This is a genomic window from Pseudomonas phytophila (assembly GCF_025643095.1).
Lineage (GTDB): Bacteria > Pseudomonadota > Gammaproteobacteria > Pseudomonadales > Pseudomonadaceae > Aquipseudomonas > Aquipseudomonas quasicaspiana.
In genome coordinates, this window is the sequence record NZ_CP081201.1 from 2529434 (window position 1) to 2760119 (window position 230686).

General features: G+C 57.5%; 198 protein-coding genes and 1 pseudogene (1 of these 199 only partly in view). 95 read left to right on the forward strand and 104 right to left on the reverse strand.

All coding sequences use genetic code 11. The features are described from left to right. Positions 1 to 181: 181 nt before the first annotated feature. Both K3169_RS11370 and pssA read right to left on the reverse strand, forming a co-directional pair. Positions 182 to 817: a TetR/AcrR family transcriptional regulator gene (locus K3169_RS11370; RefSeq protein ID WP_263271560.1), complete on the reverse strand. Its 636-nt coding sequence runs from the start codon at positions 815 to 817 to the stop codon at positions 182 to 184. An 18-nt stretch (positions 818 to 835) separates the two neighbouring features. Beyond that, a complete protein-coding gene (gene pssA, locus K3169_RS11375) occupies positions 836 to 2179 on the reverse strand; it encodes a CDP-diacylglycerol--serine O-phosphatidyltransferase (protein WP_099270030.1) in 1344 nt (447 codons plus the stop codon). Between the two features lie 257 nt (positions 2180 to 2436). On the opposite strand from pssA, the gene K3169_RS11380 reads away from it, so the two are divergent. Next, positions 2437 to 4689 carry a TonB-dependent receptor gene (locus K3169_RS11380; RefSeq protein WP_263271562.1) on the forward strand — a complete coding sequence of 751 codons (2253 nt, stop codon included), beginning with the start codon at positions 2437 to 2439 and terminating at the stop codon, positions 4687 to 4689. Between the two features lie 1402 nt (positions 4690 to 6091). On the opposite strand, the gene K3169_RS11385 is transcribed toward K3169_RS11380, so the two are convergent. From K3169_RS11385 to glcD, 4 genes are read right to left on the reverse strand one after another with little or no spacing between them, the layout of a single operon-like run. Further along, a complete protein-coding gene (locus tag K3169_RS11385; protein ID WP_122396503.1) occupies positions 6092 to 6499 on the reverse strand; it encodes a heme-binding protein in 408 nt (135 codons plus the stop codon). Positions 6500 to 6532: 33 nt separating this feature from the next. Beyond that, positions 6533 to 7759, reverse strand: a complete 1227-nt coding sequence (glcF, locus tag K3169_RS11390; protein WP_231678110.1) for a glycolate oxidase subunit GlcF — start codon at positions 7757 to 7759, stop codon at positions 6533 to 6535. Positions 7760 to 7761: 2 nt separating this feature from the next. Beyond that, positions 7762 to 8838, reverse strand: coding sequence for a glycolate oxidase subunit GlcE (gene glcE, locus K3169_RS11395; protein ID WP_263271564.1), 1077 nt, complete (start codon positions 8836 to 8838; stop codon positions 7762 to 7764). Further along, the gene (gene glcD, locus K3169_RS11400; RefSeq protein ID WP_263271566.1) at positions 8838 to 10337 is read right to left on the reverse strand and encodes a glycolate oxidase subunit GlcD; all 1500 of its coding nucleotides are present in this window, start codon (positions 10335 to 10337) and stop codon (positions 8838 to 8840) included. The genes glcE and glcD overlap by 1 nt, the downstream gene beginning before the upstream one ends. A 199-nt stretch (positions 10338 to 10536) precedes the next feature. On the opposite strand from glcD, the gene maiA reads away from it, so the two are divergent. Continuing rightward, complete coding sequence (maiA, locus tag K3169_RS11405) at positions 10537 to 11175, forward strand: maleylacetoacetate isomerase (RefSeq protein ID WP_263272261.1); 639 nt, start codon at positions 10537 to 10539, stop codon at positions 11173 to 11175. Positions 11176 to 11317: 142 nt separating this feature from the next. Further along, complete coding sequence (hppD, locus tag K3169_RS11410) at positions 11318 to 12406, forward strand: 4-hydroxyphenylpyruvate dioxygenase (protein WP_231674033.1); 1089 nt, start codon at positions 11318 to 11320, stop codon at positions 12404 to 12406. Between the two features lie 223 nt (positions 12407 to 12629). Here hppD and K3169_RS11415 read toward each other — a convergent pair whose 3' ends face one another. Next, positions 12630 to 13427 carry an IclR family transcriptional regulator gene (locus tag K3169_RS11415; protein WP_122396507.1) on the reverse strand — a complete coding sequence of 266 codons (798 nt, stop codon included), beginning with the start codon at positions 13425 to 13427 and terminating at the stop codon, positions 12630 to 12632. A gap of 283 nt (positions 13428 to 13710) precedes the next feature. Between K3169_RS11415 and hmgA the strand changes: the two genes are divergently transcribed. Next, the gene (hmgA, locus tag K3169_RS11420) at positions 13711 to 15018 is read left to right on the forward strand and encodes a homogentisate 1,2-dioxygenase (RefSeq protein WP_263271568.1); all 1308 of its coding nucleotides are present in this window, start codon (positions 13711 to 13713) and stop codon (positions 15016 to 15018) included. Further along, a complete protein-coding gene (gene fahA / locus K3169_RS11425; protein ID WP_263271569.1) occupies positions 15015 to 16313 on the forward strand; it encodes a fumarylacetoacetase in 1299 nt (432 codons plus the stop codon). Before hmgA ends, fahA begins: the two co-directional genes overlap by 4 nt. Positions 16314 to 16538: 225 nt before the next feature. On the opposite strand, the gene K3169_RS11430 is transcribed toward fahA, so the two are convergent. The 4 genes from K3169_RS11430 to K3169_RS11445 form a co-directional block, all read right to left on the reverse strand. Then, a complete protein-coding gene (locus tag K3169_RS11430) occupies positions 16539 to 17996 on the reverse strand; it encodes an N-acyl-D-amino-acid deacylase family protein (protein WP_263271571.1) in 1458 nt (485 codons plus the stop codon). 3 nt (positions 17997 to 17999) lie between these two features. After that, positions 18000 to 18860, reverse strand: a complete 861-nt coding sequence (locus K3169_RS11435; protein ID WP_231666533.1) for a MurR/RpiR family transcriptional regulator — start codon at positions 18858 to 18860, stop codon at positions 18000 to 18002. Beyond that, a complete protein-coding gene (locus tag K3169_RS11440) occupies positions 18861 to 20210 on the reverse strand; it encodes a GntP family permease (protein WP_263271574.1) in 1350 nt (449 codons plus the stop codon). A gap of 342 nt (positions 20211 to 20552) precedes the next feature. Continuing rightward, positions 20553 to 21536, reverse strand: coding sequence for a GlxA family transcriptional regulator (locus tag K3169_RS11445; protein ID WP_231678104.1), 984 nt, complete (start codon positions 21534 to 21536; stop codon positions 20553 to 20555). A gap of 107 nt (positions 21537 to 21643) precedes the next feature. Between K3169_RS11445 and K3169_RS11450 the strand changes: the two genes are divergently transcribed. After that, complete coding sequence (locus tag K3169_RS11450) at positions 21644 to 22321, forward strand: DJ-1/PfpI family protein (protein WP_122704979.1); 678 nt, start codon at positions 21644 to 21646, stop codon at positions 22319 to 22321. Here K3169_RS11450 and K3169_RS11455 read toward each other — a convergent pair. Next, positions 22318 to 22941 carry a TetR/AcrR family transcriptional regulator gene (locus K3169_RS11455; protein ID WP_099270043.1) on the reverse strand — a complete coding sequence of 208 codons (624 nt, stop codon included), beginning with the start codon at positions 22939 to 22941 and terminating at the stop codon, positions 22318 to 22320. The two genes, K3169_RS11450 and K3169_RS11455, sit on opposite strands and share 4 nt — an antisense overlap. Before the next feature lie 185 nt (positions 22942 to 23126). On the opposite strand from K3169_RS11455, the gene K3169_RS11460 reads away from it, so the two are divergent. Further along, the gene (locus K3169_RS11460) at positions 23127 to 24209 is read left to right on the forward strand and encodes an MBL fold metallo-hydrolase (protein WP_231678103.1); all 1083 of its coding nucleotides are present in this window, start codon (positions 23127 to 23129) and stop codon (positions 24207 to 24209) included. Between the two features lie 163 nt (positions 24210 to 24372). Here the strand turns inward: K3169_RS11460 and K3169_RS11465 are convergent, their stop codons facing one another. After that, positions 24373 to 24525, reverse strand: coding sequence for a hypothetical protein (locus K3169_RS11465; RefSeq protein WP_263271578.1), 153 nt, complete (start codon positions 24523 to 24525; stop codon positions 24373 to 24375). Positions 24526 to 24717: 192 nt separating this feature from the next. Between K3169_RS11465 and K3169_RS11470 the strand changes: the two genes are divergently transcribed. The 4 genes from K3169_RS11470 (at position 24718) to K3169_RS11485 (ending at position 31911) form a co-directional block, all read left to right on the forward strand. Next, positions 24718 to 26121 (forward strand): DKNYY domain-containing protein, encoded by a 1404-nt coding sequence (locus K3169_RS11470; RefSeq protein WP_263271580.1) that lies wholly within the window; start codon positions 24718 to 24720, stop codon positions 26119 to 26121. Between the two features lie 345 nt (positions 26122 to 26466). Further along, a complete protein-coding gene (locus K3169_RS11475; RefSeq protein WP_231666539.1) occupies positions 26467 to 27345 on the forward strand; it encodes a DUF4123 domain-containing protein in 879 nt (292 codons plus the stop codon). Continuing rightward, positions 27342 to 30746, forward strand: a complete 3405-nt coding sequence (locus K3169_RS11480) for a toxin VasX (protein ID WP_263271582.1) — start codon at positions 27342 to 27344, stop codon at positions 30744 to 30746. Before K3169_RS11475 ends, K3169_RS11480 begins: the two co-directional genes overlap by 4 nt. Continuing rightward, entirely contained in the window at positions 30736 to 31911 is a 1176-nt protein-coding gene (locus K3169_RS11485) for a hypothetical protein (RefSeq protein ID WP_263271584.1), read from the forward strand. The genes K3169_RS11480 and K3169_RS11485 overlap by 11 nt, the downstream gene beginning before the upstream one ends. Before the next feature lie 19 nt (positions 31912 to 31930). Here K3169_RS11485 and K3169_RS11490 read toward each other — a convergent pair whose 3' ends face one another. Both K3169_RS11490 and K3169_RS11495 read right to left on the reverse strand, forming a co-directional pair. Next, positions 31931 to 32608: a response regulator gene (locus K3169_RS11490; RefSeq protein WP_027900947.1), complete on the reverse strand. Its 678-nt coding sequence runs from the start codon at positions 32606 to 32608 to the stop codon at positions 31931 to 31933. After that, positions 32583 to 35984, reverse strand: coding sequence for an ATP-binding protein (locus tag K3169_RS11495; RefSeq protein ID WP_231673419.1), 3402 nt, complete (start codon positions 35982 to 35984; stop codon positions 32583 to 32585). Before K3169_RS11495 ends, K3169_RS11490 begins: the two co-directional genes overlap by 26 nt. Before the next feature lie 495 nt (positions 35985 to 36479). Between K3169_RS11495 and urtA the strand changes: the two genes are divergently transcribed. The 7 genes from urtA (at position 36480) to K3169_RS11530 (ending at position 43340) form a co-directional block, all read left to right on the forward strand. After that, positions 36480 to 37724 (forward strand): urea ABC transporter substrate-binding protein, encoded by a 1245-nt coding sequence (gene urtA / locus K3169_RS11500; protein WP_263271587.1) that lies wholly within the window; start codon positions 36480 to 36482, stop codon positions 37722 to 37724. A 183-nt stretch (positions 37725 to 37907) separates the two neighbouring features. Next, positions 37908 to 38825: an urea ABC transporter permease subunit UrtB gene (gene urtB, locus K3169_RS11505; RefSeq protein WP_027900944.1), complete on the forward strand. Its 918-nt coding sequence runs from the start codon at positions 37908 to 37910 to the stop codon at positions 38823 to 38825. 25 nt (positions 38826 to 38850) lie between these two features. After that, positions 38851 to 40023, forward strand: coding sequence for an urea ABC transporter permease subunit UrtC (gene urtC / locus K3169_RS11510; protein ID WP_231666545.1), 1173 nt, complete (start codon positions 38851 to 38853; stop codon positions 40021 to 40023). Further along, the gene (gene urtD, locus K3169_RS11515) at positions 40020 to 40781 is read left to right on the forward strand and encodes an urea ABC transporter ATP-binding protein UrtD (RefSeq protein ID WP_263271589.1); all 762 of its coding nucleotides are present in this window, start codon (positions 40020 to 40022) and stop codon (positions 40779 to 40781) included. The genes urtC and urtD overlap by 4 nt, the downstream gene beginning before the upstream one ends. A gap of 13 nt (positions 40782 to 40794) precedes the next feature. Next, complete coding sequence (gene urtE / locus K3169_RS11520; protein WP_027900941.1) at positions 40795 to 41484, forward strand: urea ABC transporter ATP-binding subunit UrtE; 690 nt, start codon at positions 40795 to 40797, stop codon at positions 41482 to 41484. Between the two features lie 141 nt (positions 41485 to 41625). Next, complete coding sequence (gene fmdA, locus K3169_RS11525) at positions 41626 to 42855, forward strand: formamidase (protein WP_027898416.1); 1230 nt, start codon at positions 41626 to 41628, stop codon at positions 42853 to 42855. Positions 42856 to 42992: 137 nt separating this feature from the next. After that, entirely contained in the window at positions 42993 to 43340 is a 348-nt protein-coding gene (locus K3169_RS11530; RefSeq protein ID WP_122397566.1) for an FmdB family zinc ribbon protein, read from the forward strand. Between the two features lie 292 nt (positions 43341 to 43632). On the opposite strand, the gene K3169_RS11535 is transcribed toward K3169_RS11530, so the two are convergent. The 11 genes from K3169_RS11535 to K3169_RS11585 form a co-directional block, all read right to left on the reverse strand. Further along, positions 43633 to 45039 (reverse strand): lipid II flippase MurJ, encoded by a 1407-nt coding sequence (locus tag K3169_RS11535; protein ID WP_263271590.1) that lies wholly within the window; start codon positions 45037 to 45039, stop codon positions 43633 to 43635. A 9-nt stretch (positions 45040 to 45048) separates the two neighbouring features. Continuing rightward, entirely contained in the window at positions 45049 to 45870 is an 822-nt protein-coding gene (locus K3169_RS11540) for an acyltransferase (RefSeq protein ID WP_231677591.1), read from the reverse strand. Continuing rightward, complete coding sequence (locus K3169_RS11545; RefSeq protein ID WP_231677590.1) at positions 45867 to 47273, reverse strand: O-antigen ligase family protein; 1407 nt, start codon at positions 47271 to 47273, stop codon at positions 45867 to 45869. The genes K3169_RS11540 and K3169_RS11545 overlap by 4 nt, the downstream gene beginning before the upstream one ends. Next, positions 47273 to 48373, reverse strand: coding sequence for a glycosyltransferase family 4 protein (locus tag K3169_RS11550; protein ID WP_027901618.1), 1101 nt, complete (start codon positions 48371 to 48373; stop codon positions 47273 to 47275). Before K3169_RS11550 ends, K3169_RS11545 begins: the two co-directional genes overlap by 1 nt. Continuing rightward, a complete protein-coding gene (locus K3169_RS11555) occupies positions 48364 to 49593 on the reverse strand; it encodes a glycosyltransferase family 4 protein (RefSeq protein WP_027901619.1) in 1230 nt (409 codons plus the stop codon). Before K3169_RS11555 ends, K3169_RS11550 begins: the two co-directional genes overlap by 10 nt. Positions 49594 to 49596: 3 nt before the next feature. Then, positions 49597 to 50931 carry a cellulase family glycosylhydrolase gene (locus tag K3169_RS11560; protein WP_231677589.1) on the reverse strand — a complete coding sequence of 445 codons (1335 nt, stop codon included), beginning with the start codon at positions 50929 to 50931 and terminating at the stop codon, positions 49597 to 49599. 1 nt (position 50932) lies between these two features. Further along, the gene (locus K3169_RS11565) at positions 50933 to 52111 is read right to left on the reverse strand and encodes a glycosyltransferase (RefSeq protein ID WP_027901621.1); all 1179 of its coding nucleotides are present in this window, start codon (positions 52109 to 52111) and stop codon (positions 50933 to 50935) included. A gap of 1 nt (position 52112) precedes the next feature. Further along, the gene (locus tag K3169_RS11570) at positions 52113 to 54107 is read right to left on the reverse strand and encodes an exopolysaccharide transport family protein (protein WP_263271594.1); all 1995 of its coding nucleotides are present in this window, start codon (positions 54105 to 54107) and stop codon (positions 52113 to 52115) included. A 15-nt stretch (positions 54108 to 54122) separates the two neighbouring features. Beyond that, positions 54123 to 54923, reverse strand: coding sequence for a polysaccharide biosynthesis/export family protein (locus tag K3169_RS11575; RefSeq protein ID WP_099270021.1), 801 nt, complete (start codon positions 54921 to 54923; stop codon positions 54123 to 54125). 145 nt (positions 54924 to 55068) lie between these two features. After that, positions 55069 to 56523, reverse strand: a complete 1455-nt coding sequence (locus K3169_RS11580) for a mannose-1-phosphate guanylyltransferase/mannose-6-phosphate isomerase (RefSeq protein ID WP_263271595.1) — start codon at positions 56521 to 56523, stop codon at positions 55069 to 55071. After that, complete coding sequence (locus tag K3169_RS11585) at positions 56523 to 57959, reverse strand: undecaprenyl-phosphate glucose phosphotransferase (RefSeq protein ID WP_263271597.1); 1437 nt, start codon at positions 57957 to 57959, stop codon at positions 56523 to 56525. Before K3169_RS11585 ends, K3169_RS11580 begins: the two co-directional genes overlap by 1 nt. Before the next feature lie 482 nt (positions 57960 to 58441). On the opposite strand from K3169_RS11585, the gene yegS reads away from it, so the two are divergent. Beyond that, positions 58442 to 59350 (forward strand): lipid kinase YegS, encoded by a 909-nt coding sequence (gene yegS / locus K3169_RS11590; protein WP_027901626.1) that lies wholly within the window; start codon positions 58442 to 58444, stop codon positions 59348 to 59350. An 808-nt stretch (positions 59351 to 60158) separates the two neighbouring features. Here yegS and K3169_RS11595 read toward each other — a convergent pair. The 3 genes from K3169_RS11595 to K3169_RS11605 form a co-directional block, all read right to left on the reverse strand. After that, on the reverse strand, positions 60159 to 60818 hold the full coding sequence (locus K3169_RS11595; RefSeq protein ID WP_231668108.1) for a response regulator: 660 nt from the start codon (positions 60816 to 60818) through the stop codon (positions 60159 to 60161). Next, positions 60815 to 61708: a sensor histidine kinase gene (locus K3169_RS11600; protein WP_231668109.1), complete on the reverse strand. Its 894-nt coding sequence runs from the start codon at positions 61706 to 61708 to the stop codon at positions 60815 to 60817. Before K3169_RS11600 ends, K3169_RS11595 begins: the two co-directional genes overlap by 4 nt. 408 nt (positions 61709 to 62116) lie before the next feature. Further along, positions 62117 to 62554, reverse strand: coding sequence for a hypothetical protein (locus K3169_RS11605; protein ID WP_027898955.1), 438 nt, complete (start codon positions 62552 to 62554; stop codon positions 62117 to 62119). Between the two features lie 553 nt (positions 62555 to 63107). On the opposite strand from K3169_RS11605, the gene K3169_RS11610 reads away from it, so the two are divergent. The 5 genes from K3169_RS11610 (at position 63108) to K3169_RS11630 (ending at position 67565) form a co-directional block, all read left to right on the forward strand. Beyond that, positions 63108 to 64037 (forward strand): chemotaxis protein CheV, encoded by a 930-nt coding sequence (locus tag K3169_RS11610; protein WP_027898954.1) that lies wholly within the window; start codon positions 63108 to 63110, stop codon positions 64035 to 64037. 173 nt (positions 64038 to 64210) lie between these two features. Next, the gene (locus K3169_RS11615) at positions 64211 to 65020 is read left to right on the forward strand and encodes an MOSC domain-containing protein (protein WP_263271601.1); all 810 of its coding nucleotides are present in this window, start codon (positions 64211 to 64213) and stop codon (positions 65018 to 65020) included. Positions 65021 to 65074: 54 nt separating this feature from the next. After that, positions 65075 to 66010 (forward strand): 2-hydroxyacid dehydrogenase, encoded by a 936-nt coding sequence (locus K3169_RS11620; protein ID WP_231668111.1) that lies wholly within the window; start codon positions 65075 to 65077, stop codon positions 66008 to 66010. A 394-nt stretch (positions 66011 to 66404) separates the two neighbouring features. Next, positions 66405 to 66971, forward strand: coding sequence for a YbhB/YbcL family Raf kinase inhibitor-like protein (locus K3169_RS11625; protein WP_231668112.1), 567 nt, complete (start codon positions 66405 to 66407; stop codon positions 66969 to 66971). A 99-nt stretch (positions 66972 to 67070) separates the two neighbouring features. Beyond that, the gene (locus tag K3169_RS11630) at positions 67071 to 67565 is read left to right on the forward strand and encodes a MarR family winged helix-turn-helix transcriptional regulator (protein ID WP_231677581.1); all 495 of its coding nucleotides are present in this window, start codon (positions 67071 to 67073) and stop codon (positions 67563 to 67565) included. Here K3169_RS11630 and K3169_RS11635 read toward each other — a convergent pair. From K3169_RS11635 to K3169_RS11655, 5 genes are all read right to left on the reverse strand, one after another. Further along, the gene (locus K3169_RS11635; RefSeq protein ID WP_263271605.1) at positions 67541 to 67846 is read right to left on the reverse strand and encodes a hypothetical protein; all 306 of its coding nucleotides are present in this window, start codon (positions 67844 to 67846) and stop codon (positions 67541 to 67543) included. The genes K3169_RS11630 and K3169_RS11635 overlap by 25 nt on opposite strands. Before the next feature lie 137 nt (positions 67847 to 67983). Then, positions 67984 to 69131 (reverse strand): IS3 family transposase gene (locus K3169_RS11640; RefSeq protein WP_263267706.1). Its coding sequence is split into 2 segments (ribosomal slippage): positions 67984 to 68876 and positions 68876 to 69131, totalling 1149 coding nucleotides; the frame shifts between segments, so codons are not numbered across the junction. Positions 69132 to 70071: 940 nt separating this feature from the next. Beyond that, the gene (locus K3169_RS11645) at positions 70072 to 71490 is read right to left on the reverse strand and encodes a short-chain fatty acid transporter (RefSeq protein ID WP_263271606.1); all 1419 of its coding nucleotides are present in this window, start codon (positions 71488 to 71490) and stop codon (positions 70072 to 70074) included. 157 nt (positions 71491 to 71647) lie between these two features. Then, the gene (locus K3169_RS11650; RefSeq protein ID WP_187523047.1) at positions 71648 to 72304 is read right to left on the reverse strand and encodes a CoA transferase subunit B; all 657 of its coding nucleotides are present in this window, start codon (positions 72302 to 72304) and stop codon (positions 71648 to 71650) included. Between the two features lie 67 nt (positions 72305 to 72371). Further along, positions 72372 to 73073: a CoA transferase subunit A gene (locus tag K3169_RS11655; RefSeq protein WP_263271609.1), complete on the reverse strand. Its 702-nt coding sequence runs from the start codon at positions 73071 to 73073 to the stop codon at positions 72372 to 72374. A 125-nt stretch (positions 73074 to 73198) separates the two neighbouring features. Between K3169_RS11655 and K3169_RS11660 the strand changes: the two genes are divergently transcribed. From K3169_RS11660 to K3169_RS11685, 6 genes are all read left to right on the forward strand, one after another. Next, positions 73199 to 74107 carry a LysR family transcriptional regulator gene (locus K3169_RS11660; protein ID WP_263271611.1) on the forward strand — a complete coding sequence of 303 codons (909 nt, stop codon included), beginning with the start codon at positions 73199 to 73201 and terminating at the stop codon, positions 74105 to 74107. Between the two features lie 160 nt (positions 74108 to 74267). Further along, complete coding sequence (locus K3169_RS11665; RefSeq protein WP_263271613.1) at positions 74268 to 75638, forward strand: GntP family permease; 1371 nt, start codon at positions 74268 to 74270, stop codon at positions 75636 to 75638. Between the two features lie 214 nt (positions 75639 to 75852). Continuing rightward, on the forward strand, positions 75853 to 76248 hold the full coding sequence (locus tag K3169_RS11670) for a RidA family protein (RefSeq protein ID WP_099269217.1): 396 nt from the start codon (positions 75853 to 75855) through the stop codon (positions 76246 to 76248). Positions 76249 to 76340: 92 nt separating this feature from the next. After that, the gene (locus K3169_RS11675; protein ID WP_164706071.1) at positions 76341 to 76517 is read left to right on the forward strand and encodes a hypothetical protein; all 177 of its coding nucleotides are present in this window, start codon (positions 76341 to 76343) and stop codon (positions 76515 to 76517) included. Between the two features lie 8 nt (positions 76518 to 76525). After that, a complete protein-coding gene (locus K3169_RS11680) occupies positions 76526 to 76960 on the forward strand; it encodes a DNA methylase (protein WP_231677956.1) in 435 nt (144 codons plus the stop codon). After that, entirely contained in the window at positions 76960 to 77670 is a 711-nt protein-coding gene (locus tag K3169_RS11685; RefSeq protein WP_263272263.1) for a DUF72 domain-containing protein, read from the forward strand. The genes K3169_RS11680 and K3169_RS11685 overlap by 1 nt, the downstream gene beginning before the upstream one ends. On the opposite strand, the gene K3169_RS11690 is transcribed toward K3169_RS11685, so the two are convergent. Both K3169_RS11690 and K3169_RS11695 read right to left on the reverse strand, forming a co-directional pair. After that, positions 77634 to 78626 carry an alpha/beta hydrolase gene (locus K3169_RS11690; RefSeq protein ID WP_231677955.1) on the reverse strand — a complete coding sequence of 331 codons (993 nt, stop codon included), beginning with the start codon at positions 78624 to 78626 and terminating at the stop codon, positions 77634 to 77636. The genes K3169_RS11685 and K3169_RS11690 overlap by 37 nt on opposite strands. 107 nt (positions 78627 to 78733) lie before the next feature. After that, on the reverse strand, positions 78734 to 79600 hold the full coding sequence (locus K3169_RS11695) for a LysR substrate-binding domain-containing protein (protein WP_263271616.1): 867 nt from the start codon (positions 79598 to 79600) through the stop codon (positions 78734 to 78736). A gap of 100 nt (positions 79601 to 79700) precedes the next feature. Between K3169_RS11695 and K3169_RS11700 the strand changes: the two genes are divergently transcribed. After that, a complete protein-coding gene (locus K3169_RS11700; RefSeq protein WP_263271618.1) occupies positions 79701 to 80639 on the forward strand; it encodes a DMT family transporter in 939 nt (312 codons plus the stop codon). Between the two features lie 158 nt (positions 80640 to 80797). On the opposite strand, the gene K3169_RS11705 is transcribed toward K3169_RS11700, so the two are convergent. After that, on the reverse strand, positions 80798 to 81736 hold the full coding sequence (locus K3169_RS11705; RefSeq protein ID WP_099269221.1) for a hypothetical protein: 939 nt from the start codon (positions 81734 to 81736) through the stop codon (positions 80798 to 80800). A 548-nt stretch (positions 81737 to 82284) separates the two neighbouring features. Here K3169_RS11705 and K3169_RS11710 point away from each other — a divergent pair. Beyond that, complete coding sequence (locus tag K3169_RS11710; protein WP_099269222.1) at positions 82285 to 82767, forward strand: GNAT family N-acetyltransferase; 483 nt, start codon at positions 82285 to 82287, stop codon at positions 82765 to 82767. A 330-nt stretch (positions 82768 to 83097) separates the two neighbouring features. Further along, positions 83098 to 83364, forward strand: coding sequence for a DUF1652 domain-containing protein (locus K3169_RS11715; protein WP_027902706.1), 267 nt, complete (start codon positions 83098 to 83100; stop codon positions 83362 to 83364). A 272-nt stretch (positions 83365 to 83636) separates the two neighbouring features. On the opposite strand, the gene K3169_RS11720 is transcribed toward K3169_RS11715, so the two are convergent. Beyond that, positions 83637 to 83951 carry a hypothetical protein gene (locus K3169_RS11720; protein WP_141562218.1) on the reverse strand — a complete coding sequence of 105 codons (315 nt, stop codon included), beginning with the start codon at positions 83949 to 83951 and terminating at the stop codon, positions 83637 to 83639. 619 nt (positions 83952 to 84570) lie between these two features. Between K3169_RS11720 and K3169_RS11725 the strand changes: the two genes are divergently transcribed. Then, positions 84571 to 85998, forward strand: a complete 1428-nt coding sequence (locus tag K3169_RS11725; protein ID WP_263271620.1) for a pyridine nucleotide-disulfide oxidoreductase — start codon at positions 84571 to 84573, stop codon at positions 85996 to 85998. A gap of 249 nt (positions 85999 to 86247) precedes the next feature. Here the strand turns inward: K3169_RS11725 and K3169_RS11730 are convergent, their stop codons facing one another. The 3 genes from K3169_RS11730 to K3169_RS11740 form a co-directional block, all read right to left on the reverse strand. Beyond that, on the reverse strand, positions 86248 to 88650 hold the full coding sequence (locus K3169_RS11730) for a TonB-dependent siderophore receptor (RefSeq protein ID WP_263271622.1): 2403 nt from the start codon (positions 88648 to 88650) through the stop codon (positions 86248 to 86250). An 83-nt stretch (positions 88651 to 88733) separates the two neighbouring features. Continuing rightward, on the reverse strand, positions 88734 to 89672 hold the full coding sequence (locus tag K3169_RS11735) for a FecR domain-containing protein (protein WP_263271624.1): 939 nt from the start codon (positions 89670 to 89672) through the stop codon (positions 88734 to 88736). Further along, positions 89669 to 90199 carry a sigma-70 family RNA polymerase sigma factor gene (locus K3169_RS11740; RefSeq protein WP_263271626.1) on the reverse strand — a complete coding sequence of 177 codons (531 nt, stop codon included), beginning with the start codon at positions 90197 to 90199 and terminating at the stop codon, positions 89669 to 89671. The genes K3169_RS11735 and K3169_RS11740 overlap by 4 nt, the downstream gene beginning before the upstream one ends. 201 nt (positions 90200 to 90400) lie before the next feature. Between K3169_RS11740 and K3169_RS11745 the strand changes: the two genes are divergently transcribed. Both K3169_RS11745 and K3169_RS11750 read left to right on the forward strand, forming a co-directional pair. Then, on the forward strand, positions 90401 to 91336 hold the full coding sequence (locus K3169_RS11745; protein ID WP_255878732.1) for a ketopantoate reductase family protein: 936 nt from the start codon (positions 90401 to 90403) through the stop codon (positions 91334 to 91336). 52 nt (positions 91337 to 91388) lie between these two features. Then, entirely contained in the window at positions 91389 to 91631 is a 243-nt protein-coding gene (locus K3169_RS11750) for a DUF465 domain-containing protein (protein ID WP_099269227.1), read from the forward strand. Positions 91632 to 91843: 212 nt separating this feature from the next. Here K3169_RS11750 and K3169_RS11755 read toward each other — a convergent pair whose 3' ends face one another. From K3169_RS11755 to K3169_RS11780, 6 genes are all read right to left on the reverse strand, one after another. Further along, positions 91844 to 92671, reverse strand: a complete 828-nt coding sequence (locus tag K3169_RS11755; protein WP_263271628.1) for a DUF3618 domain-containing protein — start codon at positions 92669 to 92671, stop codon at positions 91844 to 91846. Beyond that, a complete protein-coding gene (locus K3169_RS11760) occupies positions 92668 to 93075 on the reverse strand; it encodes a phage holin family protein (RefSeq protein WP_255878735.1) in 408 nt (135 codons plus the stop codon). The genes K3169_RS11755 and K3169_RS11760 overlap by 4 nt, the downstream gene beginning before the upstream one ends. Continuing rightward, positions 93072 to 93824 carry a hypothetical protein gene (locus K3169_RS11765; protein ID WP_122704932.1) on the reverse strand — a complete coding sequence of 251 codons (753 nt, stop codon included), beginning with the start codon at positions 93822 to 93824 and terminating at the stop codon, positions 93072 to 93074. The genes K3169_RS11760 and K3169_RS11765 overlap by 4 nt, the downstream gene beginning before the upstream one ends. A gap of 294 nt (positions 93825 to 94118) precedes the next feature. Further along, complete coding sequence (gene csrA, locus K3169_RS11770) at positions 94119 to 94307, reverse strand: carbon storage regulator CsrA (RefSeq protein WP_002554157.1); 189 nt, start codon at positions 94305 to 94307, stop codon at positions 94119 to 94121. Between the two features lie 610 nt (positions 94308 to 94917). Continuing rightward, positions 94918 to 96270: a GntP family permease gene (locus tag K3169_RS11775; RefSeq protein ID WP_027898327.1), complete on the reverse strand. Its 1353-nt coding sequence runs from the start codon at positions 96268 to 96270 to the stop codon at positions 94918 to 94920. Between the two features lie 111 nt (positions 96271 to 96381). Continuing rightward, the gene (locus K3169_RS11780) at positions 96382 to 96876 is read right to left on the reverse strand and encodes a gluconokinase (protein WP_099269266.1); all 495 of its coding nucleotides are present in this window, start codon (positions 96874 to 96876) and stop codon (positions 96382 to 96384) included. Positions 96877 to 97148: 272 nt separating this feature from the next. On the opposite strand from K3169_RS11780, the gene K3169_RS11785 reads away from it, so the two are divergent. Continuing rightward, positions 97149 to 98165, forward strand: coding sequence for a LacI family DNA-binding transcriptional regulator (locus K3169_RS11785; protein ID WP_122805499.1), 1017 nt, complete (start codon positions 97149 to 97151; stop codon positions 98163 to 98165). Positions 98166 to 98184: 19 nt separating this feature from the next. Here the strand turns inward: K3169_RS11785 and K3169_RS11790 are convergent, their stop codons facing one another. Together K3169_RS11790 and K3169_RS11795 are read right to left on the reverse strand one after the other, a co-directional pair. Beyond that, positions 98185 to 99339, reverse strand: coding sequence for a glycerophosphodiester phosphodiesterase (locus K3169_RS11790; RefSeq protein ID WP_027898330.1), 1155 nt, complete (start codon positions 99337 to 99339; stop codon positions 98185 to 98187). Positions 99340 to 99737: 398 nt separating this feature from the next. Continuing rightward, positions 99738 to 101666 carry a transglycosylase SLT domain-containing protein gene (locus tag K3169_RS11795; RefSeq protein ID WP_122396562.1) on the reverse strand — a complete coding sequence of 643 codons (1929 nt, stop codon included), beginning with the start codon at positions 101664 to 101666 and terminating at the stop codon, positions 99738 to 99740. A 215-nt stretch (positions 101667 to 101881) separates the two neighbouring features. Here K3169_RS11795 and K3169_RS11800 point away from each other — a divergent pair, with 215 nt between their 5' ends. Next, positions 101882 to 103798, forward strand: a complete 1917-nt coding sequence (locus K3169_RS11800) for an ATP-binding cassette domain-containing protein (protein WP_099269234.1) — start codon at positions 101882 to 101884, stop codon at positions 103796 to 103798. A gap of 223 nt (positions 103799 to 104021) precedes the next feature. On the opposite strand, the gene K3169_RS11805 is transcribed toward K3169_RS11800, so the two are convergent. Beyond that, on the reverse strand, positions 104022 to 104462 hold the full coding sequence (locus tag K3169_RS11805; protein ID WP_027900624.1) for a universal stress protein: 441 nt from the start codon (positions 104460 to 104462) through the stop codon (positions 104022 to 104024). Positions 104463 to 104572: 110 nt separating this feature from the next. Between K3169_RS11805 and K3169_RS11810 the strand changes: the two genes are divergently transcribed. From K3169_RS11810 to K3169_RS11840, 7 genes are all read left to right on the forward strand, one after another. Continuing rightward, positions 104573 to 105010 (forward strand): hypothetical protein, encoded by a 438-nt coding sequence (locus K3169_RS11810; RefSeq protein WP_231677423.1) that lies wholly within the window; start codon positions 104573 to 104575, stop codon positions 105008 to 105010. A gap of 586 nt (positions 105011 to 105596) precedes the next feature. After that, positions 105597 to 107744: a fatty acid oxidation complex subunit alpha FadB gene (gene fadB, locus K3169_RS11815; RefSeq protein ID WP_263271684.1), complete on the forward strand. Its 2148-nt coding sequence runs from the start codon at positions 105597 to 105599 to the stop codon at positions 107742 to 107744. A 34-nt stretch (positions 107745 to 107778) separates the two neighbouring features. Further along, on the forward strand, positions 107779 to 108954 hold the full coding sequence (fadA, locus tag K3169_RS11820; RefSeq protein ID WP_027900627.1) for an acetyl-CoA C-acyltransferase FadA: 1176 nt from the start codon (positions 107779 to 107781) through the stop codon (positions 108952 to 108954). A gap of 102 nt (positions 108955 to 109056) precedes the next feature. Then, positions 109057 to 109293, forward strand: coding sequence for a DUF1653 domain-containing protein (locus K3169_RS11825; protein WP_027900628.1), 237 nt, complete (start codon positions 109057 to 109059; stop codon positions 109291 to 109293). 114 nt (positions 109294 to 109407) lie between these two features. Further along, positions 109408 to 112017, forward strand: a complete 2610-nt coding sequence (topA, locus tag K3169_RS11830) for a type I DNA topoisomerase (RefSeq protein WP_099269237.1) — start codon at positions 109408 to 109410, stop codon at positions 112015 to 112017. A gap of 221 nt (positions 112018 to 112238) precedes the next feature. Next, positions 112239 to 112760 (forward strand): DUF6586 family protein, encoded by a 522-nt coding sequence (locus K3169_RS11835; RefSeq protein ID WP_263271687.1) that lies wholly within the window; start codon positions 112239 to 112241, stop codon positions 112758 to 112760. A gap of 151 nt (positions 112761 to 112911) precedes the next feature. Then, positions 112912 to 113145, forward strand: coding sequence for a hypothetical protein (locus tag K3169_RS11840; protein ID WP_027900631.1), 234 nt, complete (start codon positions 112912 to 112914; stop codon positions 113143 to 113145). A 21-nt stretch (positions 113146 to 113166) separates the two neighbouring features. Here K3169_RS11840 and sulA read toward each other — a convergent pair whose 3' ends face one another. Both sulA and lexA read right to left on the reverse strand, forming a co-directional pair. After that, complete coding sequence (gene sulA, locus K3169_RS11845) at positions 113167 to 113637, reverse strand: SOS-induced cell division inhibitor SulA (RefSeq protein WP_027900632.1); 471 nt, start codon at positions 113635 to 113637, stop codon at positions 113167 to 113169. A 9-nt stretch (positions 113638 to 113646) separates the two neighbouring features. Next, on the reverse strand, positions 113647 to 114255 hold the full coding sequence (lexA, locus tag K3169_RS11850) for a transcriptional repressor LexA (protein WP_027900633.1): 609 nt from the start codon (positions 114253 to 114255) through the stop codon (positions 113647 to 113649). 247 nt (positions 114256 to 114502) lie between these two features. Between lexA and K3169_RS11855 the strand changes: the two genes are divergently transcribed. The 3 genes from K3169_RS11855 (at position 114503) to K3169_RS11865 (ending at position 117054) form a co-directional block, all read left to right on the forward strand. After that, positions 114503 to 115219 (forward strand): TetR/AcrR family transcriptional regulator, encoded by a 717-nt coding sequence (locus K3169_RS11855; RefSeq protein WP_099269239.1) that lies wholly within the window; start codon positions 114503 to 114505, stop codon positions 115217 to 115219. An 86-nt stretch (positions 115220 to 115305) separates the two neighbouring features. Continuing rightward, positions 115306 to 116304 (forward strand): beta-N-acetylhexosaminidase, encoded by a 999-nt coding sequence (gene nagZ / locus K3169_RS11860; RefSeq protein ID WP_263272265.1) that lies wholly within the window; start codon positions 115306 to 115308, stop codon positions 116302 to 116304. Between the two features lie 9 nt (positions 116305 to 116313). Continuing rightward, the gene (locus K3169_RS11865) at positions 116314 to 117054 is read left to right on the forward strand and encodes an S-methyl-5'-thioinosine phosphorylase (protein WP_231666220.1); all 741 of its coding nucleotides are present in this window, start codon (positions 116314 to 116316) and stop codon (positions 117052 to 117054) included. A gap of 205 nt (positions 117055 to 117259) precedes the next feature. On the opposite strand, the gene K3169_RS11870 is transcribed toward K3169_RS11865, so the two are convergent. The 3 genes from K3169_RS11870 to mfd all read right to left on the reverse strand — a co-directional run bounded on the left by K3169_RS11870 (position 117260) and on the right by mfd (position 124061). Further along, on the reverse strand, positions 117260 to 120001 hold the full coding sequence (locus K3169_RS11870; protein ID WP_099269242.1) for a DEAD/DEAH box helicase: 2742 nt from the start codon (positions 119999 to 120001) through the stop codon (positions 117260 to 117262). A gap of 71 nt (positions 120002 to 120072) precedes the next feature. Then, a complete protein-coding gene (locus K3169_RS11875) occupies positions 120073 to 120597 on the reverse strand; it encodes a CsiV family protein (RefSeq protein WP_231672381.1) in 525 nt (174 codons plus the stop codon). 11 nt (positions 120598 to 120608) lie between these two features. After that, positions 120609 to 124061, reverse strand: coding sequence for a transcription-repair coupling factor (gene mfd / locus K3169_RS11880; RefSeq protein ID WP_099269244.1), 3453 nt, complete (start codon positions 124059 to 124061; stop codon positions 120609 to 120611). A gap of 216 nt (positions 124062 to 124277) precedes the next feature. Between mfd and K3169_RS11885 the strand changes: the two genes are divergently transcribed. After that, on the forward strand, positions 124278 to 125741 hold the full coding sequence (locus tag K3169_RS11885) for a glyceraldehyde-3-phosphate dehydrogenase (protein WP_027898081.1): 1464 nt from the start codon (positions 124278 to 124280) through the stop codon (positions 125739 to 125741). Positions 125742 to 125968: 227 nt separating this feature from the next. On the opposite strand, the gene K3169_RS11890 is transcribed toward K3169_RS11885, so the two are convergent. Then, positions 125969 to 127261, reverse strand: coding sequence for an MFS transporter (locus tag K3169_RS11890; protein WP_099269245.1), 1293 nt, complete (start codon positions 127259 to 127261; stop codon positions 125969 to 125971). A 330-nt stretch (positions 127262 to 127591) separates the two neighbouring features. Here K3169_RS11890 and K3169_RS11895 point away from each other — a divergent pair, with 330 nt between their 5' ends. Continuing rightward, complete coding sequence (locus K3169_RS11895; RefSeq protein WP_263271692.1) at positions 127592 to 132127, forward strand: dermonecrotic toxin domain-containing protein; 4536 nt, start codon at positions 127592 to 127594, stop codon at positions 132125 to 132127. Positions 132128 to 132440: 313 nt separating this feature from the next. Next, the gene (sthA, locus tag K3169_RS11900) at positions 132441 to 133835 is read left to right on the forward strand and encodes a Si-specific NAD(P)(+) transhydrogenase (protein ID WP_027898719.1); all 1395 of its coding nucleotides are present in this window, start codon (positions 132441 to 132443) and stop codon (positions 133833 to 133835) included. A gap of 42 nt (positions 133836 to 133877) precedes the next feature. Here sthA and K3169_RS11905 read toward each other — a convergent pair whose 3' ends face one another. Both K3169_RS11905 and K3169_RS11910 read right to left on the reverse strand, forming a co-directional pair. Then, complete coding sequence (locus tag K3169_RS11905) at positions 133878 to 134600, reverse strand: glycerophosphodiester phosphodiesterase (RefSeq protein WP_099269247.1); 723 nt, start codon at positions 134598 to 134600, stop codon at positions 133878 to 133880. A 192-nt stretch (positions 134601 to 134792) separates the two neighbouring features. Then, entirely contained in the window at positions 134793 to 135374 is a 582-nt protein-coding gene (locus K3169_RS11910; protein ID WP_027898717.1) for a PilZ domain-containing protein, read from the reverse strand. Between the two features lie 125 nt (positions 135375 to 135499). Between K3169_RS11910 and K3169_RS11915 the strand changes: the two genes are divergently transcribed. From K3169_RS11915 to queF, 5 genes are all read left to right on the forward strand, one after another. Next, positions 135500 to 136750: a lipoprotein-releasing ABC transporter permease subunit gene (locus tag K3169_RS11915; protein ID WP_263271694.1), complete on the forward strand. Its 1251-nt coding sequence runs from the start codon at positions 135500 to 135502 to the stop codon at positions 136748 to 136750. A 7-nt stretch (positions 136751 to 136757) separates the two neighbouring features. Then, on the forward strand, positions 136758 to 137441 hold the full coding sequence (gene lolD / locus K3169_RS11920) for a lipoprotein-releasing ABC transporter ATP-binding protein LolD (protein WP_176469878.1): 684 nt from the start codon (positions 136758 to 136760) through the stop codon (positions 137439 to 137441). Positions 137442 to 137515: 74 nt separating this feature from the next. Next, positions 137516 to 138760 carry a lipoprotein-releasing ABC transporter permease subunit gene (locus K3169_RS11925; RefSeq protein WP_231677429.1) on the forward strand — a complete coding sequence of 415 codons (1245 nt, stop codon included), beginning with the start codon at positions 137516 to 137518 and terminating at the stop codon, positions 138758 to 138760. Between the two features lie 94 nt (positions 138761 to 138854). After that, positions 138855 to 139367, forward strand: a complete 513-nt coding sequence (locus tag K3169_RS11930) for a cupredoxin family protein (RefSeq protein WP_263271696.1) — start codon at positions 138855 to 138857, stop codon at positions 139365 to 139367. Between the two features lie 72 nt (positions 139368 to 139439). After that, on the forward strand, positions 139440 to 140270 hold the full coding sequence (queF, locus tag K3169_RS11935) for an NADPH-dependent 7-cyano-7-deazaguanine reductase QueF (protein ID WP_206361660.1): 831 nt from the start codon (positions 139440 to 139442) through the stop codon (positions 140268 to 140270). A 74-nt stretch (positions 140271 to 140344) separates the two neighbouring features. Here the strand turns inward: queF and K3169_RS11940 are convergent, their stop codons facing one another. Beyond that, positions 140345 to 140608 (reverse strand): DUF4404 family protein, encoded by a 264-nt coding sequence (locus K3169_RS11940; protein ID WP_027898263.1) that lies wholly within the window; start codon positions 140606 to 140608, stop codon positions 140345 to 140347. Between the two features lie 318 nt (positions 140609 to 140926). Continuing rightward, a complete protein-coding gene (locus K3169_RS11945) occupies positions 140927 to 141535 on the reverse strand; it encodes an HAD family phosphatase (RefSeq protein ID WP_263271698.1) in 609 nt (202 codons plus the stop codon). A 209-nt stretch (positions 141536 to 141744) separates the two neighbouring features. On the opposite strand from K3169_RS11945, the gene K3169_RS11950 reads away from it, so the two are divergent. Next, complete coding sequence (locus K3169_RS11950) at positions 141745 to 142446, forward strand: VacJ family lipoprotein (protein ID WP_027898265.1); 702 nt, start codon at positions 141745 to 141747, stop codon at positions 142444 to 142446. Positions 142447 to 142524: 78 nt separating this feature from the next. Here the strand turns inward: K3169_RS11950 and K3169_RS11955 are convergent, their stop codons facing one another. After that, positions 142525 to 142824 carry a PilZ domain-containing protein gene (locus K3169_RS11955; RefSeq protein WP_027898266.1) on the reverse strand — a complete coding sequence of 100 codons (300 nt, stop codon included), beginning with the start codon at positions 142822 to 142824 and terminating at the stop codon, positions 142525 to 142527. A gap of 264 nt (positions 142825 to 143088) precedes the next feature. Between K3169_RS11955 and rssB the strand changes: the two genes are divergently transcribed. Both rssB and rssC read left to right on the forward strand, forming a co-directional pair. Then, positions 143089 to 144273, forward strand: a complete 1185-nt coding sequence (rssB, locus tag K3169_RS11960) for a two-component system response regulator RssB (protein ID WP_027898267.1) — start codon at positions 143089 to 143091, stop codon at positions 144271 to 144273. Then, positions 144270 to 144752, forward strand: a complete 483-nt coding sequence (gene rssC / locus K3169_RS11965; RefSeq protein WP_027898268.1) for an anti-sigma factor antagonist RssC — start codon at positions 144270 to 144272, stop codon at positions 144750 to 144752. The genes rssB and rssC overlap by 4 nt, the downstream gene beginning before the upstream one ends. 75 nt (positions 144753 to 144827) lie before the next feature. Here rssC and tal read toward each other — a convergent pair whose 3' ends face one another. Together tal and dusA are read right to left on the reverse strand one after the other, a co-directional pair. Then, on the reverse strand, positions 144828 to 145754 hold the full coding sequence (gene tal, locus K3169_RS11970) for a transaldolase (RefSeq protein ID WP_027898269.1): 927 nt from the start codon (positions 145752 to 145754) through the stop codon (positions 144828 to 144830). Positions 145755 to 145920: 166 nt separating this feature from the next. Then, positions 145921 to 146931 (reverse strand): tRNA dihydrouridine(20/20a) synthase DusA, encoded by a 1011-nt coding sequence (gene dusA, locus K3169_RS11975; protein ID WP_231677431.1) that lies wholly within the window; start codon positions 146929 to 146931, stop codon positions 145921 to 145923. A 385-nt stretch (positions 146932 to 147316) separates the two neighbouring features. Here dusA and K3169_RS11980 point away from each other — a divergent pair, with 385 nt between their 5' ends. Continuing rightward, positions 147317 to 149467: a PAS domain-containing protein gene (locus K3169_RS11980; RefSeq protein WP_317633758.1), complete on the forward strand. Its 2151-nt coding sequence runs from the start codon at positions 147317 to 147319 to the stop codon at positions 149465 to 149467. A gap of 95 nt (positions 149468 to 149562) precedes the next feature. On the opposite strand, the gene K3169_RS11985 is transcribed toward K3169_RS11980, so the two are convergent. The 3 genes from K3169_RS11985 to K3169_RS11995 form a co-directional block, all read right to left on the reverse strand. Beyond that, entirely contained in the window at positions 149563 to 149823 is a 261-nt protein-coding gene (locus K3169_RS11985) for a DUF6429 family protein (protein ID WP_122704890.1), read from the reverse strand. Between the two features lie 126 nt (positions 149824 to 149949). Further along, positions 149950 to 150234, reverse strand: a complete 285-nt coding sequence (locus K3169_RS11990; protein ID WP_027898275.1) for a type II toxin-antitoxin system RelE/ParE family toxin — start codon at positions 150232 to 150234, stop codon at positions 149950 to 149952. Further along, positions 150224 to 150466: a CopG family ribbon-helix-helix protein gene (locus K3169_RS11995; protein ID WP_027898276.1), complete on the reverse strand. Its 243-nt coding sequence runs from the start codon at positions 150464 to 150466 to the stop codon at positions 150224 to 150226. The genes K3169_RS11990 and K3169_RS11995 overlap by 11 nt, the downstream gene beginning before the upstream one ends. A gap of 404 nt (positions 150467 to 150870) precedes the next feature. On the opposite strand from K3169_RS11995, the gene K3169_RS12000 reads away from it, so the two are divergent. Both K3169_RS12000 and dapF read left to right on the forward strand, forming a co-directional pair. Continuing rightward, on the forward strand, positions 150871 to 151200 hold the full coding sequence (locus K3169_RS12000) for a DHCW motif cupin fold protein (protein ID WP_027898278.1): 330 nt from the start codon (positions 150871 to 150873) through the stop codon (positions 151198 to 151200). A gap of 44 nt (positions 151201 to 151244) precedes the next feature. Continuing rightward, positions 151245 to 152060: a diaminopimelate epimerase gene (dapF, locus tag K3169_RS12005; protein WP_231666161.1), complete on the forward strand. Its 816-nt coding sequence runs from the start codon at positions 151245 to 151247 to the stop codon at positions 152058 to 152060. 110 nt (positions 152061 to 152170) lie between these two features. Here dapF and K3169_RS12010 read toward each other — a convergent pair whose 3' ends face one another. Further along, a complete protein-coding gene (locus K3169_RS12010) occupies positions 152171 to 153073 on the reverse strand; it encodes a LysR substrate-binding domain-containing protein (RefSeq protein ID WP_231677356.1) in 903 nt (300 codons plus the stop codon). Positions 153074 to 153230: 157 nt separating this feature from the next. Here K3169_RS12010 and K3169_RS12015 point away from each other — a divergent pair, with 157 nt between their 5' ends. Further along, positions 153231 to 156269 (forward strand): FAD-binding and (Fe-S)-binding domain-containing protein, encoded by a 3039-nt coding sequence (locus K3169_RS12015; RefSeq protein WP_263271699.1) that lies wholly within the window; start codon positions 153231 to 153233, stop codon positions 156267 to 156269. A gap of 198 nt (positions 156270 to 156467) precedes the next feature. Here K3169_RS12015 and K3169_RS12020 read toward each other — a convergent pair whose 3' ends face one another. Both K3169_RS12020 and K3169_RS12025 read right to left on the reverse strand, forming a co-directional pair. Beyond that, a complete protein-coding gene (locus K3169_RS12020; RefSeq protein WP_122704881.1) occupies positions 156468 to 157604 on the reverse strand; it encodes an alkene reductase in 1137 nt (378 codons plus the stop codon). A 139-nt stretch (positions 157605 to 157743) separates the two neighbouring features. Beyond that, entirely contained in the window at positions 157744 to 158421 is a 678-nt protein-coding gene (locus tag K3169_RS12025; RefSeq protein ID WP_099268611.1) for a type 1 glutamine amidotransferase domain-containing protein, read from the reverse strand. A 213-nt stretch (positions 158422 to 158634) separates the two neighbouring features. On the opposite strand from K3169_RS12025, the gene K3169_RS12030 reads away from it, so the two are divergent. Continuing rightward, positions 158635 to 159219, forward strand: a complete 585-nt coding sequence (locus tag K3169_RS12030; RefSeq protein WP_099268934.1) for a TetR/AcrR family transcriptional regulator — start codon at positions 158635 to 158637, stop codon at positions 159217 to 159219. 167 nt (positions 159220 to 159386) lie between these two features. Here K3169_RS12030 and K3169_RS12035 read toward each other — a convergent pair whose 3' ends face one another. Further along, positions 159387 to 160010, reverse strand: a complete 624-nt coding sequence (locus K3169_RS12035; protein WP_263271700.1) for a hypothetical protein — start codon at positions 160008 to 160010, stop codon at positions 159387 to 159389. 226 nt (positions 160011 to 160236) lie between these two features. Beyond that, positions 160237 to 161073, reverse strand: coding sequence for an SDR family oxidoreductase (locus K3169_RS12040; RefSeq protein WP_231677359.1), 837 nt, complete (start codon positions 161071 to 161073; stop codon positions 160237 to 160239). Between the two features lie 119 nt (positions 161074 to 161192). Here K3169_RS12040 and K3169_RS12045 point away from each other — a divergent pair, with 119 nt between their 5' ends. Then, positions 161193 to 162074, forward strand: a complete 882-nt coding sequence (locus K3169_RS12045) for a LysR family transcriptional regulator (protein WP_231677360.1) — start codon at positions 161193 to 161195, stop codon at positions 162072 to 162074. Positions 162075 to 162272: 198 nt separating this feature from the next. On the opposite strand, the gene K3169_RS12050 is transcribed toward K3169_RS12045, so the two are convergent. Both K3169_RS12050 and K3169_RS12055 read right to left on the reverse strand, forming a co-directional pair. Next, complete coding sequence (locus tag K3169_RS12050) at positions 162273 to 163067, reverse strand: ABC transporter permease (protein ID WP_263271701.1); 795 nt, start codon at positions 163065 to 163067, stop codon at positions 162273 to 162275. Continuing rightward, positions 163067 to 163777, reverse strand: coding sequence for an ATP-binding cassette domain-containing protein (locus K3169_RS12055; RefSeq protein WP_263271702.1), 711 nt, complete (start codon positions 163775 to 163777; stop codon positions 163067 to 163069). Before K3169_RS12055 ends, K3169_RS12050 begins: the two co-directional genes overlap by 1 nt. Positions 163778 to 164012: 235 nt before the next feature. Here K3169_RS12055 and K3169_RS12060 point away from each other — a divergent pair, with 235 nt between their 5' ends. Continuing rightward, entirely contained in the window at positions 164013 to 164330 is a 318-nt protein-coding gene (locus tag K3169_RS12060; protein ID WP_099268615.1) for a hypothetical protein, read from the forward strand. Between the two features lie 29 nt (positions 164331 to 164359). Here the strand turns inward: K3169_RS12060 and K3169_RS12065 are convergent, their stop codons facing one another. Next, positions 164360 to 165034: a response regulator transcription factor gene (locus K3169_RS12065; protein WP_263271704.1), complete on the reverse strand. Its 675-nt coding sequence runs from the start codon at positions 165032 to 165034 to the stop codon at positions 164360 to 164362. Between the two features lie 60 nt (positions 165035 to 165094). Then, positions 165095 to 166735: a phosphoethanolamine transferase gene (locus K3169_RS12070; RefSeq protein ID WP_263271705.1), complete on the reverse strand. Its 1641-nt coding sequence runs from the start codon at positions 166733 to 166735 to the stop codon at positions 165095 to 165097. 322 nt (positions 166736 to 167057) lie between these two features. Between K3169_RS12070 and K3169_RS12075 the strand changes: the two genes are divergently transcribed. The 4 genes from K3169_RS12075 to K3169_RS12090 are packed head-to-tail and all read left to right on the forward strand — an operon-like array spanning position 167058 to position 169751. Continuing rightward, the gene (locus tag K3169_RS12075) at positions 167058 to 167747 is read left to right on the forward strand and encodes a histidine phosphatase family protein (RefSeq protein ID WP_317633759.1); all 690 of its coding nucleotides are present in this window, start codon (positions 167058 to 167060) and stop codon (positions 167745 to 167747) included. After that, positions 167744 to 168613 (forward strand): phosphatase PAP2 family protein, encoded by an 870-nt coding sequence (locus K3169_RS12080; protein ID WP_099268617.1) that lies wholly within the window; start codon positions 167744 to 167746, stop codon positions 168611 to 168613. The genes K3169_RS12075 and K3169_RS12080 overlap by 4 nt, the downstream gene beginning before the upstream one ends. A gap of 12 nt (positions 168614 to 168625) precedes the next feature. Next, positions 168626 to 169375, forward strand: a complete 750-nt coding sequence (locus K3169_RS12085; protein WP_263271708.1) for a phosphatase PAP2 family protein — start codon at positions 168626 to 168628, stop codon at positions 169373 to 169375. 10 nt (positions 169376 to 169385) lie between these two features. Next, entirely contained in the window at positions 169386 to 169751 is a 366-nt protein-coding gene (locus K3169_RS12090; protein ID WP_049826681.1) for a hypothetical protein, read from the forward strand. A 146-nt stretch (positions 169752 to 169897) separates the two neighbouring features. Here K3169_RS12090 and K3169_RS12095 read toward each other — a convergent pair whose 3' ends face one another. The 3 genes from K3169_RS12095 to K3169_RS12105 all read right to left on the reverse strand — a co-directional run bounded on the left by K3169_RS12095 (position 169898) and on the right by K3169_RS12105 (position 173594). After that, entirely contained in the window at positions 169898 to 171103 is a 1206-nt protein-coding gene (locus K3169_RS12095; RefSeq protein ID WP_122704867.1) for a sugar transporter, read from the reverse strand. A 122-nt stretch (positions 171104 to 171225) separates the two neighbouring features. Further along, complete coding sequence (locus K3169_RS12100; protein ID WP_122805466.1) at positions 171226 to 172650, reverse strand: sugar porter family MFS transporter; 1425 nt, start codon at positions 172648 to 172650, stop codon at positions 171226 to 171228. A gap of 431 nt (positions 172651 to 173081) precedes the next feature. After that, positions 173082 to 173594: a GNAT family N-acetyltransferase gene (locus K3169_RS12105; RefSeq protein ID WP_263271709.1), complete on the reverse strand. Its 513-nt coding sequence runs from the start codon at positions 173592 to 173594 to the stop codon at positions 173082 to 173084. 247 nt (positions 173595 to 173841) lie between these two features. On the opposite strand from K3169_RS12105, the gene K3169_RS12110 reads away from it, so the two are divergent. Further along, a complete protein-coding gene (locus K3169_RS12110; RefSeq protein WP_231677368.1) occupies positions 173842 to 176646 on the forward strand; it encodes a PAS domain-containing sensor histidine kinase in 2805 nt (934 codons plus the stop codon). Positions 176647 to 176764: 118 nt separating this feature from the next. Here the strand turns inward: K3169_RS12110 and K3169_RS12115 are convergent, their stop codons facing one another. From K3169_RS12115 to K3169_RS12130, 4 genes are read right to left on the reverse strand one after another with little or no spacing between them, the layout of a single operon-like run. After that, positions 176765 to 177241 (reverse strand): response regulator, encoded by a 477-nt coding sequence (locus K3169_RS12115; protein WP_099268620.1) that lies wholly within the window; start codon positions 177239 to 177241, stop codon positions 176765 to 176767. Then, on the reverse strand, positions 177238 to 179550 hold the full coding sequence (locus K3169_RS12120) for an ATP-binding protein (protein ID WP_231677369.1): 2313 nt from the start codon (positions 179548 to 179550) through the stop codon (positions 177238 to 177240). Before K3169_RS12120 ends, K3169_RS12115 begins: the two co-directional genes overlap by 4 nt. Beyond that, positions 179547 to 180215 (reverse strand): response regulator, encoded by a 669-nt coding sequence (locus K3169_RS12125; RefSeq protein ID WP_027902411.1) that lies wholly within the window; start codon positions 180213 to 180215, stop codon positions 179547 to 179549. The genes K3169_RS12120 and K3169_RS12125 overlap by 4 nt, the downstream gene beginning before the upstream one ends. Beyond that, positions 180212 to 181396, reverse strand: coding sequence for a sensor histidine kinase (locus K3169_RS12130; protein ID WP_231677370.1), 1185 nt, complete (start codon positions 181394 to 181396; stop codon positions 180212 to 180214). Before K3169_RS12130 ends, K3169_RS12125 begins: the two co-directional genes overlap by 4 nt. A 182-nt stretch (positions 181397 to 181578) precedes the next feature. Here K3169_RS12130 and K3169_RS12135 point away from each other — a divergent pair, with 182 nt between their 5' ends. Both K3169_RS12135 and K3169_RS12140 read left to right on the forward strand, forming a co-directional pair. Next, entirely contained in the window at positions 181579 to 182088 is a 510-nt protein-coding gene (locus tag K3169_RS12135; protein WP_231666232.1) for an SgcJ/EcaC family oxidoreductase, read from the forward strand. Between the two features lie 92 nt (positions 182089 to 182180). Further along, entirely contained in the window at positions 182181 to 182363 is a 183-nt protein-coding gene (locus tag K3169_RS12140; RefSeq protein ID WP_099268623.1) for a DUF6021 family protein, read from the forward strand. A 26-nt stretch (positions 182364 to 182389) separates the two neighbouring features. On the opposite strand, the gene K3169_RS12145 is transcribed toward K3169_RS12140, so the two are convergent. The 13 genes from K3169_RS12145 to K3169_RS12205 form a co-directional block, all read right to left on the reverse strand. Continuing rightward, entirely contained in the window at positions 182390 to 184159 is a 1770-nt protein-coding gene (locus K3169_RS12145; RefSeq protein ID WP_231677372.1) for an EAL domain-containing protein, read from the reverse strand. A 125-nt stretch (positions 184160 to 184284) separates the two neighbouring features. Continuing rightward, the gene (locus K3169_RS12150; protein WP_263272272.1) at positions 184285 to 185610 is read right to left on the reverse strand and encodes an MFS transporter; all 1326 of its coding nucleotides are present in this window, start codon (positions 185608 to 185610) and stop codon (positions 184285 to 184287) included. Between the two features lie 294 nt (positions 185611 to 185904). Next, positions 185905 to 187206, reverse strand: a complete 1302-nt coding sequence (locus K3169_RS12155) for an Nramp family divalent metal transporter (protein WP_231677373.1) — start codon at positions 187204 to 187206, stop codon at positions 185905 to 185907. 306 nt (positions 187207 to 187512) lie between these two features. Next, on the reverse strand, positions 187513 to 187794 hold the full coding sequence (locus tag K3169_RS12160) for a hypothetical protein (RefSeq protein ID WP_049827168.1): 282 nt from the start codon (positions 187792 to 187794) through the stop codon (positions 187513 to 187515). Between the two features lie 153 nt (positions 187795 to 187947). After that, a complete protein-coding gene (gene hutH / locus K3169_RS12165; protein WP_231677374.1) occupies positions 187948 to 189477 on the reverse strand; it encodes a histidine ammonia-lyase in 1530 nt (509 codons plus the stop codon). A gap of 397 nt (positions 189478 to 189874) precedes the next feature. After that, positions 189875 to 190786, reverse strand: a complete 912-nt coding sequence (locus K3169_RS12170; protein ID WP_263271712.1) for a metal ABC transporter substrate-binding protein — start codon at positions 190784 to 190786, stop codon at positions 189875 to 189877. Further along, positions 190787 to 191686 carry a metal ABC transporter permease gene (locus tag K3169_RS12175; protein WP_263271714.1) on the reverse strand — a complete coding sequence of 300 codons (900 nt, stop codon included), beginning with the start codon at positions 191684 to 191686 and terminating at the stop codon, positions 190787 to 190789. Further along, positions 191686 to 192450, reverse strand: a complete 765-nt coding sequence (locus tag K3169_RS12180; protein WP_263271715.1) for a metal ABC transporter ATP-binding protein — start codon at positions 192448 to 192450, stop codon at positions 191686 to 191688. The genes K3169_RS12175 and K3169_RS12180 overlap by 1 nt, the downstream gene beginning before the upstream one ends. Next, positions 192447 to 193373: a metal ABC transporter substrate-binding protein gene (locus K3169_RS12185; protein ID WP_122396131.1), complete on the reverse strand. Its 927-nt coding sequence runs from the start codon at positions 193371 to 193373 to the stop codon at positions 192447 to 192449. Before K3169_RS12185 ends, K3169_RS12180 begins: the two co-directional genes overlap by 4 nt. A 36-nt stretch (positions 193374 to 193409) precedes the next feature. Next, positions 193410 to 193985, reverse strand: coding sequence for a DUF6162 family protein (locus K3169_RS12190; RefSeq protein ID WP_263271716.1), 576 nt, complete (start codon positions 193983 to 193985; stop codon positions 193410 to 193412). Beyond that, positions 193982 to 194284 (reverse strand): hypothetical protein, encoded by a 303-nt coding sequence (locus K3169_RS12195; RefSeq protein WP_099268941.1) that lies wholly within the window; start codon positions 194282 to 194284, stop codon positions 193982 to 193984. Before K3169_RS12195 ends, K3169_RS12190 begins: the two co-directional genes overlap by 4 nt. A gap of 47 nt (positions 194285 to 194331) precedes the next feature. After that, positions 194332 to 194874, reverse strand: coding sequence for a thiamine pyrophosphate-binding protein (locus K3169_RS12200; RefSeq protein WP_263271718.1), 543 nt, complete (start codon positions 194872 to 194874; stop codon positions 194332 to 194334). Next, on the reverse strand, positions 194871 to 196085 hold the full coding sequence (locus tag K3169_RS12205; RefSeq protein WP_263271720.1) for a PepSY-associated TM helix domain-containing protein: 1215 nt from the start codon (positions 196083 to 196085) through the stop codon (positions 194871 to 194873). The genes K3169_RS12200 and K3169_RS12205 overlap by 4 nt, the downstream gene beginning before the upstream one ends. Before the next feature lie 458 nt (positions 196086 to 196543). Here K3169_RS12205 and K3169_RS12210 point away from each other — a divergent pair. The 9 genes and pseudogenes from K3169_RS12210 (at position 196544) to K3169_RS12250 (ending at position 207923) form a co-directional block, all read left to right on the forward strand. Further along, positions 196544 to 197720 (forward strand): annotated as a pseudogene (locus K3169_RS12210) (integrase core domain-containing protein). A 974-nt stretch (positions 197721 to 198694) separates the two neighbouring features. Continuing rightward, positions 198695 to 198784 (forward strand): K(+)-transporting ATPase subunit F, encoded by a 90-nt coding sequence (gene kdpF, locus K3169_RS12215; RefSeq protein ID WP_080237935.1) that lies wholly within the window; start codon positions 198695 to 198697, stop codon positions 198782 to 198784. Positions 198785 to 198797: 13 nt separating this feature from the next. Beyond that, complete coding sequence (kdpA, locus tag K3169_RS12220) at positions 198798 to 200492, forward strand: potassium-transporting ATPase subunit KdpA (RefSeq protein ID WP_099268632.1); 1695 nt, start codon at positions 198798 to 198800, stop codon at positions 200490 to 200492. Positions 200493 to 200508: 16 nt separating this feature from the next. Beyond that, positions 200509 to 202584, forward strand: a complete 2076-nt coding sequence (kdpB, locus tag K3169_RS12225; RefSeq protein ID WP_263272275.1) for a potassium-transporting ATPase subunit KdpB — start codon at positions 200509 to 200511, stop codon at positions 202582 to 202584. Between the two features lie 121 nt (positions 202585 to 202705). Then, entirely contained in the window at positions 202706 to 203278 is a 573-nt protein-coding gene (gene kdpC, locus K3169_RS12230) for a potassium-transporting ATPase subunit KdpC (RefSeq protein ID WP_099268634.1), read from the forward strand. A 9-nt stretch (positions 203279 to 203287) separates the two neighbouring features. Continuing rightward, entirely contained in the window at positions 203288 to 205948 is a 2661-nt protein-coding gene (locus K3169_RS12235) for a sensor histidine kinase (RefSeq protein ID WP_263271722.1), read from the forward strand. Positions 205949 to 205979: 31 nt separating this feature from the next. Beyond that, a complete protein-coding gene (locus K3169_RS12240) occupies positions 205980 to 206669 on the forward strand; it encodes a response regulator (protein WP_231677381.1) in 690 nt (229 codons plus the stop codon). A 106-nt stretch (positions 206670 to 206775) separates the two neighbouring features. Then, positions 206776 to 207084: a transposase gene (locus K3169_RS12245; RefSeq protein ID WP_027902288.1), complete on the forward strand. Its 309-nt coding sequence runs from the start codon at positions 206776 to 206778 to the stop codon at positions 207082 to 207084. A 38-nt stretch (positions 207085 to 207122) separates the two neighbouring features. Next, entirely contained in the window at positions 207123 to 207923 is an 801-nt protein-coding gene (locus K3169_RS12250; RefSeq protein ID WP_231678248.1) for an IS3 family transposase, read from the forward strand. A 139-nt stretch (positions 207924 to 208062) separates the two neighbouring features. Here the strand turns inward: K3169_RS12250 and K3169_RS12255 are convergent, their stop codons facing one another. Next, on the reverse strand, positions 208063 to 209121 hold the full coding sequence (locus K3169_RS12255) for a patatin-like phospholipase family protein (RefSeq protein WP_255879717.1): 1059 nt from the start codon (positions 209119 to 209121) through the stop codon (positions 208063 to 208065). A gap of 186 nt (positions 209122 to 209307) precedes the next feature. On the opposite strand from K3169_RS12255, the gene K3169_RS12260 reads away from it, so the two are divergent. The 6 genes from K3169_RS12260 (at position 209308) to K3169_RS12285 (ending at position 215751) form a co-directional block, all read left to right on the forward strand. Next, on the forward strand, positions 209308 to 209586 hold the full coding sequence (locus tag K3169_RS12260; RefSeq protein ID WP_027901763.1) for a hypothetical protein: 279 nt from the start codon (positions 209308 to 209310) through the stop codon (positions 209584 to 209586). 242 nt (positions 209587 to 209828) lie between these two features. Continuing rightward, positions 209829 to 210746 carry an AAA family ATPase gene (locus K3169_RS12265; protein WP_122398353.1) on the forward strand — a complete coding sequence of 306 codons (918 nt, stop codon included), beginning with the start codon at positions 209829 to 209831 and terminating at the stop codon, positions 210744 to 210746. Further along, entirely contained in the window at positions 210743 to 211699 is a 957-nt protein-coding gene (locus K3169_RS12270) for a DUF58 domain-containing protein (RefSeq protein ID WP_122704697.1), read from the forward strand. Before K3169_RS12265 ends, K3169_RS12270 begins: the two co-directional genes overlap by 4 nt. Continuing rightward, positions 211696 to 213708 (forward strand): DUF3488 and DUF4129 domain-containing transglutaminase family protein, encoded by a 2013-nt coding sequence (locus tag K3169_RS12275; RefSeq protein WP_231678229.1) that lies wholly within the window; start codon positions 211696 to 211698, stop codon positions 213706 to 213708. The genes K3169_RS12270 and K3169_RS12275 overlap by 4 nt, the downstream gene beginning before the upstream one ends. A gap of 10 nt (positions 213709 to 213718) precedes the next feature. After that, the gene (locus K3169_RS12280) at positions 213719 to 214483 is read left to right on the forward strand and encodes a CHAD domain-containing protein (protein WP_263271723.1); all 765 of its coding nucleotides are present in this window, start codon (positions 213719 to 213721) and stop codon (positions 214481 to 214483) included. Positions 214484 to 214956: 473 nt separating this feature from the next. Beyond that, positions 214957 to 215751 (forward strand): acyl-CoA thioesterase, encoded by a 795-nt coding sequence (locus tag K3169_RS12285; protein ID WP_263271724.1) that lies wholly within the window; start codon positions 214957 to 214959, stop codon positions 215749 to 215751. Between the two features lie 8 nt (positions 215752 to 215759). Here the strand turns inward: K3169_RS12285 and K3169_RS12290 are convergent, their stop codons facing one another. The 3 genes from K3169_RS12290 to K3169_RS12300 form a co-directional block, all read right to left on the reverse strand. Next, complete coding sequence (locus K3169_RS12290; RefSeq protein WP_122704689.1) at positions 215760 to 215984, reverse strand: hypothetical protein; 225 nt, start codon at positions 215982 to 215984, stop codon at positions 215760 to 215762. A 357-nt stretch (positions 215985 to 216341) separates the two neighbouring features. Next, positions 216342 to 217823, reverse strand: coding sequence for a methyl-accepting chemotaxis protein (locus tag K3169_RS12295; protein WP_231678054.1), 1482 nt, complete (start codon positions 217821 to 217823; stop codon positions 216342 to 216344). A gap of 92 nt (positions 217824 to 217915) precedes the next feature. After that, complete coding sequence (locus K3169_RS12300; RefSeq protein ID WP_231678055.1) at positions 217916 to 218737, reverse strand: TatD family hydrolase; 822 nt, start codon at positions 218735 to 218737, stop codon at positions 217916 to 217918. A 190-nt stretch (positions 218738 to 218927) separates the two neighbouring features. Between K3169_RS12300 and K3169_RS12305 the strand changes: the two genes are divergently transcribed. From K3169_RS12305 to K3169_RS12315, 3 genes are all read left to right on the forward strand, one after another. Next, positions 218928 to 220352: a transglycosylase SLT domain-containing protein gene (locus tag K3169_RS12305; RefSeq protein ID WP_263271728.1), complete on the forward strand. Its 1425-nt coding sequence runs from the start codon at positions 218928 to 218930 to the stop codon at positions 220350 to 220352. A gap of 97 nt (positions 220353 to 220449) precedes the next feature. Beyond that, on the forward strand, positions 220450 to 220884 hold the full coding sequence (locus tag K3169_RS12310) for a DoxX family protein (protein ID WP_027901753.1): 435 nt from the start codon (positions 220450 to 220452) through the stop codon (positions 220882 to 220884). Positions 220885 to 221164: 280 nt separating this feature from the next. Continuing rightward, positions 221165 to 221467 carry a class I SAM-dependent methyltransferase gene (locus K3169_RS12315; protein ID WP_263271729.1) on the forward strand — a complete coding sequence of 101 codons (303 nt, stop codon included), beginning with the start codon at positions 221165 to 221167 and terminating at the stop codon, positions 221465 to 221467. 468 nt (positions 221468 to 221935) lie between these two features. On the opposite strand, the gene greB is transcribed toward K3169_RS12315, so the two are convergent. The 3 genes from greB to K3169_RS12330 are packed head-to-tail and all read right to left on the reverse strand — an operon-like array spanning position 221936 to position 225660. Next, entirely contained in the window at positions 221936 to 222433 is a 498-nt protein-coding gene (gene greB / locus K3169_RS12320; RefSeq protein WP_263271730.1) for a transcription elongation factor GreB, read from the reverse strand. 36 nt (positions 222434 to 222469) lie between these two features. After that, positions 222470 to 224977 (reverse strand): ABC transporter permease, encoded by a 2508-nt coding sequence (locus K3169_RS12325; RefSeq protein ID WP_263271732.1) that lies wholly within the window; start codon positions 224975 to 224977, stop codon positions 222470 to 222472. Further along, complete coding sequence (locus K3169_RS12330) at positions 224977 to 225660, reverse strand: ABC transporter ATP-binding protein (protein ID WP_027901749.1); 684 nt, start codon at positions 225658 to 225660, stop codon at positions 224977 to 224979. The genes K3169_RS12325 and K3169_RS12330 overlap by 1 nt, the downstream gene beginning before the upstream one ends. 10 nt (positions 225661 to 225670) lie before the next feature. Between K3169_RS12330 and K3169_RS12335 the strand changes: the two genes are divergently transcribed. From K3169_RS12335 to K3169_RS12345, 3 genes are all read left to right on the forward strand, one after another. Next, positions 225671 to 226276, forward strand: coding sequence for an arylesterase (locus tag K3169_RS12335; RefSeq protein ID WP_263271734.1), 606 nt, complete (start codon positions 225671 to 225673; stop codon positions 226274 to 226276). A 56-nt stretch (positions 226277 to 226332) separates the two neighbouring features. Further along, positions 226333 to 226626, forward strand: coding sequence for a hypothetical protein (locus K3169_RS12340; RefSeq protein ID WP_027901747.1), 294 nt, complete (start codon positions 226333 to 226335; stop codon positions 226624 to 226626). An 83-nt stretch (positions 226627 to 226709) separates the two neighbouring features. Next, on the forward strand, positions 226710 to 227678 hold the full coding sequence (locus K3169_RS12345) for a L,D-transpeptidase family protein (RefSeq protein WP_027901746.1): 969 nt from the start codon (positions 226710 to 226712) through the stop codon (positions 227676 to 227678). An 877-nt stretch (positions 227679 to 228555) separates the two neighbouring features. Here the strand turns inward: K3169_RS12345 and K3169_RS12350 are convergent. Then, entirely contained in the window at positions 228556 to 228807 is a 252-nt protein-coding gene (locus K3169_RS12350; protein ID WP_027902232.1) for an Lpp/OprI family alanine-zipper lipoprotein, read from the reverse strand. Between the two features lie 566 nt (positions 228808 to 229373). Here K3169_RS12350 and K3169_RS12355 point away from each other — a divergent pair. After that, positions 229374 to 229655: a GNAT family N-acetyltransferase gene (locus K3169_RS12355; protein ID WP_027902233.1), complete on the forward strand. Its 282-nt coding sequence runs from the start codon at positions 229374 to 229376 to the stop codon at positions 229653 to 229655. A 96-nt stretch (positions 229656 to 229751) separates the two neighbouring features. On the opposite strand, the gene K3169_RS12360 is transcribed toward K3169_RS12355, so the two are convergent. Further along, positions 229752 to 230686: the 3' portion of a 3-deoxy-7-phosphoheptulonate synthase gene (locus K3169_RS12360; protein ID WP_027902234.1), read on the reverse strand. It continues 142 nt past the right edge of the window; the window shows 935 of its 1077 coding nt (coding positions 143–1077); its start codon lies beyond the right edge, outside the window; the stop codon is at positions 229752 to 229754.

Below are 230686 nucleotides of genomic sequence, written 5' to 3' on the forward strand. Positions count from 1 at the left end.
ATATATTGCCTGTGCTGACGCGATCGCGGGCAAGCGCGCTCCTACAGATGAAAAAGTACTCCAAATCACATAGTTGTAGTTTGTTTGATAGGAGCGAGGCTTGCCCGCGAAGAACGATGACGCGGTGTACCTGTTGTCACTCGGCGCTTCATTCGCGGGCAAGCCTCGCTCCAACAGGTCGTTAAGCTTGCACGCCACGCACTACCAGATCACTGATGAACCGCAGCCAGTCAGCTTGCTCGCTCGGCTGCGCCAGGTCATGGCCGAGGAATGAGGTCAGGGTGTGCTGGTTGGAGTTATAGAAATAACAAAGCGAGGCGATCATCAGGTACACGTGCTTGATGTCCAGATCCTTGCGAAACACGCCTTGTTGCTGACCCGCTTCGATGATCGGCCGCAGCACATCGACCGCTTCACCGGACAGCCTGCGTAACTCGCTGGACTGTTTGGCGTGCTTGCCCTTGTGCAGGTTTTCAATGCTCAGGATGGCGACGAATTCCGGGTGCTCGACGTAGTAACCCCAGACAAACGCCACCAGTTCGCGCAAGGTCTGCTCGGGTGTAGACGCGTCCAGTTTCAGCAGGCTTTCAGCATGGTTGAACTGCTCGTAGGTGTGTTCCAGCACCCGCACGAAGAGCTTTTCCTTGCTGCCGAAGTAGTAATAAAGCATCCGGTCATTGGACTCGGCTTCGCTGGAAATCTGCTCGATCCGCCCACCGGAATAGCCATCACGCGTGAACACCTTGATCGCCGCCTTGAGGATGCGGGCGCGAGTCTGGTCGGCCTGTTGCGCCCTGACGCCGGTTTTCTTGTTCACGCGCTGGTCCCTTGTCCGTCAGAGGATGCGATAGAGCAAACGCTCGGCACGAACCCGGCTGACCCGCCGCAGAAAGGTGCGCACGGCATCCGGATAATCGTTAAGGGTGTCCAGCTCATCGTACTTGCCGACGCGCTGGGTATTACGCATTAAATGCTCGACTTCAGCTTCCCGAGGGGCGATCCACTGACCTTTGGGATCGTCGATCAGCAGACCGTTTTCCAGGTCCAGATTGAACGCACGCGGGTTTAAGTTATTGCCAGTCAGCAAGGTATAACGATCATCGATCCACATGCCTTTGAGGTGGAACGTGTTATCGCCGTCCTTCCACAAATGCAGGTTCAGCTTGTGACGAGCGATAGCGTTCTGGTGCTTCTGGGCAAACCGTCGCAGGCTGATCTCGTAGAGATAGGGCAGGGCGGAAATGACCTTGAACGGCTCGTCGGCGGGGATGAAAAAGTCGTTGGCAGTCTTGTCGCCGATAATGATGTCCACCGTCACGCCACGCTTGAGGGCACGATTGATTTCGCGCTTGATGGACAGCGGCACGTTGAAATAAGGCGTGCAAATAGTCAGACGGGTTTTGGCAGCGGCAATCAACTCGACAATCGTGCGGTTCAGCGCATTGCGCGGACCAACACCCAGCAGCGGAATCACTCGCAACTCGCCGTTCTCACGCTCGCCCTGATGGGTGTCGTAAGTGGCGCGTTTGAGGTGATTACGGAAGGTGCGAATCTCACTGCGCAAGCTGCGGGAAGTCGGCGGCGACGGCAGGTCCAGACGATGCACCGCGTGTGACGGCAGAATCTCGCGCTGCACCATGTCCTGGAATGAGTCTGCCAGCTCTTTGCTGCTCAGAACGTGATAACGATCCAGACGATACTTGTCGAGCTTGTGTAGATAGACATTGTTGATGCTGGCGCCGCTGTAGATCACGCAGTCATCGATCACGCTGCCTTTCAAATGCAGGACGCCGAACAGCTCGCGGGTCTGCACCGGAACGCCATACACCGGCACTTCCTGGTCGTACTCCAGATGTTGCGCCTGATACCAGGCCGCATTACCCAACTGCCGTCCGGCACCGATCAGGCCACGCTGGGCCCTGAACCAGTCCACCAGCACAACCACGTCCAGTTCCGGCCTCGCAGCTTTGGCGGCATACAGCGCATCGAGGATTTCCTGACCGGCTTCATCCTGCTGCAAATACAAGGCGATCACATAGATCCGCCGGGTCGCCGTAGCGATCTTTTCCAGCAGGCAACGACGGTAATCGGCAGCAGAAGGCAGAATCGTGATTGCATCGCCAGGCAGGGTAAACCCGCGCAACGCGGCAAGGGTAGAACGACGGAAGTTGGACCGCATAAGCCTCTCGTGGGGTTAAAGCAACAGCCCACGAGCTTACACCGTAGAAGCCGCTTTAGCCGCGAAAGATGTTTCGGCGCTTGACTGAATCCGTTGGTTTTTGAGGCAAAACCCTTCGATTGACATTTTTTTCACAAATAGTCACGAGAGTGATAAACATTCGCAGTCACAACTGGTAGCATTTCGCATCCATACGATGGCGGCCACTTCCAGGTAGGACCCGGATGCCATCCATACCCAAGCCCTCAGGACACATCATGCGCACTTTCGCCCCTCAGCAGGTTCCCTACCGCTTAACCTTGCTTGCTCTCTGCTGTTCGCTCAGCTTCCCTTTACTGGCTGCCGAAGCCACGACGACGCAGTCAGGCACGGTCGTATTGGGGGAAACGGATATCAATGCGCAAAAGACTGACGAGCACGCTCTTCCGCCAGTTTATGCGGGCGGTCAGGTAGCCCGGGGCGGTCAGTTGGGTGTGCTGGGCAATGCTGACATCATGGACGTGCCGTTCACCATGAGCAGCTACACCGAGCAATTGATCGAAGATCAGCAGGCTGAAGACATTGGTGATGTATTGGCTAATGACTCGTCTGTGCGGCAGTCGTTTGGTTACGGCAACTCATCGCAGGTGTTCAGCATTCGGGGCTTGCCACTGACGGGTGAAGATATCTCGTATAACGGTTTATACGGCGTGCTGCCGCGTCAGGTGATTGCTACCGACGCGCTGGAGCGGGTGGAGGTTTTCAAAGGTCCCAACGCGTTCATCAACGGGGTTACACCGACCGGTTCCGGTATTGGCGGCGGAGTAAACCTGCAGCCCAAGCGTGCCCAGGACACCCCAACGCGACGCTTTACAACGGACATCAGCACGGATGGCCGGATTGGCGAGCATCTGGATCTTGGTCAGCGCTTTGGCGAGGACAATCGCTTTGGTGCCCGGCTTAACCTTTCTCAGCGTGAAGGTGAAACCGGTATAGAAGATGAAAAACACCGGAGCAAATTGTTCGCTCTGGGCCTGGATTATCGGGGCGAAGACTTGCGGCTTTCCGGCGACATTGCCTATCAGAAACAACGTATTAATCAAGGTCGGAACACGATTAACGTAACGCTCCCCAACCCAACACTCGGCATTGTTGGAGTTACGCATATACCTGATGCGCCAGACGCCGACAGCAACTACTCGCCCGATTACTATTCGACAGAGACCGAAGACACCTTCGGCATGATGCGCGGTGAGTATGACCTGAACGAAAGCTGGACCGTATATGCAGCAGCAGGTGCCAAGCACACCCGTGAAGTAGGTACCTACGGCACTCCGACGCTGAGTGATAACCTGGGTAACTTCACTGTGGGCAGCTCATTCATCCCTCATGATGAAGACAACGTGTCGACCATGGCCGGAATCAACGGCAAGCTGCAAACCGGTCCGGTGAGTCACAAGCTCAACCTCGGTATTGCAGGGATCTGGACACAACAACGCAACGCCTATGACTTCAATGTTGGCGGTGCCTACACCAGCAATATCTACAATCCGGTGTCTGCGCCCATGCCTCCATTGGGTGGTATGACGGGCGGCGATGTGAATGATCCAGGCGTAACGGGTAAAACCCGTAACCGCAGTATCGCGATTTCCGACACGCTGGGTTTCATGGACGACCGTCTGTTGCTGACTTACGGCGTGCGGCGTCAGTCGTTATTGGTTCAAGGCTACAGTTACAAGGGCAGTACGTTTGGAGGAGTGGATAACTCTGCAGCTTCCGGCGCAGATGGTTCGCGTAACGCTTATTACAACGAATCCATCACCACCCCGGTCTACGGGATTGTGTTCAAGCCCTGGGAGCACGTAGCGCTCTACGCCAACCGCATCGAAGGGCTGGCTGAAGGTGATACTGCCCCGGGTACAGCAACAAACCGCGGCGACGTCTTCGCTCCAGCACGCTCCAAGCAGCTGGAAGCCGGTGTCAAAGTCGACATGGGTACCTACGGTGCGAGCCTTGGCGTATACCGAATCGAAAAAGTCGCCGACGGTTATCTTCAAGGAAACACGTTTGTCGTCGACGGCAAACAGATCAATCGTGGTGTCGAGACCAATATCTTCGGTGAACCCGTTGCCGGTCTGCGCCTGATTGCGGGTTTGACGCTGATGGACACCGAACTGAAAAATACCGAGAACGGTACCAACGACGGCAATAACGCAGTGGGCGTTCCGACGTTCCAGTTCAATGCCAGCGCTGACTGGGATATCCCGGGCATTGAAGGTGCGGCCGTGAATGCCCGTATGTTGCGTACCGGTGGTCAGTATGTCGATGCGACCAACAACCTGACGATTCCGACCTGGAACCGTTTTGATCTGGGGGCACGTTACAAATTCAACGTGTCAGAGAAGGACATTACTCTGCGCGCCAACGTTGAAAACGTCGCTAACAAGGATTACTGGGCTTCTTCCTATGGTGGCTATCTGGCGCAAGGCGAGCCACGCACCATCAAGTTCTCGGGTACTGTCGATTTCTAAAACGCTGCCTGATAAACGCAGCATAGCCCGGCAACCTCTGTGGGAGCCGAGCTTGCTCGCGATGCAGACGCTGCGTTTTTTCAGTTGAACCCGGTCGCCTTCATCGCGAGCAAGCTCTGCTCCCACAGACGGCTCGCTCGCCATAATTCAACGTGTCGGAGAAAGACATTACTCTGCGCGCCAACGTTGAAAACGTCGTCTATTTCTAAAGCCAGCCTGATGTACCCAACGTGAGCCCGGCAACCCCTGTGGGAGCCGAGCTTGCTCGCGATGCAGACGCTGCGTTTTTTCAGTTGAACCCGGTCGCCTTCATCGCTAGCAAGCTCTGCTCCCACAGACGGCTCGCTCGCCATAATTCAACGTGTCGGAGAAAGACATTACTCTGCGCGCCAACGTTGAAAACGTCGTCTATATCTAACGCCAGCCTGATGTACCCAACGTGAGCCAGGCAACCCCTGTGGGAGCCGAGCTTGCTCGCGATGCAGACGCTGCGTTTTTTCAGTTGAACCCGGCCGTCTTCATCGCGAGCAAGCTCTGCTCCCACAGACGGCTCGCTCGCCGTAATTCAACGTGTCGGAGAAAGACATCACCCTGCGCGCTAACGTTGAAAACGTCGTCTATTTCTAAAGCCAGCCTGATGTACCCAACGTGAGCCAGGCAACCCCTGTGGGAGCCGAGCTTGCTCGCGATGCAGACGCTGCGTTCTTTCAGTTGAAACCGGCCGCCTTCATCGCGAGCAAGCTCTGCTCCCACAGACGGCTCGCTCGCCATAACTCAACGTGTCAGAGAAAGACATCATCCTGCGTGCCGATGTTGAGAGCGTCGCCGAGTATTTCTAAAGCGCTGCCTGATACACCCAGCATAGCCAGGCAACCCCTGTGGGAGCCGAGCTTGCTCGCGATGCAGACGCTGCGTTCTTTCAGTTGGACCCGGTCGCCTTCATCGCGAGCAAGCTCTGCTCCCACAGATGGCTCGCTCGCCATAATTCAACGTATCGGAGAAAGACATTATTCTGCGCGCGTTGAAAACGTCGTCTATATAAAGCCAGCCTGATGTATCCAACGTGAGCCAGGCAACCCCTGTGGGAGCCGAGCTTGCTCGCGATGCAGACGCTGCGTTCTTTCAGTTGGACCCGGTCGCCTTCATCGCGAGCAAGCTCTGCTCCCACAGACGGCTCGCTCGCCATAATTCAACGTATCGGAGAAAGACATTACTCTGCGCGCCAACGTTGAAAACGTCGTCTATATCTAACGCCAGCCTGATGTACCCAACGTGAGCCAGGCAACCTGTGGGAGCCGAGCTTGCTCGCGATGCAGACGCTGCGTTTTTCCAGTTGAACCCGGTCGCCTTCATCGCGAGCCTGCTCGGCTCCCACAGATCCCTGGCTCGCGACAAGCGATGCTTACCCCGCATTCACCGCCGCAACACCGGCTTTTGCAACCTGCGCGTCCTGCGCGGCCTGAACACCTGACACGCCGACTGCACCAATTACCTCGCCATCGACGATCACCGGCACGCCGCCTTCCAGCGAGGTGAGCAATGGCGCGGAAAGGAACGCGGTGCGCCCGCCATTGACTGATTCTTCGTAGCTTTTCGATTCACGACGGCCTAAAGCAGCGGTGCGGGCCTTTTCGATGCCGATGTAGCTGCTGATGGGCGAAGCACCGTCGAGACGCTCGAAGCCCAGCAGATGGCCGCCGTCGTCGACCACGGCGATGGACACGGGCCAGTTGTTGCTGATGGCGTCCTGACGAGCCGCAGCAAGAATTTGAGTCACTTCGGTCTGGGTCAGCACAGCTTTGGTTTTCATCGATTACTCCACGAGTTGTTGTTAAGGGGGCTGTTAAACAATGGGCTGCAAAGCGTCGTCAACCAGTTCGATCCAGTGCCGAACCGGGGTTCGACCTGCTCCGGACAGATGCGTCTGGCAACCGATGTTCGCCGTGGCGATCACGTCCGGTTTGCCGCTTTCCAGCGCGTTCATTTTGTTGTCACGCAACTGGCGGGACAGCACCGGTTGCGTGATCGAGTAAGTACCTGCCGAACCACAGCATAGATGGCTGTCGGGCACTGCGGTCAGATTGAAGCCCAGGCGCAACAATACACTTTCCACTGTACCGCCGAGTTTCTGCGCATGCTGCAAGGTGCAGGGGCAGTGAAAGGCCAGGCGCAGATCGCTGCGAATGCCGAGGTTCTCCAGCGGCGCATCGCGCATTACCTCAACCAGATCTTTGGCTAACGCGCTGATCCGCTGCGCCTTGGCGGCATATGCCGGATCGCCACTGAGCAGATGCCCGTAATCCTTGACGAAAGCGCCACAACCGCTGGCGGTCTGGACGATGGCCGCCGCGCCGTTTTCGATGGCTGGCCACCAGGCGTCAATGTTGCGCCGGGCGCGATCCAGGCCGGCGGCCTGAGCATCCAGATGATAGTCCAGCGCACCACAGCAACCCGCCTGAGCGATGGGTGTGACGCTGATCCCAAGGCGATCCAGTACCCGCGCCGTGGCGGCGTTGGTATTGGGTGACAAACCGGGTTGCACGCAGCCTTCAAGCATCAGCACTTTGTGTGCGTGCCGTACAGCTGGACGTGCTTTGGGCTGAACAATGTGGGTCGGCAGTTTTGCCTTCAAGCTGTCCGGCAACAGGGGCCGAAATGTCGTGCCCAGTTGAGTCAGCGATTTGAATAGCACGGCGTTGGGCAGCACATTGCGCAGACCTTCGCGCAGAGCTCGCTGGCCCAGTGAGCGGGGCACAGCGGCGTCTACCACGGCGCGGCCGATATCCAGCAGATTGTGGTAGTCGACGCCGGACGGGCAGGTGGTTTCGCAGTTGCGGCACGACAAACAGCGGTCCAGATGCAGTTGGGTTTTTTCGGTGACTTCGTTGCCTTCCAACACCTGCTTGATCAGATAGATGCGCCCGCGAGGGCCATCCAGCTCATCGCCGAGCAATTGATAAGTCGGGCAGGTCGCGTTGCAAAATCCGCAGTGCACGCAGCTGCGCAGAATACTTTCGGCTTCTTCGGCGCGGGGCAGTTGTCGAGCGTGGTCGCTCAGGGTGGTCTGCATGGTCAGATCTCCGCGTACATCCGCCCCGGATTGAACACTCCGTGGGGATCGAGTTGGGCCTTGAGCTGGCGGTGGTAGCGCAACAGGGGCGCGGGCAGCGGCTGGAACGGGCTGTCTTGCAAGCCATGGCTGTAGCAGACGGCATGACCGCCAGCGGCGCTGACCGTGGCGCGAATGACTGCACCGTCGGCATCGGATTTCAGCCAGCGTTGGGCTCCGGCCCAATCGATCAATTGTTCGCCGGGCACATCCAATACGCCGGTATTGTTGGGCAGTGACAGGCGCCACAACGGTAAACCGCTGGAGAAAAAATCCAGTTGATGTTCGTTCAGTTCCTGCCAATAGCCCGGGTCGATGCGTTCGCCGCCCAGCCGCTCATGGGCGGCCGCCACCGAGCCTTCACCGCCTTCCAGACGCAGGCGCAACACGCCACTTTCAAAACTGGCGGCGCTGACGGGTAAAGGCTGCTGACCCCATTCCGCCAGGCGTGCCAGGGCGCGAGCACAGTCCATTTCCAGTGCGATGCTGCTGCACAAGCGGGGTTTGGGCAGGACCTTCAAAGAAACTTCGGTGAGGACGCCCAGGCAGCCGAAACTGCCCGCCATCAGGCGCGACAGGTCGTAACCGGCGACGTTCTTCATGACCTCGCCGCCGAAGCGCAAATGTTTGCCCAGGCCGGTGATTACCCGGGTACCCAGCACAAAATCCCGTACCGATCCAGACCAGGGACGGCGTGGCCCGGACAGCCCGGACGCGACCATGCCGCCGACAGTGGCCTCGCCAAAATGTGGCGGCTCGCAAGGCAGCATTTGTCCGGCAGCATCCAGCGCTGCACACAGTTCTTGCAGGGGCGTTCCGGCGCGGGCTGTGATCACCAGTTCGGTAGGGTCGTAGCTGACGATGCCGCTGTGTGCTCGCGTATCAAGTATTTCCCCGGCCACTTCGCGTCCGAGAAATGCTTTGCTGTTTCCACCCTGGATTCGCAGCGGTGTCGCCGTTTGCAGGGCCTGATTGACCTGCTCCAGCAGGGCGGCGCCGGCGTCGTTGTCCGGGTGCTGAAGAAGCGGATCGGCAATCATCAGAAGCGCTCCAGTTCAGGGAAGGGCAGCTTGCCCATGTGCACATGCATCGCACCGAATTCAGCACAGCGGTGCAGGGTCGGGATGTTCTTGCCGGGGTTGAGCATGCCGCCGGGATCGAACGCGGCTTTCACGGCATGAAACAAGGTCAGCTCGTCGCTGTTGAACTGGGCACACATCTGATTGATCTTCTCGCGACCCACCCCGTGCTCGCCGGTGATGCTGCCGCCGACTTTCACGCAGAGCTCTAGAATCTTGCCGCCCAGCGCCTCTGCACGCTCCAGTTCGCCGGGCTGGTTGGCATCAAACAGGATCAACGGATGCATGTTGCCGTCACCGGCATGGAATACGTTGGCGACTCGCAGGCCGTACTCCTCGGACAAGGCCGAAATACCCTGCAGCACGCCGGGCAACTCCCGACGCGGGATGGTGCCATCCATGCAGTAATAATCCGGCGACAGTCGGCCGACTGCCGGGAAGGCATTCTTGCGACCGGCCCAGAAGCGCACGCGCTCGGCTTCATCTTTGGCCTGACGCAGTTCCGTCGCACCGGCCTTGGTCAGCACCTCGCGAACCCGTTCGCAGTCGTCATGCACGTCGGCCTCCACCCCGTCCAGTTCACAAAGAAGAATCGCTTCGGCGTCCACTGGATAACCGGCATGAATGAAGTCTTCCGCGGCGCGAATTGCCAGGTTGTCCATCATCTCCAGGCCACCGGGAATAATCCCCGCAGCAATGATGTCAGCCACGGCGCGCCCGGCTTTTTCCACGGAATCGAACGCTGCCAGCAGCACTTTCGCCACCTGAGGTTTGGGCAGCAGCTTGACCGTGACTTCGGTAATGATGCCGAGCATGCCTTCCGAACCGGTGAACAGCGCGAGCAGGTCAAAACCCGGTGAGTCCAGTGCATCGGAACCCAGTGTCAGCTGTTCGCCCTCGACGGTGAGTATTTCCACCTTGAGCAGGTTGTGCACGGTCAGACCGTATTTCAGGCAGTGCACACCGCCCGCGTTTTCCGCGACGTTGCCGCCGATAGAGCAGGCAATTTGCGACGACGGATCAGGCGCGTAATACAGCTCGTAAGGCGCAGTTGCTTGAGAAATCGCCAGATTACGCACGCCGGGCTGCACCCTGGCGAGGCGTGCGGCGGGATCAATTTCGAGGATTTTATTGAAGCGCGCCATGACCAGCAGCAGGCCCTTTTCCAGTGGCAGCGCGCCACCTGACAAACCCGTACCCGCGCCGCGAGCGACCACGGGGACGTGGCGCTGGTGACAGATTTTCAGCAGGGTCTGCACTTCTTCAAGGTGCCGGGGCAGGGCCACCAGCATGGGCGTGGTGCGATACGCCGATAACCCGTCGCACTCGTACGGGCGCAGTTCTTCCGGACGATGGAGGATGTCCAGGTCCGGCAACTGGCGTTGCAGCTCAGCCAGCAATTGTTGCTTGTCGACAACCGGCAGCACGCCATCGACGCGTTCGTCGTAGAGGATGTTCATGATGCTTCGTGACCCTGTGTTGTTTTTATAGGGCAGTCTTGGGACATCAGGCAGCATGCATCATTAAGGGTTCCGGGCGGATCTGTCCATGGTTTCGACTCGGCCTTTAGTCTGAGGCGCGATTGACAGCTGCGGGGTAATCCCGCAATTTACGCATTACGTAAAGCGATTACGAAGAATAATAAAAATGACTCAGCCGCTGGATCTGTTCACCTATTACCGTTCGACATCCAGTTACCGGGTGCGAATTGCGTTGGCGTTGAAAGGTCTGAATTACACCGCGATCCCGGTCAACCTGATGCACGATGGCGGTGAGCATCGCAAACCTGAATACCGGGCGATAAACCCGCAAGGTCGCGTGCCTGCATTGCGCACTGACCATAGCGTCGTCATCACTCAATCTACAGCGATCATCGAATACCTCGAAGAGCGGTATCCCGAGCATCCGCTGCTGTCTTCAAATATCGAACTGCGTGCCCGGCAGCGGGCGGTTGCGTCGCTGATCGCCTGTGATATTCATCCACTGCACAACGTGTCGGTACAGAACCACTTGCGCGCGCTGGGGCTTAGCGAATATGAGGTCAGTCAATGGATCGGCCATTGGGTCAGTGAAGGTCTCGCGGCAGTGGAGCAGATGATTGGCGACCAGGGATACTGTTTTGACAAGGAACGCCCAAGCGTGGCCGATGTGTATCTGCTGCCGCAAATCTACGCCGCCCGACGCTTTAACGTCGATCTGACGCCGTACCCACGCATCCTGCGGGTTGAAAAGCTTGCACTGGACCATTGGGCATTTCAGGCGGCGCATCCCGATGCGCAACCGGACAAGCCGGAGTAGTCTGTCCTTTATGAAAATTCTTGGCCTGCAACTGATCTTTGGTGATTTCCTGGCGCGTAGCGTGCGTGGCATCCCCTGCGCGCCGCCCGCTGGAAAGGGACGTTAAAAAACGCTAATCCACTTTCCAGCAAGGAGCCAGACCATGGCTGATTTACACGCCGATTTATATGAAAACCCAATGGGCCTGATGGGCTTTGAGTTCATCGAGTTCGCTTCGCCGACGCCCAATACCCTTGAACCTGTGTTTCAGATCATGGGCTTCACCAAGGTGGCGGTGCATCGCTCCAAAGATGTGGTGCTGTATCGCCAGGGCGACATCAACATCATCCTCAACAATGAACCCAACAGCCCGGCCTCTTACTTTGCCGCCGAGCACGGGCCGTCTGTGTGCGGCATGGCGTTCCGCGTCAAGGACTCTCATGTTGCCTACCAACGTGCGCTTGATCTTGGCGCTCAGCCGGTGGAAATCGCCACCGGGCCAATGGAGCTGCGCCTGCCAGCGATCAAAGGCATTGGCGGTGCGCCGCTGTACCTGATCGACCGCTTTGGCGAAGGCACTTCGATCTATGACATCGATTTCAACTTCATCGAAGGCGTGGATCGTCACCCGGTGGGCGCAGGCCTGAAGTTTATCGATCACCTGACCCATAACGTCTATCGCGGACGTATGGCTTATTGGGCGAATTTCTACGAGAAGCTGTTCAACTTCCGTGAGATTCGCTACTTCGACATCAAGGGTGAATACACCGGCCTGACCTCCAAGGCCATGACTGCGCCGGACGGCATGATCCGCATTCCGCTGAACGAGGAGTCGTCGAAAGGGGCAGGGCAGATCGAAGAGTTTCTGATGAAGTTCAACGGGGAGGGCATCCAGCACGTGGCGTTCTTCACCGACGACCTGATCAAAAGCTGGGATGCGCTGAAAGCCATCGGCATGCGCTTCATGACCGCACCGCCGGAAACCTACTACGAAATGCTCGAAGGCCGCCTGCCCAATCATGGCGAGCCAGAGTCCGAACTGAAAAGCCGTGGCATTTTGCTGGATGGTTCTTCTGATGGTGGCGAGCGGCGCTTACTGCTGCAGATATTCTCCGAAACCCTGATGGGCCCGGTGTTCTTCGAGTTCATCCAGCGCAAGGGCGATGACGGGTTTGGCGAGGGTAACTTCAAGGCGCTGTTTGAGTCGATCGAGCGCGATCAGATCAAGCGCGGGGTTTTGGCGGTGGAGTAGGGTTAGCTCAGAAGCAGAACTGGAATGCGTTTTAACTGTGAAAGCTTTGCTTGCTTGAGATTGGGTTACCAAGCCATCGCGAGCAAGCTCAGCTCCCACGGGTAGAACGCATTAGTTGAAATGCGGCCCTGTGGGAGCGAGGCTTGCCCGCGATGATTTGCGAACCCAATCCAAGGCAACTACCGCTCTCCCAGTTAAAACCCTATCCAGATAAAAGCCTGTATCAATCACCGAACAGCGCCACATCCCCACCCATTCGAGCGCTGATCACCCGCGCCGTAGCCCTAAGCCTCTGCGCTGCTTCGGCCTGGCGCTCATCGGTGAACACTGATGCCGATCCCACCATGGTGATCACTCCGGCGAGCTTGTTGCCAACGCTGAATATCGGTGAGGACACCGCATTCACCCCCGCCATCAACAACCCGCGAATCTGGTGCACACCGCTGCTGCGGATATCACTGAGGTGTTGTTCGATCTCTCGCAGTTGTGCAGCGTTCAAATGAGCTGACTCCTGATCTCGCAGCCCGGCGGTTTCGCTGTTCGTGAGGAAGCTGTCGAACACCAGCCCGGTAGAAGAACCAAGTAACGGCAGCACCGAGCCGACCTGAGTGACCAGCGTCACCGCACCGCTTGAAGGCTCGACGTAAACCACTGTCGGCCCCTTGTTGCCCCACACGGCCAGAAAGCAGGTTTCATTCAGATCGTCGCGCAACGTGGCCAAGTGCGGCGCGGTGATTTTCAGCACATCCAGATGACCGACCGCAGCCAGCCCCACAGACAGCGCCTCACGACCCAGTGCGTAATGGTTGGTGACCGTATCCTGTTCGGCGAAACCACTGGCAATCAGTGCCTGCAAATAACGGTGCACCTTGCTGGCAGGCATCGACACATGTTCGGCGAGTTTTGACAGCGAGGTGGACGGCGCCAGTTCAGCCAGCGCTTTGAGAATGCCCATGCCGACTTCTGCGGCCTGAACCTTTTGCTGACGCCCGCCTGCGGGGGTTTCGGTTTCCGTGGTCATTTCGGGTGTTACGCCAGTCTGAGAAGGCTGCTTTATAGCTTGACCGGCTCCCGAACTCAAATTACGTTATGCGTAATCGTTTTCTGTTAAATGTAATTTTGCTCGTGCTGCCCCTGACAAAAAAATGCAATTTGCGGAATTGAAGTGCATTCCCCGTAGGAGCTGCCGAAGGCTGCGAAACATTTATCCTGACACACCGTCATCGCAGCCTTCGGCAGCTCCTACAGGTCATTCGGCGTTATGGACACAACGCAATAACTTATAAAAACAAAAAGAGGTTCCGATGTTCACTCATCAGTCTCCCGAGCCGCTGATCTACCAATCCGGATTCGGTAACCAGTTCAACAGTGAAGCACTGCCTGGCGCAGTGCCGGTGGGGCAGAACTCACCGCAGAAGCACGCCTTGGGTCTGTACGCGGAATTGCTGTCAGGCACCGCATTCACTGTGCCCCGCGCAGAAGCCCGGCGCACCTGGCTCTATCGCATCAAACCCTCCGCTGCCCATCCACGCTATCAGCGGCTGGACCGACAGATCATCGGCCAGCAGATGGGCCCCATCACGCCCAATCGCCTGCGCTGGAATGCCTTTGAATTACCGTCCGAGCCAACAGACTTCATCGATGGCCTGCACGTCATGGCCAGCACCCACACCGCAGATCAGACTGAAGGCGTGACGCTTTACAACTACTGCGCCACCGCCTCTATGCAGCGAGCTTTTTTCAATGCCGACGGTGAATGGCTGATCGTGCCGCAAGTGGGCCGTTTGCGCCTCGTCACCGAGTTGGGATTGCTGGATATCGGCCCGCAAGAAATCGCCGTGTTACCCCGTGGCATGCGTTTCAGCGTGCAGTTACTGGACGTCACGGCCCGAGGTTATGTGTGTGAAAACCACGGCTGCGCGCTGCGCCTGCCAGAGCTTGGGCCGATTGGCAGCAACGGGCTGGCCAACCCTCGTGATTTCCTCGCGCCTGTCGCCTGGTTTGAAGAGCGCGATGAGCCGGTCACGCTGGTGCAGAAATTCCTTGGCGAATTGTGGAGCACGCAGCTGGATCACTCGCCCTTCGACGTGGTGGGCTGGCATGGCAATAACGTGCCGTACAAATACGATCTGCGTCGTTTCAACACCATCGGCACCGTCAGTTACGACCATCCTGATCCGTCGATTTTTACCGTTCTGACTTCCCCAGGCGCTGTGCACGGCCAGGCCAACATTGATTTCGTGATCTTCCCGCCGCGCTGGATGGTGGCCGAAAACACCTTCCGGCCGCCGTGGTTTCATCGCAATCTGATGAATGAATTCATGGGCCTGATCGAAGGTGCCTACGACGCCAAGGCTGAGGGTTTTATGCCCGGTGGCGCGTCCTTGCACAACTGCATGAGCGCTCACGGCCCGGATAACGCGACGGCTGAAAAAGCCACCGTCGCACAATTGCAGCCACACAAGATCGATAACACCATGGCCTTCATGTTCGAGACCGGCAAAGTCTTGCGCCCGAGCCTGCATGCCTTGCAATGCCCGCAACTGCAAAGCGATTACGACGCCTGCTGGACCGGCATGGCCAGGACTTTTAATAAGGAAATGCCAAAATGAGTACGCCTGCACACAGCCGCAGTTTGGTGACTTCCGCCAACGGCCATGCTGACTTTCCGCTGCAGAACCTGCCGCTGGGCGTTTTTAGTCGTGGCAATTCAGCCAGGCGCGGTGGCGTGGCGATCGGGGACTCGATTTTCGATCTGCAAGCGGCCCTGGCAGCGGGCTTATTCAATGGCGCGGCACGGGAGGCGGCAGAGGCTGCCAGTCGTGATCAGTTGAATGATTTTTTTGCCTTGGGGGCTCATGCCCGACGAGCGTTGCGCAGTGAATTGCTGCATCTGCTGGACGAACACAGCCCGCAGCGGGCGAGTCTAGAAGCGTCCAGCGAATTGCTCCTGCATCCCATGAGCGAATGTCAGTTGCATATGCCTGCTCGTGTTGGCGATTACACCGATTTCTACGTTGGCATTCATCACGCGACCAATGTTGGCAAACTGTTCCGCCCGGACAATCCGCTGCTGCCCAATTACAAATACGTGCCGATTGCCTATCACGGCCGCGCTTCGACGCTTTGTGTGTCCGGCAGCCCGGTCAGACGCCCCGATGGCCAGACGCTTCCGCCAGGTCAGGAGGTACCGCAGTTCGGCCCGTGTAAACGGCTGGATTACGAACTGGAAATGGGCGTCTGGGTTGGCCCCGGCAACCCGGACGGTGCGCCCATCAGCATTGCCGATGCGCAGCAGCATATCGCCGGGTTGTGCCTGCTCAACGATTGGTCAGCCCGCGATCTGCAAGCCTGGGAATACCAGCCACTGGGGCCGTTCTTGTCGAAAAGTTTTGCCACGACCCTTTCGCCCTGGGTGGTCACGGCCGAAGCGCTGGTGCCGTTCCGGAGCCCGCAACCTGTGCGGCCCGAAGGTGATCCGCAACCGTTGCCGTACCTGTTTGATGAGGCGGATCAGCAGGGCGGTGCGCTGGATATCGAGCTGGAGGTGCTGTTGTTGACCCGGCAGATGAAGGCACAGGGTTTACCGGCTCAGGTTCTCGCTCGCAGCAACACCCTGAACATGTACTGGACCGTGGCGCAGATGCTTACCCACCACAGCGTCAACGGCTGTAAACTGCAACCGGGCGACCTGCTTGGCACTGGCACCTTGTCTGGTCCGCAACCGGGGCAATTCGGCAGCCTGCTGGAAATGACCGAGGGCGGCAAGCACACCGTCGAACTGCCTGGCGGTGAAGTGCGGCGCTTTCTCGAAGATGGAGATGAGGTGATCCTGCGCGCCCGTTGTCAGCGGGAAGGGCAGGTATCGATCGGGTTTGGCGAGTGTCGGGGTGTGGTGGTGGGTTAATTCTGGTTTGGAGTGGGTTTTAACTGTCAGGGTTTGTGCTTGCATTGGATTGGGTTCACAAATTATCGCGGGCAAGCCTCGCTCCCACAGTACTGCGTTCACTTTCTTGACCTGAAATACGGCCCCTGTGGGAGCGAGGCTTGGTCTGGGCCGCATCCGGACGATAATTTGTGAACCCAATAGTAGGCAAACATCTTTTTCACAGGCAAAACCCCATTCAAAAATCTACAGAAACCCACCCACCAACGACCCACTCCTCGGCAAAAACCTTCCTTGCCGCTCACCCTGCGCCTTGCCGTCTGCGTAACTCAATTGCCCATTGACCCACACCCCGTCGATCCCCTCGGCAGCGCGTTGCGGGTCTTTGAAGTCGGCGACGTCGCGCACGGTGTCAGGGTTGAACAACACCAGGTCCGCCCAATAGCCTTCGCGAATCAGGCCGCGCTCATGCAAGGCAAAGCGCGCTGCCGATAACCCGGTCATCTTGTGTACAGCGGTATGCAGCGGGAACAGACCCCGATCCCGACTGAAATGCCCGAGCACACGGGGAAATGCACCCCACAGTCGCGGGTGCGGAAACGGGTCCTCCGGCAGTCCGTCAGAACCGATCATCGACAACGGATGGCTCATGATTCGCTCGACATCTTTCTCATCCATGCCGTAATAAACCGCACCTGCCGGTTGCAGCTTGCGGGCGGTGTCCAGCAGCGACAGTTGCCAGTCGGTGGCGATGTCTTTCAGGTCACGGCCGCTTTGATCCGGGTGCGGTGTTGACCAGGTGATGGTGATCCGGAAAGCGTCAGTCACCTGCTTGAGGTCCAGGGTCGATGAACTGGCTGCGTAGGGGTAACAGTCGCAGCCCACCGGATGAGTTTTCGCTGCCTTTTCCAGCGAGGCGAGCAACTGCGGACTGCGGCCCCAATTACCGGCGCCTGCGCATTTCATGTGGGAAATAACCACCGGCGATTTGGCGTGGCGACCGATGTCGAACGCTTCATCCATGGCCTCCAGCACCGGCTCGAACTCGCTGCGCAAGTGGGTGGTGTACACCGCGCCAAACGCAGTCAACTCCTCGGCCAGTTGCTTGACCTCGGTGGTTTCTGCCGAGAACGCGGAAGCGTAAGCCAGCCCGGTAGACAGCCCCAGCGCACCCGCTTCAAGGCTGTCGCGCAATTGTTCGCGCATGGCGCTGATTTCTTCCGCGCTGGCGGTGCGTTGCAGATCATCCATGTGGTTACTGCGCAACGCGGTATGGCCGATCAGCGCGGCAACATTGACCGCTGGACGCGCTTCGTCCACGGCATTGCGATAGTCGCTGAAACGCGGGTAAACGAAAGCGGCAGCGCTGCCCAGCAGGTTCATTGGATCGGGCGGATCACCGGCCAGAGCCACCGGCGAGGCGCTAATGCCGCAGTTGCCGACGATCACGGTCGTGACCCCCTGGCTGATCTTGGGCAGCATCGCCGGATAGCGAATTACTACCGTGTCGTCGTGGGTATGCACATCGATAAAGCCCGGTGCCAGGACCCGGCCCGCAGCGTTGATTTCTTCTTTTGCCTTCGCGCCATCAAGGTCGCCTACGCGCAGGATGCGACCCTCGTGAATCGCTACATCGGAGCGGAAACCGGGAACATCGCTGCCGTCGATCACCAGCGCGTCGCGAATGATCAGGTCATAAAGCATGGTTCAGTCTCCAAGCGGCAATCCGTCTTCACCGCCGCGATAGTCATCAAGGGCCAGCTTGATCCGCCGCAGTCGCTCCTGATTTTCTTCAGGGGCGAGCAGGGCCAGTTCGGTGGCGAGCACATCAATGGTCAGCAGCATGCCGTAGCGGGCGGCGGTGGGTTTGTAGATAAAATTGGTTTCGGCAATCTGCAACGGCAACACCACGTCGGCGATTTGCCCCAGTGGTGAGTCGGGAAGGGTGATCGCCAGGATTTTCGTGCCATAGCTGCTGGCCAGTTTCACAGCGTCCAGCAGTTCCGGAGTACGACCGCTGAGGGAACACGCTATCAGGCTGTGGTCCGGCCCAAGCGTTGCGGCGATCAGGCGCATCATCACCGGATCACGGCTGGCGGCGATGGGATAACCCAGGCGCACCAGACGGGTCTGCAATTCTTCGCTGCAAAGGCTGGAACAGCCGCCCATGCCAAAGGCATGAATCATCCGCGCCTTGCTGAGCAGTTCGATGGCGGCAGCGAAGCGCGATTCGTCAAACCCGGCCAGGTGCTGACGCAACGTGGATTCGATATCGCCGACGATCTGTGTAAAAAACGCCGACTGCTCAGGCGCCTGCTCGGGGTTGAGAAAGCGGCTGCCGACGGCACTGGCCTGAGCCAGTTGCAGGCGCAGGTCGCGCAAGTCCCGGCAGCCGATGCTGCGGGCAAAACGCGACAGAGTTGCGCTGCTGACTTCCGCGCGGCTGGCCAGTTCGTCGAGGCTGGCGCTGGCGGCAAACGCCACGTCGCTGAGGATCAGTCGGGCAATCCGGCTTTCGCCCGCGCTGAGTGAGTCCTGACGCGCGCGGATCTGGTAAAGAATATCCACTCAGAGCACCTGAGCCAGACCCAGCGTGAGGGCGAACGCGACAATTGAAATCAACGTCTCCAGCACCGTCCAGGTTTTGAAGGTTTGTGCCACGGTCATGTTGAAGTACTCCTTGATAAGCCAGAAACCACCGTCATTGACGTGGGAAAAGATCACCGAACCAGCGCCTGTTGCCAGCACCAGCAGCTCCGGATGTGGATAGCCAAGGCCCAGCGCAACGGGGGCAACGATACCGGAAGCCGTGGTCATGGCCACTGTCGCCGAACCCGTAGCAACCCTCATCAATGCGGCGAACAGCCAGCCCATGAGCAGCGGCGAGAGATGAAACTCTTGAGCCAGACCGACGATTTCGTTGGTGACACCACTGTCGATCAGAATCCGGTTCAAGCCACCACCGGCACCCACCAGCAGCGTGATGCTCGCCGTCGGTGCCAGACATTCATTGGTGAACTTCAGAATCGAGTCGCGGTTGAAGCCTAGGGCGATGCCCAGTGTCCAGAAGCTTAGCAAGGTGGCCAGCAGCAGGGCGATCACCGAGTTACCGATGAACAGCAGGAAGCTGTTGAATGCGCTGCCCGGCGTGCTGATCAGGTTGGCCCAGCCGCCCAACAGCATGAGCACCACGGGTAACAGAATGGTGGTCATGGTCAGGCCGAAGCTCGGCAGTTTCTGACGCGGTTCACGGTCCAGGAACTGCTTGCCCAGCGGGTTCTCGGCAGGCAGCTGGATGCGCGGCACGATGAATTTTGCGTACAGAGGACCTGCAATGATCGCCGTCGGAATACCGATCAGAATGGCATAGAACAGGGTTTGCCCGACCGACGCCTGATAAGCCTGAACCGCCAGCATCGCCGCAGGGTGCGGCGGCACCAGCGCGTGCACCACCGACAGACCGGCCACCATCGGCAAACCGACCATAAGAATCGAAACGCCCACCCGGCGGGCCACGGTGAAGGCGATTGGCACCAGCAGCACGAAGCCGACTTCGAAGAACAGCGGCAGGCCCACCAGAAAGGCAATGCAGACCATGGCCCAGTGCGCGTTGCGCTCACCGAAGCGGTCAATCAGGGTCCGCGCCACCTGCTCGGCACCGCCGGATTCAGCCATCATTTTGCCGAGCATGGTGCCTAGTGCCACAACCAGAGCAATGTGCCCCAGGGTCTTGCCGACACCGGCTTCATACGACGCAACGACACCCGTGGCAGGCATGCCGGCGACCAGCGCAAGGCCGACGGAAATCAGGGTGATGACAATGAACGGGTTGAGGCGATAACGGGCAATCAGGACGATCAAGGCAATGATCGCGATGGCGGCGTAAATCAAAAGCGAAATACCAGCGGACGGCGGCATGGAGCGTTTCCTTGCAGAGAGAGGTAATCGAATGGCTCGACACAGCGGGGCAACCCGTCAGTGAGGAGGCGTTCCGGAAAAACTCGGCAGAGGTGTCGCTAAAGGTTTGCACGCTGGAGCAGGGGGAGAGCAACGGCGATCACAGGCATTCATTATTGTTATCTCTGTTTTCGTGATGAAATTAAATTACACGAAAGCAAAAACATAAATCAATATATGAAAATAGTTTTCTTGGTGAGGTTTGATCTACTGCATATGCGGTCTTTGCTGAAGAGCGCGGTCCATGTGGGAGCGGTTGGGCGGCATTCCGAGCTGGAATCTGGGGTGCATTTGTGAAATCCATTACCCACTAAACCGCTCCCGATAAGCCATCGGCGTCACTCCCAATCCGCGCAAGAAGCTACGCCGCAAGGTCTCCTCGCTGCCAAATCCACACCGTGCCGCAACGCGTTTGATGGGCTGTGTGCTGTCCGCTAATAACCGTCGGGCTGCTTCAACCCGCAGTTGTTCGATGGCTTTGGCCGGGGTGATGCCGGTTTGTGTGCGGTAGTGGCGGACGAAACTGCGTTCGCTCATGCCCACCTTTGCGGCCAGAGCGGCAACGCCGAGGTCGCTGGTCAGATTTTCGATGATCCAGCCATGCAGGTCGGCAAAACGTCCGTCCTCCGTGACGCTTGCGTGCTGCATCGACAGGGTGGCGCTGAATTGCGACTGGCCGCCCGGTCGCTTGAGGAACACCACCAGATTCCGAGCGACCGCCAACGCCAGAGCGTGTCCCAGGTCCTCTTCGACCAGCGCCAGGGCAAGATCGATGCCCGCCGTGACACCGGCCGAGGTCCAGTAGCCATGGTCGTGGATGAAGATCGGATCGGGATCGACCCGTAACGCTGGGTATTGCCGGGCGAGAGCCTCGCAACTGTCCCAGTGGGTGACCACGCGGCGACCGTCCAGCAAACCGGTTGCCGCCAATAGAAATGCGCCACTGCACACCGAAGTGACGCGTCGGCTTGCAGCAGCGTGCTCATGCAGCCAGCGCACCAGTTGCGGGTCGCTGGCCGCCACCTGAACGCCACGTCCCCCGGCGACGATCAACGTGTCACTGCTTTCGCTGGCCGCAGGCAGAGGAAAGGTCAGCAAGCCCAGCCCTGCTGACGATTCGATGGAGTGGTCCTGGGCAGCGATCACCTTCATTTGATAAGGCACCGGCAGACCCTGTTGTTGGGCCTGAAGGTTGGCCGAGGCGAAGACTTGCAACGGTCCGCAGACATCCAGCAACTGAACGTTGGGGAACGCAAGAATGTGCACGGATCGTGGCTGATCGCTCATTAGCGTTATTCACATTGGTTGGCGTGAAAAGTGGGGTGTATGGCGTATCCGCCAAAGGCTAAACCGCTAGAGTTATCGCGTCTACCCCAACCTCAAGCGGACTTCATATGACCCTGCACATCGGCTTGCTCGTATTCCCAAAGGTGCAACAGCTGGACTTGACCGGTCCTTATGACGTATTCGCCTCGACGCCCGGTGTGACCGTGCACCTGATCTGGAAAGACCTCGAGGCACTCTATTCCAGCACCGGTCTGCAACTCCAGCCGACGCAGACTTTCACCGATTGCCCGCCCCTCGATGTGCTGTGCATTCCCGGCGGACAGGGTATCGACCCCTTGCTGGAGGATGAACAGACCCTTGCTTTCATCCGCGAACAGGCCCGGACTGTGAAATACCTCACGTCGGTCTGCACCGGCGCTCTGGTGCTGGGCGCAGCCGGGCTATTAAAGGGCAAGCGGGCGACGACCCACTGGGCCTCGCATGAATTGCTGGAGAGTTTTGGTGCGATCGCGGTGCATGAGCGGGTGGTCCGCGATGGCAACCTGATGACGGGTGGCGGAGTAACGGCGGGAATTGATTTCGCCCTGACGCTGGTAGGCGAACTGTTTGGAGAAGTGCAGGCGCAGACCGTGCAGCTGCAGCTGGAATACGCGCCTGCAGTGCCTTTCAATGCAGGTCATCCGTCAACTGCGCCCGCCGAAGTACTGGCTCTGGCCCGCGAGCGACTCAGGCAATCCATCGCCCAACGCCGCGCTATCGTGGCTCGGGTGGCAGCGCAGGGTTAGGTTTTTGCTACCGGGATTTCGTACCAGCCGAGAAACATGTCCAGTGTCGATTCAATAACCTCGGCTTGTTGTTCTGGACTCAATACCGGCTTGTTGATAGTCACCTGAGGCCAGAACGCAAAGCCCTTGAGCAGACCATGCATCTGGGTGGCGGCGAACGTCGGGTCGGCAGGCTTGAGACGGCCATCTGCCTGGGCGGCGCGGATCCATGCAGCGAAGGTTTCTTCGCGCTCATCCAGGCGCGCCAGCCAGACTTCCGCACGTTCGGGTGAATGAATGGTTGCCCCCAGCGCAACTCGCGCAAGGTCCAGGCAGTTGGTGTCAGAAAGCGTCTGCATTTTGGCCCGCAACATGCTGCGCAATTGATGGCGCAGTGTCACACCAGGCCGGTAGATTGAATCCGGAATCTCGCCGATACGGCACCAGAGTCGCTGGAGGATTTCCGCGAACAGTTCTTCCTTGCTGGGGAAATGGTTGTAGACGGTGCGTTTGGAAACCTCCGCTCGCGCGGCAATGCGGTCCATGCTGGTCACTTCAAACCCGGTGTCGCGAAACTCGGCAATGGCGGCCAGCACGATAGCTTCGCGTTTTCGGTCGGTGAGTCGCATAGGGGCAGTCATAGGTCTCGCTTCAAACAAGTGTTTTGATAAAAGTACACTCGGCAGTTTACTTGTCATCGCTGATGATGCAAGCTTAAAACTACACTGTGTAGTGTAAAAGCAGGTTACACATTATTTGCCTTTCCCGCTATTGCAAAGCGGCGGCGATGATGAGCAGCGCAGCAAACTCCCGGAGTCAGCAGACCATGACCAAGATCACAGAAAATTCGTCAGCTCAGTCTTTACCGACCCTGCAAAAGCACCAAGGGCGTTATCGCAACCCTGTGCCCATGAGTCGTATGGGTTTTTTCAAGACGCTGAGGATTTTCTGGAACATGGCTTTCAAAAAGCCATCGGTCACCCGTCCCTCGGGGGAAATTCCAGTGCAATCACTCACGCGCCAGCAGCTTCTGGCTGCGCCGGACTACACGGTCTATCGCCTTGGGCACTCCACGGTCTTGCTGAAAATGCGCGGGGTCTTCTGGCTCACTGATCCGGTGTTCGCCGAGCGTGCCTCGCCGGTGCAGTGGGCGGGTCCGCAGCGCTTCCACCAGCCGCCTATCAGCATTGAAGAACTGCCGCCGATCAAAGCGGTGATCCTGTCCCATAACCACTACGATCATCTCGACCACATGGCGATCAAGGCGCTTGAGGCGAAAACCGAACACTTTCTGACGCCGCTGGGCGTGGGCGATACCTTGATGGAGTGGGGCGTACCGGCGCACAAGATTCAGCAACTGGACTGGTGGCAATCCACCGAAGTGCATGGCATGCAGTTTGTCGCTACGCCTTCCCAGCATTTTTCCGGCCGCACGCTGCTGGACGGCAATCGCAGCCTGTGGGCGTCATGGGTCATGCACGATGAACATCAACGGATCTTCTTCAGTGGCGATACCGGTTACTTCGACGGTTTCAAAACCATCGGTGAGCAATACGGCCCATTCGACCTGACATTGATGGAAACCGGTGCCTATAACGTCGACTGGCCTGACGTGCACATGCAGCCCGAGGAAACCCTGCAGGCGCACATCGACCTGCGCGGTCGCTGGTTGCTGCCGATCCATAACGGCACGTTTGATCTGGCCATGCACGCCTGGCACGAACCCTTCGACCGCATCATCGCGCTGGCCTGGGAGAAGAATGTCCTGATCACCACGCCGCAAATGGGGCAGCCGTTTTACGTCCAGTACCCGTGTCGCGGCACTGCCTGGTGGCTGGGAATGGAAGGAGTGCGGGAAGTGCCATCTGAAGACATCCGCGGCTTTCAGTACGTACGGCGCAATGCTTAATACCTTGTAAGCGCAATATGTGGGACCGAATTCATTCGGGAAGGCGGCATTTCAGACGATAGGTTAACTGAGGATGTACCGGCCCCTTCGCGAATGAATTCGCTCCCACTGAAACCGCGTTTCCAGGCCAGGATGAAAATCTGACGTGAACGCAGCGCGACCCTCAGCCCTGCTTCGGATCCGCCGACGTACCCGGTCTCGGCTGCTCACCCTGTTCATTCATCTGCTTGTTCTTCTCGCCAATCTTCCCGGCATTTTCCGGTTTGTGGTCGAGGTCTTCGCGGTTCGATTCCTGATCTTTGTTTTGCTCGGTCATCACGGCATCTCTTGTTGTCTGTGGGCTGGTTTGTGGTCGTTAGAGATTGGGCAACACAGCACGCGCAAGATTCGCAATATTTTCCGGATTGATCGCATCTGATCCAGACCGTTGAGCGTTAATATCAGCACCCCCGCAGGCGCTTACGGGGAAATACATATCGCAACGAATCAGGTGAGTGGGGCAGCAGGGATGAAGAACTGGAACGCTATCAGGGTTTTATGGGGTGCAGTAGTACTGGCCTCGTCCTCTGCCGTGCATGCCTATACGGTGAATGAGTGCACCGAAAACTGGTACCCACTGGCAAAGCCTGGCGAGCGGAGTTATGAGCAGCATCCCGAGAAGAAAGGAATTTGCGTCGAACAGAAAATTACCGTGAAAGGCCGCCAATTGGTGGAGATTGGTGGCAAAGGGTACTTCATGACTGACTCGAAGAGAGAAAGTACGGCGTGCCCGCGCTCCGGTGATGGTGTGGGCATACCCATCCCCGCATGCATACTCCCATCAAAGATGCAGCGCAATGTCGTGCATGAAGAGCGGGGCTATCATCTGATGACGCCCCATGGCGCCGACTTGCGACGCTTGGGTGATTCCTGGTATTCGACTGATGGCCGTACGGTGTTTCTCACTCCTACCCCTATTGAAGGTGCGGACCCTGAAACTTTCCAGGCATTTGATACGTCGGGCGCTGATGAACACGATGATTGGGCAAAGGATCGCAACCACATTTATCACGATGACAAGCCGATGCCGGACATGGCCGTGGGTGAGATGCAGTTCATAGGGCCCTTTGTGATTAATGCTGGCCGTGTATTCGAGGTCGTTCTTAGTAGCGTGAAAGAGAGACCCGATGTCCTGCCGACACTGACTATGCTTGCTCCCCAAAATTTAAACCATCTGAGTCTGGTCAGCGATGGGCGTCGTCTCTACCTGAGAGGAAAGGCTGTGAACAGCCTTAATGAACTCGATGGCTATTATGCACCTGACATCAAAACCTTATCTCCAACCTGTCCGGTAGCGGGTCATCCTGAACTTCGCTGCAAGGCGAATCATCCTCAGGTTTTCGATAACGGCCCAGAGTCACGCCTCGCCCTTGCAGGGAAGGATGTGCTGTATTTTCGTGGCGTGAACGATGTGAAGCGCATCTCGAATGTGCCCGACCTGGTGTTCTTCAGGCCGGATAATACGCCGTATGTTCTTGGGATCAGTGGGCAGCGCTTGTACACCATAAGCGGTCCTGGCACCTCACCGGTTGCCGGTTCATCCTTTCGTGGACACATCAGCGGTCCGATAGCCGGAGCGCTGGTCGACGAGGAAGGCTTTATCACCTCGTTCCCGCAGTCGAATATCAAAAAGTGCTCTGCAAATTCTCGCGTTCCAGCCTGGCCGAAGGCGGGCGATTCGAGTCGTCTCGGCGCACTGCGACAACTGGCTGAGACAGAAACACCCAAAGGCTTTGCAGTGGCGCTGGAAAACGAGCGCTACCGCTATCTGTTTGTCAGCCGCGAGAAACGTAGCGCTGGCGATACCGTGATAGATCGCAGCGATGGCCGACGCGTGCTTGCTGATTGTCGGCAGGACCAGGCGGGGTTCTAACCTCGCCGTCGCGCAGTAAACACAGTTTGTGTAGGAGCGCACGAGCACCGCGAGGCCGCGATAGCGGTGTATCAGACAGACCGCCATCGCTGGCCTCGTAACCTCGGTGAGCTCCTGCAGAAAAGTGTTTCAAATCAGATTGATGTGTTTTTTGACAGGCGCTTATCGAGGTTACGAGAGCCAGCGATGACAGCTTCTTGTCACAGAAATACCGATTCGCCTGCCTATTGGGACAGAGCCTTCGCGCACATCCGAAATATCCCACAACACCTCTCGCATATCCCCGACTGACTCTCGGGTCGTTAAACGGCAAAGTCCTGCGCTTTCTTTGGCCAAGGGTTTGCCATGCACGGTCAATCAGTGACGTCCGCCATTTCGCTGCCGGATGACTTCACTTGGGATAAGCCTGTCGGTCTCCTGCTGGATGCCATTCAGGTCAAAAACCTCCTTCGCAGCCTGTATGAGTGGTCGCCGGCCCCGGAAGCTCAGGTGCTTTACAACGGCACTCGCTGGGCGAGCATCAGTCAGCTTTCCCCTTGTCTCGTTCGCATACGTGATGATCAGAATCCGATTCTTCAGCAGTTTCTGGCCAACACTGCTGATAACTGGGGATACCTGCTTGTCAGTGACGGCTCATGGGACGAGCTACTGGCCCACGTGCGCTGGTTGACCAGCATTCGTCCTGCAGGGCATGACGATATGTATTTGCGTATTTCCTCTCCTGATGTGGCGCACGCTATTTTTGACCCGGAGCACAACCCGGGCGTTGAGGTTTTCGGACCCTGTCACACTGCATTGGTTACTCAGCATCCCGTACCGGGATGGCGGCAATACCGACGACCAGGTGAAAGACCGTCATCATGTTTAGCTGAGTCATACGCGCCCAACGACGCGCAATGGGCTGCCCTTCAAATGACCGCCTACCGCATGTCTGTCAATGAGCTCTATTCGCATATGAGCCGTTTCTTCCCGCAGTACCTGGCTGACTTATCTCCAGAGCAACGTCTTGAACGTATCCACCAGATGGTTGCATCAGCCATTGAACGCGGTTTTCGAACCCGGCGAGAAATATGGCTGTACGCCAACGTGTTCGGTTTTTTGGGCGATGAAGGGCTTCAATCCCATCCGGATATCGTGGAGCTCCTAACCAGAAAATCTGACCTGACACCCCATCAGAGTGTTGATCGAGCAGCCAATCTGGCGGCGCAGCGGAGTACCCAATGACTGACCTTCAGACCCCTCGTGGTCACTTGGCAAACCTGACGGCCAACGCGCAACACGTCGATGAACTTGACGCGGGCGGTATGTGCCCATTGATGAAACGCACCCTCCAGTTTTTGCCTCTTCGGTATGGCCTTGTAGAAAACCTTCAACCACCGAAAAGCCTCTTGGTACCGCACCATTTACAAAGCCGACAAACCGGTATACGCCTGCTACGCGACGGCTACTTGTACATCGTCGATGACGCCAGCGGTTACCTGCATGAATACCGCATAGAACAAGGCTCGTTGAGCAAACTTCTATGGAAAGGAGCAGAGGTCAGCGCTGATATCCGGACTCACTCTATCGGGGAACCCGAGTTGGTATTCCCTCGGCAGAGCACATTGTATGTAGCGTATTCAGAGTTTCAGTGGACGGCATACAAGTGTTCTCAGGTCATCGGTCAATTGCCTGAGCGTGAACACTTCATGCAGCGCGTCAGCCTTGAGCACGTGCAATGCGCAGATGCGGGAAAACATCTGCTGAATGAAAAGCAGGCACGCCAATCGCTTGCCGAAACCGTTGAAACCCTGCCAATTCATGACTTGCCTGATGGCGCAAACCCGGAGGAGAGCATTCCTTACAGTTGGGAGCATGAGGCATTGTTTCGCAGTACCTGGATTGAAGAACTGACAAGCCAGGTAAATGCGGCACACAAACATGATTTTCTGTTTCTAGTGGTTCGCGATGATATCGGCATCATGCTCGATCTGGCGGCGGCGCAACTCAAACTGGCTGACTGGATCGGCCAGTGGAGCGAGGATGAAAACACTCAGCATCAATACCTGACGGGCGCTTACATCCAGGCCATGTATGAGGTGAATCAGAAGCGCGTTGAAAAACTGGGCAGTGTTGACCCGCGCTACGAAGCACTCATTGACGACACCAACGACGCCGAGCGGGAAAAGCTTTACGAATATCTGCGTGTGAAGCGCGACTATCGCGGTCCGGCAATCTTCGGTGACGAGCAAAGCTGGCGCAATCAGGCGCAAGGCAATCCGCTGGCCAAGGCGACAGTGGAACTACTCGACACTCTCGGACAGTCGCGCTGGGAAACCCATCGCCCGGCAATCAACGACCTTGAAGTGGATACGTGGCATGCGCTGGGTGGCAAGGAAATCGGCGAGCGGGGTATTGATCAACTGGTGCATCGTGAGGCGATGCAACGCTTCATGCTCAAGCAACAGACATTACTGAGCCATTGGCACGGCCAGCTCAAGCGTGTCCGTGCCGACCGCCTCAAGATGATTATCGAAGGTCACTTCCATCGCGCCGCGTGGTATTACGATTTCCGTCAGAGCGAGCAGATTCAGCATCGGTTGGAGCGAGAGTTCAACTGCGTGGCGGCGATCTGTGACGATGAGGCGTCCGTTCAGAAACTGCACGACTATCTGGAGAAAAATCCGCTCGTCCAGATCCCCGGCCTCGACACCTTGAATCTCGCAGACCAGACCGACGTGCAGAAAAAGCTCGCCGAGTTGAGTAACTTCAGCATCAAGCTTAGCGACGCCCCGGCAGTGGTTCGCGACATGGATTTGCTGGCCAATCAGTTCAACAGCCTGATGCGTCAGCGGTTGCCAAACTTCGACAATCTGAATACTCAATTCACGGGTTTGAGGAGTTTGTTAGGTAATGCCTATGATCCTGCTCGACAGATGAAAATGGCACATCAATTTGATCTTATTCGAAGAGATTTTCAGAGCAGCGGATCAATCGATCCAAACAATTTTATTCGTAATATCGGTTCTGTAGCTCGGCTGCGCTTACTCAGTGCCTATGCTTCCAGTGGACTGCAGCTACGCATCGCTTCCACCTCCGAGTACGATCAATTTGATCGTGATCGCCGCTCAGCGCTGACCCTTCGAGACGAGATGAAGGAACTATATAAAGAACGTCGTGAAATGCTCAGGTACAAAACTAATGATGCAGATCCTTTGGGCTCTCGTAAGCGTATTAATGAGCATATCGGTGCTCTCCAGTACCAGCTGGCTCCTATTGAGGAGCGCCTGAGTCTGGCACTGACGCCGGGTGGTGGCGCAGGGAAGTTCGGGCTGGCGCTCGGCAATATGGATCCACAACTCCTGGAGGAAATGCAGCGTACTGTCAGCGACTATCGACGGACCGGGAACTTCAAGGAGCCGATCCGTGGGATATTGAAATCAAAGGGTGATCAGATTGCAGTGGTATTGTTTTTGGTGCAGGTCGTTAAGTTCATAGAGGCCTCTTCGGAAATAATGTTGAAAGAGGATCGCAGCTGGAAAGACTTGTTGGATGGGGTCGACCCGGCGATTGCTATGTCCTCCGCAGGGTTTGCAGCCGTTCAAGGGTTATCGATTAACTTTCTGCAATCTCACATTGATCAGATGCACAGTGCAAGCGGTAAGCTTCAAACGATGGTTGCGCTGGGTAAGTGGTCAGCATTCTCTGGGCTGGGTGCCTTTAGTTTAGGGTTTGGGGCAGCCGTGATAGATTTAGGCAAGCACACTAAACATTGGGCCAATGCGTTGGCAGAAGGTGATGGCAAAAAACTCGCCGCAACTTCGTTGCAAATGAGCGGCGACCTAGTGTTGGTCGGTACAAATGCTTGGGCGCTTAAACATAACTCCCTCATAACTCGGAGCATAATCCGCAAGCCCTTGGAATTACGTGCGCTGGCTTGGGCCCAGCGCAGTTCAGCTCTGGTCGGTATTGCCGCCAGAGCAAATTTGATCGGTATCGCTGCCACCGGCCTTCAACTCTCCGGGGAGGCGTTGTACAACTATTTCAATCTCGACTCACTCAAGAAGTGGGTGAGAGGCAGCATCTGGGGGCAGGAGAATCTTGGTCTAAGTCTGGATGAAAGCTGGGGGAAGCTGGCCGGGATCGTTCAGCAACCCCTATGCCAGCTAGTGCGTACCCGTCACAGTGTTGAGTTGCGCCTGACCTTTCCGGGCATTCGTAGTGCAGATCTGGAGCGGCGCAAAGTATGGGTCGAAGCCTACCACCGTCAGAAAGAGCCCGGCCTTTCAAATGGCTTGCAAAAACCCGTTTCCTGGTCGAGATGCACCGAGGTACTGGCAAGCCAGCTAAGGCGGGTTGATCGTCCTGATGGGGCGCTGGTTTTGTGCCTGGATCTGCGGCCGTTGATGTCGGATTACTTCGGGCTGGCCCTTGCGGTCAGCTACGAACTTGAAGAGCAGCGCACTATCAGCCATCGCTCTACCTTTTACGTGGTGGATCTGCACCGCAGGCTGATTGAGGATCGTTGGCAGGAGCGAATTGGCACTTTTGCTTATAAAGCAGAAACAGAGCAGTCGATGCAACTTAAGCCCTCCGAGCCTTGGTTGCTTCGCAACATTGACTTGGTAGCGCCTGATGCTCGATAAACTTCACAAACTCAAACCAGAGCCAATGTTGCCATTTCAGCAACGCCCTAAAGTTGGCGACGAGCGCAGGACCGAGTCTGAGGAAATCCTATATCTCGCTCCGGTACCTGTGCCAACTGGGGAGCGCCCCGAGAATATTCATCACTTCTATGAAGTCAATGATGTCTATTTGCAAGTGGGGAGTAGTAATAGAGATATGGTTATTCAGGGCAAGATTTTTGCGAAAACTATTTGGTCTATATTATTTTTTTTGATTCCCTTGCCTGTGGTGCTTGCAGCTTTCTCAGCTATTTTCTCTCCAGACGGTGTCTATAGCTCTTTCTCTGATGAGTTAAGCGTAATACAGAATACATTTTGGACCTACGGCTTGGTGGGGTCATCTTTATTAATTAGCGTTCATGTTTGGGGCTTTATAGCCAAAACTCGCGAGAGAGCCCGACAATTACCCCTCCGTTTTAATCGTCAGCGCCGTCAGGTGTGTCTTGTCTGTAATGATACCGGTGACCTACTCATCGTCCCCTGGGAAAGCGTAAGTGCCTGGGTTTCACAAATCACGACTGTCAGCGATTATGGCGATATGGTGTTCCATACATTAAGTATGGGCTTGGAGAATAAAGATATAGGGATGGTACAGCCCATACAGTTTGTCAAACTTAGCCACGCCCACGCCGTAGGGACCTGGGAAGCCATTCGGCAATATATGGAGTATAAGGTGCCCGAAGATGAACACAATATGTCGCAGCGTCTTACGCATGGCCGAGCCTACACGGAATATGAGCTTCGCCCTTATGAGGGGCTGCATACCTGGGAAGTCGAAAAGCTGTTGAAGGAGGAAGAGGGTGACCTGCACTGCGGCTTTAGCGATGAGCGTCGTGCTGAGATCGGCTTCTCCCCGCGTACCCGTTGGCCCCTACGGCACTGGTACATCCGGCGTGTGCTCACTTTCTGGAAAATGCCCTACATGATCGCTGAGTGGGGCCATAAAGCCGGCACTCCCTATATCCCGGAAAAGGTCCGCGAGTGGTCAGCGCCTATTCCTCCAGACCAATGGGCCAAACCCAGCACTGAACTGCAACGAGCGACAAAAGTTGTTGAGCAGGCCATGAACAGGAAAAAGAACAAGCTGGACTTCCGTTCGGCCTGCCAGTTGATCGGGGGCAGGTAAACGGTGAACTTACTGTCAATCAAACCCGATCCGTCATCGCCGCCAACGCCACCGAAGTCGCCGCAGTCCGTGTTTCCACACCCAGCTTGATGTAGATATGTTCCAGGTGCTTGTTCACGGTCCGAGGACTGAGTTGCAGGATGTCCCCAATGTCTTTGTTGGTCTTGCCGCAAGACACCCAGCGCAGCACTTCGATTTCCCGTTCGGTGAGTTGGAAGCGGCTGGATAGTTTGCCGTAGGCGGGTTTGTCGTCGAAGCCCAGGCTGGCGGATTGCGAGGCGCTGCGGGCGGATTGCAGGATGCGTGCGGTGCGCAGATGGGAGGCGACGCGGGCCAGGACTTCGTCGCAGACGATGGGTTTGGTCACGTAGTCGATGGCCCCGGCTTCGAAGCCTTTGACGACGTGTTCGCTGTCGGTGAGGGCGGTCATGAACAGGATCGGGATGTTGGCGCTTTCTGGCTGCGCTTTGATCCGGCGACAGGTTTCGAAGCCGTCCAGGCCGGGCATCATGGCATCGAGCAGGATCAGGTCCGGGCGTCGGCGTTGAATACGGTTCAGTGCGCTGCTGCCGTCCAGGGCCACCAGGACCATGTAACCGGCCTCATCCAGCGCGTCGGAGAGCAGCGCGAGATTATCCGGGGTGTCGTCGACGATCAGGATGATGCCGTTGTCAGCGGGTTGGGTCGGGGCGTTCATTGAGGGCCTCCTTCAGTTGCAGGCTGAGTTCATCCAGACGAAAGCCCTTGGCAAGGTTTCGCAGGTCGGCGATGAAGCTGGCGCTGGTGACGCTTTCTCGCTCGATGGCATCGAGTTTGGCCTGAATGCCGCGCACATAACCCAGGCCGCACAGCTCGTACAGATCCAACAGGTCCTGGCGTGGCGGTAGTGTCCACGGCGTTTTGACCACCGACGTTGTGCGTAAGCGACGCAGCCATTGCAGTTGCAAGTGGTGTTGAATGCGATCCAGCAGTTGCTGGATGTGTACCGGTTTGGCGAGATAGTCGTCACAGACCTCCGGCAGGCTGCGCTCTTTGTCGTCGGTGAACGGGTTGGCGTTGGCGGAAATAATAATGATCGGTGCCAAAGACAGGGCATTGCGACGGATCAGGCGGCTGGTCTCCCAGCCGTCCATGTCCGGCATCGACAGGTCCATGAGAATCAGGTCCGGGTGCAGCAGCGATACCTGACGAATTGCTTCCTGACCGTTCGCAGCCTGGGCCACTTCAAAGCCCAATGGCGCGAGCATGCCGCTGATGACTTTGCGATGCTCAATGTGATCGTCCACCACCAGGATCAGCCGTCGCTCGCCCTCATAACCCATCACGTCGTGATCCACATGGATCACCGCTTTGGGCACGCGTACTTCGGACAGAAACAGCCGGACCTGAAAACGTGTGCCTTCGTCGGGCTGGCTGGTGACGGACAAGGCGCCGCCCATCAACGAGGTGAGCATGCGGGTGATGGTCAGTCCCAGGCCGACGCCGTTGTCCTGACGTACCAGGCCGCCGCGTTCGAAGGGCTGGAAGATGCGGTCGATCTGCTCGGGAGCAATACCGATGCCGGTGTCGATGATGTCAAAAATCGCCGTTTCCCGGCGGTAGCTGACCAGCAGGCAGACTTCGCCGCTGTCGGTGAAATTCACTGCGTTGCCCAGCAAGTTGATGAGGATTTGCCGCACGCGCTTTTCGTCGCCGCGCACCACCGCTGGCATGCGGCCTTCCACATGGAGACGGAAGGTCAGGCCTTTTTCCCGCGCTGTCGGGGCAAACATTTGTTCCAGATCGTGAAGGAATTCCTGAAAGAGAATTTCCGACGGTTCAAGGCGTAGCTTACCGGCCTCGATTTTGGCGACATCAAGTAAGCCGTCGATCAACGACAGCAAGTGCGAGCTGCTGCGCAGGATGGTCGCCAGCGGGTCTTGCTGATGGGCCGGGGTTGCGGGGTCGCGTTGCAGAATCTGGGTGAAGCCGAGAATGCTGTTCAGTGGGGTACGCAGTTCGTGGGACAGGCCCGTGACATAGCGACTCTTGGCGGCGTTGGCTGCTTCCGACGCTTCCTTGGCTTTTTGCAACGCCTGATCAGTTTTGTCGTGGGCGTCGATTTCCTGCATGAGCAAGGCAGTCTGGCGGTCCGATTCTTCCAGCGCGACGCGACGGCTTTCCCGGGTCAGCACCACCCACCAGGCCAGAATGCCGGCGAACACGCAGAGAGTGAAGAATGCCTTGAGGAACGCGAGAAACAGCGTGTGATGCACGGCGGGGGACTGGTCGATCAGGCTGTGGGAAACCTGGCCATAGATCACCGCCAAGGCTCCGGAAATGGTCAGCAGCAACACGGTCAGCAAGCCGAGGTATTGCGCCAGGCGGGTATGCAGGTATTGCAGAGGCAGTTTCGGCAGCAGTTTGCTGATCACGTCTTCGAACTGCATCGACAGCCGTGCGCGGCTCTTGCACTGATCGGCGCAGCGGGCGTCCAGCGAGCAGCACAACGAGCAAATGGGCGAGCTGTAGGCCGGGCAGTAAGCCATGTCCGGCGTTTCGAATTCGTTGCTGCACAGGCCACAACGCAGGCTGGTCTGTTGACCCAGGGGGAAGAGTTGCAGCGGGTCGCTGGTGCGGGCGATGTAGTACTTGCCTTGCGTCCACCAGGCGATCAACGGTGCGGCAATCAACGCGGTGGTCAGGGAAATCAGCGGCGGGGCGGCCTGAGCCAGTTCGCCGAACGCCCCGAAATGGGCACAGATCGAAAGCAGCGAGGCAATCGACATGGCGCCGACGCCGACGGGATTGATGTCGTACAGGTGCGCACGCTTGAATTCGATGTGTTTCGGCGAGAAGCCCAGCGGCTTGTTGATCACCAGATCGGCCACCAGCGTGCCGATCCAGGCAATCGCTACGTTGGCGTAGAGGCCCAGCACTTGTTCGATGGCGTCGAACACTCCCAGCTCCATGAGGATCAGGGCGATGGCGACGTTGAACACCAGCCACACTACGCGGCCCGGATGGCTGTGGGTGACGCGGGCAAAGAAGTTCGACCAGGCCAGCGAGCCGGCGTAGGCATTGGTCAGGTTGATTTTGATCTGGGAAATGATCACGAACAGCACCATGGCCGCCAGCGCCCACTCCGGCGAGCTGAACACGTAACGAAACGCCACCAGATACATCTGCGTCGGTTCTGCGGCCCGTTCGATGGGCACTTCGTGTTGCAGAGCGAGAAAGGCCAGAAAGGCACCGGCCATGATTTTCAGCGCGCCGGGGATGATCCAGCCAGGCCCGGCCATTAGCAGAGCGGCCCACCAGCGTTTACGATTTTTGCGGGTCTTTTCCGGGAGAAAGCGTAAATAATCGACCTGTTCGCCGATTTGCGTCACCAACGACAGCGCGACGCTAAACGCTGCACCAAAGAACAGCAGGTTGAAGGTGCCACCTTCGCCCTCGCGCCCGGCAAAGGTCGTCAGGTCAGTGAGCGCTTCGGGGTTTTTCCAGATGACGAAGATGTACGGCACCAGCAGCAAGGTCAGCCAAAGCGGCTGCGACCACATCTGCAAACGGCTGATCAGGGTGATGCCGTACGCCACCAGCGGAATGATGATGATCGAGCAGATGACGTAAGCCATGGCCAGCGGGATCTGGAAATACAGCTCGATGGCCAGGGCCATGATTGCCGCTTCCAGGGCAAAGAACAGGAAGGTGAAGCTGGCGTAGATCAGCGACGTAATGGTTGAGCCAATGTAGCCGAAGCCTGCGCCCCGGGTCAGCAAATCCATGTCCACGCCGTAGCGGGCCGCGTAGTAGCTGATGGGCAGGCCGGTCAGAAAGATCACCAGCGCCGTGGCAAGGATCGCCCACAAGGTGTTGGTGAAGCCGTAACTCATGACCAGGGCACCGCCGATGGCCTCCAGCGCCAAAAACGAAATCGCCCCGACGGCGGTGTTGGCGATGCGAAATTCCGACCATTTGCGGAAGGATTTCGGGGTGAAACGTAGGGCGTAATCCTCCATGGTCTCGTCGGCGACCAGGCTGTTGTAATCGCGGCGTACCTTGACAATGCGTTGAGAGCCGGAGGGTCGCACGGTTGATTTCCTGAAAGGTTATTGAATTGCCGACAGCAACTTCCGTGCCTGTGAGTTGAACCTCCGTTGTTCCTGACACGGCGCTGATCTTGTGTGCGAATTCATTCGCGAAGAGGCCGGTACATCCAGAGCTCATGCATCGCTTGAAATACCGCATTCCCGAATGAATTCGGTCCCACAGGTAACTCATGAACCTGTGGGAGCCGGGCTTGCCCGCGATAAGACTGGAAGCGATCCGAAGTGAACCGCGTCCAGCCTGATCGCGGGCAAGCCCAGCTCCCACATGAGATGGCATCCCCCTGTCTACAGCGGATCGGGCTCCGCTCACACGGGCGCAATCATCCACTTTTTTACGCAATCCGACCCTACGTCAAATGACGTAGCCCGGTACGTCATGGTGCGTATACCGGGTTTTGTTCGTCGACTTCATGCTTGCCGCTACCTCGCCACAGTGCCTTGCGGACTGTGGGGGCCCACAAGCACAGGAGCGGGAACATGGATTCACGACTGACAGGCGCCAAAAGGTTTTTGCCACGTCGATTGACGCTGGGCGCTGCTGCGCTTTCGCTGATGGCGGCAGGGGTGTTCGGGCAAGTGGCGGTGGCCGATGACGCCAACACCACCGGGCTTGCCGTGACCGCCACCGAAGTGACCGTCGGCCAGTTGCACTCGGCCACCGGCACCATGGCGATTTCCGAGACCGGTTCGATTCAGGCCGAGCGTCTGGCCATCGATCAGATCAACGCCTCGGGCGGCATCCTCGGTCGGCAGATCAAAGTCGTGCAGGAAGACGGCGCATCTGACTGGCCGACCTTTGCCGAGAAAGCCAAGAAGCTGCTGGTCGGTGACAAGGTCGCAGCGGTGTTCGGCTGCTGGACCTCGGCCTCGCGCAAAGCCGTGTTGCCGGTGTTCGAAAAAGAAAATGGCCTGCTGTACTACCCGACCTTTTATGAAGGCCTGGAACAGTCGAAAAACGTGATTTATACCGGCCAGGAAGCCACCCAGCAGATCCTTGCCAGCCTCGACTGGATCGCCAAGACCAAAGGCGCCAAGACCTTCTACCTGATCGGTTCGGACTACATCTGGCCGCGCACCTCCATGAAGATCGCCCGCAAACACATTGAAAACGTGCTCAAAGGCACGGTGGTTGGCGAGGACTACTACCCGCTGGGCAATACTCAATTCGGATCGCTGATCAACAAGGTCAAGCTGAAGAAGCCTGACGTGGTGTTCGCAGCTGTGGTCGGTGGCTCCAACGTTGCCTTCTACAAACAGATGAAAGCCGCAGGCGTGACGGCTGAGAAACAGAACCTGCTGACCCTGTCGGTGACCGAAGACGAATTGCTGGGTATCGGCGGCGAAAACATGAAGGGCTTCTACGCCTCCATGAAGTACTTCCAGAGCCTCGACAACCCCAACAACAAAGCATTTGTTGACGCCTTCAAAGCCAAATACGGCAAGGATTCGGTGATGGGTGACGTGACCCAGGCCGCTTATCTGGGCCCATGGTTGTGGAAAGCGGCGGTGGAGAAGGCCGGCAGCTTCGACATCGACAAAGTGGTCGCCGCATCACCTGGCATCGAGCTGAAAACCGCGCCCGAAGGCTACGTCAAGGTTCACGAAAACCATCACCTGTGGAGCAAGACCCGCATTGGTGAAGTGCAGAGCGACGGCCAGTTCAAGGTGATCTACGAGTCGGACCTGATCGAGCCGAATCCGTTTCCGAAGGGTTATCAGTAGCCGCTGAATCCACCATCCCTGTAGGAGTGAGCTTGCTCGCGATCGGCTGCGAAGCAGTCGTAAAAAATGGCGAATCCACCATTGTTTGAAGGCCGTGCCGGCCTTATCGCGAGCAAGCTCACTCCTACAGTTGAATTGAGGTGCCGTTTTCGCGCACCTCTTTCCACCTCGGAGACCATCATCATGGAATGGCTATCGGAATTTGGTGCCATCGCGGCCATGCAGGGGTTCAACGGGTTATCCGTGTTCTGCGTACTGCTGTTGATGGCCCTGGGGCTGGCGATTATTTTTGGCCAGATGGGCGTCATCAACATGGCCCACGGTGAATTTCTCACCATCGGCGCGTACACCACCTACGTCATGTCCAGCCTGACGTTGCAGTACATGCCGTCCATGCAGCCTTATTACTTTTTCTTCGCCATCGCGTTGTCGTTCGTGGTGGCCGGTGCCGTCGGCTGGGTGGTCGAATCGGTGATGATCAGCCGTTTGTACCATCGCCCACTGGATACCTTGCTCGCCACTTGGGGGTTGTCGCTGGTGATGCAGCAAGCCTTTCGCTCGATCTTCGGTGCCCGGGAAGTCAGCGCCACGCCGCCTGAATGGCTGATGGGCTCGGTCAGCCTCAGCGATGCCATCGAGATTCCTCGTAACGGCCTGTTCGTCATGGGCCTGACCATTCTGCTGACCGCGACGATTTTTCTGATGCTGTACCGCACTCGCTGGGGCCTGCATGTGCGTGCCACGGTGCAGAACCGGATCATGAGCCGTGCAGTGGGGATCAATACCCGCAAGGTCGACCGCATGACGTTTGCCCTTGGCTGCGGAGTCGCCGGAGTCGCCGGTGCTGCGTTCACCACCATCGGCTCCACCGGGCCAACCGCGGGTTCGCTGTACATCGTCGACACCTTCCTGGTGGTGGTTTTCGGTGGTGCACAAAGCCTGTTCGGCACCATCGCGTCGGCGTTTGCCATCGCTCAAACCCAGTCGATTTCCGAATTCTTCATGAGTGGTTCCATGGCCAAGGTCCTGACCCTGTCAGCCGTGATCCTGATTCTGCTGATGCGCCCGCAAGGGTTGTTTTCCAGCAAGGTCCGTAAATGAACGTGTACGAAATTAAGGCGGCCCCATGAATGCTCTGAACAAAATGCTCGGCGGCAAGCAAGGCGTGGTTGGCCTGCTGATCCTGGCCGCGCTGATTCTGGTGGTGTTCCCGCTGACGCTGGACGCCTTCAGGCTGAACATGGTCGGCAAGTACCTGACCTACGCTTTTGTTGCCGTTGGCCTGGTGCTGTGCTGGGGCTACGGCGGGATTCTCAGTCTCGGCCAAGGCGTGTTCTTCGGCCTGGGCGGGTACTGCATGGCGATGTTTCTCAAGCTGGAAGCATCGGACCCGGAAAGCACCAAAATCCAGTCCACCCCCGGCATTCCTGACTTCATGGACTGGAACCAGATCACCGAACTGCCGTGGTTATGGGTACCGTTTCACAGCTTCACATTCACGGTGATTGCAGTGATCGGCGTGCCGGTGATCCTCGCCCTGGTGATCGGGCTGGCGATGTTCAAACGTCGGGTGGGCGATGTGTATTTTTCCATCGTGACTCAAGCCATCGCGCTGATTCTTACCGTGCTGATCATTGGCCAGCAAGGGTTGACCGGCGGCGTCAATGGCATCACCGATCTGAAGACCCTGCTGGGTTGGGACATCCGTGGAGACGGGGCGAAACTGGCTTTGTACTTCATCAATGCAGGGCTGCTGCTGGTCTGCATTCTGATCGGTAAATTCATCCTCGCCTCCAAGCTCGGCCGACTGCTGATGGCCATGCGCGACAAGGAAGAGCGGGTGCGTTTTTCCGGCTATGACGTGGCCAGTTTCAAGATCTTCGTGTTCTGCGTGGCGGCAGCGTTCTCGGCCATTGGCGGGGCGATGTTCGCCTTGCAGGTGGGCTTCATGTCGCCATCGTTCGTGGGCATCGTGCCCTCCATCGAAATGGTGATCTTTGCCGCCGTAGGCGGGCGCATGTCCTTGCTCGGCGCGGTGTACGGCTCGCTGCTGGTCAACTACGGCAAAACCTATTTTTCCGAATCCTTCCCTGAGTTGTGGCTGTACCTGATGGGTGGCCTGTTCATCGCGGTGGTCATGTACTTTCCCAACGGCCTGGCCGGTTTGTGGGAAAGCCACGGCCGCAAATGGCTCGCCAGAGTGCGCGGCAAGCCTGCGCCGGTGCTTGAAAAGCCGCATATCACACCGGTTCAGGCCATGCCGAAAGCCAGCGTCACGCCACTGGAGACTCAGCCATGAACGGCCCGACTGGCTTTCAAATGAACAAACCAGTGCTGGCGATCGAAGGGCTGACCGTGTCTTTCGACGGTTTCAAGGCGGTGGACGACCTCAATCTGTACATCGACCGCAACGAAGTGCGGGTGGTGATCGGTCCCAACGGCGCTGGAAAAACCACCGTACTGGATCTGATCTGCGGCAAGACCAGGGCCACGGGCGGCAGCATCCAGTTCGAGGGCCGGGAACTGACCAAAATGCATGAGTACGACATCGTCCGGGCCGGGGTCGGTCGTAAATTCCAGACCCCGTCGATCTACGACAACCTGAGCGTGTTCGAAAACCTGGAAATGTCTTTTCCGGCAGGGCGCTCGGTGTTCGGTGCGCTGTTTTTCAAGCGCTCCGATGAAGTGGTGGCGCGCGTCAGAGACGTTGCGGCGGACATCTTCCTCGGTGATCTGCTTGAACAGCAGGCGGGCTTGCTCTCCCACGGCCAGAAACAGTGGCTGGAGATCGGCATGTTGCTCATGCAAGACCCACAACTCTTGATGCTCGACGAGCCGGTTGCCGGGATGAGCGTCAGTGAGCGTTCGCAGACGGCCGAGCTACTCAATCGGATCAGTCAGGGCCGCTCGGTGCTGGTTATCGAGCACGACATGGAGTTCGTCAAAAGCATCGCCCACAAGGTCACGGTGCTGCATCAGGGCAATGTGCTGGCTGAAGGCAGCATGGAGTCGGTGCAGAACAACCCGAAAGTCATTGAAGTTTATCTGGGCCACTAATCAGGAGCGCGGCATGTTCAAGATCAATCAGCTGGCGTGTGGTTATGGCCAGAGCCAGATCCTTCATGGCCTGGACCTCAGCGTCGAGAAGCAGGAAATCGTTGCGGTCATGGGCCGCAACGGCATGGGCAAGACCACGCTGTTCAAAAGCCTGATGGGCATCCTGCCGCAATGGGGCGGTCAGGTGCAGGTTGAGGGTGTGGACGTATCGGCCATGGAAACCCATTCGCGGGTTGAGCACGGCATGGCTTACGTGCCGCAGGGACGAATGATTTTCCCGGCCATGAGCGTGCTGGAAAACATCCAGACCGGCTTGCCTGCATCGGCTCGCGGCGTCGTGCCGGAAGATTTGTACGCGTTGTTCCCGGTGCTCTACGACATGCGCGGCCGACGTGGCGGCAACCTGTCCGGCGGACAGCAACAACAACTGGCGATTGCCCGTGCGCTGGCGACCAACCCCAAGGTGTTGCTGCTCGATGAGCCAACCGAAGGCATTCAGCCGTCGATCATCAAGGACATAGCCCGCACCCTGAAAGAGATCCGCACCTTGCGCAACCTGACCATCGTGGTCTCCGAGCAAGTCCTGTCTTTCACCCTGGAAATCGCTGACCGGTTCCTGGTGATCGAGAAGGGCCGCTTCGTGATTGAAGAGACCCGGGCCAATGTCGATGAAGCGACGATCAGTCGGTATTTGTCGGTGTAGTCATCCCCAAGATATGTAGCGTTTGATCAGGCGCCATCGCGAGCAAGCTCACTCCTACAGGTGAGTGCATTCCAACTGTAGGAGTGAGCTTGCTCGCGATGGCGTCAGTACAGCCAACCGAGGAACCCCAGGAGAAACGCCATGACCGAAACGCTGATCAAAGTCGACCTCAACCAGCCTGCCACTGAAAACGAGAACATCCACAACCGCTGGCACCCGGACATTCCGATGGCAGCCTGGGTCAAGCCGGGGGATGACTTTATCCTCGAAACCTATGACTGGACCGCAGGTGCGATCAAGAACGATGACGACGCCAGCGACGTGCGCGACGTGGACCTGTCCACCGTGCATTACCTGTCCGGCCCCATTGGCGTGCATGGCGCTGAGCCGGGTGACTTACTGATCGTAGACCTGCTGGACATCGGCGCGCGGGCCGATTCCCAATGGGGGTTCAACGGGTTCTTTTCCCGGCAGAACGGCGGTGGCTTTCTGACCGATCATTTCCCTTCGGCACAGAAAGCCATCTGGGACTTCAAAGGCATGATGACCAGCTCCCGACACATTCCCGGTGTGGAATTCGCCGGTCTGATTCACCCTGGCCTGATCGGCTGTCTGCCGGATCACAAGATGCTCGCCGAGTGGAACAAGCGCGAACAGGAACTGATCGACACCAACCCGACCCGCGTACCGCCACTGGCCAACCCGCCCCATGCGAAAACCGCGCACTTGGGCAAACTCAAAGGCCCGGCTCGGGACATGGCTGCCGCGACCGGCGCTCGTACCGTGCCGCCTCGTGAACACGGCGGCAACTGCGACATCAAGGATTTGTCCCGTGGTTCGAAGGTGTTCTTCCCGGTGTATGTGGACGGCGCGGGCCTGTCGGTGGGCGATCTGCACTTCAGCCAGGGCGATGGCGAGATCACCTTCTGCGGCGCTATCGAAATGGCCGGCTGGGTGCACATGCGGGTTGAGCTGATCAAGGGCGGCATGGAGAAGTACGGCATCAAGAACCCGGTCTTCAAACCGAGTCCTATTGTGCCCACGTACAACAAGTACCTGATCTTTGAAGGTATCTCGGTGGACGAATCAGGCCAGCAGCACTACCTGGACGTCAACATTGCGTATCGCCAGGCGTGCCTGAACGCAATCAACTACATGACCAAGTTCGGCTACTCACCGGCTCAGGGTTACGCGTTGCTGGGTTCGGCACCGGTGCAGGGACATATCAGCGGCATTGTCGATATCCCCAACGCCTGCGCGACGTTGTGGCTGCCGACCGAGATCTTCCAGTTCGACATCAACCCGAACGCCAACGGCCCGACCAAATTCATTGATGGGCTGGTTGATTTGCCGATTGCTTACGATTTGTAGCGGCGGTCTTCATTCGGCGGGACCTGTGATGCAAAACCTGTGGGAGCGAATTCATTCGCGAAGGCGGTGGTGAATGTGCCGACGTCTTCCCGGATGAATCCGGTCCCACAGATTGAGATAACGACCGGAGCAAATCTATGCCCCTATACGAATTCGATTGCCCCAGCTGTGGGGATTTCACAGCCCTCAAGCCCATGGCCGAAAGCGGTGCGCCGTGCGCCTGCCCGGATTGCGGCGAATCGAGCATGCGGGTGATCTTGTCTGCGCCCGGCTTGAGCACCGTGTCAGGCAACAAACGTCGCGCCATCGAGACCAATGAACGCAGCGCCCACGCCCCGAAAACCGTTGCCGAATATCAGGACAGCAAACGCCACCCGAGCGGCTGCAGTTGCTGCGGACCGAGCAAGCCCGTCGTGCCCACTAAAACCAACCCCCATGCTCTGAAAGGCAAAGCGGCAGGGCGGCCGTGGATGATCAGTCATTGAAGTTAGCTTGCCGGGCTGGGCACCCGAACCTTTGGGAGATTCTATGTTGGCCTGCAAACCTGTGGGAGCGAGGCTTGCCCGCGATGCAGACGACTCGGTTTGTCAGCTACACCGTGTCATCGTTCATCGCGAGCAAGCTCACTCCTACAGGTGAGTGCCAATATTTGTGAGCGGTGCCTTGGCCGAGCCGCATCCGGACAGGACGATAAACGATAACGCAGTGCAGTCTTCCAGCCTCGTCTCATGTATCGCGGGCAAGCCTCGCTCCCACAAAAGCATCGTGTCAAAAGGGTCAATTGCGCCAAGGCCTCAGCCATACCGCGAGGCCAATCAACAACAATGCGCCATACGCACAACTCAACCCCAATTGCAGCCAGGTGTTGCTGATCGGGTGCAGCACCAGCGCCGCGATCAGCATGGCCGCGGCGCCCAGTGCCCACTGGCTTTGCCAGGGTACAAATGTCAGCAATTGTTGGCGGCGCATCAGCAGCAGGCCGGTGATGATTGCGCCGATCAGTGCTGCAATGGCGATGCCGATCAGACCGAAGAAAAACGGCAGGACACCCAGCAGCAGGGCGTTGCACAGGTTGCCGATCAGCTCGCAGTTCAACGGCATGCGGGTATCGCCAGCCGCGTAAGCGTAACGCGCAAGCAAGGCATTCCAGGCACCGAACATCAGCGGTACGGCGAACCAGGCGAGCAGTTCCGGCAACGGTCCGTCATGGGCCAGGGTTGGTAGCAGCAATACCACCAGCGCCCCGGAAGCGCCGATCAGGCCGGCGATGGCGGGCAGGGTCAGCAACGTGGCGCTGCTCAGGCCCTTGCGCAGTAGCACGAGACGCTGATCGGCAGCGCTACCACTCATCAAACCCAGCAGCACCTGGTTGAGACTCATCAAGGCAATCAGCGGCAGATTGATCAGCTTGCGCGCCAGGTTGATCCACGTCACAGCACCTTCGCCCAGCAACGAAGCGACCATTCTTTCCAGCAGTGCCAGACCCTGACTGGCGAGGTTACTGCTCAGCAGCGGCCCGATGCGCTGCATCAGTTCCCGACCGATGCCGGGTTCAGCCTGCCAATGCCAGGGTTTCCAGCCCATGCGATATAACGTCGGCAGCAGCGTGCCGGGCATCAATAAACTGCCTAGCACGCAAGACAATGCCAGGCCGACTGGCGTCGCTGCATGGCTGGCGACGGCGAGATAGATCACCGGTGGCAGGTTGAACAGCAATGAACCCAGCCCGGCCATGACGAAGCGCGAGCGCGCCTGTAACGGTACACACAGCAACGCGTGCAACAGAAAGCCCGGCGCGCACCATGCCAGCCATTGCAGGCTGCTGCCCGCCAGCGCGTAACCACTGGCATCCAGCCCAGGCCCCACGCCACGCACCCACAGCGGTGCACCAAGACTCAACAGCAGCGCCAATGCCAGACCACAGAGCAGCAATCGTGGCGCCAGGGCATTCAGCCAGCGCTGTTGGGCGAGCAGGTCTCGCTGTTGATACAACGGCAACGCAGCCGCGCTCAACAATCCGGCAGCCAGGGCCATGCGCAACGCTTCTGGAAGAAACATCGAGACCAGAAACGCGTCGCTTTGCGCGCCCGCCCCCCAAGCGGCCACCAGCAGCCATTCCCGGGCAAATCCGGCAGCCAGCCCGGTGAGCGTGGCGAGCGTGAGCCACAGCGTTGAACCCAGCATGCATCAGCCTCAGTGAAACAAAGCGAACAGGCCTTTGCCGCCCACTTTGTAGTTGAGGCCACGGGCACGTTCGCCTTTGATTTCGGCGTTCGGGCCGCTGACGATGGCGTAGGGCGGGATGGGTTTGGAGACCACGGCAGCGCCGCCCACGACTGCACCTTCACCAATGTCAGCGCCGAAAGAGAGCAGGGCGCGGCTGCAGATCCAGGCATAGTCATGAATGCGCACCGGCCCGCCCACTGCCCAGAACTCCGGTGCCTGCAGGTCATGACCGCCTGCGATGATCAGCACGTGAGAGGCGACGGTTACGTGGTCGCCGATGATCAGACCGCCTCGCGCATCCAGCTGACAATGCCAGCCGATGGTGGTGTCTTCACCAATGCGCAAACTGTCGACACCAAGGATTTCGGTGTTGCGCCACACGCTGGAGCCCTTGCCGATTTTAGCCCCGCCAATACGTAGCCAGGTCAGGCGCAAGGTGTGGCTGGGGATTTTGCAGATCAGAATGTTGTAAGCCTGTTCCCACGTGCGCAGGATGCGGTCGCGCAGCGTGGGCCAGTTGATTCCGTACAGCGGAATCAACGCGCCGGGCATTTCCGTGGCCAGCAAGCGATAGAAGCGTCGTGCCAGCGGGTGTTCGATACGCGGCTCGATATTCAGGTAGCTGATGAACGACAGCGTGCGGCCCTTGATCGTGGTTTCAAAGCACACGTCGTGACTGAGCATCCATTCATAAGCGCTTTGCAACTCTTCAAGCTCAACGCCCATTTTGCGCGCGTACTCAGGCAAGGCCAGGTGCAGGTCGTGGGAGTGCATCAGACGGTGTTTCATGATTTGATTTCCTGCTCCGGTAAGGCGTGTCGAACGAGGGCCGCCTGGCTTTTCAAGCGTTTTGCCTCATGCAGATTGATACCCAGCATCAGCCAGAACACGGCGATGAGCACGCTGGTGAAACTGAAATAGTGATCGAACAGGCCGCTGGTCAACGCGGCCAGCAGGCCGGTGGTGGTGCCGAGCCAGATGGCGTTGTCATGGGTGAGGGTGATGAAACCGTCTGCCGGGCGGGTTTCACGCCACCAACTGACGGTCACTGCAATGAACAGCAACATGCCGGGGATGCCCATCTTGTAGATGAAGTTCAGCCACAGGTTGGAAATCCCGAACAGCGTTGCACCTGGCACCGGCGGGTCTATCTTGAAACCAATGCCCATGGGGAATTTGGCCATGGCGTCGGGGAAGTTGCTGTACTCAAGGAAGCGAATCGCGGTGCTGGTGTCGTCGTTGGTGAACAGGGTGAAAATCCGTTCCTGCAACGGCGGATAGAACATCAACAGCAATGCCCCGGCAACGCCGCCGCCCATGAGGACACGGCCAATGAAAGGCACTCGTTTGCGGGCCATCCACATCATGACCAGCGCCAGGCTGACCAAGGCTCCGCGAGAACCGGTCAGCAACAGACCTATGCTGCCCAGAATCGCGACGGCAAAACCCAGTGATCTCGGCCAGCCGCTGCGGGTCATGCCAATGCAGAACCCCAGCGGCACAATCAGCGCCATGGCGCCGCCCGCGACATTGGGGTGCATCCAGGGTGTGCCCATTCGGTCGGCCAGCGAGAGCAGGCTTTCGTTCAGCACGTCGACGCCGCCATAACCAAGAACCCCAAGGACCGGGATCATGGCGACGGCCGTGCGCGCTTTCAGAAACACCGGAATCGACAGCAACAGCAGCAACAGCGTGCCGAGCAGCAGTGCGCAGATCATTTGCTCACGGTATTTCTGCTGATCCAGCAAGCGCGGCACCAGAAACAGAGCCGACAGATTGAACAGCCAGCGCACCCAGTTGATGGGGCCGTTGCCCAGCGCAGTAATGGTCAATTGCCCGACGATAAACGGTAGAGCGCTGTACAGCATCAGCGCAATCAGCAGCCGTTCCGTACGCAGCAACGGTGGAACTCGTGGCGGGTCGGTGAACATCCGGTGCGCCAGATACGCCGCCCAGACCAGCATCAGCAGTGCTTCGGAAATAGTCGTGCGAATGCCGACATTCACGGTGGAGTAAGGCAAAAACGTGGCCAGCACGCCAAACAGCAGCAAGCCACGCAGGGGACGACGAATCACCGTGGCGACGGCGACCACGCCGATCATCGCCGCCACCACCTTGAACGCAGGCAGCAACCAGAACATCGCGCCAAACAATAGACCGAAGAGCAAGCCGACGGGCATTGCCAATGGCATCAGCGCAACTCCTCGATCAGCTCATCGAAGCGCTGGTTGAAAGCTTTGGGTCCATACCCGGCAGCCCAGGTCTTGAGTACTTCAGGGTCTTCCTTTTCAGTGTTGGCCAACGTGCCCATAAGGTTGATCAGCGCACCGGTGTCGGTGGGTGAAAAGCGCGGGCTGCCGGGCGGGGTGATTTCATCCAGTGAGGAACCGCTGGCCACGGCTACGGGGGTGCCGACACCCAGTGCTTCAACCACCGGCAAGCCAAAACCTTCGGCATAGGAGGGCTGCCACATGCGGTCGGCCCGGGCGTAAATGGCGTGCAGTTCGGCATCAGTGATATCGCTCAGGAAGTGCAGTCCGGGCAACGCCTGCTGTGCGGGAGGCAAGTGCTCAGGTGCGCCGATCAGGATCAGGTCCGGTACGTTCTCGAACTGGCGACGGGCGCTTTGCCAGGCATCGATGAACCAGCCCATGTTCTTGCGCGGCTCTCGGGTGCCAACGCACAACCAGTAACGCTCCGGCAGCGTCCAGCCTTGCAGGTCCGAAGGCGCATCGCTCCAGCCGCTGACCAGCGCGGGCAATACGCGCAACTTGTCACGGGTCTCGGGAAACAGGCGGATGCATTCATCGGCGGTGAATTGCGAGGGCGTCCAGATGCGGTCCGCGACTTTTAGTGAGTGAGCGATGGATAGCCGATCGGTGACGCCGTAAATCCGCGCCTTGAGCTGTGAGCCATGGCTGTTTTTCAGCGTCAGCTGGAAGAGGTCCTGCAACTGCAGCACGTAACGCATACCCTCGGGTTTGCGGCCCAGGGGCAGGCCCATGTTCATGTTGCAGATGTACACCTGTACTTCCGCGTCGCGCAGGGCCTTGGGCAAAAACAACCCTTCGAAGCGCAAGCGTTCCGGCAGTCGGTGGATGCCGTTGAGAGGGGTTGACCATTTCGGGCAGTAGGCCAGGCGGCGGATCGGGTGGTCGAACGGCGCTACGCTGAACAATTGCACCTGGGTGTTGGGGTTGGCTCGCGCGGCTTCCTCGAGGGCGATGTTCTGGCGGCCGATGCCGCTGTTCGGGTAGCCAGTCGCTGGCCGGTAATCCAGTCCTATACGCATGGGCGCGGCTCCTGTTCGGCTTTGACTTTGGCGGGCGTCAGTCGGGTGTAAATGCGCTCCAGTTGAGCGGCAGATACCGACCAGTCATGGTGGGTTTGCACGTATTTGCGGCCGGCTTCGCCGATCTGCGCAAGACGCGCGGGTTGTTCAATCGCTTCGGTGATGATCCGGGCCAGTTCCAGAGGGTCTTCGCTGCCCAGATAGTGCTCGCCGTTGACCACGGCAAGCCCCGAGCTGCCCTGGTCGGTGGTGACCACCGGCAACCCGGCGGCCATGGCTTCCAGCACCTTGAGCTTGGAGCCGCCACCCTGACGCAGTGGTGCGAAAAATATCGCGGTGTTGTTCTGCAAGGCTCGCAGGTCCGGGACGAAGCCCTGAAACTCGATGCGTGGATCAGGCCAGCGATCACGCCACGATTCGGGCAAGGCGAAGCCGCACACCACGAAGCGCAAGGTGGGCGCGTGCTGCCAGACCTTCGGCATGATTTCGCTCAGGGCCCATTCGATAGCGTCCACGTTGGGGCCGTATTCGTAGTTGCCAATGAACAGCAGGCGATTGCTGTAAGGGTCCGGCTTGACCTGGGCGTAGTAGCCGCAGTCGACGCTGTTGACGACCACCGCAGTGGCCTTGCCACTGAGTCGGGAGATTTCCTTGGCGTCATCTTCCGTCACCGCGATCAATTGATCGGCCTGACGGAACACCCGGCTTTCCCAGTGGCGATAACGCCAGCGATCATAGCTGGCGAACAGGTTTGCCCAACGCGGCAGCCGGTCGTAGCTGGTAGCGCCCATGGCCGATTCAACGTTGTGTTCGGTCATCACGAACGGCTTGCCGGATCGTCTCAGGGGCTTTTCGAGGGGTTCGAAACCGTACGTATGCTGAAGCTGGATCACATCCCAGTGCTCCTCCAGCAATCCTTCGAAGACCTCGCTCAGGCGCGGTGCATAGCCGTTGATACAGGCCAGCATGGGCGCTGGCGCCACGGCGATCGCCATCAGCGTCTTGAGGCTTTTGAGCGGACGGCGCGGCACGACGATCAACCGTTCCAGCCAAGGCTCCAGCGCGTCACGGGCACTTTGATCGACGTCCGTCTTGGACTGCACCAGCAACGTAATCTGGTGGCCACGCGCAGCCAGATTGCGCAGCAGGTGGTATTCCCGCGTTTTGCCGCCGCTGGTGGTAGGCCAGGGCATGTAGGGTAGTGTCCAGAGAATTCGCATCGCTCAGGGTTTCCATTCCAGAATTTGCAAGGTCGGCTTGAGGGCCACGCTGACGCCTTGGGTCTGAGTATTGTCGGTACTGCCCACTTCGGTGCGCGTGCCGCTCAACGGATCGTGAATGACCGCTGATTTGATCGCCGGAAACGTCAGGGTGGTGCCCGTAGCACTCCAGAACATCAGCAGCCGTGTGCCGTCGCTGCGGGTCCAGGGCACGGCATACAGATCGGCGGGTACCGCGCTGACGCCCGGCGGATCGGCAGGCTCCAGACGCGGGCCGGTGATGGTCAGAAAATTCTTCAGGGCGGTGTAGACCGGTTTCGGATTGCCCTGCAGATCAAGCAGACCGTAAGCCTGATCCCGGGCGCTGGCGCGTTCGTCGAGATCACTCAGGTTGAACAGGAATATCCGTTGGTAATCCATCGCGCTCATCAGCGCCAGGCGGCGCAGGGTGTAGTCGGCCTGGCCTTGCACACCGATGATCGCCTGCATTTCCACCGGGCCGTTGTAACTCGACCATCCCCATTCGGTGGCCCACACCTGCTTGACGCCGTTGCTGTGCAGCAGGTTGTTCATGGCGTTGGCTTTGATCAGAAAATCCCGGTCGGGCGGTGAGTCACCTTCCGGATACTCGGAATACGGGTGATAGGCGGCCACGATGTTGCGGGTCCCCAGACCCCGATCCACCAGGGTTTGCAGCATATAACCCGGGGTGCTGTGCATCTGGCTGTAGTAGGCCATGCCCGCAGTGACGATGGTCTTGTCCGGTTCGGCTTTGCGGATCGCATCGGCCGTCGTCGTCAACAGGGTGTCGTAGGCCACCGGGTCTTCTTTAGGCAGCCAGATAATGTTGGGCTCATTCCAGACCTGCCAGTTGTCGACCTGCGGATAACGCTGTGCCAGCGAGGCCATGCGCGCGGCAAACACGTTGAAATCCCGGGGCGGGTATTGGTCGCGGCTTGGCACGCCCTCAGGAGCGCTGCTGACATAAGGCGCAGAGCCGACCAGATACGCGAGGATGTTGTAGTGGTGGGTGTTCATGGTCGCCATTGCGCCGTCCAGATCAACCAGGTCGAACTGATTCTGCTCGGGCTCGATGATCGGCCAGTGAATGGTCAAGCGTACCCAGTTGAGGCCCAGCGCATCCAGTTGATCCATCTGCTGCTGGTACATCGCGGGTGAAAAATACTGGAACTGCGCGTTGACGCCCAGAAAGTCCTGCCAGACAACCGCGCGGGGTGCACGCAGGACGGTTGCCGCCTGTGCATCGGGTATCCAGTCAGACACCAGCGCCGAACAGGCCAGCACACTGGCCAACCACAAACCCGCTGCAGATTTCATCTCAGTCGGCCTCGCATGCGTTTTGAAACAGCTGACGGAAGCGCTCGGCGGTCTGGCTCCAGACCCGTTGCTGCCCAAGGATTCTGGCCTGCGCGGCCCATTGCTGGGCCCGTTCCGGTACCGCGCAGACTTCATTCAAAGCCGCGCTCAAGGCCGCGACATTACCTTGAGGGAAAATCATGCCGTTGCCGTGGGACACCTCTTCGGCAAACGAGCGGGCATCGGACGTGATCACCCCGCGCCCGCACGCCACGGCCCAGGAAAGCGCGCCGCTGGTGCCGCGCAAATTACCCAGCAGCTTCAGTTTGCTGGATTCGCGGTACGGCAAGACCATGACGTGGTGGGCCTGAATGACATCCGCAATGGCCTCCGCTGGCAGGTCCAGATTCCAGTCGATCACGTCGGTCAGCCCGAGCTGTTTAATGCGCAGGCGCAACTGGTCCAGATAGCTGCCGGACGGACCGAAGGCCATTTCCGGCTCGCTGCCGCCGGCGAGGGTCAGGCGCACCCGGGAGCGTAACTGTGGCTGACGGTTGAACAGGTCGGCCAGGGCATCCAGCAGGTCTTCGATACCTTTGCCGCGATAAATAAAACCGAAGTACAGCAAGCGCATGGTGTGCAGCGGCGGCAGAGAAACAGGCGTGATGGGGAGATTGCCATGGGCAATGACTGCCATCTGTTCCTCGCGCAAGCCCATGCGCTGACGCAATGCCAGGCCTCCTGCCTGAGTCAGTGTCACCAGCCGGGTCATGCTGCGCGCCAGTTGGCGTTCTTCGCGCAGGCACAGCGGGTCGGCCATGACCGTGGCGATTTCCGGCAGCGGCGAGGGCAGCGAGCTGGCCAGAGACAGCGGCCAGGGGAGTTTGGCCCGACGCCAGACCAGGCGCTCCGGATCATGCACGGTCGCCGTCAGTGGGAGTTGCGGGAAACGTTTGCGCAAGGTGCGCAGGGCATGAAACTCCGCGAGTCGGCCGCCGCCGATTTCGGCATGGACCAGATCGATGCCTTGCCAATCGGTTTCAGCCACCCGTTGAACGGCACGCATCTGGTCGTTGCCGACCCCCGCAAGCGGCGTGCTGACCCGCACGCCAAGTTCCTCCAGCGCGTGTTTGAGGTGCCCGGCGTAGTCGGCTATGCCGTTCTGCTCGGGCGGTAGTGGCGCGAGTAGGGCAATGTGCATGTCAGCCTCGGTTCTGGAAGCGTTTGAGGTAATCCATCACGCGTTTTGGCACTTTGTAACGGCGACGGTTGATGATGATGCCATCCACTTTCTTGAACGCGGTATGCAGCGTTGCCAGCACGTTTTCCAGCATCGGCACGGTGGTTTCTTCGGCTTTGACGATCAGCAGAATCAGGTCGGAATCGCGCAGCAGGGCAAAGGCATTCTGGTTACTGAAAATGCTCGAAGCATCAATCAGCAGTATTTCACCCGGAACCGCCGGACCAGGGCCTTCGGTACGCACCCTGTAGCCTTGCTCCTGCAGCAGGCTGGCGAGGTGGCCGATGACGAAGCTGACACCTCCGCCTTCGTGAGATGAAGTAAACCCCAGCGCCAGACCCTTTTCCCCGACCTGCCGCAAAGGCAGGGTCCCGTACAGCCTGTGCAGGCTGGCGGTGAACGCGGTATTGCGTGAGTCTTCTGCGCTGCCCAGTTCCTGGAGGCTGGTCCAGACCGGCACTCCGAAACGGGTCTCGATCTTGTCACCGTCATGGATCCGTTGATCCAGCAGGTAGAAGAAGTACAGCGCCACCAGGCCCACCCCGACGCTCAACGGAAATGCCAGGATCAACATCAACATGCTTTTCGGGAAAACCCGGCTTGGGTTGTAAGTAGCCTGCTCGATGATGGCAATGTTGCTGATCTGACTGCGATCCAGTTCGCGGTCGATGCGCGCTTTCTCGAGGCTGCTGCTGTACAGGGCGAAACTCTTCTCGGCGGCGTCCAGTTCGCCCTGCAGGCGGGACATCTCCGGCTCCAGATTCAGCGCCAGTTGGCGGCCTTTTTCCCATTGCGCCAGTTGCAGGTTTTGCTGCGTCAACTGGGTTTGCAGGCGGGCGTAGCTAGCCTGCTGGTCGGCCAGCACGTTCTGCATCCGATTGTAGATCGGGTTGGGGGTGATGCTTTCTGAACGCTGGATGGTTTCATTCTGCTGGGTCAGCAGTGCCTTCAGGTTAGTGATCTCCTGATTCAGCGCACGAACCGGGGGGGCCGATTCCTTGAAGGAGCGCAGCAGTTCCTGGCGTTCGACTTCCTTGCCGTTGATACGGTTTTGCAAATCCTGACGGTTAGGGTTGAGGCTCAGTTCGCGACCGGCACTGACCGTTTTCGACTGCTGCCTGAGCTGCTCCTGTAGCTTGTCCAGGCCCGCCTTGGTGGAGGCGATCGAGCGCAGGGTGTTGTTGCGCTCAGTGGTCAGGTCGTTAAGGCCCTGGGAAGTATCGGCCAGACGCTGGGCAATGCTCACCGCACCCAGTTGATTGAGGTACGTCTGGATTTGCTTCTTGTAGCTGAGAATCCGCGCCTGAGTGGCTTTAACTTCGGTTTCGTAGAATTGATAGAGACTGACCCGACCGAGCACACGGGTACGTTGCTGTTCGTACTCGGAGATCCAGGCTTCCAGAACATCCTTGGCAACCTTCGGGTCATTCCAGGAAAAGGTCAGTTCCATTACCGCCGAGCCAGGGTCATGGCTGACTTTGAAGTTTTTCGACAGATCCTCTGCCAGACGCTCCTCCGGCGAGCGCTTTTCGACCAGGCCAATAAGCTGCAATGCACCTCGAAACACACCAATCACCGAGCCTACCGTGTCCTTGAGCAGGTTCTTTATCGAGGCCAGAACACCTTGCTCCTGTTCGGCTTTGGATATTTCCGCCAGGTATTTTTCGGCAACCGTACGCATGATCGGCCGACCGGTCAGCATGCGCTCCTCATCGAGGATCGGATCGCGCTGGGCGCTGGGAATCACGATGGCCTGACGGTCGGCGAACTCGATGGGCACGGTGCTGCTGTCGCGACCTGGCTTTACCAGCAACAGTGCGGTGGATTCGTAGCGGTTGGGCAGTAAAAAGGCACCGAGCACAATGATGATGAAAGTGACCATGACGGTCAGTCGAACTTCATGTTTGAAAATGAAGAACAGGCGCAGCAAGTCGCGCAGTGAACGGATGTTGATCATGTCTTTTCCCTGACTTTAGTTTTCGCTGCGCAGGTTGTAATTCACGCCGAAACCCAGTGACTTGGCAAAAGGGATCAGTTGGTTGAAATACAGATTCACGCCGTCGGCCTTGTCACCCACTGTTGACTTGGGCACGAACACCACATCGCCGCGCTGTAACAGCACCGGGCCGCGCGGCCCCGAACTGTCTGCCCAGAGCAGCTTGCTGAAGTCGAAAAAGTAAGTCTTGTAGAGACCGTTGTCTTCCTGACGGAGCAGGGCAACCATCGTCGCGTCCCCGTCATTGGCAACGCCTCCGGCACCGACAATCGCCTGAACCAGTGTGGTAGCAACCGTGGCGGGCAGGGCCGTCGAATTACGCACTGCGCCACCGACAAACACGGTGTTGCCGGGTGATTGCGAGATGTTGATGGTCATCGCGGTTTCGCGGTAGACGTCCTGCAGTTTGCTCTGCAGGTGTTCGGTCAATTGCGGCAAGGTCATGCCGGCAGCCTGCACAGAACCGATATACGGATAACTGAACGTGCCGTCGTTGAGCACCTGGAACAGTGTGAGTTCGTAGATGGAGTTCGCCGTAAAAGCGGAAATGGACGGTGCTTCGCCGGTGTTGCGTACGATGCGCAAGGTATCACCGGGTCGCACGCGTTGCGGTGGCAACGGCTTGCCGGCGAGCGCGCGTCCTGCGGCTTTACCGGCTTCAATCTGTGCGGGGTCGTCTGGCAAACCCACACGTGCCGGGGTGCTGCAGGCGCTGACCACTAACAGGCCCAGCACCAGCAAGGTGTTTCTGACCACCCCCAAACTCCTGTCTTGCATGAATACAACTCCCGTTGCGGGTAAACCAATCATGTAGGCGGATTACCGCTGTCATCCCTGTTGCATGGTGCGTGCGTGCACAGCGCGTGCCGCTCTAGAGGTATATCGTCAGGTGCGTCAATTTGGTTAATAAAATCCAGCCGGGTCAGGAGGCCTGGGTTGGCGCCGCTACCCGGCCATACACATCGGTGAAACGTACGATGTCGTCTTCGCCCAGATACTCGCCGCTCTGCACTTCGATCATGACCAGATCAATCACCCCCGGGTTGACCAGCCGGTGGGTATGACCCGGTTTGATGAACGTGGATTCGTTGGTGTCGAGCATGAATTCACGTTCGCCGTTGGTGACGCGGGCCATGCCGCTGACCACGATCCAGTGTTCACTGCGGTGGTGGTGCATCTGCAGCGACAGCGAAGCTTGCGGGCGAACCACGATGCGTTTGATTTTGAAACGCTTGCCTTCTTCGAGGACGGTGTAAGTGCCCCAGGGGCGGGTGACGGTACGATGCAGGCGATAGGCATCGTGGCCTTGGCGCTTGAGCTCCTGAGCAACGAATTTCACATCCTGGCTGCGTTTGCCGTCGGCGATCAGCAATGCATCCGGAGTGTCGATGATGATCAGGTCATCCAGGCCGACGCCGCCGACCATACGTTTGGAGTCGATGTAGCAATTGCTCACGTCATGCAGCACGGTCGGCCCGTTGCACTGGTTACCCTGAGCATCGGCAGGCACCAGCTCACGCACGGCCTGCCAAGAGCCGATGTCGTTCCAGCCCAGTTCGCAAGGCACCACGGCCACTTTTTGCGAGCGCTCCATCAGGGCGTAGTCAACGGAAATGTCCGGCGCTTTGGCGAAGGATTCGCTGTCCAGTTCGATCTGCAACTCGTTATTGCCTTCCTTGCTGGGACTCAGTTCCAGGCAGGCTTTGACTGTTTCGAGGACTTCCGGCGCATGTTTGGCGAATTGGTTGAGCAGGCTGTCGGCGCGCATGCAGAACATGCCCGCGTTCCACAGATGCAGACCGCCATCCACATACGCCTGGGCAGTGGTCGCGTCCGGCTTCTCGACAAAGCGTGCGACCTGATAGCCGTCGCTGTTGAGCGACTGGCCTTTTTCGATATACCCGAAACCCGTTTCCGCCTTGCTGGGCAGAATGCCGAACGTCACCATCCAGCCATCGTCCGCCAGCACCCGGGCGGCCTGGACCGCTTTGGAAAACGCTTCGACATCGGCGATCAGGTGATCGGCAGGCAGGACCAGCAATTGCGCATCGTCGCCATATAACCTGGACACGTGCAACGCAGCCGCCGCCAGTGCGGGCCCTGTATTACGACCGAACGGTTCGAGGATGAAATCCAGTTTTACCTTGGTCTTGTTGAGCTGACGGTAGTCGTCAACCGTACGGAAATAGACTTCCCGGCTGGTCACGGTCAGCAATTGCTCGACATTCGGCAGGCCCACGGCCCGATTGAATGTTTTCTGCAGCAGGCTTTCTCCGTCACGAAGGCGCATGAAAGGCTTGGGCATGGCTTCGCGCGAGACCGGCCACAGCCGGGTACCGGCGCCGCCGGCGATAATGCAGGGGATGAGGATGCTCATCAATAAGCCTCACGAGTGAAGAGCACTGCAGGAACAGTGCGCAGAAGGATGTAGATGTCGAACCAGACGGACCAGTTTTCGATGTACTCCAGATCGAATTCCACACGCTTTTCGATCTTTTCCACGGTGTCTGTTTCACCACGATAGCCATTGATCTGCGCCAAACCGGTAATGCCCGGTTTGACCCTGTGGCGTGACGTGTACTCCTTCACCGCTTGCTCGAAGAGAATCCCGGCCGCTTTGGTGGCCGTTGCATGGGGGCGAGGTCCTACCATGGACATGCTGCCTGCAATCACATTGAACAGCTGAGGCAATTCATCCAGGCTGGTTTTGCGTATGAAGCGCCCGACCCGTGTGACCCTTGCGTCATCCCGGGTGGTTTGTTGCGCTGCGGTTGCATCACTCTGGTGGTGATACATCGAGCGGAATTTGCAGACCTTGATCATGCGGTTGTTGTAGCCATAACGGTTTTGCCAGAACAACACCGGGCCGCGTGAGTCCAGCTTGATTGCAACCGCGATAGCGAGCATGACCGGTGACAACACCACCAATGCCAGACTCGATAGCAGCATGTCCTCCAGCCGCTTGAAGAAAGGCGACCAGCCGGAAAGAGGAACGTCCGAGGCGTTGAACATTGGCAGATTGGCGACTTCGGTGATCCGGTTGTGCGCGTGGCGAAAAGCGACCATGTCCGGCACCAGCAGCACATTGACCGGCAAACGGCGCAACTCACGGATGATGTAGTCCATGCGGTTTTCCGCCGACCAGGGCAGGGCGACCAGTACCTGGGTGACCTTTTCTTCGCGAATCAGACGTTCCAGATCGTTGCTGTTACCCAGCAGGGGCAGACCGGCCATAGTCTTGGGCAAACGTCCAATTCGGTCGTCAATAAAGCCGCTGACTCCGGAGCGAATATCCTGATTGTCCAGCAGGTACTCAGCCAGCCGCTTGCCGTTCTCAGTGGCACCCAGAATGATCGCGTTCTGCAGGAAGAAACCTTTTTGCATCAGGTGCCTGAACAGCACCAGCATGAACAGCCGCTCGACGCAGAACAGGGCAAGACTGGCGATGTACCACATCACCAGATGATCGTCGGTGAGGTAGTCGAAGAACGCCAGGGACTTATGCAAGAACAGCAGCAGGCAGAACGCGGCGGACCAGGCCACAATAATCAGGCGAAAGCGTAGCGCGTTGCTGAACAGCGCTTCAGAGTAAACCCCAAGGGTCTGGAATATCAGGACGCATAACAGGCCATAGAAGCCCAATACCGCAAAGTAGCTCTGCGGTACGTCAGAAAGACTTTCTCTGGAAAAAAGGAATATAAGCACGCCTGGCAGGATGCTGGTGATCCCGTGCGCAAGACGAATACCGAAAAGAAAATACACAATCAAACTGGTTCTGGTTTGCAGGAGGCTGTTAACAGGCTGCAATCGCATAACGCTTCCTCACTTCATCGGTCCGTGACTACTTAGCTGCGATCCACATACGAAGCGCTTTCAAGTTGAAGTCAATAAAATGTCCTTTCCTGACGTGCTTGGTGAATATAGCCATTTATTTGGCTTCTGCACGTCAAGTGATGCTGATTTTTACTGTTATTACAAAAGGGGTGTAGGCCTAATACTTTAGTTGGGTAGGTATTGTTCCTAACTAACGTGGGCACTCCCTCATACGAGGGTATATCGGCAGTAAAGCTCAAGAGCTAAATAAAATCATTGTGCGCATTTGATTCTCTTTCGATTTTTTCCCTTTAGAGGTTATGCCCGCCGTCGCAAGGTCCAGAGATTCCCGATCCGATCTAACGTTTTCGGGGGGATCGTCCACTGCGCAGGAGACATTAAAAAATTATCTGCTTCGGAAGGGCTTTTTTCTGTCCGCTGCGGTCAACATAGTGCGCATGAACTCAGGGGAGCGAGTAGCAATGACACGACGGGCATTTTTGATTTTGCATGGCAAGCAGGCACTTAACGAAGAAGTGCGTGAGGCCGTGACCCGAAAGCGTCGCGAGGGCTGGGAGCTCGACGTCCGTCTGACGTGGGAGGGCGGCGATGCTCAGCGGTTGGTCAGCGAAGCGCTGGCAGCAGGGCACTCGCAAATCATCGCGGGTGGCGGCGACGGAACCTTGCGCGACGTTACTGAGGCACTGGCCAACGCCGACACCGACGCTGAGCTGACCATCATGCCGCTGGGCACTGCCAACGATTTCGCCCGGGCTGCGGGTGTTCCGCTGGAGCCTGACGCTGCGCTCGATCTGCTGGATGTGCCTGCCCGACCGGTGGATCTGGGTGAGGTCAACGGCAAGGTGTTCCTGAACATGGCAACAGGCGGCTTTGGCAGTCAGGTCACGGCGAATACGTCTGAAGATTTGAAGAAGGTGTTGGGTGGAGCGGCTTATCTCTTCACCGGACTGACGCGTTTCAGTGAGCTGAGCGCGGCTTATGGCGAGTTGAGCGGACCTGATTTCCACTGGAGTGGAGATTTGCTGGCGCTGGGCATCGGTAACGGTCGCCAGGCGGGCGGCGGGCATGTGTTATGCCCATCGGCACTGGTCGATGATGGTCTGCTGGACATCAGTATTTTGCCTGCGCCGCAGGAAGTGGTCGGTACGCTCAGGAGTCTGCTGGAGGGCGGTCTGGGTATCGACAATATGTTCATCCGTGCGCGGCTGCCGTGGGTGGAGCTCAAGTCGGCGCAGGGGCTGGACATTAATCTGGATGGCGAGCCGTTGTCTGGAGAGAACCTGCGTTTCTCGGCGCGTCATGCGGCTTTGAAGGTTCACTTGCCAGTGGGGTCTGAGTTGTTTGGCGGTACGGCCCGGGTTTCTGGTTGATATAGTTGCGCTGTGTACATATCCATTACAGCTTTCACTGCTTCTATTGGTTGCGCTTTTACAGCGCCTCACTTTTGAAAGGAGCCGGAAGCCGGCCCAGCCAAAAGTAAGCAAAAGGCTCTTGCCCCACCACTGGGTGCCTCGCTGTCGCTCGGCATGCCCGTAATCCGACATTGCTGCGTGGGGCCGCCGCCACCGGCCATCCATGGCCTGAGGCGGCTAAACCGGCATCCCTGCCGGTTTGCCCCACGCAGTAATATCGAATTCCGGCCGGCGTGGTTTAACGGGGCGCGTAAGATCAAAATCAAAAGCAGAGCAGATCAAAAGCAGAGCGAAAACGGCAGGATCGCCGCGGACCGGTAGGAGCGAACTTGTTCGCGAGACGTCATCACAGCCAACGCATTCGTTGCCTGACACTCCGCTTCGCAGCCTTCGGCAGCTCCTACAATACCGCGGCAAATTCGCAAATCAGGTCGGCTGTCAGGCTGCCGCGCTTTTGATTTTGATCTTGGGCGCCCCGTTAAACCACGCTGGCCGAACGCAGATTCTGAACCGTGGGCAACCCGGCAAAGATGCCGGGTTAGCCGCATTGGGCCATGGATGGCCCGTTGCGGCGGCCCACGGTTCAGGATCTGCGGGCGGGTACACCGAGCATTAGCGAGGTGCCGAGTGGTGGGGCAAGAGCGTTTTGCTTACTTTTGCGCTTCTCAAAAGTGAGGCGCTGTAAAAGCGCAACCAATAGAAGCCATGAACGCGGTAACGGATATGTACACAAAACTCACTACACGAAAAAAACTGTAAGCAATCATCAATCATCCAGACTGATAATCCCTTCCCGCACACAAAACAGAACCAGCCCGGCCACGTCATGAATCTGCAAGCGCTTCATGACCTGGGCTCGATGGGTCTCCACCGTCTTGATACTCAAACCCAACCCACCGGCAATTTCCCGCGTCGACTTGCCACGCACGATCAGACGCAGAATCTCCAGCTGCCGGGCCGTCAGATTATGGTTTTGCGGCGTTTCGTTCTTTCTCGCCTGAACCCCGATCAACGCCTGATTGATCACCGTATGGGCAATCGCCGGACTCAGATAACGTTCACCACTGCTCAACGCCAGTAACGCCTGCTCCAGCTCAGTCGCTGCCGCGTCCTTGAGCAAATAGCCATGCGCACCCGCTTCCAGCGCGCGCATGATTCGCGTCGGGTCACTGTGCATGGACAGGATCATAACCTTGCTGTCCGGCAGGATAGTTCGTAACTCTTTCAAGGCATCAATGCCGTCGACATCCTTCATGGAGATATCCAGCAGGATAATGTCGGGGTTCAACTCGGTAGCCAGCGCGCTCAGTTGCGCGCCGTCGCAGGCCTCGCCTATCACTGAATAGCCCGGAATGTCGGCTACCAGAGCGCGAACGCCAGCCCTGATCAGTGAGTGATCATCAATCAACAGCAATGTGCAGGTCATCTAGCCTTCTTGTCTATGTTTGCTCGTTCATGAGCGCGCGGTACCCAAGGCAACAGCACATCGATACGTGTGCCATCGCCGGGTTCGCTGCGTATCGTCCAGGTACCGTTGAGAAGAGCCACCCGTTCGGCCATGCCTGACATGCCTCGCTGCCCCTCACGCGCCGGGTCCGTGGCGGGTGAAAAGCCGACTCCGTCGTCGCTGATGTGCAGCTCCAGACCCTGTGGCAGGCGGCGCAGGCGAACCAGCAGATTGCTTGCGTGGGCGTGGCGCAACATATTGGTGACCGCTTCCTGGGTGATGCGAAACGCAGTAACCGTCATCTCTTCCGGGATGCCGGACAGTTGCTGTTTGCACTCCAGGCTCCAGCGCACCTGACTGTCCGCCAGGGTGCGCAGCAGATGCCCGCGAAGACTGGCTTCCAGTCCCAGACTGGTCAGCTGGCGAGGGTGCAGGATGGCTGACACGTCGCGAACCTTCGCCAGGGTTTCGTCCAGGGTGTTGTTGAGTTGCGCGCTGTGTTCGAGCAGTTCGGCAGGCAGACGGCGGCGTAGCCATTCCGATTGCATCTTTGCGGCAGTGAGCATCTGTCCAATGTCGTCATGCAGCTCGCGGCTCAGGCGATGCCGTTCTGTTTCCTGAACCTGCAGCATGTGGTCGGCCAGTTCCTGCGGCTGGAATCGAATTGACCGGCCATAGCGCAACTGCGCCTGCCAGACGCTGGCAAAGGTCGCGAGATTAAGCAGCAACAGGGCGACAGGGAAATCGTCCGAGGTCAGATACAGCGCGCTATTACCGATTGCTGCACCGATGCACAGAACGGCATTCAGCCAGAGAATGCTTCTGTTACCTGGCAGCCGATATCTGGAAATACTGGTAGGGGCGTGCATAGCGATGGAGCCATCGGGGTGGTCACTGCGGAACAACCTGCCATTGAGGATGCCAGGTCAATGTCGGACATGTCGTTTATCGTTGACTGCCTTGATTACTTGTTTTGTCTCGTCTTGCAGATTTGATCGCACATCCTGTGTCGTCATCATTGTGGCAATAATGCTTGGGGTCGTGATCTTACCTCAATGTTCAAAGTTTGAACGAGCTGCCTGACGTTACACCGGATAGTTGGCAAGGCTGGCAGGCCTTATTGTGTCCCTGTGCGCAGAATAACCACGACCCGAACAGCCCGGGAATACTGTGTGTTCATAACGCAGCGGCGAGGCTATTTGCGAGCACGGCATGCTCTTGCTCTTACGGGGGCTCTGACGGGTGGAAAGAACCGGCGCATTGAGGCACGTGACCGATTACAACCGCGGTTGCTCCTGAGCCGGTTCGCAGGCTTCCAGGCCGCAGGTATAAGCAAGTTGCCCCAGCAGTTCTTTTTGTTCGGTGTCATCCAGCAGCAATTGCCCGGTATGGGGATCAATCAACTCGAGTTGCCAGGCCAGCAAGGTCAGGCAGTGTTCAAGCGTCTGAAGGGCATCGTCCGTCAGGCAAAGATTGGGGTAGGCGACGCTCAGCATGCCGCGCAACTGACGCGCGAAATCAGCAGTGCTGGGGATCAGCGCGTTATCGGCGGTTTCCGACAGTTTGAACAGGGTGCCAAGCAGGCACTCGACGGCGTCCTGATCATTGCTGATCATCTCCAGGTGCGAGAGGCATTCCTGGCAGGTGCTCAGCAGCAATTGGGATTCATCAAAGAAATCGGGATGTGTCTGTTGCCACTCTTTACCGTTCAGCATGGGGATCTCCATAGATCATGGATCGCTCCAGTGTAGTACCCGGTGCGCACTGCGGAACGTTAATGTGGATGTGAAGTGAAAGTCTGTAGGCCGCTTCCGAATGTTTCGAAATGGAAGGCTGTGTGACGAATATTCCGGTTGGATGGAGGGTGGCGAGACAGGCGGATAGAGCGGGCGCGGCGATACATTCACCACCTGCGGCAAATCGGGACGGCAGGTGTTTTGGGGTGGGCCGCGACGCAACCAAGACCTCAACTCCATTCCAAATATGAGAATGGTGTCACATTAATGGCTAAGTCGAGAGGCGCAAATCAGGTCGCCCCTGAGGGCTTCTAGGGGTTTCCCTTAGGGAGTAGAACGCCTGTCGCCTGCTGAAGAAGCGATGAAGGGCTGTTACTGGTCGGAATGAGCATCTGTCATTCGCCGACGAGTAAAGCATGATGTTAAAGTGATATCAATTGTGTATTTAACCTTTCATCGCCTTTAAGTCCCGCTGTTTTCAGCCGATAACAACTTCGCAGACTCACTGTGACCCACGCTTCAGGAGCAAGAAATGGCTGGCATTCTCGACTCAGTAGATCAACGCACACAACTGGTGGGCGAGAACCGCCTTGAAATCCTCATGTTTCGCCTGGCGGGTCGGCAGCTGTTTGCGATCAACGTTTTCAAGGTTCAGGAAGTTCTGCAACTGCCTAAACTCACGCTGATGCCGCAACGTCACTCGTTTGTGTGCGGTGTGGTCAACCTGCGCGGCCAGACCTTGCCGGTGATCGATCTGTCCCAGGCCATCGGGATGAAGCCGCTTGTACCGGGGCCTAACAGCACGATTATCGTGACTGAGTACAACCGCTCGGTTCAGGCCTTCTTGGTGGGCGGTGTCGATCGCATCGTCAACATGAACTGGGATGCCATCATGCCGCCGCCTGCCAGCGCTGGCCGTCAGCATTACCTGACCGCGATCAGTAAAGTCGACGATCAACTGGTTGAAGTCATCGACGTGGAAAAAGTCCTCGCCGAAATCGTGCCGTACAACGCCAAGGTATCCAGCGAGAAACTCGAGGACCCTGTGCTCGCCGCTGCAGTAGGCCGTGAAATCCTGCTGGTGGATGACTCCAAGGTTGCACTCAGCCAGTTGCGTGACACCCTGTCCCAGTTGGGTCTGAAGCTGCACGTGGCCAGCGATGGTCTTAAAGCGTTGAACATGCTCAAAGCCTGGGCCGACAGTGGTGAGGTCATGACCGAGAAACTGTTGATGGTGTTTACCGACGCGGAAATGCCGGAAATGGATGGTTATCGACTGACCACAGAGATTCGTAACGATCCACGTCTGCGCGAATTGTATGTGGTGTTGCATACCTCGCTGTCCGGCAGCTTCAACGAATCCATGGTGAAGAAAGTGGGTTGCGACAACTTCCTCTCCAAGTTCCAGCCCGACAAACTGGTGGACGTGGTTCGTGAACGTTTGATAATGGTTCAGGGTTGATCGCAACCAGGCACTGATCGCAGCCCAGGGCTTGACCGGCCCCGGCGAGCGAGAAGCCAGGCGCAGCATGGATCTGCGCTCTGGCTCGCATTGTCATGTCTCGCAACAGACAAGTTCGTATAAGCTTGTGGCCTTCATGATTCCGGCGATTTCAGCCGAACAAGGACCAGGCCATGTTGCATCTCAGCGCGCTCTACCGTTTCCCCCTTAAATCCTGCAAGGCTGAAGTCCTTCAGCAGGCGTCCTTTGACGAGTTGGGGTTGACCGGGGATCGACGCTGGATGTTGGTGGACGAAGCCAGCGGGCGCTTTCTGACCCAGCGCGCCTTGCCGCACATGTCTCAGCTTTCTGCGCTGTTGAACGAAGACGGTGGTTTAAACCTCCAGGCACCGGGCTTTACGGCGCTGGATATTCCTGTCCCGCAAAATATCGAACAGTCTCTGCGCGGCGTTACGGTATGGCGCGACACGTTGCGCGTGCCGGATGCCGGTGACGAAGCCGCTCGCTGGGTCAGCGATTTCATCGGCAAACCGACCCGTATGGTGTATGTACCGGCTGACCGCGCCCGGATGTTGCCCGGCGGTCTTGGTGTCGACGAAAAGCGCGTCGGGTTTGCCGACGGTTTCCCGCTGTTGCTGATCGGTCAGGCATCTCTTGATGATCTGTCAGCGAAGATTGGTCGTCCGCAGGAAATGCTGCGCTTTCGGCCAAATCTGGTGGTGGAGGGCGCTGAGGCGTTTGCGGAAGATGGATGGAAGCGCATTCGTATCGGCGATATCGAATTTCGCCTGCTCAAAGGGTGCACGCGCTGCATCCTCACCACCATCGATCCTGCCACCGGCGAGCGCAACGCCGATCGCGAACCATTGACCACCCTGAAAACCTATCGTGAGCGCGAGGGGGATGTGTGGTTCGGGCAGAATATGGTCAATGACGGGCCGGGTATCCTTGAAGTCGGTATGCCGGTGACCGTGTTGGAGTGAGGCTATGACTCAGGTTACTGTCCGTTTTTTCCATGGTTTGTTTCGGAGCCTTGCATGACAACCACAGTTCTGGTGCTGGTCGAGAGCGTCAACGAGTACCTGCACATCCTTGAAAACAATGGTTATCGGCTGATTCTGGCGCCAACTCCAGCAACGCGTGCCGAAGCCATTGCCACGCGTAGTGAGGAAATCACCGTAGTGCTGACCCGAGGGCCGCTGGGGCTTTACGCGGATGAAATTGCAGCGCTGCCGCATTTGCAAATCATCTGCGTGCTGGGTGCGGGTTATGAACACGTTGACCTTCCTGCGGCGCAAGCGCGGGGTATTACGGTCACTAACGGCGCTGGTGTAAATGCACCGACGGTGGCCGATCATGCGATGTCGTTGCTGTTGTCCATCGTGCGGGATATCCCGCAGGCGGACGCATCGGTGCGCCGCGGTGAGTGGCGCAAGGTCACGCGCCCCTCGTTCGAGGGCAAGCGCCTGGGCATTCTCGGCCTTGGCGCAGTTGGCCTGGCCATCGCCCGGCGTGCAGCGGGTTTTGGCATGGTCGTGAGTTATCACAATCGCAAGCCGCGTACCGATGTCAATTTTGACTACTGCGCAACGCCGCTCGAACTGGCCAATGTCTCTGACTTTTTGATTATCGCCACGCCGGGTGGTGGCGGTACACAGCACCTGATCGACAGTCAGGTCCTTGATGCTCTGGGTCCGCAAGGCTTTGTGGTCAACATCGCCCGGGCCAGTGTGATTGATACTGCTGCTTTGGTTGATGCCCTGCAGCAGCGGCGAATTGCCGGTGCGGCGCTGGATGTCTTTGACGATGAGCCGCGGGTTCCGGATGCGTTGAAGAGTCTCGATAACGTAGTGCTGACGCCACATGTAGGCGGCTTGTCGCCGGAGGCTTCTGAAGCAACGGTGCAGATGGTGGCGGATAACCTGCAGGCGTTTTTTGCGGGTAAACCGGTGCTGACGCCGGTACATGGTTGATTGATTGCTTGAGATGAAAATTCAGGTGAGACCTTATCGCGGGCAAGCACCGCACACATGAGATTGCGCTTTTCCGTAGGGCCGGCTAAAGCCGATTTCATCAAACATCACGTCAATAATGGATTTGAAACGCAGACCTGGTAGGAGCCAACTTGTTGGCGAAGCGGAATTTCTGACGATGCCGGTTCGACGTCTCGCCAACAAGTTGGCTCCTACAGGGTCATCCGTTTGCTTCACGACAGCGCGGCGTCTGGACGACGGTAGATCTCCTACGGGATTGCAGTCCAACATAGAATCTCCCACAGTAGATCGCATTCCAACTTAAGAATGCGATCTACTGTGGGAGCGAGGCTTGCCCGCGATATGGGCGACGCAAATATCAGGAGGTATCAGGATGCTGAGTCGTCTGCTGGGGCGCGTATTGCGCGGCCGCGGTGCCACCGAAAACAAGCTGATCTGGAACCACAAGGCTGTAGCGTTTTCGCCGGTGGTTATCGATGTGCGCAGCCCGGCGTTTGCTTCAATGGCGCAGATTCCGCTGTCCCATGTTGGTTCGGCCAAGGGCGGTAATCTGTCGCCACCGCTGGTGTGGGAAGGACTGCCGACCGGAACAAAAGAACTCGTGCTGATCATTGAAGATGCCGATGCGCCGATACCGTTTGCGTTCGTGCATGCGATTGCCATCGGCATTTCGCCGCAGCTCAACGGTCTGCCTGTCGGAGCTTTGAGCAGTGCTTCCCGCGGCCTGCTGACCTTGGGGCGCAACACGTTTGGCGGTGCGACCTACATCGGGCCGCAGCCTCTGGTCGGCCATGGCCCGCATCGATACAGCTTTCAGTTGCTGGCACTGGATCGACCGCTGGACTTTGACAGCCCACCCAATCGTAACCAGTTGCTCAAAGCCATCGACGGCGCGGTCATCGGCCGTGGACGGCTGGACGGGATTCATGAGCGTACCTGACAGATTGCACGCTTCGGTGCTGGCTATTGCTGTTCGCGGGGATATGCCAGCATTGCCCACTTGCTGCATCTTGATTGACGTATTTCTGCAGGAACCTATATGAGCCAGAGTCCGACCCCGGTCGTTGCGTTGCAAATCCCCGACAGTCTGCGGATTGCACCGCGAGTGCTGTGTCATGCAACCAGCCTGCGCAAGGCGACCCGCCGTATTTCCCAGCTGTATGACGCGGTTCTGGCACCATGTGGCCTGCGCTCTACGCAGCGTTCGATTCTGATCCAGGTGGCGCGCAATCAGGCCCCGGCAGTCACCGAACTGGCGGCAATTCTGGTGATCGATCGTTCGGCGCTGGCGCAAAACCTCAAGCCACTGGAGCGTGAGGGCCTTATCTCCGTGGGTATTGACCCGGAAGACAAGCGCAGCCGACGTGTGCGCCTGACTCAGGCCGGCGTGGACAAACTGCTGGAGTCCCAAGCGCTGTGGGAACAGGCTCAGCAGTGCTTCGAAAAGTCGCTGGGCCAGCAGCAGGCCTGTGAGCTGCGTGAGCTGTTGGCAAAAGTTGCCGCGCTGGATTACGGCGACGGTTGTTCGGCCTGAATGTCTGAATTCATATGTCTTAGGCAAACACAACACTTGTAGGCGCTGCCGAAGGCTGCGATGGCGGTCTCTCTGATACACCCCATCGCCTGCATCGCGGGCAAGCCCGGCTCCCACATAGAACCGGGTTTGCTTTGCGACAGTGCAGTGTCCGGGACGCAAAGTGCGCTAATGAAACCCAATGCAATCACCTGATCTGGAATGCTTTCCTGAGCGCGCTTGCCCGCGATGAACGATAACGCGGTCTTCCTGATAAACCCCATCGCCTGCATCGCGTGCAAGCCCGGCTCCCACATAGAGCCGGGCTTGCTTCGCGACAGCGCAGTGTCAGGGACACAAGGCGCGCTAATGAAACAAAATGCACTCACCTGATCTGGTGCAGTGGTCAACTTTTTCCGGACACCTCAATCGGTGATTGTCAGGCTGCTTGCCGCTCATATTGATTGGGCGGCACATAGCCCAGTTTCGAGTGCAATCGCCCCTCGTTGTAGAACCGCACGATGTAGTCCGTGATGTCCTTTATCGCTTCGGCGTGGTTGGCGTAATCCTTCCTCCAGGTACGCTCCATTTTCAGGTTCAAAAAGAAGCGCTCCATAACCGCGTTGTCCCAGCAGTTACCCTTGCGGCTCATACTGCAACGCATTCCATTGCGGGTCAGCAGCGCCTGATAAGCCGCTCCTGCGTACTGACTGCCTCGATCCGAGTGGACGATCAAACCTGGCTCAGGTTGGCGTTGAGCGATAGCCAATTGCATGGCGCTGATTACCAGCTCGGCTCGCATATGAGGGGCCATGGCCCAGCCCACGATCTTGCGCGAGAAAAGGTCCATGACCACTGCCAGGTACACCCAGCCGCCGCGTGTGCGGATATAAGTAATGTCTGCAACCCAGGATTGATTGATCGCCGCAGGGTTGAACTGGCGATTTAGAAGGTTTTCAGCCACCGGCAAGTTGTGATTGCTGTTGGTTGTGTGAACAAACTTACGCTTCCAGACCGGGCGCAGACCTTGTTGTTTCATAAGGCTGCGCACCTTGAAGCGACCAATCGACAGGCCTTCTTTACGCAATGCGCTCACCACACGACGACTACCATAGCAACGCTCCGACGCTTCAAAGGCTGCCTTGATCCTGGCCGCTGCCGGACAGGCGGGCTTGGGTTTCAAACGACGCTGTTGGGCCTCATAAAGACCGGAGCGACTGATCCGCAGTACCCGACAGAGACGAGCCACCGGGTAGGCCTTACGTTGTAATTGGTGAACCAGTTGATGGATCACTTCAATTCGCGGGCAAAGAAGGCCGTAGCTTTTTTTAGGATGTCATTATCCATTTTCAGCTCACGAATCTGCTGCTCCAGTTGGCGAATACGCTGTTGCTCGCTGGTCAACGGGTTGCCAATTCCCGGGCCACCTAACAGCTCGGCCTTGTATTGCTCAACCCAGCGACGCACTGCCGTATCGCTCAGGTTCATATCAAGGCAGACAGAGTTCACACTCTGGCCTTGATCGACGATGAGCTTGCAAACATCAAGCTTGAAAGCGGCATCGAATTTTCTGTATTTCTTGGTCATGGTGACTCCTCAATGGATATAGTTTCCCCTATTGAGGTGTCCGGGGTCATTAGACCAGCGCATGGAATGCTTTCCTGTAGGAGCGCGCTTGCCCGCGATGAACGATAACGCGGTCTTCCTGATAAACCCCATCACCTGCATCGCGGGCAAGCCCGGCTCCCACATAGAACCGGGTTTGCTTTGCGACAGTGCAGTGTCAGGCATACAAGGCGCGCTAATGAAACAAAACGCAATCACCTGATCTGGAATGCTTTCCTCTAGGAGCGCGCTTGCCCGCGATGAACGATAACGCGGTCTTTCTGATACACCGCATCGCCTGCATCGCGGGCAAGCCCGGCTCCCACATAGAGCCGGGCTTGCTTCGCGACAGTGCAGTGTCAGGCATTCCAGGCGCGCTAATGAAACAAAACGCAATCACCTGATCTGGAATGCTTTCCTGTAGGAGCGCGCTTGCCCGCGATGAATGACAACGCGGTCTTTCTGATACACCCCATCGCCTGCATCGCGGGCAAGCCCGGCTCCCACATAAAGCCGGGCTTGCTTCGCGATAGCGCGGTGTAAGGGAAACCAGGCGCGCGCTGATCAAACAAAACGCAATCACCTGATCTGGAATGCTTTCCTGTAGGAGCGCGCTTGCCCGCGATGAACGATAACGCGGTCTTTCTGATACACCGCATCGCCTGCATCGCGGGCAAGCCCGGCTCCCACATAGAGCCGGGCTTGCTTCGCGACAGTGCAGTGTCAGGGGCGCAAAGTGCGCTAATGAAACCCAATGCAATCACCTGATCTGGAATGCTTTCCTGTAGGAGCGCGCTTGCCCGCGATGAACGATAACGCGGTCTTTCTGATACACCCCATCGCCTGCATCGCGGGCAAGCCCGGCTCCCACATAGAACCGGGTTTGCTTCGCGACAGCGCGGTGTCAGGGACACCAGGCTCGCTAAGGATGCATCGGCGGTGTGTACGCCAGTGTCGCGCCCAGAATCCACAGCAGAAACAACACCAGCGGCGTGTGCACCAGCAACTGCACGAACGAGAAGCCGATCAAATCCCGAGCCTTCAAACCCAGCACGCCTAACAGCGGCAGCATGTAGAACGGGTTGATCAGGTTCGGCAGCGCTTCGGCGGCGTTGTAAATCTGCACGGCCCAGCCCAGGTGATACTCAAGGTCATTGGCCACCTGCATCACATAGGGCGCTTCGATGATCCACTTGCCGCCGCCCGACGGGATGAAGAAACCCAGGACTGCCGAGTACACGCCCATCAGCAGCGCGTAGGTGTCGTGGGAGGCGATGCTGGTGAAGAAGGTCGAGATGTGATGGGCCAGGGTCTGCGCATCCGTGCCCTTTACGGTCGTCATCAATGCCGCGATGGACCCATACAGCGGGAACTGGATCAGCACACCGGTGGTGGTAGGCACTGCCCGGGTCACGGCATCGAGAAAGCTGCGTGGACGCCAGTGCAGCAGCGCACCGACCATGATGAACAGGAAGTTATACGTATTCAGACCGGAAATCGCCGTGATTGCCGGCTTGGTGGAAAACTCGTTGAAGATCCAGCCGGACGCCAGCAGCACCATCAGAATGATCAGCAGCGGGCTGTATTCCAGCCATTCACCCGGACGGGTACGCGCAGGTAACGCGGGCATGCTGAATGCTGGGTCGACGCCGCACGCCTGGGCATCTTTAGCGCTGTTCGGGCCCGGCGCTGTTGCGTAAGCCACGACCAGCGATACCACGACCAGCGCAGCCAGCAGCACGCCGGACTGCCAGAGGAAAATGGTTTCGGTGAACGGGATCACGCCGGTGATTGCCAGAATCGAAGGTGGAAGGCTGCCGGGGTTGGCTTGCAACTGTGCCGCCGAGGATGACAGACCCAACGCCCACACGGCGCCGAGCCCCAGATAGGCCGCCGCACCCGCTGCGCGATAGTCCATGCGCAAGTCGGTACGGCGGGCGAGGGCGCGAACCAGCAAGCCGCCGAATACCAGCGACAGGCCCCAGTTGAGCAGCGAGGCGACCATGGAAATCAGCGCAACCCAGGCCACTGCCGAGCGCCCGTTCTTTGGAATACGCGCCAGCCGGTCAATGAGCTTGACCGCAGGAGGCGAGCTAGCCACCACATAACCACCAATCACCACGAAGGCCATCTGCATGGTGAACGGGATCAGGCTCCAGAATCCGTCGCCAAAGGCTTTGGCAGCGTCGGCAGGTTTGGCACCCATGGCCAGCGTGGCAACCGTGACGATGACCACCGCGAGCGCGGCGAACACCCAGGAATCAGGAAACCAGCGCTCCGCCCATTTGGCGCAACGCAGGGCGAAACGGGCAGAGCGACTATCTTCGATATCGGCGGCCACGGGTTTGTCCTCTTGTATTTATTATTGGGGGTTGAATCTTTATTACATACCCACTGTAGGAGCTGCCGAAGGCTGCGATGCGGAGTGACTGACACACCGCATCGCAGCCTTCGGCAGCTCCTACAGTGGGTATGTGGTTCAAACGCTTGGATGCAGGTCAGAAACTCATCTCAACCACATCATCCGGCACGATCAATTTTCCGGCGGTTTTGGCGATGATTTCTTCAACGCTCACGCCCGGTGCGCGTTCGCGAAGAATAAAAGCACCGTTTTCGATTTCCAGATACGCCAGGTCAGTCAACACCTTGCGTATGCAGCCAGCGCCGGTCAGGGGCAGGCTGCAGCGGGGGAGCAGCTTGGACTCTCCGTCCTTGGACGCATGGGTCATGGTGACAATGATATTGTCGGCACCGGCCACCAGGTCCATGGCACCGCCCATGCCTTTGACCAGTTTGCCGGGGATCATCCAGGAGGCGATATTGCCTTCCACGTCGACTTCGAAGGCCCCCAGAACCGTGAGGTCCACATGGCCGCCACGGATCATGGCGAAGGACTGGGATGAGTCAAAAATCGATGCGCCGACGCGGGCGGTTACGGTCTGCTTGCCAGCGTTGATCATGTCGGCATCGATGGTTTCTTCGGTGGGGAATTCGCCCATCCCCAGCAGGCCGTTTTCCGACTGGAGCATGACGTCGATGTCGGTGGGGACGTAGTTGGCCACCAGCGTCGGAATGCCGATTCCGAGGTTCACGTAGTAGCCATCCTTGAGTTCGCGTGCAACGCGTTGAGCCATTTGTTCGCGGGACAGTGCCATGGTCTGAAGTCTCTTTGTTGTTTTTGTGCCGCTGCCTGTGCAAGGCAGCATCCGGAGCCGGATTGCGTCAGGCTTTTCTGACGGTGCGCTGTTCGATGCGCTTCTCGAAAGTACCGAGAATGACCCGGTCGACATAAATACCCGGCGTATGAATCTGCGAAGGCAACAGCACGCCGGGTTCAACAATTTCTTCGACTTCGACCACGGTAATCTTGCCCGCGGTCGCTACCACCGGGTTGAAGTTCTGTGCGGTATGACGATAGATCACATTACCGAAGTGGTCGGCTTTCCAACCTTTGACGATGGCGAAGTCGCCAGTAATGGCTTCTTCGAGGATGACATTGCGGCCGTTGAACTGGCGGGTTTCCTTGCCTTCAGCGACCGGCGTGCCATAGCCCGTTGCGGTGTAGAAGGCTGGAATGCCAGCGCCGCCTGCGCGCATTTTTTCGGCGAGCGTACCTTGGGGAGTGAGTTCGACTTCCAGTTCGCCGCTGAGCAACTGACGTTCGAACAGCGCGTTTTCGCCGACATAGGAGGAGATCATCTTACGAATCTGGCGATCTTCGAGGAGGATACCCAGACCAAAGCCATCGACGCCGCAGTTGTTGGAAACAACCGTCAGGCCTTTCACGCCCATGCGCTTGATTTCTGCAATGAGGTTTTCCGGGATGCCGCAGAGACCGAAGCCGCCGCACAGCACTGTCATGTTGTCGGTCAGCCCGGCGAGGGCTTCCTGATAAGTCGCCACTCGTTTGTCGAGTCCAGCCATGATGATCCGCCTTTTATAGTTGTGGTCGACGGTCTGGCCGTCAGGGGAGCGTTGCGACATCTTCTCTTGGGGGGAGTGTTTTGTTAATTTTGTTTTTCTGATCGATTAATAAGAAAAGCAAATATATGAACGTCAAACAATTAAGGGCTTTTCTGGCCGTTGCCCAGTATTTGAGCTTTGCCCAGGCGGGGGAGCGGCTGCATGTGTCGCAACCCGCCTTGAGCCTGACCATCAAGAGTCTTGAGGACGATCTGGGCGGGCAATTGCTGAGCCGCACCACGCGTACGGTCAGCCTTACGCCCGAGGGTGAAACCCTGCTGCCGCTGGCCCGGCAACTGCTGGCTGACTGGGACAACGCTGAAGAATTGCTGCGTCAGCGCTTTACCCTGCAACTGGGCAAAGTGTCGGTGGCCGCCATGCCATCGTTTGCCGGTAACCTGCTGCCCGGCGCGCTCAAGGTGTTCCGCAGTCGCTACCCACGAGTCAATGTAGCCGTTCATGACCTGATCAACGAAGAAGTGCTGGAAATGGTCCGTCATCGGCGAGTTGAACTGGGCATCGGTTTTGAACCTGAGTCCAGCAACTCGCTGGTGTTCATACCGTTCTATACCGATCGCTTTGTTGCAGTGGTACCGCAGGATTCGCCATTGGCACAACGCAAGGAAATCACCTGGCAAGAACTCTTGCAGGAAGACTTCATCGCCTTGCAGCGCCCATCAGCGGTGCGTTTGCTGCTGGAACATCATCTGCAAGCGCAGCACGGCAAGCTGTCCGTTGCGTTTGAAAGCCACCAGTTGTCGACCATCGGCCGAATGGTCGCCAGTGGTCTGGGCGTAAGCGCAGTGCCGTCGTTATGCATTGAACAGATGCATGAACTGGGCGCGCATTGCATTGCGTTGGTGGGGCCTGCGATTGAGCGGCCCATCGGCCTGATGATGCTCGCCGATCACAAGTTGTCGGCCGCTGCTCAGGCCTTGCGCGAGGTGCTGATCGAGCATGCTCAGGCGCAGGTTCCTGGTCTGCTGCACGTCTAGGTCGGGTCTGTTGATCCAGGAGTGGATCACTCGAGGCGGGGGCGAAACTGTCACAAACTTCACATTCGCGCATCTGGCGTTCCGGTATCGTGCTGCAGAATTACAACTAAATGTTTCTGCAGTGCTCTCGACCGCAGGACCGACGATAAGGAAGAGTGCCTTGGATGTTTCTTCTGCTGCCTGGCTGGTGCACGACACCCGCCTGGTTATCTGCTGCCTGATCGCGATTGCCACCATCATCGTGCTGATCAGCGCCACTAAACTTCCGCCATTTCTTTCGATTCTGATCGGCACGTTTATCGCGGGGATCGGTGCCGGTCTGCCTGCCGAAGAAGTCGCCAAGGCCTTCAGTAAAGGCGCAGGCGGAATTTTGGGTGAGGCTGGATTGATTATCACGCTGGGTGCGATGCTCGGCGCACTGATGGCTGAATCGGGCGCTGCGGACCGTATCGCCACTACGTTGCTGGGGTTTGGCAAGGGCAGGTCGTTGCCTTGGGTGATGGCCCTGGTGGCCATGGTTATCGGTCTGCCGCTGTTCTTTGAAGTCGGTCTGGTACTGATGGTGCCGATCATTTTTGTCATGGCCCGACGCTCTGATCAGCGTTTACTGAAAATCGCGATTCCGGCTCTGGCAGGCATGACCACCTTGCATGCATTGATGCCGCCGCATCCGGGACCGCTGATTGCGGTCAGCGCGCTGCATGCCGACCTTGGGCTGACCATGCTGCTGGGCATCTGCATTGCGGTTCCGGCGGTGATTCTTGCCGGTCCTTTGTACGGCAACTGGTTATCCAGACGCATGGACATCAAGGAACCGGCCGAGTTGGGCGAATTATTCTCGACCAAACCTGACGTGACCCGTCAGCCGGGTTTTGGTATTTCGCTGCTGATTATTCTCTTGCCGGTGATCCTGATGCTGGGGAGCACGCTGGCCAAGATATTCATGGCCCCGCACAGCTCGCTGGCGCTGACCCTGAAGTTTCTCGGCGAGCCCCTGGTTGCGTTGAGCATCGCGGTTATTGCGGCGGTCATTTGTCTGGGCTGGGCCAATGGCCTGACGCGCGAGCACGTGAACGGCACTTTGCGTAAAAGCCTGGCACCGATTGCAGTCCTGCTGCTGACCATCGGTGCGGGCGGCGGGCTCAAGCAGACGTTGCTGGATGCTGGCGTGAGTCAGACCATCAGCAAGGTCGCAGAGGGTGCGCATATTCCATATCTGTTGCTGGCCTGGCTGATCGCAGTGGCGCTGCGTCAGGCCACCGGTTCAGCGACCGTCGCGACGACCACCACGGCGGGTATTCTTGCGCCGATGATGGCGGGGCTGGCGGCAACGCAAAGCTCACTGGTGGCGCTGGCGATTGGTGCAGGCTCGGTGTTCTTTTGCCACGTCAACGATGCGGGTTTCTGGATGGTCCGCGAGTATTTTGGTCTTCAGTTGAAGCAGACGCTCTGGGTCTGGTCGGTACTGCAGACCATTGTGTCAGTGGTGGGGTTGGTGGGCACGCTGCTGTTATGGTGGTGGTTGACGTAAGGCGGCTGCGGTCTCTGTGGGAGCGGTGCTTGGTCTGGGCGGCATTCCGACGATTCAGGCGACTTGGTGTATCAGGCATATCGTGTAATCGTTCATCGCGAGCAAGCTCGGCTCCCACAGGGTTCTGTGTGTGAGCACCACGGCAACACGCGCTGGCTGGTGATTGCCCGGCCTCTGTACTCCATCATTTTCAGCGACCCCCGCAGGTAACCCCATGCCAGATCGCGAAATCATCATTCCACCGTCCATGCGCAATATCGTCGAGCGCGCGGGGTACGTTCCGGCGGTCAAGGTTCAAAGCACGCTGTACTGTGCCGGGCAGATCGGACGCACGCCCGACCTTGAGGTCATTGCCGATCCTGAACAACAGTTCATCGCCTGCTGGGAAAACCTGCGCACTGTGCTTGCCGAGGGCGGTTGCAGCTTTGAGGACGTGGTAGAAATGACCACTTTTCACGTGTCCATGAGCGAGCACATGGCCGTTTTTCGTGACGTCAAAGAGCGCCTGTTCCCCCGCGGACTGTGTGCCTGGACGGCCATTGGTGTATCAGAACTGGCTGTCCCGGGGCTGCTTCTTGAGATCAAGTGCATCGCTGTTCAACGCGGCTGATCAGGCCAGGACCAATCATCAAATAAACCGAACTCGTGGGACGGTGTTGATTCCAAACAGGGTATTCATTCAACTACCTCGCGAGGAACATCATGAGTAGAGACCCTGTAGACAGCCAGGCCGCCCAGACTCCCGGTCCGAATCCCAACCCGAGCGAATCGGATGGCAGGTCCACGTCCGACAATGATGTGCGTGAGGCCGATATCAATGAAGTCGAGCCCGATGATCCCGATGTAGCGGGTGATGACGCTTCAGATAGCCCAAGCTGACACGTACCGTGGCGAGCAAGGTCATCACGGCCCAAGACCTGGCGATCGACCTGAAGAGCGGTTATGAAGTCGCTCTGTTCAAATGGTTTATCGCCAGTTTTCTCATGGGCAAGCGTATTCAGGCGGATATCGCAGCGCAGGCTTATCGGGTCATCGTCGATCAGCATGGTTGCGACACGCCGCGTAAAATGGCCAGCCAGTCCCATCGGCATCTGGTTGCGATGCTCGGTGAGGCGCACTACGTGCGTTATGACGAGACGACGGCGACACGTTTGACTGCCATGAGCAAAAAGCTTATCGAGGAATATGCCGGAAAGATTGGCGAAATCCATAGTCGCAGTGGAAGCCGCAGCGGATTCGAAAAGTGCCTTGCCGAGTTCGACGGAGTAGGGCCAAAGACCGTCGAAATATTCATGCGCGAAGCCGGCGAGGTGCTGTATTGATTCAGGTCGGCTGCGCTGGCTGGAGCTTGCCCCGCGAGCACTGGCCTGAGTTTGCCGAAGAAGGTACACACTTGCAGCGCTACGCCTCCTCGTTATCGGCGGTCGAGATCAACAGCTCTTTTTACCGCCCGCACCGTCCGCAAACCTGGCAGCGTTGGGCTGAGAGCGTGCCTGCGGGCTTTCGTTTCTCCGTGAAAATGCCCAAGTCAATTACTCACGAACATCGTCTTCAGGGCTGTGAGCATCTGCTTGAGCAGTTCCTGACTCAGTGCCTGCATCTGAAGGACAAGCTGGGCTGCCTCCTCGTGCAGTTACCGCCCTCACTGACTTATGACCCGACAATCGCAACGGCTTTCTTTGAGGCCTTGCGGAAGGGTTATGACGGCAGCCTGGTGATAGAGCCGCGTCATGCGAGTTGGCGCGATGCCGAGTCGTTGCTCAATGGTTTTCAGGTCGGTCAGGTGGCGGCAGACCCTTCACCCATTACCGGTGGAGATACGCCGGGAGGCTGGTCGGGTGTTCAGTATTGGCGACTTCACGGTTCGCCACGCCTTTATCACAGTGCTTATGAACTGGCGTACTTGCAGGAACTGGCGGTGAAATTGAATACCTCTGCCGACGCTGGCCTGGAAACCTGGTGCATCTTCGACAACACCGCCAGCGGGCACGCCGTTCACGATGCGTTATTGCTGCGCAGATTGCTGGCTTGAGCAGACGGTTGTTCTTTCGAATGAGTCCTTTCCGGCCTCGTTGCATTCGCAGGCACCGCACTGGATTTGAGCAAGGCCTGGATGGCCTGGCTGTAAGCCTGACGGCCCACTCGCATGCTGTTGTTATGAGTCCCGCCCGGCACCAGCAATAGCTTCTTGGGCTCCTGCGCCGCGGCAAACAACTCCTCGCTGAAGCGCGGCGGTACATATCGGTCGTCCATGCCGTGCACGATCAACACTGGCATGTGGATGTCGGCGATCTTGTCGACGGAGTCGAATTTCTGTGACAGCAACCAGCGTACGGGTAATGAGGTGTAGTTAGTGGCCACTGCGGTGGCGACGTCAGCGAGGGTGGTGAAGGTCGATTCGATGATCAGCCCACGCGCCTGTGCCGGTTGCGTGCCGTCCTGAGTATCGCGCCCCAGTTCGGCAGCCAGATCCACAGCCACTGCCCCGCCCAGGGAATGGCCGTAAATCAGCCGACGGCTGGCGTCCGGTTGCAGAAGCTTGAGGCGCTCCCAGGCGATGCGGGCATCTTCATAGACGGTGCTTTCTGAAGGAAGCGGGCCACGACTTTCGCCGAAGCCACGGTAGTCGATTGCCAACACCGAGAAACCCAGCGCGTGCAGCTCTTCGATACGAAACAGTTGGCCGGTCAGGTTCCATCGTGATCCGTGCAAGTAGAGGACGGCTGGGGCATCTTTGCGATTGGCAGGCCACCACCAGCCGTGAATGCTTTGCGACAGGCCGAATTGCGGAGCTTTGAGTTCCAGTTCCTGCACATTGGCCGGTAGCCCGCTGTACCAACTGGCGGTGCCGGGTTCAATGCGGAACACCAATTCCCGCTCGGTGTGTTCCAGGACGGAGCAGCCCACGGGCAAACCAATGATGAACACCAGCATGCAGGTCCAGGTAAGCCAGCGCGCCCGGATACGAGCCAGAGAAAATATGGCCATGAATTACTTCCCCCGACTTTTCAAGCGAAAGGCTGACTGTAACGGCGTTGTCATGATACCGATTGATTGATCGGTTACAGAATATTGCGGGCGCAGTCGGTCTGATTTCATGGGCGGAAATGATCGTTGATCAGGCCGGTCATTATTTCGCAGGCGGCGCTGGGCACTCCTGGAGCCTTGACCAGTTGTCGTTCATGCAGCGGGAGGGGTGGCAAGCCTTCATCCCGACCGAGAATGCGCATCTGCGCGCCGACCCGGCTGCGGTCAATGATGCCGATAGCCAGTCCGGCGCAAATAGCCGTTTCCAGCGCGCTGGAACTCGCCGACATGACCACGGTGCGCCAGGCTCTGCCGATCTCATTCAGCGTGTTAACAGCGACGCTGCGGTAAGGGCAGCCTTCGCCGTGCAGCGCCAGCGGTGCGGGTTTGTCATGTGCCAGTTGGTAGCCCGGAGCGGCGACCCAGACGGGCTCGGTGGTACCAAACGTATGCAATAGCTGTTCAGTGCTGACGGTCTCGGCCGGTACCACCAGCAGCGCCAGATCCAGCTGGCCGCGCTGCAATTGCTCATTCAGCCGACCGCTGGAGGCGGTTTCAACTTCAAGCTCTATTTGCGGGTAGCCGCTGGTCAATGGGCTTAGGGTGCTGTGTAACAGGCTCGCTGCATATTCTTCGGAGATACCCAACCGCACTCGACCGCTGATCGTCGGGCTCGCGAAACCAGCCAGCAGCCGATCATGCACGTGTAGCAGTTCGGCGCTTTGCAAGGCGAAGCGACGGCCTAGAGAGGTCAGGGTGACGGTCTGATTATCCCGTTCCAGCAGGCGGCCACCGGCGATGTCCTCCAGACGTCGAATATGCAGGCTCACCGCTGAAGGACTGCGATTGAGAAAAGTTGCAGCGGCAAGGAACTGCTCGAAACGCACCACAGCTTGAAAGGTACGCAGAAGCTCAATATCCAGCGTGCTTTGCATGGTTTAAAAATCCTGCATCAGTGATGCTGATCATTTCGTTTGATTGAAGTACCTGCCCATTCTTAACATCACGCTCATTCAGCGCAATAGGGGATGCTCAATGAATGGGCAGACGGTCGAAATTATTGATCAGGCCAGTACGCCAAAGACTTCACCGGTTTCTGGATCCAGGTGGATCAGTGGTGTGCTGTTGGCTGCCATGGTGCTGAGCTGGAGTTCGGGTTTCATTGGCTATCGCTATGCCTCGGAGCACAGCGGGGTAATGTTGGTGACCTTCTGGCGATTCGTGCTGGCGGCGCTATTGCTGTTCCCGTGGGTCCTGGGCTCGTTGCGTGAGCTGACCTGGGTCATCGTGCGGCAGCAGATGCTGGTAGGGCTTTTGGCGATTGCCGGTTTCATTGCTGCGATTGCCTTGTCCATCGAACTTGGCGTGGCGCCCGGCACCAGTTCTTTGATTGCCAACTTGCTGCCGCTGAGCATTGTGCTGTCGGCCGGTCTCATTCCGGGCCAGCGTACTCGTGGCTGGCAATGGCTTGGCGTGGGGTTGTGTATCGCCGGAATGCTGATTGCCAGCGCCGCGAGTGTCGAGTTTTCCGATGCGCCATTGTGGGCCTACGGCTTACCGGCTTTGGCCGTCCTGTCGCTAACCGCAGCAACGATCTATCAAAAGAAGACGCATCAAAAGGAGACACCGTCCTTCACGGTACCCGCTATGACTTCGCTGTTTATACAGATATGCGCGGCCTTGCCGGTGTTCGCGGTGTTGTCGATGCTGGAAGGTGGGATTGCGCCGGTGTTGTCCTTTGGCTTTGGCGCCGCCGTGCTATGGCTGGTGATCTGCTCAACCCTCGGTGGATACGGCTTTTACTGGCTGTGCCTGAAGCGATTCAACATGCAAAGCGTCAGCGGAGCGCTGTTTCTGACGCCTCCCGCAACGATGATCTGGGCCTGGCTCCAATTCGACAACCCTTTGAGTACCGGTGCAATAGTGGGTGTGGCGCTGACACTGGTCGGGCTGCCATTCCTGCGCAGACGCTGAGTGACGGCTAAGAAAGACGCCTATAAAAAAGCCGCCTGCCCGTGAGGGGAGGCGGCCTGGACCCGATCCGTTACATCAGGATCGCAATCAGGATGATGACCGGGATTGGGACACCGAGTAACCACAGAAGGATGGAAGGCATAGTCGTTCTCCTTGGCTTAAAGAGCCGTTGTTGTAGTGGTGTAAGGACGTTCGTCGAGATAAGTCACTGCGTCGCGACGGCGACCGCCATAAATGGCAGCAAAGCTGGCGAAGAAGGCACCGCACAGCAGCGAGACGAAGGTCCACAGGGCAGTCATCGCGGCAACTTTCGCAGCGGTGTCGGCAGCTTCTTTAGCCGCGACCTTGGCGTCTTCTACGGCTTTGCGAGCCTGACCATAAACCTGATCAACGCGACGTTCGGCATCTGCCTGGCTGAGATTGGTGCGCTGAGCAATCATCTGCGCCAAGTAGGTACGATCTTCAGGGCTGATCTGACCGTCATTGCTCAGTGTGCGGCTGAAGATGCGCAGCACTACGCCATGGGCGGCATCATCACTGACAGCAGCGGGGCGATCATCACGGAACAGGCTGTCGATGTAATAGCCGTAGTCCTGACTGCTGGCGTTGCTATTGCTCGCCGCGCTGCCTGCTACTTGAGTCACTGCACCTGCTGCACCCGAAGCGACACTGGCACCGGCCTGAACGCCCCCGCCAATAATGCTGCTGACCGAACTGGCGATCAGTGTTGCAGCGACCAGGGTTGCCACGGCCCACGACAGGAAACCGTGGGCGGTGTCGCGGAAATACACTTCATCGCCGTGCAGGTTTGCCCACTTCACGCGCAGTCGACCGGCGATATAGCCACCCAGACCGGAAGCGATGATTTGGGTAAATGCCAGCCATATGACCGTCGAGATACCCAGGCCCTTGGCGCTGATGCCTTCGTTGGCCCAGGGCGATACCGCCGAGAAACCCAAGCCGAAGCCCAGCAATATGAGAATCAAGGAAAGCGCAGCGGCGCCGGCGGCACCTGCAAAGATTGCCCCCCAGGAAACACCTGAGTGGTTGTTTGATTCTTGCGCGGCAGCATTGAAAGTGTCGGGGGATGAAATCATTATTTTTCTGCTCCATGAAGGATTTTGTTACAGCGTCCCTTAAAACGTTGCAGTGGTTATGCCAGAAGTACCCTTAATTAAAATCCATTTAATTCAAGGGTTTAAGTTATTTAAGGGTTTTCGAGTCATGCATTCTGCAACGACGCGCTATTTATTACAGGCGTTCTGCATGAGTGGGGAATTAGTGACACATCAAAGCATTGGGTAATGTTCTTGAAGGACGGCAATCAATGGCGCTGACTGACTAATCCTTTATATATAAACATTCTTCCTGGTTCCAATGCGGCGCTATCCATTGGCAAACGAACGGTCTGTAGGAGCTGCCGAAGGCTGCGATTCTGTGTGTCAGCGGAAATGCTTCGCAGCCTTCGGCAGCTCCTACCGGATATGCATTTCAAATTGCACATTACTTGACAGCAGGGCAGGGGAACTGATGAAAGGCCCAGAGCAGTGCCGGAATTTTGTCAGGCGAACACGTGCACAGAGCGACAGTTCGCATATAGTGTTCACACGCTTGTTATTTCCATTCTTCAAGAGGTCACTGCCCAATGTTCTTGAACCGCCCACTGGAAGAAAAAGACATCCCGGCCATCTGTGCGCTGCCGCAGAATGTCGACGAGCTGTTTTATATGTTCCCTCGCGCCATATGGCCTCTCACACCGCCCCAATTGCTGGATGCGTTGCACAACCATTCCGACTCGACGGTTATCGAGATGGATGGCGAAGTCGTGGGATATGCCAATTTCGCTCGCAGTGACTTTCGCGGGCGCTGCTCCCTGGGCAATGTGATCATTGCCCCCAAGGCGCGTTCTCGAGGGGTAGGGCGTTACCTGATCGGTTGCATGATGGAACTGGCATTCGACAAGCATGAGGCTAGCGAAATGACAGCATCGTGCTACAACCATAATGTGCCGGGTCTGTTGTTCTATCCGAAACTGGGATTCCGGCCCTACGCCATCGATGAGCGCAGGGACAAGCAGGGCGGTCGAGTGGCATTGATTCACCTGCGGCTGCCACGTCAGGACGACTGAAGCGTGAGACTGACCGTCAGTCGCCAAAAGCGGCTGACGGGATACTGCTTAAGAACTGTTTGGGCACTTTATTGATACCAATCATGTAAACAAAGTGATCAATATTGTTAAGTGAACCGTTTCTGCTGATTGTTTATATAAACCGTTATGAACGGCTTGAAAAAGAGCGTAAAAATCCCCGTTGCTTCAAGGTGGTGCGAAGCGTATAAGTAAACATGCCTTCAATTAAATGACGACGTTTGTTTGGCGGCAATCAAAATAAACATTGATGTATCACTGTGTCCATCGTGGCAGGAACTCAGCCACGCGCGATTTAACAAGGAGAAGGACATGATCGCCTACAGACTTTCCACACTCGAGTTGAGAAGTATCGTCGAGAGTGCGTTTTTACCCCTGCGTTGCACCTGCAGCGTATCCCCGGACTCCATGACCGTTCAGATCATTGATCCTAATTCGGAAAAGGTTGAATTGTTGGTGACCGGAATTTCCCTGGATCGCCTCAATACCACCCGTGATATCTCCGAATTGGTAGCAGAGCTGCGCTACGACCTCGCACATACCCGGCATCACCATGGCAAGGCCCGCATTGCTGTTTGATTGAACTGAAAAAACGTCTGATAAAGCCGCCGTGGTAGACCTTCAGGGGACTCGATAGGCGGCTTTCGCATGTCTGGGGTTGTCTCGGCTTAACGGCGGACATACTGATCAAGCCAGTCAGCGCGGGGATCAGTTTGCCATTTGTGGCATGAACGTTCTGTCGTCGGCATAACGCGATGTAATGTTTTGCAACGTGTTAATAAACGTACGCCTATCGGCATATATCCTTATGCCAATACTTCAATGCGCGAACACCTAAGTTGTACGATAACTTAATGCATAGCCCGGCGATGTTCATTTTCGAACAGCAACTTGAACGGTTCTTCACTATTGCTGTTCACTTCGCAACAATCCCGTATCGGGCCCGCTTCAATTCTTCCTTCCAGTGCTACCCGGATAGCCGCAGATTTAAGCAGGTAGTCTGGAACCTCGCCCAGGATCGTCAGCTCACGCAAGCTTTGGCCATTCTGTTCTACTGTGGTCAACCTCACCCTGCAGGTTGCCTGCATCGGGATCGGGCCGAACAGGGTTTCACGGGAATAGTCGATTTCAGCGATACTCGAGCGATTGTGCTTTCCAACGTTCATGTCTGCGACCTCTGCATCCATTAAGCTTTTTTTACATCCTGTGTCATTGATTCCCGCACTCGCAGATAGTTCTCCTTTGAAGACGGGCGGAGCAAGCCGCTGATCGGACTTCTAGCGGTCTCCGTACTGGAGCTGAAGGTCAGGCTTTGCCAGGCTGGATTTTCATGAATCGTCCGGGCCAATCCAGTGTAAAAACTGATAGGGGACTTTTGAAATAGCCGTTTAATGTCGTCAATAAATAATTACTCTATAAATCAATCGGTTATATAAAGCATGCTGAGGTGTAAAGCTTTGACGTGAAATTGACAGTTAGGCGGATGTTTGAAATTATCTATTACCCTTTCAGGGCGCCTCTGTCTGCGTCCGTCCCTTGCCAGTAGCCTCTATCTCACTACCCCGTTGAATCCCCTGCGGTAGCTTGGCCCTTCGATAACGATCCCGCTTTCCGTCAGATTTGTACCCGATAAAAGATCACAGCCCCGGCTATTCAGCTCGAGGCCCGCAGTTGTGTGCGCCTGAAAATATTTCTCTGCCAACAACAGGCTGTTGCCTGCTCAATCACTGGGTCCAGCCCTGGTGAGATCACGCTTGCGTCTCTATCACTTGAAGGAGCCTCACCATGTTTGGAGACTATCTGGAAACCAGCTGCGGTTGCGTAATAGCGGGGGCAGGACCTGCGGGCATGGGGTTGCTGTTCAATGCGTTGAAAAGCGGAACGTTGCCGGATCTCGCACGGGAGGGGTTGATCATCGTCGACTCCAGCCCGACCCCCGGTGTCGGAAGTCTCGGTGATTATCAAATCACGGCCAACTCTGTGGGGGACGTCTTCCTCGACTGCCTGCGCGATCCTGCTTTGCGTGACGTATTCGGCCCGCTGGAGCACTCACCGACCTATTGGCGTATTCGGCATCAGGCCCAGAGTGCGCCGCAGTTGTCTGATATTGGTGAATTGCTGGGGGAAGCCTCCAGGCTGATACTGGATTTTATTGTCCAGCGTTATGGGGTAACGCTCTGGCACAGCACGACTGTTACCGAAGTGGTCAAGGACGGTGACGAATTTGTGGTCTGGGTCGAGAACGAGGGACGTACCCGCCGCATTCGCAGTCGAACGCTGGTGCTGAACTTCGGCGGTCATCAGAACCCTGAATACCTGCGTGAAGGACTGGCTGCTGACGGTTTGCTGCTGCCTGCGTCGGCCGCCATCATGAGCTCCGACCATTTGCTGCGCCTGAACGCCGTGCAATTGCGTGATGCATTCGCCCCGGCTCTGGCGGGCTCGGGCAGGATTACCGTGGTCGGCGGTTCCCACAGTGCTTTTTCCATGCTGGAAAATCTCGCCGATGCATTGGAGTTTGCGGGCCTCGAAGAGGTCACGCTGGTGCATCGCTCTGCCATCCAGCTGTTTTACGAAAGTCCTGAACTGGCGGTGGCCGCCGGTTATGTTTTCCATCCAGTGCGCGATGTCTGCCCGGTGTCGGGGCGGGTCAACCGTTCCAGTGGGCTGCGTTATCGGGCGCTGGACGTTGGGCGTGAAGTGTTGGCCCGCAGCCGGGTCGGTAAAACCGGTGTGCGGGCGCACACCTTTCAGATTCAGGGCGGTGCTGAAGGTGAGCGTGAGCAGGCCGCTCAAGCGCTACTGGAGTCCAGTGTTGTCGTGCAATGCACGGGCTATCAGCCACGGCTGCCAGCTTTCAGCCATATGGATGGCACGGCGATTACCTTGCGTCAGGTAAAGGGTGGTGTTGACTCGGATCTATCGGGCTGCCCACTGGATCTTTCGGGGCAGCGTCTGCACGGTCTGCATTTGTTTGGCATCGGCGCGGGACTTGCGGCAGATGAGCGTATGGGCAGCGAACCATCGTTTGATGGGCGGATTTATGGGGTCTGGCAGTTTCACAACGACGCATCAAGCGCGGTAATCGACGCGCTTATGGCCCGTCTGCAACACACCGCCCCGGAAGCGGCAAACCATAACCGCAGCCTGACGCAACGGCTGGAGGAGGGGTTGCCGTTTCTATTTCCGGGGTTGCTTGGCGTGGAGGGTTGAGGTGAGGTGGCTCTTTTTCAAGACCGCAATGGCTCCTTTGAAAAAGTCTGGAATGCATTTCTGCAGGAACCGTCCCGGTCTTCCTGACACCAAGCTGTCGCCCTTTGAAACGCAGACCTTGTTGGCTAGGCCTGGTTTCTGACGATGCAGGTCCGACGTCTCGCCAACAAGTTGGCTCCTACAGGTCACCCGTTTGCTATGTGACAGCGCGGAGTCAGGGGCACCGGTACGACTTCTGGAGATAAAGACCTACCACTTGTAACTCACCGAGCTGACCACGCTGCGTTCGTCGCCATAGCGGCAGGAGTTTGCGCAGTAAATGTAGCGTTCGTTGGTCAGGTTCTGCGCCCGGACGCTGACTAGCCAGTTGGCGTTCACCTCGTAGCTGACTTTGGCGTCAAACAAGGTGTAGGCCGGGATTTTACGGTCGCTGACGCTGGGCGTAGTGTGCGTAGTGCCGTTGTAGCGGGCCCCGGAGCCTATGCTCACTTTGGGCAAACCGAGCGAGGCAAGACGGTAATCCAGCCACAGTGCGGCGCTGTGATAAGGCGTGCCCTCAATACGCGAGCCTTCGAGGCTCTTGTCGTTATCGGCGATGACATGCGCGTCGGTGTACGCGTAAGAGGCATTCAGCGCCAGCATCGGAGTCAGTTGTGTTTTCGCTTCAAGCTCGAAGCCTTTGCTGCGTTCCTTGCCGGTTTGTTCGTCGAAATCAGAGCCAGGTATGGAAGTGATGACGTTCTTTTGCGTCAATTGATAAACCGCCGCGCTGATCATTATTTCGCGGCCAGGGGGCTGGTAGCGAATACCAACTTCATACTGCTCGCCTTCGGTAGGCTGGAAAGCTTTGCCGTCGCTGTCGGTTCCGGCCGAGGGCAGGAAGGATTGGCTGTAGCTAATATAGGGCGCCAGACCGTTGTCAGCCAGATAGACGAAGCCGATACGCCCCGTCGTTTTGTTATCGCGGACCTTGGCGCGGGAGTCGTCGATATAGTTGCGAGTATTGTTTTCGGCCCAGTCCTGACGCAGCCCGAACAGCGCAACCCAGTGCTCGTCGAACTTGACCTGTTCCTGCAGATAGACGCCGAACTGCTCGCTGTGCAGATCCGAACCGCGATCATTAGCGGTGTTGACCTGCGGCAGGTTGCCGTAAACCGGGTTAGCGAGATCCAGCGCCGGTGCGGTACCGCTGAAACGATGGCTGTCGTAGGTCTTGCGATAAAGGTCAACGCCGCCCAGAAGTGTGTGCTGCCAGCGGCCGCTGTCGAAATTCCATTGCACGCTCGTGTCGCTGGTCCAGCCAGTGGAGATGTCTTCGCGAGAGTTGTAGGTGCGCGACAGGCTGGACAGATTCGGCCCGGTGATACGGCTGTTGTTGAGGGTAATGTAGTCATAGTCGGCGCGGGATTCGTAATAACGCAGTGCGTGACGCAATTGCAGGTTGTCGCTCAGCCGCCGTTCGAACAGATAACCGAAGGTTTGCAGGGTGCCGTCGTAATCATCGTAGTCGGGCTCACCCGGGAACAGGTCATACGGCACCTTGTAGCCTGGCGTGGCGCTGAACGTGGTCAGGTTGTACTGGATTGGCGGCGTCAGGGTGGTTTGCGTACGTTGATGGGTAGCGAGCAGCGTCAGTCGAGTGTCGTCGTCCATTTGCCAAGTCAACGCCGGGGCGATGTATTGCTTGTCGTCGTCAATCTCGTCGAATTGAGTGCCGCTGTCTCGCCAAAGGCCGGTCAGGCGATAGCTGAAACGACCTTCTTCATCGAGCTTGCCGCTGTGGTCGGTTGAAACCTGCTGGCGGTTATTGTTGCCATATTCGACGTTGATTTCGTGCAACGGCTCAAGTGTCGGTCGTTTGCTGGTGGCATTGACCATGCCGCCCGGCGCGAGTTGGCCGTACAGCACCGAAGAGGCGCCTTTGAGCACTTCCACCCGCTCCAGTCCGTAAGGCTCTTGGCCGCCTTCGAACTGGGTACTTTGCATTTTCATGCCGTCGCGCAGCACACCGCCTGTGCGCGGGCCGATATCGAAACCGCGCAATCGATAGTCGTCGGCGACCCGGCTGTAACCATTGGGTTGGCTGACCAGCCCCGCGGTGTAGTTGAGCACGTCGGCCAGGCTGTCATGTTGGCGCGAGGTCAGTTCTTCGCGCGTGATGACCGAGATAGACTGCGGCGTTTCTCGCAATGGTGTATCGGTCTTGCTGGCAGTGGCGCTGTTGGTTGCCACTTTGCTGTAGGTCGGGCCCCATGCGTCCTGGCCATAACCCTGGCCGTCGACGTTGATGTCCGCCAGTTCTAATGCCTGGCTGGCGACTATCGGCTCAATGCTGAAGGTGCCGCTGGCCGTAGTGCGCAGTCGCAAAGGTAAACCTTGCAGGACCTGACTCAATGCCTGCTCTACGCTGTAACGGCCATTGAGCGCGGGTGCGCGCAAGTCGCGGGTCAGCTGCGCACTAAACGCGATACCGCGTCCACTCTGCCGGGCGATGGCTGTCAAACTGGCATCCAGAGGGCCGGCCGGCAGGGCGAAGTCAATGAGCTGTTGTTGTGCCGCAGGGCTTTGTGCCGGTGCCGCCACGCTGTGCAAGGCAGTCAGGCTCAGGGCTAGCGTCAATGGCGTAAGGGTCAGGCGAAGTGTGCGTTGCATGACAGCAATTTCCCCTCTGGGATAGTCGATGTCAGCTATGTGACGCGAGCTGGGTCGATATTAAGGGGTGGCTGAAAATATTTTTAGCGCAGGCTCAGTTGCGTCCACCAGTTGAGGTGATGCTCGACCTTGATCGGCAGGACCTCCTGCAACGAACGCAACGCCTCATCGCTTTTGTCCAGCGGGAACACGCCGCTTACCCGCAATCCAGAGGCCTGTGGGCTGATGCGCAAGATTCCGCGTCGGTAAGGCCGCAGTGCTTCGATGACTTCGCCAAGGGGCTGATCATGCACTTCGAGGAAACCATCCTCCCAGACGCCTTCGCCTGCCTGGCGCGGATCCAGTGGGCGCAAGCCGGTTTCACTCAGGAGCGCACCCTGACCGGCGGTAAGTTCCTGACGAGCGCCTGAAGGCGAAGTCAGTTGCACGCGAGACTCCTGAACCCAGACATGTGCACCTTGCTCGCGAAGAGTGACGCTGAAGCGGGTACCTAATGCGCGGATATCCCCGTAGATTGTCTGCACGATCAGCGGGCGCTGCGGGTCGGCGGCTACCTGAATGCTCAGTGCGCCTCCGCGCAGGATCAACCGTCGCTGACTCTTGGTCATCACCAGATCGGCGCGACTCTGGGCGTTGAGCACGACGCGGCTGCCGTCTTCCAGTACGAACGGACGGCGTTCAGCAAAACCGCTTTGCAGGTCATTACCCATGCCGGGTAGTAGTCCTGCGCGTTGTAACCACCAGCCGCCCAGGCCAACGCTTGCCAGTCCTAGCGCGCCGCGCAATAGATTGCGGCGACTGCGACCCGCTTTGCTCAGCACCTGGTGCGACACCTCTGGCAGGTTGCTAAAAATCGTACCCAGTCGCTGTTCCAGCGTGTGCCAGGCAACGCGGTTTTCCTCGTTACTTATCAACCATTGTTTGAAGTGCTGCTGCTCAGTCTCGCTCATCTGTCCTGAACGTTGTCGGGCGACCCATTCAATAGCCTGTGTAATGGAGGGCGACAGGTCATTGCTGTTCATCGGGTTTCCATCGCCAGGTAACACAGGCTCAAAGCTTTGACGATGTACTGGTGAACCCGTGGCGCCGAGATGCCCAGGCGCTGGCCGATTTCGGCATAAGTCAGCTGATCCAGCTGGCTATACAGAAAAGCGCTACGGCCGATCGGCGACAGGCCATCCAGAATCTGATCCAGCGCACTGAGTGCTTCCAGCGCCTGGGCCTGTTCTTCAGCAGAGGGTTCGTAGGCCAGAGGTTGCTGAGCAAGGCTTTCCAGATACGCGCGCTCCAGATCCCGACGTCGCCAGGTGGCGAAGACTAGCCGTTTGGCGATAGTTGTCAGCAAGGCGCGGGGTTCGTTGATGCAGGACGGATCAGGCAGAGCGACTACCTGAGCGAAAGTTTCCGCCGCCATATCATCTGCGTCATGACGACAGCCCAGACGTGCACGCAACCGTGAAAGCAACCAGCCGTGATGGTCACCGAACAGTTGGCGCAAGACACGATTACGGCTTGTCAGTTGCTGAGCGGTTAGAGCATTGGGAGTCATGTTTTGAAGGTGCTAATGACAATTATTATCAAATGATGACGATTAGATATGCCTAATGCAACCAGCCAATGAGCGTCCGTGCCGGGTCATGTTATTGAGGCATGCAAGAACATCTTCTACGCTCAACGTTTAACCGCGCTGTGAGTCCGCTGAGCGAGCCGGGTTTTCGGTGTGCAATAGCGTCACGGGAGGTCGATATCAATGCGTATTCTGATCGTTGGAGCGGGGGCCATTGGTGGTTACTTTGGTGGGCGACTACTGGAGGCGGGGCGCGACGTTTCGTTTCTGGTGCGGCCGGGTCGAGCCGATGAGTTGCAACGCGATGGACTGATTATCCGCAGCCCCCAAGGCAATATCCTGTACCCCTCGCCGCCATGCGTGCTGAGTAACATGCTCGACGGTCCTTATGACCTGATCGTCCTGAGCTGCAAAGCCTACGACCTGGACTCGGCCATGGACGCCTTTGCGTCGGCGGTAGGGCCTGACACGGCAATCCTGCCGCTGCTCAATGGTATGGCGCATCTGACCCGTCTCACGCAGCGGTTCGACAGCTCCAATGTGTTGGGCGGCCAGTGTCTGATTTCCGTGGATCGCAGCACCCTGGGCAGCATTCTGCATCTCAACGACCGGCATCAGTTGTCGTTCGGCGAACTCAATGGCGCGTCGACGCCTCGTATTCTGCGAGTTGCCGAAGCCTTGGCTGATGCGGGTTTCGAAGCGAATTTCAGTCAGCACATTGTTCAGGACATGTGGGACAAGTGGTGTTTCATTGCCACCCTCGCTGGAATCACCTGTTCCATGCGCGCGAGTCTGGGGGATGTCCTTGAGGCGCAGGGGCTGGCGCTGGTGGTGAAGCTGTTCGCCGAGTGCTGCAGCATCGCTGACGCTCAGGGCCACCCATTGCAGGAGGCTGTTCGTCAGCGTTACCTGAGCATGCTGACCGCCCCTGGATCGAAGCTGAGTGCATCGATGTTGCGCGACATGGAGCGCGGCGCATCGATAGAAGTCGAGCACGTACTGGGTGATCTATTGGTGCGCCGGGATGCTCAAGGCCTGACCTCGTCATTATCTGTACTGGGTTTTGCGTATACACATTTGAAGGCTTACGAAGTACGCCGTCTGCGTGAGCAAGCGTAGCGGTCCATGGCGAATTTTCGCCAATGAGTCATCGCCGTCAGAGAGGTGTTCCATGCCGGTCAAACACGATCTATACGCGGATCTGAAACTCACTCGGGAGCAAGTGGCCGAGCGCCGCAATGCGGATAAAAAGCTCAATCAATTGCTGGATGATTATGCGCGGATTGATAGCGAGGTCCTGGCCGCGGAGTCTGGTCCTGCTGGCGGGATTGGTGATGAAGAATTGAAAAAGCTCAAAGAAAAGAGGTTGGCGATCAAGGACTGGATTGTTCAGCGTGTTGAGGTTTCAGAATAAAAACCTCGCGGCTGTATCGTCCGGATGCGGATTAGTGCCCTGCCTGGAAAGGATGCGCTAGCTGTTGGAGCGAGGCTTGCCCGCGAATGGCGCGACGCGGTAATTCAGGTACACCGCGGAATCGTTCTTCGCGGGCAAGCCTCGTTCCAACAGTAGATAAGCGGTGCTTGGTCTGGGCGGCATTCCGACGATACAGGCGCCGCAAATTTCGACTAACCCAGCCCGGAAGACATATCCACCGTCGAACCCTGCTGAGCCGTGCTGTCAGGCGACGCCGATTTCACTTCATCGACCACGCCTTTCGCCTCCTGCGCGACCTTTTCATAGCCTTCGCTGGCGGTCTGTTTAACCTTCTCCGTCAGGGTGTCACTGGCTTGGCCCATCATCTGATTTTCACGCTCGGTCGAAGGCAGTGCTGCTCCCAGGGCCGCGCCTAACGCAATGCCGATGGCGGCCAACGCCAATGGCTGTTCGCGCAGCATGTAAGTGAGGCTTGATTGAGCTTTGCGGCTTTGTTCACGCAGGGAATCAGTCGCGTCGTGGCTGCCTTTATTCAAGCGCTCACCCGTGGCCGAAAGTTTTTCACTGACGTCGTCTGACACCTGTCCGGCTTTTTCTTTCATGCGTTGCGCGGTTTCCCCGATTCTGGATTTGGCGCTGTCGAAGGTGTCCGTCACGCTGTGCGCCATCTCGCTGATGCGCTCGCCCAGAGGGTTGAGGCTTGAAGGGCCGGAAGACGTCGATGGGCTACGGTTTTGCCCCATCATCAGCCACAACAGCCCCACCGAGGTCAGTACGGTAGGCAGTGGATTGGTTTTCACGGTATTACCCAGGTTGCTGAAGAACTCACCGCCCGTTCCTTTGCCATAGCTCAATGCCTGGTCCAGCAATTGGCCGGGTGAGAATTTGCCCTCCAGCGCATCAACGATATTGCCGATGCTGGAGCGCTGTGCGTCGATTTCCCGTTCCAGGGTTTCCGGGCTTTTGTAGGAATCATTGTCAAAGCTTTCGGGTGTGTCGAAAGTGCTGTCGATGCTCATGAGACTTTCCTCTGAATGGCGTCCTTGTCTTTTTGCAGGGAGCTGACGGTGCGCTCCGGCGTCAGGTTTGACGCGTCGAATTGCTTCTTGCCGGACTGGATCATGATGAAGCCGACCACCATGGCGATCACTCCGACGATCAAGGCGGCAAGCCACGGCTGCATGATATTGGCCAGGGCATAAACTGCCGCCAGCAGCACAATCACCAGCCCGGCCAGCATGACCACCGCGCCGCCGCCCACTGCTGCAATACCGGCTTTTGCCGCTGCGATGGACTCCCGGGCTTCAGCTTTGGCCAGTGCCAGTTCTTTACTGAGCAACGCAGGGACTTCATGTGCCAATTGGCGAATCAGACCGAGCGCTGAGGTATCGCCTTCCGGCGGTGTGTTGGGAGGAATGCTCATGACACATCTCCCCGGGACTGGCCTTCTCTGGTTTGCGCATCTGCAGGCAAGTCGTCATCGAACAGACTCCCATCAGGCACACCTGGTACCGATGAACCCGCCGCCGCATCAGGCGTTGCGCTGCGGTCGACTATGCCGGGCCTACCGCTGTGGTAAACATCGCCCATGTGCGCATGTTTGACGGGAGGCACGTGATCAGCCTCAACAATCGGGCTGGACTCCGACTGATAATTGCTACCCAATTCGTCGTCTGGCCGTACCGGTTGTGTGCCTGTTGACCCGGTGGGTGGCTGAGCCGGACTGGAGGTCTGGGTTTCGCCCTGTGGCTGTCCTGAGTTGGATGCCTTGAGGAAGCGTGACAGACCGAAGCCTAGTGCAACGCTGCCGCTAACAAACAAGGCCGGATTATCCCGTGCCAGTTTGCCCGCCTGTTGCAGCAGTTCATCAATGCTTTTACCACGCAGATTACCGGCCAGAGTGGTCATGTTCTGGGCGAGGTCGGTGACGTAATGAGACAGCCCCAGCGTGTCACCGTCCTGCATCTGCTCGGCCGCCGATTGTGCGCTATGGGCAAGGCTTTCGATCTGGTCGACAGCCGTGTCGCGATACTGTTCGAACTGGGCCGAACCATGCTCTTTGGCGCTGGCAACGGCTGCCAGGGCATCTTCTTGCAGGTTGTGCAGATGGTCTTGCGGTGGATCATTGTTCTGGTCAGTGGAGCCGGCCGGATTTTGCGACGTTGTGTCCATGTTAGTCACCGTCTTTGCTATTCATGAGAATGAAGAGCGTGCTTGGCTCACTACTGACTACGGGCTTTGCATCGATCCTGTGTTCAGGGGGTTGAGTGAAGTTTTTCGGCAGGAGTTCTGGGTGGCGGACAAGTGGTCGTCAGCGGCAAATAGCCACATGCCGGGCGGCGTTGTGACCTTTGCAAGGGATGGGGGGCAAATACACCAGGCATAAAAAACGGCGTCCGAAGACGCCGTAGCCAACTCGCCCAATTCCAGGCGGGTCGCTTTGAATGCGGGGAGGTAACGATCAGGTCATTGTGGGTCTTGGTTCGGGGCAAGTTCTGCCTGAATGCGTTTGTAGATTTCTTCGCGATGCACAGAAACATTTTTCGGTGCGTTGATGCCCAGGCGTACCTGAAGGCCCTGAACGCCCAGAATCGTGACGGTAATCTCGTCACCAATGTTTATGCTTTCGCCTACTTTGCGGGTGAGTATCAACATAATCGTTTCCTTGATGGCCTCTCAGCAGGAGGCTGGCGTGTGCCTTTGCGTAGTAATAGTTGCCGAGTACATCCAAATGCGTCCATCAATATGACGTTACAGGTGTGAATTTAATTCCCTCGGTACATTTTTCTGTCATCAAGAGCGGTTACCGACCCGATGAGCGCGCCAATTCTGCCTGTTTTTGTGAGCAAAAGCCCGTATTTAGCTACGCATCCGGACACCTTTCTGTTCAATGCGTGAAGCATGTACCCGATCGGCAGCGTTTTCACGCAACAGATTACGCCTTGCTACGGCACATCCCTGATTGCCTATCAGCGTAGGCGTTACTTAAGAGATGCGCTGGACTCTTCTGAAAATATTGATCGAAATCGCGACATGACACGTAGGACGGAAGGGCGGGCCTGGTCGGATGGGTCTGATCTTGAGAGGGGATTTGCGTCATACAACATAACTGGGCTCCACGAGAAGTAAACGTGGGCTGATTGGGGTGGGAGGCGTTGCGGCTGTTCAGGCAGTAAGAGGAAGAATTTATACATCACACGCTTGATGGCCCGGTTCACTCAATTGCGTGCATTGAGTGAACCGGCTCATCAACAGTAGTGCTGGATCAGATCACCATCGACAACAGCATGATGAAGATCAAGCCGACCACCGACAGAATGGTTTCCATGACCGTCCAGGTTTTGAACGTCTCGGCCACTGTCATATTGAAATACTGCTTCACCAGCCAGAAACCGGCGTCGTTCACGTGGGAAAGAATCAACGAACCTGCACCCGTCGCCAACACCAGCAACTCACGGTTAACGCCCGGGATCAGACCAATCACGGGAGCCACGATGCCCGCACCGGTAATCGTTGCCACCGTCGCCGAACCCGTCGCAATACGAATCACTGCAGCGACCAGCCAGGCCAGCATGATCGGGTTGATCTGCGCCTGCACTGCCATGTTACCGATCAGGTCGCCCACGCCGCTGGCTACCAGCATCTGCTTGAAGCCACCGCCCGCACCTACGATCAGTACGATAGCAGCGACCGGCGTCAGGCTCTGATCCAGCAATTTCATGATTTTAGTGCGATCAAAACCACGCGCTGAACCGAAGGTGTAAAAGGCTAGCAGCAAAGCCGCGAGCAGGGCGGTGATCGGGTGGCCGATGAAGTCCATCCAGATGCGGAAGGTATTGCCTTCGGGCAGCACCACATCAGCGAAGGTCTTCAGCAACATCAGGAACACGGGCAGCAGGATGGTGACCAGCGTGATGCCAAAACTTGGCAAGTTGGTCGCGCTCGACTCTTTACCGATCTGCTCCATCAACTCCTGCGAAGGCGTGCCCGGTACGTATTTGGAAATCCACTTACCGTAGACAGGTCCGGCGATGATTGCCGTAGGCAGCGCCACCAACAGGCCGTAGAAAATAGTTTTGCCGATATCAGCGCCGAAGATCCCGATGGCCAGCAGCGGACCCGGGTGTGGCGGAACCAGACCGTGAACGGCCGACAGGCCTGCCAGCAACGGGATGCCGATCTTGACGATGGACACGCCGGTACGACGCGCAACGATGTACACCAGCGGAATCAACAGAACGAAGCCGATCTCGAAGAACAGCGGGATGCCTACCAGAAAGGCGGCAAACATCATCGCCCAATGCACGCGCTGCTTGCCGAACGAGCGGATCAGCGTCTGTGCGATCTGGTCAGCGCCACCGGAATCGGCCATTAGCTTGCCGAGCATGGTGCCCAGGCCAAGGATGATACCGACAAAGCCCAGTACACCGCCGAAGCCGTCCTGGAAGGCTTTCATGACTTTTTCCACCGGCATGCCGGACGTCAGGCCAAGGAAGCCTGCGGCAATCGTCAGTGCGACGAAAGGGTGAACCTTGAATTTGGTGATCAGCAGAATCAGGCCGATGATCGTAACCACCGCATCGACCAACAGGTACGTCTCGTGTGTCATACCGAACATGGGTGTCTCTCCGGTTATCTTTATTGTTTATGGAGCTTCGGCTAAACGCTGTCGTTCCACATTTTCAGCACATTTATGTGCAAGACAGCGCTGTCTTTCGCGCCCACGCCTTTAGCTGGCTTTCGACGCTTTCCACCAGTGCGCTGCTTGGGTGCTGATCTCGTCTATAGACGCATTACCAGCATCAACGACCAACGTACGGTCTTCACCGTAAGGTGGTTCCAGCGTTGCGAACTGGCTGTCAACCAGGCTGGCTGGCATGAAGTGACCGGGACGATGGGAGCAGCGATCAACCGCCACCTCCTTGGTCAGTTCCAGAAATACAAAGCCTAGACCAGGCACAGCGTTGCGCAGGCGTTCGCGGTAAATCAGTTTCAGAGACGAGCAAGTGAGGACGGGTTGTTCGCCATTACTCAACGCCGCGGCCATTTCTTTACCCAGCGTTTCGAGCCAGCCGGCACGGTCTTCGTCGTTGAGTGGGTGGCCGTCGCTCATCTTCTTGATGTTGGCGGGGGGATGAAAGGCGTCGCCTTCGATCAGGCGGCCTCCGCTCTTGGCGGCAATCTCGGCACCGACGGCGCTCTTGCCGCAGCCCGAAACGCCCATGATCACGAGAGCGGAAATAGCAGAGTTCGCAGTTGTCACAGTAGGCCACCTTAGCTGGAGACAGCGCTGTCTTTGTCGACTTGGACATAAGTACAGCAAGAGCTGGTTCCAGTTCTTGTCATTGTTTTGAATGAATCGGTCTTCATCGGACGTTACTCGAAGTCAATAAAATGACTGAAAGCATTGGCAGGGTCCGCGAGACAGCGCTACCTTAGAGCCCATCCACCGCCTTTGGCAACCCCCGATGTTTATCCCTGTGTAGTTGGCAACGAATGACACGCATTGGTTCCCGCTCGACTGGCCGTCCCACTCTGAACGAAGTTGCTCGTCAGGCGGGCGTTTCACCCATCACTGCATCCCGCGCGTTGCGGGGTGTCAGTACCGTTACGCCCGAGTCGGTAGAGCGAGTGCGCGCGGCGGCGCTTGACCTGGGTTATGTCGCCAACCCGGCAGCGCGGGCGCTGGCTTCGTCCCAGAGCCAGACCGTTGTGGTGCTGGTGCCGTCACTGTCGAACCAGCTGTTCATCGAGACGCTGGAAGCGATCCAGAACGTACTGCGCACCCGTGGCCTGGATGTGGTGATCGGCAACTACCATTACTCCCCGGAAGAAGAAGAGAACTTGCTGCGCAACCATCTGGTGAATCGACCACGAGGGTTGCTGCTTACCGGTTTCGATCACACGCCGGCATTGCGCCAGCTGTTGGCTGCGAGCGGAGTCCCTTGCGTGCACATGATGGAGCTGGACACTGTGCGCGGCGCGTATTGCGTCGGGTTTTCGCAGATTCAGGCCGGTGCCGAGGCGGCGCGTCATTTACTGGGACGCGGACGCAAACGGCTGGCGTATATCGCTGCGCAACTCGATCCACGCGTTATGCAGCGGGGTGAAGGGTTTCGTCAGGTGCTGGAAGAGCAGGGGCTTTACGATCCAGCCCTGCAAGTGATGACGCCGCAACCGTCTTCCATCGGTCTGGGAGGTGAGTTGTTCATGCAATTGATGACGCAGCATCCCGATGTGGATGGGGTGTTCTTCTGCAACGATGACCTTGCCCAGGGCGCGGCGCTTGAGGCGTTGCGTCGCGGTATCGAGATTCCCGGGCGCGTGTCGCTGGTGGGCTTCAATGATCTGCCAGGGTCGGCGCACATGGTCCCGCGGTTGACTTCTATTCGCACACCTCGTGAGGAAGTCGGGCAGCGTGCGGCTCAATTGCTGTTGGGGTTGATCGATGGTGTCGCTCAGAAACCCCAGGTAGACCTGGGGTTTGAGCTGGTCGTGCGGGAGAGCTCTTGAACAAGAGCTCCGGGGTGGATCAGTAACCGTTACGCTTGAGGATGGTATCCAGGCTTTCTTTGGCCGGACGACCATAGAACTTCAGCAGTTCAGAGGTGCGATTGGTGAAGAAGCCATCGACGCCGTCATGACTGATCTGTTTGAAATCAACTTCCTCATCCACCGTGTAGGGGTGCACCACCATGCCTCTTTCGTGCGCCACGTTGTTCATCCACGGTTTGACCAGGTCCATGTAGCTCTGGTCGCCACCGTTGGTGAGCTTCGCTGACGGACCGGTACCGATTGCGCCATGCGCCTTGGCCCAGTCGACCCAGGCAACAAATTCTTCCTGGGTTTTCGGTTTCTGCGCGCCGTAATAAGTGGCTTTGTCTTTGGCGCCGGAGTCTGCGAAGGCGACGTCGGACTCGGGTTCGATGGAGCCTTTGCCGATCCACAGCAGCAATACTTTCGGCACTTGTGGCATTTCTTTCTGCAGCAGCACCAGGCTTGGCTTCTCGAACGTTTGCAGAACAACGCGACCGGGCATGTGCGCAACGTTTACATAACCGGCGGCGGCAGCGGGGCGGCTACTGAGCCAGCCGCGTTTGGCGAGTACTTTCTTGAGGTCCGCTTCGATGCCGGGAAACTGGCTTGGCGCTTTGGTTTCGATGTACAGCCCAGGCTTGTTCTTGCCGCCTTCGGCGATATCGATTACTTCCTCCAGCGTCAGGATCTGCAGACCGGCGTAAGCCTCACGTGCGCGGTCCGGGTGAGCCTTGTTGAACCAGCTGCCGGCATCCAGTTGCTTGATCTCTTCGAGGGTAAAGGTGTTCAGCGGATCTTTGACTCGCTTGGGGAAGACTTGCGCGATGTTGGTCGTGCGCTCAAGCGTGTCATCGTGCAGGGCGATCAACACGCCATCCTTGGTGCGCTGAATATCCATTTCCAGATAGTCCGCGCCCTGATCCCGCGCCACTGTGTAGGCGGGAATGGTTTCTTCGGGGGCGTCATAGGACGCGCCGCGGTGGGCAATCACCGCAGGCCAGGGCAGGCCGATTTTCGCGCTCAGTGCCTTGCCAGGTGGCTCGGCCGAGACAGCTGGCGCTGAGGCCATCATCAAGCCTGCCAGCACGCTGCCGGTCAGAAGGCTGCTCAAGGGCGTCTTGAAGAGCAGCGTTTTTGAAATTCCTTTCAGCATGGTCTCGATAATCCTTCTTTTTGTGATCGTTGACGATGAGGTCGATCATGGTCTGCAAAACCTGATGCAGAGCTTTAGCAGCCTCTGGTTGACCCGGCAAGTGCTGCGTCGTTCTGTGACTGTTGATGTCGTTAGCGAAGCTGACGATTCCGCTTTTTCTGTAGGAGCGCACGAGCACCGCGAGGCCGCGATAGCGGTGTATCAGACAGGACGCTATCGCTGCCTCGCGGTGCTCGTGAGCTCCTACAGGGTGAGCAGGTTATATATGCGGAAGCTGTGAGGTCCAGAATCAGACACCAGTTGATCAGCCTTTTGTTGCAGCGCAATGAAGTCGGCATCACAAACAAAAATGCCAGTCAGGTGAGCTGACTGGCATCGGGTATTGCAGTGGTTACTTACAGATCATCAAAGAACCGCTCATGCCAGTCCACCAGCGGTTGTGGCGAGTTGAGCTTCTGGCCGTAGATCACCGAGTAGGACAGCACGTTCTGCACGTACTGACGGGTTTCGTCGAACGGGATGCTTTCTACCCACACATCAAAGGCCAGGTGATTGGCACCCTTGAGCCACTGTCTTACGCGGCCGGGGCCTGCGTTATAAGCAGCGGAGGCGAGCACCCGGTTGCCGTTGAACTGGGCATGGACCTGGCTCAGATAGGCTGCGCCCAGCTGGATATTTTTATCCGGGTCCAGTACCTGTTGTGGCGAAGCCAGCGGGATGCTGAATTTGCGCGCAGTTTCCTTGGCGGTAGCGGGCATCAGTTGCATCAGGCCACTGGCACCAACGCCGGAACGGGCATCGTCCATGAAGGCGCTTTCCTGTCGCGTGATCGCAAAAACCCAACTGGAATGCAGGCCGCGAACGTTGGCTTCACGAACCAGCGTATCGCGATGCGCCATCGGGAAGCGGATATCCAGATCATCCCAGTACTGCGCCTGGCTGATGGTACGAATGGCTGGGAAGTACCATTTCAGGTCGTAGGCCAGTTTAGCCTGGGCAACCATTTCATCACGGTTGAAGTGGCGGCTGACGTGGTACCACTCGCGACGACCATCGACGATCTGCCCGCGTGCATGGAACTCCAGCGCGCGGCGAACGCCCGGTGTATTGCGAACCTTATTGATCAACGCCTGGCTTAGTACCAGCGGCTTGTTGTTGATCTGATAAGCGCTTTGGGTCCGGTCGGCCGCCAGGAAACCATAGAAATCACGTTCCTTGGCCACGTCTTTGTAGAGTGCCGGAATCAGAGGACTGTGTGGTTGAGCCAGCTCCAGCGAGCGGGCTTCCCAGTAGCGCCAGCGATTGGTTTCGGCCAGGTCTTTGGGCAGGCGACGGCTGAGTTCGTAGGCATCTTCCCAGCGACCGAGGCGCAGCAACAGGCGCAAGCGCCATTCGGTGACCGTGTTGTCGCGCAGGTCCGGGTCGTATTTGGTCATGACCTCCAGAGCGCGACCGTCGTAACGGCGTGCCAGAGTGAGGCCGATCTCCTTGGCGATCTGCACTTGCTCTTCATGAGAGAAGTGCATCTTGGCGGAGTAACCATCGAGCATCTCCATGGCTTTCTGCGGATCTTGCTTGGCCAGTCGGCGCAGTCCGAGGCCAACCACGTCAGACATCGCTTCATCCACGGGGGCGAACTGTGCCGGGTTGTTGAGCATCTCCGGTTTTTTAGCAATTTCCAGCAGCAGCTTGCCCTGGGGTGCAAGGCTGTTGAGGCTGTTGACCAGTGTGGTTGCCAGCGGATAGTTACCAGCCTGGGCTGCGAGCTTGGCCCGCTGCCAGCGCTTCTGCTCCGGGAGCTGGCCGTCTGCGGCCCATTGGGCAAAGAAACCGTCACACGCAGCGGGCAAACTTTTGCCTGTCATCCAGAGCTTTTCGGCGCTGGCGTAACCCTCGGCCTTTTTGCCATGCCCCAGCAAGTACTGGCCATACAGGCAGTCGAGTTCCACGAAGTTCATCTTCGGGTCGTAATACTTGACGAAGGTTGCCCAGTCGCCTCGTTCGGCAAGCCAGCGCAACCAGCGCAACTTCATCCAGTTGGCTTGCGGCAGGTCGCCGTGCTCGGCGAGAAACTTCTCGATTTCCGGATTGCTCGCGGTCTTCAAGCGGGCAGTGAGCTCGTCGTAAGCCAGATACGGCTCCAGCGGATAATCCGCGAGTGCTGCGGCATAAGCCCGATAGGGGCCGGTATCGCCCTTGGCCAATGCGCTTTTGGCCACATCGTAATACTGACGCTGTTGATTGAGATCTGCGGCGTAGACAGTTTGAGCCGCAGTAGCAGAGAGGAGCATGCAGGAAAAAAGGCTGAACAAGCGACTGCGCATGAGACTTCCGAGCAGATGAATCGTGAAAAGTATCGCTAGCTTAGCCTTTTGCCAGCTCCGGTTGAAAGCGTTGCGGACCGAGGGTTCGCAACTGGAAACAAATGAGGACGACCCAAGGTGCGTTGTTGCGCATTCCAGACAGCGCGCTTGTCATTGAAACCCGACATATGGCTTCTATCTCAGGTAGAATGCGCCCCCGGTTTTTGGAGAAGCTCATGACCCTGCTCAAATTCAGCGATGTGTCCCTTGCGTTCGGCGCTATGCCGTTGTTGGACAAGGTATCCTGGCAGATCGCCCGTGGTGAGCGGGTGTGCATCATCGGTCGTAACGGTACTGGCAAGTCCAGCATGTTGAAGCTGGTCAAGGGCGTACAAAAGCCCGATGACGGCGCAGTCTGGCGCGCGCCGGGCCTGAAAATCGGTGAATTGCCTCAGGAATTGCCAGTAGCCGACGACCGGACAGTGTTCGACGTGGTCGCTGAAGGTCTGGACGGTGTGGGCGCCTTGCTGGCCGAGTATCACCACCTGGCGCAGAACTGCGTTACCGAGGAAGACCTGAACAAGCTGATGCATGTTCAGCAGGACCTCGAAGCCCGCGATGGCTGGCGTTTGCAGCAACTGGTCGACAGCACCCTGAGCCGCCTGCAATTGCCCGCCGACAAGACTCTTGCCGAGTTGTCCGGTGGCTGGCGTCGTCGTGTCTTGCTGGCCCAGGCGCTGGTTTCCGAGCCGGATCTGTTGCTGCTCGACGAGCCAACCAACCACCTGGACATCGGTGCGATTGCCTGGCTGGAAGACGCGCTCAAGGAATTCCAGGGCGCCGTGCTGTTTATTACGCACGACCGTTCTTTCCTGCAAAACCTCGCAACGCGCATCCTTGAGCTGGACCGTGGCGGTCTGATCGACTGGAATGGCGACTACGCCAGCTTCCTGGTTCACAAGGAAGCCGTGCTGGCGGCAGAAGAAACGGCCAACGCGCTGTTCGACAAGCGGCTTGCCCAGGAAGAAGTCTGGATTCGTCAGGGCATCAAGGCCCGTCGTACCCGTAACGAAGGTCGGGTACGTGCACTCAAGGCTTTGCGCGTTGAGCGCAGCGACCGTCGCGAGCGTACCGGCAAGGCGAATATCCAGCTGGATACGGCCGACAAGTCCGGCAAACAGGTCATGGTTCTGGACAACGTCAGCTTTGCCCACCCGGGTGGCCCTATGCTGATCAAGGACTTCTCCATGGTCCTGCAGCGCGAAGACCGCATCGGTCTGCTGGGTGCCAACGGTACCGGCAAGACCACGCTGCTCAAGCTGATGCTCGACAACCTGCAGCCAACCAGCGGCTCGGTAGATGTCGGCACGCGTCTGGACGTGGCTTACTTCGACCAGTTGCGTCACCAGTTGGACCTCGAGAAAACCGTGATCGATAACGTCGCTGAAGGTCGCGATTTCATTGATATCGATGGTCAGAGTCGTCACGTGCTGAGCTATCTGGGCGACTTCCTGTTCAGCCCGCAACGTGCCCGTACGCCGGTCAAGGCGTTGTCAGGCGGTGAGCGTGCGCGTCTGCTGCTGGCCAAGCTGTTCAGCAAGCCAGCCAACCTGCTGGTTCTCGATGAACCGACCAACGACCTGGACGTGGAAACCCTGGAGTTGCTTGAAGAGGTGCTGTTGACCTTCAAGGGCACCGTGCTGATGGTCAGTCACGACCGGGCATTCCTCGACAACGTCGTGACCAGCACCCTGGTATTCGAAGGTGAAGGCAAGGTTCGTGAATACGTGGGTGGTTATCAGGACTGGTTGCGTCAGGGCGGCTCGCCAAAACTGCTGGGTGTGACTGACTCCAAGTCGGGCAAGGCCGAACTGGCCACCGCAGTGGTAGAAGCTGCGCCGGTTGAAGCCAAGGAAATGCCGGTGGCGAGCGCCAAGAAGAAACTCAGCTACAAGCTGCAGCGCGAGCTGGAAGCACTGCCTGAGCAGATCGATGAAGTCGAGTCGCAGATCGCTGCCCTGACTGCTGAAATGGCCGAGCCTGGCTTCTATCAGCGTCCTGCGGAGCAAACGGCTGCAGTACTGGCACAACTGGAAAACCGTCAGGCTGAACTGGACGGTTTGCTGGAGCGCTGGGCCGAACTGGACGCCTGATACTCAAGGCCAATAAAAAGCCCGGATCAGTGATCCGGGCTTTTTATTGTGTGGCAAGCCACTGAATTGATATGCGCTCTCCGTAGGAGCTGCCGAAGGCTGCGAAGCGTTCAACCTGACACACCGCTATCGCAGCCTTCGGCAGCTCCTACAGTCCAATGTCGGTAGCGAGACAGCGTTTTGTCATGGACGGGGGAGTGCGCTTACTAATCCTGTTGTTGAATCACTCCGCCTTTTTCAGGCGAACGGCGAGTACATCACAAGGTGCGCCATGCAGTACGTCGTTAGCTGTTGAACCAAGCAACAAGGCCAGGCCATGACGGCCATGACTGCCTACGACGATCAGGTCGCATTTTTCCTTGATCGCCAACTCGTGGATTTCCTGGCGAGGCTGGCCATAGACCAGATGCGCTTCACCAATGTGAGTATCTGGATACTGAGACTTCAGTGCAGCAAGCTTCTCCTTGGCTTGATCAAACTGCTGCTGCTGAAGTTGCGAAAGATCCATCGGCACGTCGCCGCCGAAGGCCATGGCCATGGGTTCGACGATATGAACCAGCGACAATTTGGCCCCGTTGCGCTCGGCAATTTCGCGACCGCGGGAAAGGACAGGGTTGCACTCGTCAGTCAGGTCAACGGCGACCAGAACGTGTTCATATTTCATGAGGAAGTCCTCCTTAAGGTTGCGATGCATTCAGTATGGCTCTTTCAGCCCGATCTGGGCAGGCCATTATTTTCATCTTTGGGTAAGCGGATAAAAAGGCAGCAAGCAATATGACGTTCTGGATAATTCTGTCAATCGTTGGCGTAATGCTTAGCCCTTTGGTCTGGCTGCGACCGTCCCGTCAGCAGGGCGGCAGGATGGCTCTGCGTATGGAAGCCCGACGCATGGGGCTCGCCATGCAGCTGTCGGCTCAGGACTGGCCGCACTGGCTGGCCAAAGAGCCGCCAAGCCCCTGCGCTCAATACCATCGGCCCCGACGCGGCAGCAAACCTTCCGTTTGGGCTTACTGGCAGGCAGAGCCCGGCGTCTGGCTCAATCAGTGGCGTGAGCCCTGCGAGGACGCTGCGTTACTGGCGCACTTCAATACCCTGCCGGCGGACGTCTACAAGGTCGAAGCGGACCAGCAGATGATCACCTTGTATTGGGGCGAGAAGGGCGAAGCAGAGGTGTTGCAGCGTATTGCTGCAGTGCTGAAAGCGCTGGCATAGCGTTCACAGCATCAAATTTCAGGCATTAAAAAGCCCGATAACAACATCGGGCTCGGGTTGGCCAGGCAGGCCGGTAATTCTGTGGCGCTTTGCGGTGCAATGCCCAAAGCGGGTGACGAAAGCCTCGACGGATATGGAAAACTTCACATCGTGCTGTCGTGCGCTGAATGTAGACGCTTTGCTCTCATTTGTCGCGCTTTCTTGTATTTATTTTTATGCGTGACCCTATGTGGTGCAAAAACAGGCATTCGCAGGTGTTCACTTTTTGCCGATAAACACAGTGAATAGAGGCTGATCACGCTGGGCTCGAGAGCTCCTGAGCGTGCGATGCTTTAGGGGATGACCCGCATTTGTCGGTGATTCGTCGAATTGACAAACCGCAGGATTTGCATGAAGGTAGGCGCACCCAAATCAAACGGGCGTATGAATTGAGCGTTTGGTAGTAAGACAGTTCTTACAGATCCCGGCTACCGCATCGACGGGTGTGCCTGAAGATTTGGCGTTTCACCGACGATAACGTCGTAGCCGCGCCAGATTTCAGCGTCCGGTGTGTATTGTTCAGCTTCCATATCGTGGAGATCAGTTGATGATTTACGAAGGTAAAGCCATCACGGTTAAGGCTCTTGAGAGCGGCATCGTCGAATTGAATTTCGACCTCAAGGGTGAGTCCGTCAACAAGTTCAACCGTCTCACCCTCAACGACCTTCGTCAGGCCGTGGATACCATCAAGGCTGATGGCTCCATCAAGGGCGTGATTGTCACCAGCGGCAAGGACGTCTTCATCGTCGGTGCCGACATCACTGAGTTCGTCGACAACTTCAAGCTGCCGGATGCAGAGCTGCTGGCGGGCAATCTGGAAGCCAACCGGATTTTCAGCGATTTCGAAGACCTTGGCGTACCTACCGTGGTGGCCATTAACGGTATCGCGCTGGGTGGCGGTCTGGAAATGTGCCTCGCCGCAGACTACCGGGTAATGTCCAGCAGCGCCAAAATCGGCCTGCCTGAAGTCAAACTGGGTCTCTACCCTGGTTTTGGCGGTACCGTGCGTCTGCCACGTATCGTAGGTGCCGACAACGCTATCGAGTGGATTGCTTCCGGCAAGGAAAATCGCGCCGAAGACGCCCTGAAAGTCGGTGCAGTCGATGCTGTGGTCGCTCCTGAAAAACTTCAGGAAGCTGCGCTGGACCTGATCAAGCGCGCTATTTTCGGTGAGTTCGATTACAAGGCCAAGCGCCAGCCAAAACTGGAAAAACTCAAGCTCAACGCCATCGAGCAAATGATGGCGTTCGAAACCGCCAAGGGTTTCGTCGCCGGTCAGGCTGGCCCGAACTATCCAGCCCCGGTCGAAGCGATCAAGACGATCCAGAAAGCTGCGAACTTCGGTCGTGACAAGGCGCTGGAAATCGAAGCTGCCGGTTTTGTGAAAATGGCCAAGACCTCTGCGGCACAGAGTCTGATCGGCCTGTTCCTGAATGATCAGGAACTGAAGCGCAAAGCCAAGGTTTACGATGAAGCCGCCAGAGACGTGAAACAGGCTGCCGTGCTGGGCGCAGGCATCATGGGTGGTGGTATTGCCTACCAGTCGGCCTCAAAAGGTACGCCGATCCTGATGAAGGACATTCGTGAAGACGCCATCCAGTTGGGTCTGAACGAAGCCTCGAAACTCTTGGGAAACCGTGTTGAAAAAGGCCGTCTGACTGCTGCCAAAATGGCCGAAGCGCTCAATGCGATTCGGCCGACGCTGTCCTACGGCGATTTCGGCAACGTCGACCTGGTGGTCGAAGCCGTTGTCGAGAATCCGAAGGTCAAGCAGGCGGTATTGGCTGAAGTCGAAGCTCAGGTAGGCGAAGACACTATTCTGGCTTCCAATACCTCAACGATTTCCATCAGCTTGCTGGCAAAAGCCCTCAAACGTCCGGAAAACTTCGTCGGCATGCACTTCTTCAACCCGGTGCACATGATGCCACTGGTTGAAGTCATTCGTGGCGAGAAGTCCAGTGAGCTGGCAGTTGCCACCACCGTGGCCTACGCCAAGAAAATGGGCAAGAACCCGATCGTGGTCAACGACTGCCCTGGCTTCCTGGTCAACCGCGTGCTGTTCCCGTACTTCGGCGGTTTCGCCCGACTGATCAGTGCCGGTGTGGACTTTGTGCGCATCGACAAAATCATGGAGAAATTCGGCTGGCCTATGGGCCCGGCGTACCTGATGGACGTGGTCGGCATCGACACCGGCCACCACGGTCGCGACGTCATGGCCGAAGGCTTCCCGGATCGCATGAAGGACGACCGTCGCTCTGCTATTGACGCGCTTTATGAAGCGAAGCGCCTGGGCCAGAAGAACGGCAAAGGTTTCTACGCTTATGAGACCGACAAGAAGGGCAAGCCGAAGAAAGTCACCGACTCTGCTGTGCTCGAAGTCCTCAAGCCGATCATCTACGAACAGCGTGAAGTGTCCGACGAAGACATCATCAATTGGATGATGATCCCGTTGTGTCTGGAAACCGTACGCTGCCTGGAAGACGGTATCGTCGAAACGGCCGCTGAAGCTGATATGGGCTTGATCTACGGCATCGGTTTCCCTCCGTTCCGTGGCGGTGCGTTGCGCTACATCGACTCTATTGGTGTCGCTGAATTCGTTGCCCTGGCCGATCAATATGCTGATTTGGGCGCTTTGTACCACCCGACCGCGAAGCTGCGTGAGATGGCCAAAAACGGCCAGAGCTTCTTCGGTTGAGAGCTTCGGTCAAGCGTCTTTCAGGAGTGAATGTATGAGTTTGAATCCAAGAGATGTGGTGATTGTCGACTTCGGTCGCACACCCATGGGCCGCTCCAAGGGTGGCATGCACCGCAATACCCGTGCTGAAGATATGTCCGCGCATTTGATCAGCAAGCTGCTTGAGCGCAACAACAAGGTTGATCCTGCCGAAGTTGAAGACGTGATCTGGGGCTGCGTCAACCAGACCCTGGAGCAGGGCTGGAACATCGCGCGTATGGCGTCGTTGCTGACACAGATCCCACACACGTCAGCGGCGCAGACGGTCAGTCGTCTGTGTGGTTCCTCGATGAGTGCGCTGCACACTGCCGCGCAAGCGATCATGACCGGTAACGGTGATGTGTTCGTGGTCGGCGGCGTTGAGCACATGGGGCACGTTGGCATGATGCACGGCGTTGATCCAAACCCGCACATGTCTCTGTATGCCGCCAAGGCATCGGGCATGATGGGTCTGACCGCAGAAATGCTTGGCAAAATGCATGGCATTACCCGTGAGCAGCAGGATGCCTTTGGCGTGCGTTCCCACCGATTGGCCCACAAGGCCACGCTGGAAGGCAAGTTCAAGGACGAGATCATCCCGATGCAAGGGTATGACGAGAACGGTTTCCTCAAGGTCTTCGACTATGACGAAACGATTCGCCCCGAGACAACCCTGGAAAGCCTCGCAGCCTTGAAGCCAGCCTTCAACCCGAAAGGCGGTACTGTGACGGCGGGCACATCTTCGCAAATCACCGACGGTGCTTCGTGCATGATCGTGATGTCCGCCCAACGGGCTCAGGACCTTGGTATTCAGCCATTGGCGGTGATCCGTTCCATGGCCGTGGCAGGTGTGGATCCGGCAATTATGGGTTATGGTCCTGTTCCGGCGACGCAGAAAGCCTTGAAACGCGCGGGTCTAAGCATCGCTGATATCAACGTCTTCGAGCTCAACGAAGCTTTCGCTGCACAGGCCTTGCCAGTGCTGAAAGATTTGAAAGTGCTCGACAAGATGGATGAGAAGGTTAACCTGCACGGCGGCGCGATCGCCCTGGGCCACCCGTTTGGTTGCTCCGGCGCTCGTATTTCCGGCACTTTGCTCAATGTCATGAAGCAAAATGGCGCCAATCTCGGTGTTGCAACAATGTGCATCGGTTTGGGGCAGGGTATCGCTACCGTCTTCGAACGCGTCTGACGCGTTTGTTTGATGCGAGCCGGGGCCAGGTGCCCCGGCTTTTGTATTTTTGTATAAGCCATTCCAGAAAAGTTTTTCAGTTTTTTTCGCGAGGACAGCAACATGAATTTACAGCCAGGTCTCTATCGCCATTACAAAGGCCCCGAGTACCGCGTATTCAGTGTTGCCAGGCACTCCGAAACCGAAGAAGAAGTGGTGTTTTACCAAGCGCTGTACGGCGATTTCGGGATGTGGGTGCGGCCGCTGAGCATGTTTCTCGAGTCCGTCGAGGTTGACGGCGAGCAGGTCCCGCGCTTTGCTTTGGTTCAAGTCGAACCGAGTCTCTTTTCCAGGCCGTGAGGCGAGTTCGATCACTATCCCGTGCTTGACCTCCTCTTGTAGCCACTATATATAGCGGGGCCCTGACAGGTTCCAACCGTCTTTCATTTTCAGTATTCAGGAATTTTCTGATCCATGGGCAAATCGCTGGTCATCGTGGAATCCCCGGCTAAGGCCAAGACCATCAACAAGTATTTGGGCAACCAGTACGTGGTGAAGTCGAGTATCGGCCATATCCGAGACCTGCCCACCAGCGGTTCGGCTAGCGCCAGTAAAGAACCCGTCAAACGTGGCAAGGCCGCGGTTGGCGAAGGGCCGGTGCTCACGCCTAAAGAGAAGGCGAAGAAGCAGCTGGTCGCCCGCATGGGCGTCGATCCGGATCATGGCTGGAAAGCCAAGTACGAAATCCTTCCCGGTAAAGAGAAGGTGATCGAAGAGCTGCGTCGGCTCGCCAAGGATGCTGACACCATCTATCTCGCGACGGACTTGGACCGCGAGGGGGAAGCCATTGCCTGGCACCTGCGCGAAGCCATTGGTGGGGATGACAGCCGCTACAAGCGCGTGGTGTTCAACGAGATTACCAAGAAAGCCATTCAGGAAGCGTTCTCCAAGCCGGGCGAGCTGGATATCGCCCGCGTCAACGCTCAGCAGGCACGCCGTTTCCTCGACCGGGTCGTGGGTTACATGGTGTCGCCGCTGTTGTGGCAGAAGATCGCTCGTGGCCTGTCCGCCGGTCGTGTGCAGTCGGTTGCCGTAAAGCTGGTAGTGGAGCGTGAGCGGGAAATCCGGGCGTTCAACCCTGAAGAGTATTGGGAAGTGCACGCTGACCTGGGCACTGCCAAGGGCGCCAACGTGCGTTTCGAAGTTGCCCGGGAGAACGGCGAAGCGTTCAAGCCGCTCAACGAAGCTCAAGCCATGGCGGCGCTGGAAAAGCTCAAGGCTTCCAGCTACAGCATCGCCAAGCGTGAAGACAAGCCGACCAGCAGCAAGCCTTCGGCACCTTTCATCACCTCGACCCTGCAGCAGGCTGCCAGTAACCGCCTGGGCTTTGGCGTGAAGAAAACCATGATGATGGCCCAGCGTCTGTATGAAGCGGGTTACATCACTTACATGCGTACCGACTCCACCAACTTGTCCGCTGACGCGGTAAGCATGGCGCGCGATTACATCGAAGCCGAGTTCGGCAAGAAGTACCTGCCGGAATCGCCAAACGTCTACAGCAGCAAGGAAGGCGCACAAGAGGCTCACGAAGCGATTCGTCCTTCTGACGTGAACACGCATCCGAGCAAGCTGAGCGGCATGGAGCGCGATGCTGAGCGCCTGTATGAGTTGATCTGGCGCCAGTTCGTTGCATGCCAGATGCCTCCGGCGCAATACCTGTCGACTACTGTCAGTGTCGCGGCCGGGACCTTCGAGTTGCGTGCCAAGGGTCGTATCCTCAAGTTTGACGGTTACACCCGTGCCTTGCCGCAGATGACCAAGCCGGGCGATGACGACGTATTGCCGGACATGGCTCAGGGCGAAACCCTGAAACTGATCAAGCTCGACCCGAGCCAGCACTTCACCAAGCCGCCTGCGCGTTACTCGGAAGCGAGCCTGGTAAAAGAGATGGAAAAACGTGGTATCGGTCGTCCGTCGACTTATGCGGCAATCATCTCGACCATTCAGGATCGTGGTTATGTAGCGCTGCACAATCGCCGTTTCTACTCCGAAAAAATGGGCGATATCGTTACCGAGCGGCTGTCCGAGAGCTTTTCCAACCTGATGGACTATGGCTTCACGGCCGGTATGGAAGAAAATCTCGATGACGTTGCCCAAGGCGAACGTGACTGGAAGAACGTGCTCGACGAGTTCTACGGTGATTTCCGCAAGAAACTCGAAGTGGCTGAAGCGCCGGACAGCGGGATGCGTTCCAACGAACCGGTGATGACTGATATTCCGTGCAAGGTGTGCGGCCGCCCGATGCAGATTCGTACTGCATCTACCGGTGTGTTCCTTGGTTGCTCGGGTTACAGCCTGCCACCGAAAGAACGTTGCAAGGCTACCGTCAACCTGACGCCGGGCGATGAAATCGCCGAAGACGACGAAGGTGAATCCGAGTCCCGTGTCCTGCGCGGCAAGCATCGCTGCCATATCTGCAGCACGGCAATGGATGCTTACCTGCTGGATGAGAAGCGCAAGCTGCACATCTGCGGTAACAACCCGGATTGCGTTGGCTTTGAAGTGGAAGAGGGCAACTACCGGATCAAGGGTTACGAAGGTCCAAGCCTGGAGTGTGACAAGTGCGGTAGTGAGATGCAGCTCAAGACGGGCCGCTTCGGCAAGTTCTTTGGCTGTACCAATCCTGACTGCAAGAACACTCGCAAGCTGCTCAAGAGTGGCGACGCAGCTCCACCGAAGATGGATCCGGTGAAGATGCCTGAGCTCAAGTGCGATAAGGTCGACGATACGTACATTCTGCGTGACGGCGCATCCGGGTTGTTCCTCGCGGCCAGTCAGTTCCCGAAAAATCGTGAAACCCGCGCCCCGCTGGTCATGGAGATTGCACCGCACAAGGACGAGATCGATCCGAAGTATCACTTCCTGTGTGATGCACCGAAAAAAGATCCGGACGGACGCCCAACAGTGATCCGCTACAGCCGCAAGACCAAAGAGCAGTACGTTCAGACTGAAGTGGAAGGCAAGCCAACCGGCTGGAAAGCGTTCTACGACGGCAAGGCCTGGAAGGTCGAAGACAAGCGTTGATTTAACGCCTGACTGAACACAAAGCCCTCGGTATGCTGGTCGTGCCGAGGGTTTTGTTGTTTTGGCTGGGTGAAACTCCGGTAGGAGCGAACTTGTTCGCGAGCCGTTGTGGCTGATACACCGCTTCGCGAACAAGTTCGCTCCTACCAGGAAGCATTTAATTGAGCTAATTTGACAAGGCCTGGCTTCAGGTCTTGCTCATCGCTACGGAGACTGCCGCCATGGCGCACGAACTGTATACCCGCACCAATCAAAAGATTTATTTCGCCGGTCTCGCTCTGGAGTCCATGGGCAAGGCGCAGGAAGGCCGTGCCATGAACGCTCAGGCGCTGTTGCAGGCGGAGCGCGAGTCGGCGTTGTTCCATCTGTATGGCGCTTTGCTGGGTTTGTGTCACGAGATCGCCGGTTACTATCGTCTGCCGCAAGCCAATGCGCCACGTGCCGAGATGCTGCTCAATCAGGAAGTGCTGGATGCTCTGGCGATTCCGGAAATGGCCGAACTGGTTGAGTTGGCTCAACACCGGGAAACCTGGCTGGCTCAGTTGCTGGCAGCGTACAACGCCTTGTTCGAACCGCCGCGTGCGCCGAAAAAAGTGAAAGGCGATGTAACACAGCCATTGATTGTGGCGGTCAACCTCGATGAAAAGCCTGAAGTTGAGCTGACCCGCGAAGAACTGGAAAGCTGGCGCCAACAGCTCAAAGGGCTGGCGATTCGCTTCCGCGAAGGCCTCAGCGAGTGCTGAAGTGCCGTGATGGATGGCTCAATGCCTTCGGTTTTCAAGCCGGCTACTGCAAACAGCTCCGGCAGTACGGCTTGTCATAAAACGGGAACAGACCCTAGGGGCTGGGTCGACAGGCTGCTACAATGTCGGCCTTTCGTGGAGTACTGCCCTGATGCCAACATCGTTTCTTGAAATTGTGGAACTGCCTGACGGCCGTATAGAGCTGCGTCGTGCCGATGATGAGGGGTCGTTGGTGACTTTGGATTTCTCCGCCGATGCCAAAGAGTTCCTGCAAGGGCAACACGTCGAAATCGCCAAGGCAATGTTGAGTGTTGGTGTACAGATGGCGGGTCGTCTTGCTGAAGGCGAGCTGGAAAAAGATACCGGCCCGCGAGTCCTTCACTGAAGCTGACTTCGCCCGTAATACCTAGCCCAGACGAATGTTGAGGCTCTGTGCATCACCCATTTTTGCCGCGCTGATCAGTTGTTGACGCAGTCCTGTACCGAGCGGATTGATCCAGCTGACAACCGTGTGGCTGCGGCCGAGGCGAAGTGCCTCGCGCGTCAGTTCAAATGCGCTTTGCGTCCCGCGTGGCTGCAGCAACAAGATCCGTTCGCGGTTGAGTCCTGCATCACGCAGCCAGCTTTGGGTAAGGCTGGACGGTGGTGCGATCAGGGTCAGCCATCGAGCGTTGGACTCTTCGCTCAGTTCACGCAGGATTGGCGCCAGTAGACTCAGGCAGTTTCCAGCGGCACCACGCAATGACAGCTCACTGAAGACTTCAGGTTCATTGTTCCATGACGGTACTGCGGCTTCTTTGAGCATGGGCGCAATAGGCTGCGCGAGGAATGCTTCAAACAGCGGAAGTTGTGATTGCGGGGCCTGGACGAACTGCATGATGTCTCCTTAGCGACGGATAACGCCGACGCTCAAACCTTCGATAACCAGTTCCTGATCCTTGAGATTCACTTCGATGGGCGCGAAGTCCGGGTTTTCGGCAATCAGCCAGACTTTGCTGCCTTCACGCTTGAATCGCTTGACCGTCACTTCGTCGCCAATGCGCGCTACCACGATCTGGCCGTTGCGGGCCTCACGGGTGGTGTGCACGGCGAGTAGATCGCCATCAAAAATGCCGACATCTTTCATGCTCATGCCTTGCACCCTTAACAGGTAATCGGCACTTGGGTGAAAAAATGCAGGGTTGATGTTGCAGGATTCTTCAATGTGTTGCTGAGCCAGTATCGGCGCACCTGCAGCGACGCGACCGATGATGGGCAAACCACTTTCTTCGGGCTTTGCTTCAAAGCCTGGGATGCGAATGCCCCGGGAAGCGCCCGGCGTCATCTCGATAGCGCCCTTGCGAGCGAGGGCTTTCAAATGTTCTTCTGCGGCGTTGGGCGATTTGAAACCCAGTTCCTGAGCGATCTCCGCACGGGTAGGCGGGTAGCCGTTGTCTTCAAGACAGCGCTTGATGAATCCCAGAATTTCAGCTTGGCGTGGCGTCAGTTTAATCATGTTGATCGCTCTGTCTTTTTATACAGTGACTGGGATTATATACAGTGCGAGCGAGTTGGCAATCGTCCTTTTCTCAGACTTGTTTTCGAGCTCCGGGGGCGGCGCGCCAGGGCGGACCAAGTGGGTGGCTACAGCCCGCGGTTTATATGGTTAAATACGCCCCTGTCGGCCCATGGAGTATCGCGGACTTGACAGATACATAATCTGAAACGTATGTTTCAAACAAGTGTTTGTCAGGCAGAGAACCATGGCCCAGTCGGAAACAGTTGAACGCATTCTTGATGCTGCCGAGCAGTTGTTCGCGGAGAAAGGCTTCGCAGAGACGTCGCTACGGTTGATTACCAGCAAGGCGTCGGTCAACCTCGCGGCGGTCAACTACCACTTCGGCTCCAAGAAGGCGCTGATTCAGGCTGTGTTCTCGCGCTTCCTCGGGCCTTTCTGTATCAGCCTTGACCGTGAGCTGGAGCGCCGTCAGGCCAGGCCTGATCAAAAGCCGACGCTGGAAGAGTTGCTGGAGATGCTTGTCGAACAAGCCCTCGTGGTGCAGCCACGCAGCAATAATGATCTGTCGATCTTCATGCGTCTGCTTGGTCTGGCGTTCAGCCAGAGCCAGGGCCACTTGCGCCGTTACCTGGAAGACATGTACGGCAAGGTTTTCCGCCGCTACATGGTGCTGGTCAACGAGGCTGCACCTCGCATACCTCCCATTGAGCTGTTCTGGCGTGTGCATTTCATGCTCGGTGCTGCGGCGTTCAGCATGTCCGGCATCAAGGCGCTAAGGGCAATTGCCGAAACCGACTTCGGCGTCAACACCTCGATTGAGCAGGTCATGCGCCTGATGGTGCCGTTTCTTGCAGCTGGCATGCGCGCTGAAACCGGTGTGACCGACGCAGCAATGATTGCTGCGCAACTCAAGCCGCGCACCAAAAGCAGCTCTGCTATCCCCAGTACCGCCAAGGCCTGACTGTTCGCGCATTGCGCCAGGCTCGATGATCAAGCACCATTGCCCGGACTGGATATCGGCAATGGTGTTTTTTTATGAGTTCTGGCCTGCAAGGCTCTTTAATGGTGGATGTCGCGGGCACCTGGTTGACCGCCGAGGATCGCCAGTTTCTGCGTCAGCCCGAAGTGGGCGGCCTGATCATTTTTGCCCGCAACATCGAGCATCCGCGTCAGGTTCGTGAGTTGAGCGCGGCGATTCGCGCGGTGCGGCCTGATTTACTGTTGGCAGTGGACCAGGAGGGCGGTCGCGTGCAGCGCTTGCGTCAGGGTTTTGTGCGACTGCCTGCCATGCGTTCGATTGCTGACCAGCCCAATGCCGAGGCGCTGGCTGAGCACTGCGGCTGGCTGATGGCGACGGAAGTTCTGGCGGTAGGCCTGGACCTGAGTTTTGCGCCTGTGCTTGATCTGGACTACCAGCGTAGCGCTGTTGTCGGTACCCGCGCTTTCGAGGGTGACCCCGAACGAGCAGCGTTGTTGGCAGGCGCTTTCATTCGGGGCATGAATGCCGCTGGCATGGCCGCCACCGGCAAGCATTTTCCAGGGCATGGCTGGGCTGAAGCTGACTCCCACGTAGCGATACCCAATGACGAACGCACTCTTGAGCAGATTCGCGCCAATGATCTGGTGCCGTTTGCCCGACTGAGCCAGCAACTGGCGGCAGTGATGCCCGCGCATGTGATTTATCCGCAGGTCGATCCCCAACCCGCTGGTTTTTCCCGGCGCTGGTTGCAGGAGATTTTGCGCGGTGAGTTGAAGTTCGACGGCGTGATTTTCAGCGATGACCTGTCCATGGCGGGTGCCCATGTGGTTGGCGATGCTGCCAGTCGTATTGAAGCCGCATTGAGCGCTGGTTGTGACATGGGGCTGGTCTGTAATGACCGAGCGGCCGCAGAACTGGCGTTGACTGCTGCACAGCGGCTCAAGGTCAAGCCGTCGCCCCGTATCGCCAGGATGCGCGGTCAGGCTTTTGCCAGCACCGAGTATCGTCAACACCCGCGCTGGCTTGCCGCGCTTGAAGCCTTGCGCACCGCGCAATTGATCGACTAAGGATTTCTCATGACTGTTTACGCGATTATCGGTGGTACCGGGCTGACTCAGCTCGAGGGCTTGAGCATTCGTCAGTCTTTGCCGGTGAATACACCCTACGGCGTTCCTTCCGGCGAGATTCAGATCGGTGATTATGCCGGTCGCGAAGTGATGTTTCTGGCGCGTCACGGCCATCCACATCGCTTCCCGCCCCATCAGGTGAATTATCGCGCCAATATCTGGGCCCTGAAGCACGCCGGTGCCGAGGCCATTCTGGCGGTCAACGCGGTGGGCGGGATTCATCCGGCCATGGGCACCGGGCATTTTTGCGTGCCCCATGACCTGATCGATTACACCAGTGGTCGTCAGCACACGTTCTTTGCTGATGATCTGGAGCAAGTGACCCACATCGATTTCAGCTACCCATACAGCGAAGCGCTGCGCGGACGTCTGATTGCGGCGTTGGCGGCTGAGGGTTGTGAATTCAGCGAGCGGGGCGTTTATGCCTGCACACAAGGGCCGCGTCTTGAAACTGTGGCCGAGATCATCCGACTTGAGCGCGACGGCTGCGACATCGTAGGCATGACCGGCATGCCGGAAGCTGCGCTGGCTCGTGAGCTGGAACTGGAATATGCCTGCCTGGCGCTGGTGGTCAATCCGGCCGCGGGCAAGTCGTCCGCTGTTATCACCATGGCTGAAATCGAACAGGCCTTGCATGACGGGATGGGGAAAGTGAAGGCGACACTGGCACGGGTGCTGGGCGCGGTTTGACAAGGTTTACTGTGCAGGAGCCGAGCTGGCTCGCGATGAACGATGACTCTATATTCACGATAAACCGCAGTGTTTGAATCGCGGGCAAGCCCGGCTCCCACAAATATCGGCGATCCCTGTAGGAGCTGCCGAAGGCTGCGAAGGCGGTCTTGTCTGACACACCGCCTTCGCAGCCTTCGGCAGCTCCTACAGGGGCGTAATGCCCTTACTTCTTGTCCTTCCTGGTCTGCGCCGGCAATGGCGCAAACAGGGCGGCAATGTCTTCGCTTTGCAGCTTCCAGTCGCCCGTCACCCGGCCATCGAGCACCCCGGCTGCGAGTGCTGACTTTTCCTGCTGCAGGCGCTGGATCTTCTCTTCCACGGTGCCTCGGGCAATCATCTTGTAGACGAATACCGGTTTGTCCTGGCCAATGCGATAAGCACGGTCGGTGGCCTGATTTTCTGCTGCCGGATTCCACCATGGATCGTAATGGATCACGGTGTCGGCTGCTGTCAGGTTAAGACCGGTGCCGCCTGCTTTCAGGCTGATCAGAAAGATCGGCAGCTTGCCCGCCTGGAACGCTTGCACGGGCGTGCGTCGGTCTCGGGTCGATCCGGTAAGGAGGGCGTATTCAATGCCGCGCTGCTTCAGTTCGGCTTCGATCAGGGTCAGCATCGAAGTGAACTGCGAAAACAGCAGAATCTTCCTGCCTTCGGCCAGCAGCTCTTCGAACATCTCCATCAGGCTTTGCAGTTTGGCGGAGTGGCCCTGACGCGGGTTGGCCGGTGCGCTGTTGACCAGACGCAAGTCGCAACATACCTGGCGCAGCTTGAGCAACGCCTCAAGGATGATGATCTGGCTGCGCGCTACACCTTTGCGGGTGATCTCGTCGCGGACTTTCTTGTCCATGGCCAGGCGAACAGTTTCGTATACATCGCGCTGGGCTTCGTTAAGTTCGACCCAATGGATGATCTCGGTCTTGGGTGGCAGCTCGGTGGCGACCTGTTCCTTGGTGCGACGCAGCAGGAACGGTTTGATTCGCGCGTTCAAATGCTGAAGGCGCTCCATGTTGCCGTGCTTCTCGATAGGATTGCGGTAGTTGCTGTTGAATTCCTTGCTGCTGCCCAGCCAGCCCGGCATCAGGAAGTGGAACAGCGACCACAGTTCGCCCAGATGATTTTCCAAAGGTGTACCACTGAGGCACAGACGTTGTCTGGCATTCAGGCTGCGAGCGGCCTGGGCGGCTTTGCTGTTGGGATTCTTGATGTATTGCGCTTCATCAAGGATCAGCGTGTGCAACTGCAGCTTCGCCAACACTTCTTCGTCACGAGGTAGCAGGGCATAAGTCGTCAGAATCAAGTCATACTGATTCAGATTTTCGAAGTCGGCGTGGCGATTGGCGCCATACAACGCCAGTACCCGCAATTGCGGCGTGAAGTTCTCGGCCTCGTCCAGCCAGTTGGGAATCAGGCTGGTGGGCATCACGGCCAGCGCCGGACGATCCAGGCGGCCGGCCTGTTTCTCCATGAGCAGGTGTGCCAGGGTCTGCAGGGTTTTACCCAGACCCATGTCATCGGCCAGCACGCCACCGACTTCCAGTTCACGCAACGACTGCATCCAGCTCAGGCCTTCGTGCTGGTAGGGCCGCAATGTGGCGTTAAGCCCTTCGGGTACGACGACCGGAGCGTCCTTGATATTGGCCAGCCGGTCCGCGAACTGGCGTAGACGATCGCCGCCTTGCCAGCTCAGGGGCAAGTCATCCAGCTCACCGAGGCGCGTGGCGTCGGCAGTGTTCAGCCGTAACGAGTTGCTGCCTTCTTCGCGCCAATAAAAATCGCCCAGGGTGGCCAGTACCGGTTTCAGACGCCCGTAGGGCAGGGCGATCTGCACCGGCCCACCGCCATTTTGGGTGAAGTGATTGAGCTGCACGAGCAGTTGTTCGTCGTCGCCGCGCTTGGCGATCCCGGCCGCGCTCATCAATTCCGGATGACTGCGCAGCAGGTTGATCAGGATCGGAAGCAGACTCAAGCGTTCGCCGTTGACGATGATGCCCAGTTCCAGATCGAACCAGTCGCGCTCGGCCTCTTCGTCAATGACCGCGTACCAGTCGTCCACGGGCGTCACGTCGAAGGCAAAGTCGTCAGTGATAACGATTTCCCAGCCTTGTTCTTCAAGGCGCGGCAAGTCGTTGAGCACGAAGTGCAGCCAGGCCTTGTCGTTGGGCAGGTCGAACATATCACCGGCGGTGTCCGGCAGCGCTTTGCTTTGCCGCGTTGCGACCCGGAAACCCATGTCCTGCAGAACCTGGCGTTGCTGGCGTTCCAGCTCGCCCTGACGGCGGATACGCAGGGTCTCTGTTTCACGGTGTTCGATGATGTCGCTTTTCTGGTTAACCAGATCGCTGCCCAGAGAGCTGACCAGGATGCTGACGTTAGCCGTGCCGGTGGCGTAGTGTTTGTCGTAGCCGAAGGCAAGGGCGGCGCGATGCTGGATGTGCCGTTGCATGCGGCCGTTACGCGGTTCGTAGGCGCTGAACTCGACGCTGGCCAGCATCAGGCGTGGCTGCGGCTTGATGTCATCGACCAGTCGTTCGGGCAGGGCTGGCGCTTTTTCGATGCGCGGTCGCTGCACAGACGGAGTGGTGTCCAGCGCAGCCTCCAAAGCGTTGCTGTTCTGCGGTGCATGAAGATAAAACAAGGCCGCCACACAATGCTTGCAGTTCTCGCGCATCGGGCAAGTGCATTTGCATATCAGGGCATTGGCGAAGCGGTCAGGGTCTCTGAACTTGAAAGTCTGTGTATAGACTTCCGAACCTGAGCCTCGGCATGTCGTACGTGCGGAGTCAGGGTTGAGTTCCTCAAGCTGAATACGGTCTTCGTGGGCATAGTCAAACCCCCGTTCAACGGTTCTGCTGGTAAATAAATCTGTCCACGACCAAGCGAGGACCTTTTCAAGATTGGACGACACAGTTCAGGACAGCCCTACGCCGTAGCGATGCTTGAATGGAAAAAGAAGCACGTGTTGCGCTACTTGAATAATTAAAGAGGCGATACTTTCACCAGCATGGCCAGACTTCCGTGGTCCATATAGATCAATTCGCCGTTCTTGACCCGGGTGGTCTGTTTCAGGCGTTCGCTGCTGGTCAGCACACCATGGGCATCAAGCTGGTTGACCCAGAAGTCTGCCGCGATATCGGTGAAGCGTGCAATGCCTATGCTCAAGGTGCCTTCAATCGGGAAGTGTCCCCACCGTTCCTCACCGCTGCTGACGGCGACCTTTCCCGGCTCCGCACTCAGGCTCTGCTGCCAGGCGCGGTGCAGCAATACCTGATAAGTACCGCTGGCGTTGAGTTTGTCAGCCAGGTCCTTCAAGGCAACGCCGCGCTCACTCTGTGCATCAATCTTCTGTGCGTTGGCTGCCCAGTTCTCGGGTGCGACCTGACGCGTTGCAGCCGGTTCGCCTTGCTGGCGGAACAGGATCATTTCGACCTGAAAGTTGCCATCGGCAAAGGCTGCTGGCGCGATCAGCGTCAGCAGCAGGATGAGTGAGTGAAGCACACGCATGGATGAATCCTTCAAGCAGTTTTCGGGGTCAGGCGCTCGAACAGCGCTTCAATGGTGTTAAAGCGTTCTTCCGGACGCTCCATGGGCACCATGAATTTGAACAGCGTGGCACCTTCGAACTTATAGCGGTTGGGTTGGCCCTGAATCAATTTAATCAGGGTCAGTGGATCAACCGGCGTGTCGGCAGCAAATTCGATGCGCCCGCCTTGTGGGCCTGCGTCGACCTTCTTGATACCCAGTTGCTCGGCCTGCAATTTGAGCAGGGTAATGCGCACCAGATGCTTGGTTGGCTCGGGGAGCAAGCCGAAGCGATCGATCATTTCCACTTGAAGATCCTTGAGGCTGTCTTCGTCAGTGGCATTGGCGATGCGCTTGTAGAGAATCAGGCGGGTATGCACATCCGGCAAATAGGCCTCCGGTATCAGGGCTGGCACGCGCAGGTTGATCTCCGGTCCGCCGCCCAGTGGTTGATCAAGGTTCGGTTGTTCGCCCTTGCGGATCGATTTCACCGCACGTTCGAGCATTTCCATGTACAGCGTGAAGCCTACTGCCTGAATCTGCCCGCTCTGGCCGTCGCCCAGCAGCTCGCCCGCGCCACGGATTTCCAGGTCGTTGGTGGCCAGTACAAAACCGGCACCCAGATCTTGAGTATTGGCGATGGCCTCCAGACGCTTTTCTGCATCCGGAGTGATTTGCTTGCGTGGCGGTGTCAGCAGGTAAGCATAGGCCTGGTGGTGACTGCGTCCAACCCGGCCACGCAATTGGTGTAGTTGCGCCAGACCGAATTTATCAGCGCGCTCGATAATGATGGTGTTGGCACTTGGTACGTCGATGCCGGTTTCGATAATGGTCGAGGCGATCAGAACGTTGAAGCGCTTGTGATAGAAGTCGCTCATCACCTGTTCGAGGTCGCGTTCACGCATTTGCCCGTGACCGATACCGATACGCGCTTCCGGCACCAGTTCGGCCAGATCGGCGGCGCATTTTTCGATGGTCTTCACATCGTTGTGCAGGTAGTACACCTGACCGCCGCGCAGCAGTTCACGCAGCAAGGCTTCTTTGACCGTCGGCTTGTTCTGTTCCATGACGAAGGTGCGCACCGACAGGCGTCGGGCGGGCGGCGTGGCGATGATCGACAGATCGCGCATGCCCGACACTGCCATGTTCAGCGTGCGCGGGATCGGTGTCGCGGTCAGGGTCAGAATATCGACTTCGCTGCGCAACGCCTTTAGCTGCTCTTTCTGACGCACACCAAAACGGTGTTCTTCGTCGATGATGACCAGGCCCAGGTTCTTGATCTTCACGTCGTCCTGCAGCAGCTTGTGCGTGCCGATGACGATGTCGATCTTGCCCTCAGCCAGATCCGCGACCGCGGCACTGACTTCCTTGGCGGACTTGAAGCGACTCATCACTTCAACGCTCACCGGCCAATCGGCGAAGCGGTCGCGGAAGCTGTTGTAGTGCTGCTGGGCGAGCAGGGTGGTCGGCACCAGAATCGCCACCTGACGACCACCATGCACGGCAATGAACGCTGCGCGCATGGCCACTTCGGTCTTGCCGAAGCCCACATCGCCGCAGACCAGCCTGTCCATGGGTTTTGGCGCGAGCATGTCGGCGCGTACGGCATCGATCGTGGTTTGCTGGTCTGGTGTTTCTTCGAACGGAAAGCCCGCGCTGAACGTGGCGTAGTCGGCTTTGGGGTCGGCGAATGCGTAGCCTTCGCGGGCAGCGCGGCGGGCATAAATGTCCAGCAGCTCGGCCGCGACGTCGCGCACTTGTTCGGCGGCTTTGCGTTTGGCTTTCTGCCAGGTTTCCGAGCCCAGTCGGTGCAGCGGGGCCAGAGCGTCGTCGCTGCCGGTATAACGGGCGATCAGGTGCAGGTTGGCCACCGGGACATACAGCTTGGCGTCCTCGGCGTAGGCCAGCATCAGGAACTCGGCGACCTGATTTTCCACTTCCAGCGTCGCCAGCCCCAGATAGCGACCGACGCCATGGTCGATGTGAACGACCGGAGCACCTTCACGCAGTTCGGTGAGGTTTTTGATGACGGCGTCATTATTGCCACCGTCGGTGCGTTTCTCACGACGCCGACGCTGCATCACGCGTTGCCCGAACAGCGGGCTTTCAGCGATCAGGGCGATAGCAGGTTGTTCGAGCAGCAGGCCGTCATCCAGTGGAGCGATGGTGATCGACAGGCGATCCTTGCCCTCAACGAAGTCATTCCAGCTGTCGACCGTTTTAGGTCGCAGCTTCAGACGTTCGAGCAGTTCCAGCAGCACCTCGCGGCGACCCGCTGACTCTGCGGTAAACAGGATGCGGCCGTCGAACTCTTCAATGAATTTCGACAGGGCGGCCAATGGCTGACTGGCCTTGGCTTCGATCGCCAGCTCCGGCAGCAACTGCGCCGGAAAGCGCTCACGGCCGACGCCGGTGTCGACGTCCTGCTGGCTCGCCACTACCCGAGGCCAGCTTTTCAGGCGGGCAAAGCAGTCTTCCACAGGCAGGAACAATTCAGCGGGAGGCAGGAGAGGCCGCTCGGGGTCTACGCGACGCTCCTCGTAACGGTTGCGTACGTCATTCCAGAAGTTTTCTGCGGCCTGTTCAATGCCCGGCAGGGAAAACACTTGAGTGTCCTGAGGCAGATAGTCGAACAGCGTCGAGGTCTCTTCAAAGAACAATGGCAGGTAATACTCGATACCGGCCGGTGTGATGCCGCTGCTCAGGTCCTGAAAGATCGGGCTGCGACGGAAATCCACATCAAAGCGTTCGCGAAACCGGGCCTTGAAGCGTGTCACCTCTTCCTTTTGCAACGGGAATTCACGCGCAGGCAAAAGGCGAACCGACTCGACTTTATCGATGGAGCGCTGGGTTTCAGGATCAAAGGTGCGCAGCGTTTCGATTTCGTCATCGAACAGGTCGATCCGGTACGGCAGTTTGCTGCCCATCGGGAACAGGTCGATCAGGTTGCCGCGTACCGTGAATTCGCCGTGCTCGTAAACCGTGTCGACATACCGGTAGCCGCTGGCCTCCAGGCGTGTGCGCATGGCCTCGATATCAAGCGTCTGGCCAATGTCCAGAACCAGACTGCTGCCCAGCAGGAATTTGGTCGGCGCCAAACGATGTAGGGCTGTGGTGATGGGCACTACCAGAACGCCATGCACCAGCTCTGGCAGGCGATAAAGGCTCGCAATCCGCTGGGAAATGATGTCCTGATGCGGTGAGAACAAATCGTAGGGCAGGGTTTCCCAGTCCGGGAAATGCAACACCGGCAAGCTGGGTGCGAAGAACTTCAGCTCTTGCTCGAGTCGCTCGGCACTTTGGCTGTCGGCGGTCAAAAGCAGGGTGAAGCGCTTGGCGGCACTGGCAGCCTCGGCAATCGCCAGGCTCAGCGCGGCACCGGGAAGGTTGCCCCAGTGTTGTTTGCCTGCCGCGGCAGGGAGTAGCGGTAGACGCAGAACAGGCACGGAAGATTGAGCTCCAAGCGTTGCGACGAGGGCCGCGATTGTACCGGGGGAAGGGTGCAAATGTCAGGTCTAAGACTACGCTGTGATTCAGAAGTGCACGCCTTGGCAATTTCTGAAGTGCAGCGGAACAAAATGTAGTGCTCGCTGATCTGACTACGGCGCATTGCCCTTAAACAAAGGCGGCGGCATAATGTAGCCCCTTTTTTCAGCCCCTACATGTGGAAGGTTCCCGTGACTCAGAAGCCCGACCAGTGTCTTGGTGAATGGATTGATCGTGAAGCTCTCGCCGAGACGATGATCCCGCTTATCGGTCAGCTCTACCGCAATAATAATGTGGTGAGTTCGATCTATGGCCGCAGCCTGATCAATCGATCGGTTATCGCGATTCTCAAAGCTCACCGCTTTGCGCGTCACCGCCAGTCCGATGCAAGCGAGTTGTCCGTACACGAGACTTTTCCGCTCGTTAAGGCCATGAGCGAGCTCAAGCTGGGCTCAGCCTCGGTGGACCTCGGCAAACTGGCCGTCAAGTTCAAGACTGAAGGCAACGGCCGCACTGCCGAGCAGTTCGTTCGTGAAGAGCTGGCCGAGCTGGTGGGGCAGCAGAACGCTTCGCCACGCAAGGGCACTGATGTTGTGCTGTACGGTTTCGGCCGGATTGGTCGCCTGCTGGCGCGCATCCTGATCGAAAAAACCGGCGGCGGCGATGGCCTGCGTTTGCGTGCAATTGTCGTCCGTAAAGGCGCCGAGAACGATCTGGTCAAGCGCGCAAGCCTGCTGCGCCGCGACTCTGTGCATGGTTCCTTCGATGGCACCATCACTGTTGATGAAGCCAACAGCACCATCACTGCGAACGGCAACCTGATTCAGGTGATCTACGCCAAGAATCCGACCGAGGTGGATTACACCCAGTACGGTATCAAGGACGCACTGCTGGTAGACAACACCGGTGTATGGCGTGATGCCGACGGTCTGGGTCAGCACCTTGGGTGCCCAGGCATCGACCGCGTAGTGCTCACCGCTCCAGGCAAAGGCAAGCTGAAAAACATCGTGCACGGTATCAACCACGGTGAAATCACTGCTGACGACAAGATCGTTTCTGCGGCTTCCTGCACCACCAACGCCATCGTGCCGGTGCTCAAGGCCGTCAACGACAAGTTCGGCATCGTCAACGGTCACGTTGAAACGGTTCACTCGTACACCAACGACCAGAACCTGATCGACAACTTCCACAAGGGCGATCGCCGTGGCCGTAGCGCCGCGCTGAACATGGTAATTACTGAAACCGGTGCTGCCACTGCTGCTGCCAAGGCACTGCCTGAGCTGGCTGGCAAGCTGACCGGCAACGCGATTCGCGTACCGACGCCGAACGTTTCCATGGCGATTCTCAACCTGAACCTTGAGAAAGCGACCACCCGCGAAGAAATCAACGAGTACCTGCGCTACATGGCGCTGCACTCGGACCTGCACAAGCAAATCGACTTCGTGAACTCCCAGGAAGTGGTTTCCACTGACTTCGTCGGCTCGCGCCACGCCGGTGTAGTGGATGCTGAAGCAACCATCGCCAACGATAACCGCGTTGTTCTGTACGTCTGGTACGACAACGAATTCGGTTACAGCCACCAGGTGGTGCGCGTGATGGAAGACATGGCGGGCGTTAACCCACCAGCGTTCCCGCGTTAAGAGCAGTTACAGGCTTTAAGCGACACGCTACAAGCAGAAACGAAAACGCCCCGACCGGGTAACTGGTCGGGGCGTTTTTTGTTGTGCGCTGTTTTTGATGTTCTGTATTGCAGAGATCAGATCTTGTAGGAGCGCGCTTGCCCGCGATAGCGTTGAATCAGGCGATAGTTTCTTGCATGAACTAACGCTATCGCGGGCAATCGCGCTCCTACTGCGGCGACCCCGGATTATCCGGCAGTCACAGCTTCAGGCGCTTGCAGCTTCTGGCCGCCTTTGCGGAACAGCACCAGTGTGGCGACCAGCCCAAGAATTGCTGCGCCTGTCAGCCAGATGCCCGGTGCAGCCTTGTTGTCCAGCGCGTGAATCAGGTAGGTGCACGCTGCCGGGGTAAAGCCGCCAAAGGTCGCAGTTGCCAGGCTGTAGGCCAGGGAGAAGCCGGTCGTGCGCACTTCTACCGGCATGATCTCGGTCAGGGCAACCACCATCGCGCCGTTGTACGAGCCGTACAGGAATGACAACCAGAGCTCGACCATCAGCAGGTTACCGAAGCTCGGGTTGGCGACCAACCAGGACAGGGCAGGGTACGCCGTCGCAATGGCCAGAACGGTTGCGGCAACCAGCAAAGGTTTGCGGCCAATACGGTCAGACAGCGCGCCCATCACCGGCAGCCAGATGAAGTTCGAAATCCCGACGAAAACCGTGACGATCAAACTGTCGAGGTCGGACAGGTGCAATTCGTTTTTACCGAAGGTCGGCGTATACGCAGTAATCAGGTAGAAGGACACGGTGGTCATGATCACCAGCGCCATGCCGCCGAGCACCAGGCCGAAGTTCTGGCCAATCGAGCGCACCACTTCTTTCAGCGTCGGGCGATGAGTGCGAGCTTCGAATTCCGGGGTTTCTTCCATCGAGCGGCGAATCACGAAAATCACCGGTACGATCAGGCAACCGATCAGGAACGGCACGCGCCAGCCCCATTCGCCCATCTCTTCCGGGCTCAGCCAATGGTTCAGGGCAACACCCAGCAAGCCGGCGAAGACCACGGCGGCCTGCTGACTGGCGGACTGCCAACTGACGAAGAAACCTTTACGGCCAGGGGTAGATATCTCCGCCAGATAAACCGAGACACCTCCCAGTTCCACGCCAGCAGAAAAGCCCTGTAGCAAACGACCCAGCAGCACCAGCAACGGCGCAGCGACGCCGAGGGTTGCATAACCCGGCACACAGGCAATCAGCACTGTGCCCATGGCCATCATCGCCAGGGTGACAACCAGACCTTTTTTTCGGCCGTGGCGGTCAATGTAAGCGCCAAGGAAGATCGCCCCCAGCGGACGCATGAGGAAGCCAGCGCCGAACGTTGCCAGTGAAAGCATCAGTGAGGCGAATGCGCTGTCGGCAGGGAAGAAGGTTTTGGCGATGGCAGTGGCGTAGAAGCCGTAGACCATGAAGTCAAACATTTCAAGGAAGTTGCCGCTGACAACGCGAAATATCGCCTTGCCTTTGCCGGTGTTCGAGGTCATTGAAAATTACTCGCTTGGGCTATCTGGTCAGGGCCTCGCGCACTTTCAACATTAGCCAGAGGGCTCTGGTCCGGTTATGTTGAAGCGACAAAGGCCCCAAAGGATCCGTTGTATTTTTATGTCCTGCTGCACCGCTTGAGGCTCCTGCCTGCACGCACTGCACAATTGTAACGATATGTGTAAAACGCCTTAAAGACAACTCTTGATACTTTGTACGTGCATTCGGCAGACCGTTGGCAGGGGCCGGATTGCATTACTTTTGTATGTCATTGCCAGCCCGTCGAAGGTGTTAACTCCGGTGAGATATTTCAATCACCAAGAGTTAAATCCATGACGATCAAACTGGCCGTGGCGGAGCAATTCGCCTCCCGTCCTTCTCTGCGTGAGCTGGCTACGAGCAGCCTGCGCAGTGCTTTAATTGTGCGTTTTCCAGACCTGGCCATCGACCCTGAGGCGGTTTCGGTCGTGCCCCGGACCTCAGGCGACCCGGCTATGTCGCCCAAATCAATAAGGCCTTCTCTGGTGGATAGCCTTTTTGAATATTTTCAGCGCCGGGCAACACCGCAGTGGACGAACACTGGCTTTGCGCTTATGGCCGATCACGGTGCTTCATCTGAGCAGCCATTAGCTGTGGATATGGAGGAAATCAGTACCATCGTCGACCAGTCAGCATTGGCGCTGATCGGCGACTTCAAACAGTCGATTGCTGATTTCTGGAGCCGGCCCTGCGCCATCGGTGGCAGGCTTACGACTCGCTGGGCCTGGCTTTCGCAGTCGATCAGGCGAGATGTCATGGGTCGGTTGGCGGCGCTTGATGCGTCTCGTTCAGATCAGCGTGCCATGCTCCGTACCATCACTACTCTGTGTGGCAAAAACGAACAGCCGGGGGTTCAGGCGGGTATTGCGTATGTAACGCTGATTCAGGATGGTGTTTCGGAAACGCGGGGGATACCCGCGTTAGTGGCACTTGAACAGTCGACGACCGACCCTGAGGTATTGGTTTACCGTCTTTTCGGGGAGAGTGAACGCTACACGCTGGCTGGCTGGGTGACGCGCCTGCGGCAGGACTTCATTCAGGACCCCAGGCATCAATCTCTGGAGTGGGGGTTCTACGAGCCTGATAACGATGTGTTCGAGGATCTGGGTCGTGCCATTCTGGAAAATCAGATCAGGGCCGTGCATTACTTGACTCATGCAGCCTATCTGGAAGTCGCGACGCTTGAGCGTTACCTGGAAGCGTCGACAGATGTTGGGGCTTTATTCGTCAAACAGCCAAAGGCTGATGCCGAGTCGCTTCCTGAATGGCTAAGCAAGGCAAGCGATTCGGACCGAATCTCTTACAGCCGATCCATGACCGCTTTGGCTGTATTGCAAGCCAATACGCAAGGCAGGACATTTAACGAGGGATTGCCGCCCATCGCGGAGTTTGCGTCTCAGGCCCTTGTGAGGCAGATGCTTGAGGATCATCCAGACGCCACACAGGTACCTTTGAGCGAGATAGAGCTGGTCATCGACAAAGTGACCGCTGTGGCCGCCGGGTCTGGCGGTCAGGTGTTTGCTCAGGGGGAAGTGGAAAATGTTCGCATGACACTGTCTGAGTTTGCGCTGGAGAATCTTGTCGGCTTACCTGTGGGTACGGTGACGCTACGCCGGAGCACTGATCAGCCTTTGCCGGACTGGCTGACCGTAGGTTATGCCAAGCACCTGGTTCAGGCAGTCAACGTCGGCCAGACCTACCCAGAATTGCTGCGCAGATTGCTGATTACCGATGCCAATGAAGCTGACAGGCGACGCTTGCTGTTCTGCAATCAGTTGCGTATCCAGCTTCCGCTGAAGGCTCTGGAGCAGAAGCTCAAACGGGAAGGGGCGATAAGTGATGCCGGTTGCCGGTTGATTGCTGCCTTGCTGAACGATTTGTGGCCCATGCGCGAAGAAGACGAGCAGTCTGTAGTTCTGCGCACTTTGGGTTTCAAGGCCTGGCACACGGGGCAGGTGGACAATGTCGGCAATATGTTTGTGATTGGCCCGCTGAACATCGAGTCGGGCCCATATCTGCTCTATCAGCCCTTTCTCGCGACGCCTTTGACGCAATTCAGCAACTGGAAAGCTCTGCGTGACGCCATCGCTCAGCCCGGTGCCTTGCAACAACAGGTACTGACCTGGCTGAGTGATGCGGCACGCCCTGTTTATGCCAACGGAGGATTCGATGAGCCACATATAGTCCGCTTCGGGCTTGGCTCCGAGTTTGAGCCGCTTGAGCGGCCGCAACCGACAGTATTGAGCCGCGATGTCATGGCTGGTGATCCGCTTGAAGCGTTGTTCAAAGCCGTTGCCATGGCGCTGGTGCAGTTAGCCGATCGCGAGTCGGTTTCCAACGTCGAAAACCGCTGGGCGAACCTTAAGGAAGGAGGCTGGCTGCTGCTCGAGATGTTGCTACCCCTTGTTGGTGGCTCATTAGGCCACTCCGCGTGGCTTTTGCAATTGCTAGGCAGCGCCGACCAGCTCCTGACGCTGCCGGATGACGCCGAGCAAGGTACGCGCTCGGCGGCGCTTGCGGATTTGCTGCTCAACGTGGCGATGATTGTCCTGCATCAGGGTGTCATATCAGCCTCAGGCCCGGTGGTTCGTAGTGGCAAGCCTGGGGTTGATGCGACGCTCAGCTCTCAAGAAATGGATGAAAACCCGATGGCTCCGCGGACGCTGGATATGTCGGCCGGTAGGGACGGGCTCGATTTCAGCTGGTCCAACCCGCTTTCTCGACTTACTGCAGCTCAGCGCTCCAGGCTGCTGACCTTTAATGTCTCACCCGAACCGCCCCTTGATGCAGTGACTCTCTCTGGTGTTTACACCGGTTTGTACGAGGGCCATGGAAAGTGGTACGCACGGGTTGATGGGAGTTTGTTTCGCGTTATCGCTGACCAGGACTGTGTGTATATCGTTCAGGACGATGACCCTGACGTTAAGGGGCCCTGGCTGACTCGGGACGGCCTGGAGTGGCGGCTGGATCTGGGGCTGCATTTACGTGGTGGCGGCCCAAAACAGAATGCCCGAAAACTCGCGCAGGCTAATGCAGCGAACGCCCGGCGTATTAACGATGGCCTGTCCGAACTTGTGAAGCGGCGTGATGCATTGCTGAAAAACATGCTGGCCTACGATCAGCAGCTAAAAACTGCGCAGGGCCCGGTGCGTCAGCTTTTTATGGATCGCTATGAAAGCGACCTGGCCGAGCTGGTCAGTGTGATGCAAGAGCGTGTCAAACTGGAGCGGGAACACCGGCCGGGGGACCGCCCTGCGGAAAAGGACGTTGCCATCCAGTTGCAGAGTCTGGCCCGGCATATCTGTTACTTCGAAGGCATGCTTTTTCAGGATCAGGCAATCATTGCCAATAATGAACTGGCGAACCTGCGCACCCTGGCCTCTGGCGAAGCAGTGGTGCCCGAGAATGCTGAAGCTTACTTTGATCTGTTCCGCAAGTTGACGATCGCCCAGACAAAAGGGCTGCACTGGTCACAGATGCGTGAGGCCGTTTGGGTTCAACTGCGTGACGTTCCAAAAGTGGGGCAGGAATATTGGCGCAATGAAGTCACAGAGGCATACGGCAACAATCAGCCTTCGAATCTGGACTGGAAAGCCGTTCATATGTTTTCGACGCTTGAGCTGGTGTTCAGTCGTCCAGAAAGCATGTTTAGTGATGACCTGAAGCAACTGAGGACTCTGCGTAACGACCAGAATCTGCATGCGGCGATTGCATCCCACCTTGAGCTGGACAGGCCCAATACGTATTCACTGGCTGAAAGCATCAGTGTTCTGGAAAGTGCGCTCAAAGAGTACGGTCGAGCCAGTGACATCAGTACCTACATTCATGCTTTGGAGTTCTCGGGCAGGAGAGGTCAATACCTTGAGCAGTTCATTGCCCAGATCGGTGCCTTTCAAGATGTCGCCCTGCAACGGCTCACGCTGTTGATCAAGGAAAATACCGAAGCATCAGATACGTTTCCTGAACAGAGGCCCAGGGTTGCGAGGCCTGGCAAGCGGGTGATCAAAACCCGCGGCCACCGGACCTTCATCGGCAACATTCGCCAGAGCGCCGTCGAGTCTGAGGGCGATGTGGTGGATGTCTCCGATGCGCTGACCAGTAAAGTGATCAACACATGGCATCAGCACGCTGACGGTGAGTGGGTTGAGGTCATGACGCCTGAGTCCGCCGCTAAGCCAGTCATCCCCCGCGCCTTGCCAGCAGAGCTGCAGCGGCAGGCCCGGGAACATCTGGCAAGAGTGGAGGGCAGTATCAACAGTGCATGGAGGCAATCAAAACGGGCGAGTGAGCCTGAGGACATGGAAGATATTCTCGTTCAAAGGGCTGAAAAGCTGATCGTGCTGATCGACCAGATGAAGCCCTTCAGTGATGAGGCATCTGCTTCAGGTTTCGCAACAGATATGCAGGATCTGGCAGCGGCGGCCGCCCGCTTGAAAGATCAGGGGCGCTTGATTCGTATTGCGATGATCAAGGCACAGCCACCCACAGCTGCGCGTATCAGTTATCTGCATCAGCAGCGGGAGATCGATATTTCCAGTTTTGGCGGTCGAAAAAATATGTCTGGAGCCCGGCGTGATGATTTCCTTCAGGAGTTTGCCATTCGCGACAAAGACCATCAGATACTCTGGTGGGCGCATTTTCACTACGCTACCGAAAGTGCCAGCCCTGAAGCATTCACCGCGGCGCATCTGAAATTACCGGCGCAGCGGCTGCTGGGCTACAAGGCACTGGTCAAGGCGGCAAAAGCCAATCAGGAGGTGGTCAGCATTTACCGCAGTTCGATAGGCAAGGAGATCGCTCAACGTCTGTTTCTGGTGCTGACCCCTTGAGTGGGGTCGATCGCAGCGTGGCTTGAAAGCTGCGTTGGCTTTTTTTGTGATTTGCGACGGCAAGCGCTTTATCATTTGCAGCCTTGGGGTGTTCGAATGTTTGCCGTCTGCACAACGTAGAGCGTCGCGGGAAAAGCCAGAGCGTCATTTTGTCGCAGACAAAAGTGGCTTGCGGCGCTACCAACGGTTAATGTTCCACGCTTCGGTGGCGGTTTAAACTGCGCGCCAGATTCTGATCCTTCATGTCGCTGGCCGCGACGTGATTTAGCCAGAGATGCCAGAGTGGCACCTCGGCCTGTTCTAAGGAGTACGCATGGCTGTCTACAACTACGACGTAGTAGTACTGGGTTCCGGCCCTGCCGGAGAAGGCGCGGCAATGAACGCCGCCAAGGCAGGGCGCAAAGTAGCGATGGTCGACAGCCGTCGGCAGGTCGGCGGTAACTGCACACACTTGGGCACCATCCCGTCCAAGGCATTGCGTCATTCGGTCAAGCAAATCATTCACTTCAACACTAACCCTATGTTCCGGGCCATTGGCGAGCCACGCTGGTTTTCGTTCCCGGACGTGTTGAAAAACGCCGAAATGGTTATTTCCAAGCAGGTTTCTTCGCGCACTGGCTATTACGCCCGTAATCGCGTTGATGTGTTCTTTGGCACTGGCAGTTTTGCTGACGAGAACAGCATCGATGTGGTGTGCGGCAACGGCGTCGTGGAGAAACTGGTCGCCAACCAGATCATTATTGCCACTGGATCGCGCCCATATCGCCCTGCGGATATCGACTTTTCCCACAAGCGTATCTACGACAGCGACACCATCCTCAGCCTCGGTCACACCCCGCGCAAGCTGATCATTTATGGCGCTGGCGTTATCGGTTGTGAGTACGCTTCGATCTTCAGTGGTCTGGGCGTCATGGTCGAGCTGGTGGATAACCGCGATCAGCTACTGAGCTTTCTGGATTCGGAAATTTCTCAGGCGTTGAGTTATCACTTCAGCAACAACAACGTGATGGTTCGCCATAACGAAGAGTACGAAAAGGTCGAAGGTCTGGATAACGGTGTGATCCTGCACCTCAAGTCCGGCAAGAAGATCAAGGCAGACGCCTTGCTGTGGTGTAACGGTCGTACCGGCAACACTGACAAGCTGGGGCTGGAGAATGTTGGTATCAAGGCTAACGGCCGCGGCCAGATTGAAGTCGACGAAAGCTACCGTACCAACGTGCCGAATATTTACGGCGCGGGCGATGTGATTGGCTGGCCGAGCCTGGCCAGTGCCGCTTACGATCAGGGGCGTTCAGCTGCAGGCGTTGTAGTCGATAACGGCAGCTGGCGCTACGTCAACGACGTGCCAACCGGCATCTACACGATTCCGGAAATCAGCTCGATCGGCAAAAACGAACACGAGCTCACGCAGGCGAAAGTGCCTTACGAAGTAGGCAAGGCATTCTTCAAGGGCATGGCGCGGGCGCAGATTTCCGGCGAACGTGTGGGCATGCTGAAGATCCTGTTCCATCGTGAAACTCTGGAAGTGCTGGGTGTGCATTGCTTCGGCGACCAGGCATCAGAAATTGTGCACATCGGGCAGGCGATCATGAACCAGCCGGGTGAAGCCAATACCCTGAAGTATTTCGTCAACACAACGTTCAACTACCCGACCATGGCTGAAGCTTATCGGGTAGCTGCTTACGATGGCCTGAACCGGCTTTTTTAAGCGACTCCGGCCGGTGGCCTGAGCCGGCCGGGGAGACCGATTTCAGCGATTCTCGAGGGTGGCGCTGGCCAAACCGGGAAAGTCTGTAATCAGGCTGTCCACGCCGAAGTCGGCGAGCCTGCGCATCAGTGCGGGTTCGTTGACCGTCCACACCGACACATGCAAACCCTGACGCTGAGCTTTTTGCTGGCGCTCAGGGGTGCAGAGTGTCCAGTTCAATGCCAGGTACTCGCAGCCATAGCTTTGCGCGACTTTCAGCGGGTCGAGCCATGCGTATTCGGCCACTAGGCCGCGCGATATGTCCGGCGTCAATTCCAGTGCGGCTTTGAGCACTTCCCGAGAGCTTGAGGTGATGGTGATCTTGTCCAGCAGGCCGTGGCGCTGAGCCATTTCACGGATGGCCAGTACGGTTGATGCGGCCCGGGTGCGGGACGCGCTTTTGACTTCCAGCTGCCAGTGCTCGAAATCGCACTTTTCGAACAGCTCTTCAAGGCGTGGGATCGGGCAGGGATTGATCCAGCCGGGGCCGCCTTTGCGTGCGTCATACGTCACCAGGTCAGCGGCGCTGTGTTCGATGACTTTGCCGCGCCTGTCGGTGGTGCGCTTCAGGGTCGGGTCGTGAATCACCATCAATTCCCCGTCACTGGACAGGTGCAGGTCCAGTTCACAGCGCCGTACGCCGTGCTTGAGGCATTCCTGAAAGCTGGTCAGGGTGTTTTCCGGTGCTTCGCCTTTGGCGCCGCGATGGCCATAAATAAGGGTCACGTTTACTCCTGGTGGCCTTCAAGGCGTTGGTCTTGGTTTGATAGTCAGTTATGTACTGTTATCGAAATGCATCCTCTGGATGAAATACATTCCCTGTAGGAGCTGCCGAAGGCTGCGAAGCATTTAGTCTGACGCACCGCCATCGCAGCCTTCGGCAGCTCCAGGTGCAGCGTCTGCTTGGCCTGCTTTCGTTTACTCAGGCTTTTCCTGCTCCAGCGCCTGACGCCGCAGCGCAGCTTGTCGTTGCAAAATGTATCTGGCCAACAGCTGTCTTTGCGAGTCGGGCAGGTCGATGAACTCGGTGCCGATCTCGAATTGGCCGTCCAGCAGAATGTCGCAATGGGTCACTTTGGCGTGGAGCATCAATGCTGACGCTTGCGGCATCAAGACCATTTTTATCGATAGCTGGGCATCGACGGCGAAGCTTGTAGCGCTGTGAAATTGCACGCCACCTTCGGAAATAGTCACGGGTTGCGGGGCGCCCAGCTTGCCCAGAGTGGTTTGCGCCACCACCCGGCCAAGCAGTTCGATGCGCTTGCCAAACGATTGCATCAGGCTGTTCACCACCCGGTCGCGGTCGTCCAGCTGGCGTAGAAGATGCTGGGATTCGAACTCGGCTATGTGCAACTCGCTGAGCAGTTCGAAGAGTGCCGAGGTTTCGCGCATGGCCTGGTGCCCAGTCTCGTCGGTACTGGACAACAGGTTAATTTCAAGTGCGACGCTGTCCTCGATACGGTAGTATTCGCGGCGTTCTTCTTCATCTAATGTCGACATGGCGAACCCATGGTAGCGGCGATGGTCATAGTGGTTGCTCGCAGTGCTCAGAGTGATTTCGAGTGTAAAGCTGCCTGCTCAGGCCCGCCACAAGGACGTTCCCATTCCTCCGAACAAGTCCCTAAATGTTCAGACCTCTTTTTGTATTCATAGGCACGCGTTACACCCGTGCAAAACGCCGTAATCATTTCGTCTCCTTCATTTCCCTGACTTCCATGATCGGTCTCGCCCTGGGCGTAGTGGTGATGATAGTCGTGTTATCGGTCATGAATGGTTTCGATCATGAAATGCGTACTCGCGTACTCGGCATGGTCCCGCACGCCACCATCGAAGCCGGTGAGCCGATCGGCAACTGGCAGAGTCTGGCTGACAAGGTCAGGCAAAACCCGCAGGTGCTGGCTGTTGCCCCGTTTACCCAGATGCAGGGCTTGTTGACCAATAACGGCAACGTGCAAAAGGTCCTGCTTAATGGCATCGACCCGGCGCAAGAGCGGAAAGTTTCGATCATCGATAACTTCATGAAGCAGGGGAAGCTGGATGATCTGGCTGCCGGTGACTTCGGCATCGTGATCGGCGACAAGGCTGCCACCAAGCTCGGGGTTGGCATTGGCGACAAGGTGACGTTCGTAGCCCCTGAAGTGACTGTGACGCCCGCCGGTATGTTCCCGCGCATGAAGCGTTTTACCGTGACAGGTATTTTTCATGTTGGAGCCGGTGAGCTGGATGGCTACCTCGGCCTGACCAATATTGATGACCTGGGCCGCCTGCATCGCTGGAAAGCCAACGAAGTGCAAGGGCTGCGCCTGAAATTCGAAGACCTGTTCGAAGCGCCTCGCACCTCTTATCAAATCGCCCAGACCCTCGGCGAACACAACTACTATTCCCGTGACTGGACCCGCACCCACGGCAACCTGTATCAGGCGATCCGCATGGAAAAAGCCATGATCGGGCTGCTGCTGTTGCTGATTGTCGCCGTCGCAGCCTTCAACATCATTTCCACGCTGGTGATGGTGGTCAACGACAAGAAGGGCGACATCGCGATCCTGCGCACCCTGGGCTCTACGCCCGCGCAGATCATGGCGATTTTCATGGTCCAGGGCACAGTGATCGGTGTGGTCGGCACGTTCATCGGCGCTGTAGTGGGCATTATTGCTGCGCTCAACGTCAGTGCTGCTATTTCCCTGCTGGAAGGCCTGATTGGCCACAAGTTTCTCAATGCCGATGTGTACTTCATCGACTACTTGCCATCGCAACTGATGGCTGAAGATGTGTTGATGGTCTGCGGCGCGGCATTGGTCCTGAGTTTCCTCGCCACCCTGTATCCGGCCTGGCGCGCAGCGCGCACCCAACCGGCGGAGGCGTTACGTTATGAGTGAGTCGGGCATGAGTGATAAAGCAGTATTGAGTTGCCGCAACCTGGGCAAATCCTATGAGGAAGGCCCTGAGTCGGTAGTGGTCCTGTCCGGGTTGCAACTGGAGTTGTTTCCGGGCGAGCGCGTGGCGATTGTCGGCAGTTCAGGCTCTGGCAAAAGTACCTTGCTCAATTTGTTGGGCGGCCTGGATACACCTTCCGAAGGCAGTGTCTGGCTGGCTGGCGAAGAGCTTTCCGCATTGGGCGAAAAGGCCCGTGGCCTGCTGCGTAATCGCGCGCTGGGCTTCGTTTATCAGTTCCACCACTTGTTGCCGGAATTCACTGCGCTGGAAAACGTCTGCATGCCGCTGCTGATCGGCAAGACGGCGATCCCGGAAGCGCGTCAGCGTGCGACCGCGCTGCTGGAGCGGGTAGGGCTGGGACACCGTCTGGCGCACAAACCTTCCGAGTTGTCCGGTGGTGAACGTCAGCGTGTGGCAATCGCAAGGGCGCTGGTCAATCAGCCAGGGCTGGTGATGCTTGATGAGCCTACGGGTAACCTCGATCACCACACCGCGCAAGGTATTCAGGACCTGATGCTGGAGCTGAGCACTTCGTCGCGCACGGCGTTTCTGGTGGTGACTCACGACATGAATCTGGCCAGACAGATGGATCGTGTATGGCGCCTGGAAGGCGGTCGTCTGGTAGAAGCCTGACCTCTCCAGCCCGGCGCAATTGATCGCGCCGGGATTTGATTTTTTGCGACAATTTTTCCCACGGTGCACTGCGAATGTTTCGACCGTTATCAATATTTATTGGCGCGCGCTACACACGTGCCAAGCGCCGCAACCATTTCATCTCGTTCATTTCCATGACTTCGATGATCGGGTTGGCGCTGGGCGTGCTCGCGATGATTGTGGTGCTGTCCGTGATGAATGGTTTTCAGCGGGAAATGAGCTCGCGCATTCTCGGCATGGTGCCCCATGCAGTGATCGCGGGCGTCAAGCCGCTGGACGACTGGAAGCCGGTTGCGAACGCTTCGTTGAAGAATCCGGAAGTCACGGCCGCTGTGCCATTCACCGAAATGGACGGCATGCTCTCTTACAAGGGCGCGATGCAGCCGATTCAGATCAGTGGCGTTGATCCGGCGCTGGAGCACGAGGTGTCGATCGTCACCAAACACATCGTGCAGGGCAAGCTTGAAGATCTAAAAGCGGGCGAGTTTGGTGTCGTGTTGGGCGAGTTGAGCGCCCGTCGCTTCCGTCTGAACGTCGGCGATAAACTGACATTGATCGTGCCTGAAGTCAGCAGCGCGCCGGGCGGCATCACGCCACGCCTGCAACGCCTGACGGTGGTCGGCATTTTCAAGGTTGGCGCCGAGCTTGACGGCTCCATGGCTTTGATCAACGTCGCAGACGCCGCGCAGATAAACCGCTGGCAGCCTGATCAGGTGCAGGGTGTGCGTCTGGCTCTAAAGGATCTGTACAAGGCGCCTGAAGTCTCGAAAACAATTGCCGGAGGCCTCGGAGCAGATTATCGCGCCGATGACTGGACTCACACCCAGGGCAGCCTGTTCAGCGCGATGAAGATGGAGAAGACCATGATCGGCCTGCTGTTGCTGATGATCGTCGCCGTCGCTGCGTTCAATATCATTGCTACGCTGATCATGGTGGTGAACGACAAGGGCGCGGACATTGCAATCCTGCGCACCATCGGCGCGACACCGCGACAGATCATGACCATCTTCATGGTTCAGGGAACGGTCATCGGTATCGTCGGGACGATCATTGGTGGCGTGCTGGGGATTATTGCCGCGATCAACGTCAGCAGTCTTGTGGGCTGGATAGAGCGGGTCAGTGGACAGCACATCTTCAGCTCTGACGTGTACTTCATCAGCAATCTGCCTTCCGAGTTGCAAGCGGGCGATGTGGTGCTGATTTGCAGCGCGGGCTTTATCCTGAGCTTCCTGGCCACGCTTTACCCGGCCTGGCGCGCGGCGCAGATTCAGCCTGCGCATGCATTGCGGTATGAGTGATTGATGGCTCGGGCCTGACTCGATTCTGTTCGTCTGGCCCGGTCACTCACTTCATTGACTTCAGCCTTTGTTCGTCGCCACTCTGGAGAACACCATGCCCTATATTGCCCGCTTCACACTGGTTGCTGCACTGCTGACACTCAGTCAGCCATTGCTTGCTTCGCCAGCTCCCGCCCTTACGTTCGGACATGCTGCGCCTGCCGCCCAGGCTTCGCGCACCATTGAACTGGTATTGGGGGATATGTATTTCGACCCCAAGGCGGTGCAGGTCAAGGCCGGTGAGACGGTGCGCTTCGTGCTGATCAACAAAGGCCAGTTGCTGCATGAGTTCAACCTGGGCGATGCGGCGATGCACGCCAGCCATCAGCAGGAAATGATCAAAATGCAACAAAGCGGCATGCTGACGCCTACGGGTATGGCTCATCACGACATGGGCCATGGCTCCATGGAAATGAAGCACGATGATCCGAACAGCGTGCTGGTTGAACCGGGCAAAACCACCGAGCTGACGTGGACCTTTGCCAAGGCCAGCAATCTTGAGTTCGCCTGCAATCTGCCTGGGCATTATCAGGCCGGTATGGTCGGCAAGCTGACAATTACCGACTAGTCGCTGAAAGCTCGGCGCAAACCCTATAAACTGGCGCTTATTCCGTCAGCTTTATGTGATTCAGGTACTTTCATGCACCCCGCAGCCGAACACTCGCCGCTAGGCAAGTCCAGCGAATATATCGCCACTTACACGCCGTCTCTGTTGTTCCCGATCCCGCGTGCCGCCAAATGGGCCGAGCTGGGTCTGACCGCCGAGACGTTGCCGTATCAGGGCGTCGACTTCTGGAATTGCTACGAGCTTTCCTGGCTGCTGCCCTCCGGCAAGCCGGTGGTGGCCATCGCCGAGTTCAGCATTCCGGCTGATTCGCCGAATATCATCGAGTCGAAGTCGTTCAAGTTGTACCTCAACTCGCTCAATCAGACGGCCTTTGCTGATCGTGCAGAGCTGACTGCAACGCTGGTCAAGGATTTGTCTGCCGCGGCGGGTAAGCCGGTAGGCGTGCGTATCCGCACTCTGGCGGACATTGAGGGCGAAGGCGTGGCGACGATGCCGGGGCTTTGCATCGATGAGCTTGATGTGAGCATCAATAGCTACGACCGGCCTCAGCCAGAGCTGCTGCGTTGCGATGATTCCCGTATTGTCGAGCAAAGCCTGCACAGTCACTTGCTCAAATCCAATTGCCCGGTGACCAGTCAGCCGGACTGGGGCAGCGTAGCGGTGGAGTATCGCGGCGCAGAGCTGGATCCTGCGAGCCTGTTGGCTTACATCGTCAGCTTCCGCCAGCATTCGGATTTTCATGAGCAGTGTGTCGAGCGGATGTTTCTCGACCTGCAGCGTTTGCTCAACCCGGAGAAGTTGACCGTCTATGCGCGTTATGTGCGGCGTGGTGGTCTGGATATCAATCCGTATCGCAGCACTGACTCGATCAGCCCGGATAATCGCCGACTGGCCAGGCAGTAAGCATAAAAAAAGCCCGTCTTCGACGGGCTTTTTGCTGCTGGTTGGCAGGCGGTGCGTTCTAGCGTCTTGTGGCATCAAATACCGATATTGCCCAAGGTCACAACAATGTTGCGCAGAGTCCCTGCAATGCCAGGATGCTCCAGCTCGAAGCGCTCTACGGCAAGATTAACGCCGTCGGCCAGGCTCGCGTCCTGAGTCACGGACTCCAGTTCGATCTGCGACTGAATCTGCTGCGCCAGTGTTTCCAGGTCGGCGCGCTCCTCTGGGTTGAGCGGCGGGTTCTGCTCCAGTTGCTCGCGCAGGGTATTGAGTTGTTCTTGCAGTTCGCGGGCAGGCATGACGTGCTCCTTCTTTGATAAGTCTGTCCCATGGACCCCGGCGCAGGGCCAAAGGTTCTTCTTGGGTATGTGACAAGACTAATCCACTCTGGTGCGGCTTGCCTTCAAATTGCGCGTCCAGTCTTGGCGCCCTCGCAGCTAAAGACTTTCCTGCGGACGCCCTGTGACCTGTAGGACTGGCTTTAGCCGGGAGAGGGGCGGTGGATTCGCTGCAAACCGAGTGTCAGGAAAAAATGCCCTCCCGGCTAAAGCCGGTCCTACGGGTGTGCGTTTAAGGGGCTGCGTTACAGTGCGCGAGTTGCATCCGAATATTCTATGTCAGGGCTTCTCGCCCTTGGTGCGACGCAGCGCGATATCCGCCAGGCAGGATTCCAGTTCACCCAGATGATCGATCGCCGAATGCACGCCCAGCGCGTAAAGCTGCAATGTCGCCTGGCCCCGGCGGTATTCGCGCTCGGCATCGGTCAGGGCATTCCACTGAGAAGGTGACTGGCCACACAGTGAACCACACGACGCGAGGCCGACCGTCCACAGCCCGGCGCTCAAGCCCGCTTGCAGCAAGCGTGGCTCGCCGCTGACAAGTACACAACCATCCAGTTGACCGACGTTCAGCTCCATGAGCGCCTGCCAGCAAGCATGTGGAGCGGGCCAGGGTGCCTGGGCGGCAGGGGTAGCACTAATCAGCTGACTCAATGGCTGTGCCAGCTTGTTTGTAAGGTCGGCGGGCAACTCGTCCAGCCACGCACAAGGCACTGCCTGCTGATGCAGCCGCTGTAATGCTTTCAAGGCGCCAGGCGTAGGCAACGATTGCTCGTCGCTCAGCCTGGAAGCGTTGCGCGCTTGGGCGCCAAAGTCCACCAGGCAGCCACTGAGACCAAAAAGAACGGCAGTAAAAGCGGGCAGGGGAGCTGTCACAGGGGCGAGCATGGCGATATCTCTGAAATAACGCTGAACGCTACGGGGCATTTGTGACAGTAAGATGAATATCAGGTGATGGTGTTTATCAGTGTTTTACCAGTCTTACAGACTTGAATGACCAAGGCGCTGCCAAATCCCTGTCATATGGCCTTATACTCCTCGCCTTGACGTGTGGGGGCGTAGCGCCCGCTTCATTACTTATGCCAGGAGTTTCAGCTATGCCCGTGACCGGTGCAGGTGTATTCAATCGTCTTGCTCAGCTGTGTGTGTGTGCCGGTATGGCGCTAGTGCCAATGGTTGCGCAGGCCGCCGAGGAAGATCCGTGGGAAAGCGTCAACCGGCTCACTTTCCGCTTCAATGACACTCTTGATACCTATGCGCTGAAGCCTATCGCGCAGGGCTATCAATTCATTGCTCCGCAGTTTGTAGAAGATGGCGTACATAACTTCTTCAACAACATCGGTGATGTCGGAAACCTCGCTAACAACGTGCTGCAGGCTAAACCGGCTGCAGCGGGTGTTGATACTGCGCGCCTGATCTTCAATACCACCTTCGGCCTGTTGGGCTTCATCGATGTCGGCACCAAAATGGGCCTGCAGCGCAGTGACGAAGATTTTGGTCAGACGTTGGGTTACTGGGGCGTGCAAAGCGGTCCATACGTAGTGCTGCCGTTGTTTGGGCCTAGCACTGTACGTGACGCCGTCGCCAAGTACCCGGACACCTACACCTCACCGTACCGCTACATTGACCACGTACCCACCCGCAACACTGCGCTGGGCATCAACCTGGTGGATACCCGTGCCAGCCTGTTGTCGGCCGAGCGCCTGATCAATGGCGACAAGTACATCTTTATCCGTAACGCGTACCTGCAGAACCGTGAGTTCCGCGTCAAGGATGGTCAGGTGGTCGACGATTTCTGATCTCGGTCAGTTGAAATTATAAAGGCGACCTGTGGTCGCCTTTATTTTTTACCATTTGTGAACCAGTTCCGCCGGATCTCAGCTCATCTTGACGATGGTCAGGCCCAGTTTTTGTCCGCCATCGGCTTCGTCAGTGACCCATACAACCTCTGTTTCTGCTTCAAGGCCTTTGAGGGCTGCGTGGTCCGAATCGATTCTCACGTGCAGTTTTTCGCCAACCCTGAAGGTTCTGGGTGCCTGTACCTGCATCCCGGAGCTCGATAAATCAATGCATACAGCCGGGATGACCTGGCCTGCGTAGATCAAGCTGATGTCAGCTTCCACGCGCATCCGGATGAAGTCCCGTTTCTCCTCGTAGCTTCGATCATTTAGACTCATGTCCAGTCCTTCATTTCCATTGCTGAATTCATGGTTCTTATAACTCTGAGCGATTTGCCGTGTAAAGACGCAATGTCGGGACTGCCGCGTGCTTGAAACGCCCGTCGGATGGGAGTACCGTCTGCGCCTTGAAGGGCACCTCTGAAACGCCAGTTACGGGATCACAAGTCCGGTCGTGCGGTCAGAGTGGCTAGAAGCGAATCCAGTACGCAGACCCGTGAACCGGGGTGCTTACGCCAACCTTATCTGGCGCCGTTTGCCCACATGCAGAAAACCAGTGCCACGCTGCTGATAATCGATGACGACGAAGTAGTGCGAGCGAGCCTTGCCGCCTATTTGGAAGACAGTGGCTTCAGCGTCCTTCAAGCAAATAACGGCTTGGAGGGCATACAGATATTCGAGCAGGACAAGCCTGATTTGGTGATCTGCGATTTGCGCATGCCGCAAATGGGCGGGCTTGAGCTGATTCGTCAGGTGACGGCCATCGCGCCGGAAACGCCTGTAATCGTGGTGTCGGGTGCAGGCGTGATGAATGACGCTGTCGAGGCGCTCCGCCTGGGCGCTGCGGATTACCTGATAAAGCCTCTGGAAGACTTGGCCGTGCTGGAGCACTCGGTGCGTCGCGCACTTGACCGTGCGCGTCTGCTGCAGGAGAACCAGCAGTATCGCAAGAAGCTGGAAACCGCAAACCGCGAGCTGGAAGCAAGCTTGCATCTGCTCCAGGAAGACCAAGATGCCGGTCGACAGGTGCAGATGAACATGCTGCCGATCAGCCCGTGGTCGATCGATCAGTTCAATTTCGCTCACGAAATCATTCCCTCGCTTTACCTGTCGGGTGATTTCGTTGATTACTTCCGCGTCGACGAGCGCCGCGTTGCGTTCTATCTCGCGGATGTCTCCGGGCATGGCGCTTCTTCGGCGTTCATCACCGTGCTGCTCAAGTTCATGACCACACGCTTGCTGTTCGAATCCAAGCGTGGTGGTACGCTACCGGAATTCAAGCCCTCTGACGTTCTAGGCCACATCAACCGCGGCCTGATCAGTTGCAAGCTGGGCAAGCATGTAACGATGGTTGGCGGTGTGATTGACGAGGAGTCGGGGCAACTGACGTACGCAGTCGGCGGTCATCTGCCGTTGCCTGTGTTGTATACACCGGGTGAAGCACGCTACCTGCAAGGTCGCGGTTTGCCCGTAGGGCTGTTCAACGAAGCCACCTATCAGGATCATGTGATCGACTTGCCCGAGTCGTTTAGTCTGACCCTGCTGTCTGATGGCATTCTGGACTTGCTTCCCGGTGATACACTCAAAGAGAAAGAAGCCGCACTACCTGAACTGGTAAAGGCGGCGGGCGGCAGCCTGGATGGCTTGCGCCAGACTTTTGGATTGGCCACGCTAGGGGAGATGCCGGATGATATCGCCTTGTTAGTGTTGAGCAGGAACCTTGAATGAGTACCGGTAGAATCCAGTTCGCCGAGCAGGAAGGCACGTTTGTCCTCAAGTTTGTCGGGGAAGTGCGTCTGACGTTATGTTCGGCTTTGGATGCGACTATTGAGCGGATCTTCACTGCGCTGAATTTTTCAACGGTAGTAATTGATCTGACCGAAACCCGCAGCATAGACAGCACGACACTTGGCTTGCTGGCCAAACTGTCGATCCTGTCGCGTCAAAAAGTAGGGTTGTTGCCAACGCTGGTCACCACCCACGAAGACATCACCCGGCTTCTGCAGTCGATGGGTTTCGATCAAGTGTTCAATATCGTTGATCGTCCGATTCCGTGCCCTGAGTGCCTGACGGACCTGCCGTCTCAGGACCAGTGCGAAGAGGTGGTCAAGGCCAAGGTGCTGGAAGCGCACAAGATCCTGATGGGGCTCAATGACTCCAATCGCGAAGCCTTCCACGACCTGGTCAACGCCCTCGAACGTCACTGATCCACTGGTGAGGAGCGCAGCAAAAAGGGCGGCATCCGTGAGGATGCCGCCCTTTTAGTCTTTCAGCGTTCTGGATCAGACCTTGGCGCTTAGCAACGCTTCCAGTTTTTCCTGATCGCGAGCGAACTGACGGATACCTTCAGCCAGTTTCTCGGTCGCCATCGCATCTTCGTTGGACGCCCAACGGAATTCGCTTTCATTGAGCGTTACGCGCGGCTCACCGGCATTGCCCGGTTTCAGTTTGCGCTCCAGCGTGCCGGTATCTTCGGCAAGCTTCTGCAGCAGGTCCGGGCTGATGGTCAGGCGATCACAACCGGCCAATTGCTCGATCTGGCTCAGGTTACGGAAGCTGGCACCCATAACGACTGTCTTGTAGTCGTTGGCTTTGTAGTAGTTGTAGATGCGGGTCACAGACTTCACGCCCGGGTCTTCCGCGCCCACATAATCCTTGCCTTCAGCCTTCTTGTACCAGTCGTAGATACGGCCTACGAACGGCGAAATCAGGAATACGCCAGCATCGGCACACGCTTGGGCCTGGGCGAAGGAGAACAGCAGCGTCAGGTTGCACTGGATGCCTTTCTTTTCCAGTACTTCGGCGGCGCGGATGCCTTCCCAGGTCGAAGCCAGCTTGATCAGGATGCGATCCTTGCTGATGCCGGCCGTTTCGTACATATCGATCAGGCGCTGGGCGCGCTCGATGCAGCCATTGGTGTCGAAAGAGAGGCGGGCGTCGACTTCAGTCGAAACGCGGCCCGGAACAACCTTGAGAATTTCCTGGCAGATAGCGACGGCAAAACGATCAGATGCCAGACCGATATCGCCATTGGCGCCGCTGAAGGCTGCCTTGAGGCGATCAGCGTTGCTGTCGCTGGAGCCGGCCTTGAGCAGCAGGGAAGGATTGGTGGTCGCGTCGACCGGCTTGAGCTTTTCGATGGCTGCGAAATCGCCGGTGTCGGCAACAACGGTGGTGAATGCTTTGAGTTGATCCAGCTTGGAAGTCATGAGCGTGCTCTGTCCTGTGCGGTTAGGTGACATTACCCGAGCGATGGCGCCCACTCAAGGGCGCTAAGCATAACGCCGCGCCAGAACAGGGCGGCCTGTTGCCCGGGCGGGCGAAAACTCGATCCAGACTGGTTGGAGCGCTATCCGCCGCGCTTGTTCCCTGCTTTCAGCGACCTTCCAGCAGCCCGGCCGCCTGATCCAGTAGCGCCAGCGGATCCTGAGTCTTGTGGATGTCCACCGACAGCAACTGCCTGAAGCGTCTGGCGCCGGGGAAACCCGTGCCGAGGCCCAGCACGTGACGGGTAACGTGATGCATGGAACCGCCGCTCTGAATGTGCGCGGCAATGTATGGGCGCATTTCTGCCAGCGCTTCAGCCCGGGAAATCACCGGTGCCTCACTGCCAAACAACTGCTGATCGACCTCGGCCAGCAGATACGGATTGTGATACGCCTCGCGACCTAACATTACGCCGTCGAATACCTGCAAGTGTTCCTGGCATTGTTCGAGGGTCTTGATACCGCCATTGAGGATGATTTCCAGATCAGGAAAATCACGCTTCAGCTGCGCGGCAACGTCATAGCGCAGCGGCGGGATATCACGGTTTTCCTTGGGGGAAAGGCCCTCAAGAATCGCAATCCGCGCATGCACCGTAAAACTGGTGCAACCCGCGTCGCGAACGGTGCCGACAAACTCACACAATTGCTCGTAGCTGTCACGACCATTGATCCCGATCCGATGCTTGACCGTCACCGGAATCGACACCGCATCACGCATCGCCTTTACGCAATCAGCCACCAACTGCGGATGCGCCATGAGCACCGCACCAATCATATTGTTCTGAACCCGATCACTCGGGCAGCCGACATTCAGATTCACCTCGTCATAACCCACTGCTTCGGCCATCCGCGCACACGCCGCCAGATCCGCCGGAACACTGCCCCCCAACTGCAACGCCAGCGGATGCTCCGCCTCGTCGTGCTGGAGAAAGCGATGTGGGTCAGCGTTGAGCAGCGCGCCGGTGGTAACCATTTCGGTGTAGAGCAGAGCGTTCTTGGAGAGGAGGCGCAGGAAGAATCGGCAATGTCTATCAGTCCAGTCCATCATCGGCGCAACGCTGAAGCGGCGGGAGGGTTCAGGGCCTGTGTTTAAAGGGTTTGAAGCGAATTGTGTCTGCATTTTGGTCTGCGTGTTTTTCCCAGTTTCGAGCGTGTCACTGCGCAATGATCACCGCCTGGAAGCGGTAAATGAGACGCGGAATTTCAGCGCGAGGGGTTCGAAAGGCTGAAGTCTACCAGAGCCCCGGCAATAGCCCGAGCACAACGGGAATGGGTGCTCGTCGGAAAATACATGTGCCTTGCTTCGCCGCCATCTTCAACCGGGGACGGCATTGTGCCACCCGTGTAATATGGCAATTACTTGCGTAATAGGAACATTCAAGGCATGAACATCCATTGCCGCCAGCCTGTCTGCTTGCCCCGCAGCTCATTCAAACGTTCACCTGGTTACCTGCATCCAGTTTCGGCCCTGGCCGAAGCAGCGCAGTTTGTCTGAGATGGCCAGCGTGTCTAACGAGATTTATTCCCTAAGGATTGAGAACGATGAACTTCGGGCGAGACTGGCCGAAGCCGAGAGCCGGTGCGCGCGCGAGGTTGAGGCTCATCGGGATTACGAGCACCAACGCAACGCCCTGGCCGCCGGGGGCGTGATCGGGACCTGGAATTGGCACCCCGCGCGTGACAGTTTCACTATCGACCTTGGTTTTGCCCTTGCTTTCGGTATTGATTCAAGCCTGATACAGGCTGACCTACCCATCGAAAGGGTTCTGGAAAATGTGCACCCCGAAGACCGGCCAGGGCTGGATGCCGCTATCGCAGAGGCCGTTATCCGTGGTGGAACCTACTCCCATCAGTACAGGGTGAGGCGTGCAGACGGGAAGTATTATTGGCTCGACGCTCATGGGCGTGTTGAAACCGATATCGACGGCAAGCCCACCAGTTTTCCGGGATTTGTATTTGATATGACCGAACGGCGCGCCGCCGAGGAGCGCTTGCGTGTCAGCGAGGCGCTCAATAAGGAAAATATCCAGCGCGTAGAGCTTGCACTGGCTGCCCGGGCAATCATTGGTACATGGAGTTGGGATCTGCCAACCGACCGTTTTACGGTAGATGATGCTTTCGCCCACGCATTTGGCCTGGATCCCGCGCTTGGCAGGGAAGGTATCCCGCTTGCTCAGATTGTTGCCACTGTCCATCCTGATGATCAGGCCGGACTGGCCGGGGCTATCAACGAGGCTATTGCCAGAGGCGGCCTCTATGCTCACCAATATCGAGTGCGGCGTGCTGACGGCAAATATTATTGGCTGGAAGCCAACGGTCGCGTTGATCATGCGCCAGATGGCACCCCTCAGTGCTTTCCGGGCGTTTTGATAGACGTTGAAGCGCGACGTATTGTTGAAGCGGAACGCGACCTCGCAATTACCGAGTTACGCAGGCTCAATGAAACGCTCGAGCAGCGCGTCGCCGAGCGCTCCGCTGAGCTTTCGGAGGCGGAAGAGCGGCTGCGCCAGTCCCAGAAAATGGAGGCCGTAGGCCAATTGACCGGCGGTTTGGCGCACGATTTCAATAATTTGCTGGCGGGGATTTCCGGATCACTCGAGTTGATGCACACCCGAATGCAGCAGGGACGGTTTGGGGATGTGGAACGCTACATGGTAGCGGCGCAGAGTGCCTCTCGGCGTGCTGCTGCTCTGACCCATCGATTGCTGGCCTTCTCGCGTCGCCAGACTCTTGACCCCAAACCCACGGATGTAGGCGTACTCGTTCGAGGCATGCTTGAACTGATTCAGCGCACGGTGGGCCCCGGCATTACGATTGATGTAGCCGATATGCCTGAGCTTTGGGGGGCGCTGGTTGACGCCTCTCAGCTTGAAAACTCTCTCCTGAACCTGTGCATCAATGCCCGTGACGCGATGCCAGACGGCGGTCGCATTACCATCGAGACCGCCAACGCATGGCTCGACGAGTGTGCCGCCAAACAGCATCAGATACCTGCCGGGGAGTACCTCTCGCTGTCCGTGACCGATACGGGTAATGGCATGCCACCTGAGATCGTCGGGCGTGCGTTTGAGCCTTTCTTCACGACCAAGCCCATTGGTGAAGGCACGGGATTAGGGTTATCGATGATTTACGGGTTTGCCCAGCAGTCGGGTGGGCAGGTCCGGATCTACTCGGAAGTTGATCGGGGCACGAAGGTGTGCATGTACTTGCCTCGGCACCACGGTGAGACGCCAGACGAAGATTTACTGGCTGCGCCTTCGGCATTCAATCGCGCCGACCACGGCGGAACAGTTCTGGTGGTGGATGACGAGCCTACGGTGCGCATGCTTGTCACCGACATCCTTGAAGAACTTGGCTTTGTGGCAATTGAAGCCAAGGACAGCGCGGCCGGATTGAAATTGCTGCAATCCAACGTCCGCATCGACTTGCTGGTGACCGATGTCGGGCTACCCGGCGGAATCAACGGACGCCAGATGGCGGATGCGGCGCGCATTTCCCGGCCGAACCTGAAAGTGCTGTTCATCACTGGCTATGCAGAAAGCTCGATTCTTGCGAATGGACACCTTGCTCCCGGGATGGCCGTACTCACCAAACCGTTTCTGGTCGAAACCATGGCTGCGCGGATAAGTGCGATGATCAGCGATTCGCGAGAGTAGGTGCGGTGGCTTGTACGGTTAGCTTCTATCGTCGTTCGGCAGAGGCGTGTTCAACAGCAGATGTTTGTCGCATCTAGCGTGACCGCAGGTTGAAGTCAGGATTCAGGTTTAGATGTTTCCCCCGTTTGAATTTGCACTCCAAATAGCCGGTCGGCTACCTGCCGTCCACGCTCCTGACCTTCCGCCGTCAGCCAGATCGATTTGCTTTTGCTCACTGGATTACTGATAAACCCAAGCTCATGCAGTCGATTCATAATTTCGAAGTCGAACCCTTTCCAGGCGTTGCCATTGTCAGCGCTGAAGGTTGTCAATAGGGCAAGCACTGCGTCTTCAATCAGTTTTTCGTCATATTTCATGATCGACGTTCCACGTATTCATCTGTTGGGGCGTTAACGGATTTTCTTAAATGCCCAACTACCTTTACTACCCTACGCAGCATCTGTCGGCCAGAGGCTGCGAACAGCAAACCCGATTAGCCTGACTCACCATTTCGATCGTGGCCTTTGCCTTGTGTGAAATACGCCCAGTACCTGTAGGCAATCACCACGTACTCGATAGGGAATCAAATATGACCAGTCGGGCATTGCCCACTCTCGAGTGTTTTTTACCCGACCCTCACGGCCCATCGTTGGAAACTGTGCCAGGTGATCTATGCTCGCGAAAACGGCATCAGAAAAGTCGTCGGCAGCTTTGGGGTTTTCAAGGGCGATATAATTTGCTTCGTCTTCAAGATTATTGAGGGCCTTTTCCAGCCACTCAACCCGCATTCCCGCTCCAGCGCCTGGCACGCATTGCCGAGACTTGCTCTTCGCTGGCGAATTTGCCTTCGTCGGCTTCTTTTACCGCCTGCTCGATCTGCGCGGTCAGCGTCTTTTCGTGTTCGATGTAGTCGCGGAGAACGTCCATAGCAAGATAGCTCGCACTCTGGCCGCTCGTTTTAGCGAGATCGGTGAGTGAGTTGGAAAGATCTTCTGGCAAATTCAGCGATATCCCGGTCATGGAAGCCTCGACAATGGTCGTTGATGGCGAATATTACACCCTCAAGTCTCTGTATGGAGCGCCAGCTTGTCGCCAAGAGTGTCCGACTACCAGAAGAGCCGGAATTATGCGCAGGGCAATATCCAGGATGCGAGCAGCCAGGATCAGCGCCAACGTATTCAAAATAACTGACAGTGCAACGCTGATCATTACCATCGTCCTTGATAAACAGGTTTACAGGGGGGGCACGCAATGCGCCTTAGCTTCTGGTTACCAAGCGCGGCAGGATGCTGATTGATTTTTGCTGCCCCACAAACAGCCATGGATGGGGGGCTCTGTATCCCGCGACTACAAGCAATCTGTATCTGTCGGTCATTCCTTGGGGCTGATACGGTTTGCATCCCTTCTGTTCTGAGCCAGCCATGATTGAACTCACCGCTTTCCCGTTTGGTACAACCGACTGGTCGACAATCGAACCTGTAGAACATGCCGGTGAAACCGGTACTGCTTATTGGCGCACTTGTCAGTTTGGCGCGGTGCGCGTTCGTATGGTGGAATACAGCCCAGGCTATCTGGCTGATCACTGGTGTTGGAGAGGCCATATCCTGCTGTGCCTTGAGGGTGAATTGCACACAGAGCTTGAGGATGGTCGCCAATTCGTGCTCACTGCCGGGATGAGCTATCAGGTGAGTAATGACGCCGAAGGACATCGGTCGTTCACCACTACGGGCGCCAGGTTGTTTGTGGTGGACTAATACCCTTAAAACATCATCTCCACGTCTTGTCGCAGGATCCAGTGATGCCGCTTGGTTTTCATAAAATGCATGCCAATGGCGATGATTTCGTCATTGTAGACACGCGAAACGCCGCCAACCCGTTCACCAGCGCCATCGCCCGCCGATTGGGTGACCGGAATCGAGGGCTCGGCTTCAATCAACTCGCCGTGTTGCTCGATTGCGAAGATGCCGCGGCGCGCTTGATATTCTGGAACGCCGATGGCTCTTCTCTGGACGCGTGCGGAAGCGCTACGCGAGGTGTTGCGGATTTGTTGATGCGCGAAGCGGATGTAACGTCGGTAAAGTTACGCACCAATCGCGGCTTGTTGGCGTGTGAGCGAACGTCGACCGGTGATATCGCGGTCGACATGGGCAAGCCGTTGTTTGGTTGGGCAGATATTCCGCTGTCTCTGGAACTGGATTCTGTAGTGCTGCCACTTGCCGGTCGCCCGACGGCCTGCAGCATGGGCAATCCGCACTGCACTTATTTTGTCGATGATCTGGCTGATGTTGATATCGCGAAAATCGGTCCGGCCCTTGAAACCAATGACTTGTTTCCGCTCAAGACCAACGTGCATTTCGTCCAGATTATCAACCGCAAGCACATCCGGTTGCGTATCTGGGAACGGGGCGGTGGTATTCCCCTCGGGTCGGGGTCCTGCGCGTGTGGTTCTGCGGTCAACGGCATTCGGCGTGGCTTGCTGGACAATACCGTTGAGGTCGAATGCGATGGCGGAACAGTGACAGTTCGATGGGATGGCATGGGCCCGGTATTTCTGGTCGGGTCGGTAGAGAGCGTTGCGTCGGGATTGATCGCCGACCGCTTGTTGGATCTGTAGTCCTGACACACATTAACTGGTAGGAGCTGCCGAAGGCTGCGATGGCGGAAAATGCCTCGCAGCCTTCGGCAGCTCCTACAAGGAATTCATTCAACTCAAAGATTGCATCTTTACCGGTCAGGAAACGGTAACGACAGCAGCCAGGCGCTGAACGTGTTCAACGACGGCAGATGCTGGTAACGGGTCGCATAGACAAGGTAGTAACTGCGGCCGCTGTCCATTGCGTCAAACAGTGCAACCAGTTCGCCGCTCTTCAGCTCATCCTGCACGAGAATTTCCGGCACCAGTCCGATCCCGATACCAGCCGATACCGCCTGAATCAGATGCGCGGTGAGTTCGAAGCTCGGGCCGGATCTCATGTTTCGGTGATTCACATCATGGCTGTCAAACCAGTCAGACCAGGCGTTCGGTCTCGACACAACGTTGAGCAGTGCATGCTCGGCAACGTTGGCGGGCGTCATTTTAGGGTATTCGGGTAGAGCTGCCGGGCTGGCCACGACCACCAGTTTTTCGCTCAGCAGCTTATGCGAGATGTAGCCAGGCCATTCCCCTGAACCGACGCAGATAATTGCGTCCATGTCGTGGGTCGTGGACTGGGTTTCTGCCTGAACAATTCTTGAGTGGATATGCACCAGTATCCCAGGGTGTTTTGCATAGAACTCATGCATGCGCGGCAGCAGCCACTTTGAACCCAGCGTTGGCAGCACCGCCAGATTCAGAGGGCCGCCGTCATTCTTGTACGAAATGGTTTGCAGCGTCGCGCTGCGAATGCGGCCCAGAGCGGCGGCCAACTCATGCTGATAGAGGGCGCCAGCGGCGGTCAGTTCGATCTTTCGCCCGTCACGTCTGAACAGCTCGACTTCAAGTTGGGCTTCAAGCGTTTGCACTTGTCGACTGACTGCGCTCTGGGTCAGCGTCAGTTCTTCTGCTGCTTTGGTGAAACTGCCATGTCGAGCGGCAGCTTCAAACGCAATCAGCAACGACATTGATGGAGTCAGTCTTCTAGGGTTCATTCATAACGCTCATGCAAACCCGGCAGGAATTACGCTTGTGACAAAGCCTGAGAGTCGCAAAAATAAGCAAAAATAGAGTCTGATGCTCTGTGTGCAATATGCCGAGCATGCCCAACGTGAATGCATAGATTAGCTTCTTAGCCTGCAGGAATTCCACATGATCGCTCGTTTGTCCCCGGCAGTTGCCCAAAGCACGACGTATGAAGCCTTTCTTGATGCCCTTGATGCAGCGGGCTTTCGCGGGGAGATTGCGCGTGACTATGGCGGCCGGACCGTGTTGGCAACCGACAACTCCATTTATCAGCGGCTTCCCCAGGCCGCAGTGTTTCCGCTGGATGAGCAGGACGTCGCGATTGTTGCGCGGTTGGTCGCGGAGCCTCGACACAGCTCTGTGGTGCTCACACCTCGTGGCGGCGGTACAGGCACCAACGGACAATCGCTGACGGATGGCGTGGTCGTCGATCTTTCACGGCACTTGAACAATATCCTTGAGATCAACGTCGAGGAACGCTGGGTCAAGGTGCAGAGTGGTGTGGTCAAGGATCAGCTCAACGCCGCGCTAAAGCCTCACGGGCTGTTTTTTGCGCCGGAGTTGTCAACGTCAAATCGGGCAACCATTGGCGGCATGATCAACACCGATGCTAGCGGGCAGGGCAGTTGCACCTACGGCAAGACCCGCGATCATGTGCTTGAACTTTCTACGGTCATGCTGGGTGGCCATCGCCTCGACAGCCAGCCGATTGATGCCGAACAGCTGCAAGTACTCGTCAACCGGACTGACCGTGTTGGCCAGGTGTATCGCTGTGCGCTGGACATCGTCGATACTCAGGCCGAATTGATCGAAAGCACGTTCCCGAAGCTCAACCGCTGCCTGACCGGATACGACCTGGCGCACCTGCGCGAGGCGGACGGGCGCTTCAATCTGAACAGCGTGCTTTGCGGCTCCGAAGGATCCCTCGGATTTATCGTTGAAGCCAAACTCAACGTTCTGCCGATCCCCAAGTATTCGATTCTGGTGAACGTGCGCTACGCCGGTTTCATGGATGCGTTGCGCGATGCAAAAGCCTTGATGGAATTGAAGCCGCTTTCCATCGAGACCGTGGATTCGAAAGTGTTGATGCTGGCGATGAAAGACATCGTCTGGCATGGCGTTGCCGAGTACTTCCCGGAAAATCCTGACATGCCGACGCTGGGTATCAATATCATCGAGTTCAGCGGTGATGATGAAGAGGTTGTCCAGCAGAAAGTCCACGACTTCGTCTTGCACCTGCAGCGCGACCTTTCGGTGGTGCGCCTTGGCCACACCCTAGCGGTAGGCGCTGATGCGCTCAAACGTATCTATGCCATGCGCAAGCGAGCGGTGGGCTTGCTCGGCAACGTCAAGGGTGAAGCACGGCCGCAGCCCTTTGTTGAGGACACCGCGGTTCCACCGGAAAACCTCGCTGATTTCATTCAGGAGTTCCGGGCGCTGCTGGACAGCCACAATCTGCAATACGGAATGTTCGGTCACGTGGATGCGGGTGTGCTGCACGTCCGACCGATTCTGGACATGAAGGATCCGCTTCAAGCCGCACTGATCCGGCCGATTTCCGATGCGGTTGCGGCGCTGACGCAAAAGCATGGCGGCCTGCTGTGGGGCGAGCATGGCAAGGGCTTACGCTCGCAATATGTGCCCGACTACTTCGGTGAGCTTTACCCCGCGCTGCAATCGCTCAAGGCGGCATTCGATCCGCATAACCAGCTCAATCCGGGCAAAATCGCTACGCCTGGGACGGTGCCGGCCGCGAAACTAACGTTGGTCGACGAAGTCCGGCTGCGTGGCGAACTGGACCGCACGATTGACGAGCGTGTCTGGCAGAGCTACGACGCGGCGCTTCACTGCAACGGCAACGGCGCGTGCTACAACTTCGATCCTGATGACGCCATGTGTCCTTCCTGGAAGGCCACTCGCAATCGTATTCACTCGCCCAAAGGCCGGGCTTCGCTGCTTCGCGAATGGCTGCGGTTGCAGGGCGCGCAGGGTGTTGATGTATTGTCGGCGGCCTCGGGCGCGACGCAGAACATCGCCCGGCGAGTCGTTAATACCGTCAGGCAAAAGCTCGGGCAGGACGATTTTTCCCATGAGGTTTACGACGCGATGGCGGGCTGCCTGGCGTGTAAATCCTGCGCCGGGCAGTGCCCTGTGAAAGTGAATGTTCCCGAGTTTCGCTCGCGCTTTCTTGAGCTTTATCACACTCGCTACCTTCGGCCGCTCAAGGACTACCTGATCGGCTCTCTGGAATACACGGTTCCTTACATCGCTCGAATGCCGCGACTCTACAATTTCGCCATGAGTGCTCGCCCAGTGCGTTGGGGTCTTGAGCGCATCGCGGGGATGGTCGACAGCCCATTGCTAAGTCTGGTGGACTTTACGGCCGTCTGCCGACGCTGGAACGTCGAAGTCGCCACCCCCCAGCGCCTCGCCATGCTGTCGGACGCGCAACGGGCGCGGAGTGTGATCCTCGTTCAGGACGCATTCACCCGATTCTTCGAGACCCCGTTGCTGGCCGACTGGGTGGAATTGATATCAAGGCTTGGCTACAAGGTTTACCTGGCGCCATACGCGCCCAATGGCAAACCGCTGCAAGTGCAGGGCTTTCTCAGGGCGTTTGAAAAGGCGGCCAGTTTCAATGGTCAATCGCTGTTCAATCTTCAGCAGTACGACGTGCCGCTGGTGGGGCTGGATCCCGCGATGACTCTGGTCTATCGGCAGGAGTACGCCAAGACACTGGAGGCTGACAAGACGCCGTCGGTGCTACTTGCGCAGGAATGGCTGATCAATGCGCTGCCGCAAAGCGAGATGTTGGAGGAGGCCGAGCCTTATCACTTCCTCCCGCACTGTACGGAAAAAACCAACGAGCCCGGCAGCATCGGCTTGTGGCAGAAAATTTTCGAACGGGCAGGGCTGAAGTTGCAGGTCGAGGCCAGTGGCTGTTGCGGAATGTCGGGCACTTACGGGCACGAAACGCGAAACGCCGCCACGTCGGACATTATCTACGGGCAATCCTGGAAACTGCTGATCCAGAGGTTCAACCAATCGGGGCGTGTCGTTGCTGACGGTTATTCCTGCCGCAGTCAGGTCAAGCGTCAGGAGGGCACAACGGTGCTTCATCCGTTGCAGGTTTTGTTGGCTCGCTTGAGGGACGTCGAAGCTTAAATCAACACCTATAGACAAAATCTGATTAACCTGGCCCTGCCTGATTAAACCTGACCCTGTAGGAGCTCACCGAGGTTACGAGGTCAGCGATGGCGGTTTGTCTGACACGCCGCCATCGCTGGCCTCGTAACCTGGGTGAGCTCCTACAGGTCAATTGCTTGCAAACAGGATCGCCCCCGGCAAATCAGGCTTTAGCCGTCATTCAGCGTAAAACGGGTAATCCACATAACCCTCGGCAGTACCGCCATACACCGTGGCCGGATTGATCGGATTCAACGGCCAGTCATTGGCAATGCGGGCTGGCAGATCAGGATTGGCAATGAACGGCCGGCCAAATGCGACGAGGTCCGCCAAGCCTGAATCCAGCAGTGCTGAACCGCTTTGTGCCGTGTATTTTCCGGCATACATGATGGCCCCGCTGAAGGTGCTTCTCACGTCACGGCGGAATGCTTCAGGCATGGCTGGCGCGTCATCCCAATCGGCTTCGGCAATGGACAGATAAGCGATGCCGACGTTCTCCAGAACCTTGATGGCTTCGATGTAAGTGGTGTGCGGATCTTCCTCTACCAACCCCAGATAAGTGCGGTCTTCATCAGTCGTCGTGAACAGAGGCGCAAAACGTACGCCGACTTTCTCTTTACCAATGCACTCTGCAACACCCGCAACGATTTCGCGCAAGAAGCGCAGGCGATTATCAAGCGAGCCGCCGTACTGATCTTGGCGATGGTTGCTGTGGGCCGAAATGAATTGGTTAACCAGATAGCCATTGGCGCAATGCAGTTCGATGCCATCGAAACCAGCCTCCATCGCATTGCGGGCGGCTTGAATGTAGAGCTGAACAAGCTCCTGGACTTCATCGGTGGTCAGCGCTCTCGGCATCGAAGGTTTGACCAGTTCACCTGCGCCCGGCGCGGTTTCGATAAACACTTTCACCTGATCCGCTGCAATGGCCGAGGCCGATATGGGGGCGTCGCCATTCGGTTGCAGCGCGGTGTGAGACACCCGGCCGACATGCCACAGCTGGGCGAAGATCACGCCGCCTTCGGAATGCACCGCCTCCGTCACCTTGCGCCAACCAGAGACTTGCTCGGGCGTATAGATGCCAGGTGTCCAGGCGTAGCCCTGACCGCGAGGTTCGATTTGCGTACCTTCAGTCACCAAAAATCCCGCACCTGCACGCTGGCTGTAGTACTGCGCCATGAGTTCATTGGCGACGTTGCCAGGCTGGCTGCTGCGTTGCCGGGTGAGGGGCGGCAGGACAATACGGTTTTTGAGAGAGTGATTTCCCAATTGAGTCGGGGTGAAGAAATTGCTGTTTTTGACTGAGTTGTTCATTGATCTGCCTTGTTCGACATGGAAGGTCTTGGTACTTATTAGACCAGTCGACTAGTTTCTGGCTAAAAATAATGGACGCTTCGCCGTCAGGCGCAGCGTCCACGGTGAATCGTGTTACAGGGAGTCTGAAGCCTGAGAATCAGCCCAGTTTTTTCAGCAATGCTTCAGCGACCGCTGCCGAGCTTGCAGGGTTCTGGCCAGTGACCAGTTGACCGTCTTCTACAACGTAAACCTGCCAATCACCAAGCTTGGAGTAGTGCCCGCCTAAACGCTGGAATTCGTCTTCGATCAGGAACGGCACCACCTCTGTCAGGCCAACGGCTTCTTCTTCCGAATTGGTGAAGCCAGTCACTTTACGACCTTCGATCAGCGGCTTGCCGTTTGCGCCTTTGACGTTAATCAGCACGCCAGGTGCGTGGCAGACAAAGCCATGAGGCTTGTTGCTGCGGTCGAAGGCTTCAATCAGCGCAATCGAGTTCTTGTCTACAGCCAGATCCCACAGCGGGCCATGGCCCCCTGGGTAAAAGACTGCGTCGAAGTCTTCAGCGCGGACATCTGACAGCAGGCCAGTGTTGGCGAGTACACGTTGAGCCTCAGCGTCTTTGCGGAAGCGATCGGTCTCAGCGGTTTGCGCATCAGGCTCGTCGCTTTTCGGATCAAGTGGTGGCTGACCACCGGCTGGCGAGACGACGGTGATGTCGGCACCCGCATCCTTGAACGCGAAATAGGGAGCAGCAAATTCTTCGAGCCAAAAGCCGGTTTTCTTGCCGGTATTACCCAGTTGATCGTGCGAAGTCAGAACCATCAGAATTTTCATAAGGTACTCCTTGAAGGTGAAGGACTGGCAATGAGGCGATCGAAGCGGGAGCTGGAAAACCAGCGCCTCAGGTCACCGATGGACAAAGCTTAGACTCGAAATAGACCAGTCGTCTAGAGTTTTTTTCCAAGCGCGTTCACAAGGTTGGTCATTCAACCCGCTTGATCGTTCAAAAAATAGACGACTGGTCTAATGTTTGGTATTTTGCGCCTTATGAAACCGACCTATGACGACACTCGCCAGCATTTGCTCGATACCGGCCACCGCATGATGGCGGGGAAGGGCTTCACCAGCGTGGGGCTCAGTGAGCTGCTGCAAGTCGCTGGCGTGCCCAAAGGCTCTTTCTATCACTACTTCAAATCCAAGGAGCAGTACGGGCAGGCCTTGCTGGAAGATTACTTTGCTGGCTATCTCGCTGACATGGACAGACGCCTGGCCTTGCCGGGGCTAACGCCTCGAGAGCGCCTGATGGATTACTGGCTTGGCTGGCAGCAGCGTTGTGTAGAGCCTTTCAGCGGCAACGAGTGCCTGGTGGTCAAATTGAGCGCTGAAGTGTCGGACTTGTCGGAGTCGATGCGCATCACTTTGCGTGACGGTGCCGAGCAAATTGTGGCGCGGCTGACGGCATGTATCAGGCAAGGGCAAACCGAAGGGTGCCTGCCTGGCAGCGATGCGCGACAGCTGGCAGAAACGCTTTATCAGATGTGGCTGGGCGCCAGCCTGTTGAACAAACTACAGCGCGATGGTCAGCCTTTGCAGACGTCGATGACGACAACGAAGCAATTGTTGGGCGTTTAAGACAGCGTTTGATTCTGGCTGCAATAGTTTTTCTGGTTGCACCCCGATCCTGTAGGAGTTCACCGAGGTTACGAGGCCAGCGATCACGGTTTGTCTGACACTTCGCCGTCGCTGGCCTCGTAACCTCGGTGAGCCACAGGGATCCGGGTTGTGATTTAACCTGGCACTCATACAGCGCTCGTCTGCAGTTTTGAGTTACTCACTCTGCCTGGAACATCTGCAGCCACAGACCGCTGTTGCAGCCAGTAGCCGACACTGGCTGACAGCCACATGGCATAGGTCATCAATTCGATCCCTTCCTCCACAGCCGTCTTGGCCAGGCGTGCATAACCGTCATCCAGAATCAGATGCCAAAGCGAGCCCATGCCGAATACCCGGGAAAACACCAGCACACATAATCCGGTCGAAAACGTACCGAAGGCCGGGGTTTTGGTGAAGGCAGCCAAGGCTTGCAGGGTGTTCTGACGATTCGTCGAATTGAAAGCGATGGTCAGCGACGTGATGGCGATCAGCAAAAACGGCCAGCACCAGGCACTGTGGCTGATGGGGTCAAAAAGACCGTCGAGTTCTCTCATCAACAGACAGGCAAAGAAACCCGCAACCAGAGCCTTGAAGCCTTTCTGACCATCGTTCGCAGGTGAAAACCAGAAGAGCAGAGCGCAAGCGAACAGCATGATTTCCTGTGAGACTTCAGTAAATGAAGTCTCCAGCAGTTGAGTATCAAATACGGCGATGTCCAGCCAGATCATCCCGAAAACGATGCCCGTCAATACAAGTTTGAACAGGAACATGACTGACGCATTTTTTAAATCTTTGAACATGAGGGGCAAAACCAAAGCTCCAGACTTGCGAGGCAACTTGATAGTTGCGGTTCGCAAGGGGACGCCTTTTTACTAATAATTTCAAATGCTTCCGTTGATTATCGGAATTGATGAAATTCATACCCCGGATACAGATGTGTGTGGTGGATGCTCCGGGGCTGAGCTCTTCAGCCTTCTATAAAGTCAGACGCGGTATTTATTGCGTGTCGACATCACAGCCATAAGCCAGGTCTTTTTGAGTGCTTAACAACGTTTGGCGCTCGTGTAATTTCGCATCGATATTGTCCCAGGCAATACTGCCCAATGGCACTCGAAGCGGTAATGCGTCGGCTTCTGCGATGGCGATCATCTGCTGGGCAATCTTGACCGGGTCGCCCATGTGCGGGCTGAACTCGCCACTTTCAAGGCGGTTGCGCAGGGCGTTTACCGGGCTGTTTTCATAAGCGCCTGACGGCGATGCACTGTCGATACCGGCAAGAAAATTCGTCGCCGTAGGGCCGGGTTCCAGCAGACACATCTCGATGCCAAAGTGGGCGACTTCCTGAGCGACCGCTTCAACAAATCCTTCCTGACCCCATTTGCTGGCGTGGTACAGGCTGAAGCCTGGATAGCTGATCCTTCCGCCTTCGGAACTGACCTGGAGAACACGACCGCTCCCTTGTTGGCGCAGGTGAGGTAACAGCGCCTGGATGAAAAAGATCGAGCCGAGCAGATTGGTCTCGATCTGACGTCTGATCTGCATCTGGGAAAGCTCTTCCGCAGCCCCGAAGGTCCCGTAACCAGCATTGCTGACGACGATGTCGATACGCCCCAATGCCTGAAATGCCTCAGCGACGGCCGGAGCGATGCGCTCGCTATCGGTCAGGTCCAGTTGAATGGGAACGAGCGATTCGGGAAAGCGTTGCGTCAGATCATCCAGTGCACCATCGCTGCGGTAGGTGGCAGCGACCCGGTCACCGCGTTCAAGCAGCGTTTCAGTCATAAGGCGGCCGAAGCCAGAGTTGGCACCGGTGATAAACCATGAAGCAGGCATGTTGATGTCCTCACTTGTTTGTGGATTTCAAATCAAGGATGGGACTGGCATGCTGTTCTGGATAGACCATCAATCACGAACAGGCTGATCGAAAATTGACACCAATCCATGACCTTAGCTTGAAAAGCCTGCGCATGGCGTTGGCCGTCGCGGACACTGGCAGCTTCCGCAGCGCCGCTCGATTGCTTGAAATGGCGCCTTCGAGTCTCAGTCACGCAATTACTGAACTTGAGGTAACACTCAAGCTGCGCCTGTTCCATCGCACCACCCGTAGCGTCGCGCTGACGGTGGAAGGTGAAGCTTTCCTGTCCCGAATTCGTCCGGTACTCGGTGAGCTGCGCGTTGCCGTCGACGAAATCAACCAGCAGCAGGACGGCAGCATCAGCGGTGAGCTGCGCATCAACACCCCGTTTGCTGCGGCCCGCTATCTGTTGAAGGAGGTGGTGCCAGCGTTCATGAAGCTTCATCCGGACATTGAGCTTGAGCTACGCCACGAGGAGCGGCCGGTGGATATCGTCGCCGATGGCTGTGACGCAGGCATCCGGCTGGGCAGCAGTGTGCCGATCGACATGATCGGCGTGCCGTTTGGCGGCAAGGCACGTTTCGTTCCCGTGGCTTCTCCAGGCTACCTTCAGCAATACGGTCTTCCCGTTCACCCGGCGGAGTTGAAGGCGCATAGGTGTATCCGGATCAGAATGCCCAGAGGCGAGCGCTATGCCTGGGAGTTTGAACGGCAGGGTGAAAGAGTCGAGCTGGATGTGCCGGGCTCGCTGACCGTCAACCGCATGGCCCTGATGATAGAGGCTGCCGAAGGTGGCCTTGGAGTGGCGTTTGTCCTGGAACAAGCTGTCGCGCAAAGTCTGGCTGACGGAAAACTGCAATTGTTGCTGAATGATTGGTGCCAGGATGAACCAGGGTTAATGCTTTATTACCCGGGGCGACGAAATGTGCCTGCGCCGTTGCGGGCTTTTATCAGTTTCATTCAGGCATTGGGGCGCTGAGTGAATCAACTTGTTGGCGAGGCTGTTATCGTGTTTCGCCCGATGCACCGCTTCGCGACCGTCGTAACCTCCGATGGCTCCTACAGGAAATCGCGTGGTGCCATGAATTCCGCGTGTGCTTCGCGCCGTGCCGAAACGCGTGATCTGTAGGAGCTGCCGAAGGCTGCGATGGCGGTCTGTAAGCCTGGTGCGTCTCCATCAGACTCTATTGGTCAGCTTATGCATCATGAAACGATGATCAGCCGAGAATAATCGACGGTACGTCAACAGTACTGCGCAGACGGTGCCGAGTGCTGAGGACGCGGCGATCAGGAACATGATTACGATCTGATAACGGACAGCTTCTACGGGCGATTGCCCCGCCAGCACCTGGCCGGTCATCATCCCGGGCAGGCTGACGATGCCCACCACGCTCATCTGATTCAGAGTAGGCGTCATGCCTGCTCTTACTGCTTGCCGGGCCGCCATTTGCGCCGCTTCCCAGCGTGAACCGCCCAGTGCGAGGATTGTTTCCACTGTACTTCGTCCCGACGACAATTCCTGCATCATGCGTTCGATTCCCAGCGACACACCGGTCAGGGTATTGCCCAGAATCATCCCCAGAATCGGAATCGCGTACTGCGGTTCGTACCAGGGGCGAATCTGAATAACCAGCAACAGGCCTATGGCAGCCACTAGCCACGAGCTGCCCCACACCGACACAACGCTGTCCAGACGCCGCCCGGCGTAAGTGCGTTTGCCTCGTCCCGCTGCCGACACACCGGCAATCAACGTCATCAGGCACATCAGCGGTAGCACGACATACCAGTAGGCAAACTCGAATACCCAGCCAAGGATGTAGCCGATAGCAAGTAGCTGAACGACCGTGCGTACCGAGGCCCAGATCAGTTGACGCTCCAGCCCCAGTTTCAAACCCAGGGATAACGCCCCGTTGATCAGAATCAGGCACGCGGCGATGGCGATGTCTGCAGCCGACAGGCTTTGATAGATCATTAGTTACCCATCGCGCTCAGCACACCGGCGTGCATTTCAAATCTGACGTTGCTCATTCGCTGCGCCTGATCGAGATCGTGCGATACCCAGATATAAGCGCGTGAGGACGTCAGGCCACCGGTAAACCAGGTATTGACCAGTGTTTCTACATCGCGGGAAGACTGAGGGTCGAGCGCGGCAGTAGGTTCGTCCAGCAGGATCACTTCCGGCTCCAGCTGAATGGCGCGAATCAGTGCAACAACCTGAGCCTCACCTCCGGAAAGATCGTTCGCGGCCTTCAGCAGGAAGCGTTCTGGTTTTCCTGCCTGACGTAAAAGCGCTTTGACCTTCTCGGCATCGAACTTCCTCTGCTTGAAGATATTCAGGCTGTAGGGAAAACGCAGGTTGTCTTCAACGGTGCCATCCATCATCGACGGGCGTTGTGCGAGGTAGCAAATCTGACTGCGATACGAGGGGATCTGCCCGGCATTCACGGGCTGGCCGTGCCAGAGTACTTCACCTGAATCGGGCGCATCCAATAGCGCCAGGGTGCGCAAAAAAACACTTTTGCCAGACCCTGACGAGCCGGTTATCGCCACTCTGTCGCCGCCGCTCAGGATGAAGTCCACGGGGTGGAGTAGCTGGGAGGCGCCATTCTGATCCTGGCGACTGAGGCCGCAGGTTTCGATCAGTTTTAATCGGTGTGTGCCGGGCGAGGCGGGGGAGGACAAATGACCTGCTCCATGAGCGAAAGGGTTAATCAATGAGGGTCGCCAGTTTTCCAACACGCGGGACGCGTCAGATTTGTAGCTTCATGCTGTAGGAAAGCTCTCTTTGTTGGCGCGTACATATCCGGTATCAGCGTGTATCCCTATCATGCCCACGTTTGAACGGATGGATAGGCAAACTGACTATCCATGAACCAATAAGCTCGGTGCGAGCATTATTTTACATGGAGCCAAGGACATGCATGGCTATGGAATGATAGGAGATCTGCTTCATCTGGCTCTTTACCTGATGAGTATCGGATTTTGGGCCGTTCTATGGATGGTCTGCATTTTCAACGCCAAAGGTCGACTCAGGAAATTTCTAGGGGCACATGCACTGTTGATATGCACATTGGTATTCCCGGTGTTGCCTGCCACATTCATCGGCGGCGCGCTGCTTGCCTTTGGCATCGAAGGCATTGCCTGGAGCTTTTGTATCGTGGGTGTTGGTGTGCCGTTGGCAGGTCTGGGGCTGGTGCAACGCTATATTCAGATCAGACCCGCGGGCCGCGAGTAAGCTCTGGCGACCCTGCCTCAAGTGCCGAACTACCGAGGCCCTTGCAGTTTGTAACCCATGCCATGAACGGTATGCAGCAACGGGATATCGAACGGTTTGTCGATAGTCTTGCGCAACGTATACACGCTGGTGCGCAGACTGTCCGAGTCAGGCGTATTGTTGCCCCAGACGGCTTGTTCGAACTCCTTTCGTTTAACCACCATTGGGCTTTTTCGCATCAATAACTCGAGCAGCACCATATTGGTAGGGTTGAGCTTGAGTAATGTTCCGCCTCGCCTAACTTCCAGCGAGTCCAGATCGTAGGTCAGGTCGTGGATCTTGAGCACGTTCTTCTTCATGCCGGTTGAGCGCCACGTGACCGCCTCAACCCGCGCATACAACTCCGAGAGCGCGAACGGTTTGACGATGTAGTCGTCGGCGCCGACGTTGAACCCGGTCAAACGATCTTCCAGTTGATCACGTGCAGTCAGCATCAGGACCGGAACCTGCTGGCGGGCGTCTTCGCGCAGCTTTCGACAGAGCAGATTGCCGTCCATGCCGGGCAGCATCAGGTCGAGGATGATCGCGTCGAAATTGCCGGTCGTCGCCAGATGCAGTCCCGTCAGCCCGTCCAGCGCACCGACGACTTCACAACCTTTCAGCGTGAAGTACTCCGAAACGTTGGCGAGAATATCTTTATGGTCTTCGATAACAAGTATGCGCATCGGGCTCACATTATTTTCTGGTCTACCGGGACAGGGGGGCTGTCCCGGACATGACGTTTGTTATTTGTTGGCCAATACGCCGTCAGCAGTACCGTTTCTGCAACCGGCAAACATATCCAGCGACGGGTCGTAAACGTGAGTATGCACCTTCAATAAACCCAGCATCGAATGGAACAGGTTGTCCTGGCTCAGAGACGCATTACGGGTTTGTTGCAGGCATGCCGTATCAAGGGCAAAAGACTGCTGATAGTTATCCGAAAACCAGACCATCATCGGCACATGTTTTTGCTGGTCCGGGGCGAGCATGTAGGGCGTGCCGTGGAGGAACAGGTTGTATTCACCCAGCGACTCACCATGATCGGAAAGGTAAATCATCGCGGTGTCTACGTTGGTCTGGTTGCGGCGCAGGATATCAATCAGGCTCGCGAGTACGTGGTCGGTGTAGAGCAACGTGTTGTCATAACCGTTCACGATACTGTCCCGGCTGCATTTATCCAGCGCATTGCTTTCACAGACCGGGGTGAATTTCTCAAACTCCTTCGGATAACGTTTGAAGTATTCCGGGCCGTGGCTACCCATTTGATGCAGTACCAGCACCGTGTCTTTGTCCAGGTGCTCAATGAAGTTCTGCAGCCCTTGCAGCAGGATTTCATCCCGGCATTCACTGTTGGCGCACAGCTCAGGGTCTTTCAGCTTGCTGACATCCTGCAGCGTAACCCGGTCGCAGGTGCCTTTGCAGCCGGACTGGTTGTCACGCCAGATCACGTCTATTCCGGCACGCTTGAGCACGTCCAGCAGACCTTCCTCGGTTTTGGCGGTGGGCGCGTCGTAGTTCTTGCGTCCCATGTTGGAAAACATGCACGGTACCGACACTGCCGTTTCAGTCCCGCAGGAGTGGACGTCCGTAAAGGCAATCACGCCAGGTTCTGCTCGCAGTTGCGGAGTGGTATCGCGGTTATAGCCGAGGATGCCGAAGTTCTCGGCCCGGGCACTTTCGCCTACGACCAGTACGGTGAGCGATTTACGTGGGCGCTGTACCCAGGCACTGTCTCGGGTGGCATCTTCGCCGACTTTCAGAAAAGGTTTTTGCGCCGTAACCACTTGTTCACGCAGGTAGCCAAGTGAGGCACCAACGTAGTTGCTGGGCACCACCATTAAACGTAACTCGTGGTGGTTGCGGAATAGAGACGATAACCCTTGATAGTTGACCAGTGCCACGCTGCCAATCATGGCGGCGCAGCCGAGAGTGACGAGTATCTTGCTGATGAGTTCGCGGTGCAGTGGTCGATAACTGATTGGGGTTTTCCATAACAGTAAAGACGGAACGATGCCGAGCAGTAAGATATAAACGAAAAGTTTAGGCGACAGTAGATCCCATACTTCGGTTGCGTTGGTCTCGGCAAAGTTTCTTAACATACCGGCATCAATCAGTACGCCGTAACGGCTCATGAAATAAGCGACGCCCGCACTGATCATGAATAAGGTGATCAGTACCGGTTTAAATGTTTTGCGAAACGCCAGCAGCGTCAGCGTGATGTTAAACACGCCAAACAACATGATGCCGAACGCCAGACGAAGCATCGCGTTGTGGTCGGTAATACTCACGAGGTGTTGCCAAAGGGTGCTGTTGAATCCGAGTAACAGGAAGGCGCTGCCGAGCGCCGTCGCTACCTCGGGGCGAAGGTGTTTGATTTTAAACATGTGATTCCGCTTCACTGAATGAGGGAGGTCGCTCGAGTGATTGAGCATGGTGTCTCCAATGGCGCAGACTCTAGGCAGGGAATGATCAAATTTTTGTGAAAAACATGCCAATAAAAGGTGGATGTACTTGTAGAAGTTAATGCTAATTGTTAGCAACTGAACGGCGGCTGAATAACTGCATTTTGGCGGGCTGTTTGCGACTTATTTTTCACATCGTTTTCACTGCTCTCCCACGTTGTTAACTTTAGGCTTTGCTCACAGTACGACAACTTCAGGGGGCGACGCCTGACGGTTGCCATGGTCTTTTTGCAGGAGCGAAGGCGTGAGCACTACCCTGATCAATGAATCAGTTATTCCCGGTAAAACCTCTTTCACGGCTATGTTCAGCGGCCGTTCAGTAATGTCCGTGGCGGCGGCTATTTTTGCTGTGGTATTAATTGCCTGGTTTTATAAAGCGACTCCCGTCGTCGATCTAAGTACTAATAACAACTTTAACAATTCTAAATTGTATGACCGCTGGGTCCGGGGAGATGTGGTGGTCATGGTCCGACACGCAGAACGTTGCGATCGCTCTGGTAACCCATGCCTGGGAAGTGCTGATGGCATCACTGTCAAAGGCAGCCAGTCAGCACAGGCAGTGGGTGTCGGCTTGCAGCAAATGGGTCTTGAAAACTCCCGGATCATAGCCAGCCCGCTGACTCGCACTCGCCAGACGGCTGACTTTATTCTGGGTCGAGTTGTACCGACCCAGAGCTGGGCCGGTGAATGCAACAGCGGTTTCAAGGACGCTGTTCTGGCGCACAAGCAGCTCGCACAAAATCTGGTGCTGATTACGCACAGCGGTTGCATCGATCAATTTGAACGCAAGATGGGCGTGCGCGCAGGCGACCGCTCCAGCGAATACACCCAGGCAGTGTTCGTAAGTGTCGACGGTAAGCATGCGCCGAGCATCATCGGTTCAATGGACGCAGCGCAGTGGAAAAACATGACGATCGGGCAGGTGAATCAATGAACGCTTTGAGTGCCCGATCCCGCTTCTATTCCCGCTATCTGGGCGTGCCATTGTTGTTGGCGTTGATAACGTTCCTGGCCTTTGATCTGACCGATCTCGACCGGCTGTTCAGCAACCTTTTTTATGACCCTGCCGCTGGCGTTTTCCCCATTGGTCAAAGTCGTCTTTTTGAACAGGTAACTCACAAGTGGGCCCGGATCATTCCGGACTGGACGGGTGAGCTAGCCATTATCGGTGCATTGCTGTCGTTCGTCTGGCCGTGTGTGGAGCGCTATCGTCAAACACGCCCCGGCCGATTCATCGCCCGCTCGCGGGTGGCAAGTCTGCTGAAATTTCTGCAGCGGCACCGGCTCGATTTCTTTTTCGTCATCGTTGCCTTTGCCCTGAGTACCGGACTGATCCATTACCTCAAAAGCCACACCAGTATTTATTGTCCGGTGGAAACAACGCTGTATGGCGGGAAACAGTTGCATAAGGAATGGTTCGAGAACTTCACGTTGTGGCGTGAAGCGGGCGCTGGTCGCTGCTGGCCAGGGGGACATGCCTCCAGTGCATTCAGCCTGTTCGCCGTGTATTTCGTCGCACGACGCTACCGTTGGCAGCACTCCAGGTTGTTGCTGGCAGGCGTGATTCTGTTGGGCCTCGTCTACGGCACAACGCGGGTCTTGCAGGGCTGGCATTACCTGTCGCATACGTTCTGGGCAGGCATTTTTGTCTGGTTGAGCACGTTGCTGGTGGCGCTGTTTTTCTACGGCCGCTCGGCCTTGCAGCAGCCGATACGAGCCGGCGCAGAGCCCGGGATTGAGTCCGTACCGCTAACCCCAGAGCCCCAACACTTAACAAGCACTGCATCTGTAATCCAATAACGGAACCTGTCCATGGCTATTGCACTACCGCTTCGCGCATCGCGACCTTTTGATTTTCGACTCGCATTAGGTATCCCCATCGTCTTGATGGGGCTGATGTTGCTGCTCGATCCAACGGCTCTGGATTTCTCCATCGCCCAGATGTTTTATGTGCCGGGCGAGGGCTTTATTGGACGTAAAAGTTACTGGCTGGAAGACATCCTCCACGACCGCGTGAAGCAGGCTGTGATTGTGCTATTCGTTGTACTGACGATTGCGTATCTGAGCAGCTGGTTTTCTTCCCGGCTTGCTGAATGGCGCCGGCCGCTGGGTTACACCGTTCTGGCGATTGCATTGACCACTACCATTGTGACGCCGCTGAAAGTGGTGACTGCCGTGCAATGCCCGTGGAGCCTGAGCGATTTCGGCGGCAGTGAGACTTACACGCCACTGCTCAGCCAGCGCCCGGACACCCTCAAACCTGGCCGCTGCTGGCCGGGCGGGCATGCTTCTACCGGCTTCTCGTTGCTGGCCTTGTTCTTTGCCTTGCGGGACCGTCATCTGAAAGGGGCACGAATCGCCCTGGGGATTGCGCTCGGGTTGGGCGTGATTTTGTCGGTGGGCCGGATGATGCAGGGGGCGCATTTCCTTTCCCACAACGTCTGGACTTTACTCTTTGACTGGGTGATTTGTGTGCTCTGCTACCGCTGGATTCTCTATCGTCCGCAAGCACTGACGTCGCTCAACTCTGGCTCTATAGAAGCGGCAGGCGGGAAGGGCTGACATCATGTACATGCAAATCTCGGGTGGACGTGCCATTGCGGTGTTGTCGTTGTTTCTGTCTGTCGCTGTGCTGGCAGGCTGTGAAAGCACCCGGGAACGACTGCTCGCTCAGGGGTATCCCGCGCCGTATGCCAGTGGCTTTGACGACGGCTGTGGCAGTGGTCGGCAAGCGGCTGGCGCCCTCGGTGAGTTTCGCAAGAACGTGCCCGTCTACCTGGAGGATCGCAAGTACGCCACGGGCTGGGATGACGGCTTCCGCCAATGTCAGGCCACTACCACCAGCGACTTTCAGCGTCATGTGGGTATCGACAGCCAGGCCGATCGGGATTGGCAGCACAGCAAGGATCAGGCGTGGAGCAGGGCGATCCGGCACTGAAAGATGAGGCGCATGGCGAAAATGAATGAACAGTATGGCGTTTGCAAACGCTATGCAGAGTGCTGGAAGCGTCAGTGACGTTCGTCTGCATGGCCACCCGGTATCACGCACCGGGCGGCTCAACTGAAGGCTTCTGAGCAGGTCCGTCAGTGCATGATGTCAACGGTGCCAGGTCCCGGTTCAGCACTGCCATAGCGCTGGCTCGTTATCCGACTGATGATCAGGGCACACAAGGCCAGGAACCCTCCGACGAAGCCGACCCATGCGGAACCCAGGTGATGCACCACGATACTGCCCAGCAATGCACCGGCACCGATGCCGACGTTGTAGATGGCCGAGTGCATGGCGGACGCGACATCCGTGGCATCGGGTGCCAGCTGGATGACCTGCGACTGCATCAGAATGCCGAAGCACAACATCGCCAGCCCCCAGAGCGCAAAGACCACGACCAACGTGTAAATGCTCCATGAAGCCCAAAGCATCAACGTCAGGCAGATGCACAAAGAACCGATGGCCATGGTGGTCAGGTGGTTGGCGAAGCGGGTGTACAGGGTGTTGAAGAAAATCGACCCCATCAGTCCGGCCAGGCCAAAGAGCAGCAGCATCCAGGTGGTGGTTTCTTCGCTGAAGCCCGCAACCGATTGCACAAACGTCTCGATGTAGGTGTACGCGGTAAAGTTGGCGGTGACCACCAGTGCCGTGATGCCATACAGAGAAACCAGCGCCGGGCGTTTGAACAGGATAGGCAGGCTTTTCAGGCTGCCGCTGTTTTGACTCGGGAGCAGGGGAAGCTTTTTAGCCAGCAGAAACCAGATCAGCGCTGCGACGGCTGCGATGGTGATAAACGTCGCGCGCCAACCCATGCTTTCGCCCAGCACGCGGCCGATGGGAATCCCCAATACCATGGCCAGCGAAGCGCCCATCGCCAGCAGGCTCAATGCCCGCGAACGATTACCGCCCGGGGCCAGGCGTACCGCCAGCGAAGCGGTGACGGACCAGAACACCGCATGCGCCAAGGCAATGCCGATCCGGCTGATCACCACCATGGTGAAATTTGGTGAAAGACTAAGGACGATGTGGCTGACGATCAGCGTGCCAATCGCCACTTTGAGCAACAGCCGTCGCTCGACGTTGCGAGTCAGCAGCATCATGGGCAGGGACATCAGTGACACCGTCCAGGCATAGACCGTCAGCATCGGTCCCACCTGCGCAGCGGTCATGTCGAAGCTGCTGCCAATGGCATACAGCAGACCCACCGGGGCGAACTCGGTGGTGATGAAGATGAAAGCTGCTACTGCCAGTGCGCCTACACTGATCCAGCTGGTCTGTTGGGTGTCGGCAGAGGTACTCATGAATCCTCGCAAAAAAAATTGGCGGACGCTTGAGCGTTCGAGCGTCCGCCGGGTGTATTACTGAGCCATTGAGCGTATCAGGCTTGCAAGCTCCTGCGATTAGAGCAGCAGGCCCGAGGTGTTTACAGCTCTTTTTTCATGTGTTTCTCGATCTCTTCCAGTGATTTGCCCTTGGTTTCCGGCAGGCAGAAGAACACAAACAGTAGAGAGCCGACGTTGATTACCGCAAAGACAAAGAACGTGGGGTTACCCAGTGTGTCCAGCGCCATTGGGAACAGAAATGCTACCGCTGCGTTGAACAGCCACTGCATGGACACCGCCGTACCGGTCAGCAGGCCGCGGATCTGCGAAGGAAACAATTCAGACATAAGCAGCCAGTAAACCGGCGAAATGCACATCTGCATGAACAGCAGGAACAACAGGATGCAGGCGAGGGCGGCGTAACTCTGGGTCAGGTTCTGCGGCATGAATTGCAATACGCAACCCAGTGCGATCTGGGCCAGAATCACTGTCACCAATCCGGTCATCAGCAAATGGCGACGGCCATAACGCCCAATGGCCCAGATGCCCAGCAGGGTTGCGATGACCGAGACGACGCCGTTGCCGATGGTGGCTGTCAGAGCGGCATTAGTGCCCATGCCAGTGGTCTTGAGAATGATCGGGGTGTAATACATGAAGGCGTTCACGCCCGTGAACTGAGCGGTGAAACCCAAGCCAATGCCGATAAGCAACAGCTTGATTATCCATCCCTGACGCAGCAGCTCGGAAACAGGCGGACGCTTGCGGGCGTTTTCCTTCTGCGACCTCATTTCTTCGACTTCGCGCTTGGCCTCTTCAGGCGTATCGCGCAGCTTTTCCAGCACATCCTGGGCATCGTCAAAGCGCCCTTTGGCGGCGAGCCAGTGCGGAGAAGGCGGGACGAAGAATGTGCCGACCAGCAGCAAAATACCGGGCAGCATGGCGATAGCCAACATGTAGCGCCAGATGTGCGACGAGCTCAGCAAGGCCGCCATCAGAGCACTGAGGACGTAGGCCAGCAATTGACCGCTGACGATCATCAGTTCGTTGCGGCTGACCAGTCGGCCACGTTTTTTCGGGCCGGCAATTTCCGCAATGAACACCGGTACCGTGGCTGAGCCGCCACCGACCGCGATGCCCAACACAAAGCGAGCGGCAACCATGAACGGAATCGACGGTGCGATGGCGGTACCCAGGGCTCCCGCGATGAATAGCAGTGACAGCAGGCGCAGGGTAACGCGGCGCCCGTAACGGTCGGACAGATAACCACTGCCCAGCGATCCGAACGCTGCGCCGACAATCAGCGAGGACGTGATTAGCCCTTCTGTAAAAGCGTTAAGCCCTAAACCACCCTGCTCGACAGGCAGTGTCATGAAAGGCAGCGCACCGGCGATGATGCCGGTGTCATAGCCGAACGCCAAGGCACCCATGGTTGCAACGAGTACGGAAATGAATACCAACCTGCGGGCCGAAATATGCTGCCCGCCTTTATCGCCGCCCAAGGAGGCGGTTGTCGTGTTTGAGGACATGAACTGCAGATCCTTTGATTGAACGATGACGCGGCTGGGCAGGGGACGTTCCGATGCTGGTGCAGATTGACGGAAAATAGCCTTGCCAGACCGCTGGCTTGAAGGCTTAGGGGGTGGTCAGTCGGGCTAGTTCCGTAAAAACCGGAAACATATTGAATTAAAGGTTAATCGTTTCAGCGTGCGGGATTGCGCGCGTGTAATGTTGCCGGGTTTTGGCGCAAGCAATGAGCAGCTTGAGAGCAGACGTGGGACCGGTATTGGGCGGAGGGCGGTTTGTCGGCCGAAGAAAATTGAGCGAATACCCCGACGTCCTTCAGGCTGAAACAGTTCCTGCAGATTTTCGTAGGTTCTGTGGGAGCCGGGCTTGCCCGCGATTGGGTTTACAGATTATCGCTGGCAATCCCGGCCCACAGGTCCTGCGCAGTCCTGCGTCAGGCCCGAATGCGCGCCATGGTCAGGGCATCGGTGAACTGACCATCACGAACGGCATAATCACGCAGCAGCCCTTCGGTTTCGAAGCCTAGCTTTTCATAGAGAATCACTGCCGCCTGATTGTCTGAATAAACCATCAGCTCGACCCTGCGCAGTTTCATCCAGTTATCAGCCACTTCCAGCAACGCAGTCAAAAGCTGTTTGCCGATGCCCTGGCCTTGCCAGTCCTGCGCGACGGCCATGCCGATCGAGCCACAATGACTGCGGCGGATGCGGGAAAACTGCTCCAGCGAGCCTTGCCCAACCACGGTCCCTTCATGCAGTGCCACGAGGCTGATCATTCGTTCGTTACTGCTGTCCAGCCGTTTACGCCAGATGTCAGCGGATTGAAAAGGCATTTGCAGGACTTGCCGGGCAACTGCAGGGACGTTGTACAAAGCGGTTACGCTTTCGGCGTGGGCCTCGGTAAAACGTTCGACAACGATGGCAGAGGACGGGGCGCGCATTGGCATTCATTCCTTAAGTGCGGGTGCGGCCCGTCAGTATACGGCAGCCGTGTGTAACAAGGCTTGCATAGGCTTCTTCAGCGAACGCAGAACGTTTTTGCGTCCCAAGGGTCAATCTGTTTGCAATTAGCCAGTACCTGCAGAAACTGCGATGATTGCGTTTGTTTGCCAGCACTCCAGACTCAGCGGTTCTCTTGCGCTGATTCGGCCGATGATCTTCGTCTTGTGACGCCTTAGCAGTCAGTAAATGCCCATGACCCCCCTCATCAGCCCGACTTCACGCACGCTTCCCGGCGGCGAGACCGGCGCAGCCATCAGAGCTATTGATTGGGCTGCTACCCCCCTCGGTCCTATGCAGAATTGGCCTGCGCCGATACGGTCGGCGTTGAGCATCATGCTTAACTCACCCGAAAGCCTGTATCTGCTCTGGGGGCAGGATCTCAATTTCTTTTTTAACGATGCCTACCGGCCCATTCTAGGCCCGCGTCTTGAAGGGGCCTTGGGGCAGAGCGTCACCACACTCTGGGCTGACGCGTGGGAGCAGGTGCGTCCGGTAGTGGAGCGTGCTTTTGCTGGCGAATCCAGTCGTTACGAAAATCAGCCGATCAGCATGGCGCGCTATGGCGTTGAAGAGCAGACCTGGTGGACATTTTCATTTTCGCCGATCTACGACGAGCTCGAAGAGTCGGTGCTCGGCGTTTTGTGCCATACCGTCGAAACCACTCATTCGGTGCGCGTTGACCAGCAACTCAAGTCCAGCGACGAACGTTACCGTGCACTGTTCAGCAACATTGATATCGGCTTCTGTGTGCTGGAAGTGTCGTATGCAGAAGATGCATTGGCGGGCTGCCATCTCGTTGAGATAAACGCTGCCTTCGAGAGCATGACCGAGCTTAAACAGCAGATCGGCCAAAGTCTGCGGGACATCGCCGAAGGGCGTCCGGTGCCCTGGTTTGAGGTCTATGCACGAGTTGTATTGAGCGGCAAATCGATGGGCTTTAATGCTCCCGCTGTTGCCCTCAACGGGCGCTGGTATGAAATTTACGCCTACAAGATCGATGACTATGCCCAGAACCGCATTGCGATGCTGTTCAAGGACGTGACTGAAGCCCTGCGTATCGAATCCTCGTTGCGGGATACCGAAGAATTCAACAGCCGCGTATTGGCCAGCAGTAACGACTGCATCAAGGTTATTGATCTGGATGGCAACCTGGCGTTCATGAGCGAAGGCGGTATGCGTGTCATGGAAGTCAGCGATTTCAACGCCGTACGCGGGTGCCCTTGGCCCGACTTCTGGCAGGATCAGGGACATATCGACGCCAAGGCAGCCATCGAACGTGCAAAGGCCGGTTTGTCTGGACGCTTTCAGGGCTTTGCCAACACCTATCTCGGCGCGCCGAAGTGGTGGGATGTGCAGGTGACGCCGATGTTCGATGCCGCAGGCGCGGTGGAGAAGATCCTCTGCATTTCTCGTGATATCACCGCCACTCGTGCTGCGGAAGAAGATTTGCGCAAGCTTAATGCCACGCTCGAAGAGCGGGTTGAAGCCCGAACTCAGGATCGCGACCGTATCTGGCGGTTGTCGACTGACCTGATGCTCATCGCCGAATTTGACGGTGCCATAACGGCAGTTAATCCGGCCTGGAGTCATCTGCTGGGCTGGGCTCCCGAGGAGCTGGTTGGCAGATCGTTTCTGGAGTTTTTGCACCCGGATGACGAGCTGAGCACAGCGGCCGCTGCGGGGAAGCTTTCTCAAGGCATCAGCTTCTCCAGCTTTGAAAACCGCTATTTGCATAAGGATGGTTCGTACCGCTGGATATCCTGGACGGCTGTACCTGATCAGTCCTATATCCATGCCGTCGGCCGCGATGTTCAGGCCGAACGCGAGGCAGCAGAAGCATTGCGCCGCACCGAAGCCGCATTACGCCAGTCGCAGAAGATGGAAGCGGTTGGTCAGTTGACCGGTGGTGTGGCCCACGACTTCAATAACCTGCTGACAGTGGTCAAAGCTTCAACCGATCTGCTCAAGCGTAATCTGGACGAGGAACGACGTCGGCGCTACATCGACGCGATCTCCAATGCGGTTGATCGGGCGAGCAAACTGACCGGGCAACTGCTGGCGTTTTCCCGTCAGCAAACCCTGCGTCCTGAAGTCTTTGACGCAGGCAAGAGCGTCCGGGCCATCGGCGAGATGATCAGTTCACTGACCGGTGCACGGATCGAAGTGGTGGTCGAGCTTCCAGCGCAGCCTTGCTACATCAATGCCGATGCCGGGCAGTTCGACACTGCGCTGATCAACATGGCGGTCAACGCCCGGGATGCCATGAACGGCGAGGGCACGTTGAGGATTTGTGTCGAGCCGGTAGGCCATATACCCGCTCGACGGACCCATGCTGCCGTGGTTGCCGATTATGTGGCGGTTTCATTGATCGACACCGGTTCGGGAATCGCACCGGACTTGCTGGATCGCATTTTCGATCCGTTCTTCACCACCAAGGATGTCGGTAAAGGCACAGGACTTGGTCTGTCACAGGTCTTCGGCTTTGCCAAACAGTCCGGGGGCGAAGTAATCGTCGAGAGCGAGTTTTGCGAGGGCAGTAAATTTACCCTCTATCTGCCTCGGTCCATCGCCACGCCGAGTGCGGAATATGCGGCACTGGATATGGAACTGCAGACTAGCGGCGAAGGCGCCCGGTTGCTGGTGGTTGAGGACAACCCCGAAATTGGCGATTTTTCCAGCCAGACGTTGCGAGAACTCGGCTACGACATTCACTGGGTCAGGAATGGGGTCGAGGCCTTGGCGGTACTGGCAGAGCGGGCTGATACCTTTCAGGCAGTATTTTCCGACGTAGTAATGCCAGGCATGAACGGTGTGGAACTTGCTCTTGAAGTCCAGAGATTGTATCCGCAGCTGCCGATTGTTTTGACCAGTGGTTACAGTCCCGCTCTGGCTCAGGGAAACTCCCAGGGCTTTACGTTTCTGCAAAAGCCGTATTCGGTTGAAGCGCTGGCCCGGCTGCTGCGTAACGAGATAAGTGCGCGGCAAGGTGGTTGCTGAAATACTTGTCTGTAGGAGCTGCCGAAGGCTGCGAAGCATTTCTCCTGACACACCGCGATCGCAGCCTTCGGCAGCGCCTACAGATTCGAGGTTTGCGACAGCGCAGTGCCATGGACAGCTAACGTAACTCTCGTGGCGTGCTCCCCCCACGCCGCTGTTGCAGTAATTCAATCTGCTCCGCCGGCAGCAACTGCCGAAGGCTCTTGTAGAGCACGCGGGTTTCCAGCAGGTTCCAGACCCTGAGCATGGTTTCCAGTGCGTCCAGTGGTTTGCTGATGAAGTCCCTTGCACCTAAAGCCAGAGCGCGTATCCGTGTATCACGAGTCGCATCGGCGGTGAGTACCAGAATGGGTAAATACTCATGGGGCGGGATACGCCGCCCCAGTTGTTCGAGCACGGCAAAGCCATCAAATTCAGGCATGTGCAGGTCCAGGATTACCAGATCCGGCTCGAAGCTATTGAACAGCTCCAGTGTGTGCGTAGGCTGGGTAGTGCTCAGGACGTTAAGCAGTCCTTCACGGGCGAGTAACTGCTCCATCAGTTCGAGATTGGCGCGCTGATCGTCAATCAGCAGGATACGAAGGTCTTGAGTCATACAGGCTCCGTGAGGAACTGATCAATCTGGTCGTAGAACATCCGGACGTTGATCGGCTTGACCAGAATGGCTGTGGCGCCCGCTTCGCGTAGCACCTTGTGAGTCATCGGCGTGGCGTCGGCGGTCATCATCAGGATCGGGATATTTGCAGTTTGTACAGCGCGACGCAGGCGGCGCAGTATTTTGATGCCGGAGATATCAGGAAGATTGATATCCAGAAGAATCAGGTCCGGCGCATGTCGCGTAGCCAGATCCAGGCCCATCTGTCCCTGCATGCTTGAGAACAGTTGAATGCCCGAGCGCCGCTGCAGCAAGGTTTCTATGAGTGTCAGGCTGGCCAGGTTGTCTTCGATACACAGCACACTGGCCCGATAGGGCGCAGAAGTTGGCTCCGGGTTATCAATCACTGTGCTGATTTGCGACGCGACCACAGCCGTCTCCGGCTTAATGACGGCGTGGGGCAAACTTAAAATGAAACTGCACCCCTCATCTGTAGCGCTGAGTACCTGAAGGCTGCCGTCCATCATTTCCAGAAGATTCTTGCTCAGTGCCAGGCCAAGACCGGTGCCCTCAACCTGATGGTCGGCGTTCAGACGTTCAAAGGGCCGGAATAATTTGTGCAATTGATCCTTGGCAATGCCGGGGCCCGTGTCCGATACCGTCACCGAGAGCATCTGGCCACTGCGGGTTACCTGGAGGGTGACTTCACCCTCTGTGCGGTTGTATTTGATGGCATTGGAGAGCAGGTTCAGCAGCACCTGCATCAATCGCTGGCGGTCGGCGATTACACCTTCGTCGGGGCGTATGACTGGCAGGGGAGCAATACGGATCCGCGCTTCACTGGCCATAGGTGCAACCAGCGCCAGCGCTTCGTGCAGGACGGAGCCTAGCGCAATGCGCTCCAGATTGACCGGCAGGTGCCCTGACTCGATACGGGCAATGTCGAGGACCTCATTGATCAGGGTCAGCAGGTGCTGGCCCGCCTTGAGGATATGTCCGATCTGCTGACGCTGTGTCGGCAGTGGATCAATTTCCAGCAGTTGCGCAAAGCCGAGAATCGCATTCAAGGGGGTGCGCAGCTCATGGCTCATGCGTGACAGGAACTCACTTTTGGCGCGGCTGGCGCGCTCGGCTTCTTCCCGGGCTGCGCTCAAAGCGATTTCGGCGGCATGACGGTCGCTGATATCCCGGGTGACCTTGGAAAAACCGCGCAAGGTGCCGCTGGCATCGTACTGGGCGCTGATAACCACACTGGCCCAGAAGCGGCTGCCATCCTTGCGGCGTCGCCAGGCCTCTTCCATGAAATAGCCTTTGTTTCGGGCTTCTCGCAAAGCCATTTCCGGACGCTGAGGGCACTGCTCCGGCAAATAGAAAACGGAGAACGGCTGACCGATGATTTCCTGTTCGCTGTAGCCCTTTATTCGCTCTGCTCCGACATTCCATGTCGTGACACGGCCGCTGGCATCCAGGGCGAAAATACCGTAATCCTTGACCGCGTCGATGATCAGTCGCAAGCGTTCTTCGTTATCCCGTAACGCGCCTTCACGCTGGGCCAGCAGGTGCGCGGCCTCCACCAGACGGGTGCCCAATTGGCCTATTTCGTCCTTTTCCGCAGGTTGCGGCATCAGTGGATGACCCGCAGCCAGCAATTGCGCGTTGCGCTTCACATGCTCGACCCGGCTGACGATGCCTCTGGACAGCAAAAGCATTGCCGCGACAGCGGCGAATACCCCGCAGCAGGCGGCCAGAAACGTGGCGAACACCAGCCGCTCACGGGTTTCAGCAGCGGCTGCGGTACGTTCTTCCAATAATGTGGCTTCACGGTTGCGCATGGCGCTGATCTGTTCTCGCAAGGTGTCGAGCACCTGTTTGTTGCTCACGAGAATATCGGTGACAAGCGCCGGGTCTTTACCGTTGCCCTCACGCAGTTTTGCCAGGGCCCCCAGCTTGATGTTGATCAGCGGAGTGATGAGTTGCAGGCGATCACGAATTTCAGGGTCACGAACGTTGGCATCCAGACGCTGCAAGGCCGCATCAATCAATGGCCGCGCGCTGTTGTAGGCTGGCAGAAAGTCTTCGCGATGGGTGAGCAGATACCCACGTTCGCTGGCGGCTGCCTCGGCGAGAAGGGTGTGAACCGTTTGAATATCTCCTTGCACCAGCAGCACCCGGCGGACATCTTCTTCGGCACGAGCGGTCTGCCGTTCGGCGAGGTAAATCAGCACCAGTGAGGACAACAGGATCACCAGCGGCAGGGCGATTGCGATCAGCGCCTTGCCCCTGAGTGGCAAATCCGACCAGCGACTCATGTCCAGTTTCCGTCAGGCTGGGCAACCAGCCCCAGGGCTATGCCGCGCACCGCAGCCTGGGTTCGGTCAGAGGCATCAAGCTTGCTGATGACGCGTTCGACATGGGCCTTGACGGTGCCGGTGGCGATACCCAGTTTTTCGCCAATCTCACGATTACTGAATCCTCCGGCAACCAGTCCCAAAACCTGACGCTCTCGTTCGGTGAGGTTTTCCCGAGGCGCTGAACCGGCGGCCCGGCGGGTGGCGATACGTCTCAGCAGACGTGCACTCATCGCGCTGTTCAGCGCGTCCTCTCCGGCTGCGACCCGACGCAGAGCATTGATGACCTCCTCGCGACTGGCGTCCTTGAGCAGATAGCCAGCAGCCCCGGCTGCAATAGCCGCTTCCAGATGATCCGGACTGTCGTCCATGGTGAACATCACCACTTTCAGTTCCGGCATGCGTTGTTGCAGCAGGCGTGCGGCACCGAGGCCGTTGAGGATCGGCATGCGCACATCAAGGATGGCGATATCCGGGCGCAGGCGTTCGCAAAGCTCCAGGGCTTCCTGACCATCATTGGCTTGCCCCACGACTTCAAACTCCGGATGTCCAGCCAACAGCGAGATGAACCCTGCGCGGGTCACTTCATGGTCGTCTGCCATGACCAGTCTTATTGTTCTGTTCATGCCGGGACCTCGTTGTTGCCCAGCGGGACAATGGCACTCAAACGTGTACCTTTGCCCGGCTGACTGGCACATTCAAACCGGCCACCGACAAGGTGAGTGCGCTCCTGCATGGCCGTCAGTCCCAACCCTTCCGTCGAGCCATTTCTCGATGCTTGCCGGGCTGCAAACCCTCGACCCTGATCTTCAATCAGCACGGCAACTTCTGCGCCGCGCATTTGCAGGGCAAGCCTGACACTGCAGGGACCGGCATGCTTGAGGACGTTGTTGATGGCTTCCTGTGCAATGCGGAATAAGGTGATTTCAATGACATCGGGCAATCGCTCGGCATATTTGGCCGTCCATTGCACGGCGTGACCCGCTTCGCGCAAGCGATCCGCCTCCTTGTCTATGGCCTGAAGAAGACCGAAGTCATCCAGCACAACCGGACGCAGGCCGCCGATGAGTTGTCGACCCTCGCCGACACAGCGTTGCGCCAGTTGCAGAATCGTTGACAGCTCCTGACTCAACGGCCCAGAGAGGTCAGGGCATTGGCTGGCAAAACCTTGCAGGCGTTGGTGAAGACCTGCCAGGGTTTGTGCCAGCCCGTCATGCAGGTCGTAGGCGACCCGTTTGCGCTCATCTTCCTGAGCACTGAATAAACGATGAACCAGCTCGGACATGGCCCGCTCGCGTGCCGACAGCGCATCGAGCAAACGACTGTTTTCCAGATGTGCCGCGAGCAGGGTGGCCAGCAGTTGAAGAGACTGCAGGTCTTCGGTATCAGGCGCTGCAATGTTCGCGCTGTTGGCCAGCAGCAGGGCCGCGAAGGGCTCGCCGTCGGCACCCAGTAGGGGTAGATGCAATACGCAGGGGATTTCTGCACAAGGCTGAACTCGCCATTCCGGCGTCAGGATGGTCCTGTCGAGGAGTGTCGTCAGTGTCTGAAAGCGTTGTGGATTGCCATGGCTGGCGCTCAACCTCGAGGGCGTCTCGCCGGTCCATTCAAGCAGAATGCCCTGATCCAGCGCCAGAAATGCACAGGCTCTCTGTACTGCGCGTTGGCGCATTGAGGAGGGCGAAAGGCGGGTCAGTTCGTGGCCGGTGTCGACGAGCAATCTCAATCGCGCGGCACGACTTTCCCATTGACGGTACTGACTGCGCAGATTGAGCGCGCTGGCCGGATCATCGGAAGGCTTGTGCATGTACTGCTCCAACACAGGGGCCGGATCCATTCGGCAAAAAGTGGCGCCATTAGACCTTTTCCGGTGTGGTGCCGCTATCTGCCAAATGGCATAGACAGATCGCACCAATCGGCTGATTGCCGCACGTTCGAGACGCGGCACAGTAGCTCCACCAAAAGCCGATAGGAATACCGTAAATGAAGCTGAACATAAAAATTTCTGCTGTGGCGCTGATCGCTATTCTGGCAACGCCCCTGGTCCATGCTGTCGACACTGCGCCGGTCAAACCGCATTCCTACACGGAGATCGCCCCGCAACCGACTGATGTCAAAGATCGTGAAATCGCCGCGCTGTTCGAGCGCTGGAATCGTACGCTGCAGACGGGTGACTCCGCCAAGGTAACCGCTCTTTACGCGAAGAACGCAATCCTGCAGCCCACTGTATCCAATAAAGTGCGCACTACACCTGCGGAGATCAAGGATTACTTCGACCACTTCCTGGTGCTGAAACCAGTCGGGGTCGTCAACTTCCGTGAGATTCGTCGCCTGAATGAAAACAAGGCGCTGGACACCGGCGTGTATACCTTCACGCTTACCGAGGCTGACGGCAGCAAACGTCAGGTGCAGGCACGCTATACCTACCTCTATCAGAAGATTAATGGTGAATGGCTGATCCTGAATCATCACTCTTCGGCCATGCCACAGCAGGGATGAGGGCCCGCTCGTCAGTTACGCTGCACTTTGCGAGCTGCCCTGCTTCTTAAGTGAGTAGCCCAACGCCGTTGGGCATTTACCAGGAGGTGAGTATGGCGACCAATCAACGTGACCCCGAGCAGGATCTGGGTTTTGACCCGGACTCTCCTGACCTGGCAGACCCGCAGGTCGATCCGGTGGGGCCAGCAGAGTCTCCTGAAGATGGGCATGACCTTGACGAGGACAAACGCGTGAATGGCGACGACAAGTACCCGCCCTATAAGAGCGGCGAGTAACTCTCGTACACACGAGTTAGTGAAGGTCAGGCGCTCAAAAGGAAAGGGCTGCCCATCATTGTCAGCATGATCTGTTCGGCTGAAAGCGGTCGGCTTAGAAAGAAGCCCTGTGCCTCATGGCAACCGTAGCCCCTGACCAGATCCATGCACTTGAAGGTTTCGATTCCCTCTGCAACGGTTCGATAGCCCAACTGATGCGCCAGCTGAAAAACAGATTGAGCAATGATGCGGTTGCGTGGTTTGTTTTCCAGATCGGTAATGATCGACTTGTCCAGCTTGATCACGTTTGCCGGGATTTCATGCAGGTAAGCGAAGTTGCTGTAGCCTGTACCAAAGTCGTCGATGGCGACATCCACGCCAAGCGCGCGAATCTCCGCCAATTGGGCCAGCACATTGTTGCTGGCCCTTATCCATTCACCTTCGGTTATCTCAACCTCGACCCGATGCGGGCCGATGTTGTGCTTTTCGCAGTCCGCTTTCAACGCCTTTGCGATATCGATGTGCTGAAAGTCCAGGGCTGAAAGATTGAGCGAGACCTTGGCCTCGCTGTCGGTCCAGCCAGCAGCGGCAGCCAGGGCATTGTCGATAACCCAGCGAGTCACAATGCTGATTTGCCCGGAACGTTCAATCAGCGGGATGAACTCAGCGGGGGATACCGGTCCGAAAACTGGGTGATTCCATCGAAGCAATGCTTCGGCGCTGACCTGACGGCCATCCTCAAGTCTGAAGCGTGGCTGGAATACCAGCGAAATATCGCCTCTGGAAAGCGCGCCAGCGACATCGTGAATCAGGGCGTCGGAGCGACGAGACGCGCAATTCGGGTTTTCATCCCAGACAGCCCAGTCAATTCCATCCCGGGCGGCTAAGTCCGCTGCGGAGCGGGCCTTGCGCAGCAGATCACCGATTGATTGTTTTCCATCTCCGCATACAGCAATGCCTATGCGAAGACCGGGCAAGGTGGATATCGAATCTTCGGCGCAGGGTTCGCAAACCATTGTGCTGAGGGTAAGGATCAACTCGCTTTGATCCTGAGGTCTGGCAGGAATCAACAGGCACAAGTGGCGCTCGCTGATATGGTAAGCCGTGAGCTCTTCACCCAGCGCCTGGCTAAGGCGAGCGGTGATGTCCTTCGCCTTTGCATCAATGAGTCCGGAGTCTTGTTCAAGCGCAAAGCCATGAGCCCACTGGCTTTCAAGAATCTCGACAACCATCAGTACCCGTGTTGAAGCCTCAGCATCCAGCCATGGACCTGCGTTGTCGGTCAGAAACTGGCGCAGATTGGGCAGACCGCTTGTGGCATTGCACATGCTGGTCTGTTGTCGCTGTTCGATCTGCGAAATCACCATCTCGGCCAGATCCTGAAGGACCAGTGTTTCGGCATGGCTGAGTTGATGAGGAAATTTGTCGATGAGGCACAGGCTGCCTATTGCATGCCCGTCACGCGTGATCAGGGGGGCTCCGGCGTAGAAACGGATGCCGCCATCAACCGTCACCAGCTCATTATCCATGAAGCGTGGATCAGCGCAGGCATCAACGACCTGCATGACGCCTTCCTGCTTTATCGTGTGCGCGCAGAAAGACTGATGAATAGGGGTTTGCGGCTTCGGAAAGCCGACTCTGCCCGCGAACCACTGACGATCCTTCTCTACCAGCGACACCAACACGGTGGGTACGTTGAAATAGGCTGAAGCCAGTCGGCAGATGCGATCAAAGTTCTCGTCAGCGGCGGTTTCCAGCCACTGGATGGCGCGGATCGCCGCGAGACGTTGTTTTTCGGCTTGTAATGATAATTGCATAGACGTTCCGGACAGCCGCAGAGTGGTCTCGGTATTGAGAGGCCTTGTGCCATCATAGCTGGGACGGCTTACTCTGCAGAAGGTTTCCTACGAACGGCACTATTTTCACTTTATGTGAGGTTCGTTCAGCTTGCGGCAGCGGGGGATTTGCCTGTAACCAGCCGCAATGCGCTGGAAATGCTGCCAACAGCCGCAAAACCGGCACCAATGGCAAGCGCCAGAACCGGTCCATGTTCGCCGCTGATACCGAAGCTCAATGCGACCAGTGCTGCGCCTGTTGCTTGCCCGATCAGGCGTGCGGTGGCGATCGTGCCACTGGCACCGCTGGCTCGCTCTTTTGGAGCGCTGGTCATCAGAGCCTTTTGGTTTGGCGCCTGGAAGAACCCGAAACCGAGCCCGCAGATGATCATGCGAATACCGATTTCCCACGCACTGGCGTCGGCGGGAATCATCGTCAGCGAAATCATCCCCGCGCATAAAATCGCCAACCCGATACCGCCCAGCATCCCTGGCGCATAGCGGTCTGACAGGCGTCCGGCAATGGGCGCGATCATAGCCACGACCACCGACCATGGAGTCATCAGAAATCCGGTCTGGATCGGGTCGCGGCCCAGAACGGTTTCGAAAAAGAACGGCAGCGAGACAAAGGCCAGCCCCTGGGTGGCAAATGAACAGAAAGCGGTGAGGGCGGAGAGGGCGAACATCGGCCGCTTGAGCAAATCCAGCGGGAACATCGGCGCCGGGTGACCGGCTTCGCGACGCAACATCAATACGCCCGCGATCAGAAAGGCTGCCAGAGCGATCAACACACTGGTTTTTGAGCCCAATTGGGCCGCTTCACCCAGAGCGTATATCAGTGCGCCGAAAGTAATCACGTTGAGCACAGCGGTCAGACGATCGAAAGTCAGGGTGCCCGGCTTACTGGCGGGTAAAGAGTTCCAGGCGAATACCAGAGCGAAGATCCCGAGCGGCAGGTTGATTGCAAACAGCCAGGGCCAGTTGGCGACCGACAATACTAAAGAGGCGATGGTGGGACCGGCTGCAAATGAAGTGCCCACCACCAGCGCGTTCATGCCGAGCCCTCGGCCCAGGCGTTCGTGAGAAAAGATCGAACTGATCAGCGCCGCATTGACCGCCATGATGGCGCTCGCTCCCAGCCCCTGCATGACTCGGGCGATGGTCAGGGACGGCAGCGACCAGGCAAAGGTACACAGCGCCGAAGACAACACGAAAAGAATCAGTCCGCCCAGATAAACCTTGCGATGGCCGATGACGCCGCCTAGCGCGGCAAATGGCAGCAAAGTCGCCACAGCGGCGAGCTGGTAGGCGTTGATGACCCATACCGAAGCGGCAGGCGATGCATTCAAGTCAGCTGCGATGCTGGGCAATGCTGTATTGGCGATGGCCGTATCCAGCGTGGCGAGGGCAATAGACAGGAGAATGGCGACCATCCCGCGAAACTCACGAGATGTCAGCCGGGTGGCAGTGGGCGAAGAGGCTTGATCCATTACCAGCAGGGCTCCGTATATTCGAGCAGGGATGCCTGCGCTATGCAGACGCTAGAGTGATCCTGCTGTTTTACACGGCTGCTGTGCAACGGTTTGTTGCAAAATGTTTTCAACGCTAAAGGCACATCAGCTGTAGGAGTAGCCGAAGGCAGCGATGCAGTTTGTCAGGTAAACCGCGATCGCCACTCCGGCCACTCCTGGAGGAATGGGTTCAGATCAGAAGAGCCATTTCGTCCCTCAGCTCAGCAAATCAGTCCCCAACTGGAATGCTACCCACAACGCCAGACCTGTCGCGAATACCAGAGCAATGTTCTCGAACAGGTTGTTGCGGTATTGCTTGTCGAGCAGCTTTTTCTGGTTCGACATGATCAGCAGGCCCAGAGAAATGATTGGCAGACCAATGATGTTCAGTGCATTCACGCCGATGGTCAGGGTCACGAAGTCCGGCATGCCGGGCAGCGACCACACCAGTGGAGTGACCAGAATGAACAACATGAACCATTTGTGCATCGGGTCTTTGTGGAACTCCTTCCCGAATTTCTCGCGACGTTTCGGGAGGATGTGCTGGAACGCATCGGTGATCAGCATCGGGAAGGCCGTTGTCTTGCCCGCGATGCTGGCGAATAGCGTTGCGAACACGCCAACAAAGAAGATGTACCAGCCCGCCGAGCCGAAGAACATTTCCAGGGCTTTGCCCAAGTCCTGCAAGTTAGTCACCTGAATGCCGTTCGGACGCAGAATTTCTGCACCCACAACCCAGATAGCCAGGTTGATGATAATGCCGACGAATACCGCAAACAGCAGATCATTACGCTGCATGCGCTTGTGTTCAGGGCCGATCCAGCCTTTTTCGCGCATTACATACGGGTGTACGAAGTTGGCGATGGAGCCGGCAACTGCCCCAATCACCGAAACCGCCACCAGCAGTGCGCCGTGTACACCTTCATCCGGTGGAATGCTGAAACCTATGGTGCCTTTGAGAATGCCGACCATATCCGGCTTGGACATGATTGCCAGTGCCAGAAACGCCAGGGTCATCAGCGCCAGCAAGCCCTTCATGACGCCTTCAATCATGGTGTAGATGTTGCGTCCCACCAACAACCAGACCGCTATCACGACCGCGAAAGAGCACAGCAACGGTTGGTTGATATGCAGCAACATGGCCAGTGCTTCGCCTGCGCCTTTGATCATATAAGCATTGATCAAATGCCCCATGAGCAAGGCGTAGCCGAGCATGAACCAGGCAAAGACGGGATGGAGCTGGGCGTAGCCTTCGAGGATGCTCATGCCCTTGTTATTGCAGAGCTGGAAGCGGGCAATAATGTTGACGATGAGGAATCTGAGGAGCAGCGAAACCGCCAGCACCCACATCATGGCGTAGCCGTAGTTGGCGCCTGCCACTGAAGAGGTGATCAGATCACCGGCCCCCAGCCATGACAGCACCGCGATAATGCCGGGGCCAAGAAGCTTGGTGACTTTGGCAAAGACCGATTCACGCGCAGCAGTAGCTTTTTTATCGACTGAGCTGGTGCTCGTCATAGGAGTATCCCCATTTGTTATTTTTAGTGAGACGGATGCAAGTCGAACATAACGTCAGACGTCGTACAACATCAGATTTTTGATGGAGTGTGTGCAGATGTTTCGGTGGGAGAGGGTAGCGATTGCAACGGTATGCGGGTTTGCAGGACGTGACATATGAAGTTCGACGTGGGGCCGGCTTTAGCCTGAAACAGGCCGATACAGATGACGCATCTGTATCGGTAAAAAAAGCCGCCTTCCCGGTTAAAGCCGGTTCCACGTCAATATGTCAGGGTGGATGCCGTCCTCGACACAGGCATCGCTGATCTAGCCTCCGTCAGTATCAATATCTGCGTCCTTGCCTTGCGTTGGATGCAGGTTGTTGGGGACTTTTTCAGGTTTTTCTTCAGGCTCGTAATCAGGCGTGTACGTGTTGCCACCTGAGTCCTGATTCTGCTCGAACTGGGTGTCAGGCTGACCCTGCGGCCTGCCTTGGGATTGAGAGTCGTACCCTTGAGTCTGTTGCTCCTGGGTCGGTGTATCGGGGGCATTGTCCGGTTTGATTGCCGGGTCGTTGCGGTCGACTGGATCCTGATTTTGATCGCTCATTGTTCACCTCTGATTATTGTTCAGCTGCGATGGCTTACAAAAATCTGAGGACGTCGTTACGGGGTCGTTCGATCAATATGACGACCGGCAACTGATTCGTTATGAATGAGCACCATTCTTGCGGATGGCGCTCAGTTAACAACTCAATCGGAGTCAGCCGTAGAGACGCTCGAACGGCAACCAGCGTGCAAATGCACCTTCTTCCACCCAGGCACGTGCCGCCGCGATGTCCGGGGCGAAATAGCGATCTTCATCGTAGTGGGCGACTTCACTACGGATCATCTCCAGCACTTCGCTGAGTTTTTCCGAGGTGCGCAGCGGTGCGTGCAGGTCTACGCCTTGCGCCGCTCCCAGCAGTTCAATCGCTACCACCGCGCTGCTGTTACCCGCCATATCCAGCAAGCGCCGCGCAGCAAACGTTGCCATGGATACGTGGTCTTCCTGATTGGCTGATGTGGGCAAGCTATCGACCGACGCAGGGTGGGCCAGGGTCTTGTTCTCGGATGCCAAAGCTGCTGCCGTAACCTGCGCAATCATGAAGCCCGAATTCAGACCGCCTTCCTTGACCAGAAACGCAGGCAAGCCGGACAACGCCGGGTCTACCAGCTGTGCGATGCGGCGCTCCGAAAGTGCTCCTATTTCCGAAATCGCCAGGGCCAGCACATCGGAGGCCATGGCGACCGGTTCCGCATGGAAGTTACCGCCTGACAACACGTCGCCATCAGCGCTGAATACCAGCGGGTTATCGGACACCGCATTGGCTTCGCGCAGGAAAACTCCCGCAGCGAAACGCATGTGATCAAGGCATGCGCCCATGACTTGTGGCTGGCAGCGCAGGGAATACGGGTCTTGTACGCGGCCGCAATCCACGTGCGACTTGCGTATCTCGCTGGTAGCCAACAGTTCACGATACAAGACTGCCACGTCGATTTGGCCGGGTTGACCGCGTACCGCCTGAATACGTGGGTCGAACGGTACGTCGGAGCCTTTTAAGGCTTCGACACTCAGGCTACCGGCGACCACGGCTGCGGTGAAAAGCTTTTCCGTGACAAACAGACCACGCAGGGCCAGAGCGGTGGAGACCTGGGTGCCATTGATCAACGCCAGACCTTCTTTCGGGCCCAGTACCATGGGCTCAAGGCCGGCCAGCGCGAGACCTTCGACCGCGTCCATTTCGCGACCCTGATGGCGTACCCGACCCACCCCGATCAGCACGGCTGACATGTGCGCCAGCGGTGCCAGATCCCCTGAGGCACCCACTGAGCCTTGCGACGGGATGCATGGATAAACCCTGGCAGCGTAAAGCGCGCTCAACGCCTGGATGACTTCCCAGCGAATCCCGGAGAAGCCTCGGGCGAGGGAGCCGACTTTCAGCGCCATGATCAGCGCAACGCTGGCGTCATCGAGCAGCGGGCCGGTGCCGGTGCAGTGTGAAAGCAGCAGATTACGTTGCAGTCTGGCCAATGATTCGGTGGGGATCGACGTGCGTGCCAGCAGGCCAAAGCCCGTGTTAATGCCATACACGGTGCGTTGGTTGGCAATGATTTCGTTCACAGTGCGGGTGCTGGCGTCGACCACTTCACGGGCAGATGGATCAAGCTCGAAAGGGCTTTGCTGCTGATAAATGGCGCGCAACTGATCGAGATTGAACTGACCTGGCTTGAGTAGAAGTGCTGCTGGCATGGTGCGCTTTCCTGCTTGAGTTGTAGTTTTTTGCCGAACCGGCCCGGGAATTATCCACGAGGTCGGATACTTGAGTTATATCATCCTGTATATACAAGATAAGGCAAAAGCCGGGCCAAGCAAATATGTTCCCGGTTTTGTTGGACTGTAGAGGATTTGTATTGGTGGGCTGCGGCGTGCCTGTCACCGAAGGTGGCATCGACTGGTGCGGGATGCCCGGCTTTGGGGCGGCTGGAAACGTTTGAGTGTGGAGGTTGCGTTCGCTTGGCAAGCACTGGATCTGTAGGAGCTGCCGAAGGCTGCGATCGCGGTAAGTCAGGATAAATACATCGCAGCCTTCGGCAGCTCCTACATAAGACGTACTTCAATCCCTCAAGATTGCAGATACATCGAACCGTTATTTCTTCCCGACCAGCGCCTGCGTCACCTGTCCGATATTGCCCTGCAACTCGGCCAGTGGGTCTTCACCGTCCAGGGCCAGGACCAACAACTTGCTACCTGCCGCGCTGATGGCAGCCTTCACCGGCTCCGGCGGCTGGCGATGATCCAGGACCAATGCCACATCGTTGTCCTTAAGGGTGTCGGTCAGCTTTTTCAGGGCTTCGGGTGTCCATTGATCGTCGGGCAGTATTTGCGTGCCAGCCAGTTCGAGGTTCAGGCCGCTGATCAAGTAGCTCAAATGGTCGGAGAGGCTGACCACGCTGAGGTTGTCGGCGCTGGCCAGGCTCGTTTCGCTATCGGCAGTCAGTTTCAGCAGTTGCTGTTTCAGGGTCGACAGATTGGCTTCGATGCGCGGTTTGGCGGCGGGGGCGAGGCGCACCAGATCGGCAGCCATGACATCCGCCATGCGGCCCATATTGTTGCTGGAAAGCCACGGTTGGCTGTTCAGCCCATCCACGCCCTGGCCCGGCTGCACGGCAATACCCGGCAAGCCGCCGTCCACTGGGCGTGCGGCGTCGATTTCGACGATGCGGATATTGCTGCGTCGTGCATTGGGATACAGCGGATCATCGGCCCAGATCGAACGCAGACCGATCACCGCATCGGCATCCACCGACAATTTACGCAATGCGTCGACACCGCGACCGGTGAAGTACGCCGTCTGGCGTGAGCCAGGCAGGTTGGCTGCTGCGGCGCGTTCGAGTACCACGCCGCTGTCCTTGAGCAGAATCTGCCCCAGGCCAAAGGTGATCGGCAGGCTGGCCAGCACGCGCACAGGTTTCTGATTCTCAGGCGCAGTGGATGCGCCGTGAGCGTTGGCGGCAAAAAGGCCGGTAACAGCGAGTGCCAGGGTCAATTTACGCAACATTTATCCAATATTCCCTTTGAGGCTCGGTACCGTGCCGCGAGCGATGGCGGCCAGGGCGAACGCCATACCGGCGACCAGAATGATCGCCGCGCCGGACGGTACAGGCAGGTCGAAAACGATCGGCAACAGAATGCCGCACAAGGTGCTGACGGTAGCGATGGCCACCGATATCCAGAAGAACCCTTTTAGCGACTGGCTCAGCAGGCGGGCGGCAGCGGCCGGGATCACCAGCAGTGCGCCCACCAGAATTGCGCCGATGACCTTCACTGCGGCGACGGTAATCAGCGTTACCAGAATCACGAACAGGTAATCCAGCGTTTTGACCGCAACGCCGCGCACAGCCGCGAGCTGCGGGTTGAAGCTGGCCAGCATGATCCGGTTGTACAGCGGCAGGCTCAGGCCCATGACCAGTGAACCGACCACCGCCAGCACCAGAATATCGCCGCCATTGACGGTTAGTACCGAGCCGAACAGCACGTTCTCCAGAATATGGATGTTGATCTTGCCTGCCAGAATCAGCAGCAGGCTGGCGCCGAAAGCCAGCGATACCGAGAGGAACACGCCGATCAGCGTATCCGGTGCCAGACCGGTGCGATTACGCAAGTAATTGAGGACGATGCCGAACAATAGGCAATAGCCAAATAGCGCGCCGTAAGGGCTGGTGTACGGTTCACCCAGCAGGATGCCGACGGCAACACCGGTCAGCGCGGCATGGCCCACAGCTTCTGAGAAAAACGCAAAGCGCTTGACCACCACCAGCGTACCCAGACCACCGAGGACCGGACCGATCAGCAACCCGGCCAGCAATGCGTTGACCACGAAGCCGTAGGCCAATGCTTCCGGCAGATAACCGGACGACGCCAACCCTTGAATGAAAAGGCGAAACTGCTCGTAGTCCATCAGGCAGCGCTCCCTTTGTCGGTATCAATAGCGCGAGGATGGGCAGAGAACAGGGTCAGCAGGCGATCCGGGGTCAGTGCGGTGTTTGCCGGTTCGTCGAACAGCACCCGGCGATTCAGGCCGGTGACTTTATCCGCCAGCCTTTTCACCGCTTCCAGATCGTGCTCGATCCAGAGCACAGTGATACCTGCCTTGCGCCAGTCACCCAGCAGACGTTCGAACACTTGAATGCCTGCCTCATCCAGAGCTGACATGGGTTCATCGAGCACCAGCAGTTGTGGCGCCGGGATCAAGCCCTGAGCCAGCAGCACGCGCTGGCGTTCACCACCGGACAAAGCGCCCATGCGTCGCTTGCGTTTATCCTGCATGCCGACTCGCTCCAGCGCCTCACCGATGGCCGCAGCGTAATGTTTCGACAGACCGAGAAACGCCGGACGACGCTGACACATGGCGGCCATGAAATCATCGACGGTGATCGGTAGGCCACGGTCGAATTCCAGCGCCTGGGGCACATAGCCGATGAGTCCCGGCGAACCCGGCCATTGCAGGCTCAACTGGCCCTGATGAGGCATCTGGCCGAGCATGGTCTTGATCAGCGAGCTTTTGCCTCCGCCGTTGGGGCCAACCAGAGCATGAATGCTGCCAGGGCTGACCTTGAAACTCACGCGATCGAGAATCACCGTGCGGCCCAGGGTCAGGCTGACATCGGCGAATTCCACGCCCGGTCCGTTGCCTGTGAGCGTGATCTTTTCAGCCGCGGTCATGCTCCGGACTCCTGAATGGCGCGCACAACGGTATTCAGATTGCCTGCCATTTCCTTCTCATACTTGTCGGCAGTGTATTCACCGTAGGAAATGTGCGAAAGCGGATAGAGCTTTACACCGGATTCGCGCTGGATGGTTTCGACGTAGGTGGACGGAAAGTCCATCTCCGAGAAAATCACCTTCACGTCCAGCTCCCGTAATTGATCGATGGTTTTCTTCAACTGGCTCGGGCTCGGCTCGATGCCGTGAGCGGGCTCGACCACCGCAGTCACTTCCAGACCGAACTCACGCAGCAGGTAGTCGTAAGCGGCATGCACGGTAGCCACCCGTAAATCGGCGTTGGGTGCTTTGGTCAGTTTGGCCAGTGCATCAGCGCGCATCTGGCGCAGGCGTTTGCCGTAGGCGCGGGCGTTGGTGGTGTAGGTTTTGGCGTTGTCGGGGTCAAGCTTGCCCAGCTCCCGGGCAATGTTGTTGACCTGCGCGATGGACGCACTGATGGACAGGAAGGTGTGCGGGTTGACCACTTTGCCGGCGCCCCGAGCAGCCACGCCGGTTGCGGCCAGCAACGGCACGTCGGCGTTGGCTTCGATCACCGGGATATCCGGTTTTTCGCTGGCAGCGATCATGCGGTCGGCGAAATCATCGTGACCTACGCCGTTGAGCACCACCACGTCGAGCGAACCGATGCGCTTGATGTCGTCGGCACGTGGTTCGTAAGCGTGTGGGTTGAAGCCTGCCGGAATCAATGGCACGACCTCGGCCTTGTCACCCACGATATTGGCGACATAGCTGTAATAAGGATGAAGGGTGATACCAATCCGCAAGCGCTTCGCGTCGGCATGGGCCAGTGGAGAGAGGAGGGTCGCCAGTAGGCCGACCAGTACCACGCGCAGCAGTGGGCGGCGTTTCAGAGAAATAGGCATGGGCAAGCAGTCTTCTTTCAAATGAGTGCGAGGGGGTCAGTGTTTGTGCTGGCGAGTCACGCCTGCATCGAACTGGGCGACGACTTGCTTCCAGCCCGAACCGATCAGGGCCTTGTCGCTGACATCGGTAATGTCCTGGCTCAACGAAGGACTGCGATTGATCCAGATTTCAGCTTGAGCATCGTCAGTCGCTCCGATACGCAACAGAAAAGATCCTGCAACGGTGGGGTTCTGGCTCAATCCGAGGTAAGACTTGTCGATCATTCGCCAGGCATGACCACCACGGCTGACCGAACTCGCGTCCTCGACAAACGGGGCGAGACCTTCCTCGCTGAGTTGCTGCGGCGTCACCGGCGTGACTTGCTCGGGGGCCAACAGGCGAATTTCGTCCAGCGTGACGCGCAGGTCGGCATAGATACCTTGTTCGGACGCCGTCAGGTCTCGCCGGGCATCCAGCTCATGGGCTGCCACGCTTTGCACGTCCTGGCGTTCCCCGTGCCAGCCTATGACCGTCCCGGCAACCAGCAGAATGATCAGGCACAACGCCAATACATAAAGTGTTTCGTGACCGGCCCCTGCCGGACGGACGACTTGATGGGTCGGCGTACTCATGGGGCTTCGATATCCGCTTGGTCGATTTCCACCACGTGACCAGGGCCCGCGTCGAACAGGACATAAAACTCGGAAGCGGGTTTTTTGAAGGTGACTGTCGAGTCTTCACCCAGCTTGCCGGGCACCAGAATGGTTTCGTCGTAGCCGATCACGTCGAGGGTCACGCCTGGCGCGCCGCTGCCATCCGAAAAGCCGCCGGTGCAGCGAATCTGTTCGTTATCGATCTGTTTGCACTCGCACATCGGGTTATGGGCCAGCGCATTGCTGCTCAGACCCAGGCCGATCAGGCCCATTGTCATCAAGGGCAGTGCTTTGACACCCAGCCAGCGCAGATAAGGTCTGCCGATCATGGTTTGACTCCTTGTTTTTTCAGCCAGGCGACGGTCGCGGGGGACGCCTGTGATAACGGAATGGACGCCTGATGCATCGAACCGTCCCAGCCTTCCATGGTGATCCACAGGTCAGCGTCGGGGTCGGTGCGTTCAGGAATCTGCATAAAGGCGCTCATGCGATAGGGCGAACCAAAGAAAATCACCCCGGCGGCACGCAGGCTGCGTGGCTTGCCGATGCGCAGATAGGTCGCCTTGACCTTGTTCGCACATTCGGCGCAGAGCGCGGCGTTAAACGTTTTGGTGTAACCGGAGGCACCTTCCAGGCGGGGCGCTTCATCGAAGAACTCCGCCATGCGGATGCTCCACGGACCGACCTGAACCTCACCGATCTCGCGCTGGCCAAGGCCGCTGTCACCGCGGAACAGGGCCATTTCGGTGAAGTACTTGGGCATGAATCCCAACGGGATCAGCACCAGCAAGATGTTTATGTGAAAACGCCATTTGTGCCAGAAACGGACCAGGGTCGACGGTTGTGTTGCCACGGTAGCCTTGCTCACAGGGTGTTCTCCGGAATCCTGGTGGCCACGGGTCCGAGCGTTTGTTGCCGGGGGCTGGCACGTTCGAGTTTTTCACTGCGTTTGATGGCGTTGACGGTGGCCTGAGCAGTACGTTTGGTCCAGATCAGCAGGCCGCTGAGGACCATCATGCTCAGGATCAGCGCGAAGAAGGTCCAGATCAGCTTGATCCAGATACCGCCGAAATCTCCGGTGTGCAGAGGACGCATGGATTCGGTGACGAACTCCAGAGCCGAGCGATCCGACAACAGGTGCGAGGTAGCGATTTCACCGCTATAGGGGTTGATTTCCGCGGTCTGGAACATCAGCGGATACCAACTGCGGCCCGCCACGCTGATGTTGCTGTAGGCGTTGAGCGGCATGCTGATGGAACTGGGTTCAAGGCCGGGAATCTTCTCGCGGGTAATCTCGACGGCCTTATCGAGACTGATCATCGGCGCCGGGCTGCCGTCTGCGGTCAGCGGCACGCTGGCATGGGGAATGACCGAGGCGATGGGCGACTGGCTGGAAATACTGATCTGGTTATCGAACAGGATGGCCTGAATCAGGAACCACATACCCGTGATGGAAATGACAGCAATGAACCAGATCGACCAGATTCCGCTGAGACGGTGGAAGTCACCCCAGAAAATCCGCGCGCCCTGGCTGATGCGCAGGGTGGGTTTGAAAAAGCCCTTCCAGAATTTCTTGTAGACCACCAGGCCGGTCACTAATGAGGCCAACAGCGGAATACTCAACAGCGACACCATGTACCAGCCCCAGGAGAAGCCGTTGGTGAAGGGCACCAGCCACCAGCCATGCAGGGCACGGGTAAACGCCGGGAAGTCGAACGACGGCGCAACCCCCTGAAGCACCCCGGTGTAAGGGTTCGCATATGCGACAACGGCGCGCCCACCTGGATAAGTGGCGCGAACGTTCAAGGCGAAGTAGTCACCATCGGGTTCCGAGATCCTGCCGACTTTTATCTGCGGGTCGTTACGCTCTATGGTCGCTTTGACTGCTTCGAAGCTCAGGCGCGGGGCATCGGCGGACGGCGGGTTTGCGCGCATTTCCGGGTTGACCAGCCACATGATTTCCTTGCTCACCACTGCCAGCGTCCCGGTGAAGCAGACGATCAGGACGAAGAACCAGATGGGCAGGGCCAGCCAGCTGTGGACTAGAAACCAGATTTTTGAACGGGACTTCTTGGACATGGAGTAACGGTCTCGCTTCACGGTGTGGAGCAGCCCGATTATCTTTCGGGCTAGGGGTGTCGATAAAAAGCAGTTATGGCTGTTGCCATCGGGACTGCTGCATATTACTAGGACGGATGAGAATCAAATACTCCCAGTGTTAATTCTCATTACATATTTAAAAGATGTATCTGGATGTGTTTTTTTTGAGTGGGTGCGGATGGTTGGGGATGTGGGTATGACGGCAATTGCGTAGCGGTCAAACGGGCATCTGTACATTAGTGATTTATGTGTACATATCCGTTACCGCGTTCAAGGCTGATATTGGTTGCGCTTTTACAGCGCGTCACTTTTGAAAAGAGCCCAAAAGTAACCAAAAGGCTCTTGCCGGTATGACTCACCCACATGGGTTACAAATCAGTTCACGCACATAGGTAACAGTTTTTAACTGGCAGGGTCGATTTCGCGAGGATCTGACCATGCCCTGGAAAGAGCTGAAACCTATGGACCTTAAAGTGATGTTCATCGCCGACTACCTGTCCCAGAAGCACAGCCTTAGCCAGCTGTGCCGGGACTATGAGGTCAGCCGAAAGACTGGGTATAAGTGGATCAGGCGTTACGAGGCAGAGGGGCCGAGCGGGCTTGATGAACGTAGCCGCTGCCGCCACAACCAGACCTACGTGGTGCCCTTGGCGGTGAAGCAGGCAATCGTTGAGTTTCGCTTAATTGGCGAGACGATCCCCGGTCCGAAAAAGATTCAGAACAGCCTCATGCAGCGTTTTCCAGACCAGGATCCGCCCTCGAAAACGACCATTTACAACATTCTCAAGGCAGCTGATCTGATTACCCCCAAGCCATTGCGCCGACGGGTGGCTGTGTATCCCAAGCCTTTACGCAAGGCAGAAAATCCCAACCAGTTATTCAGTGCTGACTACAAGGGCCAATACCTGACCGGAGCAGGGATTTGGTGTTATCCGCTGACGATCATGGATCATGCCAGCCGGTTTTTGCTGGCTTGCCAGAGCATGAGCAGCACCAATCTCAAGGAAACCCAGCAAACCTTCGAAAGGGTTTTTCGCGAATACGGCCTGCCAGAGCGTATTCGTACTGACAATGGGATTCCGTTTGCCAGCACCAGTCGTGCAGGGCTTTCACAACTGTCGATTTGGTGGATGAGACTTGGAATTATTCCTGAGCGGATCGAGCCTGGTCGCCCAGATCAGAATGGGCGGCATGAGCGTATGCACCGGACGTTGAAAAGTACGTTACCTCACCCGTCGGCAATTGCCTGGGAGGCCCAGCAGCGCCACTTTGATCGCTTCCTGCAGCACTATAATTATGAGCGTGGACATGAGGCGCTTGGCCAGAAAACGCCTGCTGCTTGCTATACGCCTTCAACTCGAATGTACCCAGAAACGCTACCGGAAATGACCTATGCGAGCCATATTGAGAGTTACCTGGCCGACAGTAGCGGAATCATCAATCGGAGGAGGCATGCGGGTTTATGTGGGCAATTTACTTTGTCACCAGACCATCGGAATGGAGATGATCGGTGATGGGGTATGGAATGTAATCTTCGGTCCGGTGATCTTGGGCCACGTGAATGCGAGAGATGCAAAAAACGGTTATGTCTCAATCAAAGTGTCACCTATGTGAATGCACTTTTTTGTAACCCATGTGGTTGATCCGTACATGCCCCAACACTCGGCACCTCGCTGTCGCTCGGTGTACCCGCCCGCAGATCCTGAACCGTGGGCCGCCGCAATGGGCCATCCATGGCCCGGTGCGGCTAACCCGGCGTCCTGCCGGGTTGCCCACGCTTCAGAATCTGCGTTCGGCCAGCGTGATTTAACGGGGCGCCTCAGATCAAAATCAAAAGCGCGGCGGCCTGACAGCCGACCTGATTGTGTGGGTTTGCCGGGCATCTGTAGGAGCTGCCGAAGGCTGCGAAGCGGTGTGTCAGACGATGTCTGTTTTGGCTTTGCTGATGTCTCGCGAACAAGTTCGCTCCTACCCAGACTGTGTGAAAACCTCACGAGCCAATTAGCTGGCTAAAAAACGCTCAAAAAACCGCGCTCCTGCGTGAGTTTGAGGTCTGTGACCCACACAAACTTTTAAAGATTTCACGTGAGCGCGCGCAGTTTGTTTTTGTCTGAGGGTTTTCACACAGTCTGTACCGGTCCGAGGCCATACCACCGCTCTCGCTCTGCTTTTGATCTGCTCTGCTTTTGATTTTGATCTTAAGCGCCCCGTTAAACCACGCCGGCCGGAATTCGACATTGCTGCGTGGGGCAAACCGGCAGGGATGCCGGTTTAGCCGCCTCAGGCCATGGATGGCCGGTGGCGGCGGCCCCACGCAGCAATGTCGGATTACGGGTATGCCGAGCGACAGCGAGGCACCCAGTGGTGGGGCAAGAGCGTTTTGCTTACTTTTGCGCTCCTTTCAAAAGTGAGGCGCTGTAAAAGCGCAACCAATATCAGCCGTTACCACACCAACGGATATACACACAAAAATCGCCATCTTTACGCCATCTTTACGCCGCTCCCCACCCCTCGCTCTCGTTCCTTTACACCCACTCTCACGACAATTACTCCACACACGGCAATCGCCGTAGAGACGGAGTAATTCGATGAGCGCTGTAGACGGGGTATCACTGTTATTGGCCGCAGGGTTGTTCATCTACTTGCTGGTTGCGCTGTTACGCGCTGGCCAGAACTAGGAGCGGAGCCGCCATGCACAGCTATGACTATCTATTGATTCTGGCCTTCCTCGTACTGGTGCTGCTGCCCGCGCCATTGTTAGGGCGTTTCTACTACCGAGTGGTGGAAGGCGAGCGCACCTGGCTGACGCCGGTTCTGCGACCGGTGGAAAACCTCTGCTATCGCCTGTCGGGCGTTGATCCGGCTGTCGAGCAGAACTGGAAAACCTACCTCTGGGCCTTGCTGGCATTCAACCTCGCCGGTTTCGTCCTGCTGTTCGCGATGCTTCTGGGGCAGGGCGCTCTGCCGCTTAACCCGCAACAATTACCGGGCATGGAATGGTCACTCGCGTTCAACACCGCCATGAGCTTCGTCACCAACACCAACTGGCAGGCCTACAGCGGCGAAGCGTCGCTCAGTTACCTGAGCCAGATGGTCGGCCTGACCGTGCAGAACTTCGTCAGCGCCGCGACCGGTATCGCCGTGCTGTTGGTGCTCTGCCGTGGCATCAGCCGTCGCTCGACACAGAACCTCGGTAACTTCTGGACCGACATGACCCGCGTCACGCTTTATGGCTTGCTGCCATTGTGCATCGTGCTGGCGTTGTTGCTGGTCTGGCAGGGCGTGCCGCAAAGCTTCGCTCACTACATTGATGCGCTGACCCTGCAAGGCGCTGATCAAAGCCTGCCCATGGGTCCGGCTGCCAGCCAGATCGCGATCAAGCAACTGGGCACCAACGGTGGCGGCTTCTTCGGTGTCAACTCGGCGCACCCGTTCGAGAACCCGACCGCGTGGAGCAACCTGTTTCAGCTGGCGTCGATTCTGTTGATCCCGGCGGCTCTTGTATTCACCTTCGGCCATTACGTTAAAGACATGCGTCAGAGCCGGGCAATCATGGCCTGCATGCTGACCTTGCTGATCATTGGCGGTGCGGTGTCGATGTGGGCCGAATATCAGCCTAATCCGACACTGAATGTCGCCAATGTGGAACAGACCGCTCCGCTGGAAGGCAAGGAAAGTCGTTTCGGTACCACCGGCACCGTGTTGTGGGCGACCGCAACTACGGCCGCGTCCAACGGTTCTGTGAATGGCATGCATGACAGCCTCAACCCGCTGAGCGGGATGGTGGCGCTGGCCAACATGATGGTCGGCGAAGTGATCTTCGGTGGTGTCGGTGTTGGTCTGAACGGCATGCTGCTCAACGTGCTGATCGCCGTGTTTCTCGCCGGATTGATGATCGGCCGTACCCCCGAATACCTCGGTAAAAAACTGCAGGCCAATGAGGTCAAGTTGCTGGTGGCTACGTTGCTGGTGATGCCGGTCGGCGTATTGGTGCTGGGTGCCATCGCGGCAAGTTTGCCTGCCTCGATAGCGTCGGTCAGTAATCCCGGCCCGCACGGTTTCAGCCAGTTGCTGTACGCCTACACCTCGGCGACGGCCAATAACGGCTCGGCATTTGGTGGCTTCAGCGCCAACACTGTGTTCCATAACCTGATGCTCAGCCTCGCGATGTTCATCGGCCGCTTCGGCTACATCCTGCCGGTGCTGGCACTGGCTGGCAGCCTGGCGATGAAGAAGAGCGCGCCACTGGGCCTGAACAGCTTCCCGACCCACGGCCCGCTGTTTGTCACCCTGCTGACCATGACGATCCTGATTGTCGGCGGCCTCACGTTCCTGCCGACCCTGGCACTGGGACCGATTGCCGAACATTTGAGTCTGGGTTTCTGAGGAGCCGACCATGAATATGCCTATCGCTAAACCCGCATCGCCCGAACCAAAGCCTGTGCAAGCACAGCCAGCCCCCGAGACGGTGAAAACCGGTTTCTCCGCCTTGTGGCGCCCGGCGCTGATTCAGGCGTTCGTCAAACTGAACCCTCGGCAGTTGGCACGCTCGCCCGTCATGCTGGTGGTGGAACTGACCGCGATCCTTACCACCGTGCTGTGCCTGATCCCCGATCCGGCTGTTTCCACTGGCGTAGCGGTACAAATCGCGTTGTGGTTGTGGTTCACCGTGCTGTTCGCCAACTTCGCCGAAGCCTTGGCAGAAGGTCGTGGCAAGGCGCGAGCCGACAGCCTCAAAGCGGGCAGTGAAGGCCTGAAAGCGCGCCGTCGTGATGAGTCGGGGCGTTTCAGCGAAGTCAACGCCAACGCCCTGCGTAAAGGCGACGTGGTGCGAGTCGAGGCCGGGGAAATAATTCCCGGCGATGGCGAGGTCATCGAAGGTATTGCTGCGGTCAACGAAGCGGCGATTACCGGTGAGTCCGCGCCAGTGATTCGTGAGTCGGGTGGTGATCGCTCGGCGGTTACCGGCAATACCCGGCTGGTCTCGGACTGGTTGCTGGTGCGCATCAGCAGCAACCCTGGCGAATCCACGCTGGACCGCATGATTGCTCTGGTGGAAGGCGCCAAACGGCAGAAAACCCCCAACGAAGTGGCGCTGGATATCCTGCTGATCGGCCTGACGCTGATCTTCCTGCTGGTCGTGGTAACCCTGCAACCGTTCGCCCATTTTGCGGGCGGGAGCTTGCCTCTGGTGTTTCTGGTGGCGCTGCTGGTGACATTGATTCCGACGACGATTGGCGGCTTGCTGTCGGCCATCGGTATTGCCGGGATGGACCGTCTGGTGCGCCTTAACGTAATCGCCAAATCCGGGCGTGCCGTGGAGGCGGCGGGGGACGTGCATGTGCTGCTGCTGGACAAGACCGGCACCATCACCTTCGGTAACCGTCGTTGCAGTGCGCTCTATGCCGCGCCAGGCGTCACCCCGAAAGAACTCAGCGAAGCCGCGCTGCTGGCTTCCTTGGCCGACGACACGGCGGAAGGTAAATCCATCGTCGAGTACCTACGCAATCTGCACCCGATGGTTGAGCCAAAACCTGCCGACGTTACCGGTGTGCCGTTCAGCGCTGAAACCCGTTTGTCTGGCGTGGACTATCAGAACCGTGTGTATCGCAAAGGCGCAGTGGATTCGCTGCTGGCTTTTGTCGACATGCAACGCAGTGATTTGCCCGCGTCGCTGGCCCGGGAAATCGACGGCATCGCCAAGACTGGCGGTACGCCGCTGCTGGTGTGTGTCGACAAGAAATTGATCGGCGCAATTCACCTCAAGGACGTGGTCAAGCCAGGCATCCGTGAACGCTTTGCCGAGCTGCGCAAGCTGGGCATTCGTACTGTGATGGTGACCGGAGACAATCCGCTGACCGCTGCGGCGATTGCCGCTGAAGCCGGGGTTGATGATGTGCTGGCTGAAGCTACCCCAGAGAAGAAGCTTGAGCGTATTCGTGCCGAGCAGAACGACGGCCGTCTGGTGGCGATGTGTGGTGACGGTGCCAACGACGCTCCGGCGCTGGCTCAAGCCGACGTCGGCATGGCCATGAATGACGGCACGCAAGCTGCCCGGGAAGCGGCCAACATGGTCGACCTCGACAGCGACCCGACCAAATTGCTGGACGTGGTGCAGATCGGCAAGGAGTTGCTGGTGACCCGCGGTGCGCTGACGACTTTTTCCATTGCCAACGATATTGCCAAGTACTTCGCGATATTGCCTGCGTTGTTCGCCGCGATTTATCCGCAACTGGGCGTGCTGAACATCATGCAACTGGCCAGCCCGCAGAGCGCGATCCTTTCGGCCATCGTTTTCAACGCCTTGATCATCGTGGTGCTGATCCCGCTGGCCCTGCGCGGTGTGCGTGTTCAGGCGGCCAATGCTGCGCAGTTGCTGCGTCGTAACCTGCTGATCTACGGGCTGGGCGGGATTGTCGTGCCGTTCGTGGGGATCAAGTTGATTGACATGATTCTGGTTGGCTTGGGGTTGGTTTAACTGAAGGAAAACTGACCTGTGGGAGCTGGGCTTGCCCGCGATTATTTGTGAACCCGATCGCGAGCAAGCTCTGCTCCCACGAGAGGTTGCATTTCAAATTCGATTCATGAGGATTCTCACCATGTCCACCATCATCCGTCCCGCCCTGAGTCTTCTGGTCTTGATGACCCTCATCACCGGCGTCGCTTATCCCTTGGTCGTGACCGGCGTTGCTCAGGTCGCTTTCCCTGATCAGGCCAATGGCAGCCTGATTCATGATGCCGACGGCAAGGTTCGCGGCTCGCAGCTTATCGCCCAGTCCTTCACGGGAGACGAGTGGTTCCACTCGCGTCCTTCTGCAGGCGCTTTCGCCACGGTCGCCAGTGGTGCCAGCAACCTTTCCCCGAGCAATCCGGCGCTCGCTGCGCGGATCAGCGAAGACGCTGCGAAAGAAGTCGTGCCAGGTCAGGGCCCGGTGCCGCTGGCGCTGCTGACGACTTCCGGCAGCGGTCTTGATCCGCACCTTTCACCCGAGGCCGTTGCATACCAGACTGCAAGGGTTGCTGCTGCGCGCAAGCTGCCTCTGGAGAAAGTCCAGGGTTTGATCGAGGCCAATACCTCGCGGCCGTTGATTGGCCCGCCAGTGGTTAACGTTTTGAACTTGAATCGCAGCCTGAATGAGTTAACGTCTGCGCAACAACAAGCACAGCTTTGAGTGAGCAATATGAGTGATTCCGGCCGTGCCGATGCGTTACTAGCCGAGATGCCCGGAGACGGGCGCGGTCGGCTCAAGGTGTTCCTCGGCGCTGCGCCGGGTGTGGGCAAGACCTACGCCATGTTGCAGGCTGCTCACACTCAATTGCGCCAGGGCGTGGCGCTGATCGCTGGGGTCGTCGAAACCCACGGCCGGGCCGAGACCGAAGCGCTGCTGAGCGGTTTGCCGCAGCAGCCCCTGGTTCGCTCGGAATATCGCGGTGTGACCCTGGAAGAAATGGACCTCGACGGTCTGCTCAGGCTCAAGCCAAAACTGGTGCTGGTCGACGAACTGGCGCACAGCAATGCTCCTGGCAGTCGCCATGCCAAACGCTGGCAGGACATTCAGGAGCTGTTGGCCGCTGGCATCGACGTGTACACCACGGTCAACGTCCAGCATCTGGAAAGCCTAAACGATCAGGTGCGGGGCATCACCGGCGTGCAGGTTCGTGAAACCTTGCCGGACTGGGTGTTGCAGGAAGCCTATGAACTGGTGCTGATCGACCTGCCGCCACGGGAGCTGCTGGAGCGTCTGCGCGACGGCAAGGTGTACGTGCCGGAGCAGGCGCGCGCGGCTATCGACGCTTTCTTCACTCAGACCAACCTGACCGCCTTGCGTGAGCTGGCGATGCAGACCGCTGCGGCCCAGGTCGACGACGATCTGGCTCAGGGATATCGCCAGCTAGGGCAGGCTGCACCGGCCGTTCGCGGTCGCCTGTTGGTTGCCGTCGATGGCGATGCGCACGCCGATCGTCTGGTACGTCACGCCAGCCGTGTCGCTCAACGGCGGCATCTGCCGTGGAGCCTGGTGCATGTCGACAATGGTCGGCCGTTCGATGAGCAAAATCGCGCTCGCCTGCAGAGTGCGCAGCAACTGGCCGAGCGGCTGGGCGGTGAAGTGGTGCTGTTGCGGGCCGGGGAAGTGGCGAGGACCTTGATCCAACATGCGGGTGAGCGTCGCGCCAGTGTCTTGCTGGTCGGCCAGTCACAGCCGCGACTGCGCCGTCGTTGGTTGGGCGGCGGGGTGGCGGAACGACTGCTGCGCGAAGCCCATGGGCTGGAAATCAGTGTGCTGGACAGCGAGCCGTTGCCCGATCAACCCCGGGTGCGTTCTTCGCATCCTGCCCGTTGGCAGGACTATCTGCTGGCGGTGGTTGCCACGGTATTGGCCAGTGCTCTGGCCTGGGTGGTGTCCAGCGCGCTGGATCTACCGAATATTTCGCTGGTGTTTCTGGCCGCCGTGCTGCTGGTCGCCGTGCGGACCAGCATGGGACCGGCGCTGGCCTGTTCGATTCTGTCGTTTCTGGCTTATGACTTTTTGTTCATAACACCGAGCTTTTCCCTGAGTATCCAGCGCGAAGAAGACGTGCTGACCTTACTCTTTTTCCTGCTGATGTCTGCGTTGACCGGCAACCTCGCGGCTCGTCAGCGTCGACAGATGCAGGCCCTGCGCGAAACACAGGAAGAAACCAGTGAGTTGCTCGATCTTTCGCGCAAGCTGACTGCGGCCACCGATAGGCAAGCAGTGATCAGTGCTGCCGGGCAGCATTTGAGCGGCTGGCAGGAGCTGGAAATTTGCTTGCTTGACCGTGATGGCCCCAATGGCTGGAAGGTGCAGAGTGGTATCGCTCAGCTTTCCGAGCCTGAACGCGCTGCGGCCGACTGGGCCTGGCAACATGATCAGCCTGCTGGTCATGGCACCGGCACGCTGCCGTCCAGTCGCTGGTGGTGGTACCCCTTGTCAGGCGAAGATGGGCCGTTGGCGTTGCTGGGGGTCAGTGCGCGTACGGGGCAGGATTTCACTGCGCAGCGACGTCGGTTATTGATTGCGCTGAGCCAGCCGCTGGCTCAGGCACTGGCCCGTGCGCAACTGGCGGATGACTTGGAAGCGGCGCGTTTACATGGTGAAACTGAACAGCTGCGCAGCGCATTGCTGGCGTCTGTGTCCCATGATCTACGCACGCCGCTGACCGCCATGCGCGGCAGCATCGACAGTCTATTGGCACTGGGCGAAGCCATTCCCCTTGAAGATCGGCGGGAACTGCTCGAAGGCACTCGCGACGAAGCCGAGCGTCTGGATCGCTACATTCAGAACCTGCTGGACATGACTCGCCTTGGTCACGGCGCGCTGAAACTGGCGCGGGACTGGGTCTCGCCGGGTGATATCGTCGGCAGTGCGCTGAACCGGCTGCGTGCGGTGATGGCGCCGCTGCAAGTCCAGACCTTGCTGCCCGGCGAACTGCCGCTGCTCTACGTGCACGCCGCGTTGATCGAGCAGGCATTGGTCAACGTGCTGGAAAACGCGGCGCGCTTTTCGCCCGTGAATGGGCGGCTTGAACTGGAAGCCGGGGCCATCGATGGCGAGTTGTTTTTCGCCGTCAGTGATGAAGGACCGGGCATCCCGGAAGAAGAGCGGGCAAAGATTTTCGACATGTTTTATACCGCTGCACGAGGTGATCGCGGTGGGCAGGGCACGGGGTTGGGGTTAGCCATCTGTCAGGGCATGGTAGGCGCGCATGGTGGCCGGATCACTGTTGGTCAGGGGATTGATGGCCATGGCACATGCATCACTTTATATTTGCCGTTGCAGGCCCAGCCTCAAGGCGAAAGCGAAGCGGAACTGCTGTCTTGATTCCGTTTTACGTTAAAGAATAAGGGTGATCATGAGTCAGACCGCAACCATTCTGGTGATCGATGATGAGCCGCAGATTCGCAAGTTTCTGCGCATTAGCCTCGCATCCCAGGGTTACAAGGTGCTGGAGGCCGGGACCGGAGCTGAAGGCCTGAATCAGGCCGCGCTGAACAAACCCGACTTACTGGTGCTGGACCTGGGCTTGCCGGACATGGATGGCCAGCAAGTGCTACGCGATTTTCGCGAGTGGTCCAGCGTGCCGGTGCTGGTGCTTTCGGTGCGGGCCAGCGAAGCACAGAAGGTCGAGGCGCTGGATGGTGGTGCCAATGACTACGTGACCAAACCGTTCGGTATTCAGGAATTTCTGGCTCGTATTCGCGCCTTGTTGCGTCAGGCTCCCTCGGGCGAACAGCAGGGCGCGGCATTGGTGTTCGGTCCGCTCACAGTGGATCTGGCGTATCGCCGGGTGCTGCTGGATGGAGTAGAAGTGGCCTTGACCCGCAAGGAGTACGCGGTGTTGGCCCAACTGGCGCGACATCCGGGACGGGTCATCACCCAGCAGCAACTGCTCAAGGATATATGGGGCCCGACCCACACCGAAGACAGCCATTACCTGCGAATTGTGGTCGGTCACCTGCGCCAGAAGCTGGCGGATGACCCAACTGCACCGAGGTTTATCGTGACAGAGGCGGGTGTGGGGTACCGGTTGCGGGAGGCTTGAGCTCCTTTTTGTGACTGAATGCATACTTGTGGGAGCAGAGCTGAACTGGCTTAATGATCCCGGACACCTCTTAAGGGCGATATGATTCGCCCAATCAGGAGGTTCCATGCAAGAGCGAAAGACCTACACCCGCGAGTTCAAGCAACGTGCTGCGAGCATGGTTCTTGATGACAACTGCTCAGTTCCCGATGTCTGTGCATCGATGGAGGTTGGCCGTACGGCTCTGCGCCGCTGGGTTGATCAGGTTCGTAAAGAGCGTCAGAAAGGGCAGCCAGTAGCAGGTACCAAGGCAATCAGCGACGAACAGCGAGAGCTTCAACAGCTGCGAGCCAAGGTCAAGCGCTTGGAAACTGAAGCTGAAATATTAAAAAAGGCTACGGCTCTCTTGATGTCGGATCCCGATCGTTTTTCCTGATCGAGGAGCTGAGGGAGTCGAGTTCATATCCGACCAGCTTGCTTTGCAGTGTGATGGGCGTTTCCCGCAGCGCGTTCTATGACTGGATTAAGCGACGTTCAGCGCCGATAGCCAACCGTGACGCGCTCAGAGCGAAAGTCGTGCAATTGCATGTTGAAAGCCGGGGAAGTGCAGGCGCGCGGATGATCTCTCAGCACTTGAAGGCCCAGCATATCCAGGTCGGAAGGTATTTGGCTGGAAAGCTGATGGCGGAGGCAAATCTGGCCAGCAGGCAGCGCCGCCGCCATCAGTACCGCTCCAGAGGCGTCGAAGCATTTGTGGCCAAGAACCTGCTCGAACGTAACTTCGAGCCAACCGCAATCAATCAGGTCTGGTGCGGCGACGTCACCAGCCTGATGGTTGGGAAGCGCTGGTATCACTTGGCAGTAGTTATTGACCTGTTCGCCCGCAGAGTCGTGGGCTGGGGGTTTTCTCTGATCAATGACGCCAACCTGGTTAGCAAGGCGCTGAGAATGGCGGTGGAGGTTCGAGGCAAACATGCAGGCTTGATGTTCCATTCAGATCAAGGCTGCCAATACACCAGCCAGCGCTTTCAGTCCGAGCTACTGGAGCATGGGATAACGCAAAGCATGAGCCGCAGGGGGCAGTGCTGGGACAACGCACCAACAGAGCGTTTCTTCGGAACGCTCAAATCAGAGTGGGTGCCCGCCAAGGGCTACACGACAGTTGAAGAAGCCAGGCAGGATATGACCAGCTTCTTCATGCGCTACAACAGAATCAGACTCCACAGCTACAACAACTACTTGTCGCCAATAGCTATGGAGCAGCAGGCGGCTTGATCACCGTAATCGGTGTCCGGAAAAACTTGACCAGAACAAGCTTGCTCGCGATAAAGCCAGACGCGATTCACTTTAGAACGCATCCAGCCTATCGCGAGCAAGCTCTGCTCCCACAGGATATGAGTCATCCAATGGGGCCTCAACTGCCACTTCGATGCTCCGCCTCATACCGATCCAGCGTATCACTGGCGATTTCCCGGCCCAGAGCGATGAGTTCCGGTGCCTTATAAAACTCGAAAAAACGGCACACGCGTTTTGGCACATTGATCAGGATATCCGGCGGATACCCGGCGATCTTGTACTGCGCCAGCGAGGTTTGCATCACTTCGAAGCTCTGGTTGATCAGGTCCAGCAGTGACGCCGGGCCGACGTTGTCGATGATCACTGATCCTGTGGCGGACTTTGGCGCGCTCTCGCCTTGAGGGGCAGCAGCGGGTTGCTGACCTTGAGGGTCGGCAGATTCCAGCCACGGATTGTCGATCGTCGCCGCGCTGGCCTTGGGGCTGTTCTGCGGCAGGTGCAACACCTCGTTGCCAGCGGCGTCCAGTTTGCGACGGAACGGCAGGCGCGAACCCAGTGAACTGATCATGTGATCGAAGCGCCGTTTCACCGCAGGCGGACGCTCGATCACCGGTAATTGATAATGCCCTTGGGTGGTCGAGTTGAGATTGACCGCGACGATCAGGTCGCAATGGCTGGACACCACCGGCACGATGGGCAGCGGATTGAGCAGGCCACCATCTACCAGCATGCGATTACCCTGCATCACTGGCGTGAACAGGCTGGGGATTGCCGCCGAGGCTCGCATGGCCTGATGCAGACAGCCTTCCTGAAACCAGATTTCCTGCTGATGGGTCAGGTCGGTCGCCACGGCGGTGTAGGGGATGCGTAGGTCTTCAATGTTGATTTCGCCGACGATCTCGCGGATCTGGCCGAATACTTTCTCGCCCCGAATAGCACCGAGGCGGAAACTGACGTCCACCAGACGCAGCACATCCAGATAGTCCAGGCTCTCAATCCATTCCCGGTATTGCCTGAGTTTCCCTGCCGCATAGACACCGCCAACCACTGCGCCCATGGAGCAACCCGCAATGCAGGCTATCTCGTAACCGCGGCGCTCCAGCTCCTCAATGACACCGATATGCGCATAACCCCGAGCGCCTCCAGAACCGAGCACCAGTGCTATACGTTTTTTCATGAACGACCTCCGAATCAGATTGATCCACCATACCCTTGAATCGGGCTATTTTTATCGTTCATTTGCGCGATGTGAAGGCTCTGATTCAGCAAAAAAACAGTTACCCTTGCGGCCCCGGTGATGGCACTTTCAGCAAGTGACACCGTCAAAGCTGCACCATTGATATTTCTTCTTGAGGTAACACCGATGAAAGCCTGGATTGTCCTGCCCTTGTTTGCTCTGGTTCTCACTGGTTGCGCGGGTAAAACCGGTTATCGCGAAAGTTGCGGGACGCAGCTTGATTCAGCCTGGAAGGAACTTGATCTGGCCAAGGCTGAAGGCTTCGCCGGCACTGTCAGCTACTCCAAGGCCTTGTCCTTGCTGACCGGCGCCAAGACCCAGCAACAATTCGAAGCCTTCGAAGGTTGCACCGAGAAAGCCGAAAAAGCCCGCTTCTATATTCGCGAATCCCGCGCTGGCAGGTAAGTAGAGGAGGCCGCCTGTGGGAGCGGTGCTTGCCCGCGATACATGAGACGCGGCCAGAAGGCATACCGCGTTATCGTTTATCGCGCGCAATCGCCGCTCCCACAATTGTTTTTGAGGCAACATTCCCATCCCTTCCGTACCAATTTCCTCTTCTCTCTGGCGAAAACACCTACGCTAACTTTATTGTGACTGCACAGCAGTCCTGTTTTTAGCCATAGGCAGTCGCCTGGAGAGTGTTTTCGATGGGCAGAAAACTCGATGAGTGCCTCAACGCCATTAATGAGGTGGTGTTAGGCAAGGAGCCGCAAGTCCGGTTGGCAATGACCTGCCTGCTCGGTGGCGGCCATTTGTTGATCGAAGATTTGCCCGGTATGGGCAAAACCACCCTCAGCCATACCCTGGCCAAGGTACTGGGCCTCAGCTTCCAGCGGATTCAGTTCACTTCGGACTTGTTGCCGGGTGACATTCTTGGCACCTCGGTGTTTGATCGGGAAACCGGACAGTTCACCTTTCACCCAGGGCCGATTTTCGCTGAGCTGGTACTGGCCGACGAAATCAATCGCGCCACGCCCAAGAGCCAGAGCGCCTTGCTTGAAGCCATGGAAGAGGGGCAGGTCACTATCGAAGGCGCGACGCGTCTTCTGCCGGATCCATTCTTTGTCATCGCCACCCAGAATCCCTTCAGCCAGGGCGGCACTTTCGCGTTGCCCGAGTCGCAACTGGACCGCTTCCTGATGCGTCTTTCTCTGGGATATCCCGCACGCTCTGCCGAGAAAGCCCTGTTGCTGGGCGAATCACGACGGGACTTGTTACCCCGTTTACAGCCGCTGCTTAATCACGCCGAGCTGGGTACGTTGCAGGCGCAGGCCCGGCAAGTGCGGGTCAGCGATGCGCTGGTGGATTATGTCTTGCGGCTGGTGGACGCAACCCGCGCCCAGCCACAGTTCGCTTATGGATTGTCGCCACGGGCGAGTCTGGCGATTCTCAGTGCCGCTCGGGCCTGGGCTTTGCTGGCCGGACGCGAGTATGTGATCCCCGAAGACGTGCAGGCGATCTTGCCCTCGGTGGTCGGCCATCGTCTTCGTGAGCGGACCGATCCCACCGGGCATGGCGGCGGGGCATTGGTCCAATGGCTGCTGCGTGAGGTGCCGGCGCTTTGATCGAACAGTTCAAACCGTTCTGGCAGCGCTGGCTGGCGCGACGTATACCCCCAGCGTCGCGGGTCAAACTCGACCACCGGCGCATTTTCATTCTGCCCACCCGCACGGGTGGCAGTTTCGCGTTTGTGCTGTTTTTGATGTTGCTGGTGGCGATCAATTATCAAAATAGCCTGGCGTATGGTCTGACGTTCCTGCTGCTGTCGATGGCTATTCTGGGGATTCTGCACACCTACCGAAACTTGAGTGGTCTGGTGATTAGCGCAGGCACGGCGCGGCCGGTGTTTGTCGGTGAAACCGTGCATCTGAGCCTGCGCCTGGAGAGTGATCATCACGCTCATCAGGCGATCTCGCTGGGCTGGGACGCCGAGCAGTTGCAGCAGGTCGATATTGCTTCCCAGGCGCGGATCGAGGTTGAACTGAGCTTGCCTGCGCATAATCGCGGCTGGCTGCGGGCGCCAAGGCTGCGGGTTGAAAGCGTCTTTCCGTTAAGCATTCTGCGCACCTGGAGCTGGCTGGATCTGGAGCAGACTGCGCTGATTTACCCTCGGCCGGTGGCGGGTGCAATGCCACTGCTAAAGGGCGTTCAACCTCATGCCGAAGATCACGGCGTGGCCACTCAGGGCCCCGGCGTGGATGACTATCAGGGCTTGCGCACTTATCAGCCCGGTGACAATCGGCGACGCCTGCACTGGAAGGCATATTCAAGGGGCCAAGGGCTGCTGCTCAAAGACTTCACTGATCTGAGTGGCCAGGACTTGTGCCTGGATTTCATGGCCTTGGGCGGTGATATCGAAGAGCGGCTGTCGCGTCTGTGCTACTGGGTGGTGATTCTGTCCCAGCGTCAGCAACCGTTTGCCTTGCGTTTGCCGGGTTATCTGTCGGCCGTGGACAGTGGCAATCTGCATCGTGAAACCTGCCTTCGGGCACTGGCGCTTTATGGCGTGCGGCAATGAGCGCCGTTGCGTCCGGCCTGAGCCTGCCGATTCCGCGTACCAGTCTGCTCTGGCTGCTATTGGCACAAGCGCTGGTCATCGTGCCGTTTATTCAGCACATTCCTGGAACCATCATCATTTTGTGGCTGGCCTGCATGCTGTGGCGCGTGCAGATCTTCCGCATGCGTGCTCGCCATCCCGGTGCATGGATAAAAGGCGGGCTGCTGGTGGGCACGGCGGGCGGGGTGTATCTGGCCCGTGGCAGCCTGGTCGGGCTGGAGGCGGGCGCTGCGCTGTTAGTCGCGGCTTTTGTGCTGAAAATGCTCGAGATGCAGAGTCGGCGTGATGCATTGGTATTGATCTTTCTCGGCTTCTTTTGCATCACGGTCGGCTACTTGTTCGAGGACAACCTGCTGTGGGCGGCGTTCACCTTGTTACCCGTCAGCACATTATTGGCGGCGTTGATCGGCTTGCAGTCATCCAGTCATTCCAGCAGTCAGTCCGGCAGCCTCAAGCTGGCGCTCAAATTGCTGGTGCAGGCGGTGCCGCTGATGCTTCTGCTGTTCCTGTTCTTCCCGCGTCTGGAGCCGCTCTGGTCATTGCCGCAGCCGAGTAATAAAGGCCAGACGGGGCTTTCCGACAACATGGCGCCGGGGGACATGGCTGAGTTGAGCAAGTCAGCGGCGTTGGTATTTCGCGCCAGTTTTGACGGCCCGATTCCGGCTCGTAATCAGTTGTATTGGCGCTCCCTGACCCTTGAACAATTTGACGGGCGACGCTGGTCGCAGTCGCCACGCGCGCAAACCGTGCAGATGCCGCAATGGCAGAAACGTGGTGATTCCCTGAGTTACAGCATCGTCATGGAGCCCAGCGGCCGACCCTGGTTATCGAGCCTGGACGTAGCCGAAAGCAATCTGGGTGATGTGCGCCAGATGAACGATTTCCGCTTGCAGAGACGTCGGCCGGTGGAGCAGTCGTTGCTCTACAACGTCATCTCCTGGCCGGACGCGACCCGTGAGGCGCAACTCAGCGAGAACATTCAGCGACAGGACCTGCAATTACCCGCCAAGGGCAACCCTCAGGCGCGGCAGTGGGCCAGCGATCTGTTGCGCCGTCATCCACAGCCCGATGAGCTGGTGCAGACGATGCTCGATTACTTTGCCCGCGAGCCTTATCACTACACCCTCAAACCACCGACGCTGGGACCAGACAGCATTGATGACTTCCTGTTTGAAAGCCGCCGTGGTTTTTGCGCGCATTACGCAGGGGCGATGACTTTCGTGTTGCGTGCGGCGGGTATTCCGGCGCGGGTGGTGGCCGGTTATCAGGGCGGCGAACTCAACCCGGACGGCCAGTACCTGACGGTACGCCAGTTTGATGCTCACGCCTGGGTTGAGTACTGGCAGCCCGGTGTTGGCTGGCGCAGCGTCGATCCCACCGCCGCTGTGGCGCCGCAACGTATAGAACAAGGACTGGAGCAGGCGTTGGCGGCGGACGAGGCGTTTCTAGCGGACTCGCCCATGTCGGCGCTGCGCTATCGCCATGTACCGTGGCTCAATTCGCTGCGCCTCAGCTGGGATAATCTCAATTACGGCTGGCAGCGGTGGGTGCTTGGCTATCAGGGGCAAGAGCAGTTGCGGGTGCTGAATCGCTGGTTCTCCGGCCTGGAGGCTCCGGCGTTCATCGTGGGTCTGTGCGTGTTTATGGGGTTGATCGCGTTATGGGTGTTCAAACCCTGGCAGCGCGAAAGTGATTCGCAACTTCGCCTGTTCGGCGCGTTCGAAAGACTGCTGGCACGTCATGGCCTGCGGCGTTTGCCGGGGGAGGGCGCCGAGGAGTTCTCGCGTCGTGCTGCGCTGGTATTGCCGGGGCATGCCGACGCAATTGTCGCCTTCGCCCTAGAGTTTCAGGCTCAGCGTTATGCGGGTAGCTCGTCTTCACCGGCCGAACTGCGGCGGCGTTTGAAGCAATTACGGCGTCGTTTGCCATGGCGTTTATCGCCAGTCAAAGAAACCCACGATTCACGATAAGGATGAGTTCATGTCATCGATGGTTGACCACCTGGTCGCACAAGTCTTGGGCCTGCACATCAAGTTGCTGGCTTGTCAGGCGCGCCTTGCCGCATCCACCGACCCCGAGGCGTTGCACGACCTGCGCACTACGGTCCGGCGTCTGCGCAGCGTGTTGCGTCCTCTTCGCGGCGTATCAGGTGTCGAGCAGCTGGAAGCGGCAGCCAAGGCGGTAGGGGAATTGACCACGCCGCTGCGGGACATGGAAGTACTTGCCGCACACTTGGCCGAGCAAGGCCTGGCCGAGGCTGCGTCGGTGCGCATCAATAAGGTGAGCAAGGCTTACGGGCAGGTTGCGACATCGGCTGAGCTCGCTCGACTGTTCAGCACCCTGGACCAGTTTCCGGGATTTTTGCGGGTGCAACAACGCCAGCAATTGCTGCGAGGCCTGCGCAAGACCATCGAGAAAGGCATGGACAAGCAGTGGAAAAAACTTCGCGAAGCCATCGCCGATCCGGCTCATGACCGGCATCGTCTGCGCTTGTTGATCAAACGCGTGCGCTACGCCGCGGACGCTTATCCCGAGTTGAGTCATCAGCCAAAGAAAATGCAATCGCGTCTGAAGGCCGCTCAAGGTGCGCTGGGCGATTGGCATGATCATCTGCAATGGTTGGCTCAGGCCGGGCAGGAGCGCGATCTGGCACCTTGCATCGCCGCCTGGCAAACCGGCATCGTACGTGCCGAGAAGAAGGCTGACGTTGCGCTGCTGCGCTTGAGCAAGACCTGCTTCGGTTGAAATCGCTTTAGAGTATTGGCTGCCGTTAAACACATTCCAACTGTCTGATTTGGAATGCTTTGCTAACTGTAGGAGCGCGCTTGCCCGCGATTGCGTCGGCATAGGCAATATATTAATCGGCTGACGGACCCAATCGCGGGCAAGCGCGCTCCTACACAGACTGTGTGAAAACTACTGCGCTCGGCAATACTGCGTTAAAAACAGGCGAAAAATGCTCATTTAGAACACCTAGACTCCGCTTTTTCGCCTGTTTTTGCCTTGTCTTGCCGTCGCTCGCTACGTTTTCACACAGTCTGTACAGGTGCGTTAGTCGCCAGAGACTGTGCGGCCCTTGAGCGACTGGTCAGCGTTGATCCGGCCGCAAATATGGCCAATATGACGTATACGCTATCCATGATGGCTGGTTAAGATCAACACCTGTTTGCTGACTCGCCACCGCGCGGGTTTTTTATTACCGGTACTACGGGGTATACATGAAGTTTTCCGAGCTGATCGACGCGGTGCAGCGTAACCCGCTGGCCGTGACTATCCCGGCTGAATGGGCGCAAGGCCGCGCCAGTTTTGGTGGTTTGATGGCAGCGCTGCAATATGAAGCGATGCGCGCCAAAGTGCCTGAGGGAAGGCCGGTGCGCTCACTGGCGATCACCTTTGTCGGCCCGGCCGAGCCTGGCGTCCCGATTGCTTTCGAAGTAGAGGTATTGCGCGAGGGCAAAGCCGTCAGCCAGTTGCTGGGGCGAGCCACGCAAAATGGTCAGGTGATGACGCTGATTCAGGGCAGCTTCGGTGCGTCCCGTGAGTCGGTGATTTCGGTCAAGGCTGATCCCGCGCCAACGCTCAAGCCGCTGGAAGCGTGTCCGCAATTGCCCTTCGTCAGCGGCATGATGCCCGAGTACCTGCGCTTTATGGAGCTGCGTTGGGCGTTGGGCGGTTTGCCCTTCAGCAACACGCCTTCCCCGGCCATTGGCGGTTATGTGCGGTTTCGCGATATCGAAGAAGGGCCTTCCAGCGAAGCCCACATGTTGGCGCTGGTCGACGCCTGGCCACCGGCGCTGTTGCCTCACCTGAGCAAACCCGCGCCGGGCAGTTCACTGACCTGGACTATCGAGTTTGTCCAGCCCATGTCTGTGTTGAGCACTCATGACTGGTGTTCTTACAAAGCGGTAATCGAGCATGCTCGCGATGGTTACGGACACACCGCCGCGATGCTCTGGTCGCCGACGGGGGAGCTGATTGCGATCAGTCGGCAGACGGTGACGGTGTTTGGATGAGCCCGTTGTCACGCCGCTAGCGATTGCCCGTGACGCTCAATGCCCAACGCGGCGATCATCCCGATGATGCCAACGGCCAACGAGATAACGCTCATGGAAAATATCCCGTCCACAATCAGCAGAGTGGCCAGAAGTAATAACGGTACGGCGATCAGATGCTGGGTCGAGCGCTTATGATTTTTCGCGTCACCGCGCCATTGCCCTATATGGAGATTGAGTAAGCGCTTGGCCATGACTGCATTCCTCTACAAACATTGTGAATGCCTGAAGAGTAGGCCTGACTCGCAGTGGCGGCGAATCAAGTCTGACTATCGGTGTGATAGGCGCTAAATTATTAAGTTTCAAAACTCCATTTTTGGATTGGAATGCGATCCGCATGTGGGAGATTCCATCTTTGCCTGCAAGCGCTGATCCCGGTGGGACCGAATTCATTCGGGAAGGCGGCATTCCTGACGGCACGGATACATCGAATGTACCGTCCCCTTCGCGAATGAATTCGCACGGATTCGCGTTTGCAGGCCAACATAGAATCTCCCACAGAATCTGGTATGGCACAGGACCTGGGCAAATGAAGGGGCAGCGAGTCCGCTTCAAAGCTTAAGCTGCCCAATCGCTTTGCTCAGCTCACCCGCCAGGGTCGCAAGCTCGTCGCTGGTACTCGCCGAGTCCACCGTCTGATTGACGGTGCGCTCGGTCACGTCGCGTATGCTGACCACGGCGCGGTTCATTTCCTCGGCGACCTGGCTTTGTTGCTGTGCGGCCACGGCAATCTGGGTGTTGCTTTCGCGCATTTGCGCCACCGCATCGGCAATGGCCGCCAGCGCTTCGCCTGCCTCGTGTGCTTGCTGCACGCACTCGTCAGCCTTGAACGAGCTGTCCTGCATAAAGTCGACGGCATCCCGCGTGCCGGATTGCAACGCTGAAACCATCGTGGTGATTTCATCTGTCGAGACTTGTACGCGTTTCGCCAGGTTGCGGACTTCATCGGCGACCACCGCAAAGCCGCGGCCCATTTCGCCTGCTCGTGCCGCTTCGATCGCCGCGTTCAAGGCCAGCAGGTTGGTTTGCTCGGCGATGCTATGAATCACGCTAACCACGCCGTTGATCTTCTGACTGTCTTCGGCCAGACGCTGAATCATCCCGGCGGTCTGCTGCACGCCACTCGACAAACCGGCAATCGAGGTCTGGACCCGATCAACGACAGCCTTGCCACTGCCCGCCAGAGTATCGGCGGTCCGGGATTGATCCCGTGTGGTGCTGGCGTGCTGGGCGATATGGAAAACCGTCGCAGACATCTCGTTGATGGCGGTGGCAACCTGATCGGTCTCACTTTGCTGGCCAAGCATGCCATGGCGCACGTCGTTCATGCCTGTCGCCAGATGCACTGCGCCCTGATCCAGGCGCGCAGCAGTCTGCGAGACGGTAGTGACGACCCGCTGATAGCCAGCCTGCATGGCGTTGAATGCCTTGGCCATCTGACCCACTTCATCCTCGCCGGTCAGCGGCACGCGGGCAGACAGGTCGCCGCTTTTTTCCACGTGCAGCATGACGTCCTTGAGCGTGTTGAGCTGGCTCAGCAGGAAGCGGATCAGCAATTGCGAAGCGCCGAGCATGGCGAGCATCAGTACCAACACGGCAATGGCGTAGTTAGCGAAGCGCTGCTCCAGCACTTGCATCAGGCTTGGGGCAAACGCCAGTACCGCAATGCGCTGCCCGTCAGGCCGTGACACGATCTGAGCACCTGTCAGGAGGTGTTCGCCCGTTAACGATTGTGAGCCGAGTTCCACCCATTCTGTGGCAGCACTTAACTCAGGCAGAGGTTGTCCCTTGAATTCGGGTGTTTGCCCGGCAGTGAAAACCAGCAGCTCTGGCTGGCTCGGCAGCGCCTGGGATGCAGGCCAGGCAGTGAGCAGTCTTGCCTGCGCCTGAGCTGATTCTCGAGCGTCATCAATGCGAGCCTGTTGCTCCAGTTGCAGGGCGTAAATAACCAGCATCAACGTGGTGAAAAAGGCCACAGCGTTGACGGCCCAGAATTTGTACTTCAGGGAAAGGTTGCTAATCCAGGTGCCCATGGGAGGTCTTCTTTGGTTAGTCAGGAGGAGATATGCAGCAAGGTGCCATCATCATCTCCCACTGAACAAAGCGTTCCTTGACCTGGATCAACCTAATCCTGAGCGGCGACAGGTATTTGAGGTAATGCGAAAAATTCCCGGGCGGTAGCGCTGCTGTGGCTGGCCAGATCCTCTAGGGTTTCACCGCGATGCTGCGCCACTTCGCGCAATACTTCCGGCAAAAAGCCGGGTTCGTTGCGGCCGTTCTTCGGCTTGGGCCGCAGGGTGCGTGGCAGCAGATACGGCGCATCGCTTTCCAGCATCAATCGGCCTCGGGGAATATCTCGGACCAGGGGATGCAGGTGGCCGCCGCGGCGCTCGTCGCAGATCCAGCCGGTGATGCCGATGTGCAGGTCCATATCCAGATAGCTGTAGAGCGCACGCTGTTCGCCGGTGAAACAATGCACCACGGCGGCAGGCAGACGATCACGGTAATCGCGGAGGATTTCCAGCAAGCGTTGATTGGCATCGCGCTCGTGGAGGAACACTGGCATTTGCAGCTCCACGGCCATTGCCAGATGCGCTTCCAGGACCTTTTCCTGTTGCGGGCGAGGGGAGAAGTCGCGATTGAAATCCAGCCCGCATTCGCCAACGGCCCGCACACGGTCTTCCTGAAGCAGGGCGCGCAGCTGGCGCTCGCTGTCGGCGTTCCAGTCAACCGCCGAGTGAGGGTGAATCCCTGCGGTGCTGAACAGTCGCAAAGCGCTTTCGTCGAGCTCATGGCAAAGCTTCAAGGCCTGCTCGCTGCCCTCGACGCTGGTACCCGTGAGCAGTAACTGACAGACGCCCGCAGCGTATGCGCGATCAAGCACCGCTTGTCGTTGCGAGTCGAAGCTGGCGTTTGTCAGATTGACGCCGATGTCGATGAGTTGCATGGTGCTACCTCAGGCCGGAGACCGCTGAGGATATCAGAGCTACGGCTTCAATAATAAAAGGTAATACAATCAGTATCTTGAGAGAGACTTCTGATTGTCTTTCGCAATACTCAGATGATCCTCGTGTCATCGCACAAGCTTTACCCACTTCTTTTTCATGTTTTGCGAACGGCATTTCCCTGGAGAGTTAATGATCCGAGCTTCCCTTTACCTGATGGTTTCTGTGTCGCTGCTGCTGCCATTTTCGGTCAGTGCCCGTCAGGCCGGGCCGCAGGTAGCCGAGCACAAAACCGTTGTGCGCGATCTGCCGACGATTCGCAGCAGCAAGGTATTGCGCGTGCTGGTCAATCAGAGCCGCAATAGCTCGGGGGATGCCAAGGGAGAGGAAATCGGCGTCGAATACCACCGACTGCAAGCCTTCGAAAAATACCTCAATAGCCACTCCCGTGATGGTCAGCAAGTCACCTTCAAAATCATGCCCAAAGCCAAAAACCAGTTACTCATCGCGCTGCAGCGTGGTGAAGGTGATCTGGTTGCTCCCGGCGAGCTACTCGATACCCGGGAAGCCAGAGGCATTCAGGCCAGTGAGCCGATCATCCGTCATGTGCCGTTGGTTCTGGTGGGTGTCAGGGGCGCGCGCAGTTTCAAACACATCGAACAGCTATCCGGGCGAACCCTGAGTTTGTCGGCGGGCAGTGCTGCCGATGAGGCCGTGCATCTGCTGAATCAGCGACTGGCCCTGCGCAAGCTGGCCCCGGTGAAAATCGAGTGGGTCGATCCCAGTCTGGCGGTGGAGGACGTACTGGAAATGGTTCAGGCCGGTATCTTCCACCTCACCGTGGTCGAGCAGCCCATCGCTGAGCGATGGGCCAAAGTCATGCCCAAATTGCGTGTGGATCGCTCGCTGACGTTGAGCACCAACAGCGACATGAACTGGTTTGTGCGCCAGGACGCTACGATGCTGCGAGCCACCATCGATGGCTTTCTCAAGACCTACAAGCCGCCAGCCAATCAGGACATTGCGTTCCAGAAGGCCTATAAAAATCTCTATAAAGTCCACAATCCGTTGGCCCGGGCTGATCGTCAGCGCCTTGAGGAGCTGCGTCCGACCTTGCAACGCCATGCAGATGCGCAGGGTATGGATTGGTTGAATCTGGCTGCACTGGCCTTCAAGGAGTCAGGGCTTGAGCCACAGGCCCAGGGCAGCGGTGGGGCTACCGGTCTGTTGCAGATCACGCCCTCCGCAGCGAAGCGGGTCGGCGTAGGCAACATCCAGTCTACCGACAGCAATGTGCAGGCCGGGGCTAAGTATCTGGCTCTGATCCGGCGCAAGTTCTTCGGCAGTTCCAGATTCAACGAGCGGGAACGCATGGCGTTCACCCTGGCGGCCTACAACCTCGGCCCCGAGCGGGTGCAAGGCATGCGCAAGGAGGCCAAGCGACGAGGGCTCAACCCTGATCAGTGGTTCTTTCAGACTGAGCGGGTCGCCATGGATCAGGCCGGCATGGGCGTGGTGAGTTATGTCAACAGCGTCAACAAGTACTACCTCGCGTTTGATCGTGAGCGGGATTCGCTGGAACGATCGCCGTCCGGCAAAGCGGTAGTCAGGAAGTGATCGAAAAAATAGATAGTGATGCCGAGTTTTTTGCGATTGTTAGATTGGCTGATCCGATTAATATGGCGCCATCAACTTCATTCACGGAATGCACCACATGAACACTCGGATCAAATCGCTTCTCACCACCCGCGCTGGCTACGGCCTGACTGTTGTGCGCATCCTGGTCGGCATCATCTTCGTTGCCCATGGTAGCCAGAAACTGTTTGGCGCTTTTGGCGGCTACGGTCTTGAAGGCACCGGCCAGTACATGGCGAGCCTGGGTCTGACACCGGGTTATCTGATGGCGCTGCTGTCCGGTAGCGCAGAGTTCTTCGGTGGTCTGGGTCTGGTAGTGGGTTTGCTGGCCCGTCCTGCGGCACTGGTACTTGCAGCGACACTGGTTGTGGCAATCTTCTCGGTCCATATCCACAACGGCTTGTTCATGGCCAACAACGGTTACGAGTTCGCGCTGGCCCTGCTGGGCGGTGTGGTGGCGGTGTTGATTGAAGGGGCGGGCAAGCTGTCTATTGATCGCGCCATCGGTAACTGATCTACATTACTGATAGATGTGATGCTTCAAAGACCCGCCTCGTGCGGGTCTTTTTATTTGGGGGCGAATCAGAAGTGCGCTACTGACAATTGACAATCAGCGGGTGGCTTATCTACGATGCTGCCCATGCGCCGATTTACACAACTACTTGCGGGGCGCCAGATTAGCATGAAGCTTGTCGATAGAAGTCCTCAGGGGCTTCGAAATACCGCTAAAGCGTTGGTTCGGTGTTGCCTCTCACCGCTGCCCAGCGGAGCATTTGAGGCTGAGACAAAACATCATGAGCCATCCCGTCGTTCGTATTTCCCCGATCGCCACCCAGTTTTCCCGTCGCAACCCGAAAATCCTGCTCTGCGGTTCACACCAGCCTACCTTGCTGCGCTTTCTGGACGGTCGTCCACGTCGCAACGGCGGGCCTCACGCATTCCTGATCCAGTTTGTCGATCCGCAACAATCACTGGCCAGCTTCAAGGATGACCAGTTCGATCTGGCAGTGGTTCAGGCGCCGTCTGCCGAGCGTGTGGAGGAAGTGGTGCGCGATTTGACGCGGGTTGCCCGGCAGGGCTTGATTACTCGGTGTTGAGGGCTTCTAGCCCAAGGGAATGTCCGATTTCCTGGCGCTCATAAAAAACACTGCATACACGTGCTGGAATGCCATTTGTGTGGGAGTCGCCCCGGTGTCCCTGACACCACGCTGTCGCGCAGCAAACACGGATCCTGTAGGAGTGACCGGGGTGGCGATCCACATTGCTCGCGATTCGGTCTGTCAGTCGATGAATATATTGCCTGTGCTGACGCGATCGCGGGCAAGCGCGCTCCTACAGATGAAAAAGTACTCCAAATCAAATAGTTGTAGTTTGTTTGATAGGAGCAGGGCTTGCCCGCGATGCATGAGATGCAGCCATAAGGCACACCGAGTTATCGTTTATCGCGGGCAAGCCCTGCTCCCACATAGACCGCGCCGCCCGGCCAGTCCATTAAGATCAAGCCTTTCAGGCAAACATAGAATTCCCACAGGGCCAGTGTCCGCCCTTGCACATGCAGCGCAGTGTCAGAGGTAATCAATCGCCACGATATAGCAGAGCTGTTCGCCGGTGGGGGTGTGAACTTTCACTTCAGCATCCATTGCTTTGCCGATCAGGGCACGGGCCAGTGGCGAGTCGATGCTGATCAGGTTCAGCTTCAGGTCCAGTTCGTCAGGGCCGACGATCCGGTAGCGTGACTCTTTGCCGTCTTCATCCTCAATGGTCACCCAGGCGCCGAAGTAGACCTTGTTGACGTCGCTGGGGTGTGCGTCGACGACTTTCAGACTTTCCAGCCTTTTGGTAAGAAAGCGCACGCGACTGTCGATTTCACGCAGCATCTTTTTACCGTAGGTGTATTCGGCGTTCTCTGAACGATCCCCCTGGGCCGCTGCTTCGCTCACCGACTGCGTCACTTGCGGGCGGCGGACGTGCCAAAGCTCATGGAGTTCGGCTCGCATCCGCGCTTCACCCTCAGGGGTGATCAGCGCGGTGCCAGCGGTGCGGGGAGGGCGGTAGCGGCTCATGGATTGTCGTTATAGGGAACAAGGGCGCGAAGTCTATCAGCCATCGCGCAGTACCGTCAGCGGGCTCACATTCAACGCCCGACGAGTACCGAATACCCCTGCGCCACCCACCAGCAAAGCGCCGATTACAGGCAACAGCAGCAGCCAGGCATGAGGCGCCCAGTCAAGGTTGAAGGCGTAGTGGTACAAGGCGAACGTCACCAGCTCGCAACCCAGTGCAGCCAGCAGGCCGCTCACGGCCCCCAGCAGGCCGAACTCGATGCGTCGCGCCTTGACCAGTAATGCCCGCTCCGCACCTAAAGCCCGCACGAGTGCGCCTTGGCGAATACGCTCATCCAGAGTCGCTTGAAGGCCGGAAAACAGCACGGCAATACCCGCCGCCAGAACGAACAGCAGCACGAACTGCACGGCTAGCGTCACCTGATCCAAAATGCTGCGTACCTGCTCCAATAGTGCCTCAACGCCCAGAATGCTGATGGCCGGGAAAGTGCGCGACAGCTCGACGATCTGCTTGTCGTTGCCCGCAGGCAGATAGAAGCTGGTCATGTAGGTGGTGGGCAGATCCTGCAGAGTGCCGGGCTGGAAGATGATGAAGAAGTTCGGCTGGAAGGTGTCCCAGTTAACGTCCCGCAGGCTGGTAACCACTGCATCACGGCTCATTCCGCCGATCATGAAGTTCAGACGGTCGCCCAGTTTGATCTGCAGGCTCTCAGCCAGCTTGGCTTCTACCGACACCCCGGGAGTTGCACTGGTTTCGCCGTTGGCTGACCACCAGTTGCCTGCGGTCAGAGTGTTGCCTTCCGGCATATTTGCCGACCAGGTCAGGTTCAGGTCGCGGCGTGTAGCGTTTTCCCCGCGTGAGTCCTTGGTCACGAAGTCGCTCACCGGCTTGTCGTTGATGTTTAACAGGCGACCGGGTACCACGGGATAGAGCGGGGCCGCGTGAGGCGACAGTTTGCTGATCTGCTGGCTGAAGGCGTCTTTCTGATCCGGCAGCACGTTGAGCACGAAGTAGTTCGGCGCGTCTTTGGGCAACTGGTTTTGCCAAGTGTCCAGCAGTTCGCCACGCAGTAACGCGATCAAACCCATGGACAACAGAATCAAGCCGAATGCCAGCGATTGCCCGGCAGCAGCCATGGGATATCGCAGCAGTTGACCCAGGCCCAGGCGCCACGGCAGCGAAGCGCGGGCCAGCAGGCGACGCAGGCTTTTCAGGGCCAGCAACAGCAAGCCGCCAAGCACCACAGCAGCAATCACACCACCGCCGAGCAAGGCAAAAGTCAGTACCAGATCCAGGCTCAACCGCCACATGATCAAACCCAGAGCGAGCAGGGCGGCGCCGTACACCAGCCATGAGCTGGCCGGGATCGGCAGCATGTCACGGCGCAGTACACGAAGCGGTGGTACTCGCCCCAAGGCTGCAAGCGGTGGCAGGGCAAACCCGGCCAGAGCAACCAGCCCGGTGCCGATACCCGCCAGAGCAGGCATCACGCCACCGGGAGGTACTGTTGCGGGCAGAAGATTATGCAGCAGAGCGAACAGTGCCAGTTGCGCCAGCCAGCCGAGCAATGCGCCGCTCAATGCGGCAAGCAGGCCGAGCATGGCCAGTTGCAGGCTGAACAGCACAAGCGCTTCATTCCGGGAGAGGCCAAGGCAGCGCATCAGTGCGCTGGCGTCGAATCGGCGCACGGCAAAGCGTGCAGCGGATAATGCAACGGCTACACCGGCAAGCAGCACCGCAACCAGACTGGCCATATTCAGATATCGTTCGGCCTTGCCCAGCGCGCCACCGATCTGTTGACTACCGTCGCGGGCGTCCTTGATTTCCTGGTGTGGCTCCATGCCCGGCTCGATGGCCTTGCGATAGGCGGCCAACGCTTCAGGCGGGCCGGTCCACATGTCCCGATAACTGACGCGGCTGCCCGGCTGGACGACGCCGGTGGCTTGCAGATCGGCCATGTTGATCATGACGCGAGGTGTCAGACTGTAAAAGTTACCGGCGCGATCAGGCTCATACGTCAGAACCCGGGTCAGCTTGAGCGTTTTGGAACCCACATCAATATCGTCGCCAACTTTCAGATCCACAGCCGGGAGCAATCGCGACTCAGCCCAGGCTTCACCGGGTCTCGGGCCGCGGCTGACTTCTTCAGGCTGATAAAGGTCGGCAGCGCTTTTCAGTTCACCGCGTAGCGGGTAGACGCCGTCGACGGCTTTAATGCTCGAAAGCTGAATCCCGGCATCGGTGGCGATCACCGTGGAAAACACGACGATTTGTGCATGCTTGAGCTGGAGTGCTTCGCCCGCCTGAATTTGCTCAGGCCTGGCCGGGCTTGAACCTTCTACGACCAGATCGGCACCGAGAAACTCGGTGGCGCGCAACAGCATCGCGCCGTTGAGGCGGGCACCGAAATAACCGATGGCGGTGCTGGCAGCTACGGCGACCAGCAAGGCAAAGAACAGGACTCGCAGTTCACCGGCGCGGGCGTCGCGCAGCAGTTGGCGAGTGGCGAGGGTGAGCAGGCGCGAAAACGGCAGGCGTACCATCAAGGCTCCAACGGGGCGACCAGACGGCCACCTTCAAGACGGATCAAGCGTCGGCAACGATGGGCCAGACGTTCATCGTGTGTGACCAGTACCAGCGTGGTACCGCGTTCCTTGTTCAAATCGAACAGCAGGTCGCTGATACGCTCACCAGTCTGGCTGTCCAGGTTGCCTGTGGGTTCGTCGGCAAACAGCACGGACGGATCTGCCGCGAATGCGCGGGCAATGGCAACCCGTTGTTGCTCACCTCCCGACAGTTGGCGTGGCGTGTGGGTCAGGCGTTTGCCCAGCCCGACGCGCTCAAGCAGAACTCTGGCCTGCTCGCGCGCATCTTTGCGACCTTCCAGCTCCATGGGCAGCATGACGTTTTCCAGTGCATTGAGGCTGTCGAGCAACTGGAATGACTGGAATACAAAACCCACGTGTTCGGCTCTGACCCTGGCGCGCTGGTCTTCGTCCAGCTCACTCAAGTTGCGGCCTGCGAGGATCACTGCACCCGAGCTAGGCAAATCGAGACCGGCCAGCAGGCCGAGCAGCGTCGATTTACCAGAACCTGACGCGCCAACGATGGCCAGACTGTCGCCCTTGTTTAGTTCCAGAGAGAGTTCGTGCAGGATGGTCAGGTCACCTTCGGTGCTGGGGACCACTTTGTTGAGGCTCAGAGCACTGAGAATACTTTCACTCATGGAGAATCCGATGCGTGCGTGGTTTTTAAGTGCTGGCCTGGTTTTGCTGTTGCTGTCACAAGCCGCAGCGGCGGGCACAGTATTGATCGTTGGAGATAGTATCAGCGCGGCTTTCGGCCTGGATACCCGCATTGGCTGGGTTGCCTTGCTTGAGCAGCGCATGAAGCAGGAGGGTTTCACCGATAAAGTGATCAACGCCTCTATCAGCGGCGATACCAGTGCCGGAGGTCGAGCGCGGCTGCCTGCGCTGCTTGCAGAGCATAAGCCTCAACTGGTGATCCTCGAACTGGGGGGTAATGACGGCTTGCGGGGTCAGCAGCCAACTCAATTGCAACAAAACCTTGCATCAATGATTGATAGCTCGCGGGACGCTGGCGCCAAGGTGCTTTTGCTGGGCATGCAGATTCCGCCGAACTACGGGCCGCGTTACACCAACGCTTTTAAAGAGGTCTACACCAATCTGGCCGCCGAGAAAAAAGTGCCGTTGGTGCCATTCTTTCTTGAGGGCGTGGGCGGTGTTCCCGAACTGATGCAGGCGGATGGCTTGCATCCGGCGGCCAATGCTCAGCAAAAGTTGCTGGAAAATGTCTGGCCTACGCTAAAACCGCTGCTTTGAGGCTTTTCTAGCTGGGGGCTTTCGGCTAAGGTGGCGCCCCCAATCTGGAGCCCTCCATGCCACGTCCCGCCTGGTCCCTGTATGCCTATCAAATGATCGAGCCTGATGAGCAGCTCGATCTGTTCGCGTGTCAGGAAGTCAAAGTGCATCTGGTGGCCCGTCAGCTGGAGCTTGGCGGGACTGTCGACCGAACGCTGTGTGGCACTTTGTTGCCCGCACAACCGCGTTGGTCGGTGGTGGCGAGAGAGGTTTTTCGTGACGAGCGGTTGTGCTCGCTGTGCCGCGCTATCGTCGAAGCACAGAAGAGCGGCAACCGCCCGATCTGGCCTGAGTTACGCTTCATGGAGTAAATTGCCGAATGACTCCCGGTCCGTCAGGTCTGGGTGTACAATTCGCCACTTACCACCCGCCGTATTGCCCAAGGATTCCCCGGATGTTGTCGCGCATTCCAGCCGTTACCCGCTGCCTGTCGCTTGCTGCACTGTGTGCGGCGGGCTCTGTTTCCGCTTTGGAATTCCCTCTGCCGCCGCCGGGTGAAGATATCGTTGGCCAGGTGCAGACCGTTACGGCCCGATACGAAGACACCTTCGCCGATCTGGGTACGAAGTACGATCTGGGTTATCTGGAAATGATCGCCGCCAACCCGGGTGTTGACCCTTGGTTGCCGGGCGCTGGTACTCAGATCGTCTTGCCGACCCGTTTCATACTGCCAGCCGGTCCACGCGAAGGTATCGTGATCAACCTTTCCGAGTACCGGATGTATTACTACCCGAAAGGGCAGAATGTGGTTCACACCTACCCGCTGGGTATCGGCCGGGAAGGGTGGGGCTCGCCAATTGGTGTCACCAAGGTGATCGCCAAGACGCCAAATCCGACCTGGACTCCACCTGCGTCGATCCGTGCCGAGCATGCTGCTGATGGTGATCCACTGCCAAGCGTGGTGCCTGCTGGTCCGGATAATCCTCTTGGTCCGTTCAAGTTTGGTCTCGGGATGTCCGGTTACCTGATTCACGGTTCGAACAAGAAGTTCGGTATTGGTATGCGCACCAGTCACGGTTGCTTCCGTATGTATAACAACAACGTGCTGGAGTTGGCCGATATGGCTCCGGTGGGTACTACGGTACGTATCATTGCCGAGCCGTACAAGTTTGGTTTGAGCGGTGGCAAGGTTTATCTGGAGGCGCATACGCCGGTGGATGACAACGGCAATCCTTCAGTGGTCGATAAGCACACGGCGGTGATCAATGCGTTGCTAAAGCGCGAAGACCTGGCTAATAACCTGCGCATGAATTGGGATCTGGTTCGTGATGTGGTTGCGGCTGAGGATGGTATGCCGGTCGAAATCGCGGTGCCGGGTGCTGCGGTGGCTGCTAGTGTTCAGGATTCGGTTCCGTTGCAGTGATTCTTCTTTTATGTGGTTGTCTTGAGTACATATCCGTTGTTGGGGGTATTGCTGATATTGGTTGCGCTTTTACAGCGCCTCACTTTTGAGAAGCGCAAAAGTAAGCAAAACGCTCTTGCCCCACCACTGGGTGCCTCGCTGTCGCTCGGCATACCCGTAATCCGACATTGCTGCGTAGGGCCGCCGCCACCGGCCATCCATGGCCTGAGGCGGCTAAACCGGCATCCCTGCCGGTTTGCCCCACGCAGCAATATCGAATTCCGGCCGGCGTGGTTTGACAGGGCGCCTAAGATCAAAATCAAAAGCAGATCAAAAGCAGAACGAAAACGGCGATAGTGCCTCGGACCGGTAGGAGCGAACTTGTTCGCGAGACGTCAGCAAAGCCAACAAAGGTCTCGTCTGACACACCGCATCGCAGCCTTCGGCAGCTCCTACAGAATGTCGGCAAACCCAAGAAAACAGGTCGGCTGTCAGGCCGCCGCGCTTTTGATGTTGATCTGAGGCGCCCCGTTAAACCACGCTGGCCGAACGCGGATTCTGAAGCGTGGGCAACCCGGCAGGACGCCGGGTTAGCCGCATTGGGCCATGGATGGCCCGTTGCGGCGGCCCACGGTTCAGGATCTGCGGGCGGGCATCCCGAGCCTAGGCGAGGGACCGAGTGGTGGGGCAAGAGCGTTTTGCTTACTTTTGTCTGGGCCGGCTTCCGGATGTTCAAAAGTGAGGCGCTGTAAAAGCGCAACCAATATCAGCCGTTACCCAATAACGGATATGCTCACACAATCCACCAACCACAAACCACAATCAAAAAACAGCCAATAAAAAAGCCGACCCGGATAACCAGATCGGCTTTCTTGCAACAACAATCCCGAAGGGATTATTACTTGCGGCTAGCCTTGTCCAACATACGCAGAGCGCGCTCGTTGGCTTCGTCAGCAGTTTGCTGAGCTTTCTGAGCAGCAGCCAGAGCTTCGTCAGCTTTGCGATAAGCTTCGTCAGCGCGAGCTTGCGAACGAGCAGCTGCGTCTTCGGTAGCGGTCAGGCGAGCTTCGGTTTCTTTGGATACGCTGCTGCAACCGGTAGCCAGAACTGCTGCCAGAGCCAGAGCAGAGAATTTCAGAGCGTTGTTCATTGTGTTCCCCTTCAAGGAATTTTTTCAAATTAGTCATCTCTCGAAAATGAGAAAATGACCGGCGTACATAGTACCCACTGTTTGTAGTAAGTAAACTGACGAAGCGCAAGAAGCCCGAGATTTTCTCTGCTTTGAAAGTGTTCCGCCTTACTTCTCATGTGTTTTGTATAAAAAATATCCAGCCGCTGCACGCGTACACGTAACCCTATGCCCATGGGCTTCAGAGTCGCAGTCCAGCACTCCTGAGTACCGCAGGTATATGAGGAACATGTATCTGTTTAGCTCATGTCGAGGTGACTTTCAATTCACCCCGGCGTCTCAATCGACAAGCTCCGGCAATGTTCAGTTCAACGCTTCGCTCAATCAGATATTCGGTCGCTGCTTTTTGCGGTCGATTCGCTTGAGCATATTCCCCAATGACGCCTACTATTTGCAGGTGCTCTTTTGTTGGGATCAGCAAAGCTCTTCTCGGTGTCCAAAACAGGCACAGGGTGGCGTAGATGTTCCTTCGCCGGAAAAACATCGGTAAGGTAGGGGTCAAATTCCAAGACCCGCGAGGAGTAGTGATGAGCGAGGCGCTGTCCATCCACCATGATGAGACCGGTCACCAGTTTGAAATCAACATCGACGGTCACCGTGCCTACCTGACCTATATGGACCTGGGTAAGCAGACTCTGGATATCTATCGGACCTTCGTCCCCAATGCCCTGCGTGGTCGAGGCATTGCTGCTGCACTGACCGAACAGGCGCTCGATTACGCCGACAGCATCGGGTATACGGTCATTCCGTCATGCTCTTATGTAGAGCGCTACATGGAGCGCAATCAGCGTCAGGCGGCAAAGATCTGAGTCAGGGTTCAGTCGGTATCGCCGACAGTTGTTGTAACCCGATAGCACCATGAAAAACGCCGAGCATATGCTCGGCGTTTTCGTTTCTGCTGCTTATCAGCCGCGTTGGCGTTTCGGCAGTACGTCCTTGAGCTTGGCATGCATGCTGCGCAAGGTTTTTTCGGTGCTTTCCCAGTCGATGCAGGCATCGGTCACGGATACGCCGTATTGCAGCTCGGACAAATCCTTGGGAATCGCCTGACAGCCCCAGTTCAGATGACTTTCGACCATCAGGCCGATGATCGACTGGTTGCCTTCCAGAATCTGGTTGGCAACGTTTTCCATGACCAGCGGTTGCAGGGCAGGATCTTTGTTGGAGTTGGCGTGGCTGCAATCCACCATGATGTTCGGTTTGATCTTCGCCTTGTTCAGCGCCTGCTCACACAGCGCAACGCTCACCGAATCATAGTTGGGTTTGCCGTTGCCGCCGCGCAATACCACGTGACCATAGGCATTGCCTTTGGTGGTCACGATGGACACGCCACCTTCCTGGTTGATCCCCAGGAAACGGTGCGGGCTGGAAACCGATTGCAGGGCATTGATTGCGACGGTCAGGCCGCCGTCGGTGCCATTCTTGAAGCCCACTGCCGAGGAAAGGCCAGAGGCCATTTCCCGGTGAGTCTGGGATTCGGTGGTCCGTGCGCCGATGGCCGACCAGCTGATCAGGTCCTGCAGGTACTGCGGGGAGATCGGGTCAAGGGCTTCGGTGGCTGTCGGCAGGCCCATTTCGGCCAGGTCCAGCAGCAATTGACGGCCGATATGGAGACCGTCCTGAATCTTGAATGAGTCGTCCAGGTACGGATCGTTGATCAGACCTTTCCAGCCCACGGTGGTGCGCGGCTTCTCGAAGTAGACGCGCATCACCAGATACAGCGTGTCGGAAACCTCTGCGGCCAGTGCCTTGAGGCGTTCGGCGTATTCGTGTGCTGCCTTGATGTCATGAATCGAGCACGGCCCGATCACGATGAACAGGCGGTGATCCTTGCCATCGA

Coding starts and splice junctions, on each gene's coding strand:
- pssA (WP_099270030.1), bottom strand. CDS start 2,179: ATGCGGTCCAACTTCCGTCGTTCTACCCTTGCCGCGTTGCGCGGGTTT.
- K3169_RS11380 (WP_263271562.1), top strand. CDS start 2,437: ATGCGCACTTTCGCCCCTCAGCAGGTTCCCTACCGCTTAACCTTGCTT.
- K3169_RS11385 (WP_122396503.1), bottom strand. CDS start 6,499: ATGAAAACCAAAGCTGTGCTGACCCAGACCGAAGTGACTCAAATTCTT.
- glcF (WP_231678110.1), bottom strand. CDS start 7,759: ATGCAGACCACCCTGAGCGACCACGCTCGACAACTGCCCCGCGCCGAA.
- glcE (WP_263271564.1), bottom strand. CDS start 8,838: ATGATTGCCGATCCGCTTCTTCAGCACCCGGACAACGACGCCGGCGCC.
- glcD (WP_263271566.1), bottom strand. CDS start 10,337: ATGAACATCCTCTACGACGAACGCGTCGATGGCGTGCTGCCGGTTGTC.
- hppD (WP_231674033.1), top strand. CDS start 11,318: ATGGCTGATTTACACGCCGATTTATATGAAAACCCAATGGGCCTGATG.
- K3169_RS11415 (WP_122396507.1), bottom strand. CDS start 13,427: ATGACCACGGAAACCGAAACCCCCGCAGGCGGGCGTCAGCAAAAGGTT.
- hmgA (WP_263271568.1), top strand. CDS start 13,711: ATGTTCACTCATCAGTCTCCCGAGCCGCTGATCTACCAATCCGGATTC.
- fahA (WP_263271569.1), top strand. CDS start 15,015: ATGAGTACGCCTGCACACAGCCGCAGTTTGGTGACTTCCGCCAACGGC.
- K3169_RS11430 (WP_263271571.1), bottom strand. CDS start 17,996: ATGCTTTATGACCTGATCATTCGCGACGCGCTGGTGATCGACGGCAGC.
- K3169_RS11440 (WP_263271574.1), bottom strand. CDS start 20,210: ATGCCGCCGTCCGCTGGTATTTCGCTTTTGATTTACGCCGCCATCGCG.
- K3169_RS11445 (WP_231678104.1), bottom strand. CDS start 21,536: ATGAGCGATCAGCCACGATCCGTGCACATTCTTGCGTTCCCCAACGTT.
- K3169_RS11450 (WP_122704979.1), top strand. CDS start 21,644: ATGACCCTGCACATCGGCTTGCTCGTATTCCCAAAGGTGCAACAGCTG.
- K3169_RS11455 (WP_099270043.1), bottom strand. CDS start 22,941: ATGACTGCCCCTATGCGACTCACCGACCGAAAACGCGAAGCTATCGTG.
- K3169_RS11460 (WP_231678103.1), top strand. CDS start 23,127: ATGACCAAGATCACAGAAAATTCGTCAGCTCAGTCTTTACCGACCCTG.
- K3169_RS11465 (WP_263271578.1), bottom strand. CDS start 24,525: ATGACCGAGCAAAACAAAGATCAGGAATCGAACCGCGAAGACCTCGAC.
- K3169_RS11470 (WP_263271580.1), top strand. CDS start 24,718: ATGAAGAACTGGAACGCTATCAGGGTTTTATGGGGTGCAGTAGTACTG.
- K3169_RS11475 (WP_231666539.1), top strand. CDS start 26,467: ATGCACGGTCAATCAGTGACGTCCGCCATTTCGCTGCCGGATGACTTC.
- K3169_RS11480 (WP_263271582.1), top strand. CDS start 27,342: ATGACTGACCTTCAGACCCCTCGTGGTCACTTGGCAAACCTGACGGCC.
- K3169_RS11485 (WP_263271584.1), top strand. CDS start 30,736: ATGCTCGATAAACTTCACAAACTCAAACCAGAGCCAATGTTGCCATTT.
- K3169_RS11490 (WP_027900947.1), bottom strand. CDS start 32,608: ATGAACGCCCCGACCCAACCCGCTGACAACGGCATCATCCTGATCGTC.
- urtA (WP_263271587.1), top strand. CDS start 36,480: ATGGATTCACGACTGACAGGCGCCAAAAGGTTTTTGCCACGTCGATTG.
- urtB (WP_027900944.1), top strand. CDS start 37,908: ATGGAATGGCTATCGGAATTTGGTGCCATCGCGGCCATGCAGGGGTTC.
- urtC (WP_231666545.1), top strand. CDS start 38,851: ATGAATGCTCTGAACAAAATGCTCGGCGGCAAGCAAGGCGTGGTTGGC.
- urtD (WP_263271589.1), top strand. CDS start 40,020: ATGAACGGCCCGACTGGCTTTCAAATGAACAAACCAGTGCTGGCGATC.
- urtE (WP_027900941.1), top strand. CDS start 40,795: ATGTTCAAGATCAATCAGCTGGCGTGTGGTTATGGCCAGAGCCAGATC.
- fmdA (WP_027898416.1), top strand. CDS start 41,626: ATGACCGAAACGCTGATCAAAGTCGACCTCAACCAGCCTGCCACTGAA.
- K3169_RS11530 (WP_122397566.1), top strand. CDS start 42,993: ATGCCCCTATACGAATTCGATTGCCCCAGCTGTGGGGATTTCACAGCC.
- K3169_RS11535 (WP_263271590.1), bottom strand. CDS start 45,039: ATGCTGGGTTCAACGCTGTGGCTCACGCTCGCCACGCTCACCGGGCTG.
- K3169_RS11540 (WP_231677591.1), bottom strand. CDS start 45,870: ATGAAACACCGTCTGATGCACTCCCACGACCTGCACCTGGCCTTGCCT.
- K3169_RS11545 (WP_231677590.1), bottom strand. CDS start 47,273: ATGCCATTGGCAATGCCCGTCGGCTTGCTCTTCGGTCTATTGTTTGGC.
- K3169_RS11550 (WP_027901618.1), bottom strand. CDS start 48,373: ATGCGTATAGGACTGGATTACCGGCCAGCGACTGGCTACCCGAACAGC.
- K3169_RS11555 (WP_027901619.1), bottom strand. CDS start 49,593: ATGCGAATTCTCTGGACACTACCCTACATGCCCTGGCCTACCACCAGC.
- K3169_RS11560 (WP_231677589.1), bottom strand. CDS start 50,931: ATGAAATCTGCAGCGGGTTTGTGGTTGGCCAGTGTGCTGGCCTGTTCG.
- K3169_RS11565 (WP_027901621.1), bottom strand. CDS start 52,111: ATGCACATTGCCCTACTCGCGCCACTACCGCCCGAGCAGAACGGCATA.
- K3169_RS11570 (WP_263271594.1), bottom strand. CDS start 54,107: ATGATCAACATCCGTTCACTGCGCGACTTGCTGCGCCTGTTCTTCATT.
- K3169_RS11575 (WP_099270021.1), bottom strand. CDS start 54,923: ATGCAAGACAGGAGTTTGGGGGTGGTCAGAAACACCTTGCTGGTGCTG.
- K3169_RS11580 (WP_263271595.1), bottom strand. CDS start 56,523: ATGAGCATCCTCATCCCCTGCATTATCGCCGGCGGCGCCGGTACCCGG.
- K3169_RS11585 (WP_263271597.1), bottom strand. CDS start 57,959: ATGCGATTGCAGCCTGTTAACAGCCTCCTGCAAACCAGAACCAGTTTG.
- yegS (WP_027901626.1), top strand. CDS start 58,442: ATGACACGACGGGCATTTTTGATTTTGCATGGCAAGCAGGCACTTAAC.
- K3169_RS11595 (WP_231668108.1), bottom strand. CDS start 60,818: ATGACCTGCACATTGCTGTTGATTGATGATCACTCACTGATCAGGGCT.
- K3169_RS11600 (WP_231668109.1), bottom strand. CDS start 61,708: ATGCACGCCCCTACCAGTATTTCCAGATATCGGCTGCCAGGTAACAGA.
- K3169_RS11605 (WP_027898955.1), bottom strand. CDS start 62,554: ATGCTGAACGGTAAAGAGTGGCAACAGACACATCCCGATTTCTTTGAT.
- K3169_RS11610 (WP_027898954.1), top strand. CDS start 63,108: ATGGCTGGCATTCTCGACTCAGTAGATCAACGCACACAACTGGTGGGC.
- K3169_RS11615 (WP_263271601.1), top strand. CDS start 64,211: ATGTTGCATCTCAGCGCGCTCTACCGTTTCCCCCTTAAATCCTGCAAG.
- K3169_RS11620 (WP_231668111.1), top strand. CDS start 65,075: ATGACAACCACAGTTCTGGTGCTGGTCGAGAGCGTCAACGAGTACCTG.
- K3169_RS11625 (WP_231668112.1), top strand. CDS start 66,405: ATGCTGAGTCGTCTGCTGGGGCGCGTATTGCGCGGCCGCGGTGCCACC.
- K3169_RS11630 (WP_231677581.1), top strand. CDS start 67,071: ATGAGCCAGAGTCCGACCCCGGTCGTTGCGTTGCAAATCCCCGACAGT.
- K3169_RS11650 (WP_187523047.1), bottom strand. CDS start 72,304: ATGGCACTGTCCCGCGAACAAATGGCTCAACGCGTTGCACGCGAACTC.
- K3169_RS11655 (WP_263271609.1), bottom strand. CDS start 73,073: ATGGCTGGACTCGACAAACGAGTGGCGACTTATCAGGAAGCCCTCGCC.
- K3169_RS11660 (WP_263271611.1), top strand. CDS start 73,199: ATGAACGTCAAACAATTAAGGGCTTTTCTGGCCGTTGCCCAGTATTTG.
- K3169_RS11670 (WP_099269217.1), top strand. CDS start 75,853: ATGCCAGATCGCGAAATCATCATTCCACCGTCCATGCGCAATATCGTC.
- K3169_RS11675 (WP_164706071.1), top strand. CDS start 76,341: ATGAGTAGAGACCCTGTAGACAGCCAGGCCGCCCAGACTCCCGGTCCG.
- K3169_RS11690 (WP_231677955.1), bottom strand. CDS start 78,626: ATGGCCATATTTTCTCTGGCTCGTATCCGGGCGCGCTGGCTTACCTGG.
- K3169_RS11695 (WP_263271616.1), bottom strand. CDS start 79,600: ATGCAAAGCACGCTGGATATTGAGCTTCTGCGTACCTTTCAAGCTGTG.
- K3169_RS11700 (WP_263271618.1), top strand. CDS start 79,701: ATGAATGGGCAGACGGTCGAAATTATTGATCAGGCCAGTACGCCAAAG.
- K3169_RS11705 (WP_099269221.1), bottom strand. CDS start 81,736: ATGATTTCATCCCCCGACACTTTCAATGCTGCCGCGCAAGAATCAAAC.
- K3169_RS11710 (WP_099269222.1), top strand. CDS start 82,285: ATGTTCTTGAACCGCCCACTGGAAGAAAAAGACATCCCGGCCATCTGT.
- K3169_RS11715 (WP_027902706.1), top strand. CDS start 83,098: ATGATCGCCTACAGACTTTCCACACTCGAGTTGAGAAGTATCGTCGAG.
- K3169_RS11720 (WP_141562218.1), bottom strand. CDS start 83,951: ATGAACGTTGGAAAGCACAATCGCTCGAGTATCGCTGAAATCGACTAT.
- K3169_RS11725 (WP_263271620.1), top strand. CDS start 84,571: ATGTTTGGAGACTATCTGGAAACCAGCTGCGGTTGCGTAATAGCGGGG.
- K3169_RS11730 (WP_263271622.1), bottom strand. CDS start 88,650: ATGCAACGCACACTTCGCCTGACCCTTACGCCATTGACGCTAGCCCTG.
- K3169_RS11735 (WP_263271624.1), bottom strand. CDS start 89,672: ATGAACAGCAATGACCTGTCGCCCTCCATTACACAGGCTATTGAATGG.
- K3169_RS11740 (WP_263271626.1), bottom strand. CDS start 90,199: ATGACTCCCAATGCTCTAACCGCTCAGCAACTGACAAGCCGTAATCGT.
- K3169_RS11745 (WP_255878732.1), top strand. CDS start 90,401: ATGCGTATTCTGATCGTTGGAGCGGGGGCCATTGGTGGTTACTTTGGT.
- K3169_RS11750 (WP_099269227.1), top strand. CDS start 91,389: ATGCCGGTCAAACACGATCTATACGCGGATCTGAAACTCACTCGGGAG.
- K3169_RS11755 (WP_263271628.1), bottom strand. CDS start 92,671: ATGAGCATCGACAGCACTTTCGACACACCCGAAAGCTTTGACAATGAT.
- K3169_RS11760 (WP_255878735.1), bottom strand. CDS start 93,075: ATGAGCATTCCTCCCAACACACCGCCGGAAGGCGATACCTCAGCGCTC.
- K3169_RS11765 (WP_122704932.1), bottom strand. CDS start 93,824: ATGGACACAACGTCGCAAAATCCGGCCGGCTCCACTGACCAGAACAAT.
- csrA (WP_002554157.1), bottom strand. CDS start 94,307: ATGTTGATACTCACCCGCAAAGTAGGCGAAAGCATAAACATTGGTGAC.
- K3169_RS11775 (WP_027898327.1), bottom strand. CDS start 96,270: ATGTTCGGTATGACACACGAGACGTACCTGTTGGTCGATGCGGTGGTT.
- K3169_RS11780 (WP_099269266.1), bottom strand. CDS start 96,876: ATGGGCGTTTCGGGCTGCGGCAAGAGCGCCGTCGGTGCCGAGATTGCC.
- K3169_RS11785 (WP_122805499.1), top strand. CDS start 97,149: ATGACACGCATTGGTTCCCGCTCGACTGGCCGTCCCACTCTGAACGAA.
- K3169_RS11795 (WP_122396562.1), bottom strand. CDS start 101,666: ATGCGCAGTCGCTTGTTCAGCCTTTTTTCCTGCATGCTCCTCTCTGCT.
- K3169_RS11800 (WP_099269234.1), top strand. CDS start 101,882: ATGACCCTGCTCAAATTCAGCGATGTGTCCCTTGCGTTCGGCGCTATG.
- K3169_RS11805 (WP_027900624.1), bottom strand. CDS start 104,462: ATGAAATATGAACACGTTCTGGTCGCCGTTGACCTGACTGACGAGTGC.
- K3169_RS11810 (WP_231677423.1), top strand. CDS start 104,573: ATGACGTTCTGGATAATTCTGTCAATCGTTGGCGTAATGCTTAGCCCT.
- fadB (WP_263271684.1), top strand. CDS start 105,597: ATGATTTACGAAGGTAAAGCCATCACGGTTAAGGCTCTTGAGAGCGGC.
- fadA (WP_027900627.1), top strand. CDS start 107,779: ATGAGTTTGAATCCAAGAGATGTGGTGATTGTCGACTTCGGTCGCACA.
- K3169_RS11825 (WP_027900628.1), top strand. CDS start 109,057: ATGAATTTACAGCCAGGTCTCTATCGCCATTACAAAGGCCCCGAGTAC.
- topA (WP_099269237.1), top strand. CDS start 109,408: ATGGGCAAATCGCTGGTCATCGTGGAATCCCCGGCTAAGGCCAAGACC.
- K3169_RS11835 (WP_263271687.1), top strand. CDS start 112,239: ATGGCGCACGAACTGTATACCCGCACCAATCAAAAGATTTATTTCGCC.
- K3169_RS11840 (WP_027900631.1), top strand. CDS start 112,912: ATGCCAACATCGTTTCTTGAAATTGTGGAACTGCCTGACGGCCGTATA.
- sulA (WP_027900632.1), bottom strand. CDS start 113,637: ATGCAGTTCGTCCAGGCCCCGCAATCACAACTTCCGCTGTTTGAAGCA.
- lexA (WP_027900633.1), bottom strand. CDS start 114,255: ATGATTAAACTGACGCCACGCCAAGCTGAAATTCTGGGATTCATCAAG.
- K3169_RS11855 (WP_099269239.1), top strand. CDS start 114,503: ATGGCCCAGTCGGAAACAGTTGAACGCATTCTTGATGCTGCCGAGCAG.
- K3169_RS11865 (WP_231666220.1), top strand. CDS start 116,314: ATGACTGTTTACGCGATTATCGGTGGTACCGGGCTGACTCAGCTCGAG.
- K3169_RS11875 (WP_231672381.1), bottom strand. CDS start 120,597: ATGCGTGTGCTTCACTCACTCATCCTGCTGCTGACGCTGATCGCGCCA.
- K3169_RS11885 (WP_027898081.1), top strand. CDS start 124,278: ATGTGGAAGGTTCCCGTGACTCAGAAGCCCGACCAGTGTCTTGGTGAA.
- K3169_RS11890 (WP_099269245.1), bottom strand. CDS start 127,261: ATGACCTCGAACACCGGCAAAGGCAAGGCGATATTTCGCGTTGTCAGC.
- K3169_RS11895 (WP_263271692.1), top strand. CDS start 127,592: ATGACGATCAAACTGGCCGTGGCGGAGCAATTCGCCTCCCGTCCTTCT.
- sthA (WP_027898719.1), top strand. CDS start 132,441: ATGGCTGTCTACAACTACGACGTAGTAGTACTGGGTTCCGGCCCTGCC.
- K3169_RS11910 (WP_027898717.1), bottom strand. CDS start 135,374: ATGTCGACATTAGATGAAGAAGAACGCCGCGAATACTACCGTATCGAG.
- K3169_RS11915 (WP_263271694.1), top strand. CDS start 135,500: ATGTTCAGACCTCTTTTTGTATTCATAGGCACGCGTTACACCCGTGCA.
- lolD (WP_176469878.1), top strand. CDS start 136,758: ATGAGTGATAAAGCAGTATTGAGTTGCCGCAACCTGGGCAAATCCTAT.
- K3169_RS11925 (WP_231677429.1), top strand. CDS start 137,516: ATGTTTCGACCGTTATCAATATTTATTGGCGCGCGCTACACACGTGCC.
- K3169_RS11930 (WP_263271696.1), top strand. CDS start 138,855: ATGCCCTATATTGCCCGCTTCACACTGGTTGCTGCACTGCTGACACTC.
- queF (WP_206361660.1), top strand. CDS start 139,440: ATGCACCCCGCAGCCGAACACTCGCCGCTAGGCAAGTCCAGCGAATAT.
- K3169_RS11940 (WP_027898263.1), bottom strand. CDS start 140,608: ATGCCTGCCCGCGAACTGCAAGAACAACTCAATACCCTGCGCGAGCAA.
- K3169_RS11945 (WP_263271698.1), bottom strand. CDS start 141,535: ATGCTCGCCCCTGTGACAGCTCCCCTGCCCGCTTTTACTGCCGTTCTT.
- K3169_RS11950 (WP_027898265.1), top strand. CDS start 141,745: ATGCCCGTGACCGGTGCAGGTGTATTCAATCGTCTTGCTCAGCTGTGT.
- K3169_RS11955 (WP_027898266.1), bottom strand. CDS start 142,824: ATGAGTCTAAATGATCGAAGCTACGAGGAGAAACGGGACTTCATCCGG.
- rssB (WP_027898267.1), top strand. CDS start 143,089: ATGCAGAAAACCAGTGCCACGCTGCTGATAATCGATGACGACGAAGTA.
- rssC (WP_027898268.1), top strand. CDS start 144,270: ATGAGTACCGGTAGAATCCAGTTCGCCGAGCAGGAAGGCACGTTTGTC.
- tal (WP_027898269.1), bottom strand. CDS start 145,754: ATGACTTCCAAGCTGGATCAACTCAAAGCATTCACCACCGTTGTTGCC.
- dusA (WP_231677431.1), bottom strand. CDS start 146,931: ATGCAGACACAATTCGCTTCAAACCCTTTAAACACAGGCCCTGAACCC.
- K3169_RS11985 (WP_122704890.1), bottom strand. CDS start 149,823: ATGAAATATGACGAAAAACTGATTGAAGACGCAGTGCTTGCCCTATTG.
- K3169_RS11990 (WP_027898275.1), bottom strand. CDS start 150,234: ATGCGGGTTGAGTGGCTGGAAAAGGCCCTCAATAATCTTGAAGACGAA.
- K3169_RS11995 (WP_027898276.1), bottom strand. CDS start 150,466: ATGACCGGGATATCGCTGAATTTGCCAGAAGATCTTTCCAACTCACTC.
- dapF (WP_231666161.1), top strand. CDS start 151,245: ATGCCGCTTGGTTTTCATAAAATGCATGCCAATGGCGATGATTTCGTC.
- K3169_RS12010 (WP_231677356.1), bottom strand. CDS start 153,073: ATGAACCCTAGAAGACTGACTCCATCAATGTCGTTGCTGATTGCGTTT.
- K3169_RS12015 (WP_263271699.1), top strand. CDS start 153,231: ATGATCGCTCGTTTGTCCCCGGCAGTTGCCCAAAGCACGACGTATGAA.
- K3169_RS12020 (WP_122704881.1), bottom strand. CDS start 157,604: ATGAACAACTCAGTCAAAAACAGCAATTTCTTCACCCCGACTCAATTG.
- K3169_RS12025 (WP_099268611.1), bottom strand. CDS start 158,421: ATGAAAATTCTGATGGTTCTGACTTCGCACGATCAACTGGGTAATACC.
- K3169_RS12030 (WP_099268934.1), top strand. CDS start 158,635: ATGAAACCGACCTATGACGACACTCGCCAGCATTTGCTCGATACCGGC.
- K3169_RS12035 (WP_263271700.1), bottom strand. CDS start 160,010: ATGTTCCTGTTCAAACTTGTATTGACGGGCATCGTTTTCGGGATGATC.
- K3169_RS12040 (WP_231677359.1), bottom strand. CDS start 161,073: ATGCCTGCTTCATGGTTTATCACCGGTGCCAACTCTGGCTTCGGCCGC.
- K3169_RS12050 (WP_263271701.1), bottom strand. CDS start 163,067: ATGATCTATCAAAGCCTGTCGGCTGCAGACATCGCCATCGCCGCGTGC.
- K3169_RS12060 (WP_099268615.1), top strand. CDS start 164,013: ATGCATGGCTATGGAATGATAGGAGATCTGCTTCATCTGGCTCTTTAC.
- K3169_RS12065 (WP_263271704.1), bottom strand. CDS start 165,034: ATGCGCATACTTGTTATCGAAGACCATAAAGATATTCTCGCCAACGTT.
- K3169_RS12070 (WP_263271705.1), bottom strand. CDS start 166,735: ATGTTTAAAATCAAACACCTTCGCCCCGAGGTAGCGACGGCGCTCGGC.
- K3169_RS12080 (WP_099268617.1), top strand. CDS start 167,744: ATGAACGCTTTGAGTGCCCGATCCCGCTTCTATTCCCGCTATCTGGGC.
- K3169_RS12085 (WP_263271708.1), top strand. CDS start 168,626: ATGGCTATTGCACTACCGCTTCGCGCATCGCGACCTTTTGATTTTCGA.
- K3169_RS12090 (WP_049826681.1), top strand. CDS start 169,386: ATGCAAATCTCGGGTGGACGTGCCATTGCGGTGTTGTCGTTGTTTCTG.
- K3169_RS12095 (WP_122704867.1), bottom strand. CDS start 171,103: ATGAGTACCTCTGCCGACACCCAACAGACCAGCTGGATCAGTGTAGGC.
- K3169_RS12100 (WP_122805466.1), bottom strand. CDS start 172,650: ATGTCCTCAAACACGACAACCGCCTCCTTGGGCGGCGATAAAGGCGGG.
- K3169_RS12105 (WP_263271709.1), bottom strand. CDS start 173,594: ATGCCAATGCGCGCCCCGTCCTCTGCCATCGTTGTCGAACGTTTTACC.
- K3169_RS12110 (WP_231677368.1), top strand. CDS start 173,842: ATGACCCCCCTCATCAGCCCGACTTCACGCACGCTTCCCGGCGGCGAG.
- K3169_RS12115 (WP_099268620.1), bottom strand. CDS start 177,241: ATGACTCAAGACCTTCGTATCCTGCTGATTGACGATCAGCGCGCCAAT.
- K3169_RS12120 (WP_231677369.1), bottom strand. CDS start 179,550: ATGAGTCGCTGGTCGGATTTGCCACTCAGGGGCAAGGCGCTGATCGCA.
- K3169_RS12125 (WP_027902411.1), bottom strand. CDS start 180,215: ATGAACAGAACAATAAGACTGGTCATGGCAGACGACCATGAAGTGACC.
- K3169_RS12130 (WP_231677370.1), bottom strand. CDS start 181,396: ATGCACAAGCCTTCCGATGATCCGGCCAGCGCGCTCAATCTGCGCAGT.
- K3169_RS12140 (WP_099268623.1), top strand. CDS start 182,181: ATGGCGACCAATCAACGTGACCCCGAGCAGGATCTGGGTTTTGACCCG.
- K3169_RS12145 (WP_231677372.1), bottom strand. CDS start 184,159: ATGCAATTATCATTACAAGCCGAAAAACAACGTCTCGCGGCGATCCGC.
- K3169_RS12150 (WP_263272272.1), bottom strand. CDS start 185,610: ATGGTCGCCATTCTCCTGTCTATTGCCCTCGCCACGCTGGATACGGCC.
- K3169_RS12155 (WP_231677373.1), bottom strand. CDS start 187,206: ATGACGAGCACCAGCTCAGTCGATAAAAAAGCTACTGCTGCGCGTGAA.
- K3169_RS12160 (WP_049827168.1), bottom strand. CDS start 187,794: ATGAGCGATCAAAATCAGGATCCAGTCGACCGCAACGACCCGGCAATC.
- hutH (WP_231677374.1), bottom strand. CDS start 189,477: ATGCCAGCAGCACTTCTACTCAAGCCAGGTCAGTTCAATCTCGATCAG.
- K3169_RS12170 (WP_263271712.1), bottom strand. CDS start 190,786: ATGTTGCGTAAATTGACCCTGGCACTCGCTGTTACCGGCCTTTTTGCC.
- K3169_RS12175 (WP_263271714.1), bottom strand. CDS start 191,686: ATGGACTACGAGCAGTTTCGCCTTTTCATTCAAGGGTTGGCGTCGTCC.
- K3169_RS12180 (WP_263271715.1), bottom strand. CDS start 192,450: ATGACCGCGGCTGAAAAGATCACGCTCACAGGCAACGGACCGGGCGTG.
- K3169_RS12185 (WP_122396131.1), bottom strand. CDS start 193,373: ATGCCTATTTCTCTGAAACGCCGCCCACTGCTGCGCGTGGTACTGGTC.
- K3169_RS12190 (WP_263271716.1), bottom strand. CDS start 193,985: ATGAGTACGCCGACCCATCAAGTCGTCCGTCCGGCAGGGGCCGGTCAC.
- K3169_RS12195 (WP_099268941.1), bottom strand. CDS start 194,284: ATGACAATGGGCCTGATCGGCCTGGGTCTGAGCAGCAATGCGCTGGCC.
- K3169_RS12205 (WP_263271720.1), bottom strand. CDS start 196,085: ATGTCCAAGAAGTCCCGTTCAAAAATCTGGTTTCTAGTCCACAGCTGG.
- kdpF (WP_080237935.1), top strand. CDS start 198,695: ATGAGCGCTGTAGACGGGGTATCACTGTTATTGGCCGCAGGGTTGTTC.
- kdpA (WP_099268632.1), top strand. CDS start 198,798: ATGCACAGCTATGACTATCTATTGATTCTGGCCTTCCTCGTACTGGTG.
- kdpB (WP_263272275.1), top strand. CDS start 200,509: ATGCCTATCGCTAAACCCGCATCGCCCGAACCAAAGCCTGTGCAAGCA.
- kdpC (WP_099268634.1), top strand. CDS start 202,706: ATGTCCACCATCATCCGTCCCGCCCTGAGTCTTCTGGTCTTGATGACC.
- K3169_RS12235 (WP_263271722.1), top strand. CDS start 203,288: ATGAGTGATTCCGGCCGTGCCGATGCGTTACTAGCCGAGATGCCCGGA.
- K3169_RS12240 (WP_231677381.1), top strand. CDS start 205,980: ATGAGTCAGACCGCAACCATTCTGGTGATCGATGATGAGCCGCAGATT.
- K3169_RS12245 (WP_027902288.1), top strand. CDS start 206,776: ATGCAAGAGCGAAAGACCTACACCCGCGAGTTCAAGCAACGTGCTGCG.
- K3169_RS12255 (WP_255879717.1), bottom strand. CDS start 209,121: ATGAAAAAACGTATAGCACTGGTGCTCGGTTCTGGAGGCGCTCGGGGT.
- K3169_RS12260 (WP_027901763.1), top strand. CDS start 209,308: ATGAAAGCCTGGATTGTCCTGCCCTTGTTTGCTCTGGTTCTCACTGGT.
- K3169_RS12265 (WP_122398353.1), top strand. CDS start 209,829: ATGGGCAGAAAACTCGATGAGTGCCTCAACGCCATTAATGAGGTGGTG.
- K3169_RS12275 (WP_231678229.1), top strand. CDS start 211,696: ATGAGCGCCGTTGCGTCCGGCCTGAGCCTGCCGATTCCGCGTACCAGT.
- K3169_RS12280 (WP_263271723.1), top strand. CDS start 213,719: ATGTCATCGATGGTTGACCACCTGGTCGCACAAGTCTTGGGCCTGCAC.
- K3169_RS12285 (WP_263271724.1), top strand. CDS start 214,957: ATGAAGTTTTCCGAGCTGATCGACGCGGTGCAGCGTAACCCGCTGGCC.
- K3169_RS12290 (WP_122704689.1), bottom strand. CDS start 215,984: ATGGCCAAGCGCTTACTCAATCTCCATATAGGGCAATGGCGCGGTGAC.
- K3169_RS12295 (WP_231678054.1), bottom strand. CDS start 217,823: ATGGGCACCTGGATTAGCAACCTTTCCCTGAAGTACAAATTCTGGGCC.
- K3169_RS12300 (WP_231678055.1), bottom strand. CDS start 218,737: ATGCAACTCATCGACATCGGCGTCAATCTGACAAACGCCAGCTTCGAC.
- K3169_RS12305 (WP_263271728.1), top strand. CDS start 218,928: ATGATCCGAGCTTCCCTTTACCTGATGGTTTCTGTGTCGCTGCTGCTG.
- K3169_RS12310 (WP_027901753.1), top strand. CDS start 220,450: ATGAACACTCGGATCAAATCGCTTCTCACCACCCGCGCTGGCTACGGC.
- K3169_RS12315 (WP_263271729.1), top strand. CDS start 221,165: ATGAGCCATCCCGTCGTTCGTATTTCCCCGATCGCCACCCAGTTTTCC.
- greB (WP_263271730.1), bottom strand. CDS start 222,433: ATGAGCCGCTACCGCCCTCCCCGCACCGCTGGCACCGCGCTGATCACC.
- K3169_RS12325 (WP_263271732.1), bottom strand. CDS start 224,977: ATGGTACGCCTGCCGTTTTCGCGCCTGCTCACCCTCGCCACTCGCCAA.
- K3169_RS12330 (WP_027901749.1), bottom strand. CDS start 225,660: ATGAGTGAAAGTATTCTCAGTGCTCTGAGCCTCAACAAAGTGGTCCCC.
- K3169_RS12335 (WP_263271734.1), top strand. CDS start 225,671: ATGCGTGCGTGGTTTTTAAGTGCTGGCCTGGTTTTGCTGTTGCTGTCA.
- K3169_RS12340 (WP_027901747.1), top strand. CDS start 226,333: ATGCCACGTCCCGCCTGGTCCCTGTATGCCTATCAAATGATCGAGCCT.
- K3169_RS12345 (WP_027901746.1), top strand. CDS start 226,710: ATGTTGTCGCGCATTCCAGCCGTTACCCGCTGCCTGTCGCTTGCTGCA.
- K3169_RS12350 (WP_027902232.1), bottom strand. CDS start 228,807: ATGAACAACGCTCTGAAATTCTCTGCTCTGGCTCTGGCAGCAGTTCTG.
- K3169_RS12355 (WP_027902233.1), top strand. CDS start 229,374: ATGAGCGAGGCGCTGTCCATCCACCATGATGAGACCGGTCACCAGTTT.